Origin of the sequence: Nocardia sp. NPDC019219 (genome assembly GCF_040632645.1) — a bacterium.
Lineage (GTDB): Bacteria > Actinomycetota > Actinomycetes > Mycobacteriales > Mycobacteriaceae > Nocardia > Nocardia sputorum.
Genome location: NZ_JBEYCG010000009.1, coordinates 1 through 226,965 on the forward strand (window position 1 = coordinate 1; position 226,965 = coordinate 226,965).

225 protein-coding genes, 2 tRNA genes, 3 pseudogenes and 2 riboswitches (1 of these 232 only partly in view) are annotated in these 226,965 nt (G+C 68.9%); of the genes and pseudogenes, 96 read left to right on the top strand and 134 right to left on the bottom strand.

The window, feature by feature from the left end; all coding sequences use genetic code 11:
• Positions 1-121 precede the first annotated feature (121 nt).
• Both purQ and purS read right to left on the bottom strand, forming a co-directional pair.
• Positions 122-799: a phosphoribosylformylglycinamidine synthase subunit PurQ gene (gene purQ / locus ABZ552_RS17920; RefSeq protein ID WP_281877191.1), complete on the bottom strand. Its 678-nt coding sequence runs from the start codon at positions 797-799 to the stop codon at positions 122-124.
• On the bottom strand, positions 796-1,032 hold the full coding sequence (gene purS / locus ABZ552_RS17925; protein WP_063023328.1) for a phosphoribosylformylglycinamidine synthase subunit PurS: 237 nt from the start codon (positions 1,030-1,032) through the stop codon (positions 796-798). Before purS ends, purQ begins: the two co-directional genes overlap by 4 nt.
• Positions 1,033-1,163: 131 nt before the next feature.
• Between purS and ABZ552_RS17930 the strand changes: the two genes are divergently transcribed.
• Complete coding sequence (locus ABZ552_RS17930; RefSeq protein ID WP_357438356.1) at positions 1,164-1,808, top strand: MBL fold metallo-hydrolase; 645 nt, start codon at positions 1,164-1,166, stop codon at positions 1,806-1,808.
• A 2-nt stretch (positions 1,809-1,810) separates the two neighbouring features.
• Here the strand turns inward: ABZ552_RS17930 and ABZ552_RS17935 are convergent, their stop codons facing one another.
• Complete coding sequence (locus ABZ552_RS17935) at positions 1,811-3,166, bottom strand: dipeptidase (protein ID WP_281919088.1); 1,356 nt, start codon at positions 3,164-3,166, stop codon at positions 1,811-1,813.
• A gap of 211 nt (positions 3,167-3,377) precedes the next feature.
• Between ABZ552_RS17935 and ABZ552_RS17940 the strand changes: the two genes are divergently transcribed.
• On the top strand, positions 3,378-4,769 hold the full coding sequence (locus ABZ552_RS17940; RefSeq protein ID WP_357438359.1) for a glutamate decarboxylase: 1,392 nt from the start codon (positions 3,378-3,380) through the stop codon (positions 4,767-4,769).
• A 132-nt stretch (positions 4,770-4,901) separates the two neighbouring features.
• On the opposite strand, the gene ABZ552_RS17945 is transcribed toward ABZ552_RS17940, so the two are convergent.
• The 3 genes from ABZ552_RS17945 to ABZ552_RS17955 all read right to left on the bottom strand — a co-directional run bounded on the left by ABZ552_RS17945 (position 4,902) and on the right by ABZ552_RS17955 (position 8,283).
• On the bottom strand, positions 4,902-5,603 hold the full coding sequence (locus ABZ552_RS17945; RefSeq protein ID WP_357438362.1) for a DUF2334 domain-containing protein: 702 nt from the start codon (positions 5,601-5,603) through the stop codon (positions 4,902-4,904).
• A 129-nt stretch (positions 5,604-5,732) separates the two neighbouring features.
• The gene (locus ABZ552_RS17950; protein ID WP_281877186.1) at positions 5,733-7,901 is read right to left on the bottom strand and encodes a S9 family peptidase; all 2,169 of its coding nucleotides are present in this window, start codon (positions 7,899-7,901) and stop codon (positions 5,733-5,735) included.
• A 10-nt stretch (positions 7,902-7,911) separates the two neighbouring features.
• Entirely contained in the window at positions 7,912-8,283 is a 372-nt protein-coding gene (locus tag ABZ552_RS17955; RefSeq protein WP_195085738.1) for a MerR family transcriptional regulator, read from the bottom strand.
• A 46-nt stretch (positions 8,284-8,329) separates the two neighbouring features.
• Here ABZ552_RS17955 and ABZ552_RS17960 point away from each other — a divergent pair, with 46 nt between their 5' ends.
• Positions 8,330-9,418, top strand: a complete 1,089-nt coding sequence (locus ABZ552_RS17960; RefSeq protein ID WP_281877185.1) for an alkene reductase — start codon at positions 8,330-8,332, stop codon at positions 9,416-9,418.
• A 301-nt stretch (positions 9,419-9,719) separates the two neighbouring features.
• Here ABZ552_RS17960 and ABZ552_RS17965 read toward each other — a convergent pair whose 3' ends face one another.
• The 5 genes from ABZ552_RS17965 to ABZ552_RS17985 form a co-directional block, all read right to left on the bottom strand.
• Positions 9,720-10,142 carry an HIT family protein gene (locus ABZ552_RS17965; RefSeq protein WP_281877184.1) on the bottom strand — a complete coding sequence of 141 codons (423 nt, stop codon included), beginning with the start codon at positions 10,140-10,142 and terminating at the stop codon, positions 9,720-9,722.
• 123 nt (positions 10,143-10,265) lie between these two features.
• Positions 10,266-10,832, bottom strand: a complete 567-nt coding sequence (locus ABZ552_RS17970; RefSeq protein WP_281919092.1) for a hypothetical protein — start codon at positions 10,830-10,832, stop codon at positions 10,266-10,268.
• 64 nt (positions 10,833-10,896) lie between these two features.
• Complete coding sequence (gene purB / locus ABZ552_RS17975; protein WP_281919093.1) at positions 10,897-12,318, bottom strand: adenylosuccinate lyase; 1,422 nt, start codon at positions 12,316-12,318, stop codon at positions 10,897-10,899.
• A gap of 6 nt (positions 12,319-12,324) precedes the next feature.
• Positions 12,325-13,020 carry a TetR family transcriptional regulator gene (locus ABZ552_RS17980; RefSeq protein WP_281919094.1) on the bottom strand — a complete coding sequence of 232 codons (696 nt, stop codon included), beginning with the start codon at positions 13,018-13,020 and terminating at the stop codon, positions 12,325-12,327.
• Positions 13,021-13,148: 128 nt separating this feature from the next.
• Positions 13,149-14,318 carry a pyridoxal phosphate-dependent aminotransferase gene (locus ABZ552_RS17985; RefSeq protein WP_357438369.1) on the bottom strand — a complete coding sequence of 390 codons (1,170 nt, stop codon included), beginning with the start codon at positions 14,316-14,318 and terminating at the stop codon, positions 13,149-13,151.
• A gap of 53 nt (positions 14,319-14,371) precedes the next feature.
• On the opposite strand from ABZ552_RS17985, the gene ABZ552_RS17990 reads away from it, so the two are divergent.
• The gene (locus ABZ552_RS17990) at positions 14,372-15,343 is read left to right on the top strand and encodes a M23 family metallopeptidase (protein ID WP_357438372.1); all 972 of its coding nucleotides are present in this window, start codon (positions 14,372-14,374) and stop codon (positions 15,341-15,343) included.
• Between the two features lie 79 nt (positions 15,344-15,422).
• Here the strand turns inward: ABZ552_RS17990 and purD are convergent, their stop codons facing one another.
• The gene (gene purD, locus ABZ552_RS17995; protein ID WP_357438375.1) at positions 15,423-16,694 is read right to left on the bottom strand and encodes a phosphoribosylamine--glycine ligase; all 1,272 of its coding nucleotides are present in this window, start codon (positions 16,692-16,694) and stop codon (positions 15,423-15,425) included.
• 149 nt (positions 16,695-16,843) lie between these two features.
• Between purD and ABZ552_RS18000 the strand changes: the two genes are divergently transcribed.
• Complete coding sequence (locus ABZ552_RS18000; protein WP_043718981.1) at positions 16,844-17,221, top strand: PH domain-containing protein; 378 nt, start codon at positions 16,844-16,846, stop codon at positions 17,219-17,221.
• Between the two features lie 48 nt (positions 17,222-17,269).
• Positions 17,270-17,695 carry an HIT family protein gene (locus tag ABZ552_RS18005; RefSeq protein ID WP_357438378.1) on the top strand — a complete coding sequence of 142 codons (426 nt, stop codon included), beginning with the start codon at positions 17,270-17,272 and terminating at the stop codon, positions 17,693-17,695.
• Between the two features lie 161 nt (positions 17,696-17,856).
• Here ABZ552_RS18005 and ABZ552_RS18010 read toward each other — a convergent pair whose 3' ends face one another.
• The 6 genes from ABZ552_RS18010 to ABZ552_RS18035 form a co-directional block, all read right to left on the bottom strand.
• A complete protein-coding gene (locus tag ABZ552_RS18010; RefSeq protein WP_281877170.1) occupies positions 17,857-19,569 on the bottom strand; it encodes a glycoside hydrolase domain-containing protein in 1,713 nt (570 codons plus the stop codon).
• Positions 19,570-20,417: 848 nt separating this feature from the next.
• Positions 20,418-20,490, bottom strand: a tRNA-OTHER gene (locus ABZ552_RS18015).
• A gap of 17 nt (positions 20,491-20,507) precedes the next feature.
• Positions 20,508-20,582 (bottom strand) — tRNA-Thr (locus ABZ552_RS18020).
• Positions 20,562-20,768 carry a hypothetical protein gene (locus ABZ552_RS18025; RefSeq protein WP_281877168.1) on the bottom strand — a complete coding sequence of 69 codons (207 nt, stop codon included), beginning with the start codon at positions 20,766-20,768 and terminating at the stop codon, positions 20,562-20,564. Before ABZ552_RS18025 ends, ABZ552_RS18020 begins: the two co-directional genes overlap by 21 nt.
• Before the next feature lie 54 nt (positions 20,769-20,822).
• Complete coding sequence (locus ABZ552_RS18030; protein WP_067795192.1) at positions 20,823-21,062, bottom strand: MbtH family protein; 240 nt, start codon at positions 21,060-21,062, stop codon at positions 20,823-20,825.
• A gap of 169 nt (positions 21,063-21,231) precedes the next feature.
• A complete protein-coding gene (locus ABZ552_RS18035) occupies positions 21,232-22,050 on the bottom strand; it encodes an alpha/beta hydrolase (RefSeq protein ID WP_159842162.1) in 819 nt (272 codons plus the stop codon).
• A gap of 190 nt (positions 22,051-22,240) precedes the next feature.
• Here ABZ552_RS18035 and ABZ552_RS18040 point away from each other — a divergent pair, with 190 nt between their 5' ends.
• The 4 genes from ABZ552_RS18040 to ABZ552_RS18055 all read left to right on the top strand — a co-directional run bounded on the left by ABZ552_RS18040 (position 22,241) and on the right by ABZ552_RS18055 (position 26,311).
• The gene (locus ABZ552_RS18040) at positions 22,241-22,411 is read left to right on the top strand and encodes a hypothetical protein (protein WP_169334155.1); all 171 of its coding nucleotides are present in this window, start codon (positions 22,241-22,243) and stop codon (positions 22,409-22,411) included.
• Positions 22,412-22,495: 84 nt separating this feature from the next.
• The gene (locus ABZ552_RS18045; protein ID WP_281880719.1) at positions 22,496-24,046 is read left to right on the top strand and encodes a trehalose-6-phosphate synthase; all 1,551 of its coding nucleotides are present in this window, start codon (positions 22,496-22,498) and stop codon (positions 24,044-24,046) included.
• 70 nt (positions 24,047-24,116) lie between these two features.
• Positions 24,117-24,848 carry a response regulator transcription factor gene (locus ABZ552_RS18050; protein ID WP_281877166.1) on the top strand — a complete coding sequence of 244 codons (732 nt, stop codon included), beginning with the start codon at positions 24,117-24,119 and terminating at the stop codon, positions 24,846-24,848.
• The gene (locus ABZ552_RS18055; RefSeq protein WP_357438384.1) at positions 24,845-26,311 is read left to right on the top strand and encodes a HAMP domain-containing sensor histidine kinase; all 1,467 of its coding nucleotides are present in this window, start codon (positions 24,845-24,847) and stop codon (positions 26,309-26,311) included. Before ABZ552_RS18050 ends, ABZ552_RS18055 begins: the two co-directional genes overlap by 4 nt.
• Positions 26,312-26,328: 17 nt before the next feature.
• On the opposite strand, the gene ABZ552_RS18060 is transcribed toward ABZ552_RS18055, so the two are convergent.
• The 12 genes from ABZ552_RS18060 to ABZ552_RS18115 all read right to left on the bottom strand — a co-directional run bounded on the left by ABZ552_RS18060 (position 26,329) and on the right by ABZ552_RS18115 (position 38,070).
• Positions 26,329-26,826 (bottom strand): h domain protein, encoded by a 498-nt coding sequence (locus tag ABZ552_RS18060; protein ID WP_281877163.1) that lies wholly within the window; start codon positions 26,824-26,826, stop codon positions 26,329-26,331.
• Positions 26,823-27,692: a hypothetical protein gene (locus ABZ552_RS18065; protein ID WP_357438387.1), complete on the bottom strand. Its 870-nt coding sequence runs from the start codon at positions 27,690-27,692 to the stop codon at positions 26,823-26,825. The genes ABZ552_RS18060 and ABZ552_RS18065 overlap by 4 nt, the downstream gene beginning before the upstream one ends.
• Positions 27,689-29,113, bottom strand: a complete 1,425-nt coding sequence (locus ABZ552_RS18070; RefSeq protein WP_281877161.1) for an MlaD family protein — start codon at positions 29,111-29,113, stop codon at positions 27,689-27,691. The genes ABZ552_RS18065 and ABZ552_RS18070 overlap by 4 nt, the downstream gene beginning before the upstream one ends.
• The gene (locus tag ABZ552_RS18075; protein WP_228829719.1) at positions 29,110-30,363 is read right to left on the bottom strand and encodes an MCE family protein; all 1,254 of its coding nucleotides are present in this window, start codon (positions 30,361-30,363) and stop codon (positions 29,110-29,112) included. The genes ABZ552_RS18070 and ABZ552_RS18075 overlap by 4 nt, the downstream gene beginning before the upstream one ends.
• Entirely contained in the window at positions 30,360-31,640 is a 1,281-nt protein-coding gene (locus tag ABZ552_RS18080) for an MCE family protein (protein ID WP_281877159.1), read from the bottom strand. The genes ABZ552_RS18075 and ABZ552_RS18080 overlap by 4 nt, the downstream gene beginning before the upstream one ends.
• A gap of 82 nt (positions 31,641-31,722) precedes the next feature.
• Positions 31,723-32,784, bottom strand: a complete 1,062-nt coding sequence (locus ABZ552_RS18085; RefSeq protein WP_281877157.1) for an MCE family protein — start codon at positions 32,782-32,784, stop codon at positions 31,723-31,725.
• Positions 32,781-33,809, bottom strand: a complete 1,029-nt coding sequence (locus ABZ552_RS18090) for an MCE family protein (RefSeq protein ID WP_281877155.1) — start codon at positions 33,807-33,809, stop codon at positions 32,781-32,783. Before ABZ552_RS18090 ends, ABZ552_RS18085 begins: the two co-directional genes overlap by 4 nt.
• Positions 33,806-34,987: an MCE family protein gene (locus ABZ552_RS18095; protein WP_281880718.1), complete on the bottom strand. Its 1,182-nt coding sequence runs from the start codon at positions 34,985-34,987 to the stop codon at positions 33,806-33,808. The genes ABZ552_RS18090 and ABZ552_RS18095 overlap by 4 nt, the downstream gene beginning before the upstream one ends.
• A 37-nt stretch (positions 34,988-35,024) precedes the next feature.
• A complete protein-coding gene (locus tag ABZ552_RS18100) occupies positions 35,025-35,876 on the bottom strand; it encodes an ABC transporter permease (RefSeq protein WP_159842140.1) in 852 nt (283 codons plus the stop codon).
• Positions 35,877-35,880: 4 nt separating this feature from the next.
• Complete coding sequence (locus ABZ552_RS18105) at positions 35,881-36,645, bottom strand: ABC transporter permease (protein ID WP_281877154.1); 765 nt, start codon at positions 36,643-36,645, stop codon at positions 35,881-35,883.
• A 290-nt stretch (positions 36,646-36,935) separates the two neighbouring features.
• Complete coding sequence (locus ABZ552_RS18110; protein ID WP_281919104.1) at positions 36,936-37,838, bottom strand: 3-oxoacyl-ACP reductase; 903 nt, start codon at positions 37,836-37,838, stop codon at positions 36,936-36,938.
• A 43-nt stretch (positions 37,839-37,881) separates the two neighbouring features.
• The gene (locus tag ABZ552_RS18115) at positions 37,882-38,070 is read right to left on the bottom strand and encodes a ferredoxin (RefSeq protein ID WP_281877152.1); all 189 of its coding nucleotides are present in this window, start codon (positions 38,068-38,070) and stop codon (positions 37,882-37,884) included.
• Between the two features lie 207 nt (positions 38,071-38,277).
• Here ABZ552_RS18115 and ABZ552_RS18120 point away from each other — a divergent pair, with 207 nt between their 5' ends.
• Together ABZ552_RS18120 and ABZ552_RS18125 are read left to right on the top strand one after the other, a co-directional pair.
• Entirely contained in the window at positions 38,278-39,471 is a 1,194-nt protein-coding gene (locus tag ABZ552_RS18120; RefSeq protein ID WP_159842136.1) for an acyl-CoA dehydrogenase family protein, read from the top strand.
• A gap of 20 nt (positions 39,472-39,491) precedes the next feature.
• A complete protein-coding gene (locus ABZ552_RS18125) occupies positions 39,492-40,607 on the top strand; it encodes an acyl-CoA dehydrogenase family protein (protein WP_281877149.1) in 1,116 nt (371 codons plus the stop codon).
• Between the two features lie 290 nt (positions 40,608-40,897).
• On the opposite strand, the gene ABZ552_RS18130 is transcribed toward ABZ552_RS18125, so the two are convergent.
• Complete coding sequence (locus ABZ552_RS18130) at positions 40,898-41,524, bottom strand: TetR family transcriptional regulator (RefSeq protein ID WP_281877147.1); 627 nt, start codon at positions 41,522-41,524, stop codon at positions 40,898-40,900.
• A 103-nt stretch (positions 41,525-41,627) separates the two neighbouring features.
• Here ABZ552_RS18130 and ABZ552_RS18135 point away from each other — a divergent pair, with 103 nt between their 5' ends.
• A complete protein-coding gene (locus tag ABZ552_RS18135; protein WP_357438397.1) occupies positions 41,628-42,815 on the top strand; it encodes an FAD-dependent monooxygenase in 1,188 nt (395 codons plus the stop codon).
• A gap of 67 nt (positions 42,816-42,882) precedes the next feature.
• On the opposite strand, the gene ABZ552_RS18140 is transcribed toward ABZ552_RS18135, so the two are convergent.
• Positions 42,883-44,532 carry an acyl-CoA synthetase gene (locus tag ABZ552_RS18140; protein WP_281880717.1) on the bottom strand — a complete coding sequence of 550 codons (1,650 nt, stop codon included), beginning with the start codon at positions 44,530-44,532 and terminating at the stop codon, positions 42,883-42,885.
• Between the two features lie 60 nt (positions 44,533-44,592).
• Here ABZ552_RS18140 and ABZ552_RS18145 point away from each other — a divergent pair, with 60 nt between their 5' ends.
• On the top strand, positions 44,593-45,375 hold the full coding sequence (locus tag ABZ552_RS18145; protein ID WP_281877144.1) for a crotonase/enoyl-CoA hydratase family protein: 783 nt from the start codon (positions 44,593-44,595) through the stop codon (positions 45,373-45,375).
• 67 nt (positions 45,376-45,442) lie between these two features.
• Here the strand turns inward: ABZ552_RS18145 and ABZ552_RS18150 are convergent, their stop codons facing one another.
• Positions 45,443-45,862: a VOC family protein gene (locus tag ABZ552_RS18150; RefSeq protein ID WP_357438402.1), complete on the bottom strand. Its 420-nt coding sequence runs from the start codon at positions 45,860-45,862 to the stop codon at positions 45,443-45,445.
• 183 nt (positions 45,863-46,045) lie between these two features.
• On the opposite strand from ABZ552_RS18150, the gene ABZ552_RS18155 reads away from it, so the two are divergent.
• Complete coding sequence (locus ABZ552_RS18155) at positions 46,046-47,044, top strand: sigma-70 family RNA polymerase sigma factor (protein ID WP_281919108.1); 999 nt, start codon at positions 46,046-46,048, stop codon at positions 47,042-47,044.
• Positions 47,045-47,275: 231 nt separating this feature from the next.
• Here ABZ552_RS18155 and ABZ552_RS18160 read toward each other — a convergent pair whose 3' ends face one another.
• From ABZ552_RS18160 to ABZ552_RS18180, 5 genes are all read right to left on the bottom strand, one after another.
• Positions 47,276-48,118, bottom strand: coding sequence for a helix-turn-helix transcriptional regulator (locus ABZ552_RS18160; protein ID WP_357438405.1), 843 nt, complete (start codon positions 48,116-48,118; stop codon positions 47,276-47,278).
• Entirely contained in the window at positions 48,115-48,615 is a 501-nt protein-coding gene (locus ABZ552_RS18165) for a DUF6879 family protein (protein WP_281877138.1), read from the bottom strand. The genes ABZ552_RS18160 and ABZ552_RS18165 overlap by 4 nt, the downstream gene beginning before the upstream one ends.
• Positions 48,616-48,754: 139 nt before the next feature.
• A complete protein-coding gene (locus ABZ552_RS18170) occupies positions 48,755-49,606 on the bottom strand; it encodes a helix-turn-helix transcriptional regulator (RefSeq protein ID WP_357438408.1) in 852 nt (283 codons plus the stop codon).
• Positions 49,603-50,124, bottom strand: a complete 522-nt coding sequence (locus tag ABZ552_RS18175) for a DUF6879 family protein (protein ID WP_357438411.1) — start codon at positions 50,122-50,124, stop codon at positions 49,603-49,605. The genes ABZ552_RS18170 and ABZ552_RS18175 overlap by 4 nt, the downstream gene beginning before the upstream one ends.
• Positions 50,105-50,470, bottom strand: coding sequence for a hypothetical protein (locus ABZ552_RS18180; RefSeq protein ID WP_281877135.1), 366 nt, complete (start codon positions 50,468-50,470; stop codon positions 50,105-50,107). Before ABZ552_RS18180 ends, ABZ552_RS18175 begins: the two co-directional genes overlap by 20 nt.
• 468 nt (positions 50,471-50,938) lie before the next feature.
• Between ABZ552_RS18180 and ABZ552_RS18185 the strand changes: the two genes are divergently transcribed.
• On the top strand, positions 50,939-51,373 hold the full coding sequence (locus ABZ552_RS18185) for a hypothetical protein (protein ID WP_281877134.1): 435 nt from the start codon (positions 50,939-50,941) through the stop codon (positions 51,371-51,373).
• Complete coding sequence (locus tag ABZ552_RS18190; RefSeq protein ID WP_281877133.1) at positions 51,370-51,831, top strand: hypothetical protein; 462 nt, start codon at positions 51,370-51,372, stop codon at positions 51,829-51,831. Before ABZ552_RS18185 ends, ABZ552_RS18190 begins: the two co-directional genes overlap by 4 nt.
• A 270-nt stretch (positions 51,832-52,101) precedes the next feature.
• On the opposite strand, the gene ABZ552_RS18195 is transcribed toward ABZ552_RS18190, so the two are convergent.
• On the bottom strand, positions 52,102-52,446 hold the full coding sequence (locus ABZ552_RS18195) for a hypothetical protein (protein ID WP_281877132.1): 345 nt from the start codon (positions 52,444-52,446) through the stop codon (positions 52,102-52,104).
• 279 nt (positions 52,447-52,725) lie between these two features.
• Between ABZ552_RS18195 and ABZ552_RS18200 the strand changes: the two genes are divergently transcribed.
• The gene (locus ABZ552_RS18200) at positions 52,726-54,018 is read left to right on the top strand and encodes a hypothetical protein (RefSeq protein ID WP_357438416.1); all 1,293 of its coding nucleotides are present in this window, start codon (positions 52,726-52,728) and stop codon (positions 54,016-54,018) included.
• Positions 54,018-54,317, top strand: coding sequence for an MTH1187 family thiamine-binding protein (locus ABZ552_RS18205; protein ID WP_281877129.1), 300 nt, complete (start codon positions 54,018-54,020; stop codon positions 54,315-54,317). The genes ABZ552_RS18200 and ABZ552_RS18205 overlap by 1 nt, the downstream gene beginning before the upstream one ends.
• Before the next feature lie 174 nt (positions 54,318-54,491).
• Here the strand turns inward: ABZ552_RS18205 and ABZ552_RS18210 are convergent.
• From ABZ552_RS18210 to ABZ552_RS18230, 5 genes and pseudogenes are all read right to left on the bottom strand, one after another.
• Positions 54,492-54,671: pseudogene (locus ABZ552_RS18210) on the bottom strand (helix-turn-helix transcriptional regulator); the annotation flags it as partial.
• Positions 54,668-55,186 (bottom strand): DUF6879 family protein, encoded by a 519-nt coding sequence (locus ABZ552_RS18215; RefSeq protein WP_357438419.1) that lies wholly within the window; start codon positions 55,184-55,186, stop codon positions 54,668-54,670. The pseudogene ABZ552_RS18210 and the gene ABZ552_RS18215, both read right to left, overlap by 4 nt.
• Positions 55,164-55,382 (bottom strand): hypothetical protein, encoded by a 219-nt coding sequence (locus ABZ552_RS18220; RefSeq protein ID WP_357438422.1) that lies wholly within the window; start codon positions 55,380-55,382, stop codon positions 55,164-55,166. The genes ABZ552_RS18215 and ABZ552_RS18220 overlap by 23 nt, the downstream gene beginning before the upstream one ends.
• Before the next feature lie 188 nt (positions 55,383-55,570).
• Entirely contained in the window at positions 55,571-57,163 is a 1,593-nt protein-coding gene (locus tag ABZ552_RS18225; protein WP_357438425.1) for an acyl-CoA synthetase, read from the bottom strand.
• A 22-nt stretch (positions 57,164-57,185) separates the two neighbouring features.
• Positions 57,186-58,223 carry an LLM class F420-dependent oxidoreductase gene (locus tag ABZ552_RS18230; protein ID WP_357438428.1) on the bottom strand — a complete coding sequence of 346 codons (1,038 nt, stop codon included), beginning with the start codon at positions 58,221-58,223 and terminating at the stop codon, positions 57,186-57,188.
• 115 nt (positions 58,224-58,338) lie between these two features.
• On the opposite strand from ABZ552_RS18230, the gene ABZ552_RS18235 reads away from it, so the two are divergent.
• The 5 genes and pseudogenes from ABZ552_RS18235 (at position 58,339) to ABZ552_RS18255 (ending at position 62,851) form a co-directional block, all read left to right on the top strand.
• Positions 58,339-59,304: an OB-fold domain-containing protein gene (locus ABZ552_RS18235; protein WP_357438431.1), complete on the top strand. Its 966-nt coding sequence runs from the start codon at positions 58,339-58,341 to the stop codon at positions 59,302-59,304.
• A 12-nt stretch (positions 59,305-59,316) separates the two neighbouring features.
• Positions 59,317-60,354, top strand: coding sequence for a thiolase domain-containing protein (locus tag ABZ552_RS18240; RefSeq protein WP_281877122.1), 1,038 nt, complete (start codon positions 59,317-59,319; stop codon positions 60,352-60,354).
• A complete protein-coding gene (locus tag ABZ552_RS18245; protein WP_159842102.1) occupies positions 60,351-61,517 on the top strand; it encodes a thiolase domain-containing protein in 1,167 nt (388 codons plus the stop codon). Before ABZ552_RS18240 ends, ABZ552_RS18245 begins: the two co-directional genes overlap by 4 nt.
• A 5-nt stretch (positions 61,518-61,522) precedes the next feature.
• Positions 61,523-62,406, top strand: a pseudogene (locus ABZ552_RS18250) (TIGR03619 family F420-dependent LLM class oxidoreductase).
• A gap of 28 nt (positions 62,407-62,434) precedes the next feature.
• Complete coding sequence (locus ABZ552_RS18255; RefSeq protein ID WP_281877119.1) at positions 62,435-62,851, top strand: nuclear transport factor 2 family protein; 417 nt, start codon at positions 62,435-62,437, stop codon at positions 62,849-62,851.
• A 56-nt stretch (positions 62,852-62,907) separates the two neighbouring features.
• On the opposite strand, the gene ABZ552_RS18260 is transcribed toward ABZ552_RS18255, so the two are convergent.
• The gene (locus ABZ552_RS18260; RefSeq protein WP_281877117.1) at positions 62,908-64,209 is read right to left on the bottom strand and encodes a cytochrome P450; all 1,302 of its coding nucleotides are present in this window, start codon (positions 64,207-64,209) and stop codon (positions 62,908-62,910) included.
• 102 nt (positions 64,210-64,311) lie between these two features.
• Here ABZ552_RS18260 and ABZ552_RS18265 point away from each other — a divergent pair, with 102 nt between their 5' ends.
• Positions 64,312-65,475 (top strand): steroid 3-ketoacyl-CoA thiolase, encoded by a 1,164-nt coding sequence (locus ABZ552_RS18265; RefSeq protein ID WP_357438437.1) that lies wholly within the window; start codon positions 64,312-64,314, stop codon positions 65,473-65,475.
• A gap of 359 nt (positions 65,476-65,834) precedes the next feature.
• Entirely contained in the window at positions 65,835-66,251 is a 417-nt protein-coding gene (locus ABZ552_RS18270; protein ID WP_011207048.1) for a helix-turn-helix domain-containing protein, read from the top strand.
• Positions 66,252-66,541: 290 nt separating this feature from the next.
• Here ABZ552_RS18270 and ABZ552_RS18275 read toward each other — a convergent pair whose 3' ends face one another.
• The 5 genes from ABZ552_RS18275 to ABZ552_RS18295 form a co-directional block, all read right to left on the bottom strand.
• Positions 66,542-67,552 carry a hypothetical protein gene (locus ABZ552_RS18275; protein ID WP_357438440.1) on the bottom strand — a complete coding sequence of 337 codons (1,011 nt, stop codon included), beginning with the start codon at positions 67,550-67,552 and terminating at the stop codon, positions 66,542-66,544.
• A complete protein-coding gene (locus tag ABZ552_RS18280) occupies positions 67,549-68,064 on the bottom strand; it encodes an ImmA/IrrE family metallo-endopeptidase (RefSeq protein ID WP_357438443.1) in 516 nt (171 codons plus the stop codon). Before ABZ552_RS18280 ends, ABZ552_RS18275 begins: the two co-directional genes overlap by 4 nt.
• A gap of 11 nt (positions 68,065-68,075) precedes the next feature.
• Positions 68,076-69,275 carry a hypothetical protein gene (locus ABZ552_RS18285; RefSeq protein WP_357438446.1) on the bottom strand — a complete coding sequence of 400 codons (1,200 nt, stop codon included), beginning with the start codon at positions 69,273-69,275 and terminating at the stop codon, positions 68,076-68,078.
• Positions 69,276-69,410: 135 nt separating this feature from the next.
• Positions 69,411-70,322, bottom strand: coding sequence for an SDR family oxidoreductase (locus ABZ552_RS18290; RefSeq protein WP_357438448.1), 912 nt, complete (start codon positions 70,320-70,322; stop codon positions 69,411-69,413).
• A 28-nt stretch (positions 70,323-70,350) separates the two neighbouring features.
• Complete coding sequence (locus tag ABZ552_RS18295; protein ID WP_281877111.1) at positions 70,351-71,133, bottom strand: SDR family oxidoreductase; 783 nt, start codon at positions 71,131-71,133, stop codon at positions 70,351-70,353.
• Between the two features lie 64 nt (positions 71,134-71,197).
• On the opposite strand from ABZ552_RS18295, the gene ABZ552_RS18300 reads away from it, so the two are divergent.
• From ABZ552_RS18300 to ABZ552_RS18320, 5 genes are all read left to right on the top strand, one after another.
• A complete protein-coding gene (locus ABZ552_RS18300) occupies positions 71,198-71,962 on the top strand; it encodes an enoyl-CoA hydratase family protein (RefSeq protein WP_159842084.1) in 765 nt (254 codons plus the stop codon).
• A gap of 12 nt (positions 71,963-71,974) precedes the next feature.
• Positions 71,975-72,850, top strand: coding sequence for a CoA-transferase (locus ABZ552_RS18305; RefSeq protein ID WP_357438452.1), 876 nt, complete (start codon positions 71,975-71,977; stop codon positions 72,848-72,850).
• A complete protein-coding gene (locus ABZ552_RS18310) occupies positions 72,850-73,608 on the top strand; it encodes a CoA-transferase (RefSeq protein WP_357438455.1) in 759 nt (252 codons plus the stop codon). The genes ABZ552_RS18305 and ABZ552_RS18310 overlap by 1 nt, the downstream gene beginning before the upstream one ends.
• Positions 73,605-74,699 (top strand): nitronate monooxygenase, encoded by a 1,095-nt coding sequence (locus ABZ552_RS18315; RefSeq protein ID WP_357438458.1) that lies wholly within the window; start codon positions 73,605-73,607, stop codon positions 74,697-74,699. Before ABZ552_RS18310 ends, ABZ552_RS18315 begins: the two co-directional genes overlap by 4 nt.
• A gap of 424 nt (positions 74,700-75,123) precedes the next feature.
• Positions 75,124-75,576 carry a YbhB/YbcL family Raf kinase inhibitor-like protein gene (locus ABZ552_RS18320; protein ID WP_281877106.1) on the top strand — a complete coding sequence of 151 codons (453 nt, stop codon included), beginning with the start codon at positions 75,124-75,126 and terminating at the stop codon, positions 75,574-75,576.
• 32 nt (positions 75,577-75,608) lie between these two features.
• On the opposite strand, the gene ABZ552_RS18325 is transcribed toward ABZ552_RS18320, so the two are convergent.
• Positions 75,609-76,202, bottom strand: coding sequence for a TetR/AcrR family transcriptional regulator (locus ABZ552_RS18325; protein ID WP_281877105.1), 594 nt, complete (start codon positions 76,200-76,202; stop codon positions 75,609-75,611).
• A gap of 72 nt (positions 76,203-76,274) precedes the next feature.
• On the opposite strand from ABZ552_RS18325, the gene ABZ552_RS18330 reads away from it, so the two are divergent.
• Together ABZ552_RS18330 and ABZ552_RS18335 are read left to right on the top strand one after the other, a co-directional pair.
• The gene (locus tag ABZ552_RS18330) at positions 76,275-76,850 is read left to right on the top strand and encodes a dihydrofolate reductase family protein (protein WP_281877103.1); all 576 of its coding nucleotides are present in this window, start codon (positions 76,275-76,277) and stop codon (positions 76,848-76,850) included.
• A gap of 256 nt (positions 76,851-77,106) precedes the next feature.
• Positions 77,107-78,660: an FAD-dependent monooxygenase gene (locus tag ABZ552_RS18335; protein ID WP_357438463.1), complete on the top strand. Its 1,554-nt coding sequence runs from the start codon at positions 77,107-77,109 to the stop codon at positions 78,658-78,660.
• 97 nt (positions 78,661-78,757) lie between these two features.
• Here ABZ552_RS18335 and ABZ552_RS18340 read toward each other — a convergent pair whose 3' ends face one another.
• Positions 78,758-79,453 carry a DUF2993 domain-containing protein gene (locus ABZ552_RS18340; RefSeq protein WP_281877101.1) on the bottom strand — a complete coding sequence of 232 codons (696 nt, stop codon included), beginning with the start codon at positions 79,451-79,453 and terminating at the stop codon, positions 78,758-78,760.
• Between the two features lie 85 nt (positions 79,454-79,538).
• The gene (locus ABZ552_RS18345; protein ID WP_281877100.1) at positions 79,539-80,117 is read right to left on the bottom strand and encodes a dihydrofolate reductase family protein; all 579 of its coding nucleotides are present in this window, start codon (positions 80,115-80,117) and stop codon (positions 79,539-79,541) included.
• 340 nt (positions 80,118-80,457) lie between these two features.
• On the opposite strand from ABZ552_RS18345, the gene ABZ552_RS18350 reads away from it, so the two are divergent.
• A complete protein-coding gene (locus tag ABZ552_RS18350) occupies positions 80,458-80,799 on the top strand; it encodes a hypothetical protein (RefSeq protein WP_357438467.1) in 342 nt (113 codons plus the stop codon).
• A gap of 68 nt (positions 80,800-80,867) precedes the next feature.
• Here the strand turns inward: ABZ552_RS18350 and ABZ552_RS18355 are convergent, their stop codons facing one another.
• The 5 genes from ABZ552_RS18355 to ABZ552_RS18375 all read right to left on the bottom strand — a co-directional run bounded on the left by ABZ552_RS18355 (position 80,868) and on the right by ABZ552_RS18375 (position 85,695).
• Positions 80,868-82,022 carry an acetyl-CoA C-acetyltransferase gene (locus tag ABZ552_RS18355; RefSeq protein WP_281880712.1) on the bottom strand — a complete coding sequence of 385 codons (1,155 nt, stop codon included), beginning with the start codon at positions 82,020-82,022 and terminating at the stop codon, positions 80,868-80,870.
• A 49-nt stretch (positions 82,023-82,071) separates the two neighbouring features.
• Positions 82,072-82,629, bottom strand: a complete 558-nt coding sequence (locus tag ABZ552_RS18360; protein WP_159842296.1) for a TetR/AcrR family transcriptional regulator — start codon at positions 82,627-82,629, stop codon at positions 82,072-82,074.
• A gap of 90 nt (positions 82,630-82,719) precedes the next feature.
• The gene (locus tag ABZ552_RS18365) at positions 82,720-83,493 is read right to left on the bottom strand and encodes a hypothetical protein (RefSeq protein ID WP_281919122.1); all 774 of its coding nucleotides are present in this window, start codon (positions 83,491-83,493) and stop codon (positions 82,720-82,722) included.
• 199 nt (positions 83,494-83,692) lie between these two features.
• Positions 83,693-84,490, bottom strand: coding sequence for an SDR family oxidoreductase (locus ABZ552_RS18370; protein WP_281877096.1), 798 nt, complete (start codon positions 84,488-84,490; stop codon positions 83,693-83,695).
• Positions 84,487-85,695 (bottom strand): acyl-CoA dehydrogenase family protein, encoded by a 1,209-nt coding sequence (locus ABZ552_RS18375; protein ID WP_350356466.1) that lies wholly within the window; start codon positions 85,693-85,695, stop codon positions 84,487-84,489. Before ABZ552_RS18375 ends, ABZ552_RS18370 begins: the two co-directional genes overlap by 4 nt.
• Positions 85,696-85,779: 84 nt before the next feature.
• Between ABZ552_RS18375 and ABZ552_RS18380 the strand changes: the two genes are divergently transcribed.
• From ABZ552_RS18380 to ABZ552_RS18405, 6 genes are all read left to right on the top strand, one after another.
• Positions 85,780-87,333 carry a FadD3 family acyl-CoA ligase gene (locus tag ABZ552_RS18380; protein WP_357438472.1) on the top strand — a complete coding sequence of 518 codons (1,554 nt, stop codon included), beginning with the start codon at positions 85,780-85,782 and terminating at the stop codon, positions 87,331-87,333.
• Positions 87,333-88,238, top strand: coding sequence for an enoyl-CoA hydratase (locus ABZ552_RS18385; protein ID WP_357438475.1), 906 nt, complete (start codon positions 87,333-87,335; stop codon positions 88,236-88,238). Before ABZ552_RS18380 ends, ABZ552_RS18385 begins: the two co-directional genes overlap by 1 nt.
• Positions 88,238-89,380, top strand: a complete 1,143-nt coding sequence (locus tag ABZ552_RS18390) for an acyl-CoA dehydrogenase family protein (protein ID WP_357438478.1) — start codon at positions 88,238-88,240, stop codon at positions 89,378-89,380. The genes ABZ552_RS18385 and ABZ552_RS18390 overlap by 1 nt, the downstream gene beginning before the upstream one ends.
• Positions 89,377-90,408, top strand: a complete 1,032-nt coding sequence (locus ABZ552_RS18395) for an acyl-CoA dehydrogenase family protein (protein WP_357438481.1) — start codon at positions 89,377-89,379, stop codon at positions 90,406-90,408. The genes ABZ552_RS18390 and ABZ552_RS18395 overlap by 4 nt, the downstream gene beginning before the upstream one ends.
• A 124-nt stretch (positions 90,409-90,532) precedes the next feature.
• Complete coding sequence (locus ABZ552_RS18400) at positions 90,533-91,588, top strand: acyl-CoA dehydrogenase family protein (RefSeq protein WP_281877091.1); 1,056 nt, start codon at positions 90,533-90,535, stop codon at positions 91,586-91,588.
• Between the two features lie 218 nt (positions 91,589-91,806).
• Entirely contained in the window at positions 91,807-93,204 is a 1,398-nt protein-coding gene (locus tag ABZ552_RS18405) for an FAD-binding oxidoreductase (RefSeq protein ID WP_357438485.1), read from the top strand.
• 1 nt (position 93,205) lies between these two features.
• On the opposite strand, the gene ABZ552_RS18410 is transcribed toward ABZ552_RS18405, so the two are convergent.
• Positions 93,206-93,787, bottom strand: coding sequence for a helix-turn-helix domain-containing protein (locus ABZ552_RS18410; RefSeq protein ID WP_357438488.1), 582 nt, complete (start codon positions 93,785-93,787; stop codon positions 93,206-93,208).
• A 77-nt stretch (positions 93,788-93,864) separates the two neighbouring features.
• Between ABZ552_RS18410 and ABZ552_RS18415 the strand changes: the two genes are divergently transcribed.
• The 4 genes from ABZ552_RS18415 (at position 93,865) to ABZ552_RS18430 (ending at position 96,966) form a co-directional block, all read left to right on the top strand.
• Complete coding sequence (locus ABZ552_RS18415) at positions 93,865-94,362, top strand: cupin domain-containing protein (protein ID WP_357438491.1); 498 nt, start codon at positions 93,865-93,867, stop codon at positions 94,360-94,362.
• Positions 94,363-94,476: 114 nt separating this feature from the next.
• Complete coding sequence (locus ABZ552_RS18420; RefSeq protein ID WP_281919130.1) at positions 94,477-94,947, top strand: MarR family transcriptional regulator; 471 nt, start codon at positions 94,477-94,479, stop codon at positions 94,945-94,947.
• Entirely contained in the window at positions 94,947-96,185 is a 1,239-nt protein-coding gene (locus tag ABZ552_RS18425; protein WP_357438496.1) for an MFS transporter, read from the top strand. The genes ABZ552_RS18420 and ABZ552_RS18425 overlap by 1 nt, the downstream gene beginning before the upstream one ends.
• Before the next feature lie 28 nt (positions 96,186-96,213).
• Entirely contained in the window at positions 96,214-96,966 is a 753-nt protein-coding gene (locus ABZ552_RS18430) for a DUF427 domain-containing protein (RefSeq protein ID WP_357438499.1), read from the top strand.
• Positions 96,967-97,093: 127 nt separating this feature from the next.
• Here ABZ552_RS18430 and ABZ552_RS18435 read toward each other — a convergent pair whose 3' ends face one another.
• Entirely contained in the window at positions 97,094-98,011 is a 918-nt protein-coding gene (locus ABZ552_RS18435) for an AraC family transcriptional regulator (RefSeq protein WP_281877083.1), read from the bottom strand.
• Between the two features lie 96 nt (positions 98,012-98,107).
• On the opposite strand from ABZ552_RS18435, the gene ABZ552_RS18440 reads away from it, so the two are divergent.
• Complete coding sequence (locus ABZ552_RS18440; protein ID WP_357438502.1) at positions 98,108-99,169, top strand: saccharopine dehydrogenase NADP-binding domain-containing protein; 1,062 nt, start codon at positions 98,108-98,110, stop codon at positions 99,167-99,169.
• A gap of 29 nt (positions 99,170-99,198) precedes the next feature.
• A complete protein-coding gene (locus ABZ552_RS18445; RefSeq protein ID WP_281877081.1) occupies positions 99,199-99,609 on the top strand; it encodes a cupin domain-containing protein in 411 nt (136 codons plus the stop codon).
• A 6-nt stretch (positions 99,610-99,615) separates the two neighbouring features.
• Here the strand turns inward: ABZ552_RS18445 and ABZ552_RS18450 are convergent, their stop codons facing one another.
• The 3 genes from ABZ552_RS18450 to ABZ552_RS18460 form a co-directional block, all read right to left on the bottom strand.
• Entirely contained in the window at positions 99,616-100,434 is an 819-nt protein-coding gene (locus ABZ552_RS18450; protein ID WP_281877080.1) for an MBL fold metallo-hydrolase, read from the bottom strand.
• A gap of 169 nt (positions 100,435-100,603) precedes the next feature.
• On the bottom strand, positions 100,604-100,936 hold the full coding sequence (locus ABZ552_RS18455) for a hypothetical protein (RefSeq protein WP_063022259.1): 333 nt from the start codon (positions 100,934-100,936) through the stop codon (positions 100,604-100,606).
• Positions 100,936-102,132 carry a Rieske 2Fe-2S domain-containing protein gene (locus ABZ552_RS18460; RefSeq protein WP_195088489.1) on the bottom strand — a complete coding sequence of 399 codons (1,197 nt, stop codon included), beginning with the start codon at positions 102,130-102,132 and terminating at the stop codon, positions 100,936-100,938. Before ABZ552_RS18460 ends, ABZ552_RS18455 begins: the two co-directional genes overlap by 1 nt.
• 198 nt (positions 102,133-102,330) lie before the next feature.
• Between ABZ552_RS18460 and hsaA the strand changes: the two genes are divergently transcribed.
• Genes hsaA through ABZ552_RS18490 form a run of 6 tightly spaced genes read left to right on the top strand, consistent with a single transcriptional unit; the run spans position 102,331 to position 106,609 of the window.
• A complete protein-coding gene (gene hsaA / locus ABZ552_RS18465; protein WP_281877078.1) occupies positions 102,331-103,494 on the top strand; it encodes a 3-hydroxy-9,10-secoandrosta-1,3,5(10)-triene-9,17-dione monooxygenase oxygenase subunit in 1,164 nt (387 codons plus the stop codon).
• A 9-nt stretch (positions 103,495-103,503) separates the two neighbouring features.
• Positions 103,504-104,382, top strand: coding sequence for a 4,5:9,10-diseco-3-hydroxy-5,9,17-trioxoandrosta-1(10),2-diene-4-oate hydrolase (hsaD, locus tag ABZ552_RS18470; RefSeq protein ID WP_281877076.1), 879 nt, complete (start codon positions 103,504-103,506; stop codon positions 104,380-104,382).
• Positions 104,382-105,287, top strand: coding sequence for an iron-dependent extradiol dioxygenase HsaC (gene hsaC, locus ABZ552_RS18475; protein ID WP_281877075.1), 906 nt, complete (start codon positions 104,382-104,384; stop codon positions 105,285-105,287). Before hsaD ends, hsaC begins: the two co-directional genes overlap by 1 nt.
• A 20-nt stretch (positions 105,288-105,307) precedes the next feature.
• Entirely contained in the window at positions 105,308-105,880 is a 573-nt protein-coding gene (gene hsaB / locus ABZ552_RS18480; RefSeq protein WP_357438509.1) for a 3-hydroxy-9,10-secoandrosta-1,3,5(10)-triene-9,17-dione monooxygenase reductase subunit, read from the top strand.
• A 52-nt stretch (positions 105,881-105,932) separates the two neighbouring features.
• Complete coding sequence (locus ABZ552_RS18485) at positions 105,933-106,208, top strand: type II toxin-antitoxin system prevent-host-death family antitoxin (protein ID WP_281877072.1); 276 nt, start codon at positions 105,933-105,935, stop codon at positions 106,206-106,208.
• Positions 106,205-106,609 carry a type II toxin-antitoxin system VapC family toxin gene (locus tag ABZ552_RS18490; protein WP_281877071.1) on the top strand — a complete coding sequence of 135 codons (405 nt, stop codon included), beginning with the start codon at positions 106,205-106,207 and terminating at the stop codon, positions 106,607-106,609. Before ABZ552_RS18485 ends, ABZ552_RS18490 begins: the two co-directional genes overlap by 4 nt.
• A gap of 89 nt (positions 106,610-106,698) precedes the next feature.
• On the opposite strand, the gene ABZ552_RS18495 is transcribed toward ABZ552_RS18490, so the two are convergent.
• Positions 106,699-107,556 carry a 3-hydroxyacyl-CoA dehydrogenase gene (locus ABZ552_RS18495; protein ID WP_281877069.1) on the bottom strand — a complete coding sequence of 286 codons (858 nt, stop codon included), beginning with the start codon at positions 107,554-107,556 and terminating at the stop codon, positions 106,699-106,701.
• Between the two features lie 104 nt (positions 107,557-107,660).
• Between ABZ552_RS18495 and ABZ552_RS18500 the strand changes: the two genes are divergently transcribed.
• From ABZ552_RS18500 to ABZ552_RS18510, 3 genes are all read left to right on the top strand, one after another.
• A complete protein-coding gene (locus ABZ552_RS18500; protein ID WP_357438512.1) occupies positions 107,661-108,386 on the top strand; it encodes a YdeI/OmpD-associated family protein in 726 nt (241 codons plus the stop codon).
• Positions 108,387-108,443: 57 nt separating this feature from the next.
• Positions 108,444-109,319: an ATP-grasp domain-containing protein gene (locus ABZ552_RS18505; protein WP_357438515.1), complete on the top strand. Its 876-nt coding sequence runs from the start codon at positions 108,444-108,446 to the stop codon at positions 109,317-109,319.
• Positions 109,320-109,496: 177 nt separating this feature from the next.
• The gene (locus ABZ552_RS18510; RefSeq protein WP_357438517.1) at positions 109,497-110,636 is read left to right on the top strand and encodes a hypothetical protein; all 1,140 of its coding nucleotides are present in this window, start codon (positions 109,497-109,499) and stop codon (positions 110,634-110,636) included.
• 150 nt (positions 110,637-110,786) lie between these two features.
• Here the strand turns inward: ABZ552_RS18510 and dmpG are convergent, their stop codons facing one another.
• The 4 genes from dmpG to ABZ552_RS18530 are packed head-to-tail and all read right to left on the bottom strand — an operon-like array spanning position 110,787 to position 115,171.
• Positions 110,787-111,824, bottom strand: coding sequence for a 4-hydroxy-2-oxovalerate aldolase (gene dmpG / locus ABZ552_RS18515; protein WP_357438520.1), 1,038 nt, complete (start codon positions 111,822-111,824; stop codon positions 110,787-110,789).
• Positions 111,825-111,836: 12 nt separating this feature from the next.
• Positions 111,837-112,748, bottom strand: coding sequence for an acetaldehyde dehydrogenase (acetylating) (locus tag ABZ552_RS18520; protein WP_357438523.1), 912 nt, complete (start codon positions 112,746-112,748; stop codon positions 111,837-111,839).
• Between the two features lie 10 nt (positions 112,749-112,758).
• Complete coding sequence (locus tag ABZ552_RS18525; RefSeq protein ID WP_357438526.1) at positions 112,759-113,544, bottom strand: 2-keto-4-pentenoate hydratase; 786 nt, start codon at positions 113,542-113,544, stop codon at positions 112,759-112,761.
• Between the two features lies 1 nt (position 113,545).
• Positions 113,546-115,171, bottom strand: coding sequence for an FAD-binding protein (locus tag ABZ552_RS18530; RefSeq protein ID WP_281877061.1), 1,626 nt, complete (start codon positions 115,169-115,171; stop codon positions 113,546-113,548).
• A 105-nt stretch (positions 115,172-115,276) separates the two neighbouring features.
• Between ABZ552_RS18530 and kstD the strand changes: the two genes are divergently transcribed.
• Both kstD and ABZ552_RS18540 read left to right on the top strand, forming a co-directional pair.
• Complete coding sequence (gene kstD, locus ABZ552_RS18535; protein WP_281877060.1) at positions 115,277-116,986, top strand: 3-oxosteroid 1-dehydrogenase; 1,710 nt, start codon at positions 115,277-115,279, stop codon at positions 116,984-116,986.
• Positions 116,987-117,228: 242 nt separating this feature from the next.
• A complete protein-coding gene (locus ABZ552_RS18540) occupies positions 117,229-118,095 on the top strand; it encodes a MaoC/PaaZ C-terminal domain-containing protein (protein ID WP_357438530.1) in 867 nt (288 codons plus the stop codon).
• Positions 118,096-118,228: 133 nt separating this feature from the next.
• Here ABZ552_RS18540 and ABZ552_RS18545 read toward each other — a convergent pair whose 3' ends face one another.
• From ABZ552_RS18545 to zapE, 9 genes are all read right to left on the bottom strand, one after another.
• A complete protein-coding gene (locus ABZ552_RS18545) occupies positions 118,229-118,690 on the bottom strand; it encodes a TraR/DksA C4-type zinc finger protein (protein WP_281919138.1) in 462 nt (153 codons plus the stop codon).
• Positions 118,691-118,715: 25 nt separating this feature from the next.
• Positions 118,716-119,285 carry a CBS domain-containing protein gene (locus tag ABZ552_RS18550; RefSeq protein ID WP_281880710.1) on the bottom strand — a complete coding sequence of 190 codons (570 nt, stop codon included), beginning with the start codon at positions 119,283-119,285 and terminating at the stop codon, positions 118,716-118,718.
• Positions 119,286-119,408: 123 nt separating this feature from the next.
• On the bottom strand, positions 119,409-120,932 hold the full coding sequence (locus ABZ552_RS18555; protein ID WP_281919139.1) for a PucR family transcriptional regulator: 1,524 nt from the start codon (positions 120,930-120,932) through the stop codon (positions 119,409-119,411).
• 297 nt (positions 120,933-121,229) lie between these two features.
• Positions 121,230-121,691, bottom strand: a complete 462-nt coding sequence (locus tag ABZ552_RS18560) for a hypothetical protein (RefSeq protein WP_281877056.1) — start codon at positions 121,689-121,691, stop codon at positions 121,230-121,232.
• Positions 121,688-122,962 (bottom strand): DUF58 domain-containing protein, encoded by a 1,275-nt coding sequence (locus ABZ552_RS18565; protein WP_281877055.1) that lies wholly within the window; start codon positions 122,960-122,962, stop codon positions 121,688-121,690. Before ABZ552_RS18565 ends, ABZ552_RS18560 begins: the two co-directional genes overlap by 4 nt.
• Entirely contained in the window at positions 122,959-123,921 is a 963-nt protein-coding gene (locus ABZ552_RS18570) for a MoxR family ATPase (protein ID WP_159841996.1), read from the bottom strand. The genes ABZ552_RS18565 and ABZ552_RS18570 overlap by 4 nt, the downstream gene beginning before the upstream one ends.
• Positions 123,922-123,950: 29 nt before the next feature.
• Complete coding sequence (locus tag ABZ552_RS18575) at positions 123,951-124,436, bottom strand: hypothetical protein (protein WP_281880709.1); 486 nt, start codon at positions 124,434-124,436, stop codon at positions 123,951-123,953.
• A gap of 34 nt (positions 124,437-124,470) precedes the next feature.
• Positions 124,471-125,388 (bottom strand): DUF4129 domain-containing protein, encoded by a 918-nt coding sequence (locus ABZ552_RS18580; RefSeq protein ID WP_281877054.1) that lies wholly within the window; start codon positions 125,386-125,388, stop codon positions 124,471-124,473.
• Between the two features lie 178 nt (positions 125,389-125,566).
• Positions 125,567-126,673, bottom strand: a complete 1,107-nt coding sequence (zapE, locus tag ABZ552_RS18585; protein WP_357438537.1) for a cell division protein ZapE — start codon at positions 126,671-126,673, stop codon at positions 125,567-125,569.
• Between zapE and ABZ552_RS18590 the strand changes: the two genes are divergently transcribed.
• A complete protein-coding gene (locus tag ABZ552_RS18590; RefSeq protein ID WP_357438541.1) occupies positions 126,627-127,205 on the top strand; it encodes a TetR family transcriptional regulator in 579 nt (192 codons plus the stop codon). The genes zapE and ABZ552_RS18590 overlap by 47 nt on opposite strands.
• Positions 127,206-127,214: 9 nt before the next feature.
• On the opposite strand, the gene ABZ552_RS18595 is transcribed toward ABZ552_RS18590, so the two are convergent.
• The 7 genes from ABZ552_RS18595 to ABZ552_RS18625 form a co-directional block, all read right to left on the bottom strand.
• Entirely contained in the window at positions 127,215-127,652 is a 438-nt protein-coding gene (locus tag ABZ552_RS18595) for an NUDIX domain-containing protein (RefSeq protein ID WP_281877050.1), read from the bottom strand.
• Between the two features lie 63 nt (positions 127,653-127,715).
• Positions 127,716-128,894, bottom strand: coding sequence for a lipid-transfer protein (locus tag ABZ552_RS18600; protein WP_281877048.1), 1,179 nt, complete (start codon positions 128,892-128,894; stop codon positions 127,716-127,718).
• Complete coding sequence (locus tag ABZ552_RS18605; RefSeq protein WP_281877046.1) at positions 128,887-129,306, bottom strand: MaoC family dehydratase; 420 nt, start codon at positions 129,304-129,306, stop codon at positions 128,887-128,889. Before ABZ552_RS18605 ends, ABZ552_RS18600 begins: the two co-directional genes overlap by 8 nt.
• Positions 129,303-130,238: an OB-fold domain-containing protein gene (locus ABZ552_RS18610; protein ID WP_281877045.1), complete on the bottom strand. Its 936-nt coding sequence runs from the start codon at positions 130,236-130,238 to the stop codon at positions 129,303-129,305. The genes ABZ552_RS18605 and ABZ552_RS18610 overlap by 4 nt, the downstream gene beginning before the upstream one ends.
• 18 nt (positions 130,239-130,256) lie before the next feature.
• Entirely contained in the window at positions 130,257-131,417 is a 1,161-nt protein-coding gene (locus ABZ552_RS18615; RefSeq protein WP_357438545.1) for an acyl-CoA dehydrogenase family protein, read from the bottom strand.
• Positions 131,402-132,466: an acyl-CoA dehydrogenase family protein gene (locus ABZ552_RS18620; RefSeq protein WP_281877042.1), complete on the bottom strand. Its 1,065-nt coding sequence runs from the start codon at positions 132,464-132,466 to the stop codon at positions 131,402-131,404. Before ABZ552_RS18620 ends, ABZ552_RS18615 begins: the two co-directional genes overlap by 16 nt.
• Positions 132,467-132,491: 25 nt before the next feature.
• Positions 132,492-134,645, bottom strand: coding sequence for an acyl-CoA dehydrogenase (locus ABZ552_RS18625; RefSeq protein ID WP_357438548.1), 2,154 nt, complete (start codon positions 134,643-134,645; stop codon positions 132,492-132,494).
• Positions 134,646-134,790: 145 nt separating this feature from the next.
• Between ABZ552_RS18625 and kstR the strand changes: the two genes are divergently transcribed.
• The 5 genes and pseudogenes from kstR (at position 134,791) to ABZ552_RS18650 (ending at position 141,665) form a co-directional block, all read left to right on the top strand.
• Entirely contained in the window at positions 134,791-135,441 is a 651-nt protein-coding gene (gene kstR, locus ABZ552_RS18630) for a cholesterol catabolism transcriptional regulator KstR (RefSeq protein ID WP_043686038.1), read from the top strand.
• Between the two features lie 256 nt (positions 135,442-135,697).
• A complete protein-coding gene (otsB, locus tag ABZ552_RS18635) occupies positions 135,698-138,271 on the top strand; it encodes a trehalose-phosphatase (RefSeq protein ID WP_357438551.1) in 2,574 nt (857 codons plus the stop codon).
• A 163-nt stretch (positions 138,272-138,434) separates the two neighbouring features.
• Positions 138,435-139,316 carry a zinc ABC transporter substrate-binding protein gene (locus ABZ552_RS18640; protein ID WP_281877037.1) on the top strand — a complete coding sequence of 294 codons (882 nt, stop codon included), beginning with the start codon at positions 138,435-138,437 and terminating at the stop codon, positions 139,314-139,316.
• 4 nt (positions 139,317-139,320) lie between these two features.
• Positions 139,321-140,184, top strand: a pseudogene (locus ABZ552_RS18645) (ATP-binding cassette domain-containing protein); the annotation flags it as partial.
• Positions 140,185-140,795: 611 nt separating this feature from the next.
• On the top strand, positions 140,796-141,665 hold the full coding sequence (locus ABZ552_RS18650; protein ID WP_281877035.1) for a metal ABC transporter permease: 870 nt from the start codon (positions 140,796-140,798) through the stop codon (positions 141,663-141,665).
• Positions 141,666-141,835: 170 nt separating this feature from the next.
• Here the strand turns inward: ABZ552_RS18650 and ABZ552_RS18655 are convergent, their stop codons facing one another.
• Positions 141,836-142,231, bottom strand: coding sequence for a RidA family protein (locus tag ABZ552_RS18655; protein WP_281880707.1), 396 nt, complete (start codon positions 142,229-142,231; stop codon positions 141,836-141,838).
• A 100-nt stretch (positions 142,232-142,331) separates the two neighbouring features.
• Here ABZ552_RS18655 and ABZ552_RS18660 point away from each other — a divergent pair, with 100 nt between their 5' ends.
• The 3 genes from ABZ552_RS18660 (at position 142,332) to ABZ552_RS18670 (ending at position 145,636) form a co-directional block, all read left to right on the top strand.
• Positions 142,332-143,306 carry a WYL domain-containing protein gene (locus ABZ552_RS18660; protein ID WP_357438555.1) on the top strand — a complete coding sequence of 325 codons (975 nt, stop codon included), beginning with the start codon at positions 142,332-142,334 and terminating at the stop codon, positions 143,304-143,306.
• 295 nt (positions 143,307-143,601) lie between these two features.
• A complete protein-coding gene (locus ABZ552_RS18665) occupies positions 143,602-144,774 on the top strand; it encodes an acyl-CoA dehydrogenase family protein (protein ID WP_281877032.1) in 1,173 nt (390 codons plus the stop codon).
• Between the two features lie 55 nt (positions 144,775-144,829).
• The gene (locus ABZ552_RS18670) at positions 144,830-145,636 is read left to right on the top strand and encodes an enoyl-CoA hydratase-related protein (protein WP_281877031.1); all 807 of its coding nucleotides are present in this window, start codon (positions 144,830-144,832) and stop codon (positions 145,634-145,636) included.
• Between the two features lie 36 nt (positions 145,637-145,672).
• Here the strand turns inward: ABZ552_RS18670 and ABZ552_RS18675 are convergent, their stop codons facing one another.
• The 6 genes from ABZ552_RS18675 to carD form a co-directional block, all read right to left on the bottom strand.
• On the bottom strand, positions 145,673-145,951 hold the full coding sequence (locus tag ABZ552_RS18675; protein WP_281877029.1) for a DUF4190 domain-containing protein: 279 nt from the start codon (positions 145,949-145,951) through the stop codon (positions 145,673-145,675).
• Positions 145,952-146,016: 65 nt separating this feature from the next.
• Complete coding sequence (gene rlmB / locus ABZ552_RS18680) at positions 146,017-146,994, bottom strand: 23S rRNA (guanosine(2251)-2'-O)-methyltransferase RlmB (RefSeq protein WP_357438559.1); 978 nt, start codon at positions 146,992-146,994, stop codon at positions 146,017-146,019.
• Positions 146,994-148,400 carry a cysteine--tRNA ligase gene (gene cysS, locus ABZ552_RS18685; protein WP_357438561.1) on the bottom strand — a complete coding sequence of 469 codons (1,407 nt, stop codon included), beginning with the start codon at positions 148,398-148,400 and terminating at the stop codon, positions 146,994-146,996. The genes rlmB and cysS overlap by 1 nt, the downstream gene beginning before the upstream one ends.
• A 64-nt stretch (positions 148,401-148,464) precedes the next feature.
• The gene (ispF, locus tag ABZ552_RS18690) at positions 148,465-148,932 is read right to left on the bottom strand and encodes a 2-C-methyl-D-erythritol 2,4-cyclodiphosphate synthase (RefSeq protein ID WP_281880705.1); all 468 of its coding nucleotides are present in this window, start codon (positions 148,930-148,932) and stop codon (positions 148,465-148,467) included.
• A gap of 2 nt (positions 148,933-148,934) precedes the next feature.
• Complete coding sequence (ispD, locus tag ABZ552_RS18695) at positions 148,935-149,660, bottom strand: 2-C-methyl-D-erythritol 4-phosphate cytidylyltransferase (RefSeq protein WP_281877023.1); 726 nt, start codon at positions 149,658-149,660, stop codon at positions 148,935-148,937.
• Between the two features lie 2 nt (positions 149,661-149,662).
• Positions 149,663-150,151, bottom strand: coding sequence for an RNA polymerase-binding transcription factor CarD (gene carD, locus ABZ552_RS18700; RefSeq protein ID WP_011206964.1), 489 nt, complete (start codon positions 150,149-150,151; stop codon positions 149,663-149,665).
• Between the two features lie 408 nt (positions 150,152-150,559).
• Here carD and ABZ552_RS18705 point away from each other — a divergent pair, with 408 nt between their 5' ends.
• Together ABZ552_RS18705 and radA are read left to right on the top strand one after the other, a co-directional pair.
• Positions 150,560-151,315, top strand: a complete 756-nt coding sequence (locus ABZ552_RS18705) for a hypothetical protein (RefSeq protein WP_357438564.1) — start codon at positions 150,560-150,562, stop codon at positions 151,313-151,315.
• A gap of 325 nt (positions 151,316-151,640) precedes the next feature.
• On the top strand, positions 151,641-153,038 hold the full coding sequence (gene radA / locus ABZ552_RS18710) for a DNA repair protein RadA (protein ID WP_281877022.1): 1,398 nt from the start codon (positions 151,641-151,643) through the stop codon (positions 153,036-153,038).
• A gap of 10 nt (positions 153,039-153,048) precedes the next feature.
• On the opposite strand, the gene ABZ552_RS18715 is transcribed toward radA, so the two are convergent.
• Both ABZ552_RS18715 and ABZ552_RS18720 read right to left on the bottom strand, forming a co-directional pair.
• Positions 153,049-153,696 carry a hypothetical protein gene (locus ABZ552_RS18715; RefSeq protein ID WP_357438567.1) on the bottom strand — a complete coding sequence of 216 codons (648 nt, stop codon included), beginning with the start codon at positions 153,694-153,696 and terminating at the stop codon, positions 153,049-153,051.
• A 113-nt stretch (positions 153,697-153,809) separates the two neighbouring features.
• Positions 153,810-154,433 (bottom strand): carbonic anhydrase, encoded by a 624-nt coding sequence (locus ABZ552_RS18720; protein ID WP_063022306.1) that lies wholly within the window; start codon positions 154,431-154,433, stop codon positions 153,810-153,812.
• Between the two features lie 90 nt (positions 154,434-154,523).
• Between ABZ552_RS18720 and ABZ552_RS18725 the strand changes: the two genes are divergently transcribed.
• Positions 154,524-155,441: an A/G-specific adenine glycosylase gene (locus ABZ552_RS18725; protein ID WP_357438572.1), complete on the top strand. Its 918-nt coding sequence runs from the start codon at positions 154,524-154,526 to the stop codon at positions 155,439-155,441.
• Positions 155,442-155,478: 37 nt separating this feature from the next.
• On the opposite strand, the gene ABZ552_RS18730 is transcribed toward ABZ552_RS18725, so the two are convergent.
• Positions 155,479-156,225 carry an alpha/beta hydrolase gene (locus ABZ552_RS18730; protein WP_357438575.1) on the bottom strand — a complete coding sequence of 249 codons (747 nt, stop codon included), beginning with the start codon at positions 156,223-156,225 and terminating at the stop codon, positions 155,479-155,481.
• Between the two features lie 58 nt (positions 156,226-156,283).
• On the opposite strand from ABZ552_RS18730, the gene mhuD reads away from it, so the two are divergent.
• The 4 genes from mhuD to ABZ552_RS18750 all read left to right on the top strand — a co-directional run bounded on the left by mhuD (position 156,284) and on the right by ABZ552_RS18750 (position 158,352).
• Positions 156,284-156,598 (top strand): mycobilin-forming heme oxygenase MhuD, encoded by a 315-nt coding sequence (gene mhuD / locus ABZ552_RS18735; RefSeq protein ID WP_039794711.1) that lies wholly within the window; start codon positions 156,284-156,286, stop codon positions 156,596-156,598.
• An 80-nt stretch (positions 156,599-156,678) separates the two neighbouring features.
• Positions 156,679-156,831, top strand: a riboswitch (cobalamin riboswitch).
• Between the two features lie 29 nt (positions 156,832-156,860).
• On the top strand, positions 156,861-157,055 hold the full coding sequence (locus tag ABZ552_RS18740; protein ID WP_039794710.1) for a CbtB-domain containing protein: 195 nt from the start codon (positions 156,861-156,863) through the stop codon (positions 157,053-157,055).
• The gene (locus ABZ552_RS18745; RefSeq protein ID WP_357438578.1) at positions 157,046-157,837 is read left to right on the top strand and encodes a CbtA family protein; all 792 of its coding nucleotides are present in this window, start codon (positions 157,046-157,048) and stop codon (positions 157,835-157,837) included. Before ABZ552_RS18740 ends, ABZ552_RS18745 begins: the two co-directional genes overlap by 10 nt.
• Before the next feature lie 35 nt (positions 157,838-157,872).
• A complete protein-coding gene (locus ABZ552_RS18750; RefSeq protein ID WP_281919150.1) occupies positions 157,873-158,352 on the top strand; it encodes a hypothetical protein in 480 nt (159 codons plus the stop codon).
• A 54-nt stretch (positions 158,353-158,406) separates the two neighbouring features.
• Here the strand turns inward: ABZ552_RS18750 and ABZ552_RS18755 are convergent, their stop codons facing one another.
• The 3 genes from ABZ552_RS18755 to ABZ552_RS18765 form a co-directional block, all read right to left on the bottom strand.
• Complete coding sequence (locus tag ABZ552_RS18755; RefSeq protein ID WP_281877013.1) at positions 158,407-158,847, bottom strand: OsmC family peroxiredoxin; 441 nt, start codon at positions 158,845-158,847, stop codon at positions 158,407-158,409.
• 172 nt (positions 158,848-159,019) lie between these two features.
• Entirely contained in the window at positions 159,020-159,340 is a 321-nt protein-coding gene (locus tag ABZ552_RS18760) for a multidrug efflux SMR transporter (protein WP_281877011.1), read from the bottom strand.
• A 1-nt stretch (position 159,341) separates the two neighbouring features.
• Positions 159,342-159,989: an NAD(P)H-dependent oxidoreductase gene (locus ABZ552_RS18765; RefSeq protein ID WP_281877009.1), complete on the bottom strand. Its 648-nt coding sequence runs from the start codon at positions 159,987-159,989 to the stop codon at positions 159,342-159,344.
• 107 nt (positions 159,990-160,096) lie between these two features.
• On the opposite strand from ABZ552_RS18765, the gene ABZ552_RS18770 reads away from it, so the two are divergent.
• Complete coding sequence (locus ABZ552_RS18770) at positions 160,097-160,705, top strand: TetR/AcrR family transcriptional regulator (protein ID WP_281919152.1); 609 nt, start codon at positions 160,097-160,099, stop codon at positions 160,703-160,705.
• A gap of 76 nt (positions 160,706-160,781) precedes the next feature.
• On the opposite strand, the gene ABZ552_RS18775 is transcribed toward ABZ552_RS18770, so the two are convergent.
• Positions 160,782-161,645 carry an ABC transporter permease gene (locus tag ABZ552_RS18775; RefSeq protein WP_357438584.1) on the bottom strand — a complete coding sequence of 288 codons (864 nt, stop codon included), beginning with the start codon at positions 161,643-161,645 and terminating at the stop codon, positions 160,782-160,784.
• Positions 161,642-162,544 (bottom strand): ABC transporter ATP-binding protein, encoded by a 903-nt coding sequence (locus tag ABZ552_RS18780; RefSeq protein ID WP_281919153.1) that lies wholly within the window; start codon positions 162,542-162,544, stop codon positions 161,642-161,644. The genes ABZ552_RS18775 and ABZ552_RS18780 overlap by 4 nt, the downstream gene beginning before the upstream one ends.
• A gap of 239 nt (positions 162,545-162,783) precedes the next feature.
• Between ABZ552_RS18780 and ABZ552_RS18785 the strand changes: the two genes are divergently transcribed.
• From ABZ552_RS18785 to ABZ552_RS18800, 4 genes are all read left to right on the top strand, one after another.
• Positions 162,784-164,490, top strand: coding sequence for a histidine kinase (locus ABZ552_RS18785; RefSeq protein ID WP_357438588.1), 1,707 nt, complete (start codon positions 162,784-162,786; stop codon positions 164,488-164,490).
• A gap of 33 nt (positions 164,491-164,523) precedes the next feature.
• On the top strand, positions 164,524-165,234 hold the full coding sequence (locus tag ABZ552_RS18790) for a response regulator transcription factor (protein ID WP_357438592.1): 711 nt from the start codon (positions 164,524-164,526) through the stop codon (positions 165,232-165,234).
• Between the two features lie 329 nt (positions 165,235-165,563).
• Complete coding sequence (locus ABZ552_RS18795; RefSeq protein WP_281877003.1) at positions 165,564-165,833, top strand: hypothetical protein; 270 nt, start codon at positions 165,564-165,566, stop codon at positions 165,831-165,833.
• Positions 165,834-165,850: 17 nt separating this feature from the next.
• Entirely contained in the window at positions 165,851-166,657 is an 807-nt protein-coding gene (locus tag ABZ552_RS18800; RefSeq protein WP_357438595.1) for an LLM class flavin-dependent oxidoreductase, read from the top strand.
• A 73-nt stretch (positions 166,658-166,730) separates the two neighbouring features.
• Here the strand turns inward: ABZ552_RS18800 and ABZ552_RS18805 are convergent, their stop codons facing one another.
• From ABZ552_RS18805 to ftsH, 19 genes are all read right to left on the bottom strand, one after another.
• Positions 166,731-169,286, bottom strand: coding sequence for an ATP-dependent Clp protease ATP-binding subunit (locus tag ABZ552_RS18805; protein WP_281877001.1), 2,556 nt, complete (start codon positions 169,284-169,286; stop codon positions 166,731-166,733).
• 290 nt (positions 169,287-169,576) lie between these two features.
• Positions 169,577-170,488: an alpha/beta fold hydrolase gene (locus ABZ552_RS18810; RefSeq protein ID WP_281919406.1), complete on the bottom strand. Its 912-nt coding sequence runs from the start codon at positions 170,486-170,488 to the stop codon at positions 169,577-169,579.
• Positions 170,489-170,607: 119 nt separating this feature from the next.
• A complete protein-coding gene (locus ABZ552_RS18815) occupies positions 170,608-171,162 on the bottom strand; it encodes an anthrone oxygenase family protein (protein ID WP_357438600.1) in 555 nt (184 codons plus the stop codon).
• 128 nt (positions 171,163-171,290) lie between these two features.
• On the bottom strand, positions 171,291-171,890 hold the full coding sequence (locus ABZ552_RS18820; protein WP_281876999.1) for an FHA domain-containing protein: 600 nt from the start codon (positions 171,888-171,890) through the stop codon (positions 171,291-171,293).
• 230 nt (positions 171,891-172,120) lie between these two features.
• Entirely contained in the window at positions 172,121-172,480 is a 360-nt protein-coding gene (locus tag ABZ552_RS18825; RefSeq protein WP_159841924.1) for an Lsr2 family protein, read from the bottom strand.
• A gap of 115 nt (positions 172,481-172,595) precedes the next feature.
• Positions 172,596-174,095: a lysine--tRNA ligase gene (gene lysS, locus ABZ552_RS18830; protein WP_357438721.1), complete on the bottom strand. Its 1,500-nt coding sequence runs from the start codon at positions 174,093-174,095 to the stop codon at positions 172,596-172,598.
• 262 nt (positions 174,096-174,357) lie between these two features.
• Entirely contained in the window at positions 174,358-174,780 is a 423-nt protein-coding gene (locus ABZ552_RS18835; protein WP_281880699.1) for a rhodanese-like domain-containing protein, read from the bottom strand.
• A gap of 8 nt (positions 174,781-174,788) precedes the next feature.
• The gene (locus ABZ552_RS18840; protein WP_357438603.1) at positions 174,789-175,397 is read right to left on the bottom strand and encodes a cysteine dioxygenase family protein; all 609 of its coding nucleotides are present in this window, start codon (positions 175,395-175,397) and stop codon (positions 174,789-174,791) included.
• Positions 175,398-175,578: 181 nt separating this feature from the next.
• Positions 175,579-176,376 carry a type III pantothenate kinase gene (locus ABZ552_RS18845; RefSeq protein ID WP_159841920.1) on the bottom strand — a complete coding sequence of 266 codons (798 nt, stop codon included), beginning with the start codon at positions 176,374-176,376 and terminating at the stop codon, positions 175,579-175,581.
• 17 nt (positions 176,377-176,393) lie between these two features.
• The gene (panD, locus tag ABZ552_RS18850) at positions 176,394-176,813 is read right to left on the bottom strand and encodes an aspartate 1-decarboxylase (protein ID WP_039794666.1); all 420 of its coding nucleotides are present in this window, start codon (positions 176,811-176,813) and stop codon (positions 176,394-176,396) included.
• A gap of 13 nt (positions 176,814-176,826) precedes the next feature.
• Entirely contained in the window at positions 176,827-177,807 is a 981-nt protein-coding gene (gene panC / locus ABZ552_RS18855; protein WP_281876997.1) for a pantoate--beta-alanine ligase, read from the bottom strand.
• The gene (locus tag ABZ552_RS18860) at positions 177,807-178,751 is read right to left on the bottom strand and encodes a DUF2520 domain-containing protein (protein ID WP_281876995.1); all 945 of its coding nucleotides are present in this window, start codon (positions 178,749-178,751) and stop codon (positions 177,807-177,809) included. Before ABZ552_RS18860 ends, panC begins: the two co-directional genes overlap by 1 nt.
• A 141-nt stretch (positions 178,752-178,892) precedes the next feature.
• Positions 178,893-179,840 (bottom strand): DUF6779 domain-containing protein, encoded by a 948-nt coding sequence (locus ABZ552_RS18865; RefSeq protein WP_281876994.1) that lies wholly within the window; start codon positions 179,838-179,840, stop codon positions 178,893-178,895.
• A gap of 69 nt (positions 179,841-179,909) precedes the next feature.
• Positions 179,910-180,386, bottom strand: a complete 477-nt coding sequence (locus ABZ552_RS18870) for a DUF3180 domain-containing protein (protein ID WP_281876993.1) — start codon at positions 180,384-180,386, stop codon at positions 179,910-179,912.
• Entirely contained in the window at positions 180,383-180,919 is a 537-nt protein-coding gene (gene folK, locus ABZ552_RS18875; protein WP_281876992.1) for a 2-amino-4-hydroxy-6-hydroxymethyldihydropteridine diphosphokinase, read from the bottom strand. The genes ABZ552_RS18870 and folK overlap by 4 nt, the downstream gene beginning before the upstream one ends.
• Before the next feature lie 58 nt (positions 180,920-180,977).
• Positions 180,978-181,415 carry a dihydroneopterin aldolase gene (folB, locus tag ABZ552_RS18880; protein ID WP_357438612.1) on the bottom strand — a complete coding sequence of 146 codons (438 nt, stop codon included), beginning with the start codon at positions 181,413-181,415 and terminating at the stop codon, positions 180,978-180,980.
• A complete protein-coding gene (folP, locus tag ABZ552_RS18885) occupies positions 181,412-182,269 on the bottom strand; it encodes a dihydropteroate synthase (protein ID WP_281880698.1) in 858 nt (285 codons plus the stop codon). Before folP ends, folB begins: the two co-directional genes overlap by 4 nt.
• Before the next feature lie 173 nt (positions 182,270-182,442).
• Complete coding sequence (gene folE, locus ABZ552_RS18890; protein WP_245676342.1) at positions 182,443-183,048, bottom strand: GTP cyclohydrolase I FolE; 606 nt, start codon at positions 183,046-183,048, stop codon at positions 182,443-182,445.
• 154 nt (positions 183,049-183,202) lie between these two features.
• Positions 183,203-185,590, bottom strand: coding sequence for an ATP-dependent zinc metalloprotease FtsH (gene ftsH, locus ABZ552_RS18895; protein WP_281876990.1), 2,388 nt, complete (start codon positions 185,588-185,590; stop codon positions 183,203-183,205).
• Between the two features lie 359 nt (positions 185,591-185,949).
• Between ftsH and ABZ552_RS18900 the strand changes: the two genes are divergently transcribed.
• Positions 185,950-186,894, top strand: coding sequence for a hypothetical protein (locus ABZ552_RS18900; RefSeq protein ID WP_281876989.1), 945 nt, complete (start codon positions 185,950-185,952; stop codon positions 186,892-186,894).
• Here ABZ552_RS18900 and ABZ552_RS18905 read toward each other — a convergent pair.
• Positions 186,874-187,707, bottom strand: a complete 834-nt coding sequence (locus ABZ552_RS18905; protein ID WP_195088620.1) for a DUF1266 domain-containing protein — start codon at positions 187,705-187,707, stop codon at positions 186,874-186,876. The genes ABZ552_RS18900 and ABZ552_RS18905 overlap by 21 nt on opposite strands.
• 165 nt (positions 187,708-187,872) lie before the next feature.
• Between ABZ552_RS18905 and ABZ552_RS18910 the strand changes: the two genes are divergently transcribed.
• A complete protein-coding gene (locus ABZ552_RS18910) occupies positions 187,873-188,139 on the top strand; it encodes a DUF2277 domain-containing protein (RefSeq protein ID WP_063022195.1) in 267 nt (88 codons plus the stop codon).
• A gap of 15 nt (positions 188,140-188,154) precedes the next feature.
• Here ABZ552_RS18910 and ABZ552_RS18915 read toward each other — a convergent pair whose 3' ends face one another.
• The gene (locus ABZ552_RS18915) at positions 188,155-189,468 is read right to left on the bottom strand and encodes a helix-turn-helix domain-containing protein (protein WP_281876988.1); all 1,314 of its coding nucleotides are present in this window, start codon (positions 189,466-189,468) and stop codon (positions 188,155-188,157) included.
• A 173-nt stretch (positions 189,469-189,641) separates the two neighbouring features.
• Here ABZ552_RS18915 and ABZ552_RS18920 point away from each other — a divergent pair, with 173 nt between their 5' ends.
• The 3 genes from ABZ552_RS18920 to ABZ552_RS18930 all read left to right on the top strand — a co-directional run bounded on the left by ABZ552_RS18920 (position 189,642) and on the right by ABZ552_RS18930 (position 193,390).
• Positions 189,642-191,246, top strand: a complete 1,605-nt coding sequence (locus ABZ552_RS18920) for an aldehyde dehydrogenase family protein (RefSeq protein ID WP_281876986.1) — start codon at positions 189,642-189,644, stop codon at positions 191,244-191,246.
• Positions 191,243-192,076 carry an SDR family oxidoreductase gene (locus ABZ552_RS18925; protein WP_281876985.1) on the top strand — a complete coding sequence of 278 codons (834 nt, stop codon included), beginning with the start codon at positions 191,243-191,245 and terminating at the stop codon, positions 192,074-192,076. The genes ABZ552_RS18920 and ABZ552_RS18925 overlap by 4 nt, the downstream gene beginning before the upstream one ends.
• Positions 192,077-192,502: 426 nt before the next feature.
• Entirely contained in the window at positions 192,503-193,390 is an 888-nt protein-coding gene (locus ABZ552_RS18930) for a LysR family transcriptional regulator (RefSeq protein WP_043718476.1), read from the top strand.
• On the opposite strand, the gene ABZ552_RS18935 is transcribed toward ABZ552_RS18930, so the two are convergent.
• Positions 193,380-194,768, bottom strand: a complete 1,389-nt coding sequence (locus ABZ552_RS18935) for an amidase family protein (protein ID WP_357438620.1) — start codon at positions 194,766-194,768, stop codon at positions 193,380-193,382. The two genes, ABZ552_RS18930 and ABZ552_RS18935, sit on opposite strands and share 11 nt — an antisense overlap.
• A gap of 229 nt (positions 194,769-194,997) precedes the next feature.
• On the opposite strand from ABZ552_RS18935, the gene ABZ552_RS18940 reads away from it, so the two are divergent.
• The 3 genes from ABZ552_RS18940 to ABZ552_RS18950 all read left to right on the top strand — a co-directional run bounded on the left by ABZ552_RS18940 (position 194,998) and on the right by ABZ552_RS18950 (position 201,097).
• Complete coding sequence (locus ABZ552_RS18940) at positions 194,998-197,547, top strand: serine/threonine-protein kinase (protein WP_281876981.1); 2,550 nt, start codon at positions 194,998-195,000, stop codon at positions 197,545-197,547.
• A 386-nt stretch (positions 197,548-197,933) separates the two neighbouring features.
• Positions 197,934-200,384 (top strand): protein kinase, encoded by a 2,451-nt coding sequence (locus ABZ552_RS18945; RefSeq protein ID WP_281880695.1) that lies wholly within the window; start codon positions 197,934-197,936, stop codon positions 200,382-200,384.
• A complete protein-coding gene (locus ABZ552_RS18950; protein ID WP_281876980.1) occupies positions 200,381-201,097 on the top strand; it encodes a cyclase family protein in 717 nt (238 codons plus the stop codon). The genes ABZ552_RS18945 and ABZ552_RS18950 overlap by 4 nt, the downstream gene beginning before the upstream one ends.
• 4 nt (positions 201,098-201,101) lie before the next feature.
• Here ABZ552_RS18950 and hpt read toward each other — a convergent pair whose 3' ends face one another.
• The 4 genes from hpt to dacB all read right to left on the bottom strand — a co-directional run bounded on the left by hpt (position 201,102) and on the right by dacB (position 205,330).
• The gene (gene hpt / locus ABZ552_RS18955; protein WP_040864524.1) at positions 201,102-201,656 is read right to left on the bottom strand and encodes a hypoxanthine phosphoribosyltransferase; all 555 of its coding nucleotides are present in this window, start codon (positions 201,654-201,656) and stop codon (positions 201,102-201,104) included.
• Position 201,657: 1 nt separating this feature from the next.
• Positions 201,658-202,761, bottom strand: a complete 1,104-nt coding sequence (tilS, locus tag ABZ552_RS18960) for a tRNA lysidine(34) synthetase TilS (RefSeq protein WP_281876979.1) — start codon at positions 202,759-202,761, stop codon at positions 201,658-201,660.
• A 66-nt stretch (positions 202,762-202,827) separates the two neighbouring features.
• Positions 202,828-203,934, bottom strand: coding sequence for a zinc-dependent metalloprotease (locus tag ABZ552_RS18965; protein WP_281919165.1), 1,107 nt, complete (start codon positions 203,932-203,934; stop codon positions 202,828-202,830).
• A gap of 13 nt (positions 203,935-203,947) precedes the next feature.
• Positions 203,948-205,330: a D-alanyl-D-alanine carboxypeptidase/D-alanyl-D-alanine-endopeptidase gene (gene dacB / locus ABZ552_RS18970; protein ID WP_281876976.1), complete on the bottom strand. Its 1,383-nt coding sequence runs from the start codon at positions 205,328-205,330 to the stop codon at positions 203,948-203,950.
• Between the two features lie 274 nt (positions 205,331-205,604).
• On the opposite strand from dacB, the gene ABZ552_RS18975 reads away from it, so the two are divergent.
• Complete coding sequence (locus tag ABZ552_RS18975; RefSeq protein WP_195078000.1) at positions 205,605-206,096, top strand: inorganic diphosphatase; 492 nt, start codon at positions 205,605-205,607, stop codon at positions 206,094-206,096.
• A gap of 125 nt (positions 206,097-206,221) precedes the next feature.
• On the opposite strand, the gene ABZ552_RS18980 is transcribed toward ABZ552_RS18975, so the two are convergent.
• Positions 206,222-206,464: a hypothetical protein gene (locus tag ABZ552_RS18980; RefSeq protein WP_159841880.1), complete on the bottom strand. Its 243-nt coding sequence runs from the start codon at positions 206,462-206,464 to the stop codon at positions 206,222-206,224.
• 186 nt (positions 206,465-206,650) lie between these two features.
• Complete coding sequence (locus ABZ552_RS18985) at positions 206,651-207,472, bottom strand: crotonase/enoyl-CoA hydratase family protein (RefSeq protein ID WP_281919166.1); 822 nt, start codon at positions 207,470-207,472, stop codon at positions 206,651-206,653.
• A gap of 193 nt (positions 207,473-207,665) precedes the next feature.
• Here ABZ552_RS18985 and ABZ552_RS18990 point away from each other — a divergent pair, with 193 nt between their 5' ends.
• From ABZ552_RS18990 to ABZ552_RS19000, 3 genes are all read left to right on the top strand, one after another.
• Positions 207,666-207,986, top strand: coding sequence for a 2-oxo-4-hydroxy-4-carboxy-5-ureidoimidazoline decarboxylase (locus ABZ552_RS18990; RefSeq protein ID WP_281876971.1), 321 nt, complete (start codon positions 207,666-207,668; stop codon positions 207,984-207,986).
• A gap of 54 nt (positions 207,987-208,040) precedes the next feature.
• Positions 208,041-208,517, top strand: a complete 477-nt coding sequence (locus ABZ552_RS18995; RefSeq protein WP_281876970.1) for a YbaK/EbsC family protein — start codon at positions 208,041-208,043, stop codon at positions 208,515-208,517.
• A gap of 136 nt (positions 208,518-208,653) precedes the next feature.
• The gene (locus ABZ552_RS19000; protein ID WP_350356459.1) at positions 208,654-209,205 is read left to right on the top strand and encodes a flavin reductase family protein; all 552 of its coding nucleotides are present in this window, start codon (positions 208,654-208,656) and stop codon (positions 209,203-209,205) included.
• An 18-nt stretch (positions 209,206-209,223) separates the two neighbouring features.
• Here ABZ552_RS19000 and ABZ552_RS19005 read toward each other — a convergent pair whose 3' ends face one another.
• Positions 209,224-210,543: an aminotransferase class V-fold PLP-dependent enzyme gene (locus ABZ552_RS19005; protein ID WP_281876969.1), complete on the bottom strand. Its 1,320-nt coding sequence runs from the start codon at positions 210,541-210,543 to the stop codon at positions 209,224-209,226.
• Positions 210,544-210,590: 47 nt separating this feature from the next.
• Positions 210,591-210,704: riboswitch (SAM riboswitch) on the bottom strand.
• A gap of 648 nt (positions 210,705-211,352) precedes the next feature.
• Between ABZ552_RS19005 and ABZ552_RS19010 the strand changes: the two genes are divergently transcribed.
• Complete coding sequence (locus ABZ552_RS19010) at positions 211,353-215,264, top strand: Pls/PosA family non-ribosomal peptide synthetase (protein ID WP_281919168.1); 3,912 nt, start codon at positions 211,353-211,355, stop codon at positions 215,262-215,264.
• A complete protein-coding gene (locus ABZ552_RS19015; protein ID WP_357438630.1) occupies positions 215,264-216,610 on the top strand; it encodes a M1 family metallopeptidase in 1,347 nt (448 codons plus the stop codon). The genes ABZ552_RS19010 and ABZ552_RS19015 overlap by 1 nt, the downstream gene beginning before the upstream one ends.
• On the opposite strand, the gene ABZ552_RS19020 is transcribed toward ABZ552_RS19015, so the two are convergent.
• Both ABZ552_RS19020 and ABZ552_RS19025 read right to left on the bottom strand, forming a co-directional pair.
• Entirely contained in the window at positions 216,611-216,796 is a 186-nt protein-coding gene (locus tag ABZ552_RS19020; RefSeq protein WP_357438633.1) for a hypothetical protein, read from the bottom strand.
• Between the two features lie 27 nt (positions 216,797-216,823).
• On the bottom strand, positions 216,824-217,282 hold the full coding sequence (locus ABZ552_RS19025; protein WP_281876965.1) for a DUF2752 domain-containing protein: 459 nt from the start codon (positions 217,280-217,282) through the stop codon (positions 216,824-216,826).
• A 228-nt stretch (positions 217,283-217,510) separates the two neighbouring features.
• On the opposite strand from ABZ552_RS19025, the gene ABZ552_RS19030 reads away from it, so the two are divergent.
• The 3 genes from ABZ552_RS19030 (at position 217,511) to ABZ552_RS19040 (ending at position 219,832) form a co-directional block, all read left to right on the top strand.
• On the top strand, positions 217,511-218,563 hold the full coding sequence (locus tag ABZ552_RS19030) for an alpha/beta hydrolase (protein ID WP_281919169.1): 1,053 nt from the start codon (positions 217,511-217,513) through the stop codon (positions 218,561-218,563).
• Between the two features lie 263 nt (positions 218,564-218,826).
• On the top strand, positions 218,827-219,282 hold the full coding sequence (locus ABZ552_RS19035) for a hypothetical protein (RefSeq protein ID WP_357438636.1): 456 nt from the start codon (positions 218,827-218,829) through the stop codon (positions 219,280-219,282).
• 127 nt (positions 219,283-219,409) lie between these two features.
• Complete coding sequence (locus ABZ552_RS19040; protein ID WP_281876962.1) at positions 219,410-219,832, top strand: PPOX class F420-dependent oxidoreductase; 423 nt, start codon at positions 219,410-219,412, stop codon at positions 219,830-219,832.
• A 55-nt stretch (positions 219,833-219,887) separates the two neighbouring features.
• Here the strand turns inward: ABZ552_RS19040 and ABZ552_RS19045 are convergent, their stop codons facing one another.
• From ABZ552_RS19045 to ABZ552_RS19060, 4 genes are all read right to left on the bottom strand, one after another.
• Positions 219,888-220,529, bottom strand: a complete 642-nt coding sequence (locus ABZ552_RS19045) for a hypothetical protein (protein WP_281919171.1) — start codon at positions 220,527-220,529, stop codon at positions 219,888-219,890.
• A gap of 101 nt (positions 220,530-220,630) precedes the next feature.
• Positions 220,631-222,178: an MFS transporter gene (locus ABZ552_RS19050; protein ID WP_357438641.1), complete on the bottom strand. Its 1,548-nt coding sequence runs from the start codon at positions 222,176-222,178 to the stop codon at positions 220,631-220,633.
• Positions 222,179-222,497: 319 nt separating this feature from the next.
• Positions 222,498-223,757, bottom strand: coding sequence for a SpoIIE family protein phosphatase (locus ABZ552_RS19055; protein WP_357438643.1), 1,260 nt, complete (start codon positions 223,755-223,757; stop codon positions 222,498-222,500).
• Positions 223,754-224,563 (bottom strand): alpha/beta hydrolase, encoded by an 810-nt coding sequence (locus tag ABZ552_RS19060; RefSeq protein ID WP_281919173.1) that lies wholly within the window; start codon positions 224,561-224,563, stop codon positions 223,754-223,756. Before ABZ552_RS19060 ends, ABZ552_RS19055 begins: the two co-directional genes overlap by 4 nt.
• Positions 224,564-225,059: 496 nt before the next feature.
• On the opposite strand from ABZ552_RS19060, the gene ABZ552_RS19065 reads away from it, so the two are divergent.
• Positions 225,060-226,965: the 5' portion of an FHA domain-containing protein gene (locus tag ABZ552_RS19065; protein ID WP_357438646.1), read on the top strand. Its footprint extends 548 nt past the window's final position; the window shows 1,906 of its 2,454 coding nt (coding positions 1-1,906); its start codon is at positions 225,060-225,062; its stop codon lies off the right edge, out of view.

The following is a 226,965-nucleotide window of genomic DNA, read 5'->3' on the forward strand; positions in this document are numbered from 1 at the left end:
TGTGGGGGCCGGGGGCGGGTTTGGGCCGCCCCCGCCTCCCGCTACTAGGGCCCTGGGGGGGTCGCCAACACCCCTCGCCACCAGGGGGCCGCGAACACCCAGCGCCGAAGGCGCTGGCAAATTACACAGCGACCAGCGTGTCCAGAACCGAGAGGAACAGGCCGAGCCCGTCGTCGCTGGGGCCGGTGAGCGGCTCGGTGGCGTGTTCGGGGTGCGGCATCAGGCCGACGACCCGACCGTTGGCCGAGGCGATGCCCGCGATGCCGCGCTGCGAGCCGTTCGGGTTGTCACTCGCGTAACGGAAGACCACCCGACCCTCGCCTTCCAGCTGGTCCAGCACGGCCTCCGACGCCTGGTAGCGCCCCTCGCCGGACTTGAGCGGGACCAGGATCTGCGCGCCCTGCTCGAAGCGCGAGGTCCACGCCGTCGATACCGATTCCACGGTGAGCCATTCGTCGCGGCAGATGAAGTGCAGACCCTCGTTGCGGGTCAGTGCGCCAGGCAGCAACCCGGCCTCGCACAGCACCTGGAAGCCGTTGCAGATGCCGAGCACCGGCAGCCCGGCGCCCGCCGCGCGCACGACCTCGCCCATCACGGGAGCGAACCGGGCGATGGCGCCGGCCCGCAGGTAGTCGCCGTAGGAGAAGCCGCCGGGCACGATCACCGCGTCGACGCTCTTCAGGTCGGCGTCGGCATGCCACAGGCTGACCGCCTCGGCGCCGGCCAGGCGCACCGCCCTGGCCGCGTCGACGTCGTCGAGCGTGCCCGGAAACGTGATGACCCCGATGCGGGCGGTCATGAGAGGCGAACCACCTTCCATTCCTCGATCACCGTGTTGCACAACAGCGATTCGGCGATCTGCTCGAGCGCGGCGTCGTCGACGCTGTCGTCGACGTCGAGTTCGAATCGCTTGCCCTGCCGCACGTCCGAGACGCCCTCGAATCCCAGGCGCGGGAGTGCGCCGACGATGGCCTGCCCCTGCGGATCCAGGATCTCGGCCTTCGGCATCACCTCGACCACGACTCGTGCCACGCGTTGCTCCTCATGTGGTTGGGGGGTTACCTCAGCAGCGTAGTTGTGCTGGTCGAGTGCGTCATCCGCGGGGTCGGCCGAGACGGCGGCGATGTCGCGGAGAACACATCGGCCGTGGCTAGCATGGCGGCATGCGCATAGCCCACTTCGGTCACTCCTGCCTCCTCGTCGAGCTGCACGGCACGAAGATCCTGTTCGATCCGGGCACGTTCTCGCACGGTTTCGAGGGCCTCACCGGTCTGGACGCGATCGCGGTCACCCACCAGCATCCCGACCACATCGACCCGAACCGGATCGATGCGCTGGTCGAGGCCAATCCCGGTGCGCGGTTGCTCTCGGATCCGCAGACCGCCGAACAGCGCGGCGAGCGGTGGGAGGCGGTGCACGCGGGCAATGTGCTCACCCTCGGTGATCTGCGCATCACCGGCGGCGGGGGCAGGCACGCCGTCATCCATCCGGAGATCCCCGTGATCGACAACACCGTCTTCCAGCTGGGCACCGCCGACGACCCGGCGCAGCTCGTCCACCCCGGCGACTCGCTGTGGGTGCCGCCGGTCCCGGTCGGCGTCCTGGCCGCTCCGGCCGCCGCCCCGTGGATGCGGGTCAGCGAAGCCGTCGACTACCTGCGCGCCGTCGCTCCGCGTGTCGCGCTGCCCATCCACTACGGCATCATCCGGGAGGAGGCGCAAGGCATCTATTTCGGCAGGCTGTCCGAGATGTCGCCGGCCGGAACGGAATTCCGGGTGCTCGCACCGGAGAACGACATCGAGCTGTAGCGCTACCCGGCGTAGGTCGCGAGGAATATCGCCTCGGCCAGCGCCATGTGTTCGATCTCCTTCGGATCGACGCTCTCGTTGGGTGCGTGGATCAGGGCTTTCGGCTCCTCGACCCCCAGCAGCATGATCTCCGCGTCCGGGTAGGTGGTGGCGAAGACGTTGCACAGCGGGATCGAGCCGCCCTGCCCCTGGGTGGTCGCGGGACGACCGTAGGACGCCGCGAGCGCCGCTTCCATCGCGGCGCGCGCGGGTCCGCCGGTCGGGGACCGGAACGGCGCCCCGGTGCCTTCCAGCTCGACGGTCAGCCTGGCGCGCCACGGCGTGTGCGCCTCGAGGTGCGCGACGAGCGCCCGGTACGCCTGGTCCGGGTCGGTGCCCGGCGGGATGCGCAGGTTCAGCCGGGCGCGCGCGGTCGCCGGGATCGCGGCGGCGGAGCCGACCACCGGAGGCGCGTCGATGCCGAGCACCGTCAGCGCCGGTCGCGCCCAGAGCAGGTCGGCGACGGTGCCGTCACCGACGAGTTCGACGCCGCCGAGGACGCGCGCGTCGGCGTGGAACTGCTCGCTCGGGTACTGGACGCCCGGCCAGACCTGATCGTTGGGCAGCCCGTCGATGGTCGTGTTGCCGCGCTCGTCGCGCAGCGAGGCCAGCAGCCGGATCAGCGCGGCCAGCGCGTCGGGTGCCGGTCCGCCGAACATGCCGGAATGCAGCGGGCCGGCGAGGGTTTCGACGGTGACCACCACATTCACGCCGCCGCGCAGCGTCTGCGTCAAGGTGGGCACACCGGCGGCGAAGTTGCCGCAGTCGCCGACCACGATCGCGTCCGCGCGCAACAGCTCTGGCTCGGCCTCGACGAACCGCTCCAGTCCGCCGGTGCTCTGCTCCTCAGATCCTTCCGCCACCATGGTGACGCCCAGCGGCAGATCCGGGCCGAGCGCGCGCAGAGCCGTCAGATGCATGACGATGTTGCCCTTGCAGTCGGCGCTGCCGCGGCCGTACCAGCGCCCGTCCCGCTCGGTCAGCTCCCACGGCGGGGTGCGCCACGCCGCCTCGTCCAGCGGCGGCTGAACGTCGTAGTGACAGTAGAGCAACACCGTGGGGGCGCCGTCGGGCGCGGGCCGGGACGCGACGACCGCCTTGGTGCCGTCCGACGTTTCGTGCAGGCCGACCGCGGTGAGTCCGGCGGCCGCGAACGCGTCGGCGACCCACTGCGCCGCCCGGTCGCACTCCTCGATCGGATACTGCCGCGGATCGGCCACCGATCGGAACGAAACAAGCTGTGCCAAATCGGTTTTCGCCTGCCCCATCAACCCGGCCACGGCAGCGCGCAATTCCGCCACCCGCACGTCCTCCACCATTCCCACACCCTATCCCCCGCCGCCGGGGCGAAGTTCACGCCACGGGCCGGGTGTTCGCGCCCGCTCCGCGGTCCGGGTGGGACGCACCGTACGCGCGAAGTGCGACCAGCAGCGGAAATGGTGTGCCAAGCTGAGGATCGAGGATGATGGCAAACTGCTGGCATTCTCGGCAGGCACGCCCGCACACCAGTCGAATCGGGAGGCCGTTCGCATGTCCGAAGCAGCCGATGACCTGTTCGCCCTGCCCGGGCTCAGCCGGTCCGCGCCGCGGACCGGATTTCCGCCGCACGAGATGTTCCCGCAGGTGGCCTACGAGATCGTGCACGACGAGCTGCTGCTCGACGGCGTCTCCAGGATGAACCTGGCCACGTTCTGCACCACGTGGGTGGACGACCAGGCGCGCAGACTGATGGCCGAATGCCTGGACAAGAACATCGTGGACAAGGACGAGTACCCGCAGACGGCCGAGTTGGAGCGCCGGGCCGTCCGGATGGTCGCCGACCTGTGGCACGCGCCGGATCCAGCCGGCACGCACGGCACCTCGACCATCGGGTCCAGCGAGGCGGCCATGCTCGGCGGCTTGGCGGCGAAATTCCGCTGGCGCAAGCGTGGCGGCAGCGGGACGCCCAACTTCGTCTGCGGACCGGTTCAAGTCTGCTGGGAGAAGTTCGCGCGCTACTTCGACGTCGAGATCCGGCAGATCCCGCTGCGGGGCGACCGGCTCACCATGCACCCCGACGACCTCGCGGCGTACTGCGACGCGAACACGATGATGGTCGTGCCCACCTTCGGCCAGACCTACACCGGACTGTTCGAGGACGTCGCCGGGATCAGCGCGGCGCTCGACGCGTTGCAGCGCGAAAAGGGCTGGGACATCCCGATCCACGTCGACGCGGCCAGCGGAGGTTTCCTCGCCCCCTTCGCCGCGCCGGAGCTGGTGTGGGATTTCCGGTTGCCCAGGGTGAAGTCGATCAATGCCTCCGGCCACAAGACCGGCCTGGCCCCGCTGGGCGCGGGCTGGGCGATCTGGCGCGAGGCCGCCGATCTGCCGGAGGAATTGATCTTCGACGTCGACTACCTCGGCGGCAGCATGGCCACCTTCAACCTGAACTTCTCCCGGCCCGGCGGGCAGGCCATCACGCAGTACTACCAGTTCATTCGCTTGGGACGCACCGGCTACGCCCGGGTGCAGTCCGCGATCTACCGGGCGGCGCAGCACCTGGCCGCGGGAGTGCGTGAGCTGGGGACCTTCGACTTGATCCACGACGGCGATCCGCAGCGCGGCATCACGGCCGTGTGCTGGCGCCTGAGCGGCGATCCCGGCTTCAACCTCTACGACCTGTCCGATCGGCTGCGCTCGCGCGGCTGGCTGATCGCGGCCTACCCGCTGCCGGCCGACCGGAACGAGGAGACGGTGATGCGCGCGGTACTGCGCCACGGTTTCACCGTCGACATGGCCGATCTGCTGCTCGCCGACCTCCGCCGCTGCATGGACCAGCTACGGCAGCGTCCGTTCTCGACCTCGCTCACGCGCCAGGAGGCGGGCGGCTTCACGCACGATGCGACGCCTGCCGTGACGGAGACGAAGGTCGCTCCGTCCTGAACGTGACAGCCTTGAACGTGACAGCGCCGCCGCCCGGCTACGCCATTCGCGGGCGGCGGCGCCGATCGGTCGCGCGAAGCTCCCGACCGGCCGCGGGCGACGGGGCCGACCCACCGTCACCCGCGGCGTCAGTCATGCGGCGCGAACGGCCGGGAAGGGCTCCCACCGATAGGTCGCGGCCGCCGCACCGTGGAACAGCGCCAGGTCGACGGCATCGAGCATGGCCTGGCGCGGACCAGAGCGCGCCAGCTGGGCGGCGGACACGGCCAGCCGCAGCACACCGCCGCGCCGGGCGGTCCGCGCGGCGCCCATGACCAGCGCGCGGCACCACCAGGGCTCCGCGCGGAACCCCTCGCCGATGCCGTACACCCTGGACTTCTGCGCCGTGTTGCGCTCCAGGTCGATGATGGAGGTGAGGCCGAGCGCCAGCCGGAAACCGACCTCGGGCAGCGCGTCCAGCGCCCCCGTCGAGGCATCCCAGCGCGGGGCCGCGAACAGCCGGGTGCGTAGGTCGGCCTGCTCGAGCACCCGATCCGCGGCGGTCAACCGCAACCGCGCCTCGTGCCGGGGCAGCGCCGCGAACTCGGCGCGCCGCCGCTTGGTGGCCGCCTGGTCGTACCCGTGCAGCACTATGGCGTCGCCGCGGGCCCTCCTGCCGCGCAGCCACGCCTGCGTCGCCGGGTCGTCGAGCAATCGGTACTTGCCCTTCAGCCGCGGCGCGACCAGCAGCGAGAGCGGCACGCCGCGCCGATCCATCTCCTCGGCGAAATCCATCGCCGCGTCCCGGGTGGTGTCCCTGATCCCGGAGATCGATACGATCAGCTCAGCGTTCATGATCCCACGGTGCCAGCCGCACGTGTCCGTGATGTGCAGACTGTATGACCAGGTGGCGAACTCTCCGCCACGCCTGTGCCGAGCGCATACCCCGCGGTCGGCGCGCCGCCGCGCTCGGCAGCCGGTGCGCTACGCGTCGGCGAGGCCGACCGTGTCCAGCACCCAGGCGTGCTCGAAGGCCACTTCCCGCCACTTCTCGTACCGTCCGCTGACCCCGCCGTGGCCCGCGCTCATCTCCGTCTTCAGCAACAGCGGGGCGTCGCCGGTCGCGGTGGCGCGCAGCTTGGCGATCCACTTGGCGGGCTCGACGTAGAGCACCCGGGTGTCGTTCAGGCTGGTGATGGCCAGGATCGCCGGATAGTCCTTGGCCTCGACGTTCTCGTACGGCGAGTAGGACTTCATGTATTCGTAGACGTCCTTGTCCGCCAGCGGGTTGCCCCACTCGTCCCACTCGATCACGGTCAACGGGAGCGACGGATCCAGGATGGAGGTGAGCGGATCGACGAACGGCACGTTCGCCAGGATGCCCGCGAACAACTCGGGGGCCAGATTCGCCACCGCGCCGACCAGCAGTCCGCCCGCGCTGCCGCCGTCGGCGACCATCCGGTCCGCAGCGGTGACCCCGGTGTCGACGAGATGCCGCGCGGCGGCCACGAAGTCGGTGAAGGTGTTCTTCTTGGTGAGCGTCTTGCCGTGCTCGTACCAGAGCCTGCCCATCTCGCCGCCGCCGCGCACGTGCGCGACAGCGAAGACCATGCCGCGATCCAGCAGCGACAATCGGGCAACCGAGAACGAGGGGTCGATGCTCGCCTCGTAGGAACCGTAGCCGTACAGCAGCAACGGTTTCGGCCCGTCGGCGGTGGTCTTCTTCCGCACGAGCGAGATCGGGATCCGGGTGCCGTCCTCGGCCACGGCCCAATCCCGGTGCTGCTCGTACTCGGTCGCGTCGTAACCGCCGAGCACCGGCTGTTCCTTGCGCAACAGCAGCTCACCGGTGGCGGGAACGTAGTCGAACACCTGCATCGGCGTGATGAAGGAGGTCAGTCCGATGCGCAGGGTCGGCTGGGCCCACTCCGGGTTGGAGCCGGTGCCGACCGCGAAGAGTTCCAGATCGAACTCGAGTTCGCGCCGCTCGCCGTAACCGGAGGCGGTCAGCGGCCAGACCGCGATCCGGGTGAGCGCCTCGCGCCGGTAGCTGAGCACCAGGTGGTCGCGGAACGCGTCGATGTCCTCCAGCCGCACGTCCTCGCGATGGCCGATCAGCTGGGTGAGGTTCGAGGGGTCGTCCACCGGCGCCTCGGCGAGCACGAAGTTCTGCGCCTTGACGCCGTCGACCACGTCGTTGTGCAGGATCAGGAACCGGTCCTGCCCGCCGATCACCGCGTGCTCGGCGGAGTACTCGACGCCCTCGCGACGCGGCAGCAGCACCCGGAACTCACCCTCCGGATCGTCGGACGCCAGCACCCAGCCCTCGCTGGTGATCTTGGACCCGACCCAGATCATCAGGTATTTCTCCGAGCGGCTGGCGCCGATGCTCACCCAGTAGCGCTCGTCGGGCTCGTGGAACACCTTGACGTCGGGATCGGTGCTACCCATCCGGTGCCGCCACACCGTGTCGGGCCGCCACGACTCGTCGACGGTCTGATAGAAGACGTGGCTGCCGTCCAGCGACCAGGTCGCGCCGGGGGCGGTGCCCGCGATCTCGTCGCCGAGCAGTTCGCCGGTGCGCAGATCCTTGAATCGCAGCACGTACCGTTCGTCGCCGACGTTGTCCACCGAGTAGGCGAGCAGAGTGCCGTCATGGCTGATCGAGAACGCGCCGAGGGCGAAGAAATCGTGCCCTTCGGCCAGTTCGTTGCTGTCGAGCAGCACCTCTTCGCCCGGGACCTCGGTGTCGGCGCTCAGCTGCGGCGGGGTCCACGCATCGATGCCTTCGGCGTCCTCGGCGATCGGGCACCGGCAGTGCACGCCGTACTGCTTGCCCTCGAAGCTGCGCGAGTAGTACCAGTAGTCGCCCAGCCGGGTCGGCACCGACAGATCGGTCTCCTGGGTGCGCGCCTTGATCTCGTCGAAGATCGTCTCGCGCAGGGTGCTCAGGTGCTCGGTCTGCGCCTCCGTGTAGGCGTTCTCCGCCTCCAGATAGGCGATGACGTCGGGATTCTCCTTGTCCCGCAGCCACTCGTACTCGTCGACGAAGATATCGCCGTGGTGCACCCGCTCGGTGGGCACCGTCTCGGCGACCGGCGGCGTCACCGCGCCGCTACCCGTTTCGGAGATCGTTCCGCTGTCGAGAGCCATGGCGTCCACCCTACTGTTCGGCGGCCTCGCCACCCGCCGCACGGATGATGCCGTCGAGCACGTCGCTGGTCCGGCGCAGGTCGCGCATCGCCTGATCGATTCTGGCGCGTTCCTCAGTGAGCTTTTCGACCAGGAACGGCGTCGCCGTGGCGTTGGGCGTCCCGTCGACGTCGTGGATGCACGGCAGCAGTTCACCGATCGTGTCGCTGTGCAGGCCGGCGGCGAACATCTCCTGGATGCGCCGGACCCGGTCGACCGCCGCTTCCGGATACTCCCGCTGCCCACCGGAGGTGCGCTCCGAGCTCAGCAGACCCTTGCTCTCGTAGTACCGCAGCGACCGGACGCTCACACCGGTCCGCTCGGCGAGTTCACCGATCCGCACATTCGCTCCTTGACCTAACATCGATGTCAGGTTTTACGGTACAGCCATGCTGCTGTTGACCGAATACCGCAACCATCCGCTCGACCTGCCCAACCGGATCGTCATGTCGCCGATGACCCGGTTGCGCTCGCTGCCCGACGGCTCGCCGACCGATGCTGTCGCCGACTACTACGCCCAGCGCGCGACGGCCGGGCTCATCATCACCGAGGGCATCTGGCCGCACTCGACCGGCCAGAGCGAAGCATGGGTACCCGGACTGCAGACGCCCGCGCACGTCGCGGCGTGGCGGCGGGTCACCGAGGCCGTGCACGCGCGCGGCGGACGGATCTTCGCGCAGCTCATGCACGGCGGACGCAAGGGGCATCCGCTCGCCCGGATCGATGGTTCCTGGCCCGCCGGACCGTCGGCGGTGGTGGACGACGACCGGGTGCATCTGATCGACGGCAGCAAGGCCGATCCGATCACGCCCGCCGCGCTCGACCGCGCCGGCATCGAGGCCGCCGTGCGGCACTACGCCGCCGCCGCGCGCAATGCCGTGGCGGCGGGCTTCGACGGTGTCGAGATCCACGCTGCCAACAGCTACCTGCCACACCAGTTCCTGGCCGACAACACCAACCTGCGCGACGACGAGTACGGCGGTTCGATCGTCAACCGGATGCGGCTGCCGCTTGCCGTGGTGGACGCGGTGACCGACGCGATCGGCGCCGAGCACACCTCGATCCGGCTCTCGCCGGGCAACCCGCAGTTCAACATGTCCGAGGCCGACCCGGCCCCGCTCTACCGCGCCCTCGTCGCCGAACTCGACCGGCGCGGCCTGGCCTATCTGCACCTCACCGACAACGACCACTACCCCGCCCTGCGCGATCTGCGCCCGCGCTGGCACGGCACGCTCATCGCGAACATCGGCGAGAACCGGGAGCCGACCACCGCGGCGGGCGCGGAGGAGACACTACGCGCCGGCCTCGCCGACCTGGTCTCCTTCGGCAGGCCGTTCATCGCCAATCCCGACCTCGTGCACCGCATCCGCTACGACCTCCCACTGGCCCCCATTCGCGAAGAGTTCCTCTACGGCCGCACCGCCGAGGGCTACAGCGACTATCCGAACTGGTCGGCAGCCGAATTGGTGCGCGACTGACCGGTCGCTCTCGGGAACGCGGGCGCGGCCTATTCATCGCGTCCCGCGAATGCCCGAGAGGCTGAACCCGCTGGGGCCATCGAGCGATCGCCGAGATCCGAAGTGGCCCTTTCTGCCGCTCGGGTTCGAACGGTCGGCACGCGGTAGCCCGACATGCAGCGGTTCGAAAGTTTCGCAACGCTCGGCTGGGGATCACAGTCGAGCGTTGCGGAGCCCTCTCACGAACGCGCCGACCGCTGCCGCCTTGGGCCATGACCAGCCGGAGTACACAACGGCATTCACTCGATGATCGGCGGCGAACTCAGGCGCCCAGCGCGCCGCGGATCGAGGCGGCCAGATAGTCCAAGTCCTCCCGCCGCGGACTGGTCGGGCGCCCGCGCAAACCGAACCCGTCGCCCGGAGTACGCGGGATCACGTGCAGGTGCACGTGGAACACCTCCTGCCCGGCCGTCACCCCGTCCGCCAGAAAGAAATTGACCCCATCACATCCCACCTCACTGGTCCGCAACGCCGCCGCCAACCGCTGCCCCACCTGGAACAACTTCCCCCCGACGACCGGATCGAGCTCCGCCAGACTGCGCGCCGCCACCTTCGGCACCACCAGCAAATGCCCCGGGGTCATCGGCCGAATGTCCATGAACGCCATGACATCGTCGTCCTCGTAGACCTTGCTCGACGGCGCCCGCCCGGCGACGATATCGGCGAAAATCGTGTAGGGATTCACGACCCGCAGCCTATGCGGTCAGCTTGTTGTGTTCGGGCTACGCAATCACGTAGCCCGAACACATCGGGTGCGGTACCATCGAATCAGCTCCTGGCAGTAGCTGGGAGAAGTGGACCCGGCTCTTCACCGGACGGTGGGCAGTCGGGTTTCGCGCTGTTCGGGGTGGTCTCCGACAGCAACCACGGCCCGCACCAGTGGCGTCACCATCGCCTTCCAGTTCCCACCCGCGCCGAATGCCCAGGCGATGGCGTCAGGCCACCACAACGCGGGCTCGGTGTGCGGCGGTACGTGCGTGTACGGAAGATGCGCCGATGCTTTCCGGAGCACTGCCGCGATGCAATGGCGATCACGCTGGTCCTGACTCTCCCGCGACTCGATTACGAGTCGGCCCGCCTTCAGATCGATCAGGTCTGTTACAAGCTGGGTGAGACATTCACGCCGTGTATCGACCTCGGGTCCGTAGCCCTCGTAAATAGTTGCTGCTATGCCGTCCGTTCGAGCCATCGCAGAAAGGATCTTGCGACGTCGGGCATCGGGTTCATGGTTGAAGTGCCATCGACGCTGACCCGGCAGACAGAAGCTGCGTCCGAGGGAGCGAACCAGTGACAACTGCTCCGATGGCACCGTGGTGGCGCACAGCAGATAACGATCGCGTCGGACCGACTCGTCTACGAAAGCGTGGAAAGGCACCGGGGGACAATACCGGCCCCCGACCAGGCCGACGAACGATATCGTCGCGAAAGACGCAGTCCCGCTACAGGATCGGTGAGGGCGAGTACCGCGCCGCGTCCGGGTACCGGTCGACCAGTTTCTGTACCTGGCCGATCACATCGGCGACCTGGGCTTCGGCCGCGCCGACGAAGACCGACTTGTCGGCCAGCGCCGCGTCGAGAGCAGGGCGATCGAGGGGCAGGCGCGCGTCGGCGGCGAGGCGGTCCAGGAGATCGGGTTCGCGACCCTGCTCGCGCATGGCGAGGGCGACCGCGACGGCGTGCTCCTTGATGACCTCGTGCGCGGTCTCGCGGCCGACACCGGTGCGGACGGCCGCCATGAGGATGCGGGTGGTGGCGAGGAAGGGCAGATACCGGTCCAGTTCGCGGGCGATCACCGCCGGATAGGCGCCGAACTCGGCCAGCACGGTGAGGAAAGTTTCCATCATCCCGTCGATGGCGAAGAACGCGTCCGGCAGCGCGACGCGGCGGACCACCGAGCAGAACACGTCGCCCTCGTTCCACTGCGCGCCCGCCAGCTCTGCGGCCATCGAGGCGTAACCGCGCAGCACCACTTGCAAGCCGTTGACCCGCTCGCAGGAGCGGGTGTTCATCTTGTGCGGCATCGCCGAGCTGCCCACCTGCCCGGGCTGGAAGCCCTCGGTGACCAGCTCGTGCCCGGCCATCAGCCGGATGGTGTGCGCGAACGAGGACGGGCCCGCGCCCACCTGGACCAGGGTGGAGAGCACGTCGTGATCCAGCGAGCGCGGGTAGACCTGGCCCACGCTGGTGAGCACGGTCGCGAAACCCAGATGCCTGGCCACCTGCTGCTCCAGCCGGGCGAGCTTGCCGGGGTCGCCGCCGAGCAGGTCGAGCATGTCCTGCGCGGTGCCCATCGGGCCCTTGATCCCGCGCAGCGGATAGCGGTCGATCAGTTCGCGCAGCCGGTTCAGCGCGATCAGCAATTCGTCGGCGGCGGAGGCGAACCGCTTGCCGAGCGTGGTGGCCTGCGCCGCGACGTTGTGCGAGCGGCCCGCCATCACGAGCGCCTGGTATTCGGCGGCGCGCTCGGCCAGGCGCGCGGCGATCGCGACGCCGTGCGCGTGCACGTGCTCGAGCGAGAGCCGGATCTGCAGCTGCTCCACGTTCTCGGTGAGGTCGCGGCTGGTCATGCCCTTGTGCACGTGCTCGTGCCCGGCCAGCGCGTTGAACTCCTCGATGCGCGCCTTCACGTCGTGCCGGGTGACCCGCTCGCGTTCGGCGATGGAGGCGAGGTCCACCTCGTCGAGCACCCGCTCGTAGTCGGCGACGACCCCCTCGGGCACGTCGACGCCCAGTTCCGCCTGCGCCCGCAACACCTCCAGCCACAACCGCCGCTCCAGCACGATCTTGTGCTCCGGCGACCACAGGTGCACCAGCTCGGGACTGGCGTAACGGGTGGCCAGGACATTGGGGACGATGCTCACGTCCGGTCAGTCTAGTGCTCGGTAACGATCCACTTGCTGGGGCGTGGCGCGCACGGGGCCGTCCGTGGTCACGTAGGCGGCCTCGGGGGCCGCCCCCCGCGCCGGGGGCGCGACGATGTCGATCACTTCCAGCAACGCGCCGCGGGCCATCCGCCGCGGTTCCGGGTCCATCTCGGTGAGCGCGGCGACCACGGCGCCGTCCACCACCGCGACCAGCCTGCGCAACTGCTCCGGCCGCACCATCCGGTCGGAGCGGCGCAGCACGTCGGCCAGCAACTCGTCCAGCTGGGCGCGCAGCCGCAGCTGGACTTCGCGCAGCTCCGGGTGCCGCGCCGAGGCGACCGAGCGCTCGTAGCGGGCGATGAGCTGCCCCCGGGCGCCCTCGTCGGGACCGTCGCTGCCCACCAGCAGATCGAGCACCAGGTCGACGGTGGCCTCCGCGCCGCGGCGGCGGTGGCTCACTTCGCCGACCCGCCTGCGCATCGCGTCCAGCTCCGCCATGCCGCTGAACTCGACCGCCCGCGCGATGAGGTCGTCCAGGGATTCGAAGTAGTAGGTGGTCGACGCCAGGGGCAGATCAGCGCGCGTCGCAACCGAACGATGCCGCACCGCCTCGAATCCGCCTTCGAGCAGGAGCTCGGCAGCGGCGGCTATCAAAGCCTGGCGACGCCGTTCGCCTTTCGGGGTCGTCGCGGTGATCACCGTGCCATCGTGCCAGTCGTCATCAGTTCTTCCAGGGGAAATCAGCGAGGAAAAGCAACCATCGTTGTTTTACCGCATCCGCGGGGCCAGGGTGCCGAACTGCGAAAAGTTGTTGCCGGACCGGTCTTTCAAACCGCTAGATAGTGCCCTAGACGCAGCAGCGCCGCCTCGATGTCCGCGGTGGCTCCGGCGAACGAGAAGCGGACCGTGCGGTGTCCGTTGACGGTGTCGAAATCGACCCCCGGCGCGAGCGCGACACCGGTGTGCCGCAGGACGTCGGCGCACCAGGCGCGAGAATCGTCGGTGAGGTGACCGATGTCGGCGTAGGCGTAGAAGGCGCCGTCGGCCGGGGCGAGGTCGGTGATGCCCAGTTTCGGCAGCCCTTCCAGCAGCAATCGCCGGTTCACCGCGTACCGCCGGACGTGCCCGTCGAGCTCCTCCTTGGCCTCCGCGCCGAACGCGTGCAGCGCCGCGTACTGCGAGATGGCGGGCGGGCAGACGGTCAGGTTCGAGGCCAGGCGCTGCAGCGCGGGGCGCAGCCCGCTCGGCACCAGCATCCAGCCCAGCCGCCAGCCCGTCATGGAGAAGTACTTGGAGACCGAGCCGATCACCACCGATTCCCGCGAGGTCTCCCAGGCCGAGGAGGTCGCGTTGTCGGCGCCCGCACTGTCGTAGGTGATGCCGTGGTAGATCTCGTCGGAGATGAGCAGTGTGCCGTGCTCCTCGCACCACCGGGCGAGCGCGGCGAGTTCCGCGGGGGCGATCATGGTGCCGGTCGGGTTGGCGGGGCTGGCCACCACCAGACCGGCGGGCGGCTCGGGAAGCGCCTCAAGCATGGCGACGGTGGGCTGGAATCTGGTCTGGGCGCCGCAGTCCAACTCCAGCACACGGCAGCCCAGGGCGGCGAGCGTGTTGCGATAGGCCGGATAACCGGGACGCGCGACCACGACGGTGTCCCCGGGGTCGAACGCGGCGAGGAAGATCAGCGAGAACGCGCCGGAGGAGCCGGTCGTCACGACCACGTCGTCCGGATGGACCTGGTAACCATAGGTCTCGCGATGGTGCTCGGCGATCGCTTCGCGAATCGCGAGGATGCCGAAAGTCTCGGTGTAACCGAGCAATTCGGACTGAATGGCCAATTCGGTCGCGCGCAGGACCGGCGCGGGCGCGGGTGTCGACGGTTGTCCCGCCGCGAGCACGAGCACATCACCGTGCGTCCGGGCGCGTTCCGCGGCGGCTTTCCACACATCCATCACGTAGAAAGGTGGAATGGTCGACCGGCGAGATTCTCTGGACACTCGACAGACGGTAGAGCACGCTTCACCGCACGGCCGCGGTTATGGTCTACCCGATGCTCGATAAGGCTCGACGAGACGGGCTCGACCGAGTGCGCGGAGTGGCCGGCATCGGCATCATTCCGCGCGATTGGCGCGCGCGCTCGCCGCGACCCCGAAAGCGGCTGCTCGGGGGCGGCAGGCTCGATCCGCGCGTCCTGTGGGCACGCCGCAGGCAGTTGTGGGAGCGCAGACCGGATCCTCGCGACCTGTGGCGGCGCAAACCCACCGGCGAGCAGGTGCTCGCGCTGGCGCGCAAGCACAAGGTGCTGCTGGCCGGACTCGCCGCGACCGCGGTGTTCGCCGCGGGCGACACGTCGTTCGCCGGGATGGTCACCGATCGCACTCCGGCGCCGGATCGCGCCCAGCTCGTCGCCGTCGCGTATCCACCGCAGATGCAGAACACCCCACCCTCGGTGACCAGGTTGCTGAACGCGATCGCCAACGGCGAGCGGCTGCGGGAGCAGGCGGTGGTCGCGGCCGCCGCGCGCGCGACGCTCGAACGCGCGAAGGCCGAAGCGGCCGCCGCCGTCGCCGGCGAGCGTCAGCCGTGGATGACCGGCACCGCGCCGGTGCAGCCCGGGGCGCTCGCGCCGGGCGGCAGGGGCTTCGCGCTGCCCACGCGCGGCATCTTCACCTCGGGCTTCGGGTCCCGCTGGGGCACCTTCCACAACGGCATCGATATCGCCGGCCCGATCGGCACCCCGATCTACGCGGTCGCCGATGGCACGGTCATCGATGCCGGACCGGCGCAGGGCTTCGGTCTCTGGGTGCGGATCCGCCACGACGACGGCAGCATCACCGTCTACGGGCACATGTACGACTTCTTCGTCTCGGTCGGCGAACGGGTGCCCGCGGGGATGCAGATCGCCCGCATGGGCAATCGCGGCGACTCCACCGGCCCGCACCTGCACTTCGAGGTGATCGTCGGCGGACAGCACGTGGACCCGCAGCAGTGGCTGGCGATGCGCGGACTCACGCTCGGCTGAGCGGCGACTCCGTGGCATCGTGACGGACCTGCTGTCCGCGTGGACCGGTGCGTATGGCCGCGGATGCCGAGGCGCGGGCTCAGACCTCGATGCGACCTTCGACGGCGGCCAGGCCGATGTCCGTGCGGTAATGGCTGCCCGGCAGTTTGATCGCGGCGATGCGCTCGTAGGCGCGGGTGCGGGCCTCGGCGAGATCGGCGCCGACGCCGACCACGTTCAGCACTCGTCCGCCCGCGGAGACCAGCGTCCCGTCCTCGCGCTGCGTGGTGCCCGCGTGCAGCACCGTCGTGTTTTCGCCGGACGCGCCCTCGCCCGCACCCGAGATCGCGTCGCCAAGGCGCGGGCGGCCCGGGTAGTTCTCGGCGGCGAGCACCACGGTGACCGCCGCGCCGTCGCGCCAGCGCGGCGGCTCCACCTGCGCCAGCGTGCCGGTCGCGGTGGCGTGCAGCAGCTCGCCGAGCGGGCTGTCCAGCAAGGCCAGCACCGCCTGCGTCTCGGGATCGCCGAAGCGGCAGTTGAACTCGACCACGGCGGGGCCGGCCGCGCCGATCGCCAGCCCGGCGTACAGCAGGCCGGAGAAACCGCTGCCGCGCCGCACCAGTTCGGCGGCGACGGGCTGCACCACGTCCTCGACGATCGCGGTGACGGTCTCCTCGGGCAGCCAGGGCAGCGGCGTGTAGGCGCCCATGCCGCCGGTGTTCGGCCCGGTGTCGCCGTCACCGACGCGCTTGTGGTCCTGCGCGGGCAGCAGCGGAACCACCGTCTCGCCGTCGACCAGGCAGAACAGCGAGACTTCCGGGCCGTCCAGGAACGATTCCAGCAGCACCGGGTGGCCTTGCTCGAGCAGTTCGGCCCCGTGCTCGCGCGCGGCGGAACGGTCCGCGGTCACCACCACGCCCTTGCCCGCGGCGAGTCCGTCGTCCTTCACCACCCAGGTGGGACCGAAGCGGTCGAGCGCGTCGTCCAGTTCGGCCGGGTTGTCCACCACCTCGCTGTGCGCGGTGCGCACGCCCGCCGCGGCCATCACATCCTTGGCGAACGCCTTGGAGCCCTCGATCCGGGCGGCCGCGGCCGACGGCCCGAAGCACGGGATGCCCGCCACCCGCAGCGCGTCGGCGACGCCGAGCACCAGCGGGACCTCGGGGCCGATCACCACCAGGTCGGCGTCCACCTCGGTAGCCAGCGCGACCACGTCCTCGGCGGCGCACGGGTCGACCGGGCGGACCTGCGCGTGCTGGGCGATCCCGGCGTTGCCGGGGGCGGCGAAGAGCGCGGTCACCGCGGGGTCCCGGCGCAGCGCCAGGACGAGGGCATGTTCACGGGCTCCGGAACCGATGACGAGTACACGCACGGCAGACAGCCTAAACGAGCCGTCCGGCGGGATCGCGGCTGCCGGTGCGCGCGAAGGGGATGATGAATGGGGACAACCGATGTGGCGGCATTTCGCTCACCTGGGGCCTGACCACTCGTGCCGCCGGAGCACCCGAAGGAAGTGCGCAGATGGGTCTGATCGACGGACTGATGGGCAACGCCGGCCGGATCGATCCGGGGCAGGCGCAACAGGAGTACGCCAAGCTCCTCGGCAACGGCGAGCAGGTTTATGCCGCATACCTGCTGGTCCGCGACGCGATGCTGTTCACGAATCGCCGCCTGATCCTGATCGACAAGCAGGGCGTCACCGGCCGGAAGGTGAGCTACCACAGCGTTCCCTATCGCGCGATCACCCACTTCTCGGTGGAGACCGCGGGCACCTTCGATCTGGACGCCGAATTGGCCATCTGGATCGCGGGCACCGCGGAACCGCTGCTGAAGCGGTTCAACCGGCAGGTGGACATCTACGAGGTGCAAGGCATCCTGTCGCACTTCGTCGCGGTGTAGCGCGCGGGGCCTGCGCCTCGGTGCAGGGACGCGTCTACGCTGCGGGACATGGCTTCTGTCTTCAGCGCGATCATCGCCGGCCAGCTCCCAGGCCGTTTCGTCTGGGCGGACGACGAGTTCGTCGGCTTCCTCACCATCGCCCCGGTCACCCCTGGTCACACGCTCGTGGTGCCCCGCAAGGAGATCGACCACTGGCAGGACATCGACGCCGACACCTTCGCCCGGCTGACCGCCGTCGCCCAGAAGATCGGCCGGGCCGTGCGCGCGGCGTGGGACGCGCCGCGCGCCGGTCTGCTGATCGCGGGTTTGGAAGTGCCGCACCTGCACGTGCATGTGTTCCCGGCCTTCTCGCTGGGTGACTTCGACATCTCCGGCGCCGACCCGAACCCGAGCCCGGAGTCCCTGGACGAGGCCCAGGCCAAGATCAAGCAGGCGCTGCGCGACCTCGGCTACGGCGCCAACGTCCCCGACTGACCCGCCTCTCCGGGCATCAGGCCGTACGAGTTGGGTGGCGCTGGATTTGCGTTCAGGTCCTGCGTTGGGTGCCACGCGTGTTCTGGGCGTAGCCGGTGAGTTACCCATGTTCGAGCGAGATCAGTTGTCGCCTCGATCGTGTGGGGTCCGGCCGCTTGCGGTCAGCTCGCCACGTCGTGCAGGGGTGTATCGACTCCGCCGACCGCTACCGTGGCCAGAGTCTGGCTCGGGGTCCAGTAGATCCGGCCGTGCTCGAAGTCCTGATACGTACCCGTGTCCCACGGGATCTCGTCGGTCGTCGGCCAGCCCAGCGGGCCGTTCTCGAAACCCGAGCGGTTCCAGCGGTCGCGGATCGCGCCGTGCACCCAGCACACGGTGTCGCTCGTCTGCCGCCGGTAGAGCGCGCCGCCTTGGAAACCTTGCACTTCACCCGCCGTCTGGCCGTCCGGGCCGGGCAAGACGGCGCGATCGGTGATCGGATAGCCGAGCGGACCGGCCTCCCAGCCCAATTCCTCGAACTTTCCCCACAGTGTCTCCGGGATGGCGTGCGCGCCGGTGTCCGGATGCCAATAGATGTACCCGTGCTCGAACTGCGCGAAGCGACCCGCGCCGTCGGGCGTAGCGATCTCGCCCTCCGTGATCCGCTCACCCAGCCATGGATTCGCCGCCGCGCAGTCGTTGATCGCGTTCGGCTCCGGGTCGCCCGGCTCGCCGGTGGCGAAACCGCGCACGTCGTCGGCGAACACGTCCCAGGGGAAATTGGGTCCCACGTCGGTGTGCGTGCCGATGCCCAGACACTCGGTGACGTACTTGTGGTCGGAGATTCCCTGCCGCCGCTGGTAAGGCGGCGCGATGACATACGTGTCGAACCCGTATTTGCGCGCGTCCTGCACCGCGAGCCAGGCCGCGATCCTGATGTCGTCACGGATGCGCAGCCAGTCGTCCCGGCTCCACGCGACGCGGCTGCCCGCGAAGCAGAGGTTGATCGTGAACGAGTTCGCGTCCAGCACCGACCAGCTGGCCAGATCGGTGTCCACCACGTCGACCACCACGCGGTCGCGGACGGTGTAGTGATAGCTCACCCCGTTCGCCGGATTGTTGAGATAGTTGGCCAGGCTTTCGGCCGTTCCGTTGCCTTCCTGGGTGTGCAGCAAGAAATTCTCGATGCGCGCCCCGTGACGGCTGGACGCGGAGTCGCCCATACGGTCCAATTCGACGTATTCCGGCTTCTGCACGGCTCCCCCTGGATTCGACAGAGCCTTCGACCACTGGCCGTAGTCGTCGGCGAGGACTTTGTTGACATCGACGACGACGCCCGCCACTCGGTCGCGGTCGATGCGGATCTGATGGATGTGCGCGGCCGGATGGTCGCCGTTGATCGACGAATCGCCCGACCAGTTGTGTTGCCAGAACCAACTGGCGACGCCGTCCTCGAGCGCCCAGTCGATGCATCGGGCATTGCCGTACATACCGGTCCATTCCAACCCGACGACCGACGCCCAGCCCCGCAGAAACGGGGCGATGAGTGAATTCCACTCCGCCAGCGTCGGATTGGCGTCGACCGGGGCATACAGCGGACGGAAGCCGGGTCCGCCGGCCGCGATGTGGTAATCGAGCGCGATCCGCGCATGTCGCACGCCCGCGGCGTAACCACCTTTCCAGTCCGCCGTCTCTCCCTTGCCGTACTGGTAATTGGTCACTATCTCGAGCCCGATGGCGCGTAACCGGTCGCAATATTCCCGCCGCAGCGGCTTCGCACCGAAATTCGTGCCCGGACGGGAATCACTGAAGTAGCCGATGACGCCCGCGTACCCGGCGTCCTTGATCGCTTGCGGCTCGATGAGCGCCGCGGAGAAGTCGATCAACTCAGTCATCGCGCACCCCCTGGGTCGTACGAGCCCGCGCAACGTTCGGCAGTAACGCGTTGAATTCGTACATCTCAGTAACTTTCAGCAGATGGTGAACCCGACAGAGCTAGAGTCGCCCGAATGTGCGCGAAGTATGCCCACATGTCTAGTTTGTAGCTCATCCGGTGTTTGCGCGTGACCTGATCTGGCTCAGCACGAGACCTGTTTGCGCACACCAGACTACAAACGGACTCGTAGCCGAAAACATGCTCGTCAGTCGGTAATCAGATCTGCTGATCGTTCGCCACCGACCGTCATACTGGTCGGCCGCTTCGCAGACCGTTGCCTCCGGACCGCATTGTCGAATTCCCCTGTTGCCGCACCGAATCCGGACCGGACGCATTCGCAGAACGTTCACCGTACACCGGTGACAGCTGTTTCCGGCCCCAGTCGCGTCGCGCGGGCCGAACAATCGAAGTCGTGAGCGGTCCGCTCGGGCCACATCGGTTCCGCACCCGTGGGCGACCGGCCCACCTATATTCCTGTCCAGTCCCCTGGAGCGACCGCACACCAGCCGACCTCGATCCGGCGCGGTCTCGCCGCCGCCGTCCCTCGTGGCGGATCGAACCACCCGGCATTCTCGGGCTCGCCCCGAGGCTCACGGCCTCCACCACTGAGCGATACATGCGCGGCGACCCGGTGGAGTTCCTGCCGGATCGAAACCGACCACCGCTCACCTACTACATAGGCCACGGCCGATCGATCAGCTGCACACTCGCAGCAACTCCATTGAGCCCTCGTCAGGGGTGCACCGACGACCGCTCGCTGACAACACCGACGGCCTCTACCACTGAGCTACACGCCCAGCGGCTGGATGGAGCCCCCTGTCAGGATTGAACTGACGACCGCTCGCTGACAACATCGGGCACGGCCTCTACCACTGAGCAACACGCCCAGCAGCCGGATGGAGCCCCCTGTCAGGATTGAACTGACGACCGCTCGCTTACAAGGCGAGTGCTCTACCACTGAGCTAAGGAGGCGGGAAAGCGGTTGTCATCATAGCCCGGTACGGCGTCCGCCTCACAACGGAATGCGCGTTCGACGCCGAACGCGACCGTACCGGCCCGACAACCGCTTTCGAGCGAAGCGAGATCGAGCTTGCGCCGTTCGCGACCGAACTCGCGGCCGAGTGGCCGCCGCGCGACCAGGTCGCGATCGGCGGTCACTCGGACGCGAGCCGTCAAGCGGCCGCGAACACGCCGCGCCGAGGGCGCGACGGTTCAGACAGAGCCCTGACGGGCCGCGTCGTCCGCGGCCATGGCGTCACGCAAGCTCTTCGGACGCATGTCGGTCCAGTTCTTCTCCACGTACTCGACACAGGCGGCGCGGCTGTCCTCGCCGAACACGACTCGCCATCCGGCTGGAACCTCTGCGAAGGCCGGCCACAAAGAGTGCTGTTCCTCGTCGTTGACCAGGACGAAGAAGCGGCCGTCTTCATCATCGAAGGGGTTGGTGCTCAATTTCACCTCACTGGATACTGGCGCTATGTACGGGATCGCTCCTGGTTCACCCGGCGCCTGGTTGCTGCCAACCCCTGGCGCCGAGAGACCCCGAGCGTTGTTTCGACACTAGCAAGCAAGACGTTACGCCTGGGTGGTTACCTACGCTGTCACCCCCGCCGACGCGCAATCAGCCCGCAAAGAAGTCCAGAAGAATCTTGTTGACCGCCTCCGGCCGTTCCAAATATCCGAAATGCCCGGCGTCCGGTATCTCCTGGTACCGCGCACCCGGAATGACCTCGGCGATCTCCCTGGACAGATACGGCGGAATCATCCGGTCGTCGGCGAATCCGATCGAAAGACACGGCACGCGGATCCCCCGGTAGGCCTGCACCCGGTCGAAATCGTGGTCCATCCTGCGCTGCGCTCGAATGCCGGGCGGGACCGGCCCGCCGGTGAACTCGAACAGGTCGAGCCAGTCGCGCGCGGCGTTCGGTTCGGCCATGGTGGCGGGTGACAGATTCATGACCGCGGTGATCGCCGCCTCGTATTTGGGCGGCAGTTTCACCCCCGCGGCGTCGAGCTCGTGCTCGCCCAGCGACAGCGTCTTCTGGAACTGGTCCAGCCGCCCGTGTCCGGCCATGAACACCGCCTTGCGCACGAGGTCCGGGCGGGCCAGCGCCAGTTCCTGGGCCACGCGCGCGCCCATCGAGGTGCCCACCACCAGCGCCGGGCCCTCGTCGAGGAACTCGATCAGGGCGGCGGTGTCGGCGACCAGCTCGTCGATGGTCATGCCGGAGGCCGCCTCGAAGGACGGGGCGATCCCGCGGTTGTCGAACGTGCACACCCGGTAACCGGCCGCGACCAGGGCCGGGACCTGGTGCAGCTCCCACACCCGGCCGGGACTGCCGGTACCCATGATCATGACCACGAGCGGCGCGGAGCCCTTGGCGCGGTCACCCTTCACCTGATAGTTGAGGGAAATCCCGTTCACCGTGGCCAGCGGCATGTCGACCCTTTCGTGGAGTTGGTGCTGCGTTCCCCACGGTATAGGGACCGGCGGGGAAGACGCACCGACCGGGGTGCCTCGGCGGCCTCGTACCGCGCTTCGGCCAACGCCCCGGCGAGTGCACCTCCCAGCGTCGCATACCATTGACTTTTCGCAGGGCAAGAGCGCACTGAGCCGGGAGGACTTGACGATGGCCGCGAAGGGCAGCGCGAACGACATTGCGGACGACGATCTGGAACCGCTCGCCGACGAAACCGCGCGTCAGGCGCAGCGGGTGGTCGCGGCCTACGCCGAGGACGCCGACGAATGCCGGATGTTGTTGTCCATGCTGGGTATTGGACCGAACGCTCGAGGCGAATAACCTCGTTCTCGACGCCAACGGCGACGTCGACTACACAACTCCAGCGGGATACAGCAACGCGCAAAGGATGCGTGAGTGGACCAGATGAATCCGTCCGACGACTCCGAGCACGCCAGAGACACCTCGACTGCTGACGCCGCGGCGGAGAACACCGGCTCCGGTGCGGGCTCCGGTTTCGTCGTCGTCGCCAACCGGCTCCCCGTCGACCTGGAACGACTGCCCGACGGCAGCACCCGATGGAAGCGCAGTCCGGGCGGTCTGGTGACCGCGCTGGAATCGGTCCTGCGGAACAACAAGGGGGCTTGGGTCGGCTGGGCGGGCGTCCCCAACGTCGACGTGGACCCGATCATCGAGGACGGTCTCGAACTGCATCCGGTCCCGTTGTCCGCGGACGAGGTGGCCGACTACTACGAAGGCTTCTCCAACGGGACGCTGTGGCCGCTGTATCACGACGTGATCGTGCGGCCGGTCTACGACCGCAAGTGGTGGAGCGCCTACGTCACCGTGAACCGGCGTTTCGCCGAGGCCACCGCCAAGGTCGCCGCCGAGGGCGCGACCGTGTGGGTACAGGACTACCAGCTGCAGCTGGTGCCCAAGATGCTGCGCATGCTGCGCCCGGACCTGACCATCGGGTTCTTCCTGCACATCCCGTTCCCGCCGGTCGAGCTGTTCATGCAGATGCCGTGGCGCACGGAGATCGTGGAGGGCCTGCTCGGCGCCGATCTCATCGGCTTCCACCTGCCCGGCGGCGCGCAGAACTTCCTCTATCTGGCCCGCAGGCTGGCCGGTCAGCCCACGTCACGCGGCTCGGTCGGGGTCCGTTCCAAGCTGGGCGTGGTCCAGGTCGGATTCCGCACGGTGCGCGTCGGCGCGTTCCCGATCTCGATCGCCTCCGCCGAACTGGACGAGCACTCCAGGCGCCGTTCGGTGCGCGAGCGCGCCGCCAAGATCCGGGCCGAGCTGGGCAACCCGAAGAACATCCTGCTCGGAGTGGACCGGCTGGACTACACCAAAGGCATCGACATCCGTCTCAACGCGCTCGAGGAGCTGCTGATCGAGGGCCGGATCGATCCCTCCGAGACGGTGATGATCCAGCTGGCCACCCCCAGTCGCGAGCGGGTGGAGAGCTACATCCAGATGCGCGGCGACATCGAACGCCAGGTCGGCCGGATCAACGGCGAGTTCGCCCGGGTCGGCTATCCGGTGGTGCACTACCTGCACCGCCCGATCCCGCGCGACGAGCTGGTGGCGTTCTTCGTGGCCGCCGACGTGATGCTGGTGACCCCGTTGCGCGACGGCATGAACCTCGTGGCCAAGGAGTACGTCGCGTGTCACAGCGGGCTCAACGGCGCCTTGGTGCTGAGCGAGTTCACCGGCGCGGCGGCCGAGCTGCGGCAGGCGTACCTGTGCAACCCGCACGACCTCGACGACGTGAAGGACGCCATCGTCGCGGCGCTGGAGGACGAGCGCGACGTCAAACGCAGGCGGATGCGTTCGCTGCGCAGGCAGGTGCTGGCCCACGACGTGGATCGCTGGGCGCGGGCCTTCCTCGACGCTTTGGCGCAGGACCAGGTCGCCGGCAGCGCGTTGCTGACCGACGACGACGTCTACCCCGAGGACCGCGAGCCACGCTGAAGCCGGCGTTCACAGGAACCACCCAGCTTGGGTCCAGGAAGTTCGCAGGCGGATAGCGGACCATGAAGCCATGAGTGGTGCGCCCGGGCAGCAGACGCCAGAGGCCAGGATCCTGGTGGTCGACGACGAGCCGATGATCGTCGAACTGCTCGCGGTGAGCCTGCGCTACCAGGGCTTCGAAGTGGACACCGCGGCCGACGGCGCGCAGGCGCTGGACAAGGCGCGCAGCTTCCGTCCGCAGGCGCTGATCGTGGACGTGATGATGCCCGGCATGGACGGGTTCGGCTTGCTGCGCCGACTGCGGGCGGACGGCGTCGACGCGCCCGTGTTGTTCCTGACCGCGCGCGACGACGTGCAGGACAAGGTCACCGGCCTCACCCTGGGCGCCGACGACTACGTCACCAAGCCGTTCAGCCTGGAAGAGGTGGTGGCCCGGCTGCGGGTCATCCTGCGCCGGGCGGGGCACGCCGCGCCGCAGCGGGAGAGTTCGCGCATCCGCTTCGAGGACATCGAGCTCGACGACGACACCCACGAGGTGTGGAAAGCGGGCGAGCCGGTCGCGCTGTCGCCGACGGAATTCACCCTGCTGCGCTACTTCATGGTCAACGCGGGCACCGTACTGAGCAAGCCGCGCATCCTCGATCACGTCTGGCGCTACGACTTCGGCGGCGAGGTCGGCGTCGTGGAGACCTACGTCTCCTACTTGCGCAAAAAGGTCGACACCGGCGATACCCGGCTGATCCACACTCTGCGCGGCGTCGGCTACGTGATGCGCGCGCCTCATCGCAAGAGCGGTACATGAGCCCGGGCCGGATCGCCACGGCGCGCGCGAAGGTCTCCGGCCTGCTTTCCGCCGTTCCACTGCGCGTGACGCTGATGGTCCTGCTGGTGCTCACGGCTGGGCTCGGGTTGCTCGTCTCCGGCATGGTCGTCACCTCGGCCCTGGACCAGCAGCTGACCGACCGCACCGACCAGCAGTTGCGCGACGGCGCGCGGGAATGGTCGAGACGCCCGCCGCCCCCTCCGGTGCTGCCGCCCGACCCGCGCCACGCCCCGAGCCAGTTCTACGTGCGCTCGATCCGCAACGATGGGCGCGTGTTCGTCATCTCGGCGTTCGCTGTCGACTCCGAGCCGGCTCTGCCCACGACCGCACCGTCCGGCCCGTACACCGTCGATTCCGTGAACGGCGGGCCGATCCGGTGGCGTGTGCTGACACTGCGCACACCGGACGGCACCACGACGGTGGCGCTGCCGCTCACCCAGAACACCGACACGGTGCACCGGCTGGTGATGCTCGAGCTGATCGTCGGGGCGGTCGTCCTGGCGGTCCTGGCGGTGCTCGCCTACTTCGTGGTGCGGCGCAGCCTGCGGCCGCTGCGGCGGGTGGAGAGCACCGCCGCGGCCATCGCCCGCGGCGATCTGCACCGGCGGGTCCCGGTGCGCAATACCAACACCGAGGTCGACCGGCTGTCCAGGTCGCTGAACGGGATGCTGGCGCAGATCCAGCGCGCGTTCACCGCCACCGCCGCGTCCGAGGAGGCGGCGCGCCGGTCGGAGGAGCGCATGCGCCGGTTCATCGCCGACGCCAGCCACGAGCTGCGCACACCGCTGACCACCATCCGCGGCTTCGCCGAACTGTATCGCCAAGGCGCCACCGGCGATCCCGCCGCGTTCATGGACCGCATCGAGCGGGAATCGCAGCGGATGGGCGTGCTCGTGGAGGACCTGTTGATGCTCGCGCGGCTGGATGCGCAGCGTCCGCTGGAGCTCGGCCCGGTGGATCTGCTCGCCGTGGCCAGCGACGGAGTGCACAACGCACGGGCTGTGGTCGCCGCGGGGCGATCCGACGGGCCCGTCCGCACCATCGAACTGAAGATCGAACCCGGCGAGGGGACGCTCGAGGTGATCGGCGACGAAGCGAGGCTGCGCCAGGTCCTGGGCAATCTGCTGAACAACGCCCTCACGCACACCGCGCCCGACGCACAGGTGACGGTGCTCTTGCGGCCCCGCCCCGACGACGTGCTGCTCGAGGTGGCCGACACCGGCCCCGGTCTGCCGCCGGAGGATGCCGAACGAGTCTTCGAGCGCTTCTATCGCACCGACAGCTCCCGCGCCCGCAGCAGCGGCGGCACCGGGCTGGGTTTGTCCATCGTGCAGGCGCTGGTGACCGCGCACGGCGGCGAAGTCGGCGTGCGCAGTTCGCCCGGCACCGGAACGACGTTCACCGTGCGGCTACCGCGCAGGCAGCCTGCGGAGGCGTCCTAGCGGATCCCGGTCGACGGTCAGACCGGGGTCACCGCAGAGACCAGCCAGTGCGAATCCGATTTCGTCAGCGTGACCCGCACGCGGCTGCCCGTGGTGGTGCCCTGCGGGGTGTCCTTGCTCGTCATCACCTGGTTGAGAAACAGCAGGACCTGCGCGTGCGAGCGGTCGGCGGAGATGACACCGGCCGCCTGCGTGGTCGCGGTGACGGTGAGCTGCTTCTCCTTGGCGCCGGGCGCGATCTGCTTCTCGATCAGCGTCAGGTAGTCCGTGCGGAAATCACCGGTGAGGTTGTCGGCGGACTTGGGCAGTTCGGTGTCCACCGTCTGCGGGTTGTAGGTGAACATGGCCTCGACGGTGCGTCCCGCCGTCGCGACCGCGTCCTTGCGGGACTGCTCGGCCTGCCGGTCGTCCCAGTAGCGGTAGCCGTTGACGCCGCCGACGATCGCGGCCGCGGCGACCACGACACCGAGCACCGCGAGCAGGATCCTGGCTCGAATTCCGTTCATGCTGGTCATGCCACGAACTCCACGTCCGACACGGTCAGCCCGGAATCGCCGCGCGCGACGGTGACCCGGAACCGGTAGTACCTGGTCTGCGGCTCGGCCTGGCCCGCATTGGTCAGCGTCTGTTTGGCGGCGACCAGCACCCGCCCGGAGCGATCGTCGTCGCTCTCCAGCGCGGCCTCCACGATCTCGCCGCTGGAAACCACTTTCGCCTGCTGCACGATGCTGGTGAACGGGTCGACCCGGCCGTCGAACTCCGTCTTGAACTCTCCGGAGGCCAGCGAGAGGATCCGGTCGATGTCCTGCTTGGCCGAATCGGCGCGAATGGTGGTCAGGTTGACGATCGCCTGCCTCGCGGTCTCCACGTATTCGGCGCGACGCTCGTCGCGTTGGTGCGCGGAGCGCATCGCGAGAGCCGAGAGGGTCGCGCCGCAGACGAGCGCTACGACCAGCAGCGCGGCGGCGGCCATCGCGAGAATGCGGGGAAGGCCGCGACCCTGACCCGGGGCGGGCTTCTGCTCGGCGGACGGCGCTTCGGAGACCTGCTCGGCCTGGGTTTTCGTCAAGGCGACCGCCGCCTTGCCCGCGTCGGCGGTCGAGTCGCTCCGGGCCGGTGCCGATGCGCCCGGGGTGCCCGACTCGGTGGCTTCGGAACTCGATCCGTTGTTCGGGCCAGCGGTTTCGGTCGCAGCGGAGACCTCGGCGGCGGTCTTCGCGCCAGCGGCTGTCGTGGTCTTCACACCAGCGGCTGACGCGGTCTGCGCATCAGTGGCGGTCGCGGTCTGCGCGCCGCCGGTCTCGATTCCCTCGACCGGCGGCCCGGCCGAGCGCACCGCACGCCGTCGCGTGCGGTGGCCTTCTCCGTTGCTCTCACTCATCGTTGCTGCTCCTCGAGCATCGCCTGCCAGCTCGACGGTACCGTGCCCGAACCGCTCGGTCCGATATCGCCCTGTCGGTATGTCCGACCGTCGGGGCCGATGTAGACGCCGCTGCCCGGGTCGTAGGCTCGGGCCGCGGCTGGCGTGCCGCCCCCGTAACTCGCCGGCGCGACGACGGGCGGCTCATCGGCGGGCGCCGCCGCGGGCGCCACCGGCTGCGGCGGCCCGAACGGCGGGTTATTTCCCAATGGAACGTACCCGGTCCGGCACATTTCCGGCGTCGGGGCGCGCACGCCGGGCACCTCCGCGCACGGTGTGTTGCGAATGCCCCGCACCGCCTCGGGAGCGTCCTGCGGCACCTTGCAGTACAGGCCCGAGGGCGTGTCCGGGGTGTCGAGCAAACTCGGCGAGCGGCGCTGGTCCGGCGGGAGGAAGCCGGTCGTGCAGGCGGGCGGGTCGTTGACCAACGCCATGAAGTCGACCAGGGCTCCGTATTCGAGCGGGCCCCGTACCGCGGTGAGCAAGGCGGCGACCAGCGGCGGATACACCACGAGGATCTGTTCCAGTCCGGCGTGATACGTGACCGCGACCTGGCCGACGCTGACCAGGTTCGACAGTAGCAGCGGCAGCGTGGGACGCAGATCGTCGAACAGGTTGGTCACCCGCTGCATCGCGGACGGACCCTCGCGCAGGATGCCGCGCAGCGCGGGGTCGTGGCCACGCAACTGGTCGGTGACCGTCGCCAGGTCGGCGGTCCAAGAGCGGATCGCGGCGTCCGAGCGGGTCTGGGTGTCCAGCAGCGGCCCGATCTGGTCGAGCAGTTGCTTCGTCGGTTCCGCGTTCGCCTGCGCTTCCTGGACCAGCAGCGACGCGGAGTCGATGAACCGCTGCAAGTCGGGTCCCGCGCCGTTGAACGCGACGAACGCCTCGTCGATCACCTGTTTCAGCCGGGTGTCCGCGACGCTCGACAGCAGCCGGTCGGCCTGGTCGAGCAGCGCGCCGACGTCTTGCGGCAGCTTGGTGCGCTCCACCGGGATCACGCTGCCGTCGCGCAGGTTTCCGCCCGTGCGGTTCTGCGCGGGCACGAGGTCCACGTATTGCTCGCCGACCGCGGAGACGCTGCGCACCCACGCGTCGACGTCGGAGGGGATCTTGTAGTCGCTGGCGATGGACAGCTTCGCGTCCACGCCGACCGGCGTCAGCCGGACCTCCTTCACCACGCCGACGTTCGTGCCGCGATAGGCGACGTTGGCCGTCGGATACAGCCCACCGGTCGCGGCGAGCTGCACGGTGACCTCGTAGCGCCCGATGCCGAACATCGCGGGCAGCTTGACGTATGTGCCGCCCATGACCACCAGGCCGATCACCGTCAGGACGGAGAAGATGATCAGCTGGGTACGGACGAACCGGGTGAGCTTCACTGTCCCGGACCCCCTTCCGGCGCGGTGTTGCCCGGCATGGGCACGGTCAACCCGGGAATGGCGGGAATGCCCGGGATCGGCGGCAGTCCGGGGATGGTCGGGGCGGGCTGGCTCGCCGCGGGCGGCGGCGCCTGCAACGGCCCGGTGGCCGGGTCGCCGTTCTGCGCGGCCGTGCCGGGCGCGAAACTGCCGAGCGCGCCTTCCACGCCGCCGAACCGTCCGCCCAGCGGCGTTCCGGTGAGGAAGTTCGAATCCAGCCGCTTGCCCGTGATGTCCACGGTCATGAACAGATTGAGGTAGTCGCCCTTGATCGCGTGATCCAGGTTCTTCATCGGGAACGGGAAGGTGGCCAGGATCTTCAGCGCTTCGGTCAGGTCGCTGCCGGTGTCCGACAGCGACTTCAGCACCGGCACGAGGCTGCGCAGGTTGGCCTTCAGGTCCTCGCCGCTGGCGTCGACGATGCGCCGCACGACGTCGCTCAGCTCGCCCAGCGCGGTGATCGCCCGGGTGATGTTCGCGCGGCGGTCGGCGAGCACGGTCAACGCCGGATGGATCTGCTCGATGGCCGCGGCCACCACGTCGCGCTGCTCGGCGAGTTGCCCGCCGAGCCGGTCCAGCCCGCTCATGGCGGCGATGATGTCGCCGGTCTGGCGGTCCAGGTTCGTGGTCAGCTCGTTCAGCTGCGGCAGCAGGTCCCGGATGGCCTCCTCCCGCCCGGTGAGGGCGGAGTTGAGTTCGTGGGTGATGGTCTCCAGCTGCGCGACGCCACCGCCGTTGAGCACCACCGACAGCGAGGACAGCACCTGCTCGGTGGTCGGGAAGGTCCCGGCCCGCCCCAGCGGAATGACGTCGCCCGCCTGCAACTGCCCCTGGGGGGCTTGATCCGTCGGCTCGGCGAGTTCGAGATGGTTGGACCCGAGCAGACTGGTCTGCCCGATCTTGGCGACGGCGTTCGCGGGCAGGTGCACATCCGGGTTCAGCCGGACGGTGACCAGCGCGTGCCAGTCCTCCACCTCGATCCCGGCGACCGTGCCGACCGTGACGTCGTGCACCCGCACCGGCGAATTCCGGGTCAGCGTGGTCACATTGGGCATCTGGATGCGGACTTCGTAGGAGCCCGGCCCAGTGCCCTCGGTGCCTGGCATCGGCAGCGAGTTCAGTCCGTCCCACTGACAGCCGGAGACGCCGAGCGCCACCGCCAGCCCCGCCGCGACCGCGGCGGTCCGGCGCATCCGCCGCGTCGGCATCATCGCCCACCTCCTGTCAGGCCCGGAATCGCCAGACCGGCGAGACCCTGCGGCACGCTCACCGGAGCGGGCTGCGGCTGCTGCGGAGTCTGGTTCGCCACCCGCCCGGCCAGGCTGGGATCGGTGTACACCAGCTGGTCGGGGAACGCGGTCACACCGCTGGCCGGGTTCGTCATGATCGGCACGTAATTCATGCTCAGGCTGTTGATCACAGGCGCCAGGTACTGCGCGCACAGGTCGGCGCTGCGGTCGGCGTCGTTGGTCTCCAGCGCCCGGACCGAACCGCACAGGAAGCCGAGCGGGTCGGCGGGGTTGTTCAGCGCGATCGCGCCGGTCAGCGTGCCCTGGGCCGGTTTGTAGATCTGGTAGAAGTTGACCAGCGCGGTGGGGCCTGAGTGCAGGACGCGTTCCAGTTCCGGCCGCTTGTCGACCAGCACCTGGGTGGCGTCGGCCAGCCGCTGCACGCCCTCGGTGAGTTCGGCGCCGCTGCCGTCGATGAACCGGCGCACGTCGACGATCGCCGCGTCCAGGTTGTCCAGTCCCGCACCGAGGTCCGAGGAGACCCCCGCCAGCACCGAGGACACCGACGCCAGCCGTCCGCCGAACTGCACGATCTGCTCGTTGCTCGCCGACAGCACCTCGACGAACTTCTGCAGGTTGCGCACGGTACCGAAGAGGTCGGTGCGACCGTCCGACAGCGTGCTCAAAGTCGCCGACAGCTCCCGCAATGTGTCGCGGAACCGCTGCCCGTTGCCGTCGAGGTTGTCGGCGGCGGTGTCGACGAAGCGGCCGAACGAGCCCTGCTTGTCGTCGCCGACCGGGCCGAGCGCGGTGGCCAGCTTGGACAGCTCGGCCTTGATGTCGTCCCACTCGACCGGCACCGCGGTGTGCTCGATCGGGATCACGCTGTCGTCGCCCAGCTTCGGTCCGCCGGTGTAGGCGGGCGCGAGCTGGATGAAACGCGCCGACACCAGCGATGGCGAGATGATCACCGCCTTCGGGTCGGCGGGGACGTCGACTCCGCGATTCAGGGTCATCGTCACCTTCACCCGGTCGGCGCCGGGCTCGATGGCGTCGATTCGGCCGACCTTGACGCCGAGTACCCGTACGTCGTCGCCCGCGTACAGGCCCGACGTGGACGGGAAGTAGGCGGTGACCTTCGTGGTGCCGATGCGGGCGATGCCGTTCCACGCGACCGCGACCACGAGCGCCGCGACGACCACTCCGGCCAGCACCAGCGCCCAGCGGGGCAGTTTTCGTACGACGTTCAGCATGCACATCCCTCCGGACGCGGCTCCCCCGCCGTCGGAGCCGATCCGTCGACGGCTCGGGACGGGTGCGGGATGGACGGGTGATGCCCACTCATCGCGGCGGCTCCTGTATCGCGGGTTCGATCGAGGGGGGCGGCGTGAGGTAGCTCTGCAGATCGTTCGGCAGGTGCTGCGGCCACACCAGCGCGTCCACCAGCGGCTGCAGCGTCTTGCTCGCGGCGTTGATCACGTACGCCTGGAAGTAGGGGCCGCTGCCGACCTGTTCGCCCAGGGCGGCGGCGAACGGGCCGAGCCCGTCCAGCGCGTCGGCGAGGTTCTGCTTGTTGCGCTGCAACAGCGCAAGCACCGAATTGAGCTTGTCCAGCGCGGGTTTGAGCTGCGCCTCGTTGTCGGCGACCAAACCGGACAACTGCTGAGCGAGTCCGTTGACGTAGACGATCAGCTGCCCGAGCGCGGTGCGCCGCCGGTCCAGCTCTCCGAGCAGTTCGTTGCCGTCCAGCAGCAGCGCGTTGATCTGGTTGCCGCGGTCGGCGAGGATCTTCGTCACGCTCTGCGCCCGCTTCAGCAGATCCGTCAGGGCCTGGTCGCGCGCGTTGATGCTGCGCGACAGCGCGGTGACGCCGTCGAGCGCCGAGCGCAACGGCGCGGGCGTGTCGGCGAAGGTGGCCGAGAGCGCGTCCAGGGTCTGGTCGACGCGGTCCAGGTCCAGGTCGTGCACCGTGCCCGCCAGTTCGCTCAGCGCCTCGTTCAGCGAATACGGTGAGGTGGTGCGGTCGAGCGGGATGGTGTCGTCGGTGCGCAGCGCGCCGGAGCCGGACGGCGTCACCTCCAGGGATTTGCGCCCGAGCACCGTGTTGGTCTTGATGGCCGCGGACGTTCTCTCGCCCAGCACGATCGACTCCGCGAGGGTGAAGCGCACGAGCACCTTCGCGCCGTCCAGGCTGACGTTCTCCACGCGCCCGGACCGCACGCCCGCGACCTGGACCGGGTCGCCGGGGAGCAGCCCGCCCGCGTCGGCGAAGTAGGCGGTGAATGTGGCGCCGGAACGGATGAACGGCAACCGGTCGAATTGCAGGGCGGACAGCGCCACCGCCACGGCGAGCACGAGGCCGACGATGCCGATGGTGATGGCGGGTGATCGCTGCTCGTTCATCGGTTGTCCGCACACCTTCCGGTCGTCTGCGCCCCGGGCATGTTGATCTTCATCGTCTGGCCGTTCGGGCCGTCCACCAGGAAATTCGTCGAGCAGACGTAGAGCTGGAGGAAGGAGCCGTATGAGCCGATGCGGATCAGCTGGCGATAGGTCGACGGCAGCCGCTCCAGCACCCACTGCACCGTGTCGGACCCGGCGTCGAGATTGGTTGCCAGGCGTCCGGTCTGCTCGATGGTTCCCTGCAGGTCGGGGCGGGCCTGGGCGAGCAGGTCGGTCAGGTCGCCGGTGGCCCCGGCGATGCGCGGGAGCGCGTCGCCGATCTGGTCCTTGTCGGCGGCCAACCCGCTGATCAGGCGCTGGAGTTCGGCGATGGTGGTGGCGAACTGGTCGCCGCGCTGGTCGATCGTCTGCAACACCGTATTCAGGTTGTTGATGACGCTGCCGATCAGCGCGTCTCGGTCGGCGAGCGTCTTGGCGAACGAACCGCCGCTGTTGAGCAGGGACACCAGCGTGCCGCCCTGGCCCTGGAAGATCTGCAGCAGCGCGTTGGTCAGGTCGTTCACCTGTCCCGGATCCAAGCCGCGCAGCAACGGCCGGAACCCGCCGAGCAGCATGTCCAGATCCAGCGCGGGCGCGGTCTGCTCCTTGACGATGGTGCCGCCCGGCTGCAAGACCCGGTTCGAGCCCGGCCCCTCGGACAGCTCGAGATACCGGTCGCCGACCAGGTTCTCGTATTTGATCGCCGCCCGGGTGCTGGTGAGCAGCCGGTACTTGCGGTCGACGTCGAACTCGACGTGCGCCAGATAGTCCTTGCCGACCTGTACCGAGGTGACCGAGCCGACCGGCACGCCCGCGATGCGCACCTTCGCACCGGGCAGCATGCCCGAGGAGCTGGTGAACACGGCGTGATAGCCGTTCTCCCGCGCGAAGCGCATCTGGCTGAACACGACCGCCAAGCCGGCGAAGATCAGCGTCATCACCAGCGTGAAGATGGCCAGTTTGACGGTGGTCGCGGTGTTCCTCACGGGCGCGGCACCCCCGGTAGTCCGGCGAACAGGATCTGGAAGATCTTCGGCGGGTTCACACTCAGCGTCGTCGACGGCGTGTACACGTGACCTTCCGAAGTGTCGGTGACGACATAGTTCGAGTGGCTGCCCGGCACCCGGTCCAGGATGCCCGCGCACTGCGGACCGCCGGTCGCGTTGACCTTGGGCAGATCCTCCGGGTAGGTGTACGGCTTCGCGCCGTACATGAAGCCGGTGTTCAGCGCGACGCCTTCCTGCAGGCCGCCGAAGACCGCCTCGCCCATCGGCAGCGCTTTGCCGAGGCCGCCGATCAGGCAGTACAGCGCGGGCGCGTATTCGTCGAGCAGGCCGGTGGTCGGGCGCAGCAGGTCCAGCGCGGTGCCGAGCTGGTTCTCGTTGTCGCGCAACACCGATCCGGTGGTGTCGGCCAGGCCGGTGAGATTCACCAGGACGTTGTCCAGGCTGTCCTGCTCCTGGGCCAGGGTCCGGCTGGTGACCGTGAAGTTGTCCACTGTGCGCAGCAGGTCGTTCACCGTATCCGCGTACAGCTCGGTGACCTGGCCGGTTTTCGCCAGGTCCTGTTGCAGCGCCGGCAGATACGGGTTGATGTCGCGCAGGTAGGCGTCGCTCTGCTCGAGCAGTGCGCCCAGCTTCTCCCCGCGACCCTGCAACGCGGTGCCCAGCGCGGACAGCGTCGCGTTCAGCTTCTCCGGTTCGATCTTGGCCAGCACGTCGGACAGGTGCTGGAACAGCGTGTTGAACTCGACGGTCACCCGTTGCGCGGTGACGACCGCGCCCGGTTGCAGCGACGTGGTCGAGGGCTGTTGCGGAACGATGAAGTTGACGTACTTCGCGCCGAACACCGTGGTGGACCTGATGTCGACGTCCGCGTTGGACGGCACCAGCTTCAACAGCTCCGGATCGAGTGCCAGCTTCAGCCGGGCGCCCTCGTCGGTGTTGTCGACGGAGTCCACCCGGCCGATCTCCACCCCGCGAACCTTCACCTTGGCGTCCGGGTCCAGCACCAGGCCGCTGCGCGGTGCGTCCACCGTCACGGTGGCCGTAGGCGTGAACCCGCCGACGAACATGATCAGTGCGACCGCCACGACGGCGACCAGCGCGAGCACCATCGCGGCCCCGGCCAGTTTCAGGCCGAGCCCGCCGCGCAGCGCCTGCATGAGGCGGCTTTCCGTTTGCTTCGATTCCGCCATGTCGCTATCCGGAGAGATGGAAGTTGCCGGAGGTGCCGTAGATGGCCAGCGAGATCAACAGGGTCACCGTGACCACCGCGACCAAGGAGGCGCGCACCGCGTTGCCCACCGCGACACCCACGCCGACCGGCCCGCCCGCGGCGTTGTACCCGTAGTAGGTGTGGATCAGCATGACCGCCAGCGCCATGAAGATCGCCTGGGCGAAGGACCAGAGGATGTCGCTCGGGATCAGGAACGTGGAGAAGTAGTGGTCGTAGACGCCCGCCGACTGCCCGTAGATCACCACGGTGGCGAAGCGGCTGGCCAGGAACGAGGCGATCACCGCGAGCGCGTACAGCGGGACGATCGCGATCATCCCGGCCAGCACGCGGGTGCCGACCAGGTACGGCACCGGCCGGATCGCCATCGACTCCAGCGCGTCGATCTCCTCGGCCACCCGCATCGCGCCCAGCTGCGCGGTGGAGCCTGCTCCGATGGTGGCCGCCAGGCCGATGCCGGAGATCACCGGCGCCGCGATGCGGACGTTGATGAACGCGGCGAAGAAGCCGGTCAGCGCCTCGACGCCGATATTGCCCAGGGAGCTGTAGCCCTGCACGGCGATCGTGCCGCCCGCGAAGAGGGTGAGGAACCCGACGATCACCACCGTGCCGCCGATCACCGCCAGCGCGCCGGTGCCCATGCTGATCTCGGCGATCAGCCGGATGGTCTCGGTGCGATAGTGCACCAGAGCCCGCGGAATGGCACCGAGCGCCTGGGCGTAGAACACGGCATGCTTGCCCACCGAATCGAGCGAGTCCGACATGCGGCGCACCCGTCGCACGGTCCGGGGAAAGCGGGATTCGATTACGAAGGCCATCGCGTCACCGCGCCGTGAACTTGATGCCGACGGCGGTGACCACCACGTTCACGACGAACAGGGCCATAAAAGCGAAGACTACGGTCTGATTCACCGCATCACCGACACTCTTGGGTCCACCTTTGACATTCAGGCCCAGATAGCAGGCGACCAGTCCGGCGATCAGCCCGAACAATCCGGCTTTCACCTCCGAAATGATCAACTCGGGCAGATGGGTGAGCAGCGTGATGCCATTGACGAACGCGCCGGGGTTCACGTCCTGCAGAAACACCGAGAACAGAAATCCGCCGACGATGCCGATGGTGCATACCAGGCTGTTGAGCATCAGCGCGACGAACATCGAGGCGAGCACCCGGGGGACCACCAAGCGGTGCACCGGATTGATGCCGAGCACCCGCATCGCGTCGATCTCCTCGCGGATGGTGCGCGCGCCGAGATCGGCGCAGATCGCGGTGGCGCCCGCACCCGCGACGATGAGCACGGTGACGATCGGCCCGACCTGGGTGACCGCGCCGAATGCCGCGCCCGCGCCGCTGAGGTCGGCCGCGCCGATCTCCCGCAACAGAATGTTCAGCGTGAAGCTCACCAGGACGGTGAACGGAATGGCCACCAGCAATGTGGGCACGATCGATACCCGCGCGATGAACCAGGACTGGTCGATGAACTCGCGCCATTGAAACGGTCTGCGCACGCTGGAGCGTGCGACATCGGCGGTGAGTTCGAAGAATCCACCGACGGCCCGCAATGGCACGGCAAGGACCTCGTTCATCCGCGATCCTCCTTGCTCACCCGGCGTACAAGCACACGGCGCGAATCTCACCGTGGCCGCACCGCCGGAACGATTAGAACATGTTCACCGTGTTGCCGGTAGCCTTTTTCACACTTTTGAAGTGCAATTTCTCGAAAAATCGGCATATAAATTTGGAACCGGTGTCAGCGAGTGATGATCCCACCTTTGTGAGCTGGGACATAACCCGTCCCTATGTCTACCAAGCACCGATGCCATGATCAACAGTTGGACAGCTGATCAGTAGCGCGGCGGCGGCGAGCCGCCACGGCTCACCCCAGCTCGGTCAGCGAAGACGCCGAGAAAGTCCGCCCTTGCGGACGATCGGCGAAGTAGCCGCCCAGCGTGTCGGCCAGATCCTGGGCCGACCACTCCCCGCCGGTGGCGTCGAACCGGCGCTCCACGACCGGCGCCGCCATCAGCGCCACCATCCCCCCGTAGACGACGAACAGTTGCCCGTTGACCGCGTCGGCCGCGGGCGAGGCCAGGTAGGCGACCAGCCGCGCGACGTGATCGGGCGACAGCGGATCGGCCGCACCCTCCGGGGCGGGACTGAATACCGCCTCGGTCATCGCGGTGCGCGCCCGCGGCGCGATCGCGTTGGCGCGCACGCCGTAGCGCGAGAGGGCCCGCGCGGCCGAGAGGGTCAGCGCGGTGATGCCCGCCTTCGCGGCGCCGTAGTTGGCCTGCCCCTCCGGGCCGAGCAGCCCGGCCTCCGACGAGGTGTTGATCAACCGGCCGTAGACCGGCTCGCCCGCCTGCTTCGACTTGCCGCGCCAGTAGGCGGCGGCATTGCGCGAGAGAAGGAAATGGCCGCGCAGATGCACCGCGAGCACCGCGTCGAAGTCCTCGTCGGACATGTTGAACAGCATCCGGTCGCGGGTGATGCCCGCGTTGTTGACGACGATGTCGACCGATCCGAACGACTCCTCCGCGGTGCGGATCAACGCGTCGGCGGTGGCGCGTTCGGCGATACTGCCCGCGACGAACTCCGCCTTGGCGCCGAGCGCCCGGATCTCCCCGAGCGTGCCGGCGACCGCGTCCGACTCCGCGAGGTCGTTGACCACCACCGACGCGCCGGCCCGGGCCAGCGCGAGCGCTTCGGCCCGCCCAAGTCCGGCGCCGCCGCCGGTCACGATCGCTACACGGCCCGCAAGGCTCAGATCATTGCTCACGCGGCCGACTCTAGAACGTGTTCCAACTTACGGCAAGCATCGCTCACTGCAACCGCAGCGCCGCCTTGGGGCACTGCGCGACGGCGTCCTGGACATCGGCGAGCCGATCGTCGGGCACGTCGGCGTTCGTGATGTGCAGTACGTCCTCGTCATCGAGTTCGAACACGTCGGGGGCGATTCCGACACAGATTCCATTCGCTTCGCACTGGTCCGGATCGACACTGATCTTCATGACAACTCCTTTACCGCCACTCTGGCCGAAGCCTAACAAGCCGATGCGCCCCACCGAGGCGTCATCGGCCGGATTCGGTATCAATACTGGAACATGTTTCAGTCCATATGCAATGATCGGGGGAACCCGATCCCACGAAGGCTCGGTCCTACCCGCCCCGCCGACTCCGCAAGCTCCGTCGGCCGACCATCCCCATGAGGTTTTGCCATGCGCATTGCGTACACGCCGCAACAGGAGCAGCTGCGCGCAGAGCTGCGCGACTACTTCGCGCGGCTCATCACCCCCGAGCGCCGGGAGGCGCTGAGCGCGCAGACCGGCGAGTACGGGCAGGGCAATGTGTACCGCGAGGTGGTCCAGCAGATGGGCCACGACGGCTGGCTGGCGCTGGGCTGGCCCAAGGAGTACGGGGGCCAGGACCGCCCCACCATGGACCAGCTGATCTTCACCGACGAGGCCGCGATCGCGGGCGCGCCGGTGCCGTTCCTGACCATCAACTCGGTCGCGCCGACGATCATGCACTACGGCAGCGAGGAACAGAAGAAGTTCTTCCTGCCCAAGATCGCGGCCGGTGAGCTGCACTTCTCCATCGGCTACTCGGAGCCGGGCGCGGGCACCGACCTGGCCAGCCTGCGCACCACCGCGGTGCGCGACGGCGACGACTACGTGATCAACGGCCAGAAGATGTGGACCAGCCTGATCGCCTACGCCGACTACGTCTGGCTGGCCGTGCGCACCGATCCGACGGCCAAGAAGCACAAGGGCATCAGCATGCTCATCGTGCCGACCACCGCCGAGGGATTCTCCTGGACTCCCGTGCACACGATGGCGGGACCGGACACCAGCGCCACCTACTACCAGGACGTTCGCGTGCCCGCGAGCGCGCTGGTCGGCCAGGAGAACGGCGGCTGGGCACTGATCACCAACCAGCTCAACCATGAGCGCGTCGCGCTCACCTCGGCCGCGCCGCTGGCGCTGGCGCTGAACCAGACCGTCGAGTGGGCGCGCAACACCAAGGCCGCCGACGGCTCCCGCGTGATCGACCGCGAGTGGGTGCAGCTCAACCTGGCCAAGGTGCATGCCAAGGTCGACTACCTCAAGCTGCTGAACTGGGAGATCGCCAGCCGCGCCGATGCGGGCGGCGACGCGGCTCCGCGGCCGTGGGACGCCTCGGCCTGCAAGGTGTACGGCACCGAACTGGCCACCGAGGCCTACCGGTTGCTCATGGAGGTGCTCGGCCCGCAGGCGTACTTGCGCCAGGACTCCCCCGGCGCGCAACTGCGCGGACGGCTGGAGCGGATGCACCGAGCCGCGCTCATCCTCACCTTCGGCGGCGGCACCAACGAGGTGCAGCGCGACATCATCGCCATGACCGCCCTCAAGCAGCCTGCCGCGGCACGCTGACCGAAAGCAGAGAGACCACCATGGATTTCACCCCCACCGAAGCCCAACTCGATCTCGGCCGGCTGACCGGCGAGGTGTGCGGCAAGCTGGTCACCGCCGATCGGCTGCGCGAACTCGACGGCAACCGGGCCGAGGCGGGAGCGGACGTCGAGCGATTCGACCAGCCGCTGTGGAATTCGCTGGCCGAGACCGGTGTGCTCGCGGCGGCGCTGCCCGAGTCGGTCGGCGGCAGCGACCTCGGCGCGCTCGAGCAGACCGCCATCCTGCGGGAACTGGGCAAGCATCTCGCGGCCGTGCCGTATCTGTGGTCGATCGCGCTCGGCGCGGGCGCGCTGGCGCGGTTCGGTTCCGAGGAGCAGCGTGAACTGGCCACGCGGGCGGGCGCGGGCAGCGTCATCCTGACGGTGGCGCTGGCCGAGGAGCGCAACTGGGAACCCGCCGCACCGGCCACCACCGCGGTCGAGACCGGCGACGGCTGGCGGCTGACCGGGGCCAAGACCACGGTGCCCTTCGCGAACCGGGCCGAGCGAATCCTGGTGCCCGCCACGGTCTCCGGGACCACCGCGGTGTTCCTGGTCGATCCCGCGGCGGCGACGGTGAGCGCGCAGCAGGTGGTCGACCGCAGCCCCGAGTTCGCGGTCGAGCTCACCGATACGCCCGCCGAGCTGGTCGGCAGCGTCGCAGGCGGCGCGGAGATCCTGGACTGGCTGCTCACCCGCGCCTGGCTCGGCCTGAGCGCCGCGCAGCTCGGCACCCTGGAACGGGCGCTCGAGCTGGTCGCCGAATACGCCAGGGAGCGCGAGCAGTTCGGCAAGGCGGTCGGCAGTTTCCAGGCCGTCGCCCAGCGGCTCGCCGACGCCTACATCGACGTCCAAGGCCTGCGCCTGGCCGTCACCCAGGCGGCGTGGCTGCTCTCGGAGGACCTGCCCGCCGCCGAAGCGGTGCACACCGCCAAGTTCTGGGCCGCCGACGCGGGCCACCGCGTCGCGCACACCGTCGTCCACGTGCACGGTGGCGTAGGCATCGACCGCGACCACATCGTGCACAACTACTTCACCGCCGCCAAACACAACGAGTTCGCCCTCGGCGCGAGCACCGACCACCTCCGCGCCCTCGGCGCGCTGCTGGCCGGCTGAGCGCGGCACCACAGACGATTCGGCCCGCACGACAGCACGTCGTGCGGGCCGGAATTCGTTGTTTCAGGCGAGTCGCCGGTTCAAGTCTGCGCTCACCCGCAATACACGCGGGCGGTCTGACTGAGCGATCGATCGGGCAAGGCCTACCAGCGCTATCGCCGGAACAGCGGCGCGAAGCGCTCTCCGATGCCCGACTTCTACATCGGAGCGCACGCCGCCGCGGCGGGCTATCGCTTGCTGACCCGGGATGTCGCACGGTATCGCGGCTACTTCCCGACGGTCGCGCTGATCTACCCCGAACTCTGAATCGGCGCCGCCACGGCATCGGGTTCCTCTGGCGGGACGGACGTCAGGTAGCGCTGGAGGGTGGGGCCTACCTCCGCGATGATCTGGGCGCGGGTCAGGGCGACGACCGGGGGTAGGCACAGGACGTAGCGACACAGGGCCAGCCCCAGCATCTGGGTGACGATCAGGCCGCCACGGCGGGAGGCATCGGCGGGATCGCCGAAGCGCAGGACGGCGGGCAATATCTGCTCGGTGAAGATCGCGCGGACGCGGTCGGCGACCGCCTCGTCGGTGATCGATGAGCGCAGCAGCGTCAGCAGTACCTCCTTGTTCGGCTGCTCCTCCCAGATCTCGAAGAAGCGGCGTACCAGCAGTTCGCCCAGGTGATCCGGGTCCGCGGAGGCGAGGTCCGGCAAGTCGAGCCGCACATCGACCGCCGCCGCGAAGAGGCCGTCTTTGCTGCCGAAATACCGCATGACCATGGACGGGTCGATGTCCGCGTCCGCCGCGATGGCGCGGATGGTCGCCTTGCGGAAGCCTTCCGCGGCGAACCGCGCCCGGGCCGCTTCCAGAATCGCCGCACGCGTCGCGTCCGAGCGGCGGGCGGGCGCTTGATCAGGATCGACGGTCATGCCAACAAGTGTAGGCCAACAACTGTTGACTTCCTAGCGCTAGTGGCGCTACGGTTATGCCAACAAACGTTGGCCTACAAACGTTGACATAGAGGGAGTTCCGATGAACGCCACCACGAACCCGCTGCCCGCCACCACCGCCGTCGTGATCGTCGGCGCGGGCCCCGCCGGGCTCACCGCCGCCATCACGCTGGCCGACGCGGGCGTGGACTTCGTCCTCCTGGACCGGTTGAGCGAAGGCGCGAACACCTCGCGCGCCGCGGTCGTGCACGCGAGGACGCTGGAAGTGCTCGAGCAGCTCGGCATCGCCGACGAACTGGTCGCGACAGGCGACATCGTCGCCCGCTTCACCGTCCACGACGGCGGCAGCACCTTGGCCACCATCGACTTCGACGGACTCCCGACGCGCTACCCGTACACCCTGATGACCCCGCAGGACACCACCGAGGCGGTGCTGCTGAAGCGGCTGCGGAAGGCGGGCGGCGAGGTCCAGCGGCCGTACCAGGTCACCCGGGTCGCCGAGGAGAACGACGGCGTCACGGTCGAATACACCGACGAGGCGGGCGCGCCCGGCAGCATCCGCGCCGACTACGTCATCGGGACCGACGGCATGCACAGCATCGTCCGCGAGCAAGCGGGCATCGGCTTCACCGGCGCGTCGTACCCGGAATCCTTCGTCCTCGCCGACGTGCGGATGGACTGGCCGATCGCCCGCGACGAAGTCGCCCTGCACCTTTCACCGGAGGGTGTCACGGTGGTCGCGCCGCTGCCCGACGAGAAGGAGCCCAACCGCTTCCGCGTGGTCGCCACCCTGGAAACCGCGCCCGAGCACTCGACCGCGCAGGACATCCAGGCCCTCCTCGCCGCCCGCGGCCCCGGCGGCGCGGTGCGCGTGCACGAGGTGCTGTGGAGCTCGCGCTTCCGCGTGCACCACCGCGTCGCCGACCGGTACCGCAGCGGCCGCATCCTGCTCGCGGGCGACGCCGCCCACGTGCACAGCCCGGCCGGCGGCCAGGGCATGAACACCGGCATCCAGGACGCCGCCGCTCTCGGCCCGCTGCTGGCCCGCGTGCTGGCGGGCGAGCCGGACACCCTGCTCGACGACTACGAAGCCACCCGCCGCCCGGTCGCCCTCGGCGTCGTCTCGTTCACCGACCGCATGACCAAAATGGCGACCCTGCGCGCACGCCCGGCCCGCACCTTGCGCAACCTGGCCCTCACGACCCTGGCCCGCATCCCCGCCTTCCGCCACCGCCTCGCCTACCAACTGGCCGAACTGGCAAACCGCTGATCCCGCGAACAACAACGTGGCCGGCCACCGTCGCATGGGACGGTGGCCGGCCACGTTGCGCAAACCGCTACTTCGCGCTCGCCACCGCGTTGTCGTCGGCGGGGCGGGACTGGGTTTGCTCCTTCGCCCAGCGGTAGTCGGGCTTGCCCGCCGGCGAGCGCTTGATCTCGTCGACGTACCACAAGCTGCGGGGAAGCTTGTACGGCGCGATCTCCTGGGTGAGCATGGGGCGCAGTTCTTCCAAGGTGGGGCGGGATTCGCCGCGGCATTGCACGACCGCGACCACCCGCTGGCCCCAGCGCTCGTCCTCGATACCGACCACCAGCGCGTCGAAGATCTCCGGGTGGGTCTTGAGCGCGCCCTCGACCTCCTCGGGGTAGATCTTCTCGCCGCCGCTGTTGATGCTGACCGAACCGCGGCCGAGCATGGTGACCGTGCCGTCCTCCTCGACGCGAGCGAAGTCGCCGGGGATGGCGTAGCGGATGCCGTTGAACTCCTTGAACGTCGCCGCGGTCTTCGCCTCGTCCTTGTAGTAGCCGAGCGGGATATGCCCGCGCCGAGCCAGGATGCCGACCACGCCGGAGCCGGGCCGCACCGGATTGCCGTCCTCGTCGAGCACATCGGTGGAGGCGTCGATCTTCACGCGCGGCCCGCCGGTGTGCGTCGCCCCCTTGGCCACGATGGCGATGCCGCCGAACCCGGTCTCGGAGGAACCGATCGAATCGGAGATCATCCGGTTGGGCAGCAGTTCGAGGAACTGGTCCTTGAGCGCGGGCGAGAACAGCGCCGCACTGCTGGCCATCACGTACAAGCTCGAAAGGTCGTAGGGCTGACCGGTTTCCGGGTTGCCCTCGATGAGCGCGTCGAGCATGGGGCGCGCCATCGCGTCCCCGGTGATGAAGATCAGATTGATCTTGTGCTTGTCGATGGCCTGCCACACGCCGTGCCCGGAGAACTCCGGGAGCATCACGGCCTTGCCGCCACCGAACAGGCTGTGGAATGTGGCCCACTGCGCCCCGCCGTGGATCATCGGCGGGATCGGGAACCGCACCATCGGCGGGCTGCCCGCGCCGACCTTCGCCAATTCCCATTCGTCCTGGACGTATTCACCGGTGATGAAGTTGATGCCCGCGCCGAGCACGCGCCACACGTCCTCCTGGCGCCACATCACGCCTTTGGGCATGCCGGTGGTGCCGCCGGTATAGACCATGTACAGGTCGTCGGGCGAGCGTTCGCCGAAGTCGCGCTCACCCGAGGACTGCGCGATCACCGCCTCGTATTCCACCGAATCCGCTGCGGTGGGAATCGTGCCGGTCGTATCGTCGTCGACGACGACGACGGTGCGCAGCTGCGGGGTCTTGGGACGGACGGCAGCGACCCGGTCGCTGTAGCGCCGCTCGTGGATCAGCGCCACCATGTCCGAGTTGTCGAAGATGTATTGCAACTCGTTCTCGACGTAACGGAAGTTCACGTTGATCATCACGGCCCGCGCCTTGAAGATCGCGACCATGGCCTCGACGGCCTCGATCGTGTTGCGTGAGTAGATACCCACCTTGTCACCCGGCTGGACTCCCTGTTCTTGCAGGTAGTGAGCGAGTTTGTTGGCCCGCTCCTCCAACTGGGCGTAGGTGACCTCGCGGCCGTCGTCGGCCAGCGCGACGCGGTCGGGCATCAGGTCGATGGCATGTTCGACAAGGTCCGCTATGTTGTAGCTCACAGCCTTAAAAATAGAACGTGTTACTGTTTCTGACAAGGCTAGAAGTCAGGAGAATCAGCGATGCCGCACTGCCTCGTCGAGAAGCGCGACCACGTCCTCATCGTCACCATGAACCGGCCCGAGGCGCGCAACGCGCTGTCGGGCGAGATGATGGCGATCATGAAGGACGCCTGGAACCAGGTGGACGACGATCCGGACATCCGGGTCGCGATCCTGACCGGCGCGGGCGGCGCGTTCTGCGCGGGCGCCGATCTCAAGGGCATGACCTCCGAGCACCCGGGCGACACCATCGACGGCGGCGGCTGGAACCCGGCCAAGCTGGAGGCGCTGCTCAAGGGCCGCAGGCTGACCAAGCCGCTGATCGCGGCGGTCGAGGGCCCGGCCATCGCGGGCGGCACCGAGATCCTGCAGGGCACCGACATCCGGGTGGCCGGGGAGAGCGCGAAATTCGGTGTCTCCGAAGCGCGTTGGGGCTTGTTCCCGCTGGGCGGCTCGGCGGTGCGGCTGGTCCGCCAGATCCCCTACACCGTCGCCGCCGAAATCCTGCTCACCGGCCGGCACATCACCGCGGCGGAGGCCAAGGAGATCGGCCTGATCGGGCACGTGGTCCCGGACGGCACCGCGCTGGACAAAGCGCTGGAGATCGCGGGGCAGATCGCCGCCAACGGCCCGCTCGCCGTGCAGGCCATCCTGCGCACCATCCGGGAGACCGAGGCCATGCCGGAGGAGGACGCCTTCCAGATCGACGCCAAGCTCGGCATGGCGGTCTTCCGCTCGGCGGATGCCAAGGAAGGGCCTCGGGCGTTCGCGGAAAAGCGTAAGCCCTCTTTCACCGGAAACTGACGACGAGAGCCCAACGCCCCCGATGCGCGACCAGTGCACGCGCATCGGGGGCAACCCGTCGCCGGGCTCAGCTCGCGCCCGGGTAATCCATCCAGAACGGCTCCCACTGGTGGCCGTCCGGGTCGATGAAGGTGCGGCCGTGCATGCCGACCTGCGCCTCTTGCGCCCGCTTGTCCTCGTTCACCTCTTCGGTCGCGCCCGCGGCCAGCGCGGCCTCGGTCAGGTTGTCGACCTCCGCAGCGCTGCCGAGGGCCAGCGCGTACGCGGCGCCGATCGCCGCCTTGGTGTCGGCCACCGGCCGCTTGCTGAAGGTGGTGAAGAAATCCTCGGTGAGCAGCATCAGGCAGATGTTGTCATCGATCACGATGCAGGCCGCGTTGTCATCGGTGAACTCCTGGTTGACCTTCCAGCCCAGCGCCTCGTAGAACGCCGTCGACCGGTGCAGATCGGTGACCGGGAGATTGATGAAGATCATATTGCTGCTCATGGCCTCTTCCTCTCGAGCAAGTCCGTTCGTGTCACTGGATAGGACGGGCCGGGCCCGGCGAACTCATCGCGGATGACTCGGTGGCGCATCCCACAGCACGGGCAGGTTTATTGATCTTGAACAGCGACGTTCTCGAGTTCGATGGCCTGTTTTGTGTCGGTGCCCTGTGGCAGGGTGACACCCATGAACGACTCGCCAGCCTCCCCCGCCGGCCTCGCTCCCGATCTGCTCGCCGCATTCGAGACCCATCGCAGGGAGCTGTGCGCGTACGCCTACCGCATGCTCGGCTCGTCCTTCGAAGCGGAGGACGCGGTCCAGGAGACCTTGACCCGGGCGTGGAAGTCCTACGACTCGTTCGAGGGCCGCGCCAGCCTCCGCTCCTGGCTGTACAAGATCACCACGAACGTCTGCCTGGACATGCTCGACGGCCCGCAGCGGCGGGCTCGGCCGATGGATCTGTCCGGTCCGTCGCGGCCGGATTCGCCGCTGCCCGCACCCCAGCCGGACTACGTCTGGATCGAGCCGATCCCGAACGCGCTGGCCTTCGGCGCCGATCCGGCCGACCACGCCAGCGCGAAGGACACGTTGCGATTGGCCTTCGTCGCGGCCTGCCAGCATCTGCCCGCCACGCAGCGCGCGATCCTGATCATGCGCGAGGTCCTGCGCTTCTCCGCCAACGAAACCGCCGAGGCGCTCACCATGTCGCCCGCGTCGGTCAACAGCGCGCTGCAACGGGCGCGCGCCACCATGTCCAAGGTCCAGCCCGCGGCCACCGACACCTACGACGATTCCGACGAGGATCAGCGCAAGCTGGTGGACAACTTCGTCAAGGCGTTCGAGGCCTACGACATGGACACGCTCACCTCGCTGCTGAAAGCAGATGTGGCGCTGTCCATGCCGCCGATCGAGCTGTGGATCTCCGGCCCGGAGAACGTCGCCGCGTTCATGCTCGGCCACGGAAGCGCTTGTCGCGATTCGCGTCTGCTCCCGCTGGAAGGCGCCAACGGCCTGCCCGCTTTCGGCCACTACAAGCCGGGCCCGGAGCCGGGCGTGTGGGTGCCGTGGTCGATCACGGTGCTGGAACTCGACGGCGACACCATCGCCGGGCTGAACTTCTTCCTGGACACCGAGAAGCTGTTCCCGCTGTTCGGCCTGGAACCCGAACTGCGCGAAAAGGTTTGATCCGGAACGCATGAATGCGCCCTCCGCGGCCTAGGAACCTTCGCGTCCGCCGATCGCTGCTATTCCCGGTGACAAACCAGCCCCTCCGCCAACATCGGCCGGTGCAAAGCATTGCGTTGCAGCGTGGAGCGACGTACGCCGAGCGTTGGTCTGACCATGCTCCGGTCACCGTGGAGTTTGCGGAGAAGGTTCCCGAACCGCTGACCAGCGAATCCCCCTGCACGGTCACGGTCACGGTCGGGGCGTACGGGCATCCAGCGCCTTGCGGATCAGCTCCCGTGCTGCTTCGCCGGCCACGGACTGACCGGCCAGGACATCGAACGTCCGGTGATACACCGCTATCTCTCGCGGCTGAGTGATCGACAGCTCTGCTGTGATGTTTTCGACCAGGACACGGCTCGAATCGAACATTAGAAACGACGTGGTAGCCGTCTCGAACGGTGCCCGCATCGGCACGATACCGAGCGTCACACGTGGCATACCTTGGACAGCTAAGAGCCGGTCGAGCTGGCCGATCATCGTCTGATCGTCGCCAACGGTGGTGTACAACGCTTGTTCACCAAGGACGAAGTGGAACAAGTGATCCCGCTGATACAAGACTTGTTGCCGCTGCATCCGCTTGGATACACCCGCGTCCAGATCGTTCGGAATCTGCTGGAACTCGATCACCTTCCGCAGGATGCCCGCCGCGTAGTCGGCGGTCTGTAGAAGGCCGGGAACCAAGACCGGTTCAAACGATCGGATGATCCGAGCTTCGGATTCCCACTTGATCGACGCTTGCTGTCTGCGCTTGGTTCCGGTACCGAGAATCTTCCGCCACTCGAGGTACGCGGTATCGATGCTCTGCCGCGCCGCGTGGAGGTCTGCTAGTTGGTCACCCGCGTTGCAGTGTCGGCAGTACACCGAGATGTCCTCTAGAGACGGGCGTATCCGGCCGTATTCGATCTTTGAGACCTTGCTTGGGTCCCATCCGCTACGGCGTGCCAACTCCGCACCGGACAACCCGGCGGCAACGCGAATACCTCGGAGTTGCGCCCCGAGATATTCGCGCTGCTGGTCAACGGAACCGGTCACTGTGTGACGTACTCCGGAAACGGAGTGGCGAGAGGCCAGAACCGGGCTCGGAGCCCGCGGCAGTACGCGGCGATGTGCGGGTCGGTGGTTGCCGCACCGGACCAGCCTCCGGACTCCCCGAACGCTGAGAAGACCACTGTTTCGTCATCAAGTAGCCAGTAGTCATCCGAAGGGACTTCCCCGGCATGATGCCGGGGCAGATATCGAATGTCTTCGCCTGCCCGTACATTGAGCGCTGCCACGGCAAGCGCGAACCGGGTGTAGTCGGTGTGCGGTTCGGTGACGATTCGTACCCGTGTGACCGCTACGCCCCGGCTGGTCGTCTCCTGTATCAGCTCGGTCCACGGCTGGAACCATGCGTAGTCATCCGGCTCGTCTGCCAGGAATCGCCGGAACGGTTCGTACTCGTTCGGTTCGGCGTAGGTGTCGAGCACTTCGAGGTGAAACGCTTCCCGCTTGCAGGTCCGGAGTAGGTCCGGGAACCCTTCATCGGGCACTAGCAGCACCGTAGAACGTCCTTTCTAGCTTCGGAACCTCGGTAGCGGTTTCGTCGTCGGCAATGTCGAGCTGTGCGAGTAGTTCCGGATCGATGACCGGCCGACCCGTGAGCCGGAATGTTCCCGGCCGGTGATGGCCTTATTCGGTGTTTTCACCGCTAAGTCGTTCGCTGATCGCTTTCCGGATCAGCTCCCGCGCTGCCTCCCCGGTCGCAGATTGCCTAGCGAGGGCATCGAACGCGCGCCCGTATTGGGTGATCTCCCGTGGCTGAGTAACCGTCAGCTCGGCTGTCAAGGTCTCAACCATGACCCTGTTGTCGTCGAATATCGTAAAGTTAGTCATTGATACTCGGTATGGAGCTTCGGCTGGAACGATCCCGAAAACTACCCTAGACATTCCGAGCACAGCCAAGAGCCGATCCAGTTGTCCGATCATGGTCTGATCGCTGCCCACCGTAGTACGTAAGGCTTGCTCGGCTACGACGAAATGAAATCGGTGGTCACGACGGTACAATATCTGTTGCCGTTCCATCCGCTTCGATACGCCTTCATTCACATCGTTCGGCACTTGCTGAAACTCGACAACGCTGCGTAGAACACTCTCGGCGTACTCTGCTGTCTGAAGTAGGCCAGGTATCAAGAAAGGGTGATATACCCGCATGACCTCGGTTTCGGCTTCCAGCTCGATAGAGGCTTGTTGCCGCCGCTTTGTACCGGTGCCTAGTACTCGCTTCCATTCGAGCCATGCGGTCTCGATGTTGCGCAGGGTAGCTATCAGGTCGGGCACTTGGTCGTCATTGCCGGTATGGGCACACCAGAGACGTATGTCGTCGCCGGTGGGCTTAGTCTTGCCGTACTCGATTTTCGATACCTTGGTTTGATGCCATCCGGCACGGTGGGCAAGCTCGGTGCCGCTGATACCTGCATCTAGGCGAAGCTCTCGGAGCCGTGCACCGAGAGCTTCCCTGGCCTGATTCGGTGAACTCGTCACGGCTCGCTGTATTCAGCCAATGGGGTAGCCATAGGCCATACCCTTGCTTTGACTGTTCGGATGTACTCGACTATTCGAGGGTCGGTGGTTACAGCACCTCCGAGCCATTTACCGTTTTCGACGGGTTCGAATATGGTGAATGCTACAACGGAATCATCGAAAATCCACCAATCGTCTACCGTTAATTCGTCAGGGTCGATCAGGTGGCGGGGCAGGTATCGTACATCCTCGCCCGCTTCCACGTTGAGCCGAGCAACGTGCTTTGCATATCGGGTGTAGTCGTTGTGTGGCACGGTGACCACCCGCGCCCGGTTGACGGCCACGCCTCGGCCGGTAGTTTGCCTGACCTGGTTCAGCCAGGGTTGAAACCATGCGTAGTCTTCGGGCTCATCACGTAAGAATCGGACGAGTGGCGGGTAGTCCGGTGGGTAATAATCGTCCCGAACTTCGAGGTGGAACGCTTCGCGCTTGACCTGTCGAAACAGATCGTTGAATGCCTCACCCTGCGCTAGCTGCATTGCCGTAGAAAGTCCTTTCCAGCTTGGCAACCTCGATAACCGTTTCGTCAGGGTAGATGTCCATCTGCCCTAATGTCTCTCGGTCCATGATCGGTGAACCAGACAGAACGAACGTCCCCCGGCCAGTGTCTGTCATGGTGGCGCCTATGAACGTGTCCGGTTCGGCGAAGCCAGTTAGCAGATGTGGGATCTCAACTGTCCCAACAGTGTTCGTCTTCCACCCCTGCACCGCGTATGTACCTCTATCGGTGGCGTAGAGGCTCGGGCAGCCTCCGCCTTCGGTGCCGCCTTTGCCGAGAAACTGTAGCCGCATGGTTGGGCCTCCCATCGGATCATGCGCGTTCATGCTTCGAACACCTTCGATGATGCCCTAGACGTAGCTGTTTGATCAGCGAATAATGGACTTGAGCATGTTCAAGCATGAACATGGACGTGGCCGGTTTACCGTTCGTAGCGTCTGAGCTGGCCCCCGTGACATGTGCCGCGATCCGGTCACGGGGTGCCTACCACTGGCCTACTAGAGGGGGTTGAAATGACCGCAGACGGAGACCAACAACGCAGGCGCACAGAGCTTTACTCGTTCCCTGCTGTGCCGCCCGCAGTTGCGATTTCGAGTTCACGCACTCGGTGCCGACAGTGCTGCCGCCCCAGATCACGGGCGACGGTTGGGTGATGACGAACCGGCACGCGCGGGAGCGCTCGCGCCCGGCAGCGGCCCCCTGCTCGACGCCATCCTCCGGGACGTCAACAACCAACTCCCGGGCCCATGGACATAACCACTCGCGCCGACGTGCCCCGATCAGGGACCATCGCTATGGGGCTGCAAGCCCAAACCTATAACCGCACAGGGGGAATCGTGCACACTACAACACTCGCTGTCGCCGCCGCGTTTGCCGCACTCGCTGTCGGCGCCGCGCCGGCCCACGCCAGTGCGGAGAAACAAGACGGCCCAGTCAGCCTCACAGTGATCGGCGAGGGCCTGGTTATCGGCAAGACCGTCACCACCTACGCCAGCCCCGGAGGTGAAGGCCAAGTGCAGGCGTACTACATCGTGGTGAGCCCGGACGGTAAAGCCAAAAGAATCAATTCCGAAGTAACCCAGCCGGGGGCGAAAGGTTCCGGTGTTTACCGTGACAGCTACGGCCCGACCGGAGGGTTCCTCGATGGCACGCGGATCTGTGCTGGCTGGTGGGACCCCACCGGACGGGTCTCGATCTCCGGGTACCCGTGTGTGACAATCCATAAATGACCCTCCGCGATCAAGGTTGGGAGCCGGTCACGCCGGTTGGTTCCCGCGGTGAATTCACATGGCGCGTCTGGTGCGACGCACGACGGCCACCGGAAGCTGATCTCATGGGCTGGCCGGAGGATGCAGACTTCCTGGCGACCTTCGTGGAAGTCGCGAACGGCGAGGGCCGCCTGGATTCCGGCGGCATCGGCGGTGTTCGCGAACCCGGCGAGCAACTGCGGTACTGCGTCGGCGGTCGTGACGGTTTCCCTGAAATCGTTGCCGTCCGGGTGGCGCAGGATCGGTCGGGCATCGTGGTCGAGACGACGCGGCGGTCCATCGAAATCGATGCCGCTGAGCTCGGTGAACCACACTATGGAATGCGATTTTTCGCGATGCCGCTCGATGACCAGGAGCGTCTCGTCGCCGTCGCCAGTGGCGACATTCGGCAGGAACATAACACGCTGTCGGCCCGCTGACCCGACTCGCGAACCACGAGCCCCCGGACCGAGAAGGTCCGGGGGGCTCGTTGTTGTAGACCGATAACCCCGGCTGCGTGGGGGAGCCTGAGCTGCGGCTACTCCAGCGGTCCCGGTGCCGTGCGCTGTGAGCGCCGGTGTGATCCACGTCGAGGGTGCGTCTCTGCGCCCCGACCGAAGCTGACGCTGTGGGGGCGGTGCCCCCCTCCCGCACCCCGACCGGTGACCGTCGGAGGACGCGAACTGCATGCGGGATGCTCAAAGCGCTGCTCAGTGCATGCGTGGCGAGTCCGGATACATACGCGCGGTATCCGGCACCATGCGTCCGGCGTCGATCAAGGTCTGCCGTGCGGCTGCCTTCCGGGGGCAACCATCGGCGCGGCATCCGCGATGGCGCTGCATCGTGGCGTGCGCTTCGGGCACGCTCAGCGGGTGCTCCGGTGCCTCATGCGGCCAGCCGGTCGGCCATAGGCCCATGTCGGCGGGCTCAGCGGCCTGCTCGGCGCGGATGCGGCTCTGTCGCCGTTCGGCTCGCCACTCGGCCTGTACGCGATCAATGATCGCCTGCGGCGATGTCTCGTCCGGTTCGGCTTCCCTCCACCAGTTGAACCCCACCACTTCACCCCTGTCTGTCGGCTTTTGCTGGTGAGCACCCGACGCCGGGGCGTCGATGTAGGCACCGCATCAACCCGGCGGCGGGGCTGGTTATCAGCGTGGCGTCACCCTTGACGCTGTTGCAGTCACACGGTGCATACGGAGCGCTTACGCTTCCTATACGCGAACAACAGACACGGAGGGGCGTACGCGATGTTCGTGGTGACCCGTTGGACCGGCTTGGAAGTCCGAGCGTTGCGCCGAGTAGCTCTGCGAGTCAGTCAATCTCGGTTCGCCGAGATGACTGGTTTCTCCGAAGCGGTTGTAAGCAAGTGGGAAAGACGTGGCGAGACGATCACTCTGTCTGGTGACTTCGCCGCTGCCATGGACATCATGCTGAAGCGACTGGACGATGACCAGTCGGCACGGTTCCAGGCCGAACTGGCTGTTTCGGTGCGGCCGATTGCACCCAGCGAAGGTCCGGAAGATCGTCCTATCATCGCGGCCGAAGGCAGTAGCGATCTTCGCATACCTGACGCGGAAGCTGAGGACGACGTGAACCGCAATGAATTTCTACGCGGATTGTTGGCTCTCCCTGCCGCTACCCTTGCGAACGATCTCATTACGGTGGCCAGCGCTCCTATGGAGCCATCCGTCCCGGCCAAGGTGGGGATGGATCACGTCGACCAGGTTCGGGCGTGGGCGGGACTGTTCCGTGCAGCGGACGATGCGGGACTGCGGGTGGGTGACGCCATGACCACCCAACTACGGACAGCAGTCTTATTCCTCCGCGCCGACATGCCATCACACGTTCGCACCGCGATGCAATCGGCGGTCGGAACGTTCTTCAGGGTCGTCGGATGGGCCTATTTCGATCGCGGGCAGCACGATCCGGCCAGAGATCACTTTCATATGGGTTGGCAATGCGCGGAACAGGCTGGTGAATGGTGGCTACGCGCTGCGATCCTGACCTGCATGGCGCGTCAGGCAATATTCCTCGGCAATGCCGATGATGCACTCACTATGCTCGGCCTTGCCTCGGTGCGGTCTGATCGCATTTCGCTGCTGCGTCGAGCAGATATTGCCGCAGTGCAGGCCCGCGCCTTCGGCAACCTAGGCAACGATACCGAATGCATTCGAGCTGTACGCCAAGCCGAGCAGCTCTTTGCGGAGGCCGCCGGGCAAGAACACCCCGATACGGAATACGAAGGCTTCAAAGGCTACTACAACGAGCAACTGATGAATAGCGACGCCACACACGGATTATTCGATCTCGCATATCATCGCAACATCCGAGTACCCAACACGGTTGAACGTCTACACGCCGCGTTGGAGCTGTCGGACGACCACGCTCGCTCGCGGCAATTGAACACCGTGCGCCTTGCTGCGCTGCAGCTCCGACACGGAGACTTGGACGAGGGGGTCGCCCTGGGAGCCAGAGCCGTCCAAAGCGCTTTGAGCACAACGTCGGCGCGAGTGCTGAACGAGCTGGCAAAGATCTATCAGGTTACGGGCGAAGACCGCATCAGGAATGCATCAGGCGTGCCCGAATTGCGGCGGGGCATTTCGGATATTCTAACAAAGGAGTCATAGTGATCATCGCCTTCTCGGTAACACCGGTTGGAGCAGGCGAAAGCGTCGGTGCCGCAGTGGCAGAAGCGGTGCGCGTTATACGCGCCAGCGGGTTGCCGAATGAGACGAATGCCCTGTTCACAACCATCGAAGGCGAATGGGATGAGGTAATGGCGGTGATCAAGCAAGCGGTAGATGCCGTAATGGAAGTCGCGCCACGATGCAGCATCGTTCTCAAGGGCGATGTCCGCCCTGGATCAACAAACGCGATCACATCGAAAGTCGAGTCTGTGGAGCGTCATTTGAGGGAACCTCGTTAACCACGAGTGGAGGTTGGGGCTGCTGCAGGATCGGGAGACAGTTGTCAGGCAGCGTGTAGCGCTGCTGCGGTCAGCATGGTTTCCTATTCGATCGGGGTCAACCGGCCAAAGCGGGCTTGTCGACGTCGGCGGTGGTAGGTGGTCGGGTAACTGATCGTCATTGCCGGTATGACGGCAGTAAGCCCTTAGATGCGCCTCCGTGGGGCTGCGGTCCCCAATTTCGATCTTCGACACCACCGACTCATGCCAACCCGCAAGAGAGGCAAGCTGACGGCCGGAGAGCCCAGCATCACGACGAAGCCCTCGGAGAGTTGCCCCAAGGGCTTGTCGCGCTTCATGAACGGAGTTGGTCACCGCTCGACGTACTCCGCATAAGGGATAGCCAGCTTCCAGCGCCGCCCCCGTACCTCTTGGCAGTACGTCACGATTCCGGGGTCTGTGGTCACTGCCAGACCGGCCGGTACCCCGGCCGGATCGGTAAGGTTGTAAACAACCCTCTCGCCATCCATTAACCACCAGTCGTCTGGTGGCACCGTTCCCGCGATATTTCTCGGCACATAACGGATGTCGTCCCCAGCTTCCACGTTGTACCCGGTGACCGACAACAACCATCGCTGATAGTCCGACAGTGGTTCGGTGACCACCCGAACACGGGTCACCGATACGCCCCGGCCAGTGGTTTCCAGCATGAGGTCCTGCCACGGCGTCCGGGTGTACGGGGCTGGTTCGCCAGCGAGGAACGCACGTATGCGGGTGTCCTCGTCGGCTACGTGGTATTCGTCCCGCACTTCGAGATGGAACGCGTCCCGTTTCAGCTCACGGAACAGATTCGGCCACAGGTCCGGTTCATCGTTGGGCCGCAGCAGCATTGCCGTAGAACGTCCTTCCTAGCTTCGGGACCTCGATAGCAGTTTCGTCCTCCGCCAAGGTCGACATGCCCAACACATCCGGCTCGGTGATCGGCCGACCGGATACGGTGAAGGTACCCCGGCCGGTGTCGGTCATAGTGGAGCCGATGAACGTATCCGGCTCGGAGAACCAGGTCAGAAGGTGCGGAATCTCCACCGTCCCCGGTTGGATTGTTTCCCACCCCTGGACGCGAATGCGCCCTTCACGGTAATCGTGAAGGGCGCATTCGCTCCGCGTCGTCGCGCGGCCGGGTCACAGCCCCAGCGGCCCGGCTGCGCGGCGCGCCTACCCTCCGCCGGACCTGGACCGGGTATTGCCCGGCGCCGTCCGTCCGGCGGCGAATCTCAGGAGGCGGGGATGTACCGTTCCCGCAGCTTGCGCTTGTAGAGCTTGCCGTTGGGGTCGCGCGGCAGTTCGGGCAGGTAGTCGATCGATTTCGGCATCTTGTACTTCGCCAATTGGGTGGCGGCGAAAGCGAGCAGTTCCTCGGTGAGCGCGTCGTCGCCGTCGATCCCGTCGGCGGGCTGTACGACGGCCTTCACTTCCTGGCCCCAATCCGGATGCGGGATGCCGAAGACCGCCACGTCGGCGACCTTGGGGTGGGTGATCAGGACGTTCTCGACCTCCGCCGGGTAGATGTTCACACCGCCGGACAGGATCAGGTCCGAGCGCCGGTCGTGCAGGTAGAGGTAACCGTCCTCGTCGAGGTGGCCGATGTCGCCGACGGTGAACAGGTCGCCGACGCGCGAGTCCTCGGTCTTGGCCTTGTCGTGGTGGTATTCGAAACTCGAAGCGCCCATGCGCATGTAGACTAGGCCGGGTTCGCCGACCGGCACCTCGGAGCCGTCCTCTTCGCTCAGCACCTTGATCACAGACCACGGCCACGCCTTGCCGACCGAGCCCGGTTTCCGCAGCCACTCGGTGCCGTTGATCACCGTGCCGCCGCCCTCGGTGGCCGCGTAGTACTCGGTGACCGTCGGGCCCCACCACTCGAGCATCTGCCGCTTCGTCTCCTGCGGGCAGGGCGCGGCGCCATGCACCATGCTGCGCAGCGAGGACACGTCGTACTTGGCGCGCACCTCCTCCGGCAACGCGAGCAGGCGGTGGAACTGGGTGGGCACCATGTGGCTGTGCGTCACCCGGTGCTTGTCGATCAGCCGCAGCATGTCCTCGGCGTCCCAGCGGTCCATCAGCACGAGCTTGTGGCCCAGCTGGATCGAGATGGTCGCGAAGTTCAGCACCGCCGTGTGGTACAGCGGCGAGCCGCAGATGTGCACGTGGTCGTCGTAGGGCGCGAGCTCGAACAGGCCGAAGAACGCGGTGGTGTGCGGTGGGACGACGTCGGGGTCCGCGCCGGTGAGCGGCCGCCGTACGCCCTTGGGCCGTCCGGTGGTTCCGGAGGTGTAGAGCATGGGCGCGCCGGTGCTGCGGTCGGACGGACGGCCGGTGTCGGCCGCGCCGAGCCAGGCCACCGACTTGAAGCCTTCGATCTCACCCACCGCGAAGCGCGCCGTCGCGGGCAGCCCGGCCTCGTCGGCGGCGGCCTTGGCGGCGGCGGCGAAACGATCGCTGGCGATGAACGCCTTCGCCTCGCTGTCGGCCAGGATGTAGGCGACCTCCGGACCGGTGAGATGCCAGTTCACCGCGACGATGTACAACCCCGACTGGTAGGCCGCGAAATACGCCGCGATGGCCTCCACGCAGTTGTGCACCATGCTCACCAGCACGTCACCGGTGTTCAAGCCGAGCCCGCGCAGGCCGGTGGCGTAACGATTGGCGAGCGTGGCCAATTCGCGATACGTCACCTCCCGGCCCCAGGGATCGACCATCGCGATGCGATCGGGTTCGGCTTCGGCGATGTTCCACAGACCGAGGATTTTTTCCGGTTCCTGCGCAGAGGGACGGTTAGGAGCCGACGGGGCGGATGAGGCAGTCACCCCATCGAATCTAGAACGTGTTCTACTGTTCGACAAGGGGTGCGAGCCGATGCAATTGCGCGACATCCGGAACCGACACCAGCATCATGGTGACGCCCGCGGCCTCCCAGACCCGCAGCTGCTTGCGGACGTGCTCCTCGTCGCCGATGATCGCGGTGTCCAGAATCAGCTCGTCCGGCACCGCCGCGGCGGCCTCCGCCTTCTTGCCCGACTGGAACAACTTGCCGATCTCGTCGACCTCCCGGTCGTAGCCCATCCGCCGGTACACCTGAGCGTGGAAATTCAGTTCCGGGGCGCCCATGCCGCCGATGTAGAGCGCCATGATCCAGCGCATCCGCTCCAGCTCGCTCGCCGGATCGTCGGTGATCACCACTTGGCAACTCGCGGCGATCTCGAAGTCGTCCCGGCTGCGCCGCGCGCCCGCCCGCGCGAAGCCCTCGTCGAGCCACTCGTCGTACATTCCGGCCAGCCGGGGCGCGTAGTAGATGGCCAGCCAGCCGTCGGCGATCTCGGCGGTGAGCGCCACGTTCTTCGGCCCCTCCGCACCCAGCCAGATCGGCAAATCCGCACGTAGCGGATGCACGATCGGCTTCAGCGGCTTACCGAGCCCGAGCGAGCCCGGCCCGGTGTAGGGCAGCGGGTAGTGCGGGCCGTCGCTGGTGACGGGCGCCTGCCGGGCCAGCACCTGACGCACGATTCCGACGTACTCGCGGGTGCGCTGCAACGGCTTGGCGAAGGGCTGGCCGTACCAGCCCTCCACCACCTGCGGACCCGAGACGCCCAGGCCGAGGATCGCGCGACCGCCGCTGAGGTGATCGAGGGTGAGCGCGTGCATGGCGGTCGCGGCCGGCGTCCGCGCCGACAGCTGCACCACCGAGGTGCCCAGGCGCACCCGCCGCGTGGCGGAACCCCACCAGGTGAGCGGGCCGAACGCGTCCGACCCCCACGACTCGGCGGCGAAGACGGCGTCGAACCCGGCTTCCTCGGCCGCCACCACCAGCTCCCCCGCGTTCGCGGGCGGCTGGGCCATCCAGTACCCGAGTTGCAATCCGAACTTCACGCCGGACCCCTTTCCGATCAACTGCTTGCCACCAGAGTTAGAACCTGTTCTACTCGATATCGTGACTCAGGGGAATACTGCATCCACGGCAATCGCTGGTGGTAGCGGCACGGCATTGAACACGGACGCCGTGCCCGAGGTACTCAGCGCGCCCCTGCGGGTGCGTTTCGAATACACCCGCTCCGTCGGCTCCACCATCGGAACCTTCCTGACCGGATTGCGCGACCACAAGATCGTCGGCGTGCGCGGCTCGGACGGCCGGGTGATCGTGCCGCCGCCGGAATACGATCCGATCACCGCCGAACCGCTGACCGAATTCGTCGACCTCGCCGACACCGGCACCGTCGAGTCGTGGACCTGGGTGCGCGAGCCGCTGCCCGGCCAGCCTTTCGACCGCCCGTTCGCCTGGGCGCTGATCCGGTTGGACGGCGCGGACACCACGCTGCTGCACGCCGTCGACGTCGCCGCGCCAGAGGACATCCACAAAGGCCTGCGGGTGACCGCCCGCTGGGCCGAGCAGACCGAGGGCAGCATTCGCGACATCGTCTGCTTCGAGCCGGGCGAGAAGTCCTCCGCACCGGCGGAATCCGCTGCGGCCGACCCGGTAACCATGCTCGTCACGCCGGTCGATCTGTCCTACAAGCACACCGCCTCGCCGCAGGAGACCGTGTACCTGCGCGGGCTCGCCGAAGGCAAGCTGATCGGCGCGCGCACCGACGCCGCGGGCAAGGTGTACTTCCCGCCGCGCGGCGCCAATCCGACCGACGGCAGGCCGACCGACGAGTTCATCGAACTGTCCGATCACGGCACCGTGACCACCTTCTGCATCGTCAACGTGCCGTTCATGGGCCAGCGGATCAAGCCGCCGTACGTCGCGGCGTACGTGCTGCTGGACGGCGCGGACATCCCGGTGCTGCACCTGGTGCTCGGCTGCGACGCGAGCGAAGTGCGCATGGGCATGCGGGTGCAGGCGGTCTGGAAGCCGCGCGAGGAGTGGGGCTACGGCCTGGAGAACGTGGACCACTTCCGCCCCTCCGGCGAGCCGGACGCCGACTACGAGACCTACAAGCACCACCTCTGAGAGAGGCGCACGTTGACTGACAACGCCACCGATATCGCGGTCGTGGGTTTCGCCCACGCGCCGCACGTGCCGGAGACCTTCGGCACCACCAACGGTGTCGAGATGCTGGTGCCCTGCTTCCAGCAGCTCTACGACCGGCTCGGCATCACCAAGTCCGACATCGACTTCTGGTGCTCGGGCTCGTCCGATTACCTTGCCGGGCGGGCTTTCTCGTTCATCTCGGCGATCGACGCCATCGGCGCGGTGCCGCCGATCAACGAATCGCACGTGGAGATGGACGCCGCCTGGGCACTGTACGAGGCGTGGGTGAAACTGCGCTCGGGACAGGCGCAGACGGCGCTGGTGTACGGGTTCGGCAAGTCCTCCGCGGGCACGCTACGCCAGGTGCTCACCATGCAGCTGGACCCGTACGTGGTCGCGCCGCTGTGGCCGGACGCCTGGTCCATCGCAGGCCTGCAGGCGCGCGCCGGTCTGGACGCGGGCCGCTGGACCGAGCGGGACATGGCGGCCGTGGCCGCCGGCGCGTCCGGTGACGCCGACAGCCTGCTCGAACAGCCATACGTCGCCGATCCGCTGCGGGCCCACGACATCGCGCCGATCACCGACGGCGCCGCGGCGATCGTGCTCGCCGTGGGCGACCGCGCCCGCGAACTGTGCGAACGTCCCGCGTGGATCACGGGCATGGCGCACCGGATCGACACTCCCGTGCTCGGTGCGCGCGACCTCACCGTCTCGCCCTCGACGGCCGCCGCGGCCAAGGCCGTCACCGGCGGCGACGTGAGCGATTTCGACATCGCCGAGCTGCACGCGCCGTTCAGCCATCAGCAGCTGATCCTCGCCGAGGCGATCGGGCTGAAGAACGGCACGAAGGTGAATCCGTCCGGCGGCGCGCTCGCGGCCCACCCCATGTTCGCCGCGGGCCTGGAGCGCATCGGCTTCGCGGCCGAGGCGATCATCGCGGGCTCGGCGAATCGCGCGCTGGCCCACGCCACCAGCGGCCCCGCGCTCCAGCAGAACCTTGTGACCGTCTTGGAATCGGAGAACCGATGAGCTTGCCAGCTGCGGTGCTCGGCACCGGACAAACCCATCACGTGACGAAACGGACCGATGTGTCCATGGCGGGGATGTGCCGTGAGGCCATCGACCGGGCCCTCGCCGACGCCGGTCTCACCATCGCCGACATCGACGCGGTCGTGGTCGGCAAAGCGCCCGACGGATTCGAGGGCGTCATGATGCCCGAGCTGTTCATGGCGGACGCGCTCGGCGCCACCGGAAAGCCGCTGTTGCGGGTGCACACCGCCGGTTCGGTCGGCGGCTCCACCGGCATCGTCGCGACCAACCTGATCCAGGCGGGCGTGCACAAGCGCGTGCTCGCGGTGGCCTGGGAGAAGCAGTCGGAGTCGAACGCCATGTGGGCGCTGTCGATTCCGGTGCCGTTCACCATGCCGGTCGGCGCGGGTGCGGGCGGGTATTTCGCGCCGCACGTGCGCTCCTACATCCGGCGCTCGAACGCGCCGGGCCACATCGGCGCCATGGTCGCGGTGAAGGATCGCCGCAACGGCGCCAAGAACCCGCTGGCCCACCTCAAGCAGCCCGACATCACGCTGGAATCGGTGCTCGCCTCGCAGATGCTGTGGGACCCGATCCGCTTCGATGAGACCTGCCCCTCCTCCGACGGCGCGTGCGCGATCGTACTCGGCGACGCGGAGGCCGCCGAGGCGGTGGAAGCCACCGGCCGGAAGGTCGCCTGGGTGCACGGCACCGCGATGCGCACCGAGCCGACCACCTTCGCCGGCCGCGACCAGGTCAACCCGCAGGCGGGCCGGGACGCGGCCGCGGCGCTGTGGGAGGCGGCGGGCATCACCAACCCGCTGGAGGAGATCGACGTGGCCGAGATCTACGTCCCGTTCTCCTGGTTCGAACCGATGTGGCTGGAGAACCTCGGCTTCGTGCCGCAGGGCGACGGGTGGAAGCTCACCGACAAGGGCGAGACCGAGATCGGCGGGACTCTTCCGGTCAATCCGTCCGGCGGCGTGCTGTCGTCCAACCCGATCGGCGCCTCCGGGCTGATCCGGTTCGCCGAGGCCGCCAAGCAGGTCATGCAGCGGGCCGGGGACTATCAGGTCGAGGGCGCGCGCAAGGCGCTGGGTCACGCGTACGGCGGCGGTTCGCAGTACTTCTCGATGTGGGTGGTCGGATCGGAGCGGCGGTGACCCCGCTGCGGTTCACCGTCGGCATCGCGCTGAGTCCGCTGGACCAGCTGACGGAGCTCGCGAAAACCGCCGAGGAGTGCGGTTTTTCGTCCATCGCGCTGCCCGACTCGCTGTTCTACATGAAGTCGGCGGCGGCGAAGTACCCGTACACCGCCGATGGCAGCCGGTTCTGGGGACCGGACACCCCGTGGGTCGACCCGCTCATCGGCGCGACCGCCATGGCCGCCGTCACCAGCCGCATCCGCTTCTACACGAACTGCTGAAGCTGGGTTCACGCAACCCGCTGCTGCTGGCCCGGCAGGTCGGCTCGGTGGCCAACCTGTCGGGTAACCGCTTCGGATTCGGCGTCGGCATCGGCTGGGCGCCGGAGGAGTTCGAGTGGTGCGGCGTGCCGTTCGCGCGCCGCGGCGCCCGGGTGGACGAGATGATCGAGATCATCAAGCTGGTGCTGGCGGGAGGCATGGTCGAGTACCACGGCGAGTTCTTCGACTTCGATCCGCTGCAGATCAGCCCAGCGCCCACCGAGCCGGTGCCGTTCTACATCGGCGGGCACACCGACGCGGCGCTGCGCCGCGCCGCGCGGGTGGGCGACGGCTGGACCTCGGCCATGATGACCTACGACGAACTGCGGCGCACCATCGGCAAGCTCGACGCGCTGCGCGCCGAGTACGGCCGGACCGACGAGCCGTTCGAGATCCAGGCGGTGTGCGTCGATAGGTTCGGCCGGTCCGGCTATCAGGACCTCGCCGACGCCGGCGTCACCGACGCGATCGTGGTGCCCTGGCTGGCCGACGGCATCGGATTCGACGGCGACCTGGCCGCCAAGCAGGACTCGCTGCGCAAGTTCGCGCGGCAATACATCACCGAACCCGTCCTCGCAGCGCGATGAGGACGACTCGCCGGCCAAGGGAGGCCGTATGACCACCACCGAGCATCCGGCCCGGGCCGCGGGCCTCGCTTCGCAGGCCGCCGTGCGAGCGCGGGACAAGCAGGCGTGGGTCGCGCTGTTCGCCGAGGACGGCATCGTGGAGGACCCCATCGGCCCGTCCGGCTTCGATCCGGAGGGCAAAGGCCACCGCGGCACGGAGGCCATCGCCGCGTTCTGGGACAAGGCGATCGCGAAGACGGATCTGATCGAGTTCCTGTTCGGCGACTCGTTCGCCTGCGGCAACGAAGTCGCCTTCACCGGCACGATCCGCAGCACCATCGGCGGCCACCGGATAGACGCCGACGGGGTGTTCACCTACCGGGTGAACGACGACGGCAAGATCGCCGCGCTGCGCGCGTTCTGGGAGGTCGATCGCGCCATGAAGACCGCGCGGCCGATCGACTGACACGTCGGACATGGAAAAGGGCCCTCGCACTGCGGTGCGAGGGCCCTTTTCGTGTCTCAGTGCGCGACCGGGCAGGTCTTGTAGTCGACGGGGAACTCCTTGATCCCGTTCAGCCACCCCGACCGCAGCCGCTTCGCGTCGGCGACCTTGGTGATGTCGGGCAGGTGATCGGCGATGGCGTTGAAGATCAGGTCGATCTCCAGCCGGGCGAGGTTCGCCCCGATGCAGAAGTGCGCGCCGGTGCCGCCGAAGGCCAGGTGGGGGTTGTCCGTGCGCATGATGTCGAACTTCTCCGGGTGGTCGAAGACCTCCTCGTCGAAGTTGGCCGAGCGGTACAGCATGACCACCCGCTGGCCCTTCTTGATCTGCACGCCGCCGAGCTCGGTGTCCTCCAGCGCGGTGCGCTGGAACGAGGTGACCGGAGTGGCCCACCGGATGATCTCGTCGGCGGCCGTGGCGGGACGTTCCTTCTTGAACAACTCCCACTGGTCCGGGTTCTCCAGGAAGGCGATCATTCCGTGCGAGATGGCGTTGCGGGTGGTCTCGTTGCCCGCGACCGCGAGCATGATCACGAAGAAGCCGAACTCCTCCTCGGTGAGTTTGTCCCCGTCGACGTCCGCCTCGATCAGCGTGGTCACGATGTCGTCGGCCGGGCACTGCTTGCGCGCGGCGGCCATCTGGTAGGCGTAGCCGAGGATCTCCGCCGATGCCGCGACCGGGTCGGCCGTGCTCTCCGGGTCGTCGTAGCCGGTCATGTCGTTCGACCAGGTGAAGACCTTCATCCGGTCTTCCTGGGGGACGCCGATCAGCTCGGCGATGGCCTGCAGCGGCAGTTCGCACGCGATCTGGGTGACGAAGTCCCCCGATCCCGACTCCGCCGCCGCCTTCACGATCGATTCCGCGCGGGCCGACAGCTCCGCGCGCAGGCCGTTGATGGCGCGCGGCGTGAAGCCGCGGGAGATGATCTTGCGCAGCTTGGTGTGCTCGGGCGCGTCCATGTTCAGCAGGACGATCCGCTGCAGCTCGATCTGCTCCCGGGCGATGTCGTCGTTGAACCGCGGGATGGCGGTGTTCTCGTAGCTGGAGAACACGTCGCTGCGCCGCGAGACCTCCTTGACGTCGGCGTGCTTGCTCACCACCCAGAAGCCGTCGTCGTGGAAGCCGCTGACCTCCGGGGGCTGCGGATTCCACCAGATCGGCGCGGTCCGGCGCAGTTCGGCGAACTCCTCGACCGGAACACGCTCGGCGTAGATGTCCGGGTCCGTGACGTCGAACCCGTCCGGAAGATTCGGCCGGGCATTCCGAGTGTCTACCACCAGATGTCTCCTTCGACAAACTGAAACACGTTCTATAATCATTGAAGCACAGGAGCGAGAACGAGGAAAGAAACCGGATAGATCCGCCCCTGGCAAGTGCTATGAACGCGTTTCAATTTTCTGTCCCATAAGGAAAGGTTGGACATGGGCACACCCGTGATCGTCGAGGCCGCACGGACCCCGATCGGCAAGCGCGGCGGCTGGCTGTCGGGCCTGCACGCGGCCGAACTGCTCGGCGCGGCCCAGCGCGGACTGCTCGAGCGCGCACATCTGGACCCCGCGCAGGTCGAACAGGTCATCGGCGGCTGCGTCACCCAGGCGGGCGAGCAGTCCAACAACGTCACCCGGGTCGCCTGGCTGCACGCGGGACTGCCCTGGCAGGTCGGCGCCACCACGATCGACACCCAGTGCGGATCGGCCCAGCAGGCCAACCACCTCATCGCGGGCCTGATCGCGGCCGGCGCCATCGACATCGGCATGGCCTGCGGCGTGGAGGCGATGAGCCGGGTCCCGCTGGGCGCCAACGTCGGCGAGCACGCCGGACCGCGCAGGCCCGCGTCGTGGAACATCGATCTGCCCAATCAGTTCGAGGCAGCCGAGCGGATCGCCAAGCGGCGCGGCATCACTCGCGCGGACGTGGACGCGTTCGGCGCGCGTTCGCAGCGCCTGGCCGCGCAGGCGTGGGCGGAAGGCCGGTTCGATCGCGAGGTGCTCACCGTCACCGCTCCAGCGGTCGACAAGGAAGGCAATCCCACCGGCGAAAAGCTCGACGTGTCACGGGATCAGGGCCTGCGCGAGACCACCGTCGAGGGCCTGGCGAAGCTGAAGCCGGTGCTGGAAGGCGGCGTGCACACCGCCGGGTCGTCCTCGCAGATCTCCGATGGCGCCGCCGCGGTGCTGCTGATGGACGAAAAGGCCGCCGAGCGCGCCGGTTTGCGGCCGCGAGCGCGGATCGTCACCCAAGCGGTGGTCGGCGCGGAGCCGGAGTTCCACCTCGACGGCCCGGTGCAGGCGTGCACCAGGCTGCTGGAGCGGTCCGGCATGAATGTCGGCGACATCGACCTTTTCGAGATCAATGAAGCGTTCGCGTCGGTCGCACTTTCGTGGGCTTCTGTACACGAGCCGGACATGGATCGGGTTAATGTCAACGGCGGCGCCATCGCGCTCGGGCACCCGGTCGGCTCCACTGGATCACGCCTCATCACAACGGCTTTGCACGAGCTGGAGCGCTCCGATCGCAGCACCGCAATGGTTCTCATGTGCGCCGGTGGCGCACTCGCGACAGGAACGATCATCGAACGTTTGTGACTTCAACCATTTCGTACGCGTTTGTTGAACGTTCATCCCCTAGGGGCGCAAACGTGTCGTACGCCACACAAACCCATGTACCGCCGAGTCCATGAGATGTCAGCTATCTTGCGGCTATCAAGACCCCTTGCGACGGGACCGCAGCGACGGGCCAGAACCGGTTCGTACCGCGGCTTCTCGAGAGGCCTTGGGGTGACCCGCAAACGCGACCGTCCCAGCCCCTTCGCCGCCTTCCGACCTAGAAGCTTCAAGGAAATCCGGAATCAGGCGTAGGTTTTCAGTTACTGAGCCGCTAATATCAATGATACGTATCCGAGATAACGACTGTTAGTACAGCGAAGGGAATTGGGCGGCTCACAATGGCTGATTTCGCGGCGCGGCTGAACAAGCTGTTCGAAACCGTGCATCCCCCGGGGCGTAAGCCGCACACCAACGCGGAGGTTGCGGCGGCGCTGACGGCCTCCGGACATCCGATCTCGAAACCGTACCTGTCGCAGTTGCGGTCGGGACAACGGACGAACCCGTCGGATGAGACGGTGGCCGCCCTGGCGAAGTTCTTCAAAGTCAAGCCGGACTACTTCTTCAACGACATCTATGCCGCCAAGATCGATCACGATCTGGAGCTGCTGTCCCAGCTGCAGGGCTACGGACTGCGACGGCTGTCGAGTAGAGCGTTCGACTTGTCCGAAGAATCACAGAACCTGCTCACGTCTATGGCGGAGAAGTTGCGGGCAAGCGAAGGATTGCCCGAAATTCCTCCGGACGGCACCGAATAGGTTCTCCTGCACGGCAGCACAGTGCGACCCACCGGGTCGCACTGTGCTGTGTTATGCGCGCGTAAGCGGGCGCAGCACACGACCGGTGTGCGATCTGCCCCGAGAAATTGGGGCACGGCCGCACGCCGGTTAGCGCTGCGGTCCGGGTGAGGTATGCACATAAGCGCATTCGGCGCGGCTCCGCCTGCTCTCTCTCGCGCCGAACGAGATTCCCGATCCAACCGGTCTGTCCGAATAGTCCGACCGAGTGCGCCTATTGCGCCGGATTGATCACATTCGCGCGAAGTCGATCAATTTCGAGCGGGTGCGGTCTCGATCGTCCGATAGGCCAGCGCGACGGCCTGCACCCAACCGCGCGGACTAATGCCGTCGGGCGGAGCAATCCACCGCGCGTCCACCACGAACTCCCCCGCCGGGTCGCGCGCCCACCGCGCCACCCGGTCGGCCCGGGCGGCCACCGAGTCGGGTGGCGGCGCCAGCTCCGCCAGCACGAGTCCGCCGCCGGACTGCAGATACAGCGCATCGATGATCTGTGCCACCTGGTCGGAAGCCCTGAGCTGAGTGGAGAATCCGCCCTGCTCGTGCGTGACCACCTCGGGAAAACGACCGACCATGGTCCGGTGCAGGGCACGGATCCGATGCAACAACACCCGCGCGCGCACCCAGAGTTCCACCACGATCCACACCGCGCCGAGCGCGATGAGCAGGCTCGCGAGCTCCCAGACCGGCCAAGCCCAGGCCGGATCACCGGGCGCCACCCGGGGTGCGTGCTGGAACGCGCGCCCGATCCGGCCCGTGGCCAGCACCGCGGCCACCGCGGTGCCGGCGGTGTAGAGCGCGATGCCGCGGCCCAGCGCGGTCCAGTCCAGATTGCGCAAACCGGTGACGACGACGAACGCGCACCCCACGGCCACGACCACCCACCCGAAAGTGAACGACCAGGCCAGCGTCAGCACCATCGCGAACAGCCCGGCGCCGTAGAGGAACCAGGCGATCTGCCGCAGATTCCGCCGCGAGACGACCGGCCAGGCGGCCGAGGCGACCACCGAGGTGGCCGTCGCGAAAGCGATCCAGCTCGCGGTGACGACTCCTTCGGACAGCCAGCCCGCGTGCACGCCGCCCGGGACGAGATTGTCCAACGCGACCGCGATCTCGGGCACCGCGACGGTGGCGGCGACCGCGACGGCGGCGACCGCGACGACGATGGCGACTCGCGCCGTGGTCGCCGGCTTGACCAGGACGCGCCCCACCCGAGCACCGGCGGCCATCCAGACCAGCAGAGCCGTCGACCACAGGGTCATCCGAGCGCCTCGTCGAATCGGAGGACCGAGACGCCCGCGCCCCGGCTGTTGAACACGCGCAGCCGGGTCATCAGCATCGCGGCGAACGTCTCGGCTTCCCACTCGGCGAGTTCGTCGGCGCCGTCGTCGACGATCTGCTGATGCGCGCGCCTGCTGAGCATGTAGGCGATCAGGTCGTCGCTCGCCGCCAGCGTCACTTCGGACGCGGGCGCGCCTTCGTGGTCGAAGACGATGTGGCCGAGTTCGTGGGCGAGGGTGTGTTCACGGCTCGGCAGCGTCTCCGCGAGCACGATCACGTCGCGGTCGGGATAGCGGCGACGCTGTCCGCAGACGCCGGGACCCAGTCGCGCACTGGCGATCTCGATCTCCCGGCGCCGCTCGGCCGCGATCGCGAGGACGACCTCGTCGAGGGTGGTCGCGTCGAAGTCGGCCGCCACCGCGCACACGGCGTCGATGGCGGCGGCGACCCGGCGATAGGACCGCGTGCTACCGCGGGTCCGGCTCTCGCTCATCGGCTGTCTCCTCACGGCCTCGGGAAGAACCGGGCCCGCGCCGCGTCGATCCTGGCCTGTGCGGCCGCCGCGCTCCGGAAGCTGATCACGCCGGAGCCCGCGCCCGCCAATCCGAGCGCGATCAGTCCTCCGATCAGGGACAACCATTCCGGCGCGGGAAGGACATCGGTGGAGCCGATCGGGTGAACCGCCGGGGACGCGGGCTGCCGCGCCTGCGGCGGTGCGGGCGCGGCGAGGTCGGGGGCAGGGGCGGCGAGCGGCGGAATCATCAAGGCGCCTATCGGAATAGGCGGGATTTCCGGTGCAGCGAGGCTGGGTGCGGGAGGAATCGTCACGAGTGGCAGCGCTGGGGAGGGCGGAGCGGTCGCCTGCGGGAGCGGAATCAACAACAGCAGCAATGGACTCGCGGACCCGACGGCCGCCGAACCCACCGCGGCGGAACCCGTTGCGGCCGAACCCGTTGCGGCGGAGCCGACGGCCGCGGACCCGATGCCTGCCGAGCCGACAGCGGCGGAGCCGGTGGCGCCCAACGCGGCGGAACCGGTACCCAACGCAGCCGAACCAGTCCCGCCCAGCACAGCGGACCCAGCACCCAACGCAGCCGAACCGGTACCCAACGCAGCGGAGCCGGTGGCGCCCACGGCGGCGGAGCCGGTACCGAGCGCGGCGGAACCGCTAGCGCCCAAGACAGTGGAGCCGGTGCCCAACGCGGCGGAGCCCGTTGCCGGTGCGGCCGAACCGGTACCCGAGACCGCCGAACCGGTACCGGCGGCAGCGGAGCCCACGGCCGCCGAACCGGCGCCGAGCGCGACCCCAGGACCGGCCGAGCCGGACCCGAGGACGAGCGCGAGGCCGGCGGAACCCGAGCCGAGCACCACGCCGAGTCCGGCCGAGCCCGACCCGAGCGGAACTCCCGCCCCGGTGGAGCCCGCGGCGGACGCAGTCGCCGCCGAACCCGCTGCGGCAGAACCCGCTGCGACCGAACCGGTTCCGGCGGCGGGCTGGGCCGGGGGCGCGCTGGTCTCCGATTGCTGTCCGGGCACGGTCAGCGGATTCCAGGGATCGCCGCTGTCGTAGGGCGGCGGAGTGGGGTCCGCGACGCACGAGGGGCAGGGATGTCCCACGTCGGCGAAGGCGGGGCTGCCGAACAGCGCGGCACCCAGAACGGCGCCCGCTACCGCCGGCACACGGGATGCGCGACCTCCTGCCATGCGCCGAGCCTTCCCCTCATCAGTCGAAGCGCAGTTCTGTACCCGGTCGCCACTCTCACACGGGACTTTCCGAACGGATGGGTGCCCATACTAAACCCCGGTCCGCGAACGCGCCCTCGAAAGGGGCGGGGCCGGTCAGGCCCCGTACACCGGCTCCGGCGGAGTCGCTTTGGCGATCAGATCGGCCACGACGGGTCCGAGCTCGGCCGGATCCCAGCGGGCGCCGCGGTCCACGGCCACGCCGTGCCGCCAGCCGTCGGCCAGCGCCACCTTGCCGCCCTCGACCTCGAACACGCGCCCCGTCACCGCCGCCGACTGCGCGCTACCCAACCACACGACCAGCGGGGACACGTTCTCCGGCGCCATCGCGTCGAAGCCGTTGTCCGGCTTGGCCATCATGTCCGCGAACACCGTCTCGGTCATCCTGGTGCGCGCGGACGGGGCGATCGCGTTCACCGTCACGCCGTAGCGGGCGAACTCGGCGGCGGCGGTCAGCGTCAGGCCCGCGATCCCCGCCTTGGCCGCGCCGTAATTGCTCTGGCCGACGCTGCCCTGCAGACCCGCGCCGGAGCTGGTGTTGATGATCCGGCCGTCGACCGGACGGCCCGCCTTGGCCTCACCGCGCCAGTACTCGATCGCGTGCCGCATGGTGGCGAAATGGCCCTTCAGGTGCACGCGGACCACCGCGTCCCACTCGTCCTCGCTCAGGTTGACCAACATGCGGTCGCGCACGAAGCCCGCGTTGTTGACCAGCACGTCCAGCTTGCCGAAGGTGTCGACGGCCTGCTGAACCAGCCTGCGGGCGCCTGCCCAGTCGGCGACGTCGTCGCCGTTGGCCACGGCTCGTCCGCCCAGCGCTTCGATCTCGGCCACCACCTGCGCGGCGGGCGTTTCCGCGGTGGCCGCGCCGTGCAGCGTCGAACCGATGTCGTTCACCACCACGTCGGCGCCCGCCGCGGCGAAGGCGAGGGCGTGCGCGCGGCCGATGCCCCGGCCCGCGCCGGTGACGATGACGACGCGCCCGGCGCAGATCTGCTCGGTGTCCATATGTGTCCTTCTTCGTGTCCGGTCTTGTTCAGGACTGCTGGTCGGCGTTGGCGGCGGCGAGGAAGGCGGGCCGTTCGCCGCCGCCGTGCACCAGGAGCGTCGCGCCGCTGACGTAGGCGGCCAGCGGCGAGGCGAGGAAGACGGCGCAGCGGCCGACGTCGTCGGGGCGGGCCATGCGGCCGAGCGGGATGGTTCGGCCCACCGCGTCCACACCGTCCTGATCGCCGTAGTGCATCCGGCTCAACTCCGTGTCGACCGGGCCGACCACCAGCGAGTTGACCCGCACCTTGGGCGCCCACTCGACGGCGAGCGAGCCGGTGAGGCTGTCCATGCCCGCCTTTGCCGCGCCGTAGGCCGCGGTGCCCGGCGACGGGCGATGTCCGCTCACGCTGGAGATGTTCACGATGCAGCCGCCGTCGTCCTGTCGCTGCATCACCGCGTTGGCGGCCTGCGCCAGCAGCAGCGGAGCGAGCAGGTTCAGCTCGACGATCTTGGCGTGGAAGTTCTTGCTCGCTTCGGCGGCGAGCGCGAAGGGAGCGCCGCCCGCGTTGTTGACCAGATGGTCGAGGCGGCCGTGGCGTTCGGTGATCGTCTCGACCAGCGCGTGCACCGCGTCGGCGTCCCGAACATCGCACGGCAGGTAGTCGATCGCGCGCCCGTCCACTTCGACGGGTGCGTCGGCCGGTCGCCGCGCACACGCCACGACGGTCGCGCCCGCGGCGAGGAACGCCTTGCTCACGCCCGCGCCGACACCGCGCACGCCGCCCGTCACCAGAACGACGCGCCCGGCCAGATCGATTTCGAGTGCCACCGTGCTAACCTACCAAGCAACTGCTTGCTTTGCCAATGCGCTGGTACACACGATGGGACTTGCCATGGGGATCAACCGCCATTCCGAAGCGACCGGGATCAGCGTGGTCACGGTCGACTATCCGCCGGTCAACGCCATCCCGACCGACGGCTGGTTCGCCATCGCCGACGAAGTGCGCGCGGCGGGACGCGACCCGGACACCAAGGTGGTGGTGCTGCGCGCGGAGAACCGCGGGTTCAACGCGGGCGTGGACATCAAGGAGATCCAGAGCAAGCCGGGCCACCAGGCGCTGATCGACGCGAACCACGGCTGTTTCGAGGCGTTCGCGGCGGTCTACGAGTGCCAGGTGCCGGTGATCGCCGTGGTCCAGGGCTTCTGCCTGGGCGGCGGCATCGGCCTGGTGGGCAACGCGGATGTCGTGATCGCCTCCGACGACGCCACCTTCGGGCTGCCCGAGGTCGACCGCGGCGCGCTCGGCGCGGCCACCCACCTCGCACGCCTGGTGCCCCAGCACCTGATGCGCGCGCTGTTCTACACCGCGAGCACCATCACCGCGCAGCAGTTGCATCACTACGGCTCGGTCTACCAGGTGGTGCCGCGCGCCGAACTCGACGCCGCCGCCTTGGAGCTGGCCAAGAACATCGCGGCCAAGGACGGCCGGGTGATCCGGGCGGCCAAGCGGGCCCTCAACGGCATCGACGTGCAGGACGTGCACCGCAGCTACCGGTACGAGCAGGGATTCACCTTCGAACTCAACCTCGCCGGCGTCGCCGACGAGATCCGCGCCCGGTTCGACGACGACCTCGCGGCGCGCAAGAGCGGGCAGTAGAGAGGAACTTCCATGCGAGACAAGCGGATGTCGCTCGACGAGGTCGTCGGCGAGCTGCGCAGCGGGATGACGATCGGCATCGGCGGCTGGGGGTCGCGGCGCAAGCCGATGGCGCTGGTGCGAGCCATCCTGCGTTCGGACATCACGGATCTGACCGTGGTCAGCTATGGCGGGCCGGATCTCGGGCTGCTGTGCTCGGCGGGCAAGGTGCGCAAGGCGTACTACGGCTTCGTGTCGCTGGATTCGGCGCCGTTCTACGACCCGTGGTTCGCCAAGGCGCGGACCTCCGGCACGCTGACCGCCCGCGAGATGGACGAGGGCATGCTCAAGTGCGGCCTGGAGGCGGCGGCGGCGCGATTGCCGTTCCTGCCGATTCGCGCCGGGCTCGGCTCCGATGTGCCGAACTTCTGGGAGGGCGAGCTGAAGACGGTCGAATCGCCCTATCCCGTCGACGGTACGCCCGAGACTCTGATCGCCATGCCCGCGCTGAAGCTGGACGCGGCGCTGGTGCACCTGAACCTCGGCGACCAGCACGGCAACGCGGCCTACACCGGCGTCGATCCGTACTTCGACGATCTGTTCTGTCTGGCGGCGCAGCGCCGCTACGTCTCGGTCGAGCGCGTGGTGGAGACCGACGAGCTGGTGAAAACCGTTCCCCTGCAATCGCTGTTGCTCAACCGAATGATGGTGGACGGCGTGGTCGAGGCGCCTGGCGGCGCGCACTTCACCCTGGCCGCCGACGACTACGGCCGGGACGAGAAGTTCCAGAAGCACTACGTCGAATCCGCGAAGACGCCGGAGGCGTGGCAGCTGTTCGTCGACACCTATCTGACCGGCTCGGAGGAGCAGTACCAGGCCGCCGTCCGCCGATTCGCCGAGGAGGCGTGATGACCAGCATCGAAACCGTCACCCGCGCCGAGATCTGCGCCGTCGCCTGCGCGGAGATCTTCAGCGGCGCCGGGGAAATCATGGCCAGCCCCATGGCACCGATGTCGATCATCGGAGCGCGCCTGGCCAAACTCACCACCGAACCCGATCTGCTGCTGTCCGACGGTGAGGCGCTGCTGTTCGCCGAGACTCCCCCGCTGGGTGGCAAAGCGCCCATCGAAGGCTGGATTCCGTTCCGGAGGGTCTTCGACGTCGTGGCGTCCGGACGGCGGCACGTGGTGATGGGGGCCAACCAGATCGACCGGTTCGGCAATCAGAACCTTTCGGCGTTCGGATCGTTGCAGCGGCCCACCCGCCAGATGTTCGGTGTGCGTGGCGCGCCGGGCAACACGATCAACCACGCCACCAGCTACTGGGTCGCGCGGCACACGAAGCGTGTGTTCACCGACCAGGTCGACATCGTCTCCGGCGTGGGATACGACAAGGTCGACTCGGCCAACCCGGCCTACCGCTTCCACCACCTGCATCGCGTGGTGACCAACTTGGGCGTCTTCGATTTCGACGGCCCCGGCCACACCATGCGCGCCCGCAGCCTCCATCCCGGCGTCACCGCCGACGAGGTCGCCGCGAACACCTCGTTCGAGATCGCCGGTCTCGCCGAGGCGGGCGAGACGCGGCAGCCCACCGCCGAGGAGCTGCGGCTGATCCGGGAGGTACTCGACCCCAAGAGGATTCGCGAAACCGAGGTACCGTCATGAGCCCGCGCCTGCGCACCGCGCTGACCGATCTGGTCGGCATCGAACACCCGATCGTGCAGACCGGTATGGGCTGGGTCGCCGGCCCGAGCCTGGTCTCGGCCACCGCCGAGGCGGGCGGACTCGGCATCCTGGCCTCCGCCACCATGACGTTCGCCGAGCTCGAGGCGGCCATCGCGAAGACCAAATCGCACACCGCGAAACCCTTCGGCGTGAACATTCGCGCCGATGCGGCGGACGCCCCCGAGCGGATCGATCTGCTGATCCGGGAGAAGGTGGCGGTCGCGTCGTTCGCGCTCGCCCCCAAGCAGGACCTGATCGCGAAGTTGAAGGACGCGGGCGTGGTGGTGATCCCGTCGATCGGCGCTGCCAAGCACGCGGTCAAAGTGGCGTCCTGGGGCGCCGACGCGGTGATCGTGCAGGGCGGCGAGGGCGGCGGACACACCGGCCCGGTGGCCACCACCCTGCTGCTGCCCTCCGTGCTGGACGCGGTGGACATTCCCGTGGTCGCGGCAGGCGGATTCTTCGACGGGCGCGGCCTGGCCGCCGCCCTGGCCTACGGCGCGGCGGGCGTCGCCATGGGCACCCGATTCCTGCTCACCCAGGAGAGCACCGTTCCGGACGCCGTCAAGCAGGAGTACCTGCGGCGACAGCTCCAGGACACGGTGGTGTCGCTCAAGGTCGACGGCATGCCGCATCGCGTGCTGAACACCGAACTGGTGCAGCGGCTGGAACATTCGGGCCGCTGGCGCGGGCTCACCGCCGCGGTGGGCAACGCGGCTCGGTTCAAGAGCATGACGGGCATGAAGTGGTCCACCATGATCCGCGACGGCCTGGCCATGCGAAAGACCAAGGACCTCACCTGGTCCCAGGTGGTGATGGCCGCGAACACGCCGATGCTGCTGCGCGCCGGATTGGTCGAGGGCAACACCGAGGCGGGCGTGCTCGCCGCGGGGCAGGTCACCGGGATCATCGATGATCTGCCCACGTGCGCGGAGTTGATCGATCGGATCGTCACGGACGCGGTGGGGCGGATCGAGACGATCGCAAAACTCGCCGCGGACAAGCAGTCGGCGGCTACCGGGTCGGACTGAACGCCGGACGCGGTCACACCGGACGGCGGCTGCGAGGGCGGCCGCCGTCCTTCCGCATCGCAGCAGTGGACCCGCGCGGGCGGCAGACGTGCTGTGGTCACCGATCACGCGCCCATCCCGGCTGCGAAACGACAGCCGCCGGCGTGCAGGCGATCCTGAGCCGCATCGGAACGATTACGTCGCGCGGTCGGGTACGCCGGAACCTGCCATGTAAGGCGGCCCGTGCGAAGTGCCGACCGCCGATAACCGTGCGTTCGCCTCCAAATCTGGTCGATGGGCAGCAGTCGCCTTACGCTGGTCTGATAACGACATATCGAGTTCGCCCGGTATTCGCCCGTCGTAGTGCGCCGGGCTCGTCCACACGGACCGGCACAGGCGAATCGCTGGACTCGACCACTATCCCTCGACCCGAGCGGAGGCCGCGATGACCGAGATCTCCGTGCGTAGTAGCGCTTTCAACCATGGCGACCCGATTCCGGCGGTCTACACCTGCCACGGCAGGAACGTTCCGCCGCCCCTGACATGGACCGCCCCCGAGCAAGCCACCGCCCTCGCCCTGATCGTGGACGACCCAGACGCTCCCAGCGGCCTGTTCACCCACTGGGTGGTCAGCAATATCCCGCCGACCACCACGTCCACCGAGGAGGGGCAGACGCCCCCGGGCGGGGTGGTGAGCCTGAACAGCGCCGACAAAGCCGAATACTTCGGCCCGTGCCCACCCGCGGGCACGGGTGTCCACCACTACCGATTCATCCTGTACGCGCTCTCCCGCCCGGTACCGGTGGACTCGCGAACCGCACCGAACGACGCGAGAACCGCGATCGTCGACGCGAGCCTCGGCGACGGCCAGCTCATCGGCACCTACACCGTCGACTAGCGACAGCGCTCAGAGGCAGCCGGCCGCCCGCGTCAAGAGTTGGCGACCCGGGTGGTGGCGGGTATCGCGCGCTCCACGATCGTCCGCACCAGTTCGGCGGCGCGCTGCTCGTCGAAAATGCCCGGCAGGGTGAGTCGTTCGAGGATGAGCCAGTTCAGGGCGAGATAGAGCAGCACCACGGCGTCCTCGTCACCGGGCAGCTCGGACTCCCGATAGTTGGCGATATTGAAGTCCAGATCAGCGCGTACTCGCTCGGTGAGCAGTGCCTGCAGTTCGGGACGCCGGGTGGCCTCCAGTCGCAGTTCGAGGATCGCGAGATAGCCGGTGCGGAAATGAGAGACCCGCTCGACCACCTCGGTCATGAGTTCGGTCATGCTCTCGCGGGTTTGCGGCCCGCGCGATTTCGCCATGGCGTCGTCGCTGGGGATCAGTCGCTCGTAATAGCGGTGTCCGACCTGGACGAGCAGTGCATCCCGGTTGGGGAAGTAGTTCGAGGCGGTTCCGGCGGGCACTCCCGCCTCCTGATCGACCGCCCGGAAAGTCAGGCCGCGAGCCCCGTCGCGGGCCAGGACCTCGATCGATGCATCCAGCAGAGCCTGACGGCGTTCCGGATTCGTGCGCACCACTTGACACCACTCCATTCGTAGTACTACGGTTCAAATCACTTCATTCAGAGTACTACACTTGAGGCGGTCAAGATGCGAAAGCTTGTCTACTACGCTGCGGTCTCCCTCGACGGCTACATCGCAGGTCCGCAGGGGGAATACGACTTCTATCCGATCAGTGCGGACATGATGGCGTGGATCAATCCGCGCTATCCGGAGACGGTGCCGACGCAGATCCGCGAGTCCGTCGGCATGGCCCTCGACACGCCCAACAAGACCTTGGACACCGTGCTCATGGGCCGCGGCGCCTACGAGCCGGGCCTCGCGCAGGGTGCCACCAGCCCGTACAACCACTTGAAGCAGTACGTCTTCTCCAGCACCCTCGCACCGGTGGACAATCCGCAGGTGGAGATCGTCGACACCGATCCGGTGCAGCTGGTCCGGCGACTGAAGAAGGAAGCGGGCCTGGATATCTGGCTCTGCGGCGGCGGCAATCTGGCCGGTCAGCTGCTCGGCGAGGTCGACGAGCTGATCATCAAAAGCTATCCCGTGATCGCGGGCGACGGCATCGGGCTCTTCACCGGCAATTTCCAGCCGACGCAATTCAAGGTCACCCAGCGCGAATTCTTCAGCAGCGGCGCGCAGATCACTTGGTTCGATCGCGCCTGATCCGGCGCAAACCCGCCGGCGTTCCGGCACTTCACGAGTTTTCGAAAGGCGGTACCGATATGCGAAAGCAACGCAGCACCTTCCCGAGCCAGAGCAACCAGCGCTTCGTGACTCGCCCCGTGCCTCCGCGCACGGTCCCCAACTCCAAGGGCGGGTGGTCCCGGCACGGCAGGTACGGGGCGCGGTAGCGCCCTTCGGTGACCTGGGGTTCCGTCAATCGTTCGCCACGGCCGGGATCGGCCGGAATGGAGTAGCAATGCGTACCGACGTGATCATCGTGGGCGCGGGCCCCACCGGCCTGATGCTGGCCGCCGAGCTGCGCTTGGCCGGAGTGCGGCCGCTGGTGTTGGAGCGGCAGCCGCAGCCGCGCGACACCCCGAAGGCCGGTGGAATCGGCGGGCAGATTCTGGAGCTGTTGCGCTACCGAGGTTTGCTCGATCGGTTCGCAGCGGCCTGCACCGATCCGATTCCGGCTCCGCGGTTCCCGTTCGGCGGTGTGCATGTGGACCTCACCCAGCTGGTCGAATCCCCGATGCACGCCCTGCCGCTGCCGCAACAGCGGCTCGAGCGACTGCTCGGCGAGCGCGCCGGCGAACTCGGCGTCGATATCCGTCGCGGACACCAGGTGCTGGATGTGCGGCAGGACGCCGACGCGGTCACCGCGGAGGTCGACGGGCCGGACGGGCTATACCGGGTGACCGCCCACTATCTGGTGGGCTGCGACGGTGCGCGCAGCCGGGTTCGTGACCTGGCCGGGATTCCGTTTCCCGGCACGGTGTATCCGGAGGTGAATCGGCTGGCCCAGATCACCGTGCCCGATTCGGTGACCCGGCTCGACAACGGCGACCTGGATGTTCCCGGGTTCGGAGCCATCCGCGCGGGTTTCACGCGCACGGACCGCGGTCTGTTCGGGATGGGTGTTTCGCCCGCGTCGGACGTGCTGTCCGTCTACACGATCGAGGACGAGACCGTCGAATACGACGACGACGTGCCGATGACCGTGACCGAACTGCGGGATAGCATCCGGCGCGTGCTGGGCGCGGATCTTCCTGTGACGGAGACATTTCGGCTGTCGCGCTTCACCTTCAAGGCCCGCCACGCCGAACGCTATCGCGCCGGCCGGGTCCTCCTCGCCGGTGATGCGGCCCATCTGTTTCCCGCCACGGGCGTGGCCCTCAACGCCGGTCTGCTCGATGCGGTCAACCTGGCCTGGAAGCTGGCCGCCGACGTCCACGGGTGGGCGCCCGGCGGCCTGCTGGACACCTACCACGACGAACGTCACCTCGCCGGGGCGCGCACCATGCTGCACACCCGGGCACAGGTCGCGCTGCGGCGCGGGCACGACCCGGCCGCCGAAGCACTGCGAGAGGTCTTCCAGGAACTTCTCACCGACGAACAGCCTCTGCGGCGCATGGGAGCCCTCATTGCCGGTGCCGATATCCGCTATCAGCTACCCAACCCGAATGGTCACCCCTTGACGGGAACCTTCGTGTCCGACCTCACCCTGCACACCGACGCCGGGACCACCGCCGTCGCCGAACTCATGCACGCCGCGCGACCCATCCTGCTCGACCTCGCCGACCGCGCGGATCTGCGCGCTACCGCCCGAGACTGGCAGCACCGCATCGACATCCGCACCGGCGAAGCCGAGAACCGTCCGGCCGACGCCATCCTCATCCGCCCGGATGGCCACATCGCCTGGGCCGCGACCATCGACGAACCCGCAGACACCGCCGAGGAGGGCCTGCGAGCGGCGTTGTCGTCCTGGTTCGGCGCACCCGCGGCGACGACGATCCCGGTCGGCGATTGACCTTGCTACCGGCCGCCTGCCGGGGCTTCACATCCTGAAAACCCCGGCAAGCACAGCTCCAGAATGGTCCGGGCCGGTGTCGTCCGGCGGCCGTGGCTCACGGCAGATCGGAGAAACGCACGTCGTGGGCCACGGCGGTCACTTGGAGGCCATCGGCGCTCGGCCGGATCGCCGTCAGTTGCGCACCGAGCGGCAGCCGCTGTAACGGCACCACGAAGGTGAGGCTTCGGCGCAGCATCGCCAGGGGAATCCTCGGTCCGCCGGCCGCGGGCTGGACCGAAACCGGCGTGACCCGAATGCCCTCGCCGGTGGGCTCGACGGCGACGACGACCGTCGCGGGTACCGGGATTCCATCCACCAGGAATGTCCCGGTGACGCGCAGCCCGTCCTCGGCGTTGGAGATCGACTCCACGCCCGACGGCGCGAAATCCCGCACGGTGTCGTAGGGAACCACGGCCGTCGCCGTCGCGGTGGCCGCGATCAGGTTCGACGTCCGGTTGTGGAGTACGTCGGTCAGCGGCGCCGATACGTCGGTCATCGTGATGTCGAGGTTGTGGACGGTGATGTTCTGCCCGCTCCAGTCGCCGATCCGGATACCGATGTCGTGATAGTTGCCCTCGGCGGCCTGGGTGAGGAACGGGAAACCGCCGATGTCGACGCTCGGTTGGTGCGGGAGGTCGTAGTCGGCGGCGATCTTGCGACCGATCTCGTTCTGCGCCAGCACGACCGCGATCCGGTCGCCGACGATCAGCGCGATCACCAGCACGACGATCAGTATCAGCAATGTGCGCATGCGTTCACCCGCTCGGCCATCCCACCATCATGCTGTGGATCGTGCCCGGCCGCGGGTTCGCGGCCACGTCGAACCGCAGTCGGACTCAGACATGCAGGGTGGGCCGGTAGACGAGTTCTTGGATGTTGCCGTCGAGCGTCCGGCTTTCGATCAGCTCGAGGTCGAAGTCGGCCGCCCCTCGGAAGATCGGATCAGCACCGGTCCGACCGGTGATCACCGGGAACAGCGTCACCTGGACGCGGTCGACCAAGCCCGCGGCCATCAGCGCCCGGTTCATCGACAGACTCCCGTGCGACCGCAGCGGCACCTCGGACTCCTGCTTCAGCCGGGCGACGACGTCGACGGCGTCACCGCTCACGACGGTGGCGTCCGGCCAGTCGAGCGGACCGTCCAGGGTGGTCGACACCACCGTCGCAGGCAGGTTCCTCATCCGGGTGACCCATGCGTCACGCACCGACTCCTCGGTACCCGAGGCCAGCAGCTGTGCGAACGCTCGATACGTGTTCGCTCCGAGAACCATCCGCTGCTCCGGGGTGTACGAGGCGAGGCGGTGAGCGAGCAGTTCGGGGCCTTGTTTGCCCCAGTAACCGCCCCAGTCACCGCCGCTGACGCTGCCGTAGCCGTCGAGACTGGAGAAGACGTCGAAGGTGTATGTGGCGGTCATGATGCTCTCCTCGGGTGCGGTTGACCGGGTCTGTGGGTACAGACGGGAAACCACAGGCGAACTCATCGCCGATCGGCTCCCGAGTCCGGCCGCCCGGACGCGGCCCATGCCTCGGCCACCGCTGAGCGTGATCGGCATCGAGGTTCCCGACCACGCGCCGAACCGCGGTGCTGACCCGCATTCCCGGCGAACCATCCGGACCTTCCGGGAAGTCGTCACAGCGGGATGTCGGCCTCGTCACGAGGGTGTCCGCGTGCGGCGAGCCCGGCGGCGAGCGTCCTTCCCGGTGCTAATTTCGCGCTGCTCCACCGACGAAACCGATCATCAGGGAGGTTTGGTAGTGGGAAAGACCACCGTTCGGGCTGTCGTGACGGCGGCGGCGGTCGCCGCGGGCGCGTTGACCGTGGGACTCGTAGCGCAGCCAACCACGAGCGAGACGATCGGCGGCGGGCCGGTCACTTATCTGGCACAGGACGCAGAGCAGGGGCAACCCTCCGACACGAGTGACACCGACGACGGCGAAGAAAAGGGGAAGGGGAAGGGCAAAGGGAAAGGCAAGGGTAAGGGGAAGGGAAAAGGCCAGGCTAGCGAGGGCAAGCCGACCGGGGATTCCGCGAGCGGGAGCGTTGCCGAGGACGGGTCGTCCCAGGGGCAATCCGATCACGAGGTGCAATCCGACTGAGCCCGATCGGCGCCCATCGTGCGCGGCCGAGCGGCACGTCGAATTCGCCGACGTGCCGCTCGTCGCGGTCAGCGGGGCAGCCGCTCGATGATGGTGGCGTTGGCGGTGCCGCCGCCCTCGCAGATGGTGAGCAGGCCGTAGCGGCCCTCGATCCGCTCGAGTTCGTTGAGCAGCGTCGCGAAGAGCTTCGCGCCGGTCGCTCCGAGCGGGTGGCCGAGTGCGATGGCGCCGCCGTTGACGTTGACCTTCTCCGGGTCCGCGCCGGTCTCCTTCAGCCAGGACAGCACCACCGGCGCGAACGCCTCGTTGATTTCGACGACGTCGATGTCGTCGATGGTGAGACCGCTCTTCTCCAGCGCCCACTTGGTCGCCGGAATCGGCGCGGTGAGCATGAAGATCGGGTCCGCGCCGCGCGCGCTGACGTGGTGGATGCGCGCTCGCGGCGTCAAGCCGTACTCCCGCACCGCCCACTCGGAAGCGAGCAGGGTGGCACTGGCTCCGTCGGAGATCTGGCTGGCCACCGCGGCGGTCAGCGGGCTGCCCTCCGCCAGGGGCGGCAGCGACGCCATCTTCTCCAGGCTGGTCTCGCGCGGCCCCTGGTCGATCCAGAAGTCGCCGACCGGCACGATCTCGTTGTCGAAACGGCCGTTCTTGATCGCGTCGCGGGCCCGCTCGTGGCTGCGCAGCGCCCAGCGCTCCATCTCTTCCCTGCTGATGCCCCACTTCTCGGCGATCAGCTGGGCGGCGCGGAACTGTGTCACCTCACCGGTGCCGTAGCGGTGGTCCCAGCCCTGCGCCCCGACGAACGGTGAGTCGAAGCCGTACTCCTTGCCCGCGAGCATGGCCGCGGAGATCGGGATCGCGCTCATGTTCTGCACGCCGCCCGCGACGATGACCTCGGCGGTGCCGCTCATGATGGCTTGGGCGCCGAAATTGATGGCCTGCTGGCTGGATCCGCACTGCCGGTCCACCGTGACGCCGGGGACTTCTTCGGGATATCCGGCGGTCAGCCACATGGTGCGGCCGATGTTGCCCGCTTGCGGGCCGATGTTGTCGACACAGCCGACGATCACATCGTCCACATTCCCCGGATCGACGGGATTGCGGTCCAGGAGGCCGCGCAGCGCGGCCGCGCCGAGATCGGCCGGGTGCACGCCCGCCAGTGCGCCGCCGCGCTTGCCGACCGGGGTGCGTACCGCATCGATCACGTAGGCGTCCCGCAGCGGGGCATACGGACGACGGGACGCGGAAGGTGCTGACATGTAAGGACTCCTACGTGGTGCGCTCGCCGGCGGTGAGCCCGTCGAGCACGATGGTCAGGTACTGCTTTGCGAGGTTCTCGACGGTGATCGGGCCTCCGGGCCGGTACCAGCGCACCGCGACCCATACCGTGTCACGCAGGAACCGGTAGGCCAGTTCGACGTCGAGTTCCGCCCGGAAGCTGCCGTCCTGGACGCCGTTGGTCAACACCCGGTGCCACAGCTCACGGAATTCGCGGTTGTAGTCGGCGATGTAGGCGAACCGCTCCGAGTCGCGCAGTCGCTTCGCCTCGGCCTGGTAGATCGCCACCGCGGCGTGCCAGCGGTCGAACGACTCGTAGGACGCGAGCACCAAGGCTTCCAAGGTGTCTCGCGAACTCAGGCCGGAGGCGACGATCTCCCGGTAGCGGCCGAATAGTTCGTCCAGGAATCCGCGCAGGATCTCGTCGACCATCGACTCCTTGGAATCGAAGTGGTGATAGAGGCTCCCGGAGAGGATCCCGGCCGCGTCGGCGATGTCACGCACGGTGGTGGCGCGCAGTCCTCGCTCGGCGAACAATTCGGCCGCCATGGCGAGCAACTCGCTGCGCCGTGCTGATTTCGAAGCGTCTGGTGCGGGCACACGGCCATCATACAACCAAGCATTTGCTTGGTCGAGACCTCACCGGGCCGAGTAGCGCAGCGGCGACGACACGGAGAGATCCGCCAGCAGGCGATCGCAGATGATCACGGGCGAGACACCCGCTCGCGCCATCCGCGCGACGAGCGCGAGACGTCGTTCGCAGCTGTCCCATTCCACGGTGAGCTGGCCGCGGTCCGGCCCGGCGTCCACCGTGGCCATCACCCGCGGCGGGCCGCCCCGCACCGGTTCCTCGCTCAACTTCAGCACCATGCCGCGCTGCCAGGCGTGGTAGGTGTCCATGTCCGCCCCGATCACCAGCTTGTCGGTGGCCGCGCACAGTCCCTGCGCGATCTCGTCCGCGAAGGTCACCTGGTCGAAGCGGAATTTCCGGCATTTCGCGACCACCGCGAGCAGGTCGGCGCGCACCTCGCACAGCAGTGCCGTCTGGCGCTGTCGGCGCCGTTCCTGCTCGGTCTCCCCGCTGTCCGCGCCGAGGCCGACGCGGCGGGCGCGCTCGCGATCACGCGCCAGATCGGCACGCAGCGCGCCGCGCGGATCGCGGGCGACTTCCTCCTCGTCGACGGCGTGCTGCTCCAGGATGCGAACGGCGGCCGTGGCAACCGCGCTCTCGGAGGTGTGCTGGATGAGTTCGGCGCCGAGGGTGAGCGCGGAGAGGACGAGGCTGTCCATCCGTCGCCTGGCGAGCACGACTTCGCGCACCACGTCGAGTTCCAATTGTTCGCGGGCAGGTGGGCGATCCAGGCCCATAGCCATCGCCCCCTTGAAGAGCGCGGATCCGATCTCTTTCAGCATGGCACACCGCAGGGCGCTCCGGCTCGCCCTTTTCTACCTGATCAGCCGCCCATTTGCCCGGGCCCGCCCGATGAAAGAAGGCGATCGCAATACGGCGCGAGGGGTCTCGCCCGGAGCGGCGGGCGGGTGGCTGCTCGATGGTCGCCCGGTGTGCTCGTCCGCTCGGCACAGCGCGGACGAGCCCGGGAAACGCGGTGGCTCAGGCGCGTTGGCTGCTGATGGAGACCACCTCGCCGGTCAGGTAGGTGGTGTAATCGCTGGCCAGCATGGCGATCGTCGCGGCGACCTCCCATGGCTCGGCCGCGCGGCCGAACGCCTCGCGCTCCGAGAGGCGGTCGAGCAGTTCGGTGGAGCTGACCTTGTCCAGGAACGCGTGCCGGGCGATGCTCGGGGCCACCGCGTTGATCCGGACGCCCAATTCGGCCGCCTCGACCGCGCTGCACCTGGTCAACGCCATGACGCCCGCCTTCGCCGCGGCGTAGTGCGCTTGGCCGTACTGCGCGCGCCAGCCGAGCACGCTGGCGTTGTTCACGACCACGCCGCCATGGCCCGCGTCGCGGAAGTAGCCGAGGACGGCGCGCGTGCAGCGGAACGTGCCGTTGAGCGTGATGTCGAGAACGCGATCCCACTGCTCGTCGGTCATGTCGACCACGGGCGTCTCCCCGCCCAGCCCGGCGTTGTTGACCATGATGTCGATCCGGCCCAGGGCCTCCGCGGCGCCGCGCACCAGCGCGTTCACCTGCTCGGTGCTCTGCACGTCGCACGCGATCGAGGCGACCCGGCGGTCCGGGAACTCCGCGGCCAGCTCGGTCGCGGTCTCCGCCAGGCGACGCTCGTGCCAGTCGGAGACCACCACGTCCGCGCCCTCGGCCAGCAGCCTGCGCGCGGTCGCGGAGCCGATGCCGGTGCCCGCGGCCGCGGTGATCACGGCCGATCGTCCGGTCAGCAGGCCGTGCCCGGAGACGGGCGCGGGGGCGACCGACAACGGGCCCGTCACGGGCGGGCCTCGCGCGGTAGGCCGAGCACCCGCTCGGCGATGATGTTGCGCTGCACTTCGTTCGAACCTCCGTAGATGGTGTCGGCGCGGGTGAACAGATACAGCCGCTGCCATTCGTCGAGATCGTCCTCGCCCGCCACCAGGCCGCGGGCGCCGAGTACGGCCATCGCCAGCTCGCCGAGCCCGCGATGCCAATTGGCCCAGAGCAGTTTCGCCACCGAAGCCTGGCCCGCGCCGTCGTCTACGCCCGCGCCCTCCATCGTGCGCATGGCGTGCGCGCGCAGTACGCGCAGCCCGACCCAGGCGCGGTCGATCCGCTCGGCGATCAGCGGGTCGTCGGCCGCGCCGGTGCGCCGCGCCAATGCCTCGATGTCGGCCAGTTCCCTGGCGAAGCGGATCTGCTGGCCCAAGGTGGAGATGCCGCGCTCGAAGGTGAGCGTGCCCATGGCGATGCGCCATCCGTCACCCGGCTCGCCGACCACCAGGTCGGCCGCGGTGCGGGCGTTGTCGAAGAAGACCTCGTTGAACTCCGAGGTCCCGGTCAGCTGGATGATCGGGCGCACGTCGACGCCCGGCTGCTTCATCGGGACCAGCAGGTAGGACAGGCCCTTGTGCCGCACCGACCCGCGCTCGGTGCGGGCGACGACGAAGCACCAGTCCGCGACGTGCGCCAGCGAGGTCCAGATCTTCTGCCCGGTGATCGACCACTCGTCGCCGTCCAGCTGCGCGGCGGTGGTGATGGCGGCCAGGTCCGAGCCCGCGCCGGGTTCCGAATAGCCCTGGCACCACAGTTCGGTGACAGTGCGGATACCGGGCAGGAACCGGTTCTTCTGGGCCTCCGTACCGAAGGCGAGCAGCGTCGGGCCGAGCAGTTCCTCGCCGACGTGCGACACCCGCGCGGGGGCGTTCGCCTTGGCGTACTCCTCGTGGAAGATCACCTGCTGACGGACCGTGGCTTCGCGGCCGCCGTACTCCTTCGGCCAGCCCAGGCAGGTCCAACCGGCCGCGGCCAGGTGCCGGTCCCAGGCGAGGCGTTCGTCGAACGCCTCGTGTTCGCGGCCGGGACCGCCGAGGCCGCGCAGCTCGCGGAATTCGCCGTTGAGGTTCTCCTCCAGCCACTCGCGCACGTCGGCGGCGAATCGCTCGTCCGGCGCGGCGGAAAACCGCCCGTCCGGAGCGGCGGTGTCGGATTCTGAGGTCTGGATCGCACCCACGCCGGTAGGATAACCTACCAAGCACTTGCTTTGTAGAGCGTGCGCATAAGTCGCTCGCGGACGGTAAGGACAACCGTGACAACCCCTGCTCAGACGACACCGATGGCACTGCACCACGCCGCCCGGACCTTCGGCGACGCACCGGCGATCGCCGACGGCGAGGTCCGGCTGGACTGGACCCAGCTGCTCGAGGCGGTCCAGGAAGTGGCGCGGGCGTTGATCGCGCGCGGCGTGCGAGTGGGCGACCGCGTGGCCATGTGGGCGCCCAATACGCACCACTGGGTGATCGCCGCGCTGGCCGCCCATTACGCCGGCGCGGCGCTGGTGCCGTTGAACACCCGCTACGTGGCCGACGAGGCCGCCGACGTGCTCGGGCGGGTGGACGCGAAGGCGCTGTTCATCGCGGGTCCTTTCCTCGGCCGCGAGCGGCTCGCCGAACTCCGCGCGTCCGCTCCGGACCTGGCCATCGACACGGTGGTGGTGATCCCGGTCGAACCGGGCACCGAGAACACCGACATCGCCGCGCTGGACTGGTCGGAACTCGCGACCGTCGCCGCGCCGGTCACCGTGGCCGAAGCCGAGGAACGCGCCGCGTCGATCCGTCCGGACGACATCTCCGACATCCTGTTCACCTCCGGCACCACCGGCCGCAGCAAAGGCACCCTGGTCGCCCATCGGCAGGCGCTGTCCGTCGTGCGGGCCTGGGCCGAGTGCGCCACGTTGCGCGGGGACGATCGGTACCTGGTGGTGAACCCGTTCTTCCACAACTTCGGCTACAAGGCGGGCATCCTCGCCTGCCTGGTCACCGGAGCCACGATCATTCCGCAGGCCACCTTCGACGTACCGGAGACGATGCGGCTGATCGGTGCGGAGCAGGTCACGGTGCTGCCCGGCCCGCCGACGATCTACCAGACGATCCTGGATTTCCCGCGACGCTCCGAGTTCGACCTGAGCTCGCTGCGGGTGGCCGTCACCGGTGCGGCGACGGTGCCGGTGGTGCTGATCGAGCGGATGCGCTCGGAACTGGCCTTCGACGTCGTGATCACCGCCTACGGCCTGTCCGAGAGCGCGGGCTTCGGCACCATGTGCCGCGTCGACGACGACGCCGAGACCATCGCCAACACCTGTGGCAGGCCGATCGCGGACTTCGAACTGCGGCTCGGCGACGCGGGCGAGGTCCTGCTGCGCGGGCCGAACGTGATGCTCGGTTACCTGGACGACCCGGACAGCACCGCGCAGACGATCGACGCCGACGGCTGGCTGCACACCGGTGACATCGGCACGGTCGACGAGCGCGGGTACCTCAAGATCACCGACCGGCTCAAGGACATGTACATCTCCGGCGGCTTCAACGTCTACCCCGCCGAAGTGGAACAGGCACTGGCCCGGCTGGACGGCGTGGCCGAGTCGGCGGTGATCGGCGTCCCGGACGCCAGGATGGGCGAGGTGGGCAAGGCGTACGTGGTGCGCAAACCCGGCGCCGCGCTCACCGAGGACCAGGTGCGCGCGCACGCCGCCACCGTGCTGGCCAATTTCAAGGTGCCGCGGTTCGTCGAATTCCGCGACCAGCTGCCCTACAGCGCCGCCGGGAAAGTGCTCAAGCGTCAACTACGTGAGGAGAAGTCGTAATGTCGGAACCGGCAACCCCGGACCAGGGTCCGGCGATCCCGGACGAGGGTGAGGTCGTCACCTACGAGCGGCGTGGTCGCGTCGCGATCGTCACGCTGAACCGGCCGGATTACCGCAACGCGCAGAACTCGGTGATGACCTACGCCCTCGACGCCGCCTTCGAGCGCGCCGTGGAGGATCCGGAGGTCGGGGTGATCGTGCTGGCCGGCAACGGGAAACACTTCAGCGCCGGGCACGATATCGGCACGCCCGGTCGCGATCACCACGTGCGGTACCCGAACAAGGCCGCGCTGTGGTGGGACCACGTGGACCGGGCGGGCGGCGATCAGCGCTTCGCCCGCGAGCTCGAGGTCTACCTCGGCATGTGCAGGCGCTGGCGGGAGATTCCCAAGCCGACCATCGCGATGGTGCAGGGCGCCTGCATCGCCGGCGGGCTCATGCTGGCCTGGGTGTGCGATCTGATCATCGCCTCCGACGACGCGTTCTTCTCCGATCCCGTGGTGCGCATGGGCATCCCGGGCGTCGAGTACTTCGCCCACCCGTGGGTGATGGGTCCGCGCGCGGCGAAGGAGTTCCTGTTCACCGGCGACCGGTTCGGCGCGACGCAGGCCAAGGAGTGGGGCATGGTCAACCGGGTGGTCCCCCGCGCCGACTTGGAGGCCGAGACCTTGGCGCTGGCCGAGAAGATCGCCGCCATGCCGCAATTCGGCCTCGCGCTGACCAAGAAGGCGGTCAACCAGGCCGAGGACCTGATGGGCATGCGGTCGGGCATGGACTCGGTGTTCGGCCTGCACCACTTCGCCCACGCGCACAACGCCGAGGTCGGCGCCGACTCGCTGGGCGGCATGAACGCCAAGTCGATGAAGGCCTCCGCGAGCACCGCAGAACAGAACGGAACAACCTAGTGGATCTGGATCTCGACCAGGCGACCCAGGAATTCCAGCGGGAGGTCCGCGAATTCCTGGCCGCGAACAAACCCGCGAAGCCGCTGCCCTCCATGGACACCAAAGCGGGATTCGAGGCGCACCGCGCATGGGAGCGCACCCTCGCCGACGCCCGGCTCTCGGTGGTGGCCTGGCCGGAGGAATTCGGCGGGCGCAACGCCTCGCTGCTGGAGTGGGTGCTGTTCGAGCAGGAGTACTACGCGGCGGGCGCGCCGGGGCGGGTCAGCCAGAACGGCATCTTCCTGCTGGCGCCGACGCTTTTCGAACACGGCACGCCGGAACAGCTGGAGCGGATCATGCCGCGGATGGCGCGCGGCGACGACATCTGGGCGCAGGCGTGGTCGGAGCCCGAAGCGGGCAGCGACTTGGCCGGTATCCGCTCGACCGCCCGGCGCACCAGCGGAGGCTGGCTGCTGAGCGGCCAGAAGACGTGGAGTTCGCGCGCCGCCTTCGCCGACTGGGCATTCGGGCTGTTCCGTAGCGACCCCGAGGCCGAGCGGCACAAGGGCCTCACCTACGTCATGTTCCCGCTGACCGCCGACGGGGTCTCGGTGCGCCCGATCCCGCAGCTGGACGGCGAACCCGGCTTCGCGGAGATCTTCCTCGACGACGTGTTCGTGCCCGACCGCGACGTGATCGGCGCGCCCGGCGAGGGCTGGCGCGTGGCGATGAGCACCTCCAGCAACGAACGCGGCCTTTCGCTGCGCAGCCCCGGCCGGTTCAGCGCCACCGCGCAGCGGCTGATCGACCTGTGGCGCGAGACCGGCGACGAGGACAACACCGCGCAACGCGACGCGGTGGTGGACGCCTGGATCGGCAGCGAGGCCTACCGGCTGCACACGTTCGGCACGGTCACCCGGCTCAACGAAGGCGGCAAGCTGGGCGCGGAATCATCGATCACCAAGGTGTTCTGGTCCGAGCTCGACATCGCGATGCACGAGACCGCGCTCGAGGTGCTCGGTGCGGCGGCGGAGCGTTCGGGGCCGTGGACCGACGGATACCTGTTCGCGCTGTCCGGCCCGATCTACGCGGGCACCAACGAGATCCAGCGCAACATCATCGCCGAGCGGCTGCTCGGACTACCGAGAGGAAGCAGCCGATGAGATTCGCGCTCAGCCCCGAACAACTCGATTTCGGCGTCAGCCTGCGCAAACTGCTGGAGGCGGGCCGCGCGCCCGCCGCCGTGCGCGCGTGGGCGTCCGGCGACAGCGGGCCCGGTCGCGCGCTGATCCGGCAACTGGCCGAGGCCGGTGTGCTGGGTCTGGCCGTCGCGGAGGAGCACGGCGGCATCGGCGCCGAACCGATCGACCTCGTCGTGGCGTTCCAGGAGATCGGCCGGGCGGCCGTGCCCGGCCCGCTGGTGGAAACCGCCGCGGCGATTCCGGCACTGCTCCAAGCGCTTCCGGACCAGGAACCGGCCGCGCGCTGGCTGCCGGGCTTCGTGGAGGGTACGGCGCTGGGCACCGTCGCCTTCGCGTCAGACGGCCCCGGCGGTGTCGCGCTGGACGCCGACACCGCCGAGGTGGTCCTGCTGGCCGGGGACCGTCAACTGTCCACCGGGCATCGCACCGGTCTGGTGCGCTCGGTCGATCCCGCCCGCCGCCTGTTCACCGTCGCCGCGGCCGAGACCGTCGCCGAGGGCGACGGGGCTCGCGCGGCCGCGGCCGCCGGTTTCGACACCGGCGCGCTGGCCTGCGCTGCCCAGCTGCTCGGCGCGGGCAAAGCCCTGCTGCACGCGTCCACCGAGTACGCCAAGCAGCGCAAGCAGTTCGGCAAGCCGATCGGCGAGTTCCAGGCCGTGAAGCAGAAGCTCGCCGACGTGCTCATCGCGCTGGATCTGGCCGAGCCGCTGCTCTTCCGGGCCGCGCTGACGATGACCGAAACCACCCGCGGCTGCGACGTCTCGGCCGCCGTGATCGCCTGCGGCGACGCCGCCTACCGCGCGGCCCGCGCGGCGCTGCAGGTGCACGGCGCGATCGGCTACACCGCCGAGTACGACCTGTCACTGTGGTTGACCAAGGTGACCGCGTTGCGTTCGGCATGGGGCACACCGGATCTGCACCGCGCCCGGATCGCACGGGCGCTGCGGGCGGACACCGACTCCGATCGCGCCGCCCGGGGACTCGCATGAGCGGTCAGGCCCGGAGGCGGGAGCGCAGCGTTACCACGCAGGGCCCCGCTCATGCGCACAACAAACACAGCATGAGCGGTCAGGCCCGGAGACCGCAGCGCAGCATCACCACGAAAGGACACCGATGAGCACCGCCGAACACCAAGAGTTCCTCGCCTCGGTGCGGGCGCTGCTGACCAAGCACGCGGGGTCCGCGGCGGTGCGTGCCGCGATGGACACCGAACTCGGCTACGACCCGGCCCTGTGGCGGCTGCTGTGCGAGCAGATCGGCGTCGCCGCGCTCGCGATTCCCGAGGAGTACGGCGGCTTCGGCGCGAGTCTGGTCGAATCCCTGCTGGTGGTGGGCGAATTGGGCCGCACGCTCGCCGGGGTGCCGATGCTCGGTTCGGCCGTCTTGGGTGCGCAGGCCGTCCTGCTGTCGGGCGACACCGAAGCCTGCGGGCGGCTGCTGCCCGAGGTGGCGGAGGGCACGCGGACGATCGCGGTCTGCTGGGCGAGCGAGCGCGGCTGGGACGATCCGGGCGTATGCGAGACGGACGGCGCCCTGACCGGGACGGCGCATTACGTGCTCGACGGGATGTCGGCGGACACTCTCGTCGTCGTCACCGCGACCGGCCTGTTCGAGATCGAGCCCACCGCGGCGGGCGTCACCCGGCGGTCCGCGCCCACCATGGACCCCACGCGCAAGCTGGCCGAGGTCGCCTTCGCCGAGGCGCCCGCGCGACGGCTCGGGTCGGGCGATCCGGCGGCGACCGTCGCCCGGCTGCGGGAGATCGCCTGGGCCGCGCTGGCCGCCGAGCAGGTGGGAGCCGCCGACCGCTGCCTCGAGATGACGGTGGACTACGCCAAGTCCCGCGTGCAGTTCGGCCGGGTGATCGGCAGCTTCCAGGCGCTCAAGCACCGCATGGCCGACATGTACGTGCTGCTGGAATCGGCCCGCTCCGCGTCCGTCGCAGCCACCGCGGCGGTGGCGGCGCACAGCCCGTCGGCCGCCGAGGACGTCTGGGTCGCTCGGGTGCACTGCTCGGAGGCGCTCTCCGCCATCGCGGCCGAGACCGTCCAGTTGCATGGCGGCATCGCGATCACCTGGGAACACGACGCGCATCTGTTCTTCAAGCGCGCCCACGGCGACGCCCAGCTGTTCGGCGCCGCGCACCGTCCGGCGACGCAGCCCGCCTGAGTCCTGAGCGGCGGCGCGCCGGGCCTTCCGACGGTGCGCCCTGTCTAGGAGGCTGTCGGGCCTGGACATGATCAACTAAGATGTGACAAGCGCCACACGCGCATGGTCGGGGGATGCGTTTTCGAGTGGCACCGCAAGGTCGGGATCGGTGCCGTAGCGAGTCGAGATGCCGACTCGCCGCCCAACAAGTCGTCGGGGCCACCATCCGGGAGGATGCCATGACGCAAACAGTGAATTCCGATCTCCAGGTTCTACGGTCCACCATGGACGGGCCGGTGTTCGGCCCCACGGACGCCGGGTACGACCGCGCCCGCGCCATCTGGAACGCCGACATCGACCGGCGGCCCGCCGTGATAGCCCAGTGCCTGTCGTCTCGTGACGTGGCCGCGGCGTTGGCCTTCGGCAGGGAGCGCGGGCTGGAGATATCCGTGCGCGGCGGCGGCCACTCCTACAGCGGGACCGCGGTGGGCGAGGGTGGCCTGATGATCAACCTCAGCGCGCTGACGGGCGTCGTGGTGGATCCGGAGACCGAGCGCGCCCGGGTCGGCGGCGGCGCGACGATGGCGGACATGGACGCCGCGACCCAGGCCCACGGCCTGGCGGTGACCGGCGGGGTGATCAGTGACACCGGCGTCGGCGGCCTCACCCTCGGCGGCGGCATGGGCTGGCTGACCCGCATGGCCGGGCTGGCTGTCGACAATCTCGTCTCGGCGCAGGTGGTGCTCGCCGACGGCCAGGCGGTGCGGGCCTGCGAGACCGAGCACGCGGACCTGTTCTGGGCGTTGCGCGGGGGCGGCGGAAACTTCGGTGTGGTCACCGAATTCGAGTACCGCCTGCATCACGTGGGGCCGGAAGTGCACCTCGGCCTGTTCTTCTGGGACATGCCGGACGGGACCGACGCCCTGCGCTTGATCCGGGAGTTCCTTCCCACCCTGCCGCGTCGATCGGGAGCGTTGATAGCGCTGGCGATGACCGCGCCGCCCGCGCCGTTCGTTCCGGAGCGGTACCGCGGCCGAGCGGGCCACGCCTTGATCGTCGCCGGTTTCGGCACGGCCGAGGAACACGCCGCCGCGGTAGCGCCGATCCGGAACGCGCTCCCGCCGCTGTTCGAGTTCCTCGGCCCGATCCCGTACGCCGGATTGCAACGGATGCTCGACGCCGCGGCGCCCTGGGGCATGCGCGGCTACGAGAAGGGGCTCGATCTGGACGACTTCTCCAACGACGTCATCGCCGTGCTCACCGCGCACGCCGCGGCGAAGACCGCGCCGCTGTCGTTCATGCCGATCTTCCCGCTCAGCGGCGCGTTCACCACCGTCGGCGAGGACGACACGGCATTCGGCGGCGCGCGCACCCCGCATTACGGGTGCAACATCACCGCGATCACTCCCGACGCCGAGACGCTCGCCCACGACCGGGAATGGGTGCGCACCACGTGGGAAGCGCTGCGCCCGATGGCTTCCAATCGCGGCGGGTACGTGAACTTCATGGCGGACCCGAATTACGACCGGGTCCGCGAATCCTACGGAAGCGCCAAATACTCGAAATTGGCCCACATCAAGGCCGACTACGATCCGGGCAACGTCTTCCACCGCAACGCCAACATAGCCCCGGGCTGACTCACGCGTCCCAGCGTCCGCCGGGACGCAGGCCGTCGAGAACGATCTCCACGAGCCGGCGCCAATCACCGCTGCCGCTGCCGATCGTCGCGGACACCGCGCCGACGATCATGTACACGTCGGCCACCGTGCAGTCGTCGCGCACGGTCCCTGCGTCCCGGTCCCGCTCGACCAGTTCGCCGATCACCTCCTCGAGCCTGCTTCGGGATTCGCCCCGCGGCGCACTGCCCGCCGACTCCCGAGCCGCCTCGATCGCCGCCGACAGGCCCCGGTCGGCCGCCAGCACCGCGCCGACATGACGCAGGTAGCGGGCGAGCCCCTGCCCGGGCTCGGCCCGCAGGCATTCGGTGCGGGCGAACTCCTCGATCTCGGCGAAGCGCTGCTCGGCCGCGGCTTCGATGAGATCGGCATGGGTGGGGAAATGGCGGTAGACCGTGCCGATTCCGACGCCTGCGGCGCGGGCGATCTCGGGCAGCTGCACCGCGCCGCCGCGCTCGGCGAACAGCGTGCGGGCCACGGCCACGATGCGGGCGCGGTTGAGCGCGGCGTCCGCGCGCGGTTTGCGGGGCGTTGGCCTTGACACTGGCGATCCCTCCGTGTTTACGCTTCAACCGGAACAGGATTCCGGTTCCGTTTAACTGCTTCGAAGGGTAGCACTTCATGTCCCACAATCGTTTCCGCCTCCTGGACGCCGGCGAGGCACGGCCCGGCCGGGTGCCGTTACCGCCCGCGTTCGCGGTGAAGGCGACGACCGCCGACACCGAGGGCAGGTTCTCCCTGCTGGAGGTGACGCTCGCGCGCGATATCCCGCGGCACACCCACCACGTGGCGGACGAATGCATCTACGTGCTCGAAGGCACGCTCGACGTCGAGTTCGACGACCGGACCCTCTCCGCGACGGAGGGCATGTTCGTCCTGCTGCCGCACGGCGTCCCGCACGCCCTGCGCTGCGGATCGCAACCGCCGCCACGGGTGCTGCAGATCTCGTCGCCCGGCGGCTGGGAGTGCTACCTGGAAGATCTCTTCGAAGCCGGTGCGTCGGTGCTGACCGACGGAGCGCTGGACCCGGTGAAGATCAATCCGATCGCGGCGGCGTACGACATCCGTTACGAGGAACCGGAACACGCAGCCGATTCAACCGGCGCGCAGCAGGATTGACCGCCGACGTCGACGGCCCCGCGAAACCGCCGTTGCGCGGGGCCGCCCGTGCGTTTCCCGCCTGTGGCCGACTTCACGACAAATAGATAGTTAGCTTATGTAATAATACTCCTCGTGCGGCAAGCTCAGGTGAACGTAGCGGATGACATCGTCGTCGACCTTCTCGTCACCGCGGGCAGGCTCACTCGGCTGGCCGGGGTGATCAGCGGCGACGACCTGCCGCGGGCCGTGTTGCGGGCACTGGCTGTGCTCGACGAACACGGCGCGCTGCGGGTCAGCGAATTCGCCAGGATCGACCGATGTTCACAGCCGGCGGCAACGGCGCTGATCGGCAAGCTGGTCGCGGAAGGCTTCGCGACCCGGCGCAAGGACCCGGAGGACTTCCGGGCCGTCCTCATCGAGCTCACCCCGGCCGGGCGGACCCGGCTGACCGAGTTCCGCCAAGCATTCGCCGCCGCGATCGGCGGACACCTGCCCGGTTTCGACGCCGAACGCCTAGCGCGACTGGACACCGAATTGCACGCCCTGCTGGAGGCCCTGAAAACGGCTACGCGACAGCACGATCCGATCTCGAGGGAACACTGATGAGCACTTTGGCTCCCACCCGCGCCCCGGTCGCGGACGACACCAAACAACCGAAAGCCGTCTGGGCGGTCGCCTTCGCCAGCGTGATCGCGTTCATGGGCATCGGCCTGGTCGATCCCATCCTGAAACCCATCGGCGAACAACTGCACGCCTCACCGTCCCAGGTGTCGCTGCTGTTCACCAGCTACATGCTGGTCACGGGCGTGGCCATGCTGGTCACCGGTGTGGTGTCCAGCCGCTTCGGCGCCAAGAAGACGCTGCTGGCCGGGCTGGCGATCATCATCGTGTTCGCGGCGCTGGCAGGCATGTCGGACACGGTGGCGCAGATCGTCGGATTCCGGGCGGGCTGGGGCCTGGGCAACGCGCTGTTCATCGCCACCGCCCTGGCCACCATCGTCGGCGCGGCCAGCGGCGGCGTAGCGCGCGCGATCATCCTCTACGAGGCCGCGCTCGGCATCGGCATCGCGACCGGACCGCTGGTCGGCGGCGTGCTCGGCGGAATCAGCTGGCGCGGGCCGTTCTTCGGCGTCTCGGCGCTGATGGCCGTCGCGCTGATCAGCATCGTCGTCCTACTGCCGGAGGGCCCCAAGCCGGCGCACCGCACCTCGATCGCCGCGCCGTTCCGCGCGTTGCGCCACCGGGGGCTGCTGATCGTGAGCCTCACCGCCCTGCTGTACAACTTCGGCTTCTTCACCCTGCTCGCCTACACCCCGTTCCCGCTGGATATGGGCACCTACGCGATCGGCTTCATCTTCTGCGGCTGGGGTGTGCTGCTGGCGATCGCGTCGGTGTTCCTGGCTCCCCGGTTGCAGCGCCGGTTCGGTTCGCTGCCGATGATGGGACTGTCGCTGGCGCTGTTCGCGGCGGACCTGGCGATGATGGCCGTCTTCGCCGAGCACAAGCCCGTGCTGATCGTCGGCACCGTGCTGGCGGGCCTGTTCCTCGGCGTGAACAACACGCTGATCACCGAGGCCGTGATGATCTCAGCGCCGGTGGAGCGGTCCACGGCGTCGGCCGCCTACAGCTTCGTCCGGTTCGCGGGTGGGGCCGCCGCTCCTTACCTCGCGGGCAAACTCGGCGAGCACAGCATCTCGTTGCCGTTCTGGGTCGGCGCGGCGTGCACCGCCGCCGCGGTCGTCGTCCTGCTGGCCGGGCGCGCCGCGCTGGCCCACCTCGACGACCACGATCCCGCACCGCACAGCGTCGAGGAAGCGCAGGCCATGACGGTCGGTGACTGACCGTGAGCGAGGAGTACGGTCGAGAGATATGACCGAAGCGAAGCGGGGCCGCGTCAGCGTCGAGACCAGCAAGAAGCGTGTGCGCGTGTACCTGGGCGGTCACTTGGTGGCCGACAGTGCGCGGCCCGTGCTGGTCTGGGAGAACCCGCACTACCCGACCTACTACCTGCCGGTCGCGGATCTGCGCGCCAAACTCGAACCGAGCGGGCAGACCCGGCACTCCGCGAGCCGTGGCGACGCGACCGTCTACGACGTCATGGTCGACGGCACGACGGCGGGCGGGGCGGCGCTGCGGTACCACGACTCGCCGCTCACCGAATTGCGCGACCTCGTCCGGCTGGAGTGGGGCGCGATGGACGAGTGGTTCGAGGAGGACGAGCCGATCTACGTCCATCCGCGCAACCCCTACTCGCGCGTCGACATCCTGGCCAGTTCGCGACATGTGCGAGTGGAGATCGACGGCGTCACCGTCGCCGATTCGCGCACGCCGCGCATCCTGTTCGAAACCGGTTTGCCGCCGCGGTATTACCTGCCGATGACAGACGTCCGCATGGATCTGCTGCACCCGTCGGCCACCCACACCAACTGCCCGTACAAGGGCACCGCCGACTACTGGACGGTCCGCGTCGAGGGCAAGGAGTATCCCGACTACGTGTGGGGCTACCGCACGCCGCTTCCGGAGAGCCAGAAGGTCGCCGGGCTGGTCTGCTTCTACAACGAGAAGGTCGACATCTACGTGGACGACGAGCTCCAGGAACGGCCGCACTCGCCGTTCAGCTGAGTTCAGCGTCGGCCCGGTCGGCGGACGGCAGGAGCCTCGGTCCGCACAAGGCAGGCCGCACGTGCCACACGATCACCACGGTGGGGTCTTCGCGCCATGCGCACCGAACGGGTGGTCCGGCGCCGGTTCACACCGCGACCAGGGGCGGACTTTCGGCCGCACGGCGGTACTGCCCTGGGGCCAGGCCGTATTCGCGTTTGAACGCTTTGGCGAAAGCGAACTCCGAGGCGTAACCGACGCGGCGGGCCACGGCGCCGAGGCCGGCGTCGGTGTCGCGCAGCAGGCGGGCGGCGGTCAGCATGCGCCAGCGGGTCACGTAGGCCAGGGGCGGTTCGCCGACCGTCGCGAGGAAGCGGCGGGCGAGAGTCGCGCGGGAGACGCCCGCGATGTCGCCGAGCTCGGCGACCGTCCACGCACGCGCGGGTTCCTCGTGCACGGCGCGTAGCACCGCCGCGACCGCGGGATCGGCGAAAGCGCCTGCCCAGCCCGACGATCGCGCGTCGGCTTGCTCGTCGAACCAGGCGCGCAGGATGAACAACAGCAACGTCTCGAGGATCGCGGGCACGGCCGCGTCGCTGCCCGGGCGCGGCTCGGCGATCTCCGCGGCCAGCAGGTCGACGGCGCCGCGCAGCGCGGGATGACGCCCCGGGCGCGCGGGCAGATGAATGAACTCGGGCAGCTCGTCGAGGATCGGGTGACTGCGACCGCGGCCGAGTTCGTAAGCGCCGCAGAGCAAGGCGGTGCGAACGCCGGGGCCCGTGACCTCCCTGGGCTCGCCGGGCAGCGCGGTCTCGGTGACCGGGCTGTCCAGGCTGTCGACCAGATCGTGGTCGGCCCCGCGCGGCATGAACAGCACGTCCCCGACGCCGAGCGCCATGGGTTCGCCGTCCGGCGGCACCACCCAGCAAGAGCCTTGGAGGACCACGTGGAACCCGGCGCCCGGAACCACGGGATACCGCCGACCCCACGGGGCGTGCCGGATGAACAGGCCGGAGGTGGGGCTGCCGGTGCGGATCGCCGCGATGGCCTCGCTCAGAATGTCCACCCGTTCACCGTAGCACTCTATTGATGAGCGTTTGAGACAAAGTATCGAGCTTCGTAGGCATTGGCCGACTCACCTGCAAACAATAGATTTCTTCTCATGACATCCAGCGAAGACACCCGCACCATCGCCGTCTACGGCGCCACCGGACACACCGGCGGCTACCTGCTTGCCGAACTGCGCCGCCGCGGCCTCACCCCGATCCTGGTGGGCCGCGACGCCGATCGCATCCGTGCCGCCGCCGGCGCCGTCGACCTGCCCGACGCCGGCATACGGGTAGCCGAGCTGTCCGACCACGCGGCCCTCGTCACCGCGTTCACCGGCGCGGAGGTGGTGATCAGCAGCTTGCCCGCCTATGTCGAGCACGGCGCGGCGGTACTCGCCGCGGCGATCGACGCCGGTGCCCACTACACCGACATGTCCGGCGAGCAACTGTTCCTGAAACGGGTCTTCGACGAGTTCGGACCGCGCGCCGCGGCGGCGGGCGTCACCCTCGTCTCCGGCGTCACCGACAGTAATGTCCCCGGTGACCTGCTCGCTCACCTCGCCACGCGCCGCGTGACCGGTCCGGCCGAGGTGGTGCTGAGCCACCTGAGCAAGAGCGGCGGCAACGGTTCCAAAGGTAGTGCGAAGACGGTCTTCGCGAGCCTGGACTGGTTCCGCGGCGGCGGCTGGCACTACGCCGACGGCGAACTGCGCACGGGCGCGGGCGCGGGCGCGGAGGCACGACACGACAAGATGACCTTCCCCGGCAACACCGAGCCGACCACCGTCGCGAAGTTTCCGCAGCCCCCGGTGCTGACCATCCCCCGTCACTCGAACGTCTCGTACGTCGAAGGCGTCCTCGCCACGTCGATTCTCGACACGCTCAGCGGGTTCACCGCCGCACTCATCGACACACTGCCCGACGCGCCCAGCGCGGACCTGCGCTACGACCTCGTGGTGGACGCGTTCGGCGCGGACGGACGGCACGCCCGCGGCGTGCTCAGCGGCGTCGACTCCTACCGCGATTCCGCGCTGATGGCCGTGGCGACGGCTGTCCGGCTGGCCGAGAACGCCGCCGCACCGGGCGCGCTCGCCCCCGCCGAAGCGTTCGACCCCGCCGATTTCCTCGACGCGCTCGCGCCGTTCGGCATCACCTGGCGGATCGAGGAGAACTGAGCGGTGCGTCGATCGGGCATAGTCGAACGATGACCGACACTCGTCCGCCGCTCGCCGTCGCACTCGATCTCGCGCCGCACCCGGAGGGCGGATGGTATCGCGAAACCTGGCGCAGCCCGGTGCGATTCACGCCGGAGGGCTACCCGGGCCGGCGCGCCGCGGCGACGGCGATCCATTTCCTGCTGTTGCCGGGCGAGCGGTCCGCGCCGCACACGGTGCGCTCCGACGAGCTGTGGCTCTGGCACCGCGGCGGGCCGCTCGCGCTCGACATCGGCGGCGAAGTGGTGACCCTGGGCCCCGACGTGGAGCGCGGTCAGCTGCTCCAAGCCGTGGTGCCCGGCGGCGTCAGCCAGTCGGCGCGACCTGCGGGCGCGGAATACGTGCTGGTCAGCTGCATCGTCGCACCGGGTTTCGACTTCGCCGACTTCCGGCTGGACTGACCGGGTTCAGCGCACCGGCACGGCGGCGAACTGGGCGAGCTCGTGCGGATCGTGCGCGCAGAACATCCGCACCCGGTCGCCGTGATCGGCGTGCAGCGTGCGCAGGCGCTCCAGATTCTCCACCCGGGCGCGCCCCAGCGTGCTCGCGAGCACCTCGAAGACACCCAGGCCGACCGGCGGACGAGCCCTCCCCTCCGCCAGCTGCCGGTGGTGGAAGTAGGCGTCACCGCAGTGCAACAACCATCCGTCGCTCTGCCGGACCGCGACGCCGCTGTGCCCGCGGGTGTGCCCGACCAGCGGGATCAGCATGATGTCCTCGAGCACCGGGACGGCGGTGAAACCGAACCAGGTGTCCGCGCCGGTCTCGTGGGCCAGCCAGCGAGGCCCGTGCTCCCACTGGCGCGGCTGGTAGCGCAGCTTCTCGCCGATGGTGGGGCGCTGGGTCGCCGCGTCGAGTTCGTCGGCGAAGACGTGCACCGTGGCGTCGGGGAAGTCCGACAGCCCGCCGGCGTGATCGAGGTCGAGATGGGTGAGCACGATGTGCCGGACGTCCTCGCGCCGGTAGCCGAGCCCGCGGATCTGGTGCAGCGCGGTGAGTTCCGGACGCAACCGGGGACGCAGCAGCCGCGCGCTGCCTGCCCCCAGCCTGCCGCGGTCGAGCACGTCGGCCATGCCGAAACCGGTGTCCACCAGCACCAGTCCGTCATCGGACTCGATGAGCAGGCAATGCCCGACCAGCCCACCGGTCAGCAGCCCACCGCTGCCGAGCAGCGCGCGCCCGCCGACCGGGCACATGGTCGCGCAGTCCAGATGCCGCACCAGCATCGCGGAAACTCCCTCCTGCGGCGCCGGTTCGGACGGTATCCGTTCCGGCACGAAGGTCCTTTTTGTTCCCGTCAACGTAGCCGGAGCACGGCTCGGGCGCGACAGCGCGGTCACCGCCGCGGCGATCGGCGGGCAACCCGATCGGCGCCCGCCGCCCCGCGCAGCTGGATCACTCGGGGATTTCGAGCACGCCCTCGTCCACGGCCCAGGCGATGGTGCGCTCGAGATTCGGACAGGAGTCGGGGCGGCCAGGCCCGTGGCCGCGCGCACTCAGTTCGGCGAAGACCGGGCAGCGCTCGGCCGGATCGCCGGTCCACTGCACCGAGGTCTGGTGCGTGCTGCTCTTGCGCACCAAGACCTGGCTCTGGCAGGCCTGACACCGCAGCGGGGTCAGGCCGTCCTCCAGGTAGCGCTGTTTGTCGACCACCGTCTGGGCGCGCACTTCGGCTCGCCGAGCGGGCTGGTCGGCGAAATCGGGTGCCTTCGCCCAGGTGGCCGCCATCAGACGCCGGCCTCGGCTTCCTCGGACTCGCGCTTGCGCCGCAGGTTCTCCGCGACCTCCGCCTCCCACGCCTCGTTCGCCTTGGTGGTGTCCACCTCGAACTCGAAGCGCTGGGTCATCTTCTCGGTGACGTCGGCCAGGTCGACGTAGAACTGCTCGTACCAGCGGCGCAGCTGGTAGACCGGCCCGTCCTCCTCGCACAGCAGCGGGTTCTCGACCTTGGACTTGTGCTTCCAGATCTCGACGTCCTGCAGGAAGCCGACGCTGATGCCCTCGGTCATCTTCTCCGCCAGCTTGGTCGCCATCTCGCCCTCGACGCCCTTCGGCTTCTCCAGCGTGATGCCCCATTGCAGGACGAAGGAGTCCTGGGTGACCGGGTAGTGGCAGTTGATCAGGACGCTCTTGACCTCGTAACCGCTGTAGATGTTGATCAACGGGTTGATCATGTACGAGGGGCCGAAGTACGAGGCCTCGGACTTGAGCAGCGTGTCACCGCCGTACTTGGAGGCCATGCCGATGTCCGGCCTGCCCTTGGTCTCCAGGAACTGGGTGGCGATGTGCCCCTCGAAGACGTTCTTGAAGTACGTCGGGAAGGCGAAATGGATGTAGAAGAAGTGGGCCATGTCGACCACGTTGTCGATGATCTCGCGGCAGTTGGCGCCCTCGATCAGCATCGAGTTCCACGTCCAGTCGGTCCACCCGCTGTCGAGCTGCTCACTGGGGTTGCCGTCGGCGTCGGTGTAAGGGCCCTTGATGTGCGGGATGGTGACCTCGGGCGGCGGCTGGCTGCCCTCGTGGTCGTGCCAGACGAACAACTGACCGTTGCGCTCCAGCGTGGTCCACTTCCTGGTGCGCGCCAGCGGCGGCACCCGGCGCGCGTACGGAATCGCGGTGCACTTGCCGTTGGTGCCCGACCAGCGCCAGTCGTGGAACGGACAGGCGATGTCGTCGCCCTTGACCTCGCCCATGCTCAGGTCGCCGCCCATGTGCCTGCAGTACGCGTCCAGCACCCGCAGTTCACCGTTGCTGTCGGCCCAGACGACGAGCTTGGTGCCGAAGACGTTCACCGCGTGCGGCTTGCCGTCCCGGAACGTCTTGGCCAGACCCAGGCAATGCCATCCCCGCGCATAGCGAGTCGGTGCGGCGCCGACATCCAGCTCCCGGACCTTCGCACCGCCCTGTGGCGTAACTGCCATCGCGTTTCCTCCTCCATCTGTACTAGAACACGTTACAAAACTGGCGCTCTGGACGCCAGCGATTCCCCTCACTTCCTGCATGAGCGCATGTCCGGGCAGGGGTGGACACCGGTTCTCGACAGAAATAGGAACCTGTTCTAGTCTCAGAGGCAAATGAGATTTCGGACATCAACCGACCAGGCAGGAGCAGGTCCCGAGATGACGCAAGAAGTGACCGAACGGGTCGAAGCGCTGTTGCCGACGTTGCGCGAACGCGCACAGGAGGCCGAGGACCTGCGGCGCATCCCCGACGAAAGCATGAAGGCGTTGCAGGAGACCGGCTTCTTCCGGCTGCTCCAGCCCAAGCAGTGGGGCGGTCACGCCGCCGATCCGGTGGTCTTCTACGACACCGTGCGCAAGATCGCCAGCGCCTGCGGATCCACCGGCTGGGTGGCCGGCATTGTGGGCGTGCACAACTGGCACCTGGCGCTGTTCGCGCAGCAGGCGCAGGAAGACGTCTGGGGCGAGGACACCGAAGTGCGGATCTCCTCCTCCTACGCGCCGATGGGCGCGGGCACGGTCGTCGACGGCGGTTACCTCGTCAACGGCGCGTGGGCCTGGTCGTCCGGCTGCGATCACGCCACCTGGGCGGTCCTCGGCGGCCCGGTGATCAAGGACGGCAAGCCGGTCGACTTCGGCAGCTTCCTCATCCCGCGCGACGACTACCGCATCGACGACGTGTGGAACGTGGTCGGCCTGCGCGGCACCGGCTCCAACACGGTCGTGGTGAAAGACGTCTTCGTGCCGTCGCACCGGTTCCTCAGCTTCCGCGCCATGAGCGAACTGAAATCCCCGGGTCTGGAACAGAACACCGATCCGGTCTACAAAATGCCCTGGGGCACCATCCATCCCACCACGATCTCCACCCCGATCGTCGGCATGGCCTACGGCGCCTACGCGGCGCACGTCGAGCACCAGGGCAAGCGGGTGCGCGCGGCCTACGCGGGCGAGAAGGCCAAGGAGGACCCGTTCGCCAAAGTGCGCATCGCGGAGGCCGCCAGCGACATCGACGCCGCGTGGCGGCAGCTGTCGGGCAACGTCGCCGACGAATACGCGCTGCTGGTGGCGGGCCAGGAGATCCCGTTCGACCTGCGCGTGCGGGCCCGCCGCGACCAGGTGCGCGCGACCGGCCGCTCGATCGCCGCGATCGACAAGCTGTTCGAGAGTTCCGGCGCCACCGCGCTGGCCAACGGCACGCCGCTGCAACGCTTCTGGCGCGACGCGCACGCGGGCCGGGTGCACGCGGCCAACGACCCCGAGCGCGCCTACCTGATGTATGGCACGCACGAGTTCGGCCTCCCCGTCACCGACGGCATGGTGTAGGGGGTGCCCGTGACCTCGACCGCGGAACTCACCGCCGAATCGACCTCGCGCTACGCGCAGGTGCGACCCGACCTGCGACTGCACTACCACGAGGCGGGCGTCGGCAACGGGCCGACGATCGTCCTGCTGCACGGCGGCGGGCCGGGCGCGTCCTCATGGTCGAACTTCGCGCGCAATATCCCGGTGCTGGCCGAGCACTTCCACGTACTGGCGGTGGATCAGCCCGGCTACGGCCGCTCGGACAAGCCCACCGAGCATCCGCAGTACTTCGTGCACAGCGCCTCGGCGCTGAAGGACCTGCTCGACCACCTGGAGATCACCTCCCGGGTGCACCTGCTGGGCAACTCGCTCGGCGGCGGCGCGGCCGTCCGGTTCGCGCTGGACTACCCGGATCGCGCCGGGAAGCTGATCCTGATGGGTCCGGGCGGACTGAGCACCAACCTGTTCGCGCCCGACCCGACCGAGGGCGTGAAACTGCTCTCCAAGTTCAACTACGAGCCGACCAGGGAGAACCTGGAGGCGTTCCTGCGCATCATGGTCTTCGACCAGTCGCTGGTCACCGACGAGCTGATCGACGAGCGGTTCGCCTCCGCGAGCACGCCCGAGGCGCTGGCCGCCACCCGGGCGATGGGCAAGTCGTTCGCGAGCGCGGACTTCGAGAAGGGCATGCTCTGGCGCGACGCCTACAAGCTGCGGCAGCCGGTGCTGCTGATCTGGGGCCGCGAGGACCGGGTCAACCCGCTCGACGGCGCACTGGTGGCGACCAAGCTGATCCCGCGCGCGCAGTTGCACGTCTTCGGCGGGTGTGGACACTGGGCACAGCTGGAGAAGTTCCACGAATTCAACCGGCTCGCGATCGATTTCCTCGCGGGCGTCAAGGAGAAGTGATGGGCATCCGATCACTGGGATATCTGCGTATCGAGGCGACCGACATGGCCGCCTGGCGGGAGTACGGGCTCAAAGTCCTCGGCATGGTCGAGGGAAAGGGCACCGATCCGGAAGCGCTGTATTTGCGCATGGACGAGTTCCCGGCCCGGCTCGTGATCGTCCCCGGCGAAAAGGACCGGCTGCAGATCTCGGGCTGGGAAACCGCCAACGCCGAAGAGCTGCAAGACATCCGCAACCGGTTGGACGCGGCGGGCGTGCCCTTCAAGGAGGGCACTGCCGCCGAACTGGCCGATCGCCGGGTGTACGAGCTGATCCGGTTCGACGACCCCTCCGGCAATACGCTCGAAGCGTTCCACGGTGTGGCGCTGGAGCATCGCCGGGTGGTCAGCCCGTACGGGCACAAGTTCGTCACCGAGGAGCAAGGGCTCGGGCACGTGGTGCTCTCCACCAAGGACGACAAGGCGGCGCTGGAGTTCTACCGCGACGTGCTCGGCTTCCGGCTGCGCGACTCGATGCGGCTGCCACCGCAGATGGTCGGCCGCCCCGCCGATGGCGAGCCCGCCTGGCTGCGATTCTTCGGCTGCAATCCGCGCCACCATTCGCTGGCGTTCCTGCCCATGCCGACGCCCAGCGGCATTGTGCACCTGATGATCGAGGTGGAGAACGCCGACGACGTGGGGCTCGCCCTGGATCGCGCGCTGCGCAAGAAGGTCAAGATGTCGGCGACGCTGGGACGGCACGTCAACGACAAGATGCTCTCCTTCTACATGAAGACGCCGGGCGGGTTCGACGTCGAATTCGGCTGTGAAGGACTGGAAGTCGACGACCACGACTGGATCGCGCGGGAATCCACCGCGGTGAGCCTGTGGGGGCACGACTTCACCGTCGGACAGCGGCAGCAGTGACCGAGAGGGCGAGCGAAACGATGACCGCGGACGGATCCGAGATCGATCCACGGCAGTTCCGGAACGTGCTGGGGCAGTTCTGCACCGGCATCACCGTGATCACCACCTTCGACGGTGACGGGGCGCCGATCGGCTTCGCCTGCCAGTCCTTCGCCGCCCTCTCCCTCGAACCGCCGCTGGTGCTGTTCTGCCCCACCAAGGCGTCCCGGTCCTGGGCGGCGATCGAGAAATCCGGGCGCTTCTGCGTGAACGTCCTCGCCGAACAGCAGCGCGAACTGTGCGCCCGCTTCGGCTCCCGCGAACCCGACAAGTTCGCCGGCGCCGCCTGGCACACCTCCGACCAGGAACTCCCGGCGCTGGACGAAGCGCTGGCCACCATCCAGTGCAAGGTCGAGACCGTCGTCGACGGCGGCGACCACTACATCGTCATCGGCCGCGTCCAAGCCCTCTCCGAGACGACCACCACCGGCCGCCCCCTGCTGTTCTACCGGGGCCAGTACACCGCCATCGAACCGGAGAAGACCACCCCGGCCCCGTGGCGCGCCGACCTGGAGCACTTCCTCACGACGACGACGTTGGACACCTGGTTGTAGGGGTGCGAGCAGCGCCGTAGCTCCGCGCGCTACAGCGGGCTACAATGACGTCATGAAGGTGATCACGCAGCGCGAGTTCCGCAACCACTCAGCGGCGGTCATGGATGCGGTCGAGGCCGGTGAGACCTTCCGCGTAACCCGAAACGGGGTCGAAGTCGCCGAAGTGCGGCCGGTCAGCCGAAAGCGCCGCCTGACGACGGAAGAACTCGTTGAACGGCATCGCAAACTCCCGCGTGTCGACTTCGCCCGCATGCGGCAAGAGGCCGACGAATTCTTCGGAACGGAAGATCGAGTCGGGGACGACGATGCGTGGGGATCGCGTTCATGACCGAGCGGCATGCATCAGGCGTATTGGACACTTGCGCCTACATCGACCTGGGCACGCTGGATCCCGCTTGTTTGCCGGAGTCGTGTGAGATAACGGCGATCACGTTAGCCGAATTGCACCAAGGCGTCGCCATGGCGAAAGACACCGTCACCCGAGCCGCACGATCCGAGCAACTCGGTGCCGCCATTGTGGATTTCGATCCGTTGCCCTTCGACGAGGACGCCGCGACACGCTACGGCACCCTGGTAGCACTCACCCTGGCGGCGAAACGCGACCCGCGGCCCCGCCGGATGGATTTGCTCATCGCGGCAATCGCGTCAGCACGTGGGCTACCGCTGTACACCCGCAACAGCGCGGATTTCCGCGAGCTGGAAAGCATGCTCGAGATCATCGCGGTGTAGCGCATGAAGTGCTCGACCTCGATCAGCCGCCCTTTGCTCGACGAGTGGTGTATGAGCGCGGCGAAACCCGGACTCACCGGGCTCGCCGGTCAGTACTTGTAGAAACCTTCGCCGGTGGCGATGCCGAGCTTGCCCTTATCGATGTAGTTCTCTTTCAACCACTGGGCAAGCCGTTGGGAGTCCTCGTCCTCGTTGTGGACGAGGATGTTGTACGGCGTGGTCAGGCCGATGATGTCGAGGATGCGGAAGGGGCCGGCCGGTGCGCCGGTGCCGATCTGCCAGGTCTTGTCCACTGCTTCGGGATCGGCGTAGCCGCCCGCCGCCAGGCTCATGCCCGCGTTGAGCAACGGCACCAGCAGCGAGTTCAGGACGTAACCGGCCTTCTCCTTGTGGATTTCGATCGGCACCATGCCGATCTCGGCGGCGAAGTCGACCACGGCCTGGTACACCGCCGGGTCGGTGTCGGTGGTACCCATGATCTCGGCCGTGTTGAAGTGCCACACCTGATTCGCGAAGTGCAGCGCGAGGAACCGGTCCGGGCGGCCGGTGAAGTCTTTCATGGCGCTGGGCAGCAGGGTGGAGGAGTTGGTGGCGAAGATCGTGCGCTCCGGTGCGACCCGGCCGAGTTCCTCGTAGGTTTGCCGCTTGATGCTCAGCACCTCGGGAATGGCCTCGATGACCAGGTCCGCGTCCTGCACCGCTCCAGCCAGATCAGAACTCAGCGCGATGCCTGCCGCCGTTCGTTCCGCCTTGCCGTCCCCGCCACCGGGTACCTGCTCGCGGTAGACCGCCGCGAGCTTGTCGATTCGCTCCTCGGCGGCGGCCAGCGCATTGTCGTCGATGTCGTAGGCCGTCACCTCGAAACCGTGAAAGGCAGTCTGGAAGGCGATCTGCGACCCGAGCACCCCGGTGCCGAGGACGGTCACCTTGCGAATATCGATGGTCATTCGTTTCTCCTCTCGACTGTTGCGAAGAAGCCCGCGACGATTCGGGGCGACCTGCGCCGCCAACAGCATCAACGTACCCTCGGCGTGATCGGAGATCGCTCCCCGTGACGCGTTCGAAGCCGTTTCCCCAGCCCCTGGACACGTTCCACTTCGCCTCGCCGATACCGAGCAGCGGTGGGCGGCCGTCCTCGGCGAAGTGCTCAGTTGATGAGCACTTTGGGGCGGAGGATGAGGTGAGAAAAAGGCATCGCATCTCGGGAGGCACCGTGGGTCAGTTCGAGGAAGCAGGAATCCTCACATGCGCCGACGTCGCGCAGTGGGAGGAGTGGCTCGCCGCCAATCACGATCACGCGGCCGACGTGTGGTTGAAGATCGCGAAGAAGGGGGCGGCCGGCAGGACGATCAGCAACGGCGAGGCGCTCGACGGCGCACTCTGCTTCGGGTGGATCGACAGCCACCGCCGCGGTCTCGACGCCGACCACTACCTGCAGCGGTACTCGCCGCGCCGGCCGGAGAGTCCGTGGTCGCAGATCAACGTCGGCAAAGCCGAAGCGCTGATCGCGGCGGGCCGCATGCGTACCCCGGGCTTCGCGGCCATCGCCGCCGCCCGCTCCGACGGCCGCTGGCAAGCCGCCTACGCGCCTCAGCGCACCGCCGCCTGTCCCGACGATTTGACCGCTGCCCTCAGCGAAAATCCCTGCGCACGAGATACTTTCGATCAGCTCGACCGCACCGCGCGGTATGCGCTGTTGCTGCGACTGATGAAATCGCGGAAGCCTGCCGAGCGCGCCACCCAACTGCGCCGGATCGTCGCGGAGTTGAGCGGATAACAGTGGTGCGTGGAAATCGGTTGGGAATCGCGCGGCCGTGCCGCGAGGATATGGGCTGTGCTGCTGCTTGTTCCGGCCGATGTGCTTCGCCCCCAGCGTGTCGACGAGCATTTCGCCGCGGAGGCGGATGCGGCGCGCGACGCCGGGCTGGAAGTCGCGGTGGTCGATCACGACGCGCTGACCCGCACCGGCGGCGCGGACGGGGCCGTTCGCCGCGTTCGCGCGGGCGGCGTGGCCGTCTACCGCGGCTGGATGCTGCGTAGTGATCAGTACGCCGCGTTCGACCGCAGCTTGCGGCAGCGGGGCGTCACGCTGCGCACCGACGCGGAGCAGTACCGGCGCGCTCACGAGTTGCCCGGCTGGTATCCCGCACTCGCCGAGATGACTCCGCGATCGGTGTGGACCACCGGAAAAGATCGCGCCGCATTCGATCACGCACGGCGGGAACTGGGGACGGGCGCCGCCGTCCTGCGCGACTACACGAAGTCGATGAAGCACTACTGGCACGAAGCGGCGTTCATCCCGGACGTCGCGGATGCGGATGCGGCCTGGCGCGTGGCGAGCAGATTCCACGAACTTCGCGGCGACGACCTGACCGGTGGGTTCGTCCTGCGCCGCTTCGAGCGCTTCCGGTCGCCCGAAGTCCGCACCTGGTGGGTGGAGGGCAAGTGCCGGTTGGTCGGACCGCACCCGGACACTCCGGACGAACTGCCCGACGTCGAATTCGATCCGACTCCGGTCGAGCATGCCATCGCCGCACTCGGCCTCCCCTTCGTCACGGCCGACTTCGTGCTGCGCGAGGACCGGGTCTGGCGCCTGGTCGAGCTCGGTGACGGCCAGGTCAGCGACCGCCCCCGCACGATCCCGGCCGAGGAGCTGATCACCGCGCTCCGCGCTGGTCGACGCCCACCCCCTACCGGCCCGGCCGGGTGAACACGCGACCCGGCACTGGACCTGGCAGGTCGAGGCGCGTCCGCCAGGACAGGGAGAACAATCAGGTCGAGCGAGTCGTCCGGGCGGACGGAGGTTCTGCCGCGCCCAGCTCGACACCGTGGTGTACGAAGCGCCGCAGACCGAGGCCCGCGCGAACCACGGTGGAAGCGAGGAGCGATGATCACAGCCGAGACGATCGGACGGATACGCCGGATGCACGGTGACGGCATTCCCGTCGTATCGATGTACGCGCACGTTCCGGTGGATCCGGGCGAGCGCTCCGGGCTGGTGAGCCGGGTGAACAGCATGGCCGACGAGGTCAACCCGGTGGTGAAGGACAAGTCGTCGGACCACGAAGCCAGGCTGTCGGTCCGCGACGACCTGGAACGGATGCGCGAAACCGTCCGGTCGGACATCTGGCAGCCAGGCGCGGTCGCGATGTTCGCCTGTGGCGGCAAGAACATGTTCGAGGCGGTGCAGCTCCCGCACGCCGTCCACGACCGCGTCGTGGTGGACGCGGTGGCCTGGACCCGGCCGCTGCTGGCCGTGCTCGAGGAATACGCCCGCTGCTGCGTGGCGGTGGTGGACCGGGCGACCGCGGCGGTGTGGGAGCTGTTCGCCGACGAGATCGCGGAGGCGCGCCAGATCCGGGATCCCTCACTGCGCGACCCCAACTACGCGGCGAACCGTCTCGAGAACAGGGTGCACCACAAGGCGGACGAGTTGCTCAAGAAGCACTACCGGCACACCGCGGCCGAAATGGCCGAAATGTTCGCCGGCGACGACTACGACCTGCTCGCCGTGGGCGGCCATCGCGACGAGATACCGCACTTCGTGGACACCCTGCCGCGCGAACTCCGGGAGCGCGTCGCGGGCACGTTCACCATCGACACCGGCTCGGCGACGGTCGGTGAGGTGAAGCAGAACGCGACCGAGATCGTGGCGCATTACGAGCGGGAGGTCGATGTCCGCCGGGTGGGCGAGGTGCTGGAGCGGATCGCCACCGGCAACCCGGCCGTCGTCGACGTCGCGAACTGTCTGCGGGCCGCCACCGCGAAGGCGGTGGACACACTGCTGATCCAGGACGGCGCGATGGTCCACGGGGTGGTCTGCGACAGCTGCGGTTGGCTGGGCCTGTCCGGGGACGAGTGCCCGGTGTCGGGCGACCGGCCCCGGCCGACCGAGGACATCCTGGACGAACTCGCCCAGAGCGTCATCGACGAGAGCGGCTCCGTCCGGCACGTCAAGGCCGACACCGAACTGAAGGAACACCTGGCCGCGGCGCTACTGCGCTTCCCCCTCCCGTCATTGCCGTAGACGCGGAGTTGTGCACAACTGTCCACAGCCGCGCCTGTGTGCGCTCCACACCGCGACCCCGCCGATCGGTCGCAGCGATGCTTCTCCGCGGCCACGGGCGGACGGTCGAGACCCGGCCGGAGCCCGCCCTCGACCGGGCGCGTCCACCCGTCAGGCGGAGACGGTCGCCTTCTCCCGCTGCAGTTCCAGCGCGATGTCGATGAGCTGGTCTTCCTGGCCGCCGACGAGCTTGCGCTTGCCGGCGCGGACCAGCATCTCGGCCGCCGAGACGCCGTAGCGCTCTGCCTGTCGTTCGGCGTGCTTGAGGAAGCTGGAGTAGACGCCCGCGTAGCCCATCATCAGGGCCTGGCGGTCGAGCAGGCATTCCTGCGGCATCGCGGGACGGACGATGTCTTCGGCGGCGTCGGCGATGGCGAAGAAATCGATGCCCGTCCGCACACCCAGCTTGTCGCACACCCCGACCAGCGCCTCGACGGGGGTGTTGCCCGCACCCGCGCCGAAACGCCGTGCGCTGCCGTCGATCTGAGTGGCGCCCGCGCGGATGGCGTAGACGGAGTTGGCGACGGCCAGGTCGAGGTTCTCGTGCCCGTGGAAGCCCACCTGCGCGTCGTCGCCGAGTTCGGCCACCAGCGCCGCGACCCGGTCGGAGACCTGTTCCAGCACGAGCGCGCCGGCGGAGTCGACGATGTAGACGCACTGGCAGCCCGCGTCCGCCATGATGCGCGCCTGCTTGGCCAGCACCTCCGGCGGCTGGGTGTGCGACATCATCAGGAACCCGACCGTCTCCAGCCCGAGTTCCCTGGCGAGACCGAAGTGCTGGATCGACACGTCGGCCTCGGTGCAGTGCGTCGCGATGCGGCAGATCGACGCACCGTTGTCCTGCGAGATCTTGATGTCTTCCTTCACCCCGACGCCGGGCAGCATCAGCACGGCGATCTTCGCCCGCTTGGCCGTCTCGGCCGCGATGGTGACCAGTTCCTGCTCCGGCGTCTTGGAGAAGCCGTAGTTGAACGACGAGCCGCCGAGGCCGTCGCCGTGGGTCACCTCGATCACCGGCACGCCCGCGCCGTCGAGCGCGGCCACGATGTCGCGCACCTCGGTGGCGGTGAACTGGTGACGCTTGTGGTGGGACCCGTCGCGCAGCGAGGTGTCGGTGACGCGGATGTCGAGTTCTGCTGAGTAGGCCATGTCGAAAGCTCCTTACACCCGGGCCGTGACGATCTGTTCGGCGATGACCTCGCCGACCTGCGTCGCGGCGGCGGTCATGATGTCGAGGTTGCCCGCGTACGGGGGCAGGAAGTCGCCCGCGCCCTCCACCTCGACGAACACCGACACCTTGGCCATGCCGCCGGAGACCACCGAGGGCTCGTCGAACTGCGGCTCGTTGAGCAGCCGGTAGCCGGGGACGTATTGCTGGATGTCGGCGACCATCCGGTGGATGGAGTCGGCGATCGCGCCGGTGTCGGCGTCGTCGGGGATGGCGCAGAAGATGGTGTCGCGCATGATCATCGGCGGCTCGGCCGGGTTCAGGATGATGATGGCCTTGCCGCGCTGCGCTCCACCGATGGTCTCGACGCCGCGACTGGTGGTCTTGGTGAACTCGTCGATGTTCGCTCGCGTGCCGGGGCCCGCGGACACCGAGGACACCGACGCGACGATCTCCGCGTACGGCACCGGGACGACCCGCGACACCGCGGCGACGATCGGGATCGTCGCCTGACCGCCGCAGGTGATCATGTTGACGTTCGGCGCGTCGAGATTCGCGCCCAGGTTCACCGGCGGCACGACGGCGGGGCCGACGGCGGCGGGGGTGAGGTCGACGGCGCGGATGCCCGCTTCGGCGTAGCGCGGGGCAGCGGCGCGGTGCACGTACGCCGAGGTCGCCTCGAAGATCAGATCGGGCAGTTCGGATTGCGCGAGCAGCCAGTCCACGCCCTCGTGCGAGGTTTCCAGCCCCAGCCCGCGCGCCCGCTTCAGGCCCTCGCTGTCCGGGTCGATCCCGATCATCCAGCGCGGCTGGATCTTCCTCGAGCGCAGCAGTTTGTAGAGCAGATCGGTACTGATGTTGCCGGACCCGACGATCGCGGCGGTGACGGTCCCGTTCTCGGACACGACAGCCTCCCTAGGTGAATTGCAGACGGACAGAGCCGAGTCCGGCGAACTCGGCGTGGAACTCATCGCCCGGACGGGCGTCGATGGCGCGGGTGCAGGAGCCGGGCAGCACGATGTCACCGGCCTTCAACCGGACCCCGAAGCTCGCCACCTTGCGCGCCAGCCAGGCCACCGCGATCACCGGATCGCCCAGCACCGCGTCGCTGCGGCCTTCGGCGACCACCTCGCCGTTGCGGGTGAGCACCGCGTCGATGGCCTTGATGTCGATGTCCTTCGGCGCGACGCGCTGGGCGCCGAGCACGAAGCCGGCGGAGGACGCGTTGTCGGAGATGGTGTCGGCCAAGCCGATGTTCCAGTCCTTGATCCGCGAGTCGATCAGTTCGATCGCTGGCGCGAACGCGACGGTGGCCGCGAGCACGTCTTCTTCGGTGCATTCCGCGCCGGGGAGGTCGGCGCCGAGCACGAACCCGACCTCCACCTCCACCCGGGGGAACAGGTAGCGGCCCGCTTCGACCGGAACGTCTTCGTAGACTTCCATTTCCGCGAGCAGGTGCCCGTAGTCGGGCTCGTCCACGCCCATCATCTGCTGCATGGCCTTCGAGGACAGGCCCACTTTGTGCCCGACCACGCGCGCGCCCGCGTCGAGCCTGCGCCGGATGTTGATCAGCTGGATCTCGTAGGCGTCGACCACGTCGATGCCCGGGTGGCGGGCGATCAGCGGATCGATCGCCACCCGTTCACGCTCCGCGCGCTCGAGTTCGTCGGCCAGTTCGGTTCGTACCGCGTCGGACAGCACGCTATTTCCCTTCCACAGTTGCTTTTTCCAGCGCCGAGACCTGCTCGCCCGCGGCGGACCGGCCTGCCCTGCGGCCGGAGAAGACGCAGTCGGCCAGCGACAGCCCGCTGACGTAGGACTTGGAGCAGACGCCGATCGCGGTGCGCCCGGCGGCGAAGAGCCCGGGGATGTCGCGACCCTCGGCGGTCTTGACCGCGCCGGTGCGCTCGTCCACGACGACGCCGCCGAGGGTGAGCATGGGGCACGGGTTGGTCAGGCTCGGTTTGATGCCCACATCCAACAGCCAGAACGGGCCGGTGCGCACCGCTTTGGTGAACTCGGCGGGCTTGCCGACCGGATCGGGGGCGCCGGTCTCGATCGCGGTGTTGTGCGCGTCGACCGTCGCGCGCAGACCGGCCGGGTCGATGCCCGCCTTGGCGGCGGCTTCCTCCAGCGTCGCGCCGCGAACGGCGGTGCGCCGCATCGTCTCGAACTGCCCGCGCTGGAACCAGGCGCCCTGTTTGCCGATCTGCCCGATGGCGGTGCGCATCAGCGGCTCGTCGGCCAGCAGCCAGCCCTTGCCGCCGTGTTCGGTGATCAGCTTGTTGCCGACCGCGGCGCCGTAGCGCGTCTCGTCGATCACCCGGCGACCTTCGGCGTCCACCAGCAGCGCCCCGGTGAACGCGCTGGGCGGGAGCAGGAAGCGCCACGCGGAGACGTTGTCCATGTGGTCCACCGCCGCGCCGACCTGCTGCGCCATCAGGATGCCGCTGCCGTCGTCGGCGGTGGTGCCGAGCGCGAGACCACCGTGGAACTCAGGCGCGTATTGCCGCACCATGTCGCGATTGGCGATGAAGCCGCCCGCGCCGAGCACCACCCCGCGCCGGGCGAGAACGCGAATCGTGCTGCCGTAGCGGCGTTCCAGCGCGTCCAGCCGCTGTTCGAGTGCCCGCCGCAGCGGCGGATAGTAGATGCCGGGCTTGGCCGCGACCTTGGCCATGCGGGTGTAGCGGTCCCGGACCCGGCCGGGTGCGTCGCGCAGCGTGTGGCATTCGACGCCGATCACCGCGCCCGCACCGTCGGTGAGCAGCCGGGTGACCCGGGTGAGGGTCTCCACGCGCACGCCCGCCCTGGACGCGGCCGCGGCGAGCGGCCCGGTGAGTTTCTTTCCCGACGTCCCTCTGCCCTTCACTCGATGCCCGCGCTGGGCGGCCGGGATGTCGCGGAACGCGCCGGAGATCTCGCTGCCGGAGTAGTACAGGTAGTAGCGGTCGTTGGGGTAGGAGGTCTTGTACGGGCACAGCGAGGCTTCGAAGGGGACTCCGTGTGCCTTCAGCCACTCGATCAGTTCCGGGCTCTCGTCGACGAACCGGCGCAGCGTCTCGGGGGCGACCGCGTCGCCGACCTCCCGCTCGAGATAGGCGTACATGGCCTCAGGGGTGTCTTCGACTCCCGCCTCGCGCTGCACCGACGTGCCGCCGCCCGCGTAGATGATCCCGCCGGACAGCGCCGACGTCCCGCCTCCGGCGAAGCGTTCGAGCACGAGCACCTGCGCGCCCGCCGCGGTCGCTTCCAGCGCGGCCGCCGCACCCGCGGCGCCGTATCCGACCACGACAACGTCGGTGGCCAGGTCCCATTCGAGGCCCATGTTCTTAACTCCGGTCTGAAACTGAAACAAGTTTCCTCGACAAACGGAACGTCGAGCAAGTCTTCTGCCACACAACATAGACCAATGGCGCGTCCATTCTATAACGTGTTCTACATGACTGATCGGGAATACGACGTGGTGGTGGTCGGCAGCGGCGCCGCCGGCATGACCGCCGCCCTCACCGCGGCCCACAACGGCCTGAGCGTGGTGGTCATCGAGAAGGCCGCGCACTACGGCGGGTCGACCGCGCGCTCCGGCGGCGGCGTGTGGATCCCGGGCAACAAGGCGCTGCGCGCGTCCGGTCGGCCCGACGACCGCGAGGACGCACGGACCTATCTGCACAGCATCATCGGCGACGTCGTGCCCTCCGAGCGGATCGACACCTACATCGATCGCGGGGCCGAAGCGCTGGACTTCGTGCTCGATCATTCGCCGCTGAAGATGACGTGGGTGCCGGGCTACTCCGACTACCATCCGGAGGCGCCGGGCGGGCGGCCCGAGGGCCGCTCGTGCGAGCCCAAGCCGTTCGACACGAAGATCCTGGGCGAGGAGCGGTTCAACCTGGAGCCGCCGTACGCGAAGGCTCCGCTGAACGTCGTGGTCATGCAGGCCGACTTCGTGCGGCTCAATCTGATCCGGCGTCATCCGAAGGGCATGCTCCGGGCGATGCGCGTCGGCGCGCGCACCTACTGGGCCAAGTTCACCCGCAAACACATCGTCGGCATGGGGCAGGCCATCATCGCGGGCATGCGCAAGGGCCTCATGGACGCGAACGTGCCGCTGTTGCTGAACACCCCGATGACCGATCTCGTCGTGACCGACGGCGTCGTCACCGGGGTCCGTGCGCTGTACGAGGGCGAGCCGGTCACGTTCACCGCCCGCTACGGCGTCGTCCTCGGCAGCGGCGGTTTCGAGCACAACGCGGAAATGCGCACCAAATACCAGCGCCAGCCCATCACCACCGAGTGGACCACCGGCGCGGCCGCCAATACCGGCGACGGCATCCAAGCGGGCATGGCGGCGGGCGCGGCCATCGGTTTCATGGAGGACGCTTGGTGGGGGCCGACCATCTTCAAGGGCGGCAAGCCCTGGTTCGCGCTGGCCGAACGGAACCTGCCCGGCAGCATCATGGTGAACGCCGACGGCAAGCGATTCGGAAATGAGTCCGCTCCTTACGTCGAGGCAGTGCACACCATGTACGGCGGCGAGTACGGGCAGGGTGAGGGGCCGGGCGAGAACATCCCCGCGTGGCTGGTGTTCGACCAGCGCTACCGGAACCGCTACATCTTCGCCGGGCTACAGCCCGGTCAGCGTTTTCCGTCCCGGTGGATGGAAAACGACTTCATCGTCAAGGCCGACAGCATCGAGGAATTGGCAGACAAGATCGGTGTGCCCGCCGGCGAGCTGACCGCGACCGTCGCCCGGTTCAACGGCTTCGCCGAGACCGGCAAGGACGAGGACTTCGGTCGCGGCGACAGCCACTACGACCGGTACTACGGCGATCCGACCGTGCGGCCGAACCCGTGCCTGGCCGCGCTGGTGCAGGGCCCGTACTACGCCGCCAAAATCGTGCCGGGCGATCTGGGCACCAAAGGCGGGCTGGTGGCCGACACCGCAGGGCGGGTGCTGCGCGAGGACGGCAGCGTCATCGAGGGGCTGTACGCCTCCGGCAACTGCTCCACACCGGTGATGGGCCACACCTACGCCGGGCCCGGAGCCACCATCGGCCCCGCGATCGCCTTCGGGTACCTCGCGGTGCTGGACATCGTCAAGCGCAAGGAGGAGCAGCCCGCCACCGCCGCAGCGGAAGCGTGAGACGAGATCGCGGTGCGGCCACGCTCCCACGGGCACCGGCCGGAATGCCCCGGCCTGCACCGCGATCCATCCAGGCCGTTGAGCAGCCGTGAAACGATCCCGCGGAGCGGACGACACACTGGCGAGCCGGTGTCCGGACGCGCAGGATCGAACCCGGGCGCTGCCGAGTTCCGGTTCCGGCACGGCCTCGCGCGCGGCGCGCATGTGCCGGATCGATCCACAATCATGCACAAGGAGAACTGATGCCCATCGACCCGAAGATCGCGCTCGGCGCGCAACTGCCGAGCCGGGAGTTCGCCTGGACCCCCTCGGACGTGCAGCTCTACCAGCTGGGCCTCGGCGCGGGCACGCGCTGGACCGACCCGGCCGAGCTGCGCTACCTCGACGACCGGGAACCGCAGGTGCTGCCGACCTTCGCCACCGTGGCGGCGACGGTGCACGAGACCGAGCCGCCGAAGGTGAGCTTCCCCGGGGTCGAGATCGACCTGGCGAAGGTGGTGCACGGTCACCAAGAGGTCGAGGTGCACCGGCCGATCCCGGCGGCGGGCAAGGCGACCAAGACCAGCCGGATCGCCGAGATCTGGGACAAGGGCTCGGCCGCGGTCATCGTGCAGGAGCACACCGTCACCGGCTCCGACGGAGCGCCGCTGTGGACCGAGCGCTCCTCGATCTTCGCCAAGGGCGAGGGCGGCTTCGGCGGCGAGCGCGGACCGAGCACCAAGATCGAATTACCGGATCGCGCTCCGGATTTCGACGTCACCACGCCGACGCTGCCGCAGCAGGCATTGCTCTACCGGATGTCCGGTGATCGCAACCCGCTGCACTCGGATCCCGAATTCGCCCGCGCGGCCGGGTTTCCCGCGCCCATCCTGCACGGGTTGTGCACCTACGGCATCGTCTGCAAGACCGTGACCGACACCGTGCTCGACTCCGACGCGAGCCGCGTCACCGGTTTCCGCGCCCGGTTCGCCGGTGTGCTCTACCCGGGCGAGACGATCCGCACCCGGATCTGGCGTCAGGACGACGTGCTCACCATCGCCGCGACCGTGGTCGAACGCGACGAGGCACCGGTCCTCGGCGACGTCGAGCTGCGGTTCCGGCCCGCCTGAGGAATCCCTACACGGATTCCCGAGCGCCCCCGGCTGGGGCGCGTCCGACAGCACTCACCCGAACGGCGGGCGTCCGAGGGTGCCGGGTGCGGGCGACTCCCGGCCCGCGGCGGTGCCGGTGTCGACGAGGGCATCAGCCGGTCAACGGCGCGAGCGTCTCTCTTTTCGCCGACCGGCCGCGTCGCGGCGCTCGGGAGGGTCGCCCAGGCCGCTGTCCTCGGATCACGCGGGATCCGTCGGCGGACGGGAGATGCCGATGGCACCGCAAGCACCACTGGGTAGTGGGAATGGTGCGCAGCAGGCGAATCGGGATCTCGGCGTGACAGCGACGGCACCGGCCGTAGCGTCCGGTGGCGATGAGCATGAGAGCTGCCTCGATGTCCGCCAGGGCTTGCCGTGCCGCCGCGGCCAGTTTGCCGTCGACCTCGTGTCTGGCCGCGGCGGCCGCGTCGGCGGGCTCACCTGCGCGGTCGATCTCGGCTTCGAGTTCGGCCAGTTGTTGCAGGCGGAAACGGCGTTGCTGGTTCAGTGCGGCGCGCAGCACGGGTAGGTGTTCACTGAGGCTTGCGCGGGAAACGGGGTATGCGTGGGTCATCATCGACTCCGGGGCTGGTGGGTGGTCAATGCTCGGCCGCGGCGGGTGTGCGCGCGATGCTCGCGGTGCGGATGCCCGGCACGGTGCGGGTCAAGGCGATGGCGATGCGTCGTTCGGATTCGTCGGCGAACCGGCCGGAGATCGTGGCGTCGCCGTCGTCGACGGTGACCTGCCAGCGCCGGGCGCCGCGGTATTGATCCAGCAGGCTTTGCGCATCGGCCGCGAGCGCGTCGTCCGGGGTGAGCAAGATCCGCAACGCGTCGCCGCGGCTGAACATGCCGACCACGCGGTCTTCGGCGTCGACGACCGGCAGACTGCGCAATCCGTGTGTTGCCAGCCTGCTCATCACCTCGGCCGGCGCCGCGTTGTGCGGCAGCGACACCGCGGGCGTGGTCATCACCGCGCCGACCTCGTCGTCGAGTTCTCCGGACCGCAAGAGATCACCGCTGGTGAGCATCCCGATGAGACGGTCGTCCTCGTCGAGAACGGGCAGCGCCGCGTAGCCCGATCCGGCGAGCAGCAGCGCCGCCTCGCGTGCCGTATCGTCGCGCCGCACGGCGATGACCGGTCGCTGCATCACCTCGCGTACCTGCATGTTCCTCACTTCGATCCCTCCTTCGTGGCTCAACCCCATGGTGGCGTGGCCGTCGAGCCGATCAGTTGCGCTGATCCGACAATCGGAGGGCGGGGATTTGTGGCGATGGCACAGGGCAGCGGGTCAGACGGTGTCGCTGACGGCGAGTTCGATCATCATGGCTAGACGTTTGCGGGGATCGTCCAAGCCGAGGTCGGTCACCTCCGCCATCTTGCGCAGCCGGTTGCGGACGGTGTTCTCGTGCACGCCGAGTTGTACGCCTGCCCGCGCGGGATCGCCCTGCGCCTGCAACCAGGCGCGCAGCGTCGCCACGTACTGGGTGGAGTGCACGCGGTCGTGCCGCCGCAATTCCGACACCGGCCCCCGCTCCGGGGCGCGTCCGGCGAGCCCCGCGGTGCGCAACCGCTGTAGCAGAATCTCGTCCCACGACTCGTCATAGGCGGGGGCCGGGGCAGCTGCCGGCCGGGCCTCGTGCAGCGCCAGGCACTCGTCGGCCTCTCGCCGCGCCGACGCCAATTCCGTAGCCCTCGCGACACCGCTGACGCCGGCCGACACCGTCATCCGCGCGGGCAGGGCGGCTTCCAGCTCATCGACCCAACGGCGTGCCGTCGCAGCGGGATCAGCGGGCAGCACGGTGTAGACGGTGTCGCCGACCAAGGCGCTGCGGGTCGACCGGGACCAGCCGAATCCGGTCGTCGCTCGCTCGAAGATCAACAGCAGCGCGGCGTGCCGCTCGTCCGCGCCCCGAGCCCGCAGCGCGAGCACGCGCAACTTCTCCGGCGCCAATCCCAGTCTGCTGGCCACCGTCGCCGCGTCGGCCGCGCCCTCCAGTAAGCGGATGACCAGGTCCGATTCCACCTGACGTTCCAGATCCGCGCTGGCCCGCGAGCGCAACAGGTGCAGGGCCACCGTACGCGCACCGTCGGCCAAGGCCGCGCGGCGAGCCCCACGCAACGGTGCCGGGCACGAAACCCACACCGAGCCCAGCAGTTGCCTGCCCACGCGCACGGCCACGACCATTCGCCCCGTCACACCGTGTTCCGCCTGCCCGGGCACGAACAACGGCTCATCCGAGGCGGCCAGATGTGCGAAGACACCACGCGCGTCGAAGAGTGCCCGCAACCACGGCGGCATCTCCCTGCTCAGAATCGTGTCGACCCGCGCCTGATCGAGGTGCTGCTTCGGCTTCGAATACGCCAGCACCCGAGACCGCCGGTCCTCGATCGTCACCGCTCCCCCGACAGCCTCGGCCAGACTGTCGGCCAAGGCGAACAGATCGGTCGGACCGCGACCGGCCTCGGTCTCCCGACCTTCCAGCACCAACCCGTAGACCACCGCGGCCAGCTCGCTCCAGGCCACCGCGGGATCGACCACCAGCACCGCCACGCCCTCGGCATCCGGCTCGGTCTCGGTCTCCGCACTGCCGCGCAGAAGAGCGACGACCGCGCGCGCCGAGACGGCCCATTCCACCACCTCCGACACCGAGCGTGCCCCGATCCCCAGCAGCACGTCGCCCGTTTCCGTGGGGTCCTGATCGGTCCCGTGGATCACCACGCTGCGCAGTGGGGTGGACCGGGGAACCGACCCCAACCGCAATCGAATCCCATAGCCGCTCAGTACGTTCGCCAATCGGTCCAAGGTCACCACGAGCCGCTCCGGAGTCGTGCCGACAGTGCTACGCGAGCGGGCGCCCGACGCGACGCGCGGAAGGTCATGAGCAAGGCGTGCATACGATCGAACTCGGCGAACGTCATAGGACCTCCCGCGGTTGTTCAGCTCCTCGACAACGCGTGCGCAGCCTCGGCAGGGGCGGCCTTCGGCTGTCGACCCACCCCCCGCACTACCGAACGGTACGCGCACCGGCCGTGCGGTCTTCGCGGTGTCTCCGGCATCGCCCCACGTCAGCCACCGTGTCGCCACTGCGAGCGGCCGCCTGTGCTCGGGTCAGACTTCGCCCGAGGCCGGAAGTTCCCGGTCACCGCGCCCGCGCCGCGCGGCGGCGCCCTGGATCACAAGGGCGTACAGCACCAGCACGAGCACCGGCGCGGCCAGCGGCGCCCAGGCCAAGCGCAGTGGGAGCAGAGCGGCGGCGACGGCGACCGCCGCGAAGCCCACCGCACCGGTCACCGACGGGATCGTGGTCGGTACCACGCCGTGCGGGGCGGTCACGGTCGCGGCGTTGAGCAGATAGGTGGTGGCGACCAATCCCGTTGCCGCGGAAGCGAGCACACCCGCGTCCGCGATCGCCAGCACGGCCAGCGCGAGCAGTACCGCGCAGACCGCGAGCGGCCGCAGCCACCAGCCGAGCGCGACGAAGACCAGGGCCGGAATGCCGATCCAGGGCTCCAGCAGCGCCACCGACGCCGCCAGCAGCACCCCGGAGAGAACGGCGAGGAATCTGGTCATCGGCGCACCCGTACGGTCCTGCGGTGCTCGGGCAGCGCTCGCATGATCTGGTCCAGGCGCGCGTCCTCCGGCCACGCCACGATGTCGACGCCGACGGTACCCATGTCCCGGTACATGGCCGCGCGCTCGAGCTGCCACATCTTGGCCAGGATCGGGTCGAGATCTTCCCGGAACGGCGTGCCGCGCAGGACGTCCACCACGATCACCACGTGCCCGCGCTTGCGCAGGTCGATCAACGCGAGCGCGAACTGCGTGTCCAGCAGCGTGGAGAACGCCACCACGATCGCGCCGAGCGGCACCGCCGCGTGCGGCGCGAGCGTGCCGGTGGTGGGGATGTGCTCGTCGCCGACGTCGAGCACGGTGTCCACGATGCGGTAGAACTGGCGGCGTCCGATGTCCGGCCGCAGCCAGCGCGGCGCCTGGCCGAGGCAGACCACCGCCGTCCGATCGCCCGCCTGCAGGGTCGACTGCACCACTTGCGCCGCGCCGCGCACCGACAGCTCCAGCGAATCGGTGGCCGGTCCCGGCGCCTGCTGGGAGGTGTCCACCAGCACCACGACGTCCGCGGACCGGTTGGTCAGCCGCTCGGTGACATACAACCGCCCCCGCCGCGCGCTCACCGGCCAGTTCACGATGCGCAACTGATCGCCGGGCGCGTAGGCGCGGATGTCCGCGTATTCGACGCCGGGGCCGTGCCTGCGGGTCAGGTGGGTGCCGAGCCGCTCGGGGAGTTCCGTGCGCGGCAAGCGCATGCGCTGCGGATCGGTGATCGGATACACGAACAACTCGCCCGCGGGCAGTATCGCGGTGGCGACCGCGAGCCCGGCGGGGCTCAGCGCCGAGACCCGCACCGACACCGGGTAGCGCCCCCACCTGCCCGCCGAGAGGGCCAGGCGCAATCCGGCGGGCGCGACTCCGGAATCGCTGGCCTCTTCGACCTGCATTCCCAGCCCTGCCGAGCTCTGCGGTTTCAGGCGCAGCAGCGCGTGCCCCTTCTCGACGAAGGCGGCGACGGTGAGCGTCACCTCCTCGGTCTCGAAGCAGCGCAGCGTGCCGCCGCCGTCGACCTGGATCCGGGTCGAGGACTGCTGCCACGGCGCGGTGGCCAGCACGCCGAGCAGCGGCGCGGCGAACACCAGCAGCTGCCACCTGCCGAGGACCACCGCGAGCACCAGGGCCGCCGCGGCGCACCCAGCGAGCATGAAGACCAGCGGGGCGGGCCGCCACCGCAATTCGGCGTCGACCGCGGAGCTGGCGTCACGGTGCCTCATGTCACGGTGGCGCGCGGGACCGGCAGACGGCGCAGCAGTTCGGTGATGACGTCCTCGCCGCGGATGCGGCGCACCCACATCTCCGGCCGCAACGTGATCCGGTGCGCCATGGCCGGGATCGCCAGCGCCTTCACGTCCTCGGGGATCACGTAGTCGCGGCCGAGCAGCAGCGCCCGCGCCCGGGACATCTGCACCAGGTCGAGTTCCGCGCGCGGGCTCGCGCCGACCTCGACCTGGGGGTGCCCCCTGGTGGCCGACGCCAGCGCGACGACATAGCTCACCACGTCGGGGTGCACGGTCACATATTCGACGGATTGCCGCATCTCCAGCAGCCCGTTCGCGTCCACGACCTGGTTGACCTGCGGCTGCTGCGCCCCGCGCTCCAGTCTGCGACGGATCATCTGCGTCTCGTCGCGCTCGGACAGGTACCCCAGCCGCAGCTGGATGGCGAACCGGTCGAGCTGGGCTTCCGGCAGCGGATAGGTGCCCTCGTACTCGATCGGGTTGTCGGTGGCCAGCACGACGAACGGTTGCGGCAGCAGCAATGTCTCGCCGTCGATGCTGACCTGCCCCTCCGCCATCGCCTCCAGCAGCGCGGCCTGCGTCTTCGGCGGGGTGCGGTTCACCTCGTCGGCCAGCAGCACGTTGGTGAACACCGGCCCGCGGCGGAAGGTGAACCGGCCGGAGGACATGTCGTAGATCGTCGACCCCAGCAGGTCGGCGGGCAGCAGGTCGGGCGTGAACTGCACCCGGGTGAACTGCAGCCCGAGCGCGGCCGCGAACGATCTCGCGATCAGCGTCTTGCCGAGGCCGGGTAGGTCCTCGATCAGCACGTGCCCACCGGACAGCACGGCGATCATGATCAACTGCAACTCGTCCTGCTTGCCGACCACGACCCGGGACAGCTCCCGGAGCACGGCCTCGCTGCGCTGGATGGTCACGTCCATCGGCATGGTCATGTGTGTACCCGCACTTGCCTCAACCCATTTCACATTCTCTGCAGGCGGCTCAGGATCTCGTCCAGCGCCGCACGTCCCGGTGCCCTGCCGGCCTGATCACGAAGGGCCGAGTTGGCCGGGTCCACCCAGCGCCACAACTCGGGCCCGAACTGGTGGATACCCGCTGCCTCCATCGCCCTGCGGTTCTTCGCCACCCGCTGTCCGCTGGACAGCTCGAACTCCTTGGCCAGCAGCGGACGCAGGTGCCGGTCCCAATCGGCACGGCTGCCGTCCGCGCGGTCCGCGAGCATCTCGGCCCTGGCGTGCCAGCGTTGCAGCATCTCCGCCGGCCCGTTCTCCATGTCCTCGACCTCGTCGTCCGCGGCCTCCGAGCGCTCGAACAGCGACCAGACCAGCCAGACCAGCGCCACCGCCACCGGAATCCCGGCGACGACCAGCAGCAACCCGCGGGCGCGCTCGACGGCGACCAGCTCGACCAGCCCGATGACGATCACGCCGGTGATCACCACCCCCATCCGATTCACGCGAGGTCCCTTCTCGCCCGTCCGGTCACGCGGGCACCTCCCCTTGCAGGTCGGCGAGCACGATGCGCAGCAATTGCTCGGCTCGCATCCGTTGCCATTCCAGCATGGCGTGCGGGCTGAATCTGGCTTCCTCGAAAAGGGCGACCAGCTCGCGGGCGGACGCGTCGTGCAGCGCGCCGCGTTCGAACGCGCGGGCCAGCACTTCCATCGGGGTGTCCGAGACGAGCGGTGCGGCCGCGCGGTCGGAGGCGAGACCGCGCTCCATCGCGACGTAGCAGGCGATGATCGCGGTGCGCGGGTCCTGACCCGGAGCGTTCATCGCGGCCAGGCCCATCTCGGCCGCGCGGGCCAGCGAGTCCGCCGCGGTGGGGGTCGCCGCGACCGGCTGCGCGGCCGCCGGAGCGGGCTTGCGCCGGGTCGACACCGCGACCACGACCAGACCGCTCATCGCCACCGTCACCAAGCCCGCGGCCGCGATTCCGGCCAGTACCAGCGCCGTACCGGTCAGCTCCGCCGACTTCGGGTCGTATTCGGCGGACGGCGGCGTTCCGTGCTCCGGCGGCGTGCCCGTGGTGGTGGCGGGCGCCGCGGGGCGCGCGGGTTCGCTCGACTTGCTCGCACCGAGGAAGTAGATCGCCGCTGCGGCCGCGAACAGCACTCCGAGCAGCGCCAGCGCGCCGAGCAGTGCGAGGCCGACGCGCCCGAGACGCCACTGCGTGCGTTCGTCCTCCCGTTCCTGCTCGGGCATGGCCAGCGGCAAACGGTGCTGACTGGCGATCACCCCGGCCAGCAGGATCACGATCGACACGGTGAGCAGCACCGGCATGAGCGCGACCGACAGAGCGGACGGGACGTGCCTGCGCGACTCGGTTTCGGTAATTCCTGGGATGTATCCGTGCAGGGCGATGGCGGCAAAAGCCAGCAGCGTGATCAGGACGATCACGCGCGATATCGGCGCTCGCGCCCGGGCCACTGGTTACCGCCAAATCTGAGTACTCCACAAAACAGCCACATAGTTACATGCCGGGCGGTCCGCTCGGGATGGAATGGAATACTTCGGAGTCCCTCCTCTTAAACCGCAGCTGTGCGGGAAGTCGACGGCCCGTCCGTCGTCGCGGCGACTACCGGGCGATATCCGACGAGGACTGGGACAATTCACAAAGACGGCTCGCCAAACGTGAGATATCCGGCACTTCCGCCACGCCTCGCACGAGCCCGCCGAGCGGCGCGGACGCGACGACGGTGAGCTCCCGATCGATGTCGTAGAGAACATCGACCACGTTCACGAAACGCATCGCCCAGTCGGGCGGAACTTCATACAGCGGAGGCACTTCCCGGATTTCCCAGCGCTGAAAACGTTGGGCCAGCGCAACATAATCCGGCGCGGAAGTTGGGACTCCACACAATGCGGCGAAGTCGATGACGAGAGCGCCGCCGTCTCCGGCAATGGCGCGCAAACTGCGGGCGCCGATGGAAATCTCGGCAGACGCTTCGTTCTCGCGTTGTGGCACAGCGCTTTTTCCCGCGCCGACGACCGCCGCCGAGTGCGCCACGATGTATCGCCCGGCGGCGAATCCGGTGCGGCCGGCGCGCACGCCGAGAGAGCGATAATCGATCGCGCCGTCGACCGGCACCACGTCCATGTGCGCGCGGATCCGGTCGATCGTCGGCAGAAGCCGATCGTGGAACAGCGGATTCGGCAGCAGTCCGTCCGGCGGATAGTTCGAGGTCACCACCAGCGTGACGCGGCGGGCGAACAGCGCGTCGAGCAGCCGTGCGAGCAGCATCGCGTCACCGATGTCGTGCACGTGGAACTCGTCGAAGCAGATCAGCACGGCGTCACCGAGCAGCGCGTCCACCGCCGCATCGATCGAGCCGGACGCGTGTGCCGCGGCGTGCAATTCGGCGAAGAATTGGTGGAAGTGGTAGCGGCGCTTGCGTTCGGACGCCACCTGGGCGAAGAACCGGTTCATGAGCATGGTCTTGCCGCGCCCGGGTCTGCCGTGGAGATAGACGCCCCGATGACGCCGGACCGGGCGGCCGCGCCGATCGACCAACTCGCGCAACCGCGCCGCCGCCCGCGCCTGATCGGAATCCCACCGGATGACACCGGGTTCCATGACACCTCCTGAGTCCTCTACATTTGTAGAGGACGTGGCCGGGCGGCCGCCAGGAAGGGTGATGATGTCCACAGGCGACCGGCGCGTGCTCCTCGTCGACACGGCCATCGAACTGATCGCGACCAAGGGCCTGCGCGGGCTCACCCACCGCGCGTTGGACACGGAACTGGCACTGCCCCCTGGATCGACCTCGTACTACTTCCGCACCAAACGCGCGCTCATCGAGGCCATCGTGGACCGGATCACCGACCGATCCCGCACGGATTTCGCCGCCGCGTTCGCGCCCCCCTCCGCCGCCGCGCCGGAATCGGCCGCCGAGGCCGTCGCCGCCTGGCTCGACCGGCTGCTGGCCGACCGGCGCGCGCATCTGATCGCCCGCCATGCCCTGCTCGTCGACCTGCTCGACGATCGCGACCTGCATCCCCGGCTGGCGCGCAGCCTGTTCTCGGTCGACCGCGCCCGAGACCTCTTCCACGCCATGGGCGCGTCCGACCCGCGGACCCGGGCGGCGGACTTCGTCGCCGTCGTCGAGGGCGCCGTCTTCGACCGCTTCGCGGGCAACCGCACCGCCCTGCGCCCAGGCACGCCGGAGAGTGTGCGGCAATTGGCTCGTATCCTCGCCGCACACCTGAACGCGTGACCGCCGCGCTCAGTCCGGCCAGCCGCGCTGGCTGTAGGTCACGCCGTCGAGATAGCCGCGGATGCCTGCGGCCGGGTACGGGATCAGCGTCTCCGGCAGGTCTGCCAGGGGGAACCAGCGCAGTTCGTACGACTTGCCGGGCTCGCGGTTGACCGGCTCGCCCGACCAGCGGCGCGTCTCGAAGAACAACCCGATCCGCGCCTCCCGCCCGGTATCTACCACGTGCGCGGAGTGCACGTGCCGCAGATCCGCCGGAGCGATCACCACGCCGACCTCCTCGCACGCTTCGCGGGCCGCCGCGGCGAGTGCCGACTCCCCCGCCTCCAGTTTCCCGGCCGGCAGGTGCCACAGCCCGTCGAACTCGTCCGCACTGCGCCGCCTGCTCAGCAACACCTCCGCGCCGCGCAGCAACAGCACGTGCACGTCCACCAGATGCCGGTCCACCACCGAGCCCAACCTACGCCTCGGCGATTCCCACCGGTCGTCCGCGCGCAGGCGACGCCGACCGGATCAGCCGGTGGTGAGCACCAAGCCGGAGGTGGGGACGCCGGTGCCCGCCGTGACCAGGATGTTGGTCAGGTCGGAGACCGGGTTGACCGAGGTGCCCCGGATCTGGCGCACGGCCTCGGCGATGCCGTTCATCCCGTGGATGTACGCCTCGCCGAGCTGGCCGCCGTGGGTGTTGAGCGGCAGCCGGCCGCCGATCTCGATGGCGCCGCCTGCGATGAAGTCCTTCGCCTCGCCGCGGCCACAGAACCCGAGCTCCTCCAGTTGCATGAGCACGAACGGGGTGAAGTGGTCGTAGAGGATGGCGGCCTGCATGTCCTCCGGACGCAATCCGCTCTGCGCCCACAGCTGCTCACCGACCAGCCCCATCTCCGGAAGACCGGTCATGGCGTCGCGGTAGTAGCTGGTCATCACGTACTGGTCGGCGCCGGAACCCTGCGCGGCCGCGGCGATCACGGCGGGACGCTGCGGCAGATCGCGGGCCCGCTCCACGCTGGTGACCACGATCGCCACACCGCCGTCGGACTCCTGGCAGCAGTCCAGCAGATGCAGCGGCTCTGCGATCCAGCGGGAGTTCTGGTGGTCCGCCAGGGTGATCGGCTTGCCGTAGAAGAAGGCGGCCGGGTTCACCGCGGCATGTTTACGGTCGGCCACGGCCACCCGGCCGAAGTCTTCGCTGGTGGCTCCGTAGACGTGCATGTAGCGCCGGGCGACCATCGCGACCTGCGCGGCCGGCGTCCCCAACCCCTGCGGGTAGGACCAGCCCGCGTCGATGCCCGACGAAGTGGGCGCGGTGGCCAGCGCCGTGGAGAACTGCCCGAACCGCGATACCGACCGCTCGTTGAACGCGCGATAGGCCACGACCACGTCGGCGATGCCGGTGGCCACCGCCATGGCGGCCTGCTGGATGGTGGCGCACGCCGCGCCGCCGCCGTAACCGATGTGGCTGAAGAAGGTCAGCTGCGGGATGCCGACCGCCCTGGCGACCGCGGCCTGGGTGTTGGTGTCCATGGTGAACGTGGTCAGGCCGTCCACGTCGGCGGGCGTCAGCCCCGCGTCGGCCAGTGCGGCGGTGACCGCCTCGGCGGCCAGGCGCAGTTCGCTGCGCCCGGAGTCCTTGGAGAAGTCGGTGGCGCCGATGCCGACGACGGCGGCCCGGCCGGAGATCCGCTGGTCAGACATCGGCCCTCCGCAACGCGATGACGGCCGTGGCCGTGATGTGATCGCCGAGGCTGTCCGTGCCGACCACGGCGATGTGGATGTCGTCGCCCTCCAGCGCGGTCACCGTGCCGGTCAGCGTCAGCGTGTCCCCGGCGTACAGCGGCACGCCCAAGCGCAGCGCGATCGACTTGACGACGGCGCGCGGACCCGCCCAATCGGTGACGAACCGCTGCACCAAGCCGGTGTCGGTGAGGATGTTGACGAAGATGTCCTTCGAACCGCGGGCGACGGCCTTGTCCCGGTCGTGGTGCACGTCCTGGAAGTCCCTGGTGGCCAGTGCGGTGCTGATCACGAATGTCGGATCGGCGTGGATCACCAGCTCGGGCAGCACCGTGCCGACGCGCACGGCGTCCGGTTCGACGGCCGCGGTCATGCGACCACCTGCCAGACCGGCAGAACCGTCTCGTCGTCGAGCTTCTCGAAGCCCACTTCCACCGGCAGGCCGACCCGCACCTCGGTGGGGTCGATGCCGCGCAGTTCACCGAGCATGCGCACGCCTTCCTCCAATTCGACCAGCGCCACCACGAACGGCAGCTGCCGCCCCGGCACCTTCGGCGCGTGATGCACGACGTAACTGAACACGGTGCCGCGCCCGGAGGCGACGACGTAGTCGGTCGGTTTCGACTTGTCCTGCCAGATGGCGGGAATCGGCGGATGCCGCAGCGATCCGTCCGGCAGCCGCTGGATGCGCAGCTCACCGGCTTTGGTTCCGTCCCAGAAGAATTCGGTGTCCCAGGAAACCAGCGGCTTGACCCGCTCGCCCGCGGCGGGTTTCGGCGCCGCGGTGCCGGGAGCGAATTTCAGCAGCCGGAACAGCATCTCGGCGACCACCTCGTCGCCGACCCGCCAGCTGGTCTGGAAGGTGACGAACCATCCCTCGCCCAGCGCGGTGCGCTTCGGGCCACGGATATCCGACAGCGTGCTGGTGACCGAGACCTGCTCGCCGACATTGAGATAGCGGTGGTAGGTCTGCTGACAGTCCGTGGCGACCACGGAGGTGTAACCCGCGGCATCGAGCAGCTCCGTGGCCGCCCCCATCGGGTCGTCGGCGGGCCTGGAGCCGTTGAGCCCGAACATGGTCCACACCTGGGCCATGGCGGGCGGCGCGACGATGCCGGGATGTCCCGCCGCACGCGCCGCCTGTTCGTCGACGTAGATCGGGTTGGCGTCGCCCAGCGCCTCGACCCAGTTGTTGATCATCGGCTGGTTCACCGGATCGCGCCCGGAACGGGGCGCGCACGCACCCGCCGCCTTGATCGTTTCGGCTGCGGCGAGAATGGCTTCCGGAGTAGTGGTTTCCGGCACGCGCGGCTCCTTCACTGGTTATCGGGGTACTCGCGGCAGCCGCAGCCCGGACGAGGCGACCAGCTCACGCATCACTTCGTTGACGCCGCCACCGAAGGTGACAACGAGGTTTTGCTTGGTCCTGCGGTCCAGCCAGGTCAGCAGCTCGCCGGTGGCCGGGTCGGCCGGGTCGCCGTAGCGGCCGACGATCTCCTCGGCGAGCCTGCCCGCCTCCTGGAGCGATTCGGTGGAGTAGACCTTGGTGGCGGACGCGTCGGCGATCACCTGGGCCTGGTCGCCGTCCACGGTCCCGGCGACCTGCCAGTTCAGCAGCTCGTTCAACCGGACCATGGCGTGGATGCGGCCCAGCGCGCGCCGCACGTCCAATTCGGCGAGCACGCCGCGCGGTTGCGCCCAGTCGCGCACCCGGTCGTAGAGCTGTTCGATCTTGCCGGACGGACCCAGGCTCACCCGCTCGTGGTTGAGCTGCGTCGTGATCAGCTTCCAGCCCCGGTTCTCCTCGCCGACCAGCATGCTCGCCGGGACGCGCACGTTGTCGAAATACGTCGCGTTGGTGTGGTGGGCGCCGTCGCAGGTGATGATCGGCGTCCAGGAGTAGCCGGGATCGGTGGTGTCCACGATCAGGATCGTGATGCCGCGGTGGCGCGACTCGGTGGAGCCGGTGCGGCAGGCCAGCCAGATGAAGTCGGCCTCGTGCGCGCCCGTGGTGAAGATCTTCTGCCCGTTGACGATCCAGTCCCCGGACTCGTCGCGCACCGCCGAGGTGCGCAGCGCGGCCAGGTCGGTGCCCGCCTCCGGCTCGGAGTAGCCGATCGCGAAATGAATGTCCCCCGACAGGATTCCGGGCAGGAACCGCTGCTTCTGCTCGTCCGTGCCGAATTGCTGCAAGGTGGGCCCGACGGTCAGCAGCGTCACCAGCGGCAGCGGGACGTCGGCCCGGACCGCCTCGTTGAAGAAGATCTGCTGCTCGACCGGCCCGAAGCCCTGGCCGCCGTATTCCTTGGGCCAGCCGACGCCGAGCCAGCCGTCGCGGCCCATCCGGCGCACCACGGCGCGGTAGGCGTCGCCGTGCCGGTTCACCGCCATCTCGGCCTCCTCCTCGGGAGTCACGAGATCGGCGAAGTAGGAGCGCAGTTCGTCGCGCAGCCGGCGTTGCTCGATGGTCAGGTCGATGAACATCTGGCCCCCAATCGGTCGAGCCGGAACGACGCGCCGCCGAGCCAGCGAGCGATGTCCTTGGCTTGTGAGTAGTAGCGGTGCATCGGGTGGGTCATGTCGACACCGAGGCCGCCGTGCAGGTGATGACACTTCTGCATGGCCGCGGGCAATTCCCCGGCGACCGTGTAGGCCAGGATCTCCAGATCGTCGTCGGTGCGCTCGCGATGCTCCTGGCTCGCATCGTCCTGCGCCAGAGCCCAGTTCGCGGAAACCGCGGCGACGTGCAGAGTGCGCGAGACGACGTACAGATCCGCGATCTGCTGGGCCACCGCCTGGAACTCCGCCAGCGGCCTGCCGAACTGGTGACGGGTGCGCAGATGCTCGGCGGTGAGCGTGATCGCCCCTTTGAGCAATCCATCGGCTACCGAGCCGATCGAGGCGAGCGCCAGCCGGTGCAGGTCGGCGAGCCCGACCGGCCACAGCTGGTCGGCGGGGATCTCCACCTGGTCCAGCCGCACCGTGCACTCGGGGATGCCGCCGGAGACCGGCGTCGGTGTGCGGGTGAGTCCGTCGGCCTGGGCGTCCACCACGGCGATGCCCGCGTTGGTCGGCACGAGCAGCCAGCTCGCCTCCTCGGCGTACGGCACGGCGACCTTGTGGCCGGTGACGCGCACCGTGTCGCCGTCGACGATCGCGGTCGTCTCCGGCTTGACGGTGAACGGTGCCGCCGGTTCGCTCAACGCCGCGGTGAGCACGGCGCCTTCGGCGACCCCGGGCAACACGAGCTCCTGCACGCGCTCCGGCGCGCAGGCAACCACCGGCAGCACGCCGAAGCCCAGCGTCGGCAGCGCCGGAACCGCCACGGCATCGGTAGCCAGCTCGGTGAGCAGCGCCGACACCTCCAGCAGCCCCATGCCGTCCCCGCCGTACCGCTCCGGCAGCGCGACGACGAGCAAGCCGGAGTCGGCCAGCTTCGGCCACAACCGCATGTCGCGCGCCGGTTCACGTTCCAGCAAGCTCACGACGACCTCGGCCACGGCGTCCTGGCCCTCGTCCCTGGTGAAGTCCACGCTTGTCTCCCGATCGACTGTAGGGCTAGCTGTCCGCGTCACGGGGCAGCCCCAGAATCCGCTCACCGGCCACGGTGAGCAGGATCTGCTCGGTCCCGCCCGCGATCGACAGACAGCGCGTGAGCAGGAACTCCTTGGTGACCTCGGAGTCCTGCGCGCCCAGCGGGCCCGCCGCCTCCGCGGCGAATTCGGCGACCGCTTGGCGGTGGCGCACGCCGACCAGCTTGCGCACGCTGCTCTGCGCGCCGGGGTCCCCGCCCGCCAGCATCTTCACCGCGGCCCGCTGCTCGAGCAGCAGGCCCGCGATCGCCTCAGCGACGAAGCCGCCCAGGCGATCGTTCACCAGCTCCGCGCCGGGACCGGTGGCGGGCGATTTCGCGATCAGCTCTTCGAGCACGGGCCCGATGCCGTTGCCGCCCATGGCCACCCGCTCCGTGGAGAGGGTGGAGCGGGCGATCTTCCATCCGTTGTTCAGTGCGCCGACCACGCAGTCGTCCGGCACGAACACGTCGTCGAGGAAGACCTCGCTGAAACGCGCCTCCCCGGTGATCTGCACCAGCGGGCGCACTTCGAGCCCGGCGCTGTGCATGTCGACCAAGAAGTACGTGATGCCCCGGTGCTTGGCCGCGTCCGGGTCGGTGCGCGCCAGGCAGATCGCCCAATTCGCTTTGTCGCCCAGCGAAGTCCACACCTTCTGACCGCGCAGCACCCAGCCGCCGTCCACTTTCTTCGCGGTGGTGCGCAACGCCGCCAGGTCGGAGCCCGCTTCCGGCTCGCTGAACAGCTGGCACCAGACCACCTCGCCGCGCAAAGTGGGCCAGGCGAAGCGCTCGATCTGCTCCGGCGTCCCGTGCTGCAACAACGTCGGGATCGCCCAGCCGCCGATCGCCAGGTCGGGCGCGGTGAGCCCGGCGCGGCGCAGTTCCTCGGAGATCACCAGGCCGGTCATCGGGTCGGCGGCGCGCCCGTACGGCCGCGGCCAATGCGGCATGACCAGGCCGGCCTCGACCAGCGCGTCGCGCTGCCGCTCGGCGGGCAGCGCCGCGATCCGCGCGACGTCGGCCGCCAGTTCGTGCGCGCGGTCGCCGTCCACGGCGGCCACGCCTTCTTCGGCGAAGACCCGGTCGGCGCCGGTGGTGCGCCGCAGGCCCCGGCGGGTCAGCTCGGTGACCCGGGCCCGCCAGTGCGCCGAACCGCCGAGCAGTTGGCGCAGTGCCGTCGCCCGGCGCAGATACAGGTGCGCGTCGTGTTCCCAGGTGAAGCCGATGCCGCCGAGTACCTGGATGCAGTCCTTGGCGGTCTCGACCGCGGCGTCCAGAGCGATCGCGGCCGCGATGGCGGCGGCGATCGGCAGCTCGGCGCCGCCGTCGTCCACGGCGGCCGCGGTGTCGGCCGCCACGGCGCGGATGAGTTCGGTGCGGCACAGCATCCAGGCGCAGATGTGCTTGACCGCCTGGAACGAACCGATCTTGCGGCCGAACTGCTCGCGCACCTTGGCGTACTCGACCGCGGTCTCCAGGCACCAGCCCGCGAGGCCGGACAGTTCGGCGGCGACCAGCGCGACGAGCAGATCCTCGGCGGCGTGCGGCGCGACGAACACGCGTTCGGTGGGCACGCGCAGGTCGGCGCAGTGCACCCGCGCCAGCGGCGTGCTCGGGTCCAGCGGCGCGAGCGCCTCCACCCGCAAGCCTGCGGCGTCGGGCGGCACCAGGCACCAGCGCTGCCCCTGGGGATGGTCGATCGGCAGCAGCACGGCGGTCCCGGGCGCGGCGCCGAGCACGGACTCCCAGGTACCCGTGAGCAACACACCATCGCTTGCGGCGGGTACGCTCACCGTCGAGCCGACGACGAAGTCGAGCGCGACACCGCACGGCAGGTCCTCGTCGAGCCGCCCGCCGGTGATCAGATTGGCCAAAGCCGTTGCGAGCACCGGGCCGCCGACCAGGTCGTGCGCCGCCTGCTCCACCAGCACGGCCAGATCGGCGACCGACCCGCCCGCACCGCCCGCGTCCTCGGCCACCGCGACCCGGAAGATCCCGATCTCGGCCAGCGCGGGCCAATAGGCGCGCCAGAAGTCGGCCGCACCGGTCCGCATTGTTGCAATTGGACGGACCGACGCCGCCCATCCGCGCATCGACTCCTGGACGGCTTTATGCTCGTCAGTGGTGGCGATGGTCACACTCCATACCGCCTTTCCGGCGTGACTCCCACACCTAGAACATGTTCTAATATCCTAGCCGGGCGGAAGTCAAGAGACCATCGCCGCCGCGGCCACACCGCGCACGCAGCCGACGAAACGACGTTTCCGGAAAGGACTTTCATCAATGGCCAGTCCGTCCCGATCGCAGCCAGCCGACCCGAGCGCGGCCCGGCCCGCGGCCACGGTCACCACGCTCAGCGAGGACGAGCTGAGCTCGGCGGCGCAGCGCGAACGGCGCAAGCGGATCCTGGACGCGACCTTGGCGCTCGCGTCCAAGGGCGGCTACGACGCGGTCCAGATGCGCGCGGTGGCCGAACGCGCCGACGTCGCCGTCGGCACGCTGTACCGCTACTTCCCGTCGAAGGTGCACCTGCTGGTCTCGGCGCTGTCGCGCGAGTTCGAGCAGATCGAGGGCAAACGCAAGCCGCTTGCCGGACAGTCTCCCCAGGAGCGCATGCATCTGCTGCTCACCCAGATCACCCGGATGATGCAGCGCGACCCGCTCCTCACCGAGGCCATGACCAGGGCGTTCATGTTCGCCGACGCCTCGGCCGCCGCCGAGGTGGACCGCGTCGGCAAGGTCATGGACCGCGTCTTCGCCCGCGCCATGAACGACGGCGAGCCCACCGAGCGCCAGCTCGCCATCGCCCGGGTGATCAGCGACGTGTGGCTGTCGAATCTGGTCGCCTGGCTCACCCGGCGCGCCTCGGCCACCGACGTCACCGAACGCCTGGAACTGACCGTCGACCTGCTGCTGGGCGAGCGCAACCAGTAAGCTTCAGGCGGATCTCTCAGCGCACATCGAGCGATTTCGGCGCCCGGTCACCGCGCCGGGCCCGAAGGGCTCCCGTGCTGCGACGAAGCTCACCTACCCGGATCCCGTTGGCGTCAGCTGGGCAGATCTACCGGACACCGGTTCAGCTCGTGCGTTATGGTGCGCACGCGGACCGGTGTGTTGCTGTGCGGCAAATTCAACCCAGTATTGTTTTGCCCGCCCCTGAAAAAACTCCTCCGATCACTAGGTTGGATGCGTGAGCGCACAGGATCTGCCACTGGAACTTCGCCGTGCACTGTCGACGGTCGCGCGCGTGCCACGGCTGCTGGTCGCATCGGACTACGACGGGACACTCGCGCCCATCGTGTCCGACCCGGCCAAAGCCTTCCCCCATCGGGAATCGGTGAGCGCGTTACGAGCCCTCGCCGGCCTGACCGGGACCACCGCCGCCGTGATCTCCGGCCGCGCGCTGCGAGATCTCGCGGCGCTGTCGCGCCTGCCGGTCGAGGTGCAACTGATCGGCAGCCACGGCTCGGAATTCGACGTGGGCTTCGTGCACGCGATCGACAACGACGCCAAGCATCTGCTCCAAGAGGTGCAGACCGCCCTGAACCAGATCGCCTCGGACAATCCGGGCGTCACCGTCGAGATCAAGCCGGCCAGTGTCGCGCTGCACGTGCGCAACGCCAGCCCGGAGATCGGCCATCGCGCGCTGTCGCAGGTCCGGCTCGGCCCGGCCTGCTGGTTCGGCGTGCAGGTCACCGAGGGCAAGGCGGTCATCGAACTGGCCGTGGTGCAGACCGACAAGGGCACGGCTCTGGACACCGTCCGGCATCAGGCGGGGGCGTCGGCCGCGGTGTTCTTCGGTGACGACGTCACCGACGAGAAGGCGTTCCGGGTGCTGTCGGGGCCCGACGTCGGCATCAAGGTCGGCGACGGCGAGAGCCTGGCCAAGTTCCGGGTGGACAGCACCGAGGCCGTGGCCTGGGCGCTGGCCTACCTGCTGGAGGAGCGCCGGACCTGGCTGGCAGGCGCGAGCGCGCCGCGCATCGAGCGGCTGACCATGCTGGCCAGCCCGCGCTCGGTCGCGCTGCTCACCCCGGACGCCACGGTGACCTGGTTCTGCCACCCCGAACCCGACTCCGCCGCGGTGTTCGCGCACCTGCTCGGCGGCCCGCAGGGCGGTCACTTCACCATCGAGCCCGAACGGCCGGGCCTGCCGCTGTCGCAGCGCTACGTCGACGGCACGATGACCGTCGAAACGCGCTGGGCCAAGTTGCAGGTCACCGACTACCTGCCGCACGACGTGGCGCCCACCCGCACCGACCTCACCCGGGTGATCACCGGCGACGCGAAGGCCGTGATCACCTTCGCCCCCCGGCCGGAGTTCGGCCAGGTGCCGGTGAACCTCGAAGCGCAGGAGGGCGGGCTGCGCGTGTACGGCACCAACGACCCGATCGTGCTGCGCTCCCCCGGCGTGCACTGGGAGATCGTCTCGGACGGAACGCACGAATCGGCCCGGGCCGTGGTGGACCCGTCCAAGGGCCCCGTCGTGCTCGAACTACGCTGTGGCACCGCTGATCTCGATCCAGCTACGACCAGTGAGACGGAGCGGCGGCGGGCCGCGGAGCGGTACTGGTCGGAGTGGGCCGCGACGCTCACGCTGCCGCCGCTCAAGCCCGACCTGATGAAGCGCTCCGCGCTCACCCTGCGCGGCCTGGTGCACGCGCCGTCCGGTTCGATTCTCGCGGCCGCGACCACCTCGCTGCCCGAGGACATCGGCGGTGTGCGCAACTGGGACTACCGCTACTGCTGGCTGCGCGACGCGGCGCTGACCGCGCAGGCGCTGGTCTCGCTCGGCTCGCTCGCCGAGGCCGAGAACTACCTCGGCTGGGTGCACCGGGTGCTGGAGACGTTGCCCGGCCCCGAGCGCCTGCACCCGCTGTACACGCTGTACGGCGAGACGCTACCGCCGGAGGCCTCGATCGATCAGCTGCCCGGCTACGCGGGCTCGCGCCCGGTGCGCGTCGGCAACGCGGCCAACATGCAGGTGCAGCTGGACGTCTTCGGCCCGATCGTCGACCTGATCGCCACCCTGGCGCACGCCAGGGAGCTGCGTGGCGTCACCGATCCGGCGGACGTGCTGCCCGACGCCGACTGGGAGCTGGTCTGCGCCATGGTCGCGGCCGTGCAGCGGCGCTGGCAGGAGCCCGACCACGGCATCTGGGAGATCCGCGGCAACCCGCGCCACCACGTGTACTCGAAGGTGATGGGCTGGCTGACCGTCGACCGGGCGCTGACCCTGGCGCAGAAGTTCGACCGCGAGGTCGATCCGGCCTGGTCGGTGCTGCGCGACACCATCGCCGACGAGGTGAAGGCGAAGGGCTGGAACGACGAGGTCCAGTCCTACACCGCGGCCTACGACGGCACCGACCTGGACGCGGCGACGCTGCACATCGGGTTGAGCGGCCTGATCGACCCGTCCGACCCGCGCTTCGCGGCGACCGTCGTGGCGACCGAGGCCGAGCTGCGCAGCGGGTCGACGGTGTACCGCTACCACCACGACGACGGCCTGCCCGGCGGCGAAGGCGGATTTCACCTGTGCGCCGCCTGGCTGGTCGAGGCGTACCTGCTGATCGGGAAGCGCTCCGACGCCGAGGCGCTGTTCGCGCAGCTGGTCGACGTGGCCGGTCCGACCGGGCTGCTCAGCGAGGAGTACGACCCGGTGGCCGAGCGCTCGCTGGGCAACCACCCGCAGGCCTACAGCCATCTCGGCCTGTTGCGCTGCGCGCAGTTGCTGGGACAACCGGTGGAGGCCGCGCTGGTCTGACAGCGCGCAGCCGGCCGAGGGCCCGCGAACGAGGAATCGTTCCCGGGCCCTTCGCATTCCGTTCTTTCGAGGGGCTTCTCGGCTCGCGGCTAACCGTCCCCTGCTAGAGTTAAACGGGAACGATTTCCATTATGATCTAGAGCACTGCCAGGAGTACCCCCACGTGAGAACCGGATTTGCCATCACCTGCGCAGGCATCGCTGTGGGGGTTGTCTCCGCCCTGACGCTGACCGCCTGCGGCGGATCGAACGACGACGCACGGCCCACCGTCGTCGCCTCCACCGACGTCTGGGGCGACATCGCCGCCGCCGTCGCCGGCCCCGACGCCGCCGTCCGGTCGCTGATCACCGATCCGTCCGCCGACCCGCACTCCCACGAGACCTCCGCCGTCGAGTCGGCCGCGCTCAGCGATGCCGACCTCGTGGTCTACAACGGCGGCGGCTACGACGAGTTCGCGGAGAAGGCGGTGGCGGGCACGAACAAGCGCACCGTGGACGCGTTCTCCGTGCGCGTCGACCAGAGCGACGACAACGAGCACGTCTGGTACGACGTGCGCACCGTCGACGTGGTCGCCGACCGGATCGCGGCCCAGCTCGGCGAACTGGACCCGGACAAGGCCGCGGCCTACGCCGAGCGCGCCGCGACGTTCAAGAACCGGCTCGCCGCGGTCGCCGCCATCACTGGCAAGCTCGCCGCCGAGCACCCGAAGACGCCGGTCCTGCAAACCGAACCCCTCGCGCACTACCTGGTGGCCGCCGCCGGAGCCGAGGACCTGACTCCGCACGAGTTCCAGGAAGCCGTCGAGCAGGAGACCGACCCGGCGCCCGCGGCCGTCGCGGCGACTCAGGATCTGCTCACGGGCAAACGGGTCCGCGCGCTGATCTACAACGTGCAGACCGAGGACAAGATCACCAAGGACCTGCGCGGCACCGCGCAGAACGCGGGCGTCGCGATCGTCGAGGTGACCGAGACCCTGCCCGACGGCGTGGATTACATTCAGTGGCAGACGAAGAACGCGCAGGCGCTGGCCGCCGCGCTGGGCTGAGCAGATGACCGAGGGAGCCGCGCTGACCGAGCACACCGACGGGGTGGACCGGCGGCGATCGAACAGCGGCGACGACTCGGCCGCGGTGCGGCTGGAGGCGGCCCGCCTCTCGTTCGGGGGCCGAACGTTATGGGACGGGCTGGATCTCACCGTCGCGCCGGGCGAATTCGTCGCGATACTCGGCCCGAACGGGTCGGGCAAGACCTCGCTGCTGAAGGTGCTGCTCGGTCAAGTCGGTTTGAGTTCCGGCACGGCGCGGATCGCGGGCTCTCCCGCGCGCGCGGGCAATCACGACATCGGTTATGTGCCGCAACAGAAGACGATCGACGCCGGGGTGCAGTTGCGCGGCGTCGACCTCGTCGGGCTCGGTGTCGACGGGCATCGCTGGGGGCTCGGCTTGCGCTCCCGCGCCGAGCGCAAGCGCAAGGTGGCCGCGGCCATCGCCGACGTCGGAGCGGAGCACTTCGCCCACGCGCCGCTGGAATCGATGTCCGGCGGCGAGCAACAGCGCCTGCGGGTGGCGCAGGCGCTGGTCGGCGATCCGAAGGTGCTGCTGTGCGACGAACCGTTGCTCAGCCTGGATCTGGCGAATCAGCGACTGGTGGCCGAACTGATCGATCGCCGCAGGCGCACCCACGACACGGCGGTGTTGTTCGTAACGCACGAGATCAACCCGATTCTGCCGCTGGTGGATCGGGTGCTCTACCTGGTCGACGGCAGGTTCCGGATCGGGACGCCCGAGCAGGTGATGACCTCGGCGGTGCTGTCGGAGCTGTACCGCACCCAGGTGGACGTCCTGCGGGTGCGCGGGCGTCTGGTGGTCGTCGGCACCGGCGACACCATGGACGCGCTGGGCACCGCAGGCGGTCACTGTCACGGCCCGGCCGGCGACGAATTCCCACACGGCGACTCGGCCTCCGCCTCGGCACCGGCGGACGATGCCGCGACGGGGGCATCCGCAGCAGAGCCGATTCCCACCACACAGACCCCGGCAATCACCGACGCTGCCCCCGCGATACCGGCCGACTCCGGAACCAGCGCGCGGGGCGGCCTGTCCACAACCCACTCGGTAACCAGCGGCGCCGTCCCGGGCGACCAAACGGCTACGGCCCGCGCGTCCGCCCGCGCGATTCCAGGCGGATCGTCGACCGACGACGAAACAACCGCCCCCGCAACTTCGGCCGATCTCCAGACCAGCGCACGAACCGACCACGCAACCCGCCCGGCGGCCAACGGCACCCGAACACCGGCGGTTCCAACCACCGCCGACCGCGCGAACTCGGGCCGGTCGGCGAGCACCGGAGCGGCAGGCGACGCGTCGCCGCCGAGCCTGGCCACCGCGGTGGCGGCTGACGGGGCGATCGGCTCGTTACACCGCAACGGCGCGCCGTCGGCATCTCAGGCTTCGGCGGACTCTCCGGAGGGCAAAGGCGGCCGTCCAGCCCGGCCCGCGGATCCCGAACAGAGCGGAGCGCGGTCGTGACCGACAAGCTCTCCGGCGTCCTCGGCAAGATGCTCGACTTCGGCACCACCGCGAACCTGCTGTCCTACGGCTTCGTCCAGCAGGCACTGCTCGCCGCGGCGCTGCTCGGGCTGCTGTCGGGAGTGATCGGTCCGCTCATCATCAGCAGGCAGATGTCGTTCGCCGTGCACGGCACCAGCGAGCTGTCCCTGACCGGCGCCGCCGCCGCGCTGCTGGCGGGGGTGGGGGTCGGTCTGGGCGCCATCGCGGGGTCGGTGGTCGCCGCGGTGTTGTTCGGCCTGCTCGGCACCCGCGCGCGCGAACGCGATTCGGTGATCGCGGTGGTGCTCTCGTTCGGCCTGGGTCTCTCGGTGCTGTTCCTGTGGCTGGGGCCCGATCGCGCGGGATCGAAATTCTCGCTGCTGACCGGCCAGGTGGTCAGCGTGGGCAACAACGGTCTCGGCCTGCTCGCCGTTTGCACCGCCGGGGTGATCGCGGTGCTCGCGTTCGTCTACCGGCCGCTGCTGTTCGCCAGCTCCGACCCGGAGGTGGCGGTGGCGCGCGGTGTTCCGGTGCGCGCGCTGTCCATCGTGTTCGCCGTGCTGCTCGGCATCACCGCGGCGTTCGGCGTGCAGATCGTCGGCGCGCTGCTGGTCCTGGCCCTGCTGATCACCCCGGCCGCCGCGGCTGCCCAGCTCACCGCGGACCCGATCCGCGCGACGATGCTCGCCGTGGTGTTCGCGGAAGTCGCCGCCGTGGGCGGCATTCTGCTGTCGCTCGCGCCGGGCGTCCCGGTCTCGACCTTCGTCACCACCATCTCGTTCCTGATCTACCTCGCGTGCCGCGTGCTCGGCACCCGTAACCGCCGACTCGCCCGCGCCCGCTGAGCCACGGCTCACCGGTCCGGCCTACCGCTGCCGGCGTCGTGCCGGTCGCATGCCTCGCGGGACTCGCCGTCCCCCGGATGGTCGGCACGCGCTCCAGAGCCGCTGAGAAGGGCGAATCACCACTTTCCGCTCCTCGTGCCGGTTCAACCGGCACGAGGAGCGGCGCCGCATCACGCGACGGCGGTGCCCTCGAGCTCGACCATCTGGCCCGGGACAGCCAGGCGTGTGACGCCGAGCATCGTGGTGGCCGGTGCCACCCCAGCGGCGCCCAACCGCGACGCCAGCACACCGTAGTGCGGGAACAGCAGGTCGACGTCGGTGGTGTAGACGTTCAGCCGAACGAGGTTCGCGAGAGACATACCGGCCTCGCCGAGCACGGCCTCCAAGTTGTCGAGGCTCAGCGCCAACTGCGCCGCCATGTCCCCGTCATGCTGGGGCTTGCCGTCGCCGCTCATCGCGGTCTGCCCGGAGCAGTACAGGGTCCGGGTGTGCCCGGAGACCAGCTCACCCTGGTTGAAACCCAGCTCCGCCGCCCACGTCACCGGGTTGACCGCCGTTCGTTGCACTCCCACATCAGCTCCCATCAATCCATCGAGAATTCCTACGCAGATGAGCCTCCCAACAAATCACGACATCCTCCGTCGTGTATTCCGGTAGGTTTTCCGGATGCGCGCCGACCGATTGGTCTCGCTGGTGCTGCTGCTGCGTCAGCGCGGTCGGTTGACCGCGGACGCGCTCGCCCGCGAGCTGGAGGTATCCACCCGCACGGTGCTGCGCGACATCGAAGCCCTGTCCGCGGCCGGCGTCCCGGTCTACGCCGAGCGCGGGCGGCACGGCGGTTTCGCGTTGTTACCGGGGTTCCAGACCGAACTCACCGGTCTGAACCACGACGAGGCGCTCGCCCTGCTCGTCGCCGGAACTCGGCGCGGCGCGCAAATATTCGGCCTGGGCTCGGCGCTCGCTTCGGCCATGCTCAAGGTGGTCGACGCGCTGCCGGAAAGTTATCAGGCCGCCGCGAGCGACGCGGCACAGCGACTGCTCATCGACCCGGAAACCGACCTCCTCTCACGGCGGCTGGCCGCCGAGGAGGTGCCCGACGCCGTAGTGACCGAGATCCGGCGAGCGGTGTTCGCCGGGCACAAGCTGCGCATCCATTACGCGGCTGTGGACCAGACCCCGGCGTGGCGCACGGTGGACCCGATCGGCTTGGTCACCGCGCGCGGCCAGGGATACTTGCTGGCCACGAGGTCCGGCGCGGACCGCACCTACCGGTTGTCGCGTGTGCTGGCCGCCGAGGAACTTCCCGAACCCGCACAGCGCCCGGACCGGGTCGATCTGGACCGGGCCTGGCAGGAACGGAGCACGCGGTTCCGGATGGGCGGCGACCAAGTCACCGTGCTGGTGCGGGTGGACCCGGCCCGGCGGGACGACCTGGTGAGCACCGCACTCACCGTCCGCGCCGAAGAAGCCGACGCCGACGGCCGGCTGCGGCTGGAGGTGACCTTCCAGGATTCCCGGCATGCCGAATGGGCGCTGTGGCAGCTCGCCGCGGACGCGGAAGCCCTCTCCCCGGAGTGGTTGCGCACTTCCCTGCGCGACCGCGCCGCCGCAATCGCCGCCTGCTACGGAGCGTCGCCATGAAGGTCGTCGCACGCCCTCGGCCACACGTCGCCGCAGGTTCGTCGCTGTCCCGCCTTCGTCATCTCGGCGCACCGAGCTCGAGCTCGGCCGCGGAGGCCGTTCAGGGGATGCCCGCGCGATCGGTGCGGTTCTCGCACCGTCTCCGGCTATGCCGAGGCCGCAGTCAGCCATTGTCGACGCAGCTCAGGACGCATACCAGGAAGCGACACACCATTGATGGCAGCCGCCTTCAGTCGGTACCGGATACTTTCGTATGCTCGACACGTCGCGCCCCCCGAACGAATGGTGACCAACGATGATCGACTTCGCGATTCCCGCCGACCTCGCCGCCGAACGCGACCGAGTACGCCGATTCGTCATCGACAAGATCGTCCCTTACGAGCGGGATCCGCGCCTGACCGCGCACGGCCCCACCGACGAGCTGCGGCAGGAACTCGTCGAACTCGCCCGCGCCGAGAAACTGCTCACCGTGCAGGCGCCGGAGTCGCTCGGCGGGCGCGGCCTGACCCACATCGAGCAGGCGGTGATCTACGAGGCGGCGGGCTGGTCCACACTCGGCCCGGTCGCGATGAACTGCGCGGCGCCCGACGAGGGCAACATGTTCCTGCTGTCCAAGGTGGCCGACCCCGACCAGGTCCAGCGCTATCTGGCCCCCGTGGTCGCGGGCCACCAACGCTCGGTCTTCGCCATGACCGAGCCCGACGGCGCCGGCTCCGACCCGGCCCAACTCGCCACCACCGCGACCTTCGACGGCGAGAACTTCACCATCAACGGCCGCAAATGGCTGATCACCGGCGCGAACGGCGCGAAGACCTGGATCATCATGGCGCGCCTTGCCGCCAACTCGCACTTGCCCGAGGGCCCCACGCTGTTCCTGGCCGACGGCGGCCAGCCCGGCATCGTCATCGAGCGCACGATGAACACGATGGACCGCAACTACGTCGCCGGGCACGGCGTGGTCCGCTTCGACGATCTGGTGCTGCCGCGAGAGGCGCTGCTCGGCGAGGCGGGCCAGGCGCTGCGCTACGCCCAGCTCCGGCTCGCCCCGGCCCGCCTCACCCACTGCATGCGCTGGCTCGGCGCCGCCGAACGCGCCCAGAGCATCGCGATCGAGCACGCCCGCACCCGCACCGCGTTCGGCAAACCGATCGGCGAGCACGAGGGCGTGTCGTTCATGCTCGCCGACAACGAGATCGCCCTGCACCAGTGCAGGCTGACCATCTGGCACGCGTGCTGGCTGATGGACAACGGCGAGAAGGCGCGGCACGAGAGTTCGATCGCCAAGTCGTTCGTGTCCGAGGAACTGTTCAAGGTCGCCGACCGGTGCGTGCAGGTGCTCGGCGGCATCGGCATCAGCGACGAGACGGTCGTCGAGATGATCTTCCGGGACATGCGCGCGTTCCGCCTCTACGACGGGCCGACCGAGGTGCACAAGTACGCCATCGGGCGGAAGGTGCTGCGCGGATAGCGGAGGACTTTCGGCCCCGGGTCAGGTGCGCGTCCGTCGGCTAACATCCTGTGGCATGAGTTCGGAACTGCACGTCGATGTCTCGCGAGGCGTCGCCGTGCTCACGCTCAACCGTCCCGCCCAGCAGAACGCCTTCACCCCCACGATGGCGGCCGAATTGGGCGCTGCGTTGCAGCGCTGCGATTCGGAAGACGCCATCCGTGCCGTGGTCGTCACCGGCACCCCGCCCGCGTTCTGCGCGGGCGCGGACCTATCCAACCGGGTGGGCGAGGTCAGCGCCACCATCGATCCGCCACCGTGGCGGGTGCGCAAGCCGGTGATCGCGGCGGTGAACGGCCACGCGGTCGGCATCGGCCTGGCCCTGGCCCTGCAGTGCGACCTGCGCTACCTGGCCCGCGACGCGGTGTACGGGCTGAACCAGGTGCGTCGCGGTGTCCTCGCCGACGGCTACGCGCACTGGACGCTACCCAGGCTCGTCGGCATGGCCAACGCCGCCGACATCATGCTGACCGGCCGCACGTTCGACGGTGACGAGGCGAAGGCGATGGGGCTGGCCAACAGCTCGCTACCCGCGGGCGAGGTGCTACCCACCGCGCTGGCCGTCGCGCACGACATCGCGAACGGCTCGGCGCCGCTACCGGTGGCACTGTCCAAGCGGCTGCTCTGGGAAGGGCTCGGGATGAGCCCCGCCGTGGTCGGCCAATTGGAAACCGAACTCAACCAGCACGCGTCCAAGAGCGTCGACGGCGGTGAGGCCATGGCCGCGTTCCGGGATCGCAGGCAGCCCAGCTGGTCGGGCAGCGTCAGCTCGGAATGGCCCGCCTGGGACGCCGAGGAGCGCGAACGGCCGAGTCTGGACTAGGCCCCTTCGGCCCGCGGCGTGGCCCCGCGGCCGCGCTCAAGCATTACCGCCGATCAGGATGAGCAGGAACAGCACCGCGAAGATGATCATCAGGACGGTGCCGATGACGCCGAGGACGTAGCCCACCAGCACCTGGGCCCGGCCACCGTACGCGCCGCCGGATTCCTCGATCTGGTCGAGCGCGCGCCGTCCCAGCGCCCACGCCACCGGCCCGAGCACCCCGCAGCAAAGGACGCTCGCCGCGCCGAGAAACAACACCGCCGTCGCGTTCGGATGCTCGACCGGCGTACCGATGGGCTGATTGGGTATCACCACCAGCCGAATTCTACTGGGCGGGGCCGCCTCTCCGGGTTTTTAGGCGTACGAGGCGGAAACGGCGCTCAGGCGCGGCGCTGGCGGGCGACTTCGGAGAGCACCACGCCTGCGGCGACCGACGCGTTCAGCGATTCCACCGGACCCGCCATCGGAATCGACAGAATCGCGTCACAGGACTCCCGGACCAGGCGGGACAGGCCCTTGCCCTCCGAACCGACCACGATCACGGTCGGCTCGCGGCCGTCGAAATCGTCCAGCGAGGTGTTGCCCCCGGCGTCCAAGCCGACGATCTGAACGCCCTGAGCGGCCCAATCCTTCAGCGTCCGTGTGAGATTCGTCGCGCGGGCGACCGGAAGCCGAGCGGCGGCGCCCGCGCTGGTGCGCCAGGCCACCGCGGTGACGCTCGCGCTGCGCCGCTGCGGGATCAGGACGCCGTGGCCGCCGAAGGCCGCCACGGACCGCACCACCGCGCCCAGGTTGCGGGGGTCGGAGATGTTGTCCAGCGCGACCAGCAAAGCGGGCTGCGCGGATCCGCGCGCCCGGTCGAGCAGGTCGTCAGGGTGGGCGTAGCGATACGGCGGCACCTGGAGGGCGACGCCCTGATGCAAACCATTGGCGCTCAACCGGTCCAGATCGGTGCGCGGCACCTCCAGGATGGAGATGCCGGTGTCGGCGGCGAGCCGCACGCTCTCGGTCAACCGGTCGTCGTTCTCGGTGCCGACCGCGACGTAGAGCGCCGTCGCGGGCACGCCCGCGCGCAGGCACTCGACCACCGGATTGCGTCCGAGCACCAGTTCCGGACCGTCGTCGGTCTTGCGTCCGGCGGGCCGGGCCGCCCCGCCGCGCGCGGTCGAGCGCGCTTGCGCCGCTTTGGCTTTCACGGCCGCGCGCTTGGCGGCGGGATGCTTGGTCCGCATCTCGGCGGGCGGGGTGGCGCCACGCCCTTCCAATCCGCGCCTGCGCTTGCCGCCGGACCCGACCACGGCACCCTTCTTGGTGCCGCTCTTGCGCACCGCACCTCGGCGCTGCGAATTGCCTGCCATCACTGGGCCTTTCCGGTTTGCGATGCGCCGAGCGCCCATTCGGGGCCGTTGGCGGTGTCGGTGACCTCGATACCCGCCGACTGCAGGCGATCGCGCACGGCGTCGGCGGTCGCCCAGTCCTTCGCGGCGCGCGCTTCCTGGCGGCGGTCGAGTTCCGCCCGCACCAGCACGTCGAGAGCGCTGAGCGCGGCGGAGGAATCGCTCGGCGTGTACCAATGCGGGTCCAGCGGGTCGACGCCGAGAACGGCGAGCATGGCGCGCACCTGGCTCGCCAAGTCGCGCGCCGAGTCGATCGCGCCTGCCTCCAACGCCTTGTTGCCGTCATGCACCGCGCGGTGGATCTCCGCCAGCGCCTTCGGCACCGCGAGATCGTCGTCGAGGGCGGCGGCGAACGCGTCGGTCCACTTACCCACCGGAATAGCACCGGCCCGGTCCACCACCCGGTTCACGAACGCCTCGATGCGCTGGTAGGACTGCGCCGCGTCGTGCAGCGCCTTGTCCGAGTACTCCAGCATCGAGCGGTAATGCGCGCTACCGAGGTAGAACCGCAATTCGACGGCACGGACCTGCTTGAGCACGTTCGGCACGGACAGCACGTTGCCCAGCGACTTGGACATCTTCTCGCCGCCCATGGTCACCCAGCCGTTGTGCAGCCAGTACCTGGCGAAGCCGTCCCCGGCTCCCTTCGACTGGGCGATCTCGTTCTCGTGGTGCGGGAACACCAAATCCATACCGCCGCAATGGATGTCGAACTCCGAACCGAGATAGAACTCGGCCATCGCGGAGCACTCCAGGTGCCACCCCGGGCGGCCAGGACCCCACGGCGACGGCCAGGTGGGCTCGCCCGGCTTGGCCGCTTTCCACAGGGTGAAGTCGCGCGGGTCGCGTTTGCCCTCGCCCGCGCTCTCCCCCTGATGCACGTCGTCGAGCCGGTGGCCGGACAGCTTGCCGTAATCCGGATAGCTGACCACGTCGAAGTACACGTTGCCCGCCGACGCGTAGGCGTGACCGCGCTCGATCAGCCGCTGCATCATCTCGACCATCTGGGTGATGTGGCCGGTGGCGCGCGGCTCCGCGGACGGCGGCAGCACACCGAGCTGTTCGTAGGCGCGATCGAAGGCGCGCTCGTGCGTGGCGGCCCACTCCCACCACGGCCTGCCCGCCTCGGCGGCCTTCATCAGGATCTTGTCCTCGATATCGGTGACGTTGCGGATGAAGAAGACGTCGATATCGTGCGCGAGCAGCCAGCGTCGCAGCACGTCGAACGCGACTCCGCTACGCACGTGGCCGATGTGCGGCTCGCCCTGCACGGTGGCGCCACAGAGGTACACCGAAGCACGGCCGGGGACCAAGGGCGCGAAATCGCGCACGGTCCGCGTGTCGGTGTCAAAGAGGCGCAGCGTCACGGCAGTCGATCCTAGCTGGTGTATAAGGTCGTTCACGGACCGGCTCGGGTCCGTCGGAGCTGGATCAACGACAGGCTTGCAGCAGGGCCGTCGCCACGGCGGCGACGCCCTCACCCCGACCGGTCAGGCCGAGCCCGTCGGTAGTCGTGCCGGACACCGAGACCGGCGCGTCGAGCAGCTCGCCGAGCACCTGTTGCGCCTCGGCGCGCCGAGGCCCGATCTTGGGCCGGTTGCCGATGACCTGCACCGCGGCGTTGACCACTTCGAAGCCCGCTTCGTTCAGTAACCTGCGCACTTCCTTCAGCATGGCCGCCCCGGAGACACCCGCCCATTCCGGGCGTCCGGTGCCGAAGACCGCGCCGACATCGCCGAGGCCCGCCGCGGACAGCAGCGCGTCGCACAGCGCGTGCGCGGCGACGTCGCCGTCCGAGTGACCGGCGCAGCCGTCGTCGCCGTCGAACAGCAGACCGGCCATCCAGCAGGGCCGGCCCGCTTCGATCGGATGGACGTCACTGCCGATGCCGACGCGCATGCTCACGGCGCCACCACCGGTCCGAGGCTCGCGCCGTCGAGCACCGCGCCCGCGAGCCGGAGGTCGAGCGGAGTGGTGATCTTGAAAGCCAGCGGATCGCCGGGGATGGTGTGGACCGCGACGCCGAGCCGCTCCACCAGCCCCGCGTCGTCGGTGGCCTGGATGCCCTCGGGCGCGTAGGCGGAGCGGAGGAGATCGGCCGCGAAGCCCTGCGGCGTCTGGATGGCGCGCAAACACGCGCGATCGGGGGTACCGGTCACCGCGCCGACCGCGTCGACGGACTTGATGGTGTCGGCCACCGGGAGCCCGGGAATCACCGCGGGCCGGCCCGCGCGCAATTCCGCCGCGACCCGCGCGATGAGTTCGGGCGGCGTGAGGGCTCGGGCGGCGTCGTGCACCAGGAAGAACGCGGCGTCGGGCGCCGCGGCGATACCCGCCCGCACCGAGTCGATGCGTTCGGCGCCGCCGACGACCACCTGAACCGAACTCGTGGGCGGCAGCAGGGCAACGGCGCTGTCGACGAGTTCGGTGGGAACCATCACGATGATCCGGTCGACCGCGCCGGAGGCGATCAAGCCTTCGACGGCGAGCCGGACCATGGGCGTGCCGCCGACCGGGACGAACGCCTTGGGTGTGGATTCACCCAGACGCACGCCACGGCCGGCGGCAGGCACCAGAGCAACGACGGGTCCGTCGGTGGAACGGACACCGTTGTCAGGTTTGTTCACGGTCAGGAAGCCGCTGCGAGGACCTCATCGAGCAGGGTCTCGGCCTTGCCGTCATCGGTGCCTTCGGCCAGCGCGAGCTCACCGACAAGAATCTGCCGTGCCTTGGCGAGCATGCGCTTCTCGCCCGCGGACAGGCCGCGGTCCTGTTCCCGGCGCCACAGATCGCGAACGACCTCGGCCACCTTGTTCACATCGCCGGAGGCGAGCTTCTCGAGGTTGGCCTTGTAGCGGCGGGACCAGTTGGTCGGCTCCTCCGTATGCGGCGCGCGAAGCACCTGGAAGACCCGATCGAGACCCTCCTGACCCACGACGTCACGCACGCCGACGTATTCGGCGTTCTCCGCGGGAACCCGAACAGTGAGATCGCCTTGGGCGACCTTCAGGACCAGATACTCTTTTTGCTCACCCTTGATGGTGCGAGTCTCGATTGCTTCGATCAGCGCCGCTCCGTGGTGGGGGTAAACGACGGTGTCTCCGACCTTAAAAATCATGTGTCCCGTGCCCCTTTCGATGTTCACAGTTTAACATGCGACTCGATAACGGCGCGATCAACTGTGCAGGTCAGGGCCACAACGAGGCTACCGTGGGGCTTGACAGATGCCAGGCGGTGTGCATTACGTTGTGCCAGAAGGGGTTATCTTCGGGCTCGTTCCGCGCCGCTCGCCTCCCGCGCGCCGGCACCTTCGCGGCAACCTCCGAAGCTCGATCGAACCGTTATCGACATGCCGAGTGTCGGCGCGGATGTCCTGTGGCCCGCCGCACACCGCGCATTCGCAGCGCGATGCCGCGTCCGCGTTCCACACGGCCCCCGCGCCCGGTCCGCCGAGGGAACTACTACGCTGCCTAGTTACTACGCTCCCGCGCGGAGCCAGAGCCCGGTCGACATGGAGGGACAACCCGTGACTGCCCTGAAAGCTGTGACCGCCCCGAAGGGGGCGCGACGTCGCATGGTGACGGTTGCCGCACTCGCCGCCGGAGCGGCGATCGCGCTGTCCGGCTGCGGCGCGGGCCAGATCTCGCAGACCGCGGAGCAGGTCGCCGCCGTGAACGGCAACCACGCCGACGTCGGCCGCATCGCGCTGCGCAACGTGCACATCGTGTACCCCACCGAGGGCACCGCGTACAACAACGCCAAAGGCGGCAAGGCGCTCATCGCGTTGTCCATCGTCAACAACGGCGAGTCCGTCCGCGATGAGCTGACCAGCATCACCACCGACCTCGGCACCGTCAAGATCACCCCGGCCTCCGGCAAGTCCGTCGTCGAGCTCGCCCCGCAGCAGACCGTCGTCGCGGCCGATCACCCGGTCAAGCGCGAAGCCGCGTCCACCACGACCAGCGCCGCGCCGACCACGAGCGCCGCCGCGCCCACCTCCGCGCCCCGTACCGCCGCGCCGACCACCACCGCCGACTCGCACGGCGCGGGCGAGCACGGCTCCCCGGCCGCCTCCGAGGACCCGGAAGCCAATCCGATCCTGATCGAGATCACCGGCCTCACCAGGGACGTCACCCCGGGCCTGACCTACAACGTCTCGTTCAACTTCAAGCAGAACGGCACCGTCCAGGTCCAGGTCCCGGTCGACGCGGGCCAGCACACCGAGCGCCACGAGTCCGACAAGTCCGGCCCGGCCGAAGCCGAGCACTCCGGCGGCCACTGAGCTGTATCCGATTTGCCGCGCCTACGGCGCGGCGGGTTCGCGGCCCCTCGATGGTTCGTGTCCGGGCGGCGAGACTCGCGACTGCGTCGCATGCGCTTCGCCCACCCGGACACGAACCGGTCCGCGAACGGCGCTCGTAAGACTTGCGCCAATCAGGGCTCGACGAGCTGACCCGCGCACCCGTTTGTAGTTCGCTTCGCTACCGACGCACCCAGCTCACCCCGACCCCGTCTTCCGAGCGAAGCGAGACCGAGCATCCGCGAACACGCCGCGACGCAGTCGCGGCAAATCCAACACTGTCGGGGTTGGTGCGTATGGTGCCCGTGTGGCAAAGACCAAGCCGACCTTTCGGTGCTCCGCCTGTTCGCACGAAGTCGCCAAGTGGGTGGGCAAGTGTCCTGAGTGCGGGGCCTGGGGCACCGTCGACGAGATAGTGGCAGGGGCGGGGGCGGTCGGGGCTCCGGGGCGGAAGGCGATGTTGCCCAGTACTGCGGCCGCGCCGATCTCGCAGATCGATTCCAAGGTCACCAAAGCGCGGCCGACCGGCGTCAGCGAGCTGGACCGGGTGCTCGGCGGCGGGGTGGTGCCCGGATCGGTGGTGTTGCTGTCCGGCGAGCCGGGGGTGGGCAAGTCGACGCTGCTGCTCGAGGTGGCGCATCGCTGGGCGGCCCAGCGCGAGGAGAAGTCGCTGTACGTCACCGCCGAGGAGTCGGCGGGGCAGGTCCGGTTGCGGGCCGACCGCACCGGCGCGGTGCACGACCGGGTCTATCTGGCCGCGGAATCGGACCTGTCGATCGTGCTCGGGCATGTCGAGCAGGTGCGCCCGACGCTGCTGGTGGTCGACTCGGTGCAGACGATGCTCGCGCCGGAGGTGGACGGCGTGATCGGCGGCGTCACCCAGGTCCGCGAGGTGACCGCCGCGCTGACCTCGCTGGCCAAGGCGAGCGGGATCGCGGTGCTGCTGGTCGGGCACGTCACCAAAGACGGCAATGTCGCGGGCCCGCGCACGCTCGAGCACTTGGTCGACGTGGTCCTGCAGTTCGAGGGCGACAAGAACTCCACGCTGCGCATGGTGCGCGGCATCAAGAACCGCTTCGGCAGCGCCGACGAGGTGGGCTGCTTCGAGTTGCACGAGGACGGCATCGCCTGCGTCGACGACCCGTCCGGACTGTTCCTGCACCATCGGACGGATTCCGTGCCGGGCACCGCGGTGACCGTCGCGATGGACGGCAAGCGTCCGCTGGTCGGCGAGGTGCAGGGCCTGACCGTGAAGACCGAGATCCCGCAGCCGCGCCGCGCGGTGAGCGGCCTGGACTACAACCGGGTCGCCATGGTGCTGGCCGTCCTGCAGAGCCGGGGCCGGGTGTTCCTCGGCAAGAGCGACGTCTACGCCGCGACGGTCGGCGGCATGCGGCTGGTCGAGCCGTCCGCCGACCTGGCCATCGCGCTCGCCATCGCCAGTGCCGAGTCCGACGTTCCGATCCCGCCGGGCTGGGTGATCCTCGGCGAGGTCGGGCTCGCGGGCGAGGTCCGTAAAGTGACCGGCCTCAACCGGCGGCTGGCCGAAGCCGAACGGCTCGGTTTCACCACCGCCCTGGTGCCGCCCGGCCTCGCGCCGGTGCGGAGCACCATGAAGATCTACGAGGTCACCGACCTCCGCTCCGCCATCCGCATAGCCGGCCTGCGCAAACTACGCGCCGCACCCGAAGAAGCCGCCAGCTGACCGCTCCTCGTCAAGCGATGTTGAACGGCTCCGCCATGCTGCGTACCGAACCGAGTTGCGCGACAACGCTGTACGCCCCCGGGGGAACCTGGACGCGTTCGCCCGCGCAGTTGGGCTGGGACGTGGTGCCCGACCAGGTCACCGTGAACGCCGCCTGTTCACCGCGGCTCATCGTGCGGACGTCGGGCTGCCCGTCCGGATAGCAGTCGGTGCTCGACCACAGGCGCCGCTGGCCGTCGAGCGTGTGCACCGAAACCTGTTGCAGGCCGGAGCCCATGTCGCGGGTGCACGGCACCGCCGAGATGTTGGTGATGACGATCCCGAACACCGGCTGCTCGCCCGTCTTGTAGGTGGGCTGCTCGACGGTCACTTTGATCGCCAGCGACTGGTCCGGGCATGGCCCCGCCGCGGCGCTGCTCGCCGCCGCGGAGGTCTTCGGCGCGCCGGACTCGCCCGACGGCTTGGCCGCGGCGTCGGCGGGCTTCGCCGTGACCGTGCTGGACCCGGCGGTGCGGGCGTCATCGGGTGAGTCGCCGCCGCGCGCGACGGCGAGCACGACCCAGATCACCAGCGCCAGGGCGACCACCAGGATTCCGATGGCGAACACGCGTCGACGCCAGTAGATCTCCGGTGGCAGCGGTCCATTCGGTTCCAGCACGCCTCAACGGTAAGGGCATGGTCGGGCGCATCGTCTCAGGGGCACGGCGTGTCGGCCGCCCGCACCCGCGGGCGGCGAGTACATTCCGCCGGCACGCTGGGCCGATCGCGGCCTCAGGCCTCCTCGCCGATGTTGCCGACGACCCGGTGCAGCTGCACTTTGCCCTCGGCCAGCTTGTAGGTCACGGAGGCGATGGCGCACGCGCCGGTCGCGACCGCCTGCGAGATGATCATCGACCGCTGCATGAGCAGGCGGCTGGTCTCCACCACGTGCCTGGCCTCGATCTCGTCGACGGTGGACAGTCCTTCGCGGCGTCCGACCAGGATGGACGGGGTGACCCGCTCGACCACGCTGCGGATGAACCCGCCGGGGACCTCGCCGCCGTCGAGCGCGTCGATGGTCGCCTTCACGGCTCCGCAGCTGTCGTGCCCCAGCACTACGATGAGCGGCACGTTGAGCACCTGCACCCCGTACTCGATCGAACCGAGCACCGAGCTGTCGACCACATGGCCCGCGGTGCGTACCACGAACATGTCGCCGAGACCTTGGTCGAAGATCAATTCGGCGGCGACCCGTGAGTCACCGCAACCGAACAAGATCGCGTGCGGATGCTGGCCACTGACAAGTTTGGCCCGGTCCGCGGCACCCTGGCTAGGATGCAGCAGCGCACCACTGACGAAGCGGTCGTTGCCTTCACGCAGGGACTTCCAGGCACTGATCGGGTTGGAATCCGGCATACCGACCATTGTGCAGGACGGTTGCGCTACCAGCGAGTTAGGTCGGTTACGGGTGGGCAAATACCGCCTGGCGGCCGTAGGACGGGGACAGTGAGGACAGTGCGGAACGGCGCACCGAATGGCATCGACGCGGACACGTTGCTGGACTGGTACGGAGCGACCGCGCGCGATCTGCCGTGGCGCCGCGCCGGCGTCACCGCGTGGCAGATTCTGATGAGCGAGATCATGCTGCAGCAAACGCCGGTCGCGCGGGTGGAACCGATCTGGCGGGAGTGGGTGGCGCGCTGGCCGGTGCCCTCGGCGATGGCCGCCTCGTCGCAGGCGGAAGTGCTGCGCGCCTGGGGCAAGCTCGGCTATCCGCGCCGCGCGCTGCGGCTGCACGAGTGCGCCCGGGTATTGGCGGCCGAGCACGGTGACGAGGTGCCTGCCGACGTGGAGGTGCTGCTCGGGCTGCCCGGTATCGGTGCCTACACCGCGCGCGCCGTCGCCTGTTTCGCCTACGGTCAGCGTGTTCCGGTGGTGGACACCAATGTCCGCCGGGTGGTTGCCAGGGCGGTGCACGGGCGCGCGGAAGCGGGCAATCCGTCGTCGCGGGACCTTCCCGAGACCGAAGCCCTGCTGCCGCTCCAGGTCGATCGCGCCGCGGTGTTCTCCGCCGCCCTGATGGAGCTCGGCGCGACCGTGTGCACTGCCCGCACGCCCGACTGCTCGCGCTGCCCGTTGCCGAGCTGCGCCTGGGTCGCGGCGGGCCGTCCGGTGAGCGATGTGGTCCGCCGCACTCAGAAGTACGAGGGCACCGACCGGCAAGCGCGCGGTCGCCTGCTCGACGTTTTGCGGCACGCCAGCGGTCCGGTGGAACGGGTGCGCCTGGATTTGGCGTGGACCCGCGATCCGGGCCAGCGCGACCGCGCTCTGGATTCGCTGCTGGTGGACGGTCTGATCGAGCAGACACCCGATGGTTTGTTCGCCTTGGCGGGCGAGGGCGGGCACCCCGGGGCGATCAGCTGAACCGACATCGGGCCGCGCGACGGAAGCGCCGAAGTTCCTAACTGCCCGATACCCGGCGCAAGAAGCGCTCGACTTCGGCTCGATAACGCTCCGGTTGGTTATCGTGCACGAGGTGGCCCGCGCCGGGGACGAGGACGTAGTCGGCGTCCGGATGCGCGGCGGCCATCTGCCGCATCTGCCCAGGCGGGGTGATGCTGTGCTCGCCTTCCAGCAGCAAGGCAGGGACTCGCACCGCATGCCATTGCCGCCAGAAGTCGCGCGTTCCCCACTCCTCGGAGATATCGCGGAAGGTGGTGACCGAACCGTGCAGCCGGTATCCCTCCGGCCCGCGCTCGAACGAATTCAGGAAGTACCGCCCGGCGACCGGTCCGAAGAAGGACAGCACCGCCTCGTCGTCGGGAAACGGTTGCGGCCAAGCCTCGATCATGGCCGCCCAGTGCGCGGCGGTGCGGCCGGTGAAGTCCGGCGCGATGTCCTCGATCACCAGCGCCCGGACCCGCTCGGGGTGGGTCGCGGCGAACACCCAGCCGTGCAGCGCGCCCATCGAATGACCGATCACCACCATCGGCTCGGCGATCCCGGCGGTGCTCGCGGCGAGGTCGGCCACGAAAGCCTCGGTCGTCAGTCGCTCGGGTGCGGGCCTGCCGTGCCCGGCGGCGTCGAAGGTGTAGACGTGGCCGTGTTCGCGCAGCCAGCCCAGCTGATCGCGCCAGGTGCGCGCGCTGCCCATCAGTCCGTGCAGCAGCAGGATCGGCGCGCCTGCTCCGCCTTCGTCGTACAACATCGTCTCGACAATACGAGTCACCGAGCGTCTGCTCGGCAGCAGCCGCTAGCTTGGACGCATGGCTGTTGTGAAGATCAACGCGATCGAGGTTCCCGAGGGCGCGGGCCCCGAGCTGGAGAAGCGGTTCGCCCACCGCGCGCACGCGGTCGAGAACTCCCCCGGCTTCCTCGGCTTCCAGCTGCTGCGTCCGGTGGCCGGCGAGAAGCGCTATTTCGTGGTGACCCAATGGGATTCGGAAGAATCCTTCGCGGCTTGGCGGGACGGGCCCGCGCGCGAGGCGCACGCGGGCGAGCGGCAGAAGCCGGTCTCGACGGGTGCGTCCCTGCTCGAGTTCGAGGTCGTGCTCGACGTCGACGCGAAGCCCGCGAACTGAGTCCGAGACCTACCGCCGGGCAGGCCCGCCTGCCCGGCGACTCGCCCGACGCCGTGGTACGCCCGTGCCGGACCCGGTTGACGCCGAGGCCGTGCGGGTGTCACAGTTCGAAGGACAAACGCGAGGGTGACGCGGTAATTCCGGTGAGATTCCGGAGCGGTCGCGCCACTGTGTTCCACGCACCGAGTCCGGTGCCGGAAAGCCAGACACCGGCACCGTCGCGCCACCACCCGACGGGACGCGTATCCCAAGGAGGACTCGAATGGCCATCGCGCATTCACCCAGCCGGGCAACCGATTCCCTGGCCACCGTGCTCGTCACGGTCGGTGTCGTTCTTCTCGCACTGCTCACGCTGTACCTGGTCGGGTTCGACCAGGGCGTCATCTCGCGCAGCGGGATGTACCTGCATGAGTTGATGCACGACGGACGCCACCTGCTGGGGCTTCCGTGCCACTGATCGGTTCGCTCCGAACACTGCTGCTGCGCGGCCTGCTGGCCGGTCTGATCGCCGGACTGCTGGCCGCCACAGTCGGTTACTTCGTCGGTGAACCCAAAGTGGACGCCGCCATCGCCATCGAGGAAGCCGGTTCCGCCACCGAACACGCGCACGGCGAGCACGCCCAATCCCCGGGTGGGCATTCCCACGGTGACGAGGAAGAACCGCTGGTGAGCCGTGGCGGCCAGAAGTTCGGGCAATTTCTCGCGCTCGGGCTGGCCGGGCTCGCGCTCGGCGCCATCTACGCATCGGTCGCGCATTTCGCGCGGCGCCACACCGCGCTGACCGGGCCACGGCTCGCACTGGCGCTCGGCGCGGCGGGTTGGGCCGCGATCGTCGCGGTGCCCTTCTTCAAGTACCCGGCCAACCCACCGGCGGTCGGCGACCCGGACACCATCGATGAGCGCACCCTGCTGTGGGTGGCGGCGGTCGTGCTGGGCCTCGTGGCTGTCGGCGCGGCGGTGGCGGTGTTCACCGCGCTGCGGGGGCGACTTCCCACGTTCCGGTTGATCGGTGGCGTCGCGGCGTTCGTCCTGGTGACCACGCTCGGCTACATCCTGCTGCCCGGGGTGAACGAGGTGAGCGCGGACTTCCCGGCCACCCTGCTGTGGCAGTTCCGGGTGGCGTCGCTGGCCGAGACCGCGACCCTGTGGGCCTGCCTGGCCCTCGGTTTCGCGGCGCTCAGCGAGTTCGCGACACGCACCGATACCCCGGTACCGGTCGCGGCCGCTACCGCGGAGTGATTCCCGCCTAGCAGCATTGAGGCAGTGTCGGTCCCATGACCGGCACTGCCTTTTCCGTCCGAACCAAGCCACCGCGCGTCTACCCCGCTGGACCACCGCGCGTCGTCCGTGTCGCGTTCGTCGCACTGGTCGTGGCATTGGTCGCGGGTGTCGCCGAGGCGATCGCGCGGGCCTTCGTGTCCCCCCGAGCCGACCTGGCGAGCGTCGCGACCGGGCTGGGCCTCCGCATGGCGATCTACCTTCTGGTGCTCGCCGTCGCGGTGCGTATGACTCGCGGCGACCGCTGGGCCCGCCTGCTGCTCACCGTCGGCATCGGCGTCTTCGGCCTGTTGTCGTTGATCATCGAGCCGCTCGCAGCGGCCATGTCCGCGAACGAACTGCGTGACCTCGTACAGGATGCCGCACCCGCGTCGCTGCTGCTCGCCGCCTTCCGCACGGTTCACGTCATTGCCGTGCTGATCGCCATCCCGGCGCTCTACACCCGGCCCGCGCGCCGCTACTTCCGCGAGCACTGATCCCCGAGCACGCTTCGTGCCCCGCGCCCCTGGCGGGTGCGGGGCACCGGCGCGCTAGGCGAGGGCCGCGTCGAGGGTGATGTGGTCGACGCCGGCGAGGGCCTTGCTCACCGGGCAGCCCGCCTTGGCGGCCTCGGCCGCGGCCTGGAAGGCGTCCGCGTCGATGCCCGAGACGCGACCGCGGACGGTCAGCTTGATCCCGGTGATCCGGAAGCCGCCCGCCGGGTCGGGGCCGAGGGTCACATCGGCGGCGACGTCCAGGCTCTCCGGGGTGCCGCCCGCGTTGCCGATCTGCGCCGACAGCGCCATCGCGTAGCAGGACGAGTGCGCGGCCGCGATCAGTTCTTCCGGGCTGGTGGTGCCGTCGGCCTCCTCGGCGGAACGCTTGGGAAACGACACGTCGTACTTACCGACCCCCGAACTGGCCAGTTCGACCTGTCCCGAACCCTCCTGCAGGGTGCCGGTCCAGGCAGTACGCGCGGTACGTGTGGGCATCACGGTCCTTTCGCCGATGATCGTTTGACGATTCAGGACGAACCTACCCCGGCCGACGCGCCCCGGCCCACCGGTTCACCGATCGCGTTCGCCGCGACGCAGGGGCTCGAACACGGCGGGCGCGTCTGCGGTAAGTGCCCCACGCCCAAGCGAATCCGGGCGGTCGAGGGTCCTACTCCGGGTTCGTGATCCTGGCCAGCACGATGCCGCCGAGGATCAACGCGAGCGCCAGCATGCGCCCGATGCCCAGCGGGTCCTTGTGGACGACGATGCCGAGGGTGATCGCGCCGAGCGCGCCGATGCCGGTGAAGACCGCGTAGGCGGTGCCGACCGGCAACGTCTGCATGGCGCGCGACAGCAGGTAGACAGCGGTCGCGCCGAGCAGGAAACAAACCAGGGTGGGGACGAGCCTGGTGAAATTCTCGGTCGGTTTGATGCTCTGCGACCAGACGATCTCCACGAGCCCGGCGGCGGCGAGAACCACCCAGTTCATGTCAGTACTCCCCGGCCAGAGCGCGGGCGGCGGCCAAAGCGCCCGCGTACGACGTCTCGTGCTCGGCGCGCAGGTGCGCCAGCGCCGGGTCCTGACGGGCATTCGCCAGTTCCGCCTGCACGAAAACGGTATCGGATACGGCGAAATGGCCCGCGAAGAAGTCGCGCAGGAAACGCTCCTGATAGTCGTAGGCGGCTTTGGGGGCGCCGGGCGAGTAAGCGCCGCCGCGCGCGCTCGTCACGACGAACCGACGGTGGCCCAGCGACATTCGCGGAAAGGTCACCTGGTCCAGCCACGCTTTGAGCGAGGCCGGGATCGAGTAGTTGTACATCGGGGTGCCGATCAGGATCACATCGGCCGCGAGCAACTCGGCGAGCAACGGCTCGACGACCTTCCACGCGGCGGCCTGCTCCGGGGTGCGCACCAAGGCCCCGAGCCGCGCCGGGTCGGTGCTCGGCAAGGCGAGCACGGCGTCACACAGCTCGGTCCACGCCTCGCCGATGAAGGGCACCGGCTCGGCGGCGAGGTCGCGGTAGTGGTAGCCGCCATCCGGATGCCCCGCGCGCCACGCGTCGGCGAAGGCGCCGCTCAGTTCCCGGCTGATCGACCGCCGCCGGGCGCTGGCGTCTACGTGCAACAGGGTGCTCATGGTCCGACCTCCAGTAAGTGGACAAACTGTCCGATTAGCGACGGGCCCACCGTACTCGCAATGCGGACATGTTGTCCACTTATCGCGAGATCGGCTACAGTCACGGCATGCACCCCCGATCCGATCTGCTCGCCGGCCTCGGTCCGGGCCGGTCGGCTCCCCCGGAACGCGCGGACGCGGCCCGCAACCGAGCCAAAGTCCTCGCCGCCGCGGCCGAGTTGTTCGCCACCCGGGACCCACGCACGGTGACGATGGACGACATCGCGAAGGCGGCGGGCGTCGGCCGCGGCACCCTGTACCGGCGGTATCCGGACACGAATTCGGTCGCCGTAGCCCTGCTGGACGAACACGAGCGAGCACTGCAAGAGAAACTGCTCTCCGGTCCGCCGCCGCTCGGGCCCGGAGCTCCGCCCGGGCAGAGACTGGCCGCGTTCTACGCCGCGATGGTCGAATTGCTGGACGCGCACGCCCATCTGGCGCTCGGCGCGGAGATCGGCGGGGCCCGCTTCGCGACCGGGGCTTACGGATTCTGGTACGCCCATGTGCGAGCGCTGCTGGCGGCGGCCGGGATTCGCGAACCGGACGCGCTGGTCGACCCGCTCCTCGCACCCCTGGCGGCCGAGGTCTACCGGCAGCAACGCGAGCGCGGCCTGACTTCCGGACAGATCACCGACGCACTCCGCGTGATCGCCGAAACGGTGCTCGCCCGGAGATGAGCACGGCCGCCGAGTCCCTCCACAACGAAACCGTCGGTGGACAACGCCCACCGACGGTTTCGGCACCCCTCGTGGTTCACACCAGATCGCGTTCGCGCAGTAGCCAGATCGTGCCGCCCGCGAACAGCACCAGGTAGGCCACCAGTACGACCAGCGATTCGGTCCGGCCGAGCACGTGCAGCACGCCTGGCGTGGCAGGACCGTCCACAGTGCGCATCGCCCCCGCCAGCGACCCGGCCGCCGTGCCGGGCAGATGATCGGTGATCACCTCGATCGGAGCGAAGATCCCGGCGACGCCGCGCAGCAGATTCTCCACCACCAGCACCCAGACCAGGCCGAGCCCCACCGCCGGCGCGGGCCCACGGGCGATCGCGCCGATCAGCGCGCCCGCCAGTGTCCACATGCCGAGAATGACTACTCCCGTGAGGATCCCGAGCAGTGAACGGTCCAGCGCGGGCAGGGCGAGCGGCTGCGACTGGGACGCCGCGATCAGCGCGGCCACCGCGATGTCGGTGACGAACGCCGTGCACACCAACGCCACCACCACGGCCGCGAGACTCACCACCACCGCGGCGACCGCCCGCACCCGCGAAGGCCCCTGGGTGAACACGGTCTTCCAGGTGCCCCAGCCATACCCGCTGCCGACCGTCAAGGCGCCGAGAATGAGCATCAACGCGCCGCCGAACATGGCCATGCCTTGGGTGAACACTTCGGGCACCGCGGCGGGCAACATCTGTCGCAGCAGCGCCTCGCGCGGCAGTCCGTTGGACATCCGGCTCGATTCCCCCGAGGTGTAGGCCAGATAGTTGAACAGATAGGCGAATGTGAGATTCAGCAGAATCCACGTGCCGAGCACGATCCAGAACGCCGGCCACTTCCGCAGCCGCAGCATTTCGGCCTTCGTGCTCGCGACCAGGTCGCGGATCGCCATGCCGTTCATCGCGCGGCCTCCCATCGCGTCATCTCGAAGAACACTTCCTCCAGGGACTTCTCGTCGGCCCGCAGCTCCAGCAGATCCGCGCCCGCCGCCACGACCGCGCGGGCCACCGCGGGGGCGGTGACGGTGTCCGACTCGATCCGGATGCCCTTCGCGGTCAGCAGCGCCGAGCGTTCGCCCACCAGCCGCCGCACCGCGGGGAAGGCCACCTCCACCGGCTCGGCCCGCAGCAGCAGCGACGAGTTCCCGCGCAACTCCGCGACGGTCGCTTCGGTGAGCAGCCTGCCCTGCGCGATCACGCCCACCCGGTCGCAGATCGCCTGCACTTCGCTCAGCATGTGGCTCGACAGCAGCACCGTGCGGCCCTCGGCGGCCGAAGTGGTGATGAGTTCCCGCATTTCGGCCATACCGGCGGGGTCGAGGCCATTCGTCGGCTCGTCCAGGATCAGCAAGTCCGGATCGCCGAGCAGGGCGGCGCCCACGCCGAGGCGCTGCTTCATGCCCAGCGAGTACGTGCGGTATTTGTCCTCGGCGCGACTCGCCAGCCCCACCCGCTCGAGCACGTCCTCCACCTCCGGCCGCCCGAGCCCGCGATACTGGGCGAGCACGCGCAGGTTATCCCGGCCGGAAAGGTACGGGTAGAAGCCGGGGCCTTCGATGAGCACGCCGATCCGGCGGACCACCGCCGGATCACCGGGACGACGCCCCGCGACCGTGGCCGTGCCTTCACTCGGACGGATCAGCCCGGCCAGCATGCGCAGTGTGGTGGTCTTGCCCGCGCCGTTCGGGCCGAGGAAGCCGTAGATCTCGCCGGCCGCGACGCTCATGCTCACATCGTCGACAGCGGTGTGCTCCCCGTAGCGTTTGGTCAACCCGCGGGTGACCACGATCGAATCTGTCATGCCTCGAGAATCCGCCGCCGACCCGATGCGGACATCCGTCGCCGGGCGACGATCGGCATACGTAGCTGGAACGACGGCCGTCGTTCGCGGCTGCGCGGCCGTGCCGAGTCAGCCGGCGCGCGGTCGTGTCCGGGGAGGCCGATCCGTCGGCGAATATCCGAATCGGCGCTATTCCGGCGAAATACGTTCCCAGGCGGACGTCGAATCACGACCGGGCCGCATAGGCTACGTGCGTGCGGGTGGCAGGGATTACGGATCGGAGTTCGGTCGGCTGGGACTGGGGCGTCGCGCTCGTCGTCGCCGCGGTTCAAGTGGTCGGAGGCACTTTCGCGAATATGCGGCAGACCGGAGTGCACTCCCTCGACGCGCTCGGTTACGTGCTGCTGCTGGCCGGGCCGGTGGCGTTGGTCTGGCGGCGCGTACAGCCGGTGCCCGTGCTGATCGTCGTGCTCGCCGTATGTCTGGCGTACTTCCTGCGGGGCTACGGGTACGGCCCGATCTTCGTCGCACTGGTCGTCGCGTTCTTGACCGCCGCGAGCAGCGGATCACGGTGGTGGACCTATCCGCTGGTCCCGCTCGGGTATCTGGCGCTGGTCTGGCCGCTGCCCGCGCTGCTGGGCCGCCCCGCCGACCTGTGGCAGGTGTTCGCGCTGATGGCGTGGCTGTCGGTGCTGCTGCTGGCGGCCGAGGGCATCCGGCAGCGCAAGGCCGTGCTGGTCGCGCGCAGGCAGCGCGCCGAGGCCGCGCAGCGGGACGAGGAAGCGCAGCGCGAGCGGCGAGCCAGCGAAGAGCGGCTCGCCATCGCCCGCGAGCTGCACGACGTGCTGGCCCACAGCCTTTCGATGATCAACGTGCAGTCCTCGGTGGCCCTGGAACTGCTCGACAAACGCCCGGAGCAGGCGGAGACGGCGCTCACTGCGATCAAGAACGCCAGTCGCGACGCTCTCGCCGAGGTGCACGCGCTCCTGCACACGATCCGTTCCGGCAGCGCGCCCACAACTTCGGCCGAGCAGATGCCTGCGGCTGACGCGGAGGAGAGCGCCCCCCGCACGACAGCTGCCGAGCCGCCGCCCGCACCACGGGCTCCCGCTCCGAGCATCGGCGACTTGGACGACTTGTTGCAGCGCCCGCGCGCCACCGGACTGACGGTCGGCACGCGAGTGCTCGGCACGCCGCAGCAGTTGCCCAGCGTGATCGACGTGGCGGCGGCGCGGATCGTGCAGGAGTCGCTGACCAACGTGCTCCGCCACGCACCAGGAGCCGAGGCCACGGTGACCGTGCGCTACACCCCGGACTCGGTCGACATCACCGTAGACAACAGCCGCCCGACCAGTGCCCCCACGCGCTCCGGCACCGGCGGCGGCAACGGCATCATCGGCATGCGCGAGCGCGCCCACGCCCTCGGCGGCGCGCTCACCGCGGGCCCGCGCCCCAGCGGCGGGTTCCGGGTCGCGGCGCGGCTTCCGATGAGGACACCCGAACCCGGCGCTGCCGGGACCGACTCGGCTTCATCCGAAACGCCGACTCGGAACGGCACGGCGTCACCCACACAGGGCAAGAACACCGGGGCGTCGAAAGCGCAGGCCCGGAACAACGCGACATCACCAGGACAGGCAAGGAACAACGCGGTATCAGAAGCTCGAGTCCACAACACCGCGACATCACCAACGCAGGCACGGAACACGACGCCGGAGCAGGACTCCGCGACCAGCACACGGATACCCAGCGCCGCCACAGCGCGAAGAACCGCGCAAAACGGCACAGCATCGCGCGTGACGGAACCGGGCGCGCAGAGGCCGGGCGCTTCGCCGACCGACGCCGAGACATCGCGCTCCACCGCCGCGGGCACGTCGACCACCACCGGCCCCAGCGAGGCCGAGTCGCCGGGCCGACCCGCCGATACCACCGGTCGGCCGAGCACCTCCGGCGGTCGCGCGCAGCACTGACCGCGACGAGGCGGCCCCACGCAGAGGAGACCGATGCACGACCAAGATCCGGCCCAGGCGGACTCGGCGTCCACTCCGTCCGGCGGCATCCGGGTGCTGGTGGCCGACGACCAGGCGTTGGTGCGCGGCGGTTTCGTCGCGCTGCTGGACGCCCAGGACGGCATCGAGGTGGTCGGCGAGGCGGACAACGGCGAGCAGGCCGTGCGGATGACCCGCAGCCTGCGCCCCGACGTGGTCCTGATGGACATCCGCATGCCCATCCTGGACGGTTTGGCCGCCACCCGCATGATCGCCGAGGACCCGCGACTGGCCGAGGTGCGCGTGGTCGTGCTGACCACCTTCGAGCTCGACGAGTACGTCTTCGAGGCGCTGCGCTCCGGCGCGGCCGGATTCCTGGTCAAGCACACCGAACCGGCCGATCTCGTACGAGCCGTCCGGGTGGTCGCCGCGGGCGACGCGCTGCTGTCCCCCGGCGTGACCCGCAGACTGATCACGGAGTTCTCCGCGCGCGCCAAAACACCGCCGCCCGCCACGCTGGCCGAGCTCACCGACCGCGAACGCGAGGTGATGGCTCTGGTCGCCGAGGGACTGACCAATGCCGAAATCGGGGAACGCCTCTACATGAGTCCCGCGACCGCCCGCACCCACGTCAGCCGGATTCTCGCCAAACTGCACGCCAGGGACCGCACCCAGTTGGTGGTGCTGGCCTATGAATCAGGGCTCGTCCGCCCGGGCTGGCAGTGAGGAACGGTTCTTGCCGATCAAATTCATTTCTCAATGATTCCAGCGGACGCTACGGCTCGCACATCGCCTTCCCGTGTTGTTCGCGTGGCTGCCGTCGGCAGAGGCGGACGACGCCGAAATTGGTACGGCGCCGGCACCCCAACGCCGGGATATCGTCCGATGGCAATTCTTCAGCGAACGCTATTTTGCAGGGATAACGCGCCTCAGCAAATAATTGGTAAATCCTCGTGCAAGGACCACGAGCCACTTCGAGCGTACGTATCCGAACGTATTCCGAGTGACGACGCGCGACCGATGCCCGGACGGGCCCCTCGGCGCAGTCTTTTCGCATGAACATTTTCACTCGACCCGAGGCAGTGGGTTTCCTGGCCGACCACTACGACGGCGCCTGGCACCCCTGGCCGTTCTTCTGGATCTTCCCCCTGTTGTTCTGGCTGACCGTCGTGGCGGTGCTGGTGTTCGCCCGGCGGCGGTTCATCGGGCGTGCGAGCGGTATCGGCGCGCTGCGCACCGCGTTCGCTCGCGGCGAGATCACGGAGGAGCAATACCGCAGCAGGCTCGCCGTCCTGAGCGAACCGCGGCGCCGCGGCAAGCAGTAGATCAGGAGATCCCACCCATGACCATAACCTTCGGAATCGTCCTCACCCCGCGCTCGGGAGTCGACTGGGCGCGCGCGGCCGCCGCCGCCGAACAGCGCGGCTACCGGACCCTTCTGCTGCCCGACACCCGGTTCACCCCCTCACCGTTCCCGGCCCTCGCCGCCGCGGCCGCCGTCACCACGACCATTCGCTTGCGCCCGAACGTCCTCGCCGCACCGCTGCGCACCCCCGCCGCCACCGTCCGCGAGACCGCGGCCCTGCAACTGCTGTCGGACGGGCGCTTCGAACTCGGGATCGGCTCGGGGCGACCGGACGCCGCCGCCGAAGCGCAGTGGCTGGGGGCGTCCTGGGGTTCGCCCGGACAACGACGCGCGCAGGTGGTCGCCACCATCGCCGCCGTGCGCGCTGAAGTGAACCCCGCCCCGCCGATCGTGATCGCCGCCAACGGCCCCAGGATGCTGGGGACCGCGGCGGAATTCGCCGACCGCATCCTGCTCGCCGCGGGGCCCGCCGCCACCGAGGCCGAGTTGGCCGACTTGGTTCGCACCACGCGAGAGGGCACCGACCGCCACCTGCGCTTCACCCATCAGGTGGTCGGCATCGGGCAGCGGCTCCCGATCTGGACCGCGACGAAGCTCGGCCGGAACGCCGACGAGCTCAGGGACGGGGGCGCGGCGGGCATGCTTCCGGCGGAGCCGTCGGCCGCCGCCGAGATCCTCGAGCACCGCCGGGAGAAGTACGGCATCGACGAGGTGATCGTGCCCGGCGAACTCGCCGACGACTTCGCACCGATCCTCGCTCACTTCACCGCATCGAGTTCCTGACGCGATCTGCCACCGGAATACGAAAAAGCCCGCGCCGACCGCCATACGGTGGGCACGGGCTTTCTTTCGCGACTTACTCGCCCGAGGCAGCCTCGGTGGCGCCTTCCGCCGCGCCGGTCAGCACGACTTCGGGCTTCTCCTCGGACTGCGCCTTGGTCAGCTTCGCCTTGCCGGTGAAGGTGAACTTGGCGTCCTCGCCGGAGCCCTCGCCGTCCCAGCCCTCGACATCGACCTGGATGACCTGGCCGGGACCGATCTCGCCGAAGAGGATCTTCTCCGACAGCTGGTCCTCGATCTCGCGCTGGATGGTGCGGCGCAGCGGCCGGGCACCGAGCACGGGATCGAAGCCGCGCTTGGCCAGCAGGTTCTTGGCGGTCGGGGTGAGCTCGATCGCCATGTCCTTGTTCTTCAGCTGCGTGGCGACGCGGCCGATCATCAGGTCCACCATCTCGACGATCTGCTCGTTGGTGAGCTGGTGGAAGACGATCACGTCGTCGATGCGGTTGAGGAACTCGGGCCGGAAGTGCTTCTTCAGCTCGTCGTTGACCTTGAGCTTCATCCGCTCGTAGTTCGAGCCCTCGTTGTTGGACTGCGAGAAGCCCAGGCCGACGGCCTTCGAGATGTCCGAGGTGCCGAGGTTCGAGGTGAAGATCAGCACCGTGTTCTTGAAGTCCACGGTCCGACCCTGGCCGTCGGTGAGGCGGCCGTCCTCCAGCACCTGCAACAGGGTGTTGTAGATCTCCTGGTGGGCCTTCTCGATCTCGTCGAACAGCACGACCGAGAACGGCTTGCGGCGCACCTTCTCGGTGAGCTGGCCGCCCTCCTCGTAGCCGACGTAGCCCGGAGGGGCGCCGAACAGCCGCGAGGCGGTGAAGCGGTCATGGAACTCGCCCATGTCGATCTGGATGAGCGCGTCGTCGTCGCCGAACAAGAAGTTCGCCAGTGCCTTGGACAGCTCGGTCTTACCGACGCCGGACGGGCCGGCGAAGATGAACGAACCGGACGGACGCTTCGGGTCCTTCAGGCCGGCACGGGTACGGCGGATGGCCTTGGAGACGGCCTTGACCGCGTCCTCCTGGCCGATGATCCGCTTGTGCAGCTCGTCCTCCATACGGAGCAGACGGGTGGTCTCCTCCTCGGTGAGCTTGAACACCGGGATACCGGTCCAGTTCGCCAGCACCTCGGCGATCTGCTCGTCGTCGACCTCGGCCACGACGTCCAGGTCACCGGAGCGCCACTGCTTCTCCCGCTCGGCCCGCTTGGCGAGGAGCTGCTTCTCCTTGTCACGCAGTCGCGCGGCCTTCTCGAAGTCCTGCGCGTCGATCGCGGACTCCTTCTCCCGGCGCGCCTCGGCGATCTTGTCATCGAACTCGCGCAGGTCCGGCGGCGCGGTCATGCGACGGATGCGCATCCGCGCGCCCGCCTCATCGATCAGGTCGATCGCCTTGTCCGGCAGGAACCGGTCGTTGATGTAGCGGTCGGCCAAGGTGGCGGCGGCCACCAGCGCGCCGTCGGTGATGGAGACGCGGTGGTGCGCCTCGTAGCGGTCGCGCAGACCCTTGAGGATGTTGATGGTGTGCTCGACGGTCGGCTCGCCGACCTGCACCGGCTGGAACCGGCGCTCCAGGGCGGCGTCCTTCTCGATGTACTTGCGGTACTCGTCGAGGGTGGTCGCGCCGATGGTCTGCAGCTCGCCGCGGGCCAGCTTCGGCTTCAGGATCGAGGCCGCGTCGATGGCGCCCTCGGCGGCGCCCGCACCGACCAGCGTGTGCAGCTCGTCGATGAACAGGATGATGTCGCCGCGGGTGTTGATCTCCTTGAGCACCTTCTTCAGGCGCTCTTCGAAGTCACCGCGGTAGCGGCTGCCCGCGACCAGGGAGCCCAGGTCGAGGGTGTAGAGCTGCTTGTCCTTCAGCGTCTCGGGGACCTCGCCGTTGACGATGGCCTGCGCGAGCCCCTCGACGACGGCGGTCTTGCCGACGCCGGGCTCGCCGATCAGCACCGGGTTGTTCTTGGTACGGCGGCTGAGCACCTGCATGACGCGCTCGATCTCCTTCGAGCGGCCGATGACCGGGTCGAGCTTGCCCTCGAGCGCGGCCTGCGTCAGGTTGCGGCCGAACTGATCGAGCACCAGCGAGGTGGACGGGGTGCCCGCCTCGCCGCGGGAACCGGATTCCACCGGCTCCTTGCCCTGGTACCCGGACAGCAACTGGATGACCTGCTGGCGCACACGATTGAGATCGGCGCCCAGCTTCACCAGCACCTGCGCCGCCACACCCTCACCCTCACGGATGAGGCCGAGCAGGATGTGCTCGGTGCCGATGTAGTTGTGACCGAGCTGCAGCGCCTCGCGAAGGCTCAGCTCCAGCACCTTCTTGGCGCGCGGGGTGAACGGGATGTGACCGGACGGGGCCTGCTGGCCCTGGCCGATGATCTCCTCCACCTGGCTACGCACGCCTTCCAGCGAAATGCCGAGCGACTCCAGCGACTTGGCCGCGACGCCCTCACCCTCGTGAATCAGCCCCAGCAGGATGTGCTCGGTGCCGATGTAGTTGTGGTTGAGCATCCGGGCCTCTTCCTGGGCCAGGACAACGACACGCCTCGCGCGGTCGGTGAACCTCTCGAACATCGCTCCCTCACTCTCCTGCTCCGACATTCTGGCAACAGACGCCGCAGTGTGCTGTGTACAACAACCGTGGGCGTCAGCCTGCCATGAAGCCCGGGGGTTGCGGCCCCCGCCTCCACTCTAGTTGGCGGGGGATGCCACCGCCGCCGGTCCACCCTATTGCCGACCGGCGACAGCACGGTCATTCACTCATAACGTGGGCGGCGGGGGATTCGTTTCCGGCCGGGTTTTGCCCTCAGCGAACAAACCGTCCGCCGACCGGATCCGCGCCGCACACGTACGACCTCGGCTGCCTACCCCGTGTACGGGTCGACGAAACCGCAGGGCACCGGGCGTTGATGAGCGGGATCGAGCGCGTTGAGCACGTAGGTCGCGGCCCTCTTGCTGCCCGCTATGCCCGTATGCCCAGAGTAGTCCGTCGAGCAGCCGTCCTGAACCACGATGTTCGTCACGTGCGGGCCGGTGACCAATCCGGAGGTGTACGGCACCACCAGTTCGTCCAGCACGGTCGCGATATTGGTGTAGGTCACGTCGGGGTGGTAGACGCCGTCCGCGTTGAGCGCGCGCACGAACTCCGACCCTTGCAGCACCTGGCGGCAGGCATTGCAGGGCGATCCGGCCACGGCGTCGAACAGCGGGCCGAGGCCCAGGCGCGTACCGAACGCGTTCAGGTCCGCCATGCCATAGGCGTTCGAGCCCTGCCACGGCGGGGCCAGACCGACCATCTTGTCCACCTTGCCCGCGCCCGCGAGCCGTTTGACGAAGTAGTTGCCGATGAAGTTGCCCTGGGAATGGCCGACGAGATCGACCTTCCGCGCGCCGGTCGCCGCGCGCACCCGGTCGACGAAAGCGGCGAGCTGGGCCGCGCTCTGCTCGATCGGGAGCATGCCCCCGATGGCCGACGCGGGCCACGGCAGGTTGTAGGCGCCGAACGTGGACGAGTACACGCAGTAGCCCTCGTTGGCGAGCAACGGCGCGTACACGCCCCAATTCGTCTGTGCGCCACCGCCCGTGCCGTGCACGAGGACCACCGGGTTCGGATGCTCGGAGCTGGGCCGGCAGGACCAGTCGTTGGTGCCGGGCAGCGAGCCGCCCGGATTGGACAGTTCGGCGGGAATGCCCGCGAAGAAGTTGAATTCGACCGGATATCGCTCCTGCGCGTCGGCCGCGCCCGCGGTGGCGCATACCGCTACGAGCAGAACGATGAACAACGAAAAGCCTGGGACACGCCGCACGATAGCCTCCCGGTCCGGTCTCGTCTTCCCGGGAAGCTACCGCACGGAGTGGCCCAGACGAGGCAGATTCCGGCGGGTCGTCGCGGAAACTAGCTCTGACCGAAGGCGGGCGCCGAGGCGTGGTGCGGCGCCGCGGCCGATGCCTTGCCCTGCTGCACGCCCGCGACGACCAGCGCGCCGCACAGCACCAGGAAGGCCAGCGTGTGCAGGACGCCGCGCAGGAGGTTCCAGCGGACCCAGGCGGATTCGAAGTCGGCGCGCACCGCGGCGAGGTCGGTGATGGACGCCGGGTCGCCCGCGGCGGCCAGCTGGTCGTTGAGCGGGACGTTCAGCCCCGAGGTCACCGCGAAGGCGACGACGTTGAGCACCAGCGCGAGCACGATCCAGATCAGCGTGCTCCGGTGCTCTCGGCCCAGGTGCAGCGCCGCCGCCAGGATGGTGAACCCCACCGTGCCGAGGAAGGCGATCATGAACCACGGATTGATGATCACCACGTTGATCTTCTGCATCACGTCGATCATGGCGCGATCGTCGGTGCGGGCCAGCGCGGGCATCACCGAGTTGACGTACGCGTAGAACAGGCCCGCGATCAGGCCCGTCGCCAGCGTGGCGAGCACCAGTGCGGCGAGGCGGGTGGCGGTCATGACTTCCTCCTGCTGGGAAACCGTCCGGAGTCGTCGCTCCGGCTGCGTGTCCCAGTCAAGCCGCTGCCCCGGTGACTCTCCATGGTCGAGAAGCTCGACCGCCTGCGCGAGCGTCTACGGTGGAGGTCTCACAGATCCCGATCGGAAATGAGCCCACTCTGCATGGCCAGTCCCGCCAGCCGCACGCGCTTCTGGTTCTGCGGCAGATCCTCCACCCCGAACTTCGCGAACAGGGCGCGCAGGTGGGTCTTGATCGCGTCCACGCTGAGGAACAGCTCCTCGGCGATCTGCTGATTCGAGGCGGGAGTGGCGAAACCCGCGCCGTGCTTGTACGGACGGCACAGCGCGATCAGAACCGAGCGCTGTGTTTCGGTGAGCGAGCGCGCGGTGGGTATCGAGCCGGTGGACGTACGGGTGATGTCGTCGGACACGGCGCCGAAGTCGTGGAAGGACACCCGCGAGGTGCCGACCCGGATGACGTCGCCCGCCATCAGCCTGCGGCGGCCGACGAGCCGGTCCCCGTTGACGAACGTGCCGTTGCGGGAGAGGCCGTCGTCCACGATGGTCCAGTGCGCACCCAGGTATTCGACCGCCGCGTGTAGCCGGGAGACTTCGGCGTCCCAGCTCAGAGCGAGATCGGCATGCGGGGAGCGGCCGATGGTGACGCGCCCGCGGTCGGGGGTCAGCGTGAACTCCTGCTGCCGGCCGGCGTCATCGGTGAACCGCAAGAATGATCCGACGAATCCTGTCACTGTGCCGATACCTCACCTCTCCATACCGCCAGTGACCGTCGCACGTTTCCATGGTGCCGCGTCCGGGTACCGCGAGCAAGATCGATTCATCCGCCGCGGACGGCCTGCCGTGTGATCTGGTCTCGCTGCTATATCGAAGCCCTATCACAAACAAGACCGCCGCCCCGACGTCGCACGATTCGCCGGGACGGCGGCCGGAAAAAGAACTATCCCTTCGCGGCCTTGTTGTACGCGTCGGTGATGTCGGCGGAGATGCGGCCCCGCGCGGACACCTTGTGCCCATTCCGACGCGCCCACTCACGAATTGCGGCGCTTTGTTCCCGATCGATCGAGACCCGGCTCTTGGGAGTGCCCGTGGCAGCCGCGGCGGCCTTGACCCGGCGGCGGCCGCTCACCCGGCGGGCATTCGTAACCCACTCCTCCAAACCGTCGCGCAGCTTCGCCGCATTTGCCGACGACAGGTCGATCTCGTACGACACACCGTCGATCGCAAACTCGATGGTCTCGTCCGCGATGGACTCACCGTCGACATCGTCGATCAGGCTAACGGTGACCTTCTTTGCCATGAGATGAACGTCCTCTCGAAATCGTGCGACCCGCATACTAGGCCGATTACCCGAGGCAAGAATACCCCGAATTCCGGAAATTCCAAGACGGAGCCGCTGCTTTGCAATCCAGTGGTCACCTGGTGACCGGACGCACAATTGGGAACAGTATCGTTTCTCGGATTCCCAATCCGGTCAGCGCCATCAACAACCGATCGATTCCCATACCCGTTCCGGTGGTCGGCGGCATGCCGTGCTCCATCGCCGCGAGGAAGTCCTCGTCCAGCACCATAGCCTCGTCGTCACCCTGCGCGGCCAGCCGGGCCTGATCGACGAACCGCTCGCGCTGGATCACCGGGTCGACCAACTCCGAATAGCCCGTGGCTAACTCGAAGCCGCGCACATAGAGATCCCACTTCTCCGTCACGCCCGCGGCGCTGCGATGCTGCCTGGTCAACGGGGAGGTCTCCACCGGGAAGTCGCGCACGAAAGTCGGCGCGTACAGCTTGTCGCCATACTGATGTTCCCAGAGTTCCTCGACGAGTTTCCCGTGGCCGTAGCCCTTGCCCTCCGGAATTTCCAGACCGACCCGATCGGCGAGCGCGCGCAATTCGGCGACCGACGTTTCCGGAGTGACCTGCACACCCAGCGCGTCCGACAGCGAAGGGTACATCTCGACGGTGGCCCACTCGCCGCGGAGATCGTATTCGGTGCCGTCGGCCAGGGTCACCACCTGGGTACCGAAGGCCTCCTGAGCCACTTCCTGCACCAATTCCCGGATCATGACCGCCGAGTCGTCATAGGTGCCGTATGCCTGGTACGTCTCCAGCATCGCGAACTCGGGGGAATGGGTGGAGTCCGCGCCCTCGTTCCGGAAGTTCCGGTTGATCTCGAAGACCCGCTCCAAGCCGCCCACCACACAGCGCTTCAGGAACAGCTCGGGCGCGATGCGCAGGTAGAGGTCCATGTCGAGGGCATTGGAATGGGTGACGAACGGCCGGGCCGCCGCGCCGCCGTGCAGCGTCTGCAGCATGGGCGTCTCCACCTCGAGGAAGCCCCTGCGCTCCAGCGCGGCGCGCAGCGCGCGCACCACGGCGATGCGCGTACGGGCCATTTCCCTGGCCTCCGGGCGCACGATCAGGTCCACATAGCGCTGCCGGACCCGCGACTCCTCGTTCATCTCTTTATGCGCCACCGGCAGCGGTCGCAGGGCCTTCGCCGCCATGAACCAGGAATCGGCCATGACGCTCAGTTCCCCGGTCCGTGAGGAGATGACCTCACCGTGCACGAAAACGAAGTCACCGAGGTCGACGTCGGCCTTCCAGGCGGCGAGGGCGTCCGCGCCGACCCCGTTGAGGCTGATCATCGCCTGCAGCTTGGTGCCGTCGCCCTCCTGCAGTGTCGCGAAACACAACTTGCCGGTATTACGCAGGAATATGACGCGCCCGGCGACTCCCACCTGTTGCCCGGTGGCGGTGTCGGCGGCCAGGTCCGGATATGCGGCCCGAATTTCCGCCAGGGTATGTGTGCGCGGCACCACGACGGGATAGGCCTCGCCACCGGCCGCCAGCAGCCGCTCCCGCTTCTCCCGGCGAATCCGTATCTGCTCCGGGGCATCGTCGGCGCCGGGCGCCACGGCAGGCCGCGAATCCGATGTCGATGCGCTGGAAGATGCAGAGTTCGGGGTGCTCACATCGAACAACCCTAGCGTGCACCGGAAATCGTTTTGCGCGCCGCCCGGACTCCGACCCGGAGTAACGAAACGGTATCGATGCGACACCCCGCCCTGGACACCCCGGCTCGCCCGCCAAAGACGCGAAATAGCCGGTGCGCATCATGCTGTGTGCGAAAACGCCTGCGCGACCGGCTATTTCGAGATGGAAGTGTTGACGGGGGAATTACAGCAAGGCGAGCGCGTCGGCCTCCCGCGCGAAGTGCGGCGCCCCGACGGCGACGTTCAACAGTCCGGCCGCCTTCAACGCCTGGTAGCCGCCCACCAGGTCGGTCGCCCGGTGCAGTCCGAGTTGCTGCAGCGCGGCGGCGGCCAGGCTGGAGGTATAGCCCTCCGAGCAGACGACGATCCATTCCACGTCGTGATCGGCGGCTAGCGCCAGGCGGGCGGAACTGGTGGGATCCAGCCGCCATTCCAGGACATTGCGCTCGATCACCAGAGCACCCGGCAAGGTGCCCTCCCGCCCGCGTTGGGCCTGCGGCCGGATATCCACCAGAATGGCGCCGCGCTCGATGGCTTCCGGCAATTCGAAGGCATAGATCCGGTCGAGTTGCGCCCGTGCGTTCTCGAGCATCTGATCGATGGTCAAACGGGTCATCACATGTCACCTTCGGGCTGGTCGGTGAGGACGGTTCGGGTGCGCCGCAGGGTGCCGTGACCGGTCACCTCGTAATACGACATGGCGGTGAGAGGCGGGGAATAGGCGTGCACGCTCAGCGTCGGATCGAGCGGGCCCACGGATTCGGCGGCGCCCGGCACGGCGGCCGACGCGCGCATGACGTCGTGCACCCAGCCGATCGGGAACGACGCCTGGTCACCCGCCGCGAGCGTGCGGCAGCGCAGTTCCGTTCCGTTCCAACGGTATTCGGACAGCGCCCCACTGAGTACGGTGAGCGCCCCGAGCGATCCCGCATGGTCGTGCAGCTCGGTCGACTTGCCCGGCGTCCAGCTGATCAGCCAGACGTCCACCTCGTCGTCCGTGAGCAGCCTGGCCGCCCAGCGCTCGTCCGCCGGCCAGTTCCCACCGGCGGGAAGCAGGTGGTCGTATCGCCCGGCCAGCACGTCCTCGGCGCCCTCGTCGGTCAGCCGCAGCAGATCGGCGGGGCGCAACCGGGTGGGTAAGGCGGGTGCCACCGAACGTTCTACCGGCGGGGTAGCCGACAGCGCGGTACGCGCGGAAGAAAGGGAAAGAACAGAAGAACGCATGAGCGAATCTCCAGGAGGAAGGTATCGGTCGAGGACGGGAACTCAGCCTCGATCGGTCGAGGCACGTCAGCCTCGACAACACTCCTGGGTGCTCGCGTAGAACGTCACGAGAGGGAGTTTAACAGCAGACGACGCGGTGCCGACAACTCCCGGTCCTGCGACAAATCCAACACCGCGTATATCAGACACTTCCCTTGCGCCGCTGGTTGCGTTCGTATACGAGTCGCAGCCCGGTCAGCGTGAGGTGTGGATCGTGATCGTCGATCGTTTCCGATTCCGGGACGATCAATGGCGCGGTCGCGCCGGTCGCCACCACCGCGACGTCGTCGCCGGCGAAGGCGTCGAACTCGTCGCGAATCCGATCGATCAGGCCGTCCACCAGTCCGGCGAAACCGAACACCGCGCCCGATTGCATGCATTCCATGCTGTTCTTGCCCAGCACCGACCGCGGCCTGGTCAGCTCCGCCCGCCGCAGCGCACTGCGCTCCACCAGGGCTTCGGTGGAGATCTCCACCCCGGGCGCGATGATTCCGCCGAGGAACTCGCCCTTCTTCGACACCAGATCCACACAGATCGCCGTGCCGAAATCGACGACGATCGCGGGCGCGGAATACCGCTGGTATGCGGCCAGGCAATTGACGATGCGGTCGGCGCCCACTTCTTTGGGATTGTCCACCAGCAGCGGAATCCCCGTGCGCACACCGGGTTCCACCAGCACGTGCGGAACGTGTCCCCAATACTGGCTGAGCATCCCGCGCAGTTCGCGCAGCACGGGCGGCACCGTCGAAAGCGCCGAGACGCCGATCACCTCGTCCAGTTGCGCGCCGACCAGCCCGCGCACCTGCATGGCGAATTCGTCGGCGGTCAGCAGCGGATTGGTGTGCATCCGCCAGTGCCGAACCAGTTTCGAATGCGCTCCGGAACCGGAGAACAGACCGAGTTCGATACTCGTGTTGCGGACATCGATGGTCAGCAGCATGTCCGGGTCGCCGCTCCTCAGACGAACGACAGCGAACGCGGCGAGGTCAGGCCCGAGCCCTCCGGCGCGTGGGCCGGATCGGAACCGAGCTCGACCGGGCGGTTGCGCTCGTCGACGAACACCACCTTCGGGGCGTACTCGGCGAGTTCCTGCTCGTTCAGCTGACCGTAGGCGATCAGGATGACGAGATCGCCCGGGTGCACCAGGTGCGCGGCGGCGCCGTTGATCCCGATCACCCCGGAACCACGCTCACCGGCGATGACGTAGGTCTCCAGGCGGGCGCCGTTGTCGATGTCCACGATGCAGACCTGCTCGCCTTCCAGCAGGTCGGCGGCGTCGAGCAGGTCCTGGTCCACGGTGACCGAGCCGACATAGTGCAAATCGGCGTGCGTCACGGTGGCACGGTGGATCTTCGACTTCATCATGGTGCGCAGCATTGCGTCGACCTTTCTAGTTCGCGGAGGGAAACGAGGCGGGGTCCGACACCGCCGGGACAGGCTGGGAGAAGTCCACGGCGGACCGCGAACCGGAGACGTTGGGATGGCCGTCGATCGGAGCGCCCAGGGTGACGGCGATGTTGTCGATGAGCCGGGTCGCGCCGACCCGGGCCGCGATCAGCAGTCTGGCGTTGCCCGTCGCCGGGGCGGGCCCCAACGTGGACGAGCGCAGCTCCAAGTAGTCGAGGTCCACGCCGGTCGCGGCATCGAGCACTCGGCGGGCGGCCGCGAGCACCGCGTCGCCGCCGAGGCCGCCCGCGTGCTTGCCCGCCGACAGCGCGGCCGACAGTGCGAGCGCCGCTTCGCGCTGCACCGGGTCCAGATAGCGGTTGCGCGAGGACAGCGCGAGGCCGTCGGGCTCACGGACGGTGGCCACCGGGGCGATCCGGACGTCGAAGTTCAGGTCGCGGACCATCTGCCGGATCAAGGTGAGCTGCTGATAGTCCTTCTCACCGAAGAACGCTTCGGTGGGTCGCGCGATCTGCAGCAGTTTGGCGACCACGGTGAGCATGCCCGCGAAATGGGTCGGGCGGCTGGCCCCCTCCAGTTCCGCGCCCAATGGACCGGGGTGCACGGTGGTGCGCGGACCATCCGGATACATGTCGGCCACGCTCGGCGCGAACACCAGCTCGACGCCCTCCGCACGCAACAGTTCGACGTCGGCGTCCAGCGTGCGCGGGTACTTGTCCAGGTCCTCGTTCGCGCCGAACTGGAGAGGGTTGACGAAGATCGACACGATGACGACCTGGTTGGTCCGCTTGGCCAGCCGCACGATCTCCAAGTGCCCCTCGTGCAGCGCGCCCATGGTCGGCACCAGGGCGACGGTGCGGCCGACGCCGCGCAGGGCGGCGGACACCGCGCTCACCACCGCGGGATCGTGGTGCACGGTCAGCGTGCCGGGGCGGTAGGCGCCGCGCAATTTCGGGTCCAACATCAGCGTCCTTCCAGCAGCTCGATAACGGCGGGGGCGCTACCGGCCCGCTGAGCCGTGCGCAGCGACAACGCGCGATACGCCTCGGCCAACCTGGCATCGACCGACGCCAACGCGTCCAGATGGGCGGCCACCGCGTCCGCGTCCCCGCGGGCGACCGGACCGGTCAGCGCCGACTGGCCGCGACGCAGCGCGTTGTCCAGCGCCGCCGAGGCCAGCGGGGCCAGCAGACGCTCGGCCAAGCCGTTGGGCTGGTCGTCGACCAGCTGCTGACCGAGCAGGCCGGGCCCGGACAGCGCGGCGCGCAACGCGGCCACCGCGTCGACGATCACCGTGACCAGGTGATTGCTCCCGTGCGCGAGCGCGGCGTGATAGAGCGGCCGGTTCTGCTCCGGCACGCGGACCGGTTCACCGCCCATCTCGATCACCAGCGACTGCGCGATGGCGTAACCCACCTCGTCGGCGGCGGTGATGCCGAAGCACGCGTTGCCCAGCCGGGTCACGTCCTCGTCATGCCCGGTGAAGGTCATCGCCGGATGGATGGCCAGCGGAAGCGCGCCCGCCTCGGCCAGGGGGGCGAGTACGCCGACGCCGTTCGCGCCGGAGGTGTGCGCCACGATGGTGCCGGGCCGGACCACGCCCGCACCGGCCAGGCCGCGAACCAGACCGGGGAGCTCGGTGTCGGGCACGGCGAGCAGCAGCAGCTCGCTGCGGGCGGCCACCTGTTCGATCGGCAGGATCTCCGAATCGGGCAGCCGCGTGCGGGCACGGCGCACCGAGGCGTCGGAGATCGCGCAGACGCCGAACACCACATGTCCGGCCCGCTCGAGTGCGGCGCCCAATGCCGATCCCACGCGTCCCGCCGAGACGATTCCCACCGTGAGGCGTGCGGGCGCGGGGTCGTAGCCCGAAGCAGCGTTGTCGGAATTCACGCTTCTCGAGGTCAACGTTGTCCTCTCGATGTCGTTCCAGTCCCGCCATGCGGGTACCGGACGGTACGCCAAGAGGATATCGGCAGGCGGTTCACCGCCGCCACGGGGTGCGCGCGTGATCTAGGCCGCAGTGCGGGGCCGGGGCCCGGCCCCGGATCAGCGGCGTTCGCGCTCCTCGGACTGCAAGTTGGCCATGATCTCCGCTACCGAGAGCCGGCGCGACGGCGTCTCGTCGTCGCTCTCGGCCCGGCGCCGCCTGCGCGCGCTGGGCGTGCCCATGGCGGGGGCGGAGGCCGGCCGTGGGGGCGGTTCGGGCTTCGGCTGCGGCCGCACGGCCGGCTGGGTCGGCGGCTCGTCCAGTGGCTCGTCCGCCGTCTCGGTGAAGGCGTCGGCCCAGCCGCGCGGCTCGGCGTGGTGCGCCTGCTCCGCGTCGGCCCGGTCGGCCTCGTCGTCGAGGGAAACGACCGCGGTCTCGGCGGTCACCGGGTCGTCGAAGGGGCTGGCGAAGATCGGCGGCTCAGGATGATCGGGCTCGAAAATCGGCGTCATACTGCTACGCGGTTGCTGGTCGGCGAACGTCGACCACATTCCGGCATTCGCGGAGCTATTGTTCCCGGATTCGGCGCCCGAGCTGGTCAGCTCCTGGATCCGGGTCGCGTCGGCGCGCAGGGCCGGTCGGTCCATCGGCAGATCGCCGTCGAACAACCGCTGCAGGCTCTGCCGCAGCACGGTGAGTTCCGCGCGCAAGGCCGCGAGTTCGGCCGCGTCGGCTCCCACTTCCTCGCGGACCCGCGCCTCCACGCCGAGCTCGTACTCGCGGCGCGCGGTGACCTCCCGCTCCAGCTGCAACTCGTAGACGGTCTGCAGATCGCGCACCTTCGCCTTGTCGATCGTCGCCTCTTTGCGGTACTTCGTCGCAGCCAGAGCGCCGATTGCCGCGGCCCACAGCGCCGCGACCAGACCTACCCGTACGAACTCCACGCTGTTACTGAAGACCAGGAAAACGCTGGCAACCAGACCGAGCACGATGAGGACGCCCACGAACAATTTTCCCGCATCGTCCCGCCGGGTACGGGAAGTGCTGCTACGGGAGGGTGAAACCATGCCAGCCAGGGTAGCCAATAGCTCGAGCCGCGCCCAGATTCCGTTTTGTGATTCCGTTCGTCCCACTAGCTAAGTAGTTGCCGCATCATCGGTCGGATCCTCCGGCGCCCGGCAGCAGTACTCCAGCCACAGGGCCGCAGCAACCAAAGCGACACCCGCCAGCATCCCGACGATCGCGCCGGGGCTGTCGGCGGCGGCGGCGCGCAGCGTGCCGCGCTGGGGGAAGACCCAGCACAGGAAGCCGAGCCAGATGCCCGCGGCGATCGAACCGACCTGCGCCGACGCCTTCGCCAGCGCGACGGCGCGGGCCGCGGTGATCGGATGCAACTGGTGGCGGCCGTCGCCGATCTCGTGGTCGTTGACCCGCGCCCGGATGACGAACGCGAGCACTGCCTCGATGGCGGCCACCGGGTACAGCGAGGCGCCCGCGAAGATCGAGATCGGCGGGAAGCTGTCGTAGGCCACCCGGGTGGCGATCCACGCGACGATCGCGGCGATCAGCAGGTTCGCCACGAGATCGAGGATGCGCGTCGGCTTCAGTTTCATGACGGCGCGCCCGTCAGCGAGTACTCGGTGCGGCGCACTCCCGCGCGCTCGGCCGGATCCAGGCGCGCCAGCAGATCCGTCACGGCGTGTGGTGCGCCGTCGACCTCCAGCACCGCGTCCGGCGCGACGTCCAGCCACGGCACCAGGACGAAGGCGCGCCGATGCGCCTGCGGGTGCGGCAGCAGCAGATCCGGATCCGCGCTGCGGCACGCGACCGGTTCCCCGTCGCGCAGCTCGGCGCACCAGATCACGTCGACGTCGAGCGTGCGTGCGCCCCAGCGCACTTCGCGAACTCGCCCCGCGGCCTGCTCCAGCTCCTGGCCGCGACGCAGCCACTCGGCGCAGCCGAAGGCCGGATCCTCCACCAGCACAACGGCGTTCAGGTAGTCGCCTTGCTGGACGCCACCCCAAGGCGCGGTGGAGTACACGGCGGAGACGGCCAGCACACGGTGACCGAACCCGTCCAGGACACTGCGCAGATGCGCGAGCCGGTCACCCAGATTGGAACCGATGGATAGCACGGCACGGGTCATCGGCGCGCCTCCGCGGCGCCCGGCACGGCGGGAAAGGCCGCGCCGCAATCCAGCTCGCTCATCCGGCGGGCTCCTCCCGGTGGCGCGAGGTGATCACCCGCACGTCGGCGAACGAGTGCGGAATCGGCGCGGACGGCTTGTGCAGCACCACCTCGACCGACCTGATCCGCGGATCGGTCATCACGTCGTCGGCGATCTCCGACACCACGGTTTCGATGAGGTCGCGCGGCTCGCCTTGGACGATGCGGACCGCACGCTCGGCCAGCGCGCCGTAATCCACGGTCGCCGCGAGATCATCGGACGCGGCGGCCAGGGCGAAATCCACCCAGACCGTCAGGTCGACGACGAACTCTTGGCCATCGCGCCGTTCGTGCTCGAACACACCGTGGTGCCCGTAGGCGCGCAGGCCGTGCAACTCGATGCGGTCGGCGCCGCGCCGGATCGCCGAATCACGCGGCGGTGCATCGTCTTCGGCGTGGACCGGGGACCGGCTCATCGTTGAGCTCCTTGCGCACTGGATCGGGCGGTGTCGTGCTGTGCGGCGCGCAGCCGTGCGGCATTCTGCCACGCGTCGGTGACCGCGATCGCGTCCAGCGAAGCACGCACGTCGTGCACGCGCACGCCCCACGCGCCGTGCAGCGCGGCCAGCGCCGAGATGGTCGCGGTGGCCGTCTCCCGGCCGTCCGGTGGACGCGGCCCCGCCTCGTCGGCGAGCAACGCACCGAGGAAACGCTTGCGCGAAGCGCCGATCAGAATCGGCAGCCCGTGCGCGACCAATTCGGGCAGCGCGCCGAGCAAGGCCCAGTTGTGCTCGGCGTTCTTCGCGAAGCCCAGACCGGGATCGAGGAGCAATCGGGACGGATCGACGCCTGCGGCGACGGCCAGGTCCACCTGCACGGTCAGCTCCGACAGCACCTCCGCGACCACGTCGTCGTAGTGGTCCGCCGGTCCGGTATGCCGGTAGTCCGCGCCCGCCCGCCAGTGCATGAGAATCCACGGGACCCGCGCGGACGCGACCACCCGCACCATGCCGGGATCGGCGCGGCCGCCGGAGACGTCGTTCACCACCGAGACACCGGCTTCGATCGCCGCGGCGGCCACGGCGGCGCGCATGGTGTCCACGCTGGTCGGCACGCCCTCCGCGACCAGTCCGCGGATGACCGGCGCCACTCGGGCGGCCTCGGTCGCCGCGTCGATGCGAACCGCGCCCGGCCTGGTCGACTCGCCGCCGACGTCGATGATGTCCGCGCCCGCGGCGTGCAGCCGCACCCCGTGCGCGATGGCCAGCTCGGGATCGAGGTATCGCCCGCCGTCGGAGAACGAATCGCTGGTGACGTTCACGACGCCCATCACCACGCAGGAGCGTCCCTCGCGGGCGTGGACGTCGCCGAACCGGCTGGCCCCTGCTTCGCCCGTCGTCGATGCCCTGTCCGTGGGCGCGGTCGCTCCGGCGGCGGTGCCCTCCGTGGTCGCTCCGGTCGGTGCGCGCCCTCGGCTACTCGGTTCGGACACCGCGGGCCCGCTCACTTCCGCAGGATCAGATCGAGCGCCTCGGCGCGCGAGGCGGCGTTGGACTGCAGCAGCCCGCGCACAGCGGAGGTGGTCGTACTGGCGCCCGGTTTGCGGATACCCCGCATCGCCATGCAGAGGTGCTCGGCCTCGACCACCACGATCGCGCCGCGCGGGTCCAGCTTGCGCATCACCGCGTCGGCGATCTGGCTGGTCAGCCGCTCCTGCACTTGCGGGCGCTTGGCGTACAGGTCGACCAGCCGGGCGAGTTTGGACAGTCCGGTGACCCGGCCGTGCGGCCCCGGGATGTAGCCCACATGGGCGACGCCGTGGAAGGACACCAGGTGGTGCTCGCAGGTGGAGTACATCGGGATGTCCCGGACCAGCACGAGTTCCTGATGGCCCTCGTCGAACGTGGTGTTGAGCACCGAGTCCGGCTCCACGTACAACCCGGCGAAGGTCTCCCGGTAGGCGCGCGCGACCCGGGCGGGCGTCTCGAGCAGCCCGGGCCGATCCGGGTCCTCGCCGACGGCGATCAACAACTCGCGCACCGCTGCCTCGGCCCGCGCCTGGTCGAACGACCTGCCGGTTTCCAGGGCGACGAGGCCGGGGCCGGTCACCCCGAGATCGACACCGTCGTAGTCAACGCTGTCCGCTTCGGCGAGGGTGTGACCACCGCCATGCTCGTTCGGCGACAATCGAGGACACCTCCAAACTCCCGGGGCGCCGGCAATCTCTCGGCACCCCCCGATGGTCGAGCCTAATCGTCACCTATCAGTGACGACCGTTCGGTCCATCCCAATCACCGTTGTCGCCCTCACCGTGCGGATCGGCCCGGCGCGGCTCGTCGTAACCACCGCGATCGCCGTACCCGTCCCGGTCGTAGCCGCCCTCGGGCGAACCCTGTGGGCCCCACTGCTGGTAGCCGTGCCGCGGTTGCTGCGGGTCGCCCCAGCCGGACTGCCCCTGCTGCGGCTCGTCCCGTGGGGGCCAGCCGGGAGCCGACCAGCCGGCCGGAGCGCCGTAATCGGGCCGCGAACCGTGCGTGCCCTGGCGCGGATAGGCCGGAGCGGGCGCCTGCGGCAGCGGGTAGCCGGGCGCGGGCGGGCGAGCGTACTGCGGCGCAGCGCCGTATCCGCTCTCGTGCGGCGGGTAACCGTTGGCGGCCTGCGGCTCACGCTGCGCCGACGCGGCCACCGGCTGTGCCACCGGCTCCGGCGGCCACGACTCGCCGCGCTCGGCGGCCAGCTCGCCCGGGGTCTTCACCGGCGGCTTGTCCGAGGGGACGCGCTCGCCGAAGTCGTTGAACGCGGTGATCCGCGGGCGTTTCTGCACCGACGCGAGGATCTGCTCGAGATCCTTGCGGTGCAGGGTCTCCCGCTCCAGCAGCGCGGTGGCGAGGTCGTCGAGCACGTCGCGGTACTCGTTGAGGATCGCCCACGCCTCGGTGTGCGCGGCCTCGATGAGGTTGCGCACCTCCTCGTCGATCGCGCCGGCCACCTCGTGCGAGTAGTCCGAACCCATGCCCATCGAGCGGCCCAGGAACGGGTCGCCCTGCTCCTGGCCGTAGCGGACCGCGCCGAGCCGGGCGCTCATGCCGTACTCGGTGACCATCGCGCGCGCGATCTTGGTGGCCTGGTCGATATCGGAGGACGCGCCGGTGGTCGGCTCGTGGAACACCAGTTCCTCGGCCGCGCGGCCGCCCATGGCCATGACCAGGCGGGCGATCATCTCCGAGCGGGTCATCAGGCCCTTGTCGTCCTCGGGCACCGTCATGGCGTGACCGCCGGTGCGCCCGCGCGCCAGGATGGTGACCTTGTAGACCGGCTCGATGTCCGGCATCGCCCAGGCGGCCAGGGTGTGACCGCCCTCGTGATAGGCGGTGATCTTCTTCTCGTGCTCGCTGATGATCCGGCTCTTGCGGCGCGGACCGCCGATCACCCGATCGACCGACTCCTCCAGCGATTCACCGGTGATCACCGCGCCGTTCTCGCGGGCGGTGAGCAGCGCGGCCTCGTTGATCACGTTGGCCAGGTCGGCGCCGGACATGCCGACGGTGCGCTTGGCCAGGCCGTCCAGGTCGGCGTCCGGGGAGATCGGCTTGCCCTGCGAGTGCACCCGCAGGATGGCGCGGCGACCGGCGAGGTCCGGGTTGCCCACCGGGATCTGGCGGTCGAACCGGCCGGGACGCAGCAGCGCCGGGTCCAGGATGTCGGGGCGGTTGGTCGCGGCGATCAGGATGATGCCGGTACGGTCGCCGAAGCCGTCCATCTCGACCAGCAGCTGGTTGAGGGTCTGCTCGCGCTCGTCGTGACCGCCGCCGAGGCCCGCGCCGCGCTGGCGGCCGACCGCGTCGATCTCGTCGACGAAGATGATGCAGGGGCTGTTCTGCTTGGCCTGCTCGAACAGGTCGCGCACGCGGGAGGCGCCGACGCCGACGAACATCTCCACGAAGTCCGAACCGGAGATGGTGAAGAACGGCACACCGGCCTCGCCCGCGACGGCACGGGCCAGCAGGGTCTTACCGGTGCCGGGCGGGCCGTAGAGCAGGACGCCCTTGGGGATCTTGGCGCCGAGGGCCTGGTAGCGGACCGGGTTCTGCAGGAAGTCTTTGATCTCGTAGAGTTCCTCGACCGCCTCGTCGGCTCCGGCCACGTCGGCGAACGTGGTCTTCGGCATGTCCTTGGACAGCTGCTTGGCCTTCGACTTGCCGAAGCCCATCATGCCGCCGCGGCCGCCGCCCTGCATCCGGGCCATCACGAAGATGAACAGGCCGAGCAGGATGACCATCGGCAGCACGAACAGCAGGATCTGGGTGAACCAGCTCTCCTGCTTGACGACGGTGTTGTAGGGGGCGCCGGAGTTCTTCACGGCCGAGAAGATCTGGGCGGAGGTCTCGCTGCCGCCCGGATACTTCGCGATGATCCTGTTCTGCCCGCCGGTGGCGTCGTTGCCGTCCTTCAGCTCGATGCGCAGCTGCTGCTCGCGATCATCGATCTGGACGTTCTGCACGTTGCTCTTGTTCTCGAGCTGGCTGAGGGCAACCGAGGTATCGACGCTCTTCCAGCCCCGCGTGTCGTTGCCGAAGTAGCTGAACGCATAGATCACGAGCAAGATGCCCGAGACTATGGCCAGGGTGCGAAACACAGTCTTGCGGTTCATAGAGCGTCGGCCGGGGCGGCCAGTCCTTTCCGGTGTCTCCGGTTCTTGCCTAGCGATGCGTCTGGCGCGTCCGGTTCCGCGGGGGTTCGGATGCGGACAAGCCACGTTACCGCGTACGGTCTACTCGATACATCGCGCAGTTCGGCTGCAGGTGCAGTTAATGAGGTAAACGGCCGGGGGCCGACGGTGGTTCCCGATGTCCCCGGTCCGGCTTCCTCCAAGTGGCAACAATCATGGCATGTTCGGCCTATCGTGAGCGACGACACAACCTCGCGGCGCGAGCGACGGGCAACGCAAGCGGTAGCTCGCACACCACGAAAGGCCCCGGGAGCGCCGCATCAGACACGAGCGCAGGGGGTATGGACATAGTCGAGTTACGGACACCCACAGCGATACTGCGACACGGCCGCGGCAGGTTGATCGTCCTGCGGCCCGGCTCCGACGGCGAACGCGTGCTCGATGTCCCGGTCTCCGACCTGCTGAAGGTCCGGCTGAACCGGCGCGCGGACGACGCGGTCGTCATCGAGATCTATCTGCGTTACCCGACGCCTGTGCTCACCGGCGTGCCCGCGGACCGCACCCCCCTTCCGGTCATCATCGCCGAGCACGACGTCCCCGCGGCCACCGAGATCGTCGACCGGATCAACGCGCACATCATGGCCACCCAGCGCATCGACGTGGCGGCGCCGGATCTGCGCCCGCCCGCGCCCACCTGGGGGCGTGGCGGGCCCGTTCGCGCGGACGTGGAGCGGGCGACGCGCCGGATGTCGCCGCGCCGCGAGGCGAAGCAGGCGATAGCGGCTCTGCATCGTTACGTGACGCCGGACGAGTACGTCCTGGAGACCGCCGTGGTGGCCGCGCAGCCGCCCGCGGGCAACGGCTCCGGCCTGCTCGCCGCGACGACGACGCGGCTGCTGTTCATCGCGATCGGCGACGGCCGCTACGCGCACGAACTCCCGATTCCGGTCGTGGTGTGGGCTCGCGTCACCGACACGCCCACCGCGGGCCGCGGCGAGATCGGTCCAGGGCGCGGCGCGACCGGCATCGAGGTGCACGACGGCAGCCGCACGCTGCATTTCGCCGGCGCCGACCGCGCCGATACCGAGCGGGTCACCTGCGCGCTGAACTTCGCGGTGCGCCGAGAATCCGCCGACGGCGCCGCAGGCTCCGCCGATCCCGGTGTGGCCCAGTTGTATTCGGAGTGGGAGCTGCTGGTCGAGCGGCACTCCCTCGGCATGGTCGACGACGCGCAGTTCCAGCGCTACGGCCGCGGGATCCTGCGCTCACTCCCCGACGGGAGCTGAGTTCAGCGCGATCCGCCGCCACGGGCTGGTCGGGCGCAGCCACAGCCGCAGCAACTCCTTGCGGCGGTCGACGCCGCCGTTCTTCAACTCGGCCAGGTCCTCGCAGGCCTGCCAGTAGGTCCAGCCGGTGAGGTAGGCGTCGCCGAACTGGCGCCAATTGCGGTACTTGCTCTGCGCCAGCGGCAGGGCGCGCGCCAGATAGCTCCAGGCCACGTCGGCGTCGAGGTACCCGGCGGTGTAGGCCATCCTGGCCACCGCGACCACCCTGGCCAGGTCCCAGGCGTGGATGTCGCTGGGCAGCGGACGGGCCAGATGATCGGTGAACCCGATCTTGATCGCTTGCGACCAGATGTCGTAGTCGCGCACCAGCGCCTCGGGATTGTCCATCCCCCGGAACGCGCCGACCTGCCGCAGGAACGCCCGGTGCCGATCGGCCCGTTCCCCGAAGCGATCGCGCTCACTGGCGTTGATCGACGCCGTCACCAGCGGGTGCACCAGGGCGTAGAGCGGTGCGTGCATGCCGTCGAGCAACTGCTCCATCGACGCCTGCGCCTCGGTGCCGTCGGTGATGCCCCACGCGCCGGTGAGCGTGTCGATGGCCAGTTCACGCCGATCGCCGAGCGGATGGGCGCGTTCCGGACCGAGCAGCAGCGCGTCGTGGAAGGCGTCCCAGCGCGCCGAGTAGAAGGCTCCGAGCGCGAGTGCCCGCAGTTCGTCGTCGGATACCGCGGCGCCGGACCAATGGTCTTCCTCCCGCTCGTCCAGCTCCGCGTACGGAAAGGTCGTCAAGGTGGGTACACCGCGCGCAGACATGTCCCGATTGTTCCCCATCCCGCGCTGGGGACGCGCGGGATTCGCCGATGGCCGCCCATGTTGGTCCGCCGCGCGGCCCGATGGCGCGTCCGCCGGGCGAATCGATTTCGGTCGCGCTTGCTTCTTGCCCGCACGCAGGTCGTGATCTGGAGCTAGTGTTCTCGCATGTGTAGAAACATCACCGTCCTGCGTGGTCTGGAACCTGCCGCAACCGAGCAGGAGATCTATGCCGCCGCACTGCAGTACGTGCGCAAGGTCGGTGGCGTGTCCGGCCTGAGCTCGACCACCAAATCGGCCGTCGACAAGGCCGTCGCGGCCATCGCAGAGGCGACCACCACCTTGCTCGCCGAGTTACCCGATCGCAGAGTGGCGCCGACCACCGAGCCACCGCTGCGCCGGATCGCCGCGCGCGAGGCCATGGCGGGCGAGTAACCCGGGCCGCGGGGTTCAGGGCAGGGCGTCGGCGCCGTAGACGGCGACGCACACCAGCGCGATCTCCAGCGGCAAGCCGCGCTCTTCGATCGGATATCCCAGTAGTTGTTCGATCCGCTGCACGCGGTAGCGGACCGTGTTCTTGTGTACCCCGAGCACTTTCGCCGTGGCCTCCGGGCTGCGCTGACTGCGCAGATAGGCGTGCAGCGTCTCGCGCAGGCGCGCGGCGTTCGCGTCCCTGGCCGCCAGCGCGCCCAGTTCCCGCTCCACCAACCCGCGCATGGCCGCTTCGTCCGCGCCGGCCAGATAGGCGATCTCCACCGCTCGATACCCGGTGACCCGTGGGCCGCCCGCGGGCGCGCGCTCGGCGACCTGCCGCGCGGCGACCGCCTCGCGGTGACTGCGGCGGAAGCCCGCGATCCCCCCGGCGGGCACGCCGAACGCCACCCGCACCGGCGCCTCCACCTGCGCCGCGGCCAGCCGCTCCACTTCGCCCGGCGCCGCCAGTTCGGCGCCGTGTTCCCCGTCGTCCGAGCCGGCCCACGCCCACATGGCGCTGGCGCCGGACGGGACGGTGAGCACCCGCGCGCTGCCGAGTGCCGCGGCCAGCCGCGCCGCGACCCGGTCCAGCAAGCCGGTCGCCTCCGCGTCCGCGCCCGCGGGCTCGCCGGTCGGCTCGTCGGTCCACAGCACGAAGGCGAGGTGCTGCTGGGCGAGCCGGTAGCCGAGCCGCAGCGACGCCTGCTCGATGTCCACGTCGTCGCCGTCCAGCAAGGCGCGGACGGTCTCGGCGCGCCGGTTGAGCGCGGCGCGCAGCACCTGTTCGCGCTCCTCCATGTAGGTGTCGGTGAGCAGTTCGACCGAGGTGCTGATCCACTTGGTGGCCCGCTCGAACAGCCGCAGCAGGACGACGCGCTCGAGTTCCGGCGTGGTCCGGCGCTGCTCGACGACTTCGGTCATGTAGTCGAGCACCGCCTCCATGCCCACGTGGTAGACCCGCAGCAACAACCGCAGCTCGAAGCCGCGCCGGGCCACGCTGCGCGCGAACGCGTGCGCTTCCTCCGGCAGCGAGAACTCGAAGGCGTCGCTGGCCAGGCGGCTGAGCACGATCCTGGCGTGCGCCCTGGTGCTGGCCGCGAGATCGCGGCGCATATCGCGATCGGCGAGTTCGGGGATGCGCGCGATGATCACGTCGTCGAGCCGGGTGACGATCCGCTCCAGCGCCTCGGCGCGGGTGGTCTCGTAGACGTACTCGGCGAGCCAGTCGCGCACCTCGTCCGGCGCCGGGCTCGGCCGGGCCGCGGCGCCCGGCGAAGGCCCAACCGTCATCGCCCTCTCCTTCGGCTCGGCGTCCTTTGGTTCAAGGAAACAAAATCGCCTGTTTTCCTTGACAACTTGGGCCAAGAAACTCTGTCCGGATTGTGTCACGATCATAGTTCAGTGGCCTGCCTCACAGCAGTCAGCAGACCGCGGTTCATCACGACGTCAGTGGGAGAACAGCAGTGACCAACACCGAACCAGCGCCCGCGGCCGAAAAGGCGCAGGCACGCGAAACGACCGCGAAGAAGAACGGCCCCGCCGTCATCGAGGTGCGCAATCCCGGCACGGGCGAGGTCGTCGGCACGGTGCCGGACGAGACCGCGGACGCGGTCGCGGCCAAGGTCCGCGAACTGCGGCTGTACCAGCCGGAGTGGGAGGCGCTCGGCCCCGAAGGACGCAAAGTCTGGCTGCTGAAGTTCCAGGACTGGTTGATCGACAACACCGACCGCCTGGCCACCGTGCTGCAGTCGGAGACCGCCAAGCCCCGGGTGGACGCCCTGATCGACCCCGGTTTCGCGACCGACCTGATCGGCTACTACGCACGCCGCGCGGCCAAGTTCCTCGCCGACGACCACCCGTCGCCGCACAGCCCGCTGGCCCGGGTCAAACGGCTGACCACGGTATACCGGCCCTATCCGGTGGTCGGCGTCATCACGCCGTGGAATTTCCCGCTGGCCATGCCGGTGATGGACGTGTTTCCCGCGCTGGCCGCCGGAGCGGCCGTGCTGCTCAAGCCCTCCGAGGTGACCCCGCTGTCGGCGCTCGAATTGGCGAAGGGCTGGGCCGAGATCGGCGCTCCACCGGTCTTCGCGGTGGTCACCGGCGCGGGCGCGACGGGAGCGGCTGTGGTGGACAACGCCGACTACATCCAGTTCACCGGCTCCACCGCGACCGGCCGCAAGATCGCCGCCGCCTGCGTGCAGCGGATGGTGCCCTACAGCCTGGAACTCGGCGGCAAGGACCCGGCCATCGTCCTGGCCGACGCCGACCTCGACCGCGCCGCGCACGGCATCGCCTTCGGCGGCATGTTCAACTCCGGCCAGGTCTGCATCTCGGTGGAGCGGGTGTACGTCGAAGCGGCCGTGTACGACGAGTTCGTCGCCAAGCTCACCGCCAATGTCAAGGCGCTGCGCCAGGGCCTCGACGGGCGCGAGTCGAAATACGACGTGGGCGCATTGGCCAACGAGAACCAGGTGGCCATCGTGCAACGTCACGTCGAGGAGGCGGTCGCGGCGGGCGCCAAGGTGCTCACCGGCGGCAAGCGGGCCGGATTCGGCACCGCCTTCGAGCCGACCGTGCTGGTGGACGTCGACCACACCATGTCCTGCGTGACCGAGGAGACCTTCGGCCCGACGCTGCCGGTGATGAAGGTGGCCGACGAGTCCGAAGCGATCCGGCTGGCCAACGACTCCGTCTACGGACTGTCCGCCTCGGTGTGGACCGGCGACAAGGAGCGCGGCGAGCGGATCGCCCGGCAGCTGAACGCGGGTGCGGTCAACATCAACGACGTCTTCGCCAACCTGTTCAGTTACGCGTTGCCGATGGGCGGCTGGGGCCTGTCCGGCGTCGGCGCGCGCTGGGGCGGGGCGAACGGCGTGCGCAAGTACTGCCGTCAGCAGGCGATCACCACGCCGATCCTGCCGACCCAGCAGAAGGAACTGTTCTGGTACCCGTACTCGATGCCGAAGCTGCTGTTCGCACTCGGCGCGATGCGCGCGGCGGGCGCCCGCGGTCTGCGCCGCCTCGATCTGCCCGCCCTGCTGAAACTGAAGGGAGACGCCAAGTGACCGACGCGAAGCAGATCCGCGGCAAGGTGGTCGTCATCACCGGTGGCGCCCGCGGCATCGGGCTGGCCACCGCGACCGCGCTGCAGGCCCTCGGCGCGCAGATCGCGATCGGCGACATCGACGAGACCACCGTCAAAGAGTCGGGCACGGCGCGCGGCTTCGAGCTGTACGGCAAGCTCGATGTGACCGATCACGACTCGTTCGACGGCTTTCTCGACGAGGTGGAGCGCGCCCTCGGCCCGATCGACGTGCTGATCAACAACGCGGGCATCATGCCGACCGGCAGGCTGGTCGACGAGCCGGACCCGTTGACCCGCCGCATCCTGGACATCAACGTCTACGGCGTGATCCTGGGCTCCAAACTGGCGCTGCGCCGGATGCTGCCGCGCGGCAGCGGGCACATCATCAACATCGCCTCGCTGGCCGGCGAGACCCACATCCCGGGCCTGGCCACCTACAACGCCAGCAAGCACGCGGTGCTCGGATTCACCGACACGCTGCGCGAGGAGTATCGCGGCACCGGCCTGCGCTTCTCCTCGGTGCTGCCCACGCTGACCAACACCGAGCTGGGCTCCGGCGTCACCGCGCCGAAGCTGCTGCGCGCCGCCGAGCCGGAGGAGATCGCCGACGCTGTCGCGAAGCTGATCGTCGCGCCGAAGTCGAAGGTCAGGGTGACCGCGGTGGCCGGGTTCATCTCCCAGTTCGTCGGCATGCTGCCGGAAGCGGTCGGGGACGGCATCGGGCGGGCGCTCGGCTCCGGGCGCGCCTTCCTCGACGACGTCGACGCCGACAAGCGCAAGGCCTACGAGGAGCGCGCCCGCGGGGCGTGAGCGAGGGGTACCGCTGGGGCGCCGCGGCCGGGAGTCGTCTCGGCCGCGGCGCCTTGTCGTGTCCGGGGAGACGTTACGAGCGCCGCACCCGACCAGATTTGTGAGGAAAATCACGCGAGCTCTCGCTTACATCGGATAGCCGGTCAGCGGCAAATTCTCAGCCGTATCCCACCGGCGCCCGGGCGGCCGTATTCCGCCGACGCCACCACCCGAACCGCGTCATCCATGCTGGTCAAGTGCCCAAGTCAAGCAGCCGCACGCTTGGCGCTGGCCGCATGCCGAAAATTCGCCCACCGCTTGATGCGGAGCATCATCACAAGCAATATGCTGTCCCTAACAAACCTGCCGACTGTTTCGGCACCCGTATCCGAACTTTTCGGCCTGATAAGGCTGGAAATTCCGGACTGATTCTGATAGCAAGGGGCTATGGACCCGCACTTGCGCGACCTGCGGTATTTCGTCGCCGTCGCTGAGGAACTGCACTTCACCAACGCCGCTCAGCGGCTGCACATCGCTCAACCCACCCTGTCGCGTCAGATCCGTCAGCTGGAACGTCAGCTCGACGTGGTCCTGTTCGACCGCAACCAGCGCAGCGTCGCGCTGACCGTCGCGGGCAAGGAACTGCTCGAAGGCGCTCGCAAGATCCTGGAGCTGTGGGAGGTCACCAACGTCTCGCTGCAGGAAGCGGGCGAGGTGCTGCGCGTCGGCATCCAGTCAGCGCTCGGGCGCGGGCTGCTCAGCGATCTGGAGAGCGCCAGCGGCCATCGCCTCGCGCTGCACGCCGCCTCGTGGACGGATCCCTCCAGCGGGCTCGCGGGCAGGCAGGCCGACCTCGCGCTGGTCTGGCTCCCGCTGCCGGACCAGAGCCGTTACCGGTGGCAGGTGCTGCGCACCGAGCCGCGCTGGGTGCTGCTCCCGGAGAACCATCCGCTCGCCGTCTCGGAGACCATCGAGTTCGCCGATCTGCTCGACGAGCCGTTCGTCGCGCTGCCCACCGAAGCCGGTGCGGTACGCGACTTCTGGCTCGGCAACGACGGACGCGGCGGGCGGCCCCCGAAGATCGGCGCCGAGGCCGCGACCGCCGAGGACAAGCTGGAAGCCGTGAGCCTCGGTCTGGGCGTGTGCCTGCTCGCCGAGAACAACGTGCCGATGTACCGCTGGCCGGGGCTGACCGCGCGGCCCGTGTCGGGGCTCGCGCCGTGCGAGCTCGCCGTGGCCTGGCGAGCCGACGACAACCGGCCGACCATCCTCGAGTTCGCCGGTCGTGCCGTCGAAGGCGGCTTCGCGGCGCAGCAGTCGCCGGTCAGCGTCTGAATCGGCCTTCGGGTGCGGTGCGCTGCCAGGGGTAGCGGGTCTCCAATTGCGCGGACAGCCGTAGCAGGGTGGACTCGCTGCCGGGCGGCCCGGCGAGCTGGGCGGCCACCGGCGTCTCCGATCCGGGATGCATGCCCATCGGGATGGACGCGGCGGGCCAGCCGACCAGATTCCACAGCGGAGTGAAGGGGGCGAATCGCGCGCCGGCGAGCAGGGTGGCCGGCCGATTGCGGAAGTGCCAGGCCCGCGCCGGGGGTGGCGGGGCGGCGAGCGTGGGAGTGATCACCACGTCGTAACGCTCGAAGAATTCCAGTAGTCGCGCCTCGACCCGGTCGATCTGGGCTGGGCGCGCGAGCCGTAGCCGATGCACCGTGCGGCCGAGGGCCAGTCGACGGCGGGCTCTTCGGGATAGCTGGTCGGGCTCGGGTAGCTCGGGGGCATCGCGCGCACCGAGGGCCAGCCAGCGTAGGGATGTCGCGAGCAGTGCGTTTCCGTACGGTAGGACGGTCGGTTCGACCACATGGCCCGCCGCCGCGGCCACCGCGGCCGCTCTGCGGGCCGCGGCCGTCCAATGCCGGTCGACGCGCAGCAAGCGAGACGGTGGGTCCACGGCCAGGGCGATGCGTAGTCGGCCGGGCGGATCCACCTCGGCCAGGTCCGGCCGCGCCGCCAGCACCGACAGCGCCAGTGCCGCGTCGTCCACACTGCTTGCCAGAACACCGCTCTCGACCAGGCCCGACCAGGCGCCGGCGCCGGGCACCATGTGCTGCCCCGGCTTGATCCCGAAGACGCCGCAGCACGCGGCGGCCACCCGCACCGCACCCAAGCCATCGCAGCCGTGCGCCACCGGGATCAGCCCGGCCGCGATGGCCGCGCCTGCCGCGCCACCGGCGTTGCGCCCTTGGTTCCAGGGATTGCGGATGACACGCTCCGAGCCTTCGCTCGTCGCCCATCGGCTCAGCTCGGGCGCCGCGACCAGCCCCATGACGACCGCGCCGGCGGCGCGCAGCCGCGCCACCACCGGATGATCCGCGGCGGCCGCAGGCCCCCACGGCACCGGCTCGCCAGCGATGGGCACGCCGTGTTCGACCGCGACCGGGACACCGGCCATGGGCAGCACGTCGAGGTCGTCGCGTTCGGTCAGGCTCGCCGACTCGGCCATCGCCTGTTCGGCGCGAAGCACGCTGAACGCCGGGCAGTTCCGGTCCGCCGCGGCGATCCGCGTCCCGGCATCCGCCGCCACTTGGCCGGGGTGCAACAGGCCGTCGCGTACACACGCCGCGATCGTCGCGGCCGGGCCGCGTTCCAGACCGTCCTCGGTGTCCCGGGCACTGTCCGGCCGCGTTTCGGTAGCGGTCCCGAACGGCCGGGAGAGCATGGGTTCATTGATTTTCGAGCTGTCCGCCATGATTGCGGCCTCGTCAGACATGTGCTGGTCATCCCCCGTCGCGTCGTTGTCGAAATCGGGTGATCCACTGTCGAGCCGCAAGTTATCATTTCGAATACGGCGCGGGGGATGATGGTGTCGGGTGTGGCGAGAATTTTTCGGCCCATCCGGCAACGACCGATGCGGATTCTGCGGCGTCCGCCGAGCCATAGGTCCCGACATGAGTGCGAACTCTGAGAGAAGTTCCGAATCCGACACGGGTGTTTCCACCCGTGCCAGGAGTGGTGATCTGTCGCGCGCCGAATCCGACGCGGTGGCGGCGTTCTCCGCGGCTTGGAAATCGACCCGGCGCCCGCCGGTCATCGCCGAATACCTGCCCGACGCCAGCACCTTGCGCCGCGAGGCGCTGCTCGAGCTGATCCGCGTCGACCTGCGCAATCGTTGGCTGCATCGCCGCCGGGCGATCACGAGCGACGCGACGCAGCCTGCCGCGCGCATGCGCCTGGCCGATTACTGCGCCGAATTTCCCGAACTCGTTTCCGACGATATTCCGGCCGGTCTGGTGTACGAGGAGTTCGTCATCCGCCGCCAGAGCGGCGAGCGGGTCGATCCGCGCGAATGCCTACGCGAATACCCACGTCAGGCCGAGGAATTGCGCGAGCTGCTGAACGCCGACGAGGTCGACCAGAGCACCCGCCGCGCGCCTGGAGAGGACGCCACCCGGACCGCCCTCGCGCACACCGGCGCGGATTTCGACGACACCGCATTGAACCGAACCGCCGAGTCCGCTCGTGATTCCGAGGTGACCAGAACGACCGCCGCCGATCTGACGGGTACGGCGACCGCCGTGCCCACGACGATCGGCACCGGACCGAGCCGGCCCGACCCGCTCGACCGCATCGAGATCGGTCAGCAGATCGATGACTTCGATCTGCTGACCGGTCTGGGCAGCGGTGCGTTCGCCCGGGTCTTCCTCGCCCGGCAGCGTTCGCTGCAGCGGCTGGTCGCGGTCAAGATCTCCAGCGACCACGGCACCGAACCGCAGACGCTGGCGCAGCTGGACCACGACTACATCGTGCGGGTCTTCGACCAGCGGCTGCTCGACGACGCCGAGGGCGCCGCACGCCGGCTGCGGCTGCTCTACATGCAGTTCCTCCCCGGCGGCACGCTGCTTGGCGTGCTGCGCTGGGTGCGCGCGACCCCGCCCGCCGAGCGCAGCGGCAGGCTCCTGCTCGACGCCGTGGACGCGGCCATGGAGGAGAAGGGCGAGATCCGGCCGACCGACTCCAGCGTGCGCGCCGAACTCGCCCGGCTGAGCTGGCCGGAGACGGTGGCCTGGCTGGGCCGCAGGCTGGCCGAGGCGCTGGACTACGCGTCCTCGCACGGCGTGCTGCACCGCGACGTGAAACCGGCCAACGTCCTGCTCACCGCCGAGGGCGTGCCGAAACTGGCGGACTTCAACATCAGCTTCAGCCGCAACGTGGAGGGCACCAGCCCGGTCGCCTATTTCGGCGGCTCACTGGCCTACATGTCGCCGGAACAGCTGGAGGCCTGCCACCCGAGCTTCGGCCGCAGCGCCGCCGACCTGGACACCCGCGCCGACATCTATTCGCTGGGCGTGGTGCTGTGGGAGCTGCTCACCGGCGCGAAGCCGTTCGACGACCGGACGGCGGGCGCGGGCGAGCAAGGCGACGACACCACGCTCGAGGCCATGCTGGAGCGGCGCAGCACCGGCGTGGACGAAGTCGCGCTGCGCCGGGTTCCGCCCGACTGCCCGGCCGCCTTGTGCCGAGTGCTGCTGACCTGTCTCGCGCCGGAGCGGACCGACCGCTGGTCCAGCGGTGCGATCCTGGCCAGGCAGCTGGAAATGTGCCTGGACGAGCGCGCGCGCGACCTTGTCGACCCCCCGCCGAAAAGCTGGCGGCGGCGGCTGCGCCCGTACATCGTGCCGGTCGCGCTGCTGGCGGTGGCGCTGCCGAATGTGCTCGCGTCGCTGTACAACATCCAGCACAACCAGCACCTGATCATCAGCCGGATGACCGAGGACGCCCAGCAGACCTTCCTGATCATCACCGGCGTGGTCAACGCGATCTTCTTCCCGGCCGGCATCGCGGTCGTGCTGTACATGGCGAGATACGTCCTGACCGTGCCGCGTGGTCTGCGCAAAGGACGACGATACGACCCGGACACCCTCCAGCGCGCCAGAAAGGACGCGCTGCTGATGGGCGATAGGGCCGTGGTCGTGGCCTTCTCGCTATGGGTGCTGGCCGGGCTGATCTTCCCGATCGCGCTTCAGGTGTCGACCGGAGACATAGCGACCCGCGCCGTGGTCCACTTCTTCTCCTCACTGGTGGTGTGCGGTGCGATCGCGGTCGCCTATCCCTTCTTCCTGCTGACCTTCTACATGGTGCGGTGCATCTATCCGCTGTTCCTCCGGCACGGGGACATCAGCCCGGAGGACGCGGTGTGGCTGCGCGGCCTGGACCGGCGTTGCAACGGTTACCTCGCGGTCGCCGCGTCGGTGCCGTTGCTCGCGGTCGCCGGAGTGACCTTCCTACCGCCCTCCGATATTCCGTCGGTGATCTTCGCGGTCCGGCTGCTGTGCGTGGGCGGCATAATCGCGTTCGTGGGCACCTATTTGCTGTTCCGTGCGCTCGAAGCGGATCTGCGAGCGCTGGAGCGGGTGGTCGATCCCGAATCCGCCGAAACCGGGGCCGCCGAGGCCAGGTCCGTCCGAGCGACCACGACCGTCGCGGAGTCCGGCACGTGAGTTTCCCGCGCACCGATGCCGTCGCCCGGTTCACCGCCGACTGGCAGCGCAGCCTTCACAGCGACCGGTTACCGCCGCAGATCCGTGACTACGTGCCCGATGGCACGCAGGCTCGCTTGGCCGTACTCATCGACCTGATCCGGGTGGATCTGCGACGGCGCTGGGAACGCGAAGGACTCGGCAAGCGAGTCGCGGAATACCGCGCGGAATTCCCGGAGGTGGACGACAGCCCCGAGCTGGTCGATCTCGTGTGCGAAGAATTCCTGGTCCGCCGCCGGCGCGGACAGCTGCCGCTGGCGGATTTCCTCGGCGACTACCCGGACCTCGCGGGCGCGGCCGGTGAGATCCTCGCCGACTTCGCCGATTCCGACGACGACGTCGACGACATGCCGGGCGAAACCCTCGCCGCGCTCGCCGACCTCGCGCCCGGCCACCGGATCGATGACTTCGATCTGCTCACCGACCTCGGCTCCGGGCTGCTCGGCCGCGTCTTCCTGGCCAGGCAGCGTTCCATGCAACGGCTGGTCGCCGTGCGGTTCTCGGCGGGCCGGGCGGGCGCACCGCGCACGATGGCCCAGCTCGATCACGCCCACATCGTGCGCGTCTTCGATCAGCGGGTGCTCGGCGCCGATGCCGCGCCTACCCGCACAATGGCCGCGACCCCCGCGAACGGGGGCCAGAGCGTGGCCACCGACGCGGACGTCACCATCGCTGCGCCGCCCACCGACCTCGACGCCTCGGCCGCCGAGTCGTTCGATCTCGACGCCACCGTCGCCGCCCCGCCCGCCCGGACCGCAGGCCGCCCCGGCGATGACGACACCCTCTTCGACCTCGAAGCCACCGTCGCGGCGGCGTCACCCCTCCGGACGCCGAGCCGCCCCAGCGACGACGAGACCGCTGCGGAAAACCGTCCTAACGGGACGACCAACCGCCCCGGCGACGAGGAGGCTCGCCCGCGCGTCGCCGAAAGCCACGGCGCGACCGTTACCCACCCGTCAGTCCCGGACGAGGCGACGGTCGTCGCGGGGGAAACCATCGATGACGAGACCATCGTCGCCGAGCCCGACAGATCCCCTTCGCTTCCCTCTCGCCGTCCCCGAACGCCCGACCCCGGGCGATCGGCCGAAACCGGCGCGGCGGTGCTCGCGCACCCCGACACAGCGGTGACCGAACGATCGGTCGATCCGGACGCGACCATCGCGGGTCCCCCGGACGACGTCACGTCCGCGCGCTCCGGGACGGCCCTCGCGCCGGAGCCCCGGACGACCGTCCTCCCGCGCCTGGTCTACATGCAGTACCTTCCCGGCGGCACGGCGGTCGGTCTTCTCGAACAACGCCGTCGCGGCCCGGTGTCCGATGGCGGCGCCCTGCTGTTGCGCGCGGTGGACAGCGCCATGGAGGCCAAGGGTGAGATCCGGCCCGCGGATTCCAGCGTGCGCTCCGAAATCGCCCGGCTGAGCTGGCCGGAGACCGTGGCGTGGGTGGGCAGGCGGCTGGCCGACGCCCTGGATTACGCCGCCCACCAGGGCGTGCTGCACCACGACATCAAGCCGGCGAACGTGCTGTTCACCGCGGAGGGCATTCCGAAACTCGCCGATTTCGCCCTCGGCGAGTCGGCGGCGCGCGTTCCCCCGCCGCGCGGGCCCGGCGCGCCCGACGCGCTGGTCTACCGATCCCCGGAACAACTGGCCGCCTATCTCGATCCCGGCGCGCCGGTCCCCGGCGACACCAGCGACGTCTACTCCCTCGGCGTGCTGCTGTGGGAAATGCTGACAGGCGCGACTCCCTTCGACGATCCGCCCCTCGCGGAGGACGGGCCCGGCGCCGAGACGTACGCGGCGATGCTCGCGGTGCGCCGCGACGGTGTCTCGCCTGCGGCACTCGCGCGTCTGCCGGAAGACACCCCCGCCGCGCTGCGCCGCGTGCTGCTGGACTGCCTGCACGCGGCCCCCGAACGCCGCTGGCGCGGCGGCGCGGAACTCGCGGCACAGCTCGACCTGTGCCTGGACACCCGCGCGCGTGATCTGGTCGATCCCCCGCCCCGCAGCCTCGCGCACCGGGCCCGGGGCTGGCTGCTCCCCGTCGCGGCGCTGTGCGTCGGCGTGCCCAACGTGCTGGCCAGCTTCTACAACATCCAGCTGAACCAGGCCCTGATCATCGACCGGATGTCGGCCGCAGACCAGGAGAAGTTCGCGACGGTCGGATTGATCAACAATGTCGTCGCCTTCCCGGTCGCCGCGCTGCTGCTGTTGTTCATGACCCGGCGGCCGCTCGCCATCGCCTACCGCCTCGGCCACGGCCGCGGGTATTCGGCGCGCACGCTCGCGAAAGCGCGCCGCGACACCCTGCTGATGGGCGACTGGGCGGTGTGGATACCTTTCGGCTTCTGGCTGGTGGCCGGCATCATCTGGCCGCTGGGACTGGCTTTCTCCGGCGTCGACCTGCCGCGCGGGACCTTTCTGCATTTCTTCGCCGCCCAGGTGGTGTGCGCGGCCATCGCACTGGCCTATCCGTTCTTCCCGATCATGGTCTACGCGGTGCGCTCGATCTATCCACAACTGCTGGTGCGCGGCGGCATCGGGCCCGACGACGAACGCCAGTTGCGCGCGCTGGCCCGGCGCGGCAACTTCTATCTGGGTGTCGCGGCGTCGGTTCCGCTGCTCGGCGTGGCGAGCGCGACCTTCGTCGACGCCGCCGACCTGGAGTTGGTGATCGTTCCGGTGCGCGTGCTGAGTGTGGGTGGCATCCTGGCATTCGTGCTGACCTATCGGCTGTTCCGCATCCTCGAAGCAGATCTGCTCGCGCTGGCCAGGGCGATCCCGCAGCGGACTCGATGACCACGCCGCGCCCGCTGGGACGGTTGGTGAATCTGTCGCACGTCCACGACCCGGCCACCACGCCGCTGTACCCGGAGGACCCCGAGTTCGGCACCGACGTGGTGGCCACGATCGCCGATCACGGCTATTACCTGCGCTACATCCGGCAAGGCGAGCACACCGGAACCCATTGGGGCGCACCGATCCATTTCCGCGCCGACGGACTGGCCGCGCACGAACTGGACCCGGACGACCTGCTGCTGCCCGCGGTGAAGATCGATGTCCGGCACCGCTGCGCGACCGATCGCGACTACGCGATCACGGTGGACGATCTGACGCGCTGGGAGGCCGGACACGGCCGGATCCCGGACGGAGCGGCGGTGATCGCCTGGACCGGCTGGGACGCCAAATGGGGTACACCGGAGTTCATCGGCACGGGCGAATCGGCCGGTCGTCAGCCCGGTTTCGCGGTGGAGACGGTGGAATGGCTGCTGCGCAGCGGCAGGCTCGGCCGCCGTGGCGCGCTCGGCATCGACACGTTCGGTCCGGATGTGGGTACCGACCAGACGTACGAGGTGTCCAAGCTGCTCTACGGCGAACGCCGGATCAGCTTGGAATGCATGGCGAACCTGGCCGCGCTGCCCGCGAGCGGGGCATGGGTGCTGGTCGGCGGACCGCTCTATCGCGGCGGTTCCGGCTCCCCGGCAACGATTTTCGGCATCCTGCCCGGCTGACGCCTCAGCCGCCGTAGACCTTGGGATCCAAGGTGCCGATGTAGGGCAGGTCGCGGTAGCGCTCCGCGTAGTCGAGGCCGTAACCCACGACGAATTCGTTCGGGATGTCGAAGCCGACGTGCGCGACCTCCACGGGCGTGCGTAACGCGTCGGGCTTGCGTAGCAGGGTGACCACCTCGAGCGAAGCCGGGTTGCGGGTGGACAGGTTCCGCTTGAGCCAGGACAGCGTGAGCCCGGAGTCGATGATGTCCTCGACGATCAGGACGTTGCGGCCCGCGATGTCCTTGTCCAGGTCCTTCATGATGCGCACGACACCCGAGGACGAGGTCGACGACCCGTAGGACGAGACGGCCATGAATTCCATCTGGGTGGGGATCGGCAGCGCCTTGGCCAGGTCGGTCATGAAGAAGATGGCGCCCTTGAGCACACCCACCAGCAGCAGATCGCCCTCGGGAGCGTCCGGGGGATACCGCTTGGCGATGAGTTCGGCCAGCTCCTGGGTCTTGGCGGCGATCTGTTCCTCGGTGATCAGCACCGACGCGATGTCATCCCCGTACACGTCAGCTGGATTCCCTTCCGTGGTGGTGAGCCCGTTGGGCCGGTTCGGTCTGCGTCATCGATCCGATGCCGTCCTCGTCCAGCCGCAGTGTCAGCCTGCCATGTTCACGCCCGGCGACCAACCTGCTACCCGGCCTTCCTCCGCCGACCGCGACGCCGCCCTGCCCGCGCCAAGCGGTAACCAGTTCGTCGACTGCCTGTAAATGCTTCGTGGTCAGGGCTTTCGCCCCGTTGTCCAGCAGCCATGCCCGGATCGCCCGTTTGCGGAGGGCGGCGGGCGCAGTGGCGAGGGTCTCGATCACCAGCGCCTGCCCATCACCGGCGGTGTGCCGCAGGTCGGCGGCGAGCACGTCCAGCACCGCGCCGTCCTCGCGCAGCTGCTCGGCCGTGCGCGCCAGCGCGGGGGCCACGCCACCGCCGAGGATCTGCTCCAACAGCGGCAGCGCCTCGGTGCGCAGCCGGACCCTGGTGAACTCCGGCGCCGCGTTGTGCGGATCGTCGTGCGGCGTCACGCCCAGGTCGGCGCACATCTGCCGGGTGGTTTCCCGGCGCACGCCGAGCAACGGCCGTCCCCACGGCTCGGCACAGGCGGCCATCCCTTGGATCGAGCGGCCACCGGAGCCCCGCGCGAGGCCCAGCAACACCGTTTCGGCCTGGTCGTCGAGGGTGTGACCGAGCAGCACCGGCAAGCCCGAGCGCGCCGAGTCCAACGCGGCGTAGCGGGCCCGGCGAGCGGCGGCTTCCAAGCCGCCCGCGGTGCCGACCTGGACCGCGAGCACGCGCGCGGACCGGCAGCCGAGCGCCAGCGCCTGCGCCGCCGCCTCGGCGGCGACCGCGCCGGACCCGGGCTGCAGGCGATGATCGACCACCAGCGCGTCCACCGCGTTCATCTCCACTACCGCCGCCGCGGTGAGGGCCAGCGAATCAGCGCCACCGGACAACGCGACCGCCACCGCCTGCTCGTCGGTCTCGCGCGGCCCGAACCTGCCCAGCCAGTCGCGGACCGCCCGGCGGACGGCGAGCACGGCAGCGGTCTCGGGCAACCGGGCGGGGCCTGTGGCGGGCGCGGATGAGCGCCCGGGTGTCGTTCCTGGCGCACGCCCCATGGGCGCAGCCTACCGGCCCGACCGCTCGCGGCGAACCACCACCGGGCCCGGTACCGGCTTGCTCGCTCAGGCCAGCACGCGCTCGATCCAGCGCTGCGGATGCTCGATCTCGTCGGTGCGCGGCAAGGTCTCGGCGTCGGTCCACACGGTGTTGAACCGCGTCATCCCCACAGCCCCGACGACCTCGTCCACGAATTTCTTGCCGCGCACATACTGGGCGACCTTCGCGTCCACGCCGAGCAGGGCGCGCAGGATGCGTTGCACCGGGTTCGTCGGACGCCTGCGGCGCTGGTCGAACGCGGTGCGGATCTGCTCGACCGACGGCACGACCGCGGGACCGACCGCATCCATGACGTGATCAGCGTGCCCCTCCAGCAGGGTGCCGAGCATGAGCAGACGGTCCAGCGCCGCGCGCTGCGGCGGCGCCTGCGTGGCGCGCAGCAGGCCGACCACGCCGCGCGCGGCCGGGTCGTCGGGGGTGGTCCCGCGACGGCGCTCGCGCACCTCGCCGACCAGGCGGGACAGCATGTCGCTCAGCGGCTCGTCGGCGACCTCGCCGAGCACCTCGACGTTGGCGCGCATGTAGTCGCCGAGCCAGGGAGCGGAGGAGAACTGCACCCGGTGGGTCACCTCGTGCAGGCACACCCACAGCCGGAAATCGCTCGCCGACACCCCCAGCGCCCGTTCGACCGCCACGATGTTCGGCGCGACCAGCAGCAGGGTGCCGTCCGAGCCCGTGAACGGGTCGTATTGACCGAGAATCGCGGTGGACAGGAAGGCGAGCATGGCACCCGCCTGCACTCCGGCGGGTTTGCCCGCCAGCTTGCGGTCCAACCGCGCCTCGCCGGTCCCGGTGAGCTGGGCCATCGAGTCGGCGGCGGCCGTGATCCAGCCCGGGCGGTCGACGATCCGGGCCGCCGGTACCGGCCGGTCGTCCAGCAACCCGCTGACCTCGCGAACCGGCGCCTCGGCCCGCACGGAGGACTCGGCGAGTTCGGCGACCACCTGCTCGGCCGAATAGCGCGACGTGCGCGGACCGGCGGGCACCAGGGCGGAGCCGGTTCGCGCGGCCAGGCGCCAATCGACCACACCGGACAGACCCGAGCGGCCCTTACGCCGCTCGTCCGCACCGGCGGAGCCGAATTCGGCTGTCTCGGAACCTTGCTGGGTCATGATCAACCACCCGTCAGGAGCATCCACAGTTTCGCAGCGTGCCTGCGATCGCGTCCAACGCGGGCCTGCTGACCTCCGGCGGTCGATCGTTCGACATCAGTGCGAAGGTCAGCACCCGCCCATCGGCGTCCAGCACATACCCGACCAACGCGCTGGAGACCGACAGAGTTCCGGTCTTGGCCCGCACCCAGCCCGCGCCCTGGCGGTCCCGCGTGACGTAGCGGCTGGTCAGCGACCCCGTTGCGCCCGCGACCGGTAGGGCGTCGAGCATCGGCGCCAAGGTGGCCGCGACCCGGTTGGTCTCGGGCTTGGCCTTGGTACCGGCCGGTTGCACCGCCGTGGCGCCGGTGGGCTCGGCCGCGGTCGCCACGACGCGGTCGAGCAATCGCGCGGGAATCCGGTCGTCGACCGAAAGCCCGCTGCTGTCGTGCATATCCAGCCCGGACAGATCGAAACCGGCCTTGCTCAGCGCCGTGCGCACCGCGGTGACCCCACCGGCGAAGGACGCCGGGCCGCCGGTGGCCGTCGCGATCTCCCGGCCGATCGTCTCGGCCAGCACATTGTCGGAGTAGACCATCATGTCCCGCAGCCGGTCGCGCAGCGGCGCCGACTGCACGGAAGCGATCTCGGCGGCGCCTGCGGGCGCGACACCCGTCCTGACCTTGGCGGGGTCCAGCCCCAGATCGGTCGCCAGCCGCCGCCCGGCGTCCAGCGCGGGCGTGGGGGTGCGCGGCGAGTACTCGACCAGCGGCTGCAGGCGACCGCCGTCGATCATCACCGGCTCGATGGGGGCGATGGAACCCTCGGGGATGTCGACCGGGTCCCAGCCCTGCGCCATGGTGGGGCCGGTGTAGGCGGAGATGTCGACGACGATCGTGTCCACCGCGCGGCCCGCGGACTTGATCTGGTTCACCAGGTCGGACAGGCGCGGCCCGTTCGGGTAGTACCCCTTGCCGTCCGGTTGCGCGGTGAGCGTCGGATCGCCGCCGCCGACCAGCACCGCTTCGTTCGGCGCCGCACCGGCGACGACCTTCGTGGTCACCCGGTGCTCCACGGGCAGCGTGAGCAAGGCGGCCGCGGCGGTGAGGATCTTCGCGGTGGACGACGGGATCATCGGCCGGTTCGCGTCACCGCTCCACAGCACCGTCCCGCTGCCCGCGTCGGTCACCTGCCCGGCGAACGCGCCGAGGTCCGGATTGGCGATAACCGGGGCCAGCGCCGCGGCGACCCCCGCCGGACTCGGCGCGGAATCGGTGGACCGGGCCGGGCCGACCTGTGGCGACGGCTCGACCGGATCGGGCGGGGCGGCGACGGTGAGACCACCGTGCCGGAACTCAGGGGTCCACGGACGCACCGCGAGCAGCGCCACGGCGGCGGCGACGATCAGTACGACCATCGTGCTCGAGATCCAGATCCATCTGTTGCGGCGCCGCCGGGCAGCCAGCCCACCGATGTTCTCGTTGCCACCAAACACGTCGCCGCCGCTCTCCTGACCGATTCCCGCAGCAGCCGCCTGCCGCACCCATGTCCCCGACGACCACACTATCCTCGTTGCGCAACCGTTCCCCTGAACAACCTGGCGAGTCGGCACACTCCGCAGCGGCCGAGTCGGCAGTCGCCGAAAAGCAGCCGAGTCGCCGGACTCGGCCCCGATGCACGAAGGAGATGGCGTGGAGTTCGACGTCACCATCGAGATCCCGAAGGGTTCCCGGAACAAGTACGAGGTCGATCACGAGACCGGCCGGGTCCGGCTCGACCGGTTCCTGTACACGTCCATGGTCTATCCCGCCGACTACGGCTACATCGAGAACACCCTCGGCGAGGACGGTGACCCGCTGGACGCGCTGGTCCTGCTGCCCGATTCGGTGTTCCCCGGCGTGATCGTCGAGGCCCGTCCGGTCGCGATGTACAAGATGACCGACGAGGCGGGCGGCGACGACAAGATCCTGTGCGTGCCCGCGGGCGACCCGCGCTGGGACCACATCCAGGATCTGAAGGACGTCCCGGAGTTCGAACTCGCCGCGATCAAGCACTTCTTCGAGCGCTACAAGGACCTGGAGCCCGGCAAGTACGTCAAGGGCTCGGAGTGGGTGGGCCGGGCCGAGGCCGAGGCCGAGGTGGAAGCGTCCATCCAGCGCCTGAAAGATCAGGGCGGGCACTGAAAGCCCTTCGGGCACAACGCGAGCGGGGAGTCCGGTAGGCCCGGGCTCCCCGCTCTGCCGTTCGCGGCGCGAAAGGCGAAAAGGGACATCCGGATACCGGATGCCCCTTCTCGGTGTCAGTTGGCTCAGTAGTAGATGTACAGGTCCCAGCCGTCCCAGGACTCGATGCACTCCCAGTAGTAGCCGCCGGTGCTCGGCGATTCGCCGTCGGCCCGGCACGCGCTCAGCGTGGCGTAGGTGCCGACGTAGGTGCCGCCGTAGGCGACCTCCTGGTAAACCGGCGCGGCCGAGGCCGATGCAGCCGTCGACACCCCGGCGACGGCGGCGGTGGCCAGCAGACCAGCGGCGAGGAAGGACTTGATACGCATTGTTCTTGCTCCTGAATGCGAGGCGAAATTTCCGACGTCACAAACGATATGGACGATCGGCGCCCCGCACAGCCACCCCTAGGGTGAGGGCAAGGCAACCCTGAGGCGAATCACCTTGCCCACCCTCGATACCCACCCTTGGGGCTCGGCACGGCGCGCTCCCCCGGTGCGGGCGCGCCGCCGGTGTCACTGGCCGCGGAATTCCGGCGTGCGCTTCTCGAAGACGGCCTTGATCGCCTCGGTGAGGTCCTCCGAGGGCAGGAACGCGGCATTCCACGCGGAGACGTAGCGCAGTCCAGCGGCGATCTCGTCCTTGCGCCGCTGATCCAGCACGTCCTTGACGCCTTGCACCACCAGCGGCGGGTTCGCGGCGATCTCGCGTGCGGTGGCGTGCGCCGCGTCCAGCGCCGCCTCCTGGTCCGGGAGGACATCGTTGACCAAACCGATCTTCTCCGCGCGAGCGGCGTCGATGTCCTTGCCGGTGTAGGCGAGCTCACGCAGGTGCCCCTCGCCGATGATGCCGGGTAGCCGGTGCAGCGAGCCCACGTCGGCGACGATCGCGACCTTGGCCTCACGCAGGCTGAACTTGGCCTCCGCGCTGGCGTAGCGGATGTCGGCCGCCGCGATGAGGTCCAGCCCGCCGCCGATGCACCAGCCGGACACCGCCGCGATCACCGGCTTGCGGCAGTCCGCCACGGCCGTGATCGATGCCTGCATCTTGCGCACCTCGGTGAGGAAGTCGGTGCGCGGCGCGGCCAGGGCGCGATCGGCCAGCAGCGGGCCGAACGTGCCGCTCATCGCGGGCAGGTCCAGGCCGTAGGAGAAATGCTTGCCCGACCCGGTCAGCACGATCGCCCGCACCTCGGGGTCGGCGTCCAGCTCCTGGAACACCTCCGGCAGCTCGCGCCAGAAGTCGGGACCCATCGCGTTGCCCTTGCCGGGGCCGATCAACGTCACCTGCGCGACGTGATCCTTGGTTTCGACGGTGAAAGCCTGCCAATCTGTCATTTGTACAGCGTATCGAGACAGAGTGGAGCCTGTGTCCCGACCCGGTGACCTGCGTGGCTGCCGGGCTCGCCGGGAAAATCGCATAGCGTGTTAATCCTGTGCAAATTCGCCGGCGGTGCGCTGGTTCCGCGCGACGGCGACGACGGATCATTGTCCCATCGGCAAACCTCAGTCATCGGGTTCGGAGAAGCTCATGCTGATGCACCGGGGAATCGGCCTGGACCGGTTCAACGAATTGCCGCGCGGTCGCGCGATTCACGCACTGTACGAATGCTGCTGCAATGTCACGTGGGCGGAGCGACTGGCCGACGCCCGCCCCTACCCGGATCACGACGCACTGCTGAACATGGCGGACGTCGAATTGCTCGCACTCTCCCAGCGCGATCTCGAGCGCGCCTTCGAAGCCGTTGCGCACGAATCGGTCTCCGCGCCCGACGTGACGGAACTCGCGCGCATCACCCGCGCGCAGATCGCCGGAATGCTCGGGCCGCCCGAGGGCTACCCGGAATACTGAACGGACCGCGCGACTCGCCCGGCATACCGCCCGCACTCGCTCTACCCTGGTGAGATGCGCAGGTCGTCATTGCCACCGGTCGCCTGCCGGGTCGCGGACACCCTCATCTCCCGAGGTCATCACGGTCTCATCGTCGCCCAGCCGGAGCCGACGCATACCGCCGCGGACGCCGCGCGAGCGCTCGGCGTCGACGTGGGGGCGATCACGAAGTCCCTGGTGTTCCTGCTCGACGACGACCCGGTGCTACTGCTGGTCTCGGGGGCGCATCAAGTCGACTTGGCGAAGACCGGCGCGCGCCTGGAGGGCACGCTGACCCGCGCCTCCGCCGACATGGTGCGCCGAGCGACCGGCCAGCCGATCGGCGGTGTCGCACCGGTCGGCCACCCGACCAATCTGCCTACGTGGGTGGACAACGCGCTGGCGCGCCACCGCGAACTCTGGGCCGCGGGCGGGCATCCGAACACCATCTTCCGGACCTCGTTCCCGGAGTTGCTGCGCATCACGGCGGGACTCCCCATCGATGTCGACTGACTCGCGCGAATCACACCGGACGCCGCCAGGGGCGCGCCTCGCTGCCGTTGCGGGAAAGTCACCGGCCAGCCGCGTGCCGACCGTGGGACGACGTATGCCGCCACTCGCGGGCCTGAGTGGGGCGTAGTTTCGTGGTGTGACCGACGCACCACGACCCGAAACGGATCTGCGGGTCCCCGATGATCTGAGCGGCATCACCGCGGAGCAGTATCGCGCCTCCATGCGCCACTACCCGGCCGGTGTCACCGTCGTCACGCTGACTTCGCCACGGGGGCCGGTCGGCTTCACCGCGACCTCCTTCGCCTCACTGTCGCTGGACCCGCCGCTGGTGTCGTTCAACATCGCGCACACCTCCTCCAGCCTGTCCGCCATGCTGGACGCCGCGTCCGTCGTGATCCACTTCCTCGGCGAACACCAGCAGCACCTGGCCCACCGGTTCTCCCGCACCGCCGAGGAGCGTTTCGCCGACCGCAGCCTGTGGACCACCCTCGACACCGGCGAACCGGTCCTGCACGGCACCCCCATCTGGCTGCGCGCCACCGTGCACCAGCTGATCCCCATCGGCGACCACACCTTCGTCGTCGGCTTGGTCACCCGGGTCCACGACAACACCGACGAGAAGCCCGCCGCCGCACCACTGCTGTACTACAACGGCCGCTACTACCGGCCCACCGCCCTCGGCGACTGACCCGCGGAGTGCGCGTCCTCAGCCGATCAGGCAGGGGGCCGCGCCGGTGGGGGCGGTGGAGGTGAAGGGGCGCGTTTCCGGGGTGGGGTTCCAGACACCGTTCTCGGTGGCGTAATTCCAGGTGGTGCCCGTGCGCGCGAGGGTGGCGATCGCCTCGATCAGGCGGTCCACGTCGGCGGAGGTGGTGCCGAGGCCGATGCTGGCGCGCAGCGCGCCGTCCAAACCGAGGCGGGTGAGCAGGGGGTGGGCGCAGAAGCGACCGTCGCGGACGCCGATGCCGTGTTCGGCGGAGAGATAGGCGGCGACGTGGCCGGGGGCGAAGTCGTCGAGGGTGAACGCGACGATGCCGACGGAGTCGAGGCTGTCGGTCCAGATGCGCAACAGCTGGACGCCGGGAATCGCGGCCAAGCCGTCGCGGAGGCGGTCGGCGAGCCGGTGTTCGTGCGCGGCAAGGGTTTCGGCGTCGATGGCACCGAGCGCGTCACAGGCGGCGGCCAACGCGGCGGCGCCGAGCACGTTCGGCGACCCGGCTTCGTGCCGCTGCGGCGCGGGCGCCCATTCGGCCTCGTCGGTGCGCACCTCCCGAACCGCGCCGCCACCCGCCAGGTAGGGCCGCGCCGCATCGAGCCAATCCCGCTTGCCCACCAGCACACCCGCGCCGAACGGCGCGTAGAGCTTGTGCCCGGAGAACGCCAGGTAGTCGATTCCCGTGTCGCGCAGACTGATCCGCCGATGCGGCGCCAGCTGAGCCGCGTCCACGAGGATCCGGGCGCCGCACTGATGCGCGATGGTGGCCAGCCGCTCCAGCGGCAGCACCTCACCGGTCACGTTCGACGCACCGGTCACGGCGAGCAATGCGGCGGGCCTGCTGCACAGTTCGGCGACCAGCCTGCCGATGGTCTCCTCGACCGTGCCCGCGGCCCGCACGACGCGCCTGCCCCGCCTGGTCCAGGGCAGGAAGTTGGCGTGGTGCTCGATGTCGAGCACCACGGTGTCGCCGGGGACGCAGGACGCGAGCAGATTCAGCGAGTCGGTGGTGTTGCGGGTGAAGACCACCACCTGATCGTCGGCGGCGTCGAGGAAGCGGGAGACCGACCCGCGGGCGGCCTCGTAGCACTCGGTGGAGATCCGGGAGGCGTAGCCCGCGCCGCGATGCACGCTGGCGTAGAACGGCAGCAGCTGCTGCACCCGGTCGGTGACCTGGGCCAATGCCGGTGCGCTCGCCGCGTAGTCGAAGTTGGCGTAGGTCGCGGTTCCGCCCTGCACCAGGGGCACGCGCAGTTCGTCACCGGAGACTCGGGCGAGGGCGGCACAGGTGTTGTCGACAGCAGTAGTCATCACGTGAATCCCGTCGGCTAGAGGACCCGCGATCGAATGATTCGTCGAGTCCGCGCTTGCCGCGCCCGGTCGGGCGGCGGCCGGGTCGTCACCCGGAGCACCCCACCGCGGAGGAGGGTTGCCGGCCAGCAAGCCGGGGCTTCGCGCTGGCACTCATGACCTGACCCGAGAGTGGCAGAAGCGCCCCGGCACTGTCAACCACGTTCGACCCCGAGTCCCCACGAGCACCGCGTGGAGATAACCACTGCGCGCGAGCCATTACAAGCACCCCCACGATGACACGCGAGCCGCGGGACGCGGCGCGGCGCTCGGCCACCGGCACCCGTCCGGAGGCGCACCCGGCTCGGTTCGCTCGCCGGTTACCGCTGGGCCGAGGCGAGTGCGATACCGCGACGTGACTTCCCGCCGCCCTTCACCGAGCCTGCTTCGGCGGGCTGACCCGATCGGCGCACGCCTGGTCGGACTTCCTCCGCGACCGGTTGAACACGCCGCCGCGAGCCCGGCAACACGGCGGAGTTCGCGCCGCTTCGATGAGCGGAATCACACTTCAGCTCCAGCGATCTCCCGGCGAACGCGAGGACGATCCCTCGACCAGCGGGTTGCCCTGCGTGAGCGACGAATACCCGGCCCACCTGCAACAACGAGCACGGCACCGGTCGATCCGACGACCGGTCCGGTGAACAACAGACGACGACAACCCCGGGTACCGTGGACAACTGGCCATCGCGGCGTTTGCCCTTTGGTAACCCAGATATGGCACAACAACGCCGAAAGTGTGAGGCAAGTCGATGGGAGGTGCGCAGAGCACCATGCTCGAGACAGACGTCGACGCGCCCGCGCGCCCGTTGTCGCGCGGCGACCGCGCACCAGAACCGAGGACGCTCGTCGACATCCTGACCGCGACGGCGCTCGCCCATCCCGATGCCCCCGCCATCGACGACGGCGACGTGGTGCTGACCTATCTGGAGCTGGTCGTCGAGATCGAGAAGACCATGGCGCGTCTCGCCACGGCGGGCGTGCGACCGGGCGATCGGGTCGGCGTGCGCATGCCGTCGGGCACCCGCGGGCTCTACGTGACCATCCTCGCCGTCCTGTACTCCGGCGCCGCGTACGTGCCGGTCGACGCGGACGACCCGGACGAGCGCGCGCAGCTGGTCTTCGGCGAGGCGCAGGTCACCGCGATCGTGACTGTGGCGGGCATCGAGACCACGGCCGCGGGTATCCGCGCGGCCGAGCAGCAGCGCGAGCAGACCTGGTCGACGCTGCCCAGCCCCGGCGACGACGCCTGGATCATCTTCACCTCCGGTTCCACCGGCACGCCGAAAGGCGTTGCCGTCACCCATCGCAACGCGGCCGCCTTCGTCGACGCCGAAGCCGACCTGTTTCTCCGCGACGCTCCGATCGGTCCCGGTGACCGGGTGCTCGCGGGGCTGTCGGTCGCGTTCGACGCGTCCTGCGAGGAGATGTGGCTGGCCTGGCGCAACGGCGCCTGTCTGGTGCCTGCTCCGCGCGAGTTGGTGCGCACCGGCGCGGATCTCGGTCCCTGGCTGGTGCGGCGGGAGATCAGCGTGGTCTCGACCGTCCCGACCCTGGCGGCGACCTGGCCGGTCGAGGCCCTGGAGGCGGTGCGGCTGCTCATCTTCGGCGGCGAGGCCGTCCCGCCGGAACTCGCCGAGCGTCTGGCGGGCAACGGCGATTCGGCGCGCGAGGTGTGGAATACCTATGGCCCTACGGAAGCCACGGTCGTCGCCTGCGCCGCACGGTTGGACGGTCGATGGCCGATCCGGATCGGCCTGCCGCTCAACGGCTGGGACCTGGTGGTGGTGGACCAGGCGGGAAACCCGGTGGCGGAGGGCGAATCCGGGGAGTTGGTGATCGGCGGCGTCGGTCTCGCGCGCTATCTCGACCCGGTCAAGGACGCCGAGAAATACGCGCCACTGCCCTCCGTCGGCTGGGAGCGCGCGTACCGCAGCGGTGACCTGGTGCGCAACGACAGCGCCGGCCTGGTTTTCCTCGGCCGCGCCGACGATCAGATCAAGCTGGGTGGACGGCGCATCGAACTCGGTGAGATCGACAACGCTCTGCAGCATCTGCCCGGCGTCACGGGTGCGGCGGCAGCCATTCGAACCACCAAGGCGGGCAACAAACTACTGGTCGGCTATCTGACCGGGCCCGGCCCGGACTTCGATGCCAAGGCCGCGCGCGCCGTCCTCGCCGAGCGCCTTCCGGCGCCGCTGGTGCCCCGGCTCGCCGTGGTCGACGAGCTGCCCACCCGTACCTCCGGCAAGGTCGACCGGGACGCGCTGCCGTGGCCGCTGCCCAACGCCGCCGAGGACGACGACGACAACGAGCTGACCGGCACGGCCCTGTGGGTCGCCGGACTGTGGGACGCCATCCTCGGCGCGGAGGCGAGCGACCTCGACGCGGACTTCTTCGACCTGGGCGGCGGTTCGCTCGCGGCAGCGCAGCTGGTCACCGCTCTGCGCGAACGGTATCCGCAGATCGCCGTCGCCGACGTCTACGACCACCCTCGCCTCGGCGCGCTGGCCGACCTGCTGGAGCAGACCACGCCCGCCGTGGCGGTCGCCGAGCGGACGGTGCGGCCGACGCCGGTGCTCGCACAAGCCGCGCAGGTGCTCGCCACCATCCCGCTCACCACGCTCACCGGTCTGCAGTGGCTGACCTGGCTGGCGATCGTCGGCAACATCGCGGCCTGGTCCGGCTCGCTGCCGTGGCTGCCGCAACTGTCCTGGTGGTGGACGCTGGCCGCGTTCCTGCTGTTCATCTCACCGCCCGGCCGCATGGCGATCTGCGTGGCCGGCGCGCGGCTGCTGCTGCGCGGCATCCGGCCGGGCCGCTATCCGCGCGGCGGTTCGGCGCATCTACGGCTGTGGGCGGCCGTCCGTCTCTCCGAGGCCAGCGGCGCCGAGAACCTGTCCGGAGCGCCGTGGATGGTGCCGTTCGCCCGCGCGCTCGGCGCGAAGATCGGCAAGGGCGTCGACCTGCACAGCCTCCCGCCGGTGACGGGCATGCTCGAGCTCGGCGACGGATGCAGCGTGGAGCCGGAAGTGGACCTGTCCGGGTACTGGATCGACGGCGACGTCGTGCATCTGGGCCCGATCACCATCGGCCCGGGCGCGGTGGTCGGCTCGCGCTCGATCCTGTTGCCGGGCACGAAGATCGGCAGGAATGCCGAGGTGGCGCCCGGCTCGGCGGTGTCCGGCAAGGTGAAGGCCGAACAGGAATGGGCCGGTTCGCCCGCGGTGAAGGTCGGCAAAGCCCAGCACCGCTGGCCCGCGCACACGCCCGATCGAGCCCGGCACTGGGTCGCGATCTTCGGCGTCACGTCGATGGCGCTGGCCGCCATGCCGATTCTCGGCATCGGCGCCGGTGGCGCGTTCCTGGCCTGGTTCGTTCGCGACACCCGCACCCTCGCGGGCGGCGCCGCGCGCGCGTTCGCCGTCCTCCCCCTCGCCACGCTGCTCAGCCTGGGCGTCTACGCGGCGGCGACCATCGTCGCGGTCCGCCTGCTGAGCATCGGCCTGACGGAGGGCTACCATCCGGTGCGCAGCCGGGTCGGCTGGCAGGCATGGGCCACCGAGCGGCTGCTGGATTCCGCGCGCACCTTCCTGTTCCCGCTGTACGCCAGCCTGCTCACCCCGGTGTGGCTGCGCTTGCTCGGCGCGAAGGTGGGCAAGAGCGTCGAGGCGTCCACGGTGCTGCTGCTGCCAAAGTTCACCACGGTCGCCGACGGGGCCTTCCTGGCCGACGACACCATGATCGCCGGTTACGAACTCGGCGGGGGCTGGCTGCACATCGGTGCGGCGAAAGTCGGCAAGCGCGCTTTCCTCGGGAACTCCGGGATGACCGCCCCCGGCCGCCGGGTCCCGAAGAACGGGCTGGTCGCGGTGCTGTCGGCGGCGCCGTCCAAGGCCAAGCCCGGCTCGTCCTGGCTGGGCAGCCCGCCGGTCCGGCTGCGCCGGGCCGCGGAGAACGCCGATACGGCGCGCACCTTCGATCCACCTGCCCGCCTGCGCGTCGCTCGCGCCCTTGTCGAGACCTGCCGCTTGCTCCCGGTGCTGGTGACCTTCGCGATCGGACTCGGCGTGCTGTGCACCCTCGCGTGGCTCGCGCAAACCTTCGGCCACCTCGCCGCCGGGCTGCTCAGCGGAGTGGTGCTGCTGGCCGCAGGCGCCGTCGCGGGGGCGAGCGCCGTGACCGCCAAATGGTTGCTGGTCGGGCGGATACGCACCGGGGAGCATCCGCTGTGGAGCTCGTTCGTCTGGCGCAACGAGGTCTCCGACACCTTTGTGGAAACGGTTGCCGCGCCGTGGTTCGCGCGCGCGGCGACCGGGACGCCCGTACTGAACCTCTGGCTTCGCGGCCTCGGCGCCCGCATCGGGCGCGGGGTATGGTGCGAGTCCTACTGGCTACCGGAGGCGGATCTGGTGACTCTCGGCGACGGCGCGACCGTGGAACGCGGCTGTGTGGTGCAGACCCATCTGTTCCACGACCGGATCATGGCCATGGACACCGTCACCCTCGGCGCGGGCGCCACCCTCGGTCCGCACTGCGTGGCGTTGCCCGCCTCGGCGCTCGGCGACGGCGCGACCATCGGCCCGGCCTCCCTGGTCATGCGCGGTGACGCGGTGCCCGCCTCGACGCGCTGGTGGGGCAACCCGATCGCGCCCTGGTTCACCGGCGACCCCGGGGCGCGCTGATGACGGGCAAGTTCTACGAAGCCCCCATCGACGAGTACCTCCCGCAGAACGGCAACCGGGGGTACCGGGTCTCCCGATACGAGCTGGAACTTGCCTATCGGGTCTCCGCCAACCGGCTCACCGGCCGCGCCGCGATCACGGCGGTGACCACCGAGGCGCGTCCCCGGTTCGCCCTCGATCTCTCCCAGGCGCTGAGCGTCTCGAAGGTGTCGGTCAACGGCGCCAAGGCCGCGAAGTACACCCATCAGCACGGCAAACTGGTGATCACGCCGCAGCAGCGGATTCCGGCGGGCGGGGCGCTCTCGCTGGTGGTGCAGTACGGCGGCGCCCCGAAACCGGTGCGCGGGCCGTGGGGCGAGGTCGGGTGGGAAGAACTCACCGAAGGCGCGCTCGTGGCCAGTCAGCCCAACGGCGCGGCCTCCTGGTTTCCCTGCGACGACCACCCGAGTTCCAAAGCGAGCTACCGGATCTCGATCACCACCGATTCGCCGTATTACGCGGTGGCCAACGGAACCCTGCTGCGCAAGCAGAGCAAGTCCAGTCAGACGACCTGGGTGTACGAGCAGCCCGAACCGATGTCGAGCTACTTGGCCACCATCCAGATCGGTCACTACCGCAGGCACCGCATCGGTTCGTCGCATTCCGCGGTGCCGATGCACGCGATCCTGCCCTCGCGGCTGCGGGCGAACTTCGACCACGACTTCGCTCGTCAGCCGAGGATGCTCGAGGTATTCAGCGAGAGGTTCGGCCCGTACCCGTTCGCGGACTACACCGTGGTCGTCACCGACGACGAACTCGAGATCCCGATCGAGGCGCAGGGCCTGTCCATCTTCGGCGCCAACCACTGCGACGGCCGCCGCGGCGCCGAACGGCTGGTCGCGCACGAGCTGGCCCACCAGTGGTTCGGCAACAGCCTGACCATCCGCCAGTGGCGCGACATCTGGCTGCACGAGGGCTTCGCCTGCTACGCGGAATGGATCTGGTCGGAGGCCGCGGGCGGACCCACCGCCGATCAGCTGGCCCGCGCCGCGCGCCACAACCTTTCCCGCGAGCCCCAGGACATCGTCATCGGCGATCCCGGACCGCAGCGCATGTTCGACGATCGCGTCTACAAACGGGGTGCGCTCACGCTGCACGCCCTGCGCCTGGAACTGGGCGACTCGACGTTCTTCGACCTGCTGCGGGAATGGACCATTCGCTATCGCCACTCGTCGGTGACCACCGAGGAATTCACCGACCTGGCCGGACACTACAGCCTGGTGTCGCTGCGTCCGCTGTGGGACAGCTGGCTGCTCGCCGAGCGACTACCGCAGCTGCCGCCCTATGGCGGCGCGTCCACGGCCTGATCAGAACACCAGATAGCGCGCGGCGAGTTCCTCGACGAGCGGATCGTCCTCCGGCACGCTCGCCAGCGCGTCCAGATCGGTCGCAACGGCGATCTGGCGGGGATCGTCGTGCTCGGCGTCGCGCGGGTCCTCGATGAGCTGGCGCTGCAACTTCTGCCGCACCCTGGTCTTCAGCGATTCGTTCATACTTTCGGATGCCCCCACACCGGGTTGTTACACCGGTGTAAACGAGGTTCCCCACGGCGTATTCCGCACGACGGTGTAGATCGCGAGCAAGGCGAAGAAGGTCCACATGGTGGTCCGGCTGATCGACGGCAGCCGCATCTTCCGGCCGCGCCACGCCTGGACGGTCCAGTCCAGCACCCACACCGCGAAGGCGAGGACCAGCGGAAGCGCGAGCACATTGCTGTGCAGCGCATCGATGAGGTGCCCGTCGGTGAGGTTGTGGACGGCGCGCATCCCGCCGCAGCCGGGGCAGTACCAGCCGGTCAGCGCGTAGACCGGACAGGTGCCGTAGGAGCCTTCGACGTGCGGGTCGCGGACGTGCAGCAGTACGCCGACGCCCACGCCGAGACCTGCTACGAGCAGCGGAAGCGCCGCCCCACGCCAACCGCTCCTCGGCGGAGTTCCGGGGTCCGTCAGGGGGCCGGAGGCAGGATGCGCGATGTCCACGAAGCAACCGTAACCGGGCGGCGCGGACGGCCGCCACGGCAGCGCACCTACACGCGTGGTGTGCACCGAAACAAAGCGCCGACGACTTTTTCCGCCGGAATGATCTTTTGGGGTATCGAATCCGGGGGTACTCCCCGATATAGACCAGGAACACCGTCGTACGGCGCTAACACTAGCAAGCAGCGCTGCTTGCACTGTACGGTGACGGTGAACACAAAGGAGTGCTCGATGCTGGTGAAGTCGATGAGGACGCTGGCGGACGCCCATAACGGTGCGCTCACCGCCGATTACCGTGCCGGACTGCGGTCCCGCACCTTCCGGACGGCGTCGTTGAACGCGCCCACCGCCCGTCACGCGGTCATCCCGGTAACCACCAAGGACGGCGCTCGCCTGCGAGTACACGCCTACGGCCCGGCCAAGGGCGATGTCATCGTGCTGATCCACGGCTGGAGTTGCAGCATCGAGTACTGGAACCCGCAGATCAACGCGTTCGCCGACCGGTATCGCGTGGTCTGCTACGACCAGCGCGGCCACGGCGCCAGTGAACTCGGCAAGACCGCCCCCAGCAAAGAGTCGCTGGCCGACGATCTGTCGGCCGTGCTGAATGCCACGCTCCGCCCCGGCCAGCGAGCCGTTCTGGTCGGCCACAGCATGGGTGGCATCACCATTCAGGCGTGGGCCGCCCAGTATCCGGAGCAGGTCCGCAAGCAGGCCGCGGCCGCCGTTCTGCTGAACACCACGTCGGGCAACATCCGCTACGACACCGATCTGCTTCCGCTGCTGAACAAGCCATTGACACTGGCGGACCGCCCGATCACCGTGTTCGGAGCCGCCGTGCGTATGCCCATGATCGTCGCCGAGACGCTGCTCACCGCCCCGGTCCCCCTGCCGGGCGGCTGGCCCACCAGCGCGCTGCTCAAGGCCCGCGTGATGACGCCGCACGCGACCGCGGACCAGGTGGAGTTCGCACTGGGCATCGTGCGATCGTGCCGTCCGCTCACCCGCGGCAGGCACGCCGCCGCGCTCGCCGACATGGATCTCGCCGAGGCCGCCGCCTCCCTGACCGTGCCCACTACGGTGATCGCTGGAGCCCACGACCGCTTGCTGCCCGAGCGCATGTCGCGCCGCATCGCCGACGCGCTCGCCGAAGCGGGCCACCTGGCCGCGTACCACGTGTGGCCCACCGGCCACCTGGGCAATATCGAGGCTGCCGACCGCTTCAACGCGGAATTGGCCGCCATCGCCGAGAGCGCCCACCTGCGCGACGCGGCCGCGGGCTGACCGTTGCTCCTGGGGCGGTCGACGACGCCCGGCCCAGGAGCAGAATTCCGCGACGCCCGAGGCCGACTACGCCGCTACGTTTGCCGCCTCGATACTGCAACAAGATCGCAGTCTGAAGCGCCGGTCGCCCACCATGGAGTTCGGGCGTGTCCACGCCGAATTCGAGGCCCCCAGCGCGTTTTTCCCCTACTCCCGTTAACAATCGGCGAACTCATGTCGACACAGCAGTCAGACAGTTTCGGGTTCCGACGAAGGGAGCAGCGGTGGGTGTCTGGCGTGGTGTGGCTGTCCTTGTTCTGGCCTTCGGCGCACTCGGTGCGAGCACCTCGGCGGCCTCCGCGCTTCCGCTGGGCGTCCCCCCTGCGCGCACGCTCTGCGGGGGCGGCGGCGCGGGCATCGGCATGATCGCCGCCTACTACGACTCCAACCGCAACTACTCCGGCGTGCCCACCCTGTGGATCCACCCGGAGTTCGTCTACACACCCGACCGCCCCGGCGGCACCTGCGGCGTGACGGTGACGGTTTCCTGGCGTAACTCCGACACCGGCGCGCTGGGCACCCTGCCCCCGATCCGGCTCGACGACAACACACCGGCCCAGGAGAACGTGGCCGGTTCGTGGGTGCCGGTGAGCATTCCGTCCGGTCTCGGCCGAGTGGAAGTCCTCATCGCGACCGACGCTCCCCATGTCCCGGGAAAGGGAGTCTTCGTAGTCACGTAGCCGGATCGGAGCTCCCTCGCACAGGGCTTCGCCGGATCGATGTGCTCGACATCCGCGAAGCACCGACACGGCAACCAGGCCCGCCGGGGCCGGGAATGAATACACCGGACGCACGGTAGAACCAGACATGAAACTCGACGACGACGCGCGTTCACTCATCGGGTCCGGCGCCGACGCGACGCTGGTCACGCTCAACCCGGACGGCAGCCCGCAGGTCTCGGTGGTCTGGGTGGCCCTGCAATCGACACCGGACGGCGACGAACTCGTCACCGCCCACCTGGGCGTCTATCAGAAGATCCGCAACGTCCGCCGCGACCCGCGCGTGGCGGTGACCATCCTCTCTTCCGAACGGGGCGAGGTCATGCGCCCCTACCTTTCGATCACCGGCACCGCCCGCGTCGTCGAGGGCGGTGCACCGGAATTGCTCAGGCAACTCGCCAAGACTCTGGCCGCCCCGGGCGTCGAGTTCCCTCCGGCGGACGCCCCGCCCGGTTACCTCACGCGTATCCGGATCGACAAGGTCGGCGGCATCGGCCCCTGGGCCTCCTAGCCGCTTCCGTCTCTCGCGGTCGAAGCCGTGGCCGCGCTTCGCCGTAGTGACAGGCTCAGCCGGAGTTCCGGCGGGCCTTCTCCCGCCGAACCCATTGGGCGATGGCCGCCACGGCCGAGAACATCGCCGTCGCCCCGGCCACCAGCGCGGTGCCCGTGAGTTTCGCGGTGGAGAACTCGACCGTTCGCCGCCCCGGCAGCGGGTATTGGCCGTTGCCCGAGGCCCATCGGATCACGAAGCCGACCTGGGTGCCGAGGTCGGTGGGCGGGCCGGACCCGATCATCGAGCGCAGCTCCGGCCCCTTTCCGTTGAGGTAGATCAGGGTGAACGCGATGAACAGCGCCATCGCCACCGCGGCCCCGGTCGTCAAGCGGGCCAGCGCTTCGGTGCGGGCCCACAGATTGATCAGCGCGGCGAGGACGGTGAGGAAGATCGCGATGGTGGCGAGGAGCGCCCACTTGCCGCTGAGGTTGGAGTGAGCCGGGGGGTTCTTCGACCACAGACCCACAAGGGTGGTGGTGATGTGGGTTTGGCCGAAGGCGTTGCTCCAGATCGTGCCGTCTGGTCCCCCGGTGGTCAGCCAGGGCTTGAACAACAGGGTGAACGTGATGGCGGCTCCGACGGCCGCGAGCATGAACCCCCAGTTGTCCTGGAGCAAAGTCCCGACCGGTTGCATCCGCCCCCGCAGTTTCGCCACGTCGACTCGCGGTTTCCGGAGGCGGCCCGCCCAGCGGCGGGGAGAGCTTGCCCGGGAGTGCGGATTTTTGCCCCCTTGCCAAGGAGTCGGCTGCACCATCGCTAGTCCGCCTTCAATGCATCGATATCGGACGCGCCGTCAGGTAGCGGCTCGCTGATCACTGCGGCGGATGTCGGGACCGCCAAGGCTTGGTCCTCGGCGGCGGCTGGTTCCGCGGTCGTATCCGCCGGCTTCGCGGCGGACAGCGGATCCGCGATGTCCTCGAGCGATTGGCCTTCGGCGTTCACGCCGAAGAACCAGGCGACCAGGCCGCCGATGATCATGAACCCGGCGCCGATGAGGTACCCCACCGTGAGCGGGAACCGGTCGGGGTTCGGGTTGTCGGCGCCGCCCACCAAGTGCCCGAACAGGAACGGCGCGACCACCCCGCCGGCGCCCTGCGCGATGGCGAAGAAGAACGAGATGGCCTGCCCGCGCAGTTCCAGCGGGAAGATCTCGCTGACCGTGAGATAGGCCGACGACGCTCCCGCCGAAGCGAAGAAGAAGATGACACACCAGAAAAGGGTCTGCGTGGTGGCGTTGAGGATGCCCGCGTTGAATGCCCAAGCGGAAAGGAATAGCAGCGAACCGGACCCGAGATACGTTGCGCAGATCATCTTCCGGCGGCCGATGCTGTCGAAAAGCGGGCCGAGCACCAGGGGACCGATCAGATTGCCGACGGCGAAGGGGAAGAAGTAGTAACCCGTATGGTGGGCCGGCACGTCGTAGAAGTTGATCAACACCAACCCGACGGTGAAGAAGATCGCGTTGTACAGGAACGCCTGCGTGGCCATCATCGTGAACCCGAGGAAGGAACGGGACGGATACCGTCCGAAGAAGATACGCCCCATCTGCACGTAGGACAGCCGATCCGTGTCCACGATGTCCAAGGCTTTGCTCTCGTCGACCGGAGGCAGTTCGATTCCCCGGCTTCGGACCTGCGCTTCGATCTCGTCGACGGTCCGCTCGGCCTCCTCGGCGCGCCCGTGGGTGAGCAGCCAGCGCGGGCTCTCCGGGATGTGCCTGCGCAGGAAGATGATGATGAACCCGAGGACGGGTCCGATGAAGAACCCGATTCGCCATCCCCAGCCGGTGGGGATCAACTGTTCGTTGAACAGCACCAGACTGGCGGCCGCGCCCAGAGCGGCGCCGCCCCAGTACGTTCCGTTGATGGCGATGTCGACCCGGCCCCGGTACTTGGACGGCATGATCTCGTCGATCGCGGAGTTGATCGCCGTGTACTCGCCACCGATTCCGGTGCCCGCGATGAAGCGGAAGAAGTACAGCGACCACGCGTTCCAGGAGAATCCGGCCAAGCCGCTGCCGATCAGATAGATCGCCAGGGTCAGGATGAACAGTTTCTTGCGACCGAGCCGGTCGGTGAGCCGGCCGAAGACGAGCGCGCCGACGACCTGACCGGCCAGATACCACGACGCCATCGCGCCGACCTGCCCGGACGTCAGATGCAGCGTTCCGGCGTCTTGCAGCGGTCCGCCCATGCTGCTGACGATCTGGATCTCGATGCCGTCCAGGATCCAGGAGACGCCCAGCCCGACGACGATGAGCCAGTGGAACTTGGTCCACGGAAGCCGGTCCATTCTGGCGGGCACCAAACTTCGGACTACCTTGGTTCGCGTTTCCAGCACTTGATGATCACCTTGATTCGGAAAAGCCGGTTCGCGCGCAGGCCCGCTCTGCACTGGCTTCGCTCCTCACCGCCCTGAGCGGACCTGGTAACGCCCGGTTACATGGAATATTGCGTCGTTGTGAATTGTGCCACCATCCAGCGGTACATTAAACCCCGTCACACCGCCTCTTCGTAATGGCCGAGGCGCCTATGTCGTTACCACGCAACCGGATTGCCGGTATCAACCCAGGTCGGAGCCGTCGACGGCGCTGCCCGCCCGCGTCCGCTGAGCCGTCCGCGCCTCAGGGCGCCGTGCCCGGCAAGGGGGGTAGCGCGTGCACGGCGAGCAGAGCGGTGTCGTCCTCCACGCCGGACCCGAAGGACGCGAGCAGTTCGCGCAGGGCTTCGATACCGCCAGAGGCCGTGACGGGCGCCAGCGCGCATGCGAATTCGAGGAGGGCTCGGTCGCTGTAGCGACCGCCGTTCGGCGTTGTGCGCGCTTCGGTGAGTCCGTCGGTGTAGAGCAGCAGCGTGTCCCCCACCTCCAGCCGAAAGCTCCTGGTCACGATCCGGGCGTGGGGAATCGCCCCGATGAGCTGTCCGCCGCGGGTGTGCATCTCCGCCACGCTGCCGTCGGCACGCAAGAGCAGCGCCGGCGGGTGCCCGCCGCCCGCCAAGGTGACGTCGCAGCCCCCACGCTGGGGAGTGGGTCTGATCATCCCGAAGATGATCGTGCAGAACCGTGGGTTGTGGCCGTGGTACCGCTCGGTGAGTGTGGTGTTCAGCGTGTCGAGCACGGCGGCCGGGTCGTGGGTGTAGGCGGTGGCCGTGCGCAGTGTGTAGCGGGCCAGCGACGTGAGTGAGGCTGCGGGAGCGCCTTTTCCGCAGACGTCGCCGAGGAACAATCCCCACGTGTCGCCGGTGATGGGGAACAGATCGTAGAAGTCGCCGCCGACCTCGTCGGCGGAGGCGATGTGGTAGTACGCGGCGACCTCGAGTCCGGGCACCTGGGGGAGTTCGGGTGGCAGCAGGGTGGTCTGCAGAGTGGCGTTCAGACGCTGGAGGCGTTCGCGCTCCTGCTCGGCTTCGCGCCGGGCCCGCAGCAGTTCGGTCTCGTAGTCGCGGCGCTCGCGAGCATCGAAGACTGTGGTGCGAATCAGCAGCGGCTGACCCTGGCTGCCGGTCTTGACTTGCGAAGTCACCAGAACGGGTAGTCGGCGGCCGTCGGCGGTCTTCATCTCCAGTGCGATGCCGTGGATTTCGCCCTGCATGCGCAGCAGCGGGGCGAAGTGGGTTTCGTGGTAGAGGCGACCGCCCACGGTGAGCAGGTCGGAGAAGTACGCACGGGCGACCAGTTCGTCGCGCTGGCGGCCCAGCCAGCGCAGCAGCGTGGCGTTCACTTTGGCGATGCGACCGTCCAGCGAAGTGGAGAGATATCCGCAGGGCGCGTTCTCGTACAGATCCTCGGCGCTGTCCTCGAGCAACGCGGCGAACGCCGCGTCGTCATCGGTCCCCGCGCCGAGCGCACTGCCGCCGTCTCGGTCGCCCGCCGCGCTCGTCATCCGGTTGCTGCGGCGAAGGAGGCGATGGCGGCGGCGGTCTCCGCCGGAGCGCTGAGCTGGGGGCAGTGGCCGGTCGCGGTCAGCATGATCAGGCTGCTGCCCCGGATTCGTTCATGGACGAATGTTCCCACCTCACGCGGGGCGATGGCGTCGTCGGAGCATTGCAGAATCAGCGTGGGGACGCTCACCGCGTCGAGATCGGCCCGGTTGTCGGAGAGAAACGTGACGCGGGCGAAGACTCGCGCTATCTCCGGGTCGGTGCGGCAGAAACTGTTGGTGAGCTCCTCGGCCAGCTCCGGCCGATCCGGGTTGCCCATGATGACCGGCGCCATCGCACCCGACCATCCCAGGTAGTTCGCGTCCAGCGCCTCCAGCAGTTCCTCGATGTCGGCGGTACTGAAGCCGCCGCGATATCCGGTGGCCGGATCGTCGATGAAGCAGGGCGAGGGAGCCACCAGCACCAGCCCGGCGAATGCCGCGGGCTCGCGAGCGGCGGCGAGCACTCCCATCGTCGCGCTCACCGAGTGCCCGACGAAGATCACCGGGCCGAGCTCCAATTCGCGGACAAGGGCCAGAATGTCCTCGACATAGCCGTCCATGCTCGAGTACCGCCGTGGATTCCACGCCGACAGGTCCGAGCGGCCCGCGCCCACGTGGTCGAACAGGACGACGGTGAAATCCCGCTCCAACACCGGTACGACCAGCCGCCACATGTGCTGGTCGCATCCGAAGCCGTGGGCGAGGACGACCACCGGCGCGCCGGTCTTGCCGCGCACGGTCACATGGTTCCTGCTCAGTACCTCCACACAGACACCTTCGCAGAAAATTCGCGGGAACGCCCGTCACGGGCATTCCGCCTGGCAGCGGAGATCCGTGCTACCCGTCCTGCGGCGTGGTGAACGAATTGGGACCGGCGGGCGGAGTCACGATGGATCGAAGCGCGGGGACCCCCTGGACGCGATTCGATATCGGCTTCCTGCGCCGAAAACCGAGAAGTGATCCATTTCGATGCCCGAGAACAGATCGGAAAACATTCGGGCCCGATATCGCATCCAGCTCGCGAGCGGTATGCCGCAGTCGTTGAGAATTGTACCGAAATTCCGCCCGACCGGACAAGGCCACTCGTTCACCGGCATTATTCCCCCGGGATCGGCGTCGCGCACTTAGCTTCTTCCAGATTATCTGCGCAGGTGGAGCTGGGTTTTTCACACGATCACAAGATCCGGGACCGGCGCTCTCGCGACGATATCGCGGGTGTCCGACTATTGCGGCGACAGTGTGGCGGAGTCGTATACTCGCGTAATGGCGGGTGAAGGATCCTCCACGAAATTCCCCGAAGCGCCGGTTCTCGTGGTGCAGACACGAGAACGCGTCTATCGCCTTCGCGCCGGAGGTTCATACAATATCGGCCGCGATCCGGCCGCCGATATCGTCGTCACCGATCCCCGTGTTTCTTCGCTGCACGCCGTCCTGGAGCGGGGATCGGACGGCTGGGAGATCGAGGACGCGCACAGCCTCAACGGAACCTTCTTCGACGGTCACCGGGTCGACCGGATGGTGATCGACCACGACGAGACGTTCCAGTTAGGTCACGCCATGGACGGTGAGCAGCTGAGCTGCTCACTGGAATCACCGGCAGGCCCCGCGACCGACGGCGATCCCGGTGGCGACACGATGGTCGTCCGTGATCCGGGCTACGCCCTCGACGACGAAGCGACGGTCACCAAGTTCCATTCCGCCCTGCCCCGGCGGGTTTCGCGAGCGTCCTCGGCGGCAGCGCCGCCCAGCGCGGTCGTCCGGATCACCACGGGCACGCTGCGGATCGGGCGCGCCGCCGACAACGACATCGTCGTGCCCGATCTCATGGTCTCCCGCCATCATGCCGAACTGCAGGTGATCGGCGCGGGCCGGTACCGGATCGTCGACCTCGACAGCCACAACGGAACCTACGTCAACGGCTCCCGGGTCGAGTCCGTGGAACTGTCGGAGGCCGATCTGGTCGGCATGGGGCACACCACCTTCCGGCTGGTCGGCGACGAGTTGCGCGAGTTCGTCGACACCGGCGACGTGTCGGTCTCGGTGCAGAACCTGGTGGTGCGGACCGCGGAAGGCAAGGTGCTGCTCGACGAGGTGAGCTTCCCGATCCCGGAGCGCTCACTCGTGGGCGTCATCGGACCCAGTGGCGCGGGCAAGTCCACCCTGCTCGGCGCGGTCACCGGCTTGCGGCCCGCGACGGAGGGGACGGTCCGCTACGACGGACGCGACCTCTACAGCGACTACGACGAGCTCCGGCACCGGATCGGCCTGGTTCCGCAGGAGGACATCCTGCACAGCCAGCTCGCGACGCGGCGCGCCCTGCTGTACGCGGCCGAACTGCGTTTCCCCGGTGACACCCGGAGCGAGGAGCGGGAGCAGCGGGTCGACGAGGTCCTCGAGGAACTCGGCCTGGCACGGCACGCCGACACCCGCATCGATAAGCTCTCGGGCGGGCAGCGCAAACGCGTCAGCGTCGCGCTGGAGTTGCTGACCAAACCGTCCTTGTTGTTCCTCGACGAACCGACCTCCGGTCTCGATCCCGGCCTGGACAAGACGGTCATGGAAATGCTGGCCGAGCTGGCGCATGACGGACGCACCGTCATCGTCGTCACACACAGCGTCGCGAATCTCGATGCCTGCGACCGCTTGCTGGTTCTGGTGCCCGGCGGACGGCTGGCCTACTACGGGCCTCCCGCGGAGGGATTGCAGTATTTCGGGCAGCGCAGCTGGGCCGAGGTGTTCCAGGCATTCGACCGCGACGAGGACCGCGACTGGGCCGGAGAATTCCAGGCTTCCTCACGCTTCCAGGATTACGTGGCGGTCGGGCTCACCGACGATGTCGGTCCGGCGGAAGTGCGGCCACCGGCGCCGCCGCCCGCGCCCCAGTCCAAGCTCAGCCAGCTCAGCACGCTGTGCAGGCGCTATCTGGCGGTGATCGCCTCGGACCGAAGCTACCTGGCGCTGCTCGGCGTGATGCCGCTGATTCTCGGCGGTTTGATCGCCGCGGTGCCGTCAGGCGAGGGATTCGCCGGGGCGCCGGGCAGCAACGTCGATGCCCCGACCAAGCTCATGATCCTGGCATTCGGCGCCTGCTTCGTCGGCACCGGCAACGCGATTCGCGAGATCGTCAAGGAACAGACGATCTACCGCAGAGAACGCGCGGCCGGCTTGT

Coding starts and splice junctions, on each gene's coding strand:
- dmpG (WP_357438520.1), bottom strand. CDS start 111,824: ATGGCCTACTCAGCAGAACTCGACATCCGCGTCACCGACACCTCGCTG.
- ABZ552_RS18150 (WP_357438402.1), bottom strand. CDS start 45,862: ATGAGCAGCAATATGATCTTCATCAATCTCCCGGTCACCGATCTGCAC.
- ABZ552_RS18805 (WP_281877001.1), bottom strand. CDS start 169,286: ATGTTCGAGAGGTTCACCGACCGCGCGAGGCGTGTCGTTGTCCTGGCC.
- ABZ552_RS18495 (WP_281877069.1), bottom strand. CDS start 107,556: ATGACCATCGATATTCGCAAGGTGACCGTCCTCGGCACCGGGGTGCTC.
- ABZ552_RS18720 (WP_063022306.1), bottom strand. CDS start 154,433: ATGCCGGATTCCAACCCGATCAGTGCCTGGAAGTCCCTGCGTGAAGGC.
- ABZ552_RS18965 (WP_281919165.1), bottom strand. CDS start 203,934: ATGACCCAGCAAGGTTCCGAGACAGCCGAATTCGGCTCCGCCGGTGCG.
- ABZ552_RS18485 (WP_281877072.1), top strand. CDS start 105,933: ATGAAGGTGATCACGCAGCGCGAGTTCCGCAACCACTCAGCGGCGGTC.
- folK (WP_281876992.1), bottom strand. CDS start 180,919: ATGACCCGTGCCGTGCTATCCATCGGTTCCAATCTGGGTGACCGGCTC.
- ABZ552_RS18050 (WP_281877166.1), top strand. CDS start 24,117: ATGAGTGGTGCGCCCGGGCAGCAGACGCCAGAGGCCAGGATCCTGGTG.
- ABZ552_RS18175 (WP_357438411.1), bottom strand. CDS start 50,124: ATGCAGCTAGCGCAGGGTGAGGCATTCAACGATCTGTTTCGACAGGTC.
- ABZ552_RS18265 (WP_357438437.1), top strand. CDS start 64,312: ATGGGCACACCCGTGATCGTCGAGGCCGCACGGACCCCGATCGGCAAG.
- kstR (WP_043686038.1), top strand. CDS start 134,791: ATGGCCAGTCCGTCCCGATCGCAGCCAGCCGACCCGAGCGCGGCCCGG.
- ABZ552_RS18615 (WP_357438545.1), bottom strand. CDS start 131,417: ATGTTCATCGACCTGACCATCGAGCAACGCCGGCTGCGCGACGAACTG.
- ABZ552_RS18320 (WP_281877106.1), top strand. CDS start 75,124: ATGACCGAGATCTCCGTGCGTAGTAGCGCTTTCAACCATGGCGACCCG.
- ABZ552_RS18310 (WP_357438455.1), top strand. CDS start 72,850: ATGACCAGCATCGAAACCGTCACCCGCGCCGAGATCTGCGCCGTCGCC.
- ABZ552_RS18490 (WP_281877071.1), top strand. CDS start 106,205: ATGACCGAGCGGCATGCATCAGGCGTATTGGACACTTGCGCCTACATC.
- ABZ552_RS18415 (WP_357438491.1), top strand. CDS start 93,865: ATGTCCCACAATCGTTTCCGCCTCCTGGACGCCGGCGAGGCACGGCCC.
- ispF (WP_281880705.1), bottom strand. CDS start 148,932: ATGCGCGTCGGCATCGGCAGTGACGTCCATCCGATCGAAGCGGGCCGG.
- ABZ552_RS17950 (WP_281877186.1), bottom strand. CDS start 7,901: ATGGCTCTCGACAGCGGAACGATCTCCGAAACGGGTAGCGGCGCGGTG.
- ABZ552_RS18115 (WP_281877152.1), bottom strand. CDS start 38,070: ATGAAGATCAGTGTCGATCCGGACCAGTGCGAAGCGAATGGAATCTGT.
- ABZ552_RS17990 (WP_357438372.1), top strand. CDS start 14,372: ATGCTCGATAAGGCTCGACGAGACGGGCTCGACCGAGTGCGCGGAGTG.
- ABZ552_RS18840 (WP_357438603.1), bottom strand. CDS start 175,397: ATGCGTTCTTCTGTTCTTTCCCTTTCTTCCGCGCGTACCGCGCTGTCG.
- ABZ552_RS18795 (WP_281877003.1), top strand. CDS start 165,564: ATGAACATTTTCACTCGACCCGAGGCAGTGGGTTTCCTGGCCGACCAC.
- ABZ552_RS18385 (WP_357438475.1), top strand. CDS start 87,333: ATGTCGGAACCGGCAACCCCGGACCAGGGTCCGGCGATCCCGGACGAG.
- ABZ552_RS18660 (WP_357438555.1), top strand. CDS start 142,332: ATGCGCGCCGACCGATTGGTCTCGCTGGTGCTGCTGCTGCGTCAGCGC.
- ABZ552_RS18275 (WP_357438440.1), bottom strand. CDS start 67,552: ATGACCCTGTGGTCGACGGCTCTGCTGGTCTGGATGGCCGCCGGTGCT.
- ABZ552_RS18980 (WP_159841880.1), bottom strand. CDS start 206,464: ATGCGTATCAAGTCCTTCCTCGCCGCTGGTCTGCTGGCCACCGCCGCC.
- ABZ552_RS18315 (WP_357438458.1), top strand. CDS start 73,605: ATGAGCCCGCGCCTGCGCACCGCGCTGACCGATCTGGTCGGCATCGAA.
- ftsH (WP_281876990.1), bottom strand. CDS start 185,590: ATGAACCGCAAGACTGTGTTTCGCACCCTGGCCATAGTCTCGGGCATC.
- ABZ552_RS18095 (WP_281880718.1), bottom strand. CDS start 34,987: ATGCAGGCGCTGCGCGGCGGGCTCGGCCTGAAACTGGCCGGGGCCGCG.
- ABZ552_RS18440 (WP_357438502.1), top strand. CDS start 98,108: ATGACATCCAGCGAAGACACCCGCACCATCGCCGTCTACGGCGCCACC.
- ABZ552_RS18995 (WP_281876970.1), top strand. CDS start 208,041: ATGCGCAGGTCGTCATTGCCACCGGTCGCCTGCCGGGTCGCGGACACC.
- folB (WP_357438612.1), bottom strand. CDS start 181,415: ATGAGCCGGTCCCCGGTCCACGCCGAAGACGATGCACCGCCGCGTGAT.
- ABZ552_RS18455 (WP_063022259.1), bottom strand. CDS start 100,936: ATGGCGGCCACCTGGGCGAAGGCACCCGATTTCGCCGACCAGCCCGCT.
- ABZ552_RS18060 (WP_281877163.1), bottom strand. CDS start 26,826: ATGACCAGCATGAACGGAATTCGAGCCAGGATCCTGCTCGCGGTGCTC.
- ABZ552_RS18005 (WP_357438378.1), top strand. CDS start 17,270: ATGGCTTCTGTCTTCAGCGCGATCATCGCCGGCCAGCTCCCAGGCCGT.
- ABZ552_RS18755 (WP_281877013.1), bottom strand. CDS start 158,847: ATGCCCACACGTACCGCGCGTACTGCCTGGACCGGCACCCTGCAGGAG.
- ABZ552_RS17930 (WP_357438356.1), top strand. CDS start 1,164: ATGCGCATAGCCCACTTCGGTCACTCCTGCCTCCTCGTCGAGCTGCAC.
- ABZ552_RS19010 (WP_281919168.1), top strand. CDS start 211,353: ATGCTCGAGACAGACGTCGACGCGCCCGCGCGCCCGTTGTCGCGCGGC.
- mhuD (WP_039794711.1), top strand. CDS start 156,284: ATGGCTGTTGTGAAGATCAACGCGATCGAGGTTCCCGAGGGCGCGGGC.
- panD (WP_039794666.1), bottom strand. CDS start 176,813: ATGCTGCGCACCATGATGAAGTCGAAGATCCACCGTGCCACCGTGACG.
- ABZ552_RS19020 (WP_357438633.1), bottom strand. CDS start 216,796: ATGAACGAATCGCTGAAGACCAGGGTGCGGCAGAAGTTGCAGCGCCAG.
- ABZ552_RS18270 (WP_011207048.1), top strand. CDS start 65,835: ATGGCTGATTTCGCGGCGCGGCTGAACAAGCTGTTCGAAACCGTGCAT.
- ABZ552_RS18990 (WP_281876971.1), top strand. CDS start 207,666: ATGCTGATGCACCGGGGAATCGGCCTGGACCGGTTCAACGAATTGCCG.
- ABZ552_RS17945 (WP_357438362.1), bottom strand. CDS start 5,603: ATGAACGCTGAGCTGATCGTATCGATCTCCGGGATCAGGGACACCACC.
- ABZ552_RS18120 (WP_159842136.1), top strand. CDS start 38,278: ATGCGCATTGCGTACACGCCGCAACAGGAGCAGCTGCGCGCAGAGCTG.
- ABZ552_RS17935 (WP_281919088.1), bottom strand. CDS start 3,166: ATGGTGGAGGACGTGCGGGTGGCGGAATTGCGCGCTGCCGTGGCCGGG.
- ABZ552_RS18815 (WP_357438600.1), bottom strand. CDS start 171,162: ATGACCGCCACCCGCCTCGCCGCACTGGTGCTCGCCACGCTGGCGACG.
- ABZ552_RS18825 (WP_159841924.1), bottom strand. CDS start 172,480: ATGGCAAAGAAGGTCACCGTTAGCCTGATCGACGATGTCGACGGTGAG.
- ABZ552_RS18540 (WP_357438530.1), top strand. CDS start 117,229: ATGCCCATCGACCCGAAGATCGCGCTCGGCGCGCAACTGCCGAGCCGG.
- ABZ552_RS18285 (WP_357438446.1), bottom strand. CDS start 69,275: ATGGCAGGAGGTCGCGCATCCCGTGTGCCGGCGGTAGCGGGCGCCGTT.
- ABZ552_RS18395 (WP_357438481.1), top strand. CDS start 89,377: ATGAGATTCGCGCTCAGCCCCGAACAACTCGATTTCGGCGTCAGCCTG.
- hsaA (WP_281877078.1), top strand. CDS start 102,331: ATGACGCAAGAAGTGACCGAACGGGTCGAAGCGCTGTTGCCGACGTTG.
- ABZ552_RS18740 (WP_039794710.1), top strand. CDS start 156,861: ATGGCCATCGCGCATTCACCCAGCCGGGCAACCGATTCCCTGGCCACC.
- ABZ552_RS18065 (WP_357438387.1), bottom strand. CDS start 27,692: ATGAGTGAGAGCAACGGAGAAGGCCACCGCACGCGACGGCGTGCGGTG.
- ABZ552_RS19015 (WP_357438630.1), top strand. CDS start 215,264: ATGACGGGCAAGTTCTACGAAGCCCCCATCGACGAGTACCTCCCGCAG.
- ABZ552_RS18750 (WP_281919150.1), top strand. CDS start 157,873: ATGACCGGCACTGCCTTTTCCGTCCGAACCAAGCCACCGCGCGTCTAC.
- ABZ552_RS18035 (WP_159842162.1), bottom strand. CDS start 22,050: ATGCCGCTGGCCACGGTGAACGGGATTTCCCTCAACTATCAGGTGAAG.
- ABZ552_RS18300 (WP_159842084.1), top strand. CDS start 71,198: ATGGGGATCAACCGCCATTCCGAAGCGACCGGGATCAGCGTGGTCACG.
- ABZ552_RS18430 (WP_357438499.1), top strand. CDS start 96,214: ATGACCGAAGCGAAGCGGGGCCGCGTCAGCGTCGAGACCAGCAAGAAG.
- ABZ552_RS18900 (WP_281876989.1), top strand. CDS start 185,950: ATGGACATAGTCGAGTTACGGACACCCACAGCGATACTGCGACACGGC.
- ABZ552_RS18780 (WP_281919153.1), bottom strand. CDS start 162,544: ATGACAGATTCGATCGTGGTCACCCGCGGGTTGACCAAACGCTACGGG.
- panC (WP_281876997.1), bottom strand. CDS start 177,807: ATGTTGGACCCGAAATTGCGCGGCGCCTACCGCCCCGGCACGCTGACC.
- ABZ552_RS18075 (WP_228829719.1), bottom strand. CDS start 30,363: ATGATGCCGACGCGGCGGATGCGCCGGACCGCCGCGGTCGCGGCGGGG.
- ABZ552_RS18565 (WP_281877055.1), bottom strand. CDS start 122,962: ATGAGGCACCGTGACGCCAGCTCCGCGGTCGACGCCGAATTGCGGTGG.
- ABZ552_RS18930 (WP_043718476.1), top strand. CDS start 192,503: ATGGACCCGCACTTGCGCGACCTGCGGTATTTCGTCGCCGTCGCTGAG.
- ABZ552_RS18800 (WP_357438595.1), top strand. CDS start 165,851: ATGACCATAACCTTCGGAATCGTCCTCACCCCGCGCTCGGGAGTCGAC.
- carD (WP_011206964.1), bottom strand. CDS start 150,151: ATGATTTTTAAGGTCGGAGACACCGTCGTTTACCCCCACCACGGAGCG.
- ABZ552_RS18335 (WP_357438463.1), top strand. CDS start 77,107: ATGCGTACCGACGTGATCATCGTGGGCGCGGGCCCCACCGGCCTGATG.
- ABZ552_RS18910 (WP_063022195.1), top strand. CDS start 187,873: ATGTGTAGAAACATCACCGTCCTGCGTGGTCTGGAACCTGCCGCAACC.
- ABZ552_RS18915 (WP_281876988.1), bottom strand. CDS start 189,468: ATGACGGTTGGGCCTTCGCCGGGCGCCGCGGCCCGGCCGAGCCCGGCG.
- rlmB (WP_357438559.1), bottom strand. CDS start 146,994: ATGGCAGGCAATTCGCAGCGCCGAGGTGCGGTGCGCAAGAGCGGCACC.
- ABZ552_RS18765 (WP_281877009.1), bottom strand. CDS start 159,989: ATGAGCACCCTGTTGCACGTAGACGCCAGCGCCCGGCGGCGGTCGATC.
- ABZ552_RS18575 (WP_281880709.1), bottom strand. CDS start 124,436: ATGGGGGTGGTGATCACCGGCGTGATCGTCATCGGGCTGGTCGAGCTG.
- ABZ552_RS18510 (WP_357438517.1), top strand. CDS start 109,497: ATGATCACAGCCGAGACGATCGGACGGATACGCCGGATGCACGGTGAC.
- ABZ552_RS18870 (WP_281876993.1), bottom strand. CDS start 180,386: ATGAAACTGAAGCCGACGCGCATCCTCGATCTCGTGGCGAACCTGCTG.
- ABZ552_RS18180 (WP_281877135.1), bottom strand. CDS start 50,470: ATGAACGCGCATGATCCGATGGGAGGCCCAACCATGCGGCTACAGTTT.
- ABZ552_RS18135 (WP_357438397.1), top strand. CDS start 41,628: ATGAACGCCACCACGAACCCGCTGCCCGCCACCACCGCCGTCGTGATC.
- ABZ552_RS18985 (WP_281919166.1), bottom strand. CDS start 207,472: ATGACAGATTGGCAGGCTTTCACCGTCGAAACCAAGGATCACGTCGCG.
- ABZ552_RS18290 (WP_357438448.1), bottom strand. CDS start 70,322: ATGGACACCGAGCAGATCTGCGCCGGGCGCGTCGTCATCGTCACCGGC.
- ABZ552_RS18945 (WP_281880695.1), top strand. CDS start 197,934: ATGCCGGGCGAAACCCTCGCCGCGCTCGCCGACCTCGCGCCCGGCCAC.
- ABZ552_RS18345 (WP_281877100.1), bottom strand. CDS start 80,117: ATGACCGCCACATACACCTTCGACGTCTTCTCCAGTCTCGACGGCTAC.
- ABZ552_RS18760 (WP_281877011.1), bottom strand. CDS start 159,340: ATGAACTGGGTGGTTCTCGCCGCCGCCGGGCTCGTGGAGATCGTCTGG.
- ABZ552_RS18845 (WP_159841920.1), bottom strand. CDS start 176,376: ATGCTGCTGACCATCGATGTCCGCAACACGAGTATCGAACTCGGTCTG.
- ABZ552_RS18245 (WP_159842102.1), top strand. CDS start 60,351: ATGAGCTTGCCAGCTGCGGTGCTCGGCACCGGACAAACCCATCACGTG.
- ABZ552_RS18550 (WP_281880710.1), bottom strand. CDS start 119,285: ATGCAGGTACGCGAGGTGATGCAGCGACCGGTCATCGCCGTGCGGCGC.
- ABZ552_RS18105 (WP_281877154.1), bottom strand. CDS start 36,645: ATGAACGAGGTCCTTGCCGTGCCATTGCGGGCCGTCGGTGGATTCTTC.
- ABZ552_RS18940 (WP_281876981.1), top strand. CDS start 194,998: ATGAGTGCGAACTCTGAGAGAAGTTCCGAATCCGACACGGGTGTTTCC.
- ABZ552_RS18305 (WP_357438452.1), top strand. CDS start 71,975: ATGCGAGACAAGCGGATGTCGCTCGACGAGGTCGTCGGCGAGCTGCGC.
- ABZ552_RS18730 (WP_357438575.1), bottom strand. CDS start 156,225: ATGTTGTACGACGAAGGCGGAGCAGGCGCGCCGATCCTGCTGCTGCAC.
- ABZ552_RS18360 (WP_159842296.1), bottom strand. CDS start 82,629: ATGGCGGCCGAATTGTTCGCCGAGCGAGGACTGCGCGCCACCACCGTG.
- hsaC (WP_281877075.1), top strand. CDS start 104,382: ATGGGCATCCGATCACTGGGATATCTGCGTATCGAGGCGACCGACATG.
- ABZ552_RS18010 (WP_281877170.1), bottom strand. CDS start 19,569: ATGACTGAGTTGATCGACTTCTCCGCGGCGCTCATCGAGCCGCAAGCG.
- dacB (WP_281876976.1), bottom strand. CDS start 205,330: ATGGTCGTACTGATCGTCGCCGCCGCCGTGGCGCTGCTCGCGGTGCGT.
- ABZ552_RS18905 (WP_195088620.1), bottom strand. CDS start 187,707: ATGTCTGCGCGCGGTGTACCCACCTTGACGACCTTTCCGTACGCGGAG.
- ABZ552_RS18790 (WP_357438592.1), top strand. CDS start 164,524: ATGCACGACCAAGATCCGGCCCAGGCGGACTCGGCGTCCACTCCGTCC.
- ABZ552_RS18055 (WP_357438384.1), top strand. CDS start 24,845: ATGAGCCCGGGCCGGATCGCCACGGCGCGCGCGAAGGTCTCCGGCCTG.
- ABZ552_RS18605 (WP_281877046.1), bottom strand. CDS start 129,306: ATGACCGCGGCCGTCGAACCGGACGCCGTGCGCGTCGGCACGGTGCTG.
- ABZ552_RS18100 (WP_159842140.1), bottom strand. CDS start 35,876: ATGGCCTTCGTAATCGAATCCCGCTTTCCCCGGACCGTGCGACGGGTG.
- ABZ552_RS18365 (WP_281919122.1), bottom strand. CDS start 83,493: ATGCTGAAAGAGATCGGATCCGCGCTCTTCAAGGGGGCGATGGCTATG.
- ABZ552_RS18085 (WP_281877157.1), bottom strand. CDS start 32,784: ATGAACGAGCAGCGATCACCCGCCATCACCATCGGCATCGTCGGCCTC.
- ABZ552_RS18530 (WP_281877061.1), bottom strand. CDS start 115,171: ATGGGCCTCGAATGGGACCTGGCCACCGACGTTGTCGTGGTCGGATAC.
- ABZ552_RS18200 (WP_357438416.1), top strand. CDS start 52,726: ATGACTGGTTTCTCCGAAGCGGTTGTAAGCAAGTGGGAAAGACGTGGC.
- ABZ552_RS18260 (WP_281877117.1), bottom strand. CDS start 64,209: ATGATTATAGAACGTGTTTCAGTTTGTCGAAGGAGACATCTGGTGGTA.
- zapE (WP_357438537.1), bottom strand. CDS start 126,673: ATGGCCGTGTCGACGAGGAGCACGCGCCGGTCGCCTGTGGACATCATC.
- ABZ552_RS18775 (WP_357438584.1), bottom strand. CDS start 161,645: ATGAACGGCATGGCGATCCGCGACCTGGTCGCGAGCACGAAGGCCGAA.
- ABZ552_RS18400 (WP_281877091.1), top strand. CDS start 90,533: ATGAGCACCGCCGAACACCAAGAGTTCCTCGCCTCGGTGCGGGCGCTG.
- ABZ552_RS18560 (WP_281877056.1), bottom strand. CDS start 121,691: ATGACCAGATTCCTCGCCGTTCTCTCCGGGGTGCTGCTGGCGGCGTCG.
- ABZ552_RS18460 (WP_195088489.1), bottom strand. CDS start 102,132: ATGGCAGTTACGCCACAGGGCGGTGCGAAGGTCCGGGAGCTGGATGTC.
- folP (WP_281880698.1), bottom strand. CDS start 182,269: ATGGGCGTCGTGAACGTCACCAGCGATTCGTTCTCCGACGGCGGGCGA.
- ABZ552_RS18125 (WP_281877149.1), top strand. CDS start 39,492: ATGGATTTCACCCCCACCGAAGCCCAACTCGATCTCGGCCGGCTGACC.
- ABZ552_RS18405 (WP_357438485.1), top strand. CDS start 91,807: ATGACGCAAACAGTGAATTCCGATCTCCAGGTTCTACGGTCCACCATG.
- ABZ552_RS19040 (WP_281876962.1), top strand. CDS start 219,410: ATGAAACTCGACGACGACGCGCGTTCACTCATCGGGTCCGGCGCCGAC.
- ABZ552_RS18665 (WP_281877032.1), top strand. CDS start 143,602: ATGATCGACTTCGCGATTCCCGCCGACCTCGCCGCCGAACGCGACCGA.
- ABZ552_RS18000 (WP_043718981.1), top strand. CDS start 16,844: ATGGGTCTGATCGACGGACTGATGGGCAACGCCGGCCGGATCGATCCG.
- ABZ552_RS18590 (WP_357438541.1), top strand. CDS start 126,627: ATGATGTCCACAGGCGACCGGCGCGTGCTCCTCGTCGACACGGCCATC.
- ABZ552_RS18545 (WP_281919138.1), bottom strand. CDS start 118,690: ATGACCCACGCATACCCCGTTTCCCGCGCAAGCCTCAGTGAACACCTA.
- ABZ552_RS18130 (WP_281877147.1), bottom strand. CDS start 41,524: ATGACCGTCGATCCTGATCAAGCGCCCGCCCGCCGCTCGGACGCGACG.
- ABZ552_RS18145 (WP_281877144.1), top strand. CDS start 44,593: ATGCCGCACTGCCTCGTCGAGAAGCGCGACCACGTCCTCATCGTCACC.
- ABZ552_RS18670 (WP_281877031.1), top strand. CDS start 144,830: ATGAGTTCGGAACTGCACGTCGATGTCTCGCGAGGCGTCGCCGTGCTC.
- ABZ552_RS18280 (WP_357438443.1), bottom strand. CDS start 68,064: ATGAGCGAGAGCCGGACCCGCGGTAGCACGCGGTCCTATCGCCGGGTC.
- tilS (WP_281876979.1), bottom strand. CDS start 202,761: ATGGGGCGTGCGCCAGGAACGACACCCGGGCGCTCATCCGCGCCCGCC.
- ABZ552_RS18600 (WP_281877048.1), bottom strand. CDS start 128,894: ATGTCTGACCAGCGGATCTCCGGCCGGGCCGCCGTCGTCGGCATCGGC.
- ABZ552_RS18340 (WP_281877101.1), bottom strand. CDS start 79,453: ATGCGCACATTGCTGATACTGATCGTCGTGCTGGTGATCGCGCTGATC.
- ABZ552_RS19005 (WP_281876969.1), bottom strand. CDS start 210,543: ATGACTACTGCTGTCGACAACACCTGTGCCGCCCTCGCCCGAGTCTCC.
- hsaB (WP_357438509.1), top strand. CDS start 105,308: ATGACCGCGGACGGATCCGAGATCGATCCACGGCAGTTCCGGAACGTG.
- ABZ552_RS18255 (WP_281877119.1), top strand. CDS start 62,435: ATGACCACCACCGAGCATCCGGCCCGGGCCGCGGGCCTCGCTTCGCAG.
- ABZ552_RS18155 (WP_281919108.1), top strand. CDS start 46,046: ATGAACGACTCGCCAGCCTCCCCCGCCGGCCTCGCTCCCGATCTGCTC.
- ABZ552_RS18040 (WP_169334155.1), top strand. CDS start 22,241: ATGGCCGCGAAGGGCAGCGCGAACGACATTGCGGACGACGATCTGGAA.
- ABZ552_RS17960 (WP_281877185.1), top strand. CDS start 8,330: ATGCTGCTGTTGACCGAATACCGCAACCATCCGCTCGACCTGCCCAAC.
- ABZ552_RS19030 (WP_281919169.1), top strand. CDS start 217,511: ATGCTGGTGAAGTCGATGAGGACGCTGGCGGACGCCCATAACGGTGCG.
- ABZ552_RS18865 (WP_281876994.1), bottom strand. CDS start 179,840: ATGGTTTCACCCTCCCGTAGCAGCACTTCCCGTACCCGGCGGGACGAT.
- ABZ552_RS18935 (WP_357438620.1), bottom strand. CDS start 194,768: ATGCTCTCCCGGCCGTTCGGGACCGCTACCGAAACGCGGCCGGACAGT.
- ABZ552_RS18425 (WP_357438496.1), top strand. CDS start 94,947: ATGAGCACTTTGGCTCCCACCCGCGCCCCGGTCGCGGACGACACCAAA.
- ABZ552_RS18215 (WP_357438419.1), bottom strand. CDS start 55,186: ATGCTGCTGCGGCCCAACGATGAACCGGACCTGTGGCCGAATCTGTTC.
- ABZ552_RS18950 (WP_281876980.1), top strand. CDS start 200,381: ATGACCACGCCGCGCCCGCTGGGACGGTTGGTGAATCTGTCGCACGTC.
- ABZ552_RS18330 (WP_281877103.1), top strand. CDS start 76,275: ATGCGAAAGCTTGTCTACTACGCTGCGGTCTCCCTCGACGGCTACATC.
- ABZ552_RS18450 (WP_281877080.1), bottom strand. CDS start 100,434: ATGCTGGTGCGGCATCTGGACTGCGCGACCATGTGCCCGGTCGGCGGG.
- ABZ552_RS19055 (WP_357438643.1), bottom strand. CDS start 223,757: ATGACGAGCGCGGCGGGCGACCGAGACGGCGGCAGTGCGCTCGGCGCG.
- ABZ552_RS18185 (WP_281877134.1), top strand. CDS start 50,939: ATGGGGCTGCAAGCCCAAACCTATAACCGCACAGGGGGAATCGTGCAC.
- ABZ552_RS18770 (WP_281919152.1), top strand. CDS start 160,097: ATGCACCCCCGATCCGATCTGCTCGCCGGCCTCGGTCCGGGCCGGTCG.
- ABZ552_RS18570 (WP_159841996.1), bottom strand. CDS start 123,921: ATGACCATGCCGATGGACGTGACCATCCAGCGCAGCGAGGCCGTGCTC.
- purQ (WP_281877191.1), bottom strand. CDS start 799: ATGACCGCCCGCATCGGGGTCATCACGTTTCCGGGCACGCTCGACGAC.
- ABZ552_RS17940 (WP_357438359.1), top strand. CDS start 3,378: ATGTCCGAAGCAGCCGATGACCTGTTCGCCCTGCCCGGGCTCAGCCGG.
- ABZ552_RS18190 (WP_281877133.1), top strand. CDS start 51,370: ATGACCCTCCGCGATCAAGGTTGGGAGCCGGTCACGCCGGTTGGTTCC.
- ABZ552_RS18045 (WP_281880719.1), top strand. CDS start 22,496: ATGAATCCGTCCGACGACTCCGAGCACGCCAGAGACACCTCGACTGCT.
- ABZ552_RS18080 (WP_281877159.1), bottom strand. CDS start 31,640: ATGTGCATGCTGAACGTCGTACGAAAACTGCCCCGCTGGGCGCTGGTG.
- ABZ552_RS18445 (WP_281877081.1), top strand. CDS start 99,199: ATGACCGACACTCGTCCGCCGCTCGCCGTCGCACTCGATCTCGCGCCG.